This is a genomic window from Microbacterium sp. G2-16M, from assembly GCF_055809115.1.
Map to the genome: position 1 here is coordinate 1,816,415 of NZ_CM147897.1, position 224,357 is coordinate 2,040,771.

Annotated in this window: 217 protein-coding genes and 1 tRNA gene (1 of these 218 cut by a window edge); 112 read left to right on the forward strand and 106 right to left on the reverse strand. The window is 70.3% G+C overall.

Going from position 1 to position 224,357, the window contains the following annotated elements; genetic code table 11:
- Positions 1-101 precede the first annotated feature (101 nt).
- Both AC0L6F_RS08585 and AC0L6F_RS08590 read left to right on the forward strand, forming a co-directional pair.
- Positions 102-845: a hypothetical protein gene (locus AC0L6F_RS08585; protein WP_473537527.1), complete on the forward strand. Its 744-nt coding sequence runs from the start codon at positions 102-104 to the stop codon at positions 843-845.
- Between the two features lie 91 nt (positions 846-936).
- Positions 937-2,157: a cobalamin-independent methionine synthase II family protein gene (locus tag AC0L6F_RS08590; RefSeq protein WP_274636144.1), complete on the forward strand. Its 1,221-nt coding sequence runs from the start codon at positions 937-939 to the stop codon at positions 2,155-2,157.
- A 24-nt stretch (positions 2,158-2,181) separates the two neighbouring features.
- Here AC0L6F_RS08590 and pcaC read toward each other — a convergent pair whose 3' ends face one another.
- The 6 genes from pcaC to AC0L6F_RS08620 all read right to left on the reverse strand — a co-directional run bounded on the left by pcaC (position 2,182) and on the right by AC0L6F_RS08620 (position 7,188).
- A complete protein-coding gene (pcaC, locus tag AC0L6F_RS08595; protein WP_473537528.1) occupies positions 2,182-2,571 on the reverse strand; it encodes a 4-carboxymuconolactone decarboxylase in 390 nt (129 codons plus the stop codon).
- Positions 2,572-2,642: 71 nt separating this feature from the next.
- Positions 2,643-3,419, reverse strand: a complete 777-nt coding sequence (locus tag AC0L6F_RS08600) for an alpha/beta fold hydrolase (RefSeq protein ID WP_473537530.1) — start codon at positions 3,417-3,419, stop codon at positions 2,643-2,645.
- On the reverse strand, positions 3,416-4,843 hold the full coding sequence (locus AC0L6F_RS08605) for a lyase family protein (protein ID WP_473537532.1): 1,428 nt from the start codon (positions 4,841-4,843) through the stop codon (positions 3,416-3,418). The genes AC0L6F_RS08600 and AC0L6F_RS08605 overlap by 4 nt, the downstream gene beginning before the upstream one ends.
- A 73-nt stretch (positions 4,844-4,916) precedes the next feature.
- A complete protein-coding gene (gene pcaG, locus AC0L6F_RS08610; RefSeq protein ID WP_473537533.1) occupies positions 4,917-5,471 on the reverse strand; it encodes a protocatechuate 3,4-dioxygenase subunit alpha in 555 nt (184 codons plus the stop codon).
- The gene (gene pcaH / locus AC0L6F_RS08615; protein ID WP_473537534.1) at positions 5,471-6,340 is read right to left on the reverse strand and encodes a protocatechuate 3,4-dioxygenase subunit beta; all 870 of its coding nucleotides are present in this window, start codon (positions 6,338-6,340) and stop codon (positions 5,471-5,473) included. The genes pcaG and pcaH overlap by 1 nt, the downstream gene beginning before the upstream one ends.
- An 89-nt stretch (positions 6,341-6,429) precedes the next feature.
- On the reverse strand, positions 6,430-7,188 hold the full coding sequence (locus AC0L6F_RS08620; RefSeq protein ID WP_274636149.1) for an IclR family transcriptional regulator: 759 nt from the start codon (positions 7,186-7,188) through the stop codon (positions 6,430-6,432).
- A 92-nt stretch (positions 7,189-7,280) separates the two neighbouring features.
- Between AC0L6F_RS08620 and AC0L6F_RS08625 the strand changes: the two genes are divergently transcribed.
- From AC0L6F_RS08625 to AC0L6F_RS08635, 3 genes are all read left to right on the forward strand, one after another.
- Positions 7,281-8,027, forward strand: a complete 747-nt coding sequence (locus AC0L6F_RS08625) for an IclR family transcriptional regulator (RefSeq protein WP_473537535.1) — start codon at positions 7,281-7,283, stop codon at positions 8,025-8,027.
- A gap of 690 nt (positions 8,028-8,717) precedes the next feature.
- Positions 8,718-9,902, forward strand: coding sequence for a 4-hydroxybenzoate 3-monooxygenase (locus AC0L6F_RS08630; protein ID WP_473537537.1), 1,185 nt, complete (start codon positions 8,718-8,720; stop codon positions 9,900-9,902).
- Positions 9,903-10,157: 255 nt separating this feature from the next.
- Positions 10,158-11,438, forward strand: coding sequence for an MFS transporter (locus AC0L6F_RS08635; protein WP_473537538.1), 1,281 nt, complete (start codon positions 10,158-10,160; stop codon positions 11,436-11,438).
- A 16-nt stretch (positions 11,439-11,454) separates the two neighbouring features.
- Here AC0L6F_RS08635 and AC0L6F_RS08640 read toward each other — a convergent pair whose 3' ends face one another.
- A complete protein-coding gene (locus AC0L6F_RS08640; RefSeq protein WP_473537539.1) occupies positions 11,455-11,928 on the reverse strand; it encodes a MarR family winged helix-turn-helix transcriptional regulator in 474 nt (157 codons plus the stop codon).
- Between the two features lie 113 nt (positions 11,929-12,041).
- On the opposite strand from AC0L6F_RS08640, the gene AC0L6F_RS08645 reads away from it, so the two are divergent.
- The 11 genes from AC0L6F_RS08645 (at position 12,042) to AC0L6F_RS08695 (ending at position 22,921) form a co-directional block, all read left to right on the forward strand.
- Positions 12,042-12,953: an SDR family NAD(P)-dependent oxidoreductase gene (locus tag AC0L6F_RS08645; RefSeq protein ID WP_473537540.1), complete on the forward strand. Its 912-nt coding sequence runs from the start codon at positions 12,042-12,044 to the stop codon at positions 12,951-12,953.
- Positions 12,954-12,976: 23 nt separating this feature from the next.
- Positions 12,977-13,861 (forward strand): amidohydrolase family protein, encoded by an 885-nt coding sequence (locus AC0L6F_RS08650; protein WP_473537541.1) that lies wholly within the window; start codon positions 12,977-12,979, stop codon positions 13,859-13,861.
- Positions 13,862-13,941: 80 nt separating this feature from the next.
- Complete coding sequence (locus AC0L6F_RS08655; protein WP_259612839.1) at positions 13,942-14,394, forward strand: MaoC family dehydratase; 453 nt, start codon at positions 13,942-13,944, stop codon at positions 14,392-14,394.
- Between the two features lie 134 nt (positions 14,395-14,528).
- Complete coding sequence (locus AC0L6F_RS08660; RefSeq protein WP_473537543.1) at positions 14,529-15,515, forward strand: ABC transporter substrate-binding protein; 987 nt, start codon at positions 14,529-14,531, stop codon at positions 15,513-15,515.
- A gap of 72 nt (positions 15,516-15,587) precedes the next feature.
- Entirely contained in the window at positions 15,588-17,138 is a 1,551-nt protein-coding gene (gene menE / locus AC0L6F_RS08665; RefSeq protein ID WP_473537545.1) for an o-succinylbenzoate--CoA ligase, read from the forward strand.
- Positions 17,135-17,983, forward strand: a complete 849-nt coding sequence (locus AC0L6F_RS08670; RefSeq protein WP_473537546.1) for an ABC transporter permease — start codon at positions 17,135-17,137, stop codon at positions 17,981-17,983. The genes menE and AC0L6F_RS08670 overlap by 4 nt, the downstream gene beginning before the upstream one ends.
- A complete protein-coding gene (locus AC0L6F_RS08675) occupies positions 17,980-18,756 on the forward strand; it encodes an ABC transporter permease (RefSeq protein ID WP_274636159.1) in 777 nt (258 codons plus the stop codon). Before AC0L6F_RS08670 ends, AC0L6F_RS08675 begins: the two co-directional genes overlap by 4 nt.
- Positions 18,746-19,600 (forward strand): ABC transporter ATP-binding protein, encoded by an 855-nt coding sequence (locus AC0L6F_RS08680; protein WP_473537547.1) that lies wholly within the window; start codon positions 18,746-18,748, stop codon positions 19,598-19,600. The genes AC0L6F_RS08675 and AC0L6F_RS08680 overlap by 11 nt, the downstream gene beginning before the upstream one ends.
- Positions 19,597-20,805, forward strand: a complete 1,209-nt coding sequence (locus AC0L6F_RS08685) for a multidrug effflux MFS transporter (protein ID WP_473537549.1) — start codon at positions 19,597-19,599, stop codon at positions 20,803-20,805. The genes AC0L6F_RS08680 and AC0L6F_RS08685 overlap by 4 nt, the downstream gene beginning before the upstream one ends.
- 30 nt (positions 20,806-20,835) lie before the next feature.
- Complete coding sequence (locus tag AC0L6F_RS08690; RefSeq protein ID WP_473537550.1) at positions 20,836-21,654, forward strand: PaaX family transcriptional regulator; 819 nt, start codon at positions 20,836-20,838, stop codon at positions 21,652-21,654.
- A 100-nt stretch (positions 21,655-21,754) separates the two neighbouring features.
- Entirely contained in the window at positions 21,755-22,921 is a 1,167-nt protein-coding gene (locus AC0L6F_RS08695) for an acyl-CoA dehydrogenase family protein (RefSeq protein ID WP_473537551.1), read from the forward strand.
- 217 nt (positions 22,922-23,138) lie between these two features.
- Here the strand turns inward: AC0L6F_RS08695 and AC0L6F_RS08700 are convergent, their stop codons facing one another.
- From AC0L6F_RS08700 to AC0L6F_RS08710, 3 genes are all read right to left on the reverse strand, one after another.
- Complete coding sequence (locus AC0L6F_RS08700) at positions 23,139-23,627, reverse strand: MarR family winged helix-turn-helix transcriptional regulator (protein ID WP_473537552.1); 489 nt, start codon at positions 23,625-23,627, stop codon at positions 23,139-23,141.
- A gap of 8 nt (positions 23,628-23,635) precedes the next feature.
- The gene (locus AC0L6F_RS08705) at positions 23,636-25,558 is read right to left on the reverse strand and encodes an FAD-dependent monooxygenase (protein ID WP_473537554.1); all 1,923 of its coding nucleotides are present in this window, start codon (positions 25,556-25,558) and stop codon (positions 23,636-23,638) included.
- Positions 25,559-25,660: 102 nt separating this feature from the next.
- Positions 25,661-26,860, reverse strand: a complete 1,200-nt coding sequence (locus AC0L6F_RS08710; protein ID WP_473537555.1) for an MFS transporter — start codon at positions 26,858-26,860, stop codon at positions 25,661-25,663.
- Positions 26,861-26,985: 125 nt separating this feature from the next.
- Between AC0L6F_RS08710 and AC0L6F_RS08715 the strand changes: the two genes are divergently transcribed.
- Positions 26,986-27,624 carry a GNAT family N-acetyltransferase gene (locus AC0L6F_RS08715; protein ID WP_274636167.1) on the forward strand — a complete coding sequence of 213 codons (639 nt, stop codon included), beginning with the start codon at positions 26,986-26,988 and terminating at the stop codon, positions 27,622-27,624.
- Here AC0L6F_RS08715 and AC0L6F_RS08720 read toward each other — a convergent pair.
- A complete protein-coding gene (locus tag AC0L6F_RS08720) occupies positions 27,524-28,384 on the reverse strand; it encodes a LysR family transcriptional regulator (RefSeq protein ID WP_473537558.1) in 861 nt (286 codons plus the stop codon). The two genes, AC0L6F_RS08715 and AC0L6F_RS08720, sit on opposite strands and share 101 nt — an antisense overlap.
- A 77-nt stretch (positions 28,385-28,461) precedes the next feature.
- On the opposite strand from AC0L6F_RS08720, the gene AC0L6F_RS08725 reads away from it, so the two are divergent.
- The 4 genes from AC0L6F_RS08725 to AC0L6F_RS08740 are packed head-to-tail and all read left to right on the forward strand — an operon-like array spanning position 28,462 to position 31,365.
- Positions 28,462-28,674 carry a hypothetical protein gene (locus tag AC0L6F_RS08725; RefSeq protein ID WP_473537559.1) on the forward strand — a complete coding sequence of 71 codons (213 nt, stop codon included), beginning with the start codon at positions 28,462-28,464 and terminating at the stop codon, positions 28,672-28,674.
- A gap of 55 nt (positions 28,675-28,729) precedes the next feature.
- Positions 28,730-29,683, forward strand: coding sequence for a glycoside hydrolase 5 family protein (locus tag AC0L6F_RS08730; protein WP_473537561.1), 954 nt, complete (start codon positions 28,730-28,732; stop codon positions 29,681-29,683).
- Between the two features lie 60 nt (positions 29,684-29,743).
- Positions 29,744-30,694: a DMT family transporter gene (locus AC0L6F_RS08735; RefSeq protein ID WP_274636170.1), complete on the forward strand. Its 951-nt coding sequence runs from the start codon at positions 29,744-29,746 to the stop codon at positions 30,692-30,694.
- Positions 30,695-30,699: 5 nt separating this feature from the next.
- Positions 30,700-31,365, forward strand: coding sequence for a hypothetical protein (locus AC0L6F_RS08740; protein ID WP_274636171.1), 666 nt, complete (start codon positions 30,700-30,702; stop codon positions 31,363-31,365).
- Here AC0L6F_RS08740 and AC0L6F_RS08745 read toward each other — a convergent pair.
- The 7 genes from AC0L6F_RS08745 to AC0L6F_RS08775 are packed head-to-tail and all read right to left on the reverse strand — an operon-like array spanning position 31,346 to position 37,906.
- Entirely contained in the window at positions 31,346-32,878 is a 1,533-nt protein-coding gene (locus AC0L6F_RS08745) for a CocE/NonD family hydrolase (RefSeq protein WP_473537562.1), read from the reverse strand. The genes AC0L6F_RS08740 and AC0L6F_RS08745 overlap by 20 nt on opposite strands.
- 1 nt (position 32,879) lies before the next feature.
- Positions 32,880-33,296: a MarR family winged helix-turn-helix transcriptional regulator gene (locus AC0L6F_RS08750; protein ID WP_473539980.1), complete on the reverse strand. Its 417-nt coding sequence runs from the start codon at positions 33,294-33,296 to the stop codon at positions 32,880-32,882.
- Positions 33,297-33,348: 52 nt separating this feature from the next.
- Positions 33,349-34,401 carry a branched-chain amino acid ABC transporter permease gene (locus AC0L6F_RS08755; RefSeq protein ID WP_274636174.1) on the reverse strand — a complete coding sequence of 351 codons (1,053 nt, stop codon included), beginning with the start codon at positions 34,399-34,401 and terminating at the stop codon, positions 33,349-33,351.
- Positions 34,398-35,252 (reverse strand): branched-chain amino acid ABC transporter permease, encoded by an 855-nt coding sequence (locus AC0L6F_RS08760; protein WP_274636175.1) that lies wholly within the window; start codon positions 35,250-35,252, stop codon positions 34,398-34,400. The genes AC0L6F_RS08755 and AC0L6F_RS08760 overlap by 4 nt, the downstream gene beginning before the upstream one ends.
- A 1-nt stretch (position 35,253) precedes the next feature.
- Positions 35,254-35,931, reverse strand: a complete 678-nt coding sequence (locus AC0L6F_RS08765; protein ID WP_354003015.1) for an ABC transporter ATP-binding protein — start codon at positions 35,929-35,931, stop codon at positions 35,254-35,256.
- Positions 35,928-36,689 (reverse strand): ABC transporter ATP-binding protein, encoded by a 762-nt coding sequence (locus AC0L6F_RS08770; RefSeq protein ID WP_274636177.1) that lies wholly within the window; start codon positions 36,687-36,689, stop codon positions 35,928-35,930. The genes AC0L6F_RS08765 and AC0L6F_RS08770 overlap by 4 nt, the downstream gene beginning before the upstream one ends.
- A 2-nt stretch (positions 36,690-36,691) precedes the next feature.
- Entirely contained in the window at positions 36,692-37,906 is a 1,215-nt protein-coding gene (locus AC0L6F_RS08775) for an ABC transporter substrate-binding protein (protein WP_473537563.1), read from the reverse strand.
- A gap of 249 nt (positions 37,907-38,155) precedes the next feature.
- Here AC0L6F_RS08775 and AC0L6F_RS08780 point away from each other — a divergent pair, with 249 nt between their 5' ends.
- A complete protein-coding gene (locus AC0L6F_RS08780) occupies positions 38,156-39,541 on the forward strand; it encodes an alpha/beta fold hydrolase (protein ID WP_473537564.1) in 1,386 nt (461 codons plus the stop codon).
- 177 nt (positions 39,542-39,718) lie between these two features.
- Here AC0L6F_RS08780 and AC0L6F_RS08785 read toward each other — a convergent pair whose 3' ends face one another.
- The 9 genes from AC0L6F_RS08785 to AC0L6F_RS08825 all read right to left on the reverse strand — a co-directional run bounded on the left by AC0L6F_RS08785 (position 39,719) and on the right by AC0L6F_RS08825 (position 48,615).
- Entirely contained in the window at positions 39,719-40,561 is an 843-nt protein-coding gene (locus AC0L6F_RS08785) for an SDR family NAD(P)-dependent oxidoreductase (protein WP_473537566.1), read from the reverse strand.
- A gap of 139 nt (positions 40,562-40,700) precedes the next feature.
- Positions 40,701-41,732 carry a hypothetical protein gene (locus AC0L6F_RS08790; protein ID WP_473537567.1) on the reverse strand — a complete coding sequence of 344 codons (1,032 nt, stop codon included), beginning with the start codon at positions 41,730-41,732 and terminating at the stop codon, positions 40,701-40,703.
- Positions 41,729-42,322, reverse strand: coding sequence for a UGSC family (seleno)protein (locus tag AC0L6F_RS08795; RefSeq protein WP_473537568.1), 594 nt, complete (start codon positions 42,320-42,322; stop codon positions 41,729-41,731). The genes AC0L6F_RS08790 and AC0L6F_RS08795 overlap by 4 nt, the downstream gene beginning before the upstream one ends.
- Before the next feature lie 120 nt (positions 42,323-42,442).
- Positions 42,443-43,264 carry an IclR family transcriptional regulator gene (locus AC0L6F_RS08800; RefSeq protein WP_473537570.1) on the reverse strand — a complete coding sequence of 274 codons (822 nt, stop codon included), beginning with the start codon at positions 43,262-43,264 and terminating at the stop codon, positions 42,443-42,445.
- 146 nt (positions 43,265-43,410) lie between these two features.
- Positions 43,411-45,000, reverse strand: coding sequence for an ABC transporter substrate-binding protein (locus AC0L6F_RS08805; RefSeq protein ID WP_473537572.1), 1,590 nt, complete (start codon positions 44,998-45,000; stop codon positions 43,411-43,413).
- A 28-nt stretch (positions 45,001-45,028) separates the two neighbouring features.
- Positions 45,029-45,805: an ATP-binding cassette domain-containing protein gene (locus AC0L6F_RS08810; protein ID WP_473537574.1), complete on the reverse strand. Its 777-nt coding sequence runs from the start codon at positions 45,803-45,805 to the stop codon at positions 45,029-45,031.
- Complete coding sequence (locus AC0L6F_RS08815) at positions 45,795-46,682, reverse strand: ABC transporter ATP-binding protein (RefSeq protein ID WP_473537575.1); 888 nt, start codon at positions 46,680-46,682, stop codon at positions 45,795-45,797. Before AC0L6F_RS08815 ends, AC0L6F_RS08810 begins: the two co-directional genes overlap by 11 nt.
- Positions 46,679-47,635, reverse strand: coding sequence for an ABC transporter permease (locus AC0L6F_RS08820; RefSeq protein ID WP_259612857.1), 957 nt, complete (start codon positions 47,633-47,635; stop codon positions 46,679-46,681). The genes AC0L6F_RS08815 and AC0L6F_RS08820 overlap by 4 nt, the downstream gene beginning before the upstream one ends.
- Positions 47,632-48,615 carry an ABC transporter permease gene (locus AC0L6F_RS08825; RefSeq protein ID WP_473537576.1) on the reverse strand — a complete coding sequence of 328 codons (984 nt, stop codon included), beginning with the start codon at positions 48,613-48,615 and terminating at the stop codon, positions 47,632-47,634. Before AC0L6F_RS08825 ends, AC0L6F_RS08820 begins: the two co-directional genes overlap by 4 nt.
- Before the next feature lie 261 nt (positions 48,616-48,876).
- Between AC0L6F_RS08825 and AC0L6F_RS08830 the strand changes: the two genes are divergently transcribed.
- From AC0L6F_RS08830 to AC0L6F_RS08845, 4 genes are all read left to right on the forward strand, one after another.
- Positions 48,877-49,683, forward strand: a complete 807-nt coding sequence (locus AC0L6F_RS08830; protein WP_473539981.1) for a methylenetetrahydrofolate reductase — start codon at positions 48,877-48,879, stop codon at positions 49,681-49,683.
- Between the two features lie 11 nt (positions 49,684-49,694).
- Positions 49,695-50,567 (forward strand): formyltetrahydrofolate deformylase, encoded by an 873-nt coding sequence (purU, locus tag AC0L6F_RS08835; RefSeq protein WP_473537577.1) that lies wholly within the window; start codon positions 49,695-49,697, stop codon positions 50,565-50,567.
- 135 nt (positions 50,568-50,702) lie between these two features.
- On the forward strand, positions 50,703-52,103 hold the full coding sequence (gene ligM / locus AC0L6F_RS08840) for a vanillate/3-O-methylgallate O-demethylase (RefSeq protein WP_274636188.1): 1,401 nt from the start codon (positions 50,703-50,705) through the stop codon (positions 52,101-52,103).
- Positions 52,104-52,229: 126 nt separating this feature from the next.
- Positions 52,230-52,853, forward strand: coding sequence for a PadR family transcriptional regulator (locus tag AC0L6F_RS08845; protein ID WP_473537579.1), 624 nt, complete (start codon positions 52,230-52,232; stop codon positions 52,851-52,853).
- Positions 52,854-52,867: 14 nt separating this feature from the next.
- Here the strand turns inward: AC0L6F_RS08845 and AC0L6F_RS08850 are convergent, their stop codons facing one another.
- The 6 genes from AC0L6F_RS08850 to AC0L6F_RS08875 form a co-directional block, all read right to left on the reverse strand.
- A complete protein-coding gene (locus tag AC0L6F_RS08850; protein WP_473537580.1) occupies positions 52,868-53,656 on the reverse strand; it encodes an SDR family NAD(P)-dependent oxidoreductase in 789 nt (262 codons plus the stop codon).
- Positions 53,656-54,270, reverse strand: coding sequence for a cupin domain-containing protein (locus AC0L6F_RS08855; RefSeq protein ID WP_473537581.1), 615 nt, complete (start codon positions 54,268-54,270; stop codon positions 53,656-53,658). The genes AC0L6F_RS08850 and AC0L6F_RS08855 overlap by 1 nt, the downstream gene beginning before the upstream one ends.
- 77 nt (positions 54,271-54,347) lie before the next feature.
- Positions 54,348-55,340 carry a VOC family protein gene (locus AC0L6F_RS08860; protein ID WP_274636217.1) on the reverse strand — a complete coding sequence of 331 codons (993 nt, stop codon included), beginning with the start codon at positions 55,338-55,340 and terminating at the stop codon, positions 54,348-54,350.
- A gap of 29 nt (positions 55,341-55,369) precedes the next feature.
- Positions 55,370-56,518: a PrpF domain-containing protein gene (locus AC0L6F_RS08865; RefSeq protein ID WP_473537583.1), complete on the reverse strand. Its 1,149-nt coding sequence runs from the start codon at positions 56,516-56,518 to the stop codon at positions 55,370-55,372.
- Complete coding sequence (locus AC0L6F_RS08870; protein WP_274636219.1) at positions 56,508-57,212, reverse strand: 4-carboxy-4-hydroxy-2-oxoadipate aldolase/oxaloacetate decarboxylase; 705 nt, start codon at positions 57,210-57,212, stop codon at positions 56,508-56,510. Before AC0L6F_RS08870 ends, AC0L6F_RS08865 begins: the two co-directional genes overlap by 11 nt.
- The gene (locus AC0L6F_RS08875; RefSeq protein ID WP_274636220.1) at positions 57,209-57,955 is read right to left on the reverse strand and encodes a PIG-L deacetylase family protein; all 747 of its coding nucleotides are present in this window, start codon (positions 57,953-57,955) and stop codon (positions 57,209-57,211) included. Before AC0L6F_RS08875 ends, AC0L6F_RS08870 begins: the two co-directional genes overlap by 4 nt.
- A 315-nt stretch (positions 57,956-58,270) precedes the next feature.
- On the opposite strand from AC0L6F_RS08875, the gene ligM (AC0L6F_RS08880) reads away from it, so the two are divergent.
- Complete coding sequence (ligM, locus tag AC0L6F_RS08880; RefSeq protein ID WP_274636221.1) at positions 58,271-59,674, forward strand: vanillate/3-O-methylgallate O-demethylase; 1,404 nt, start codon at positions 58,271-58,273, stop codon at positions 59,672-59,674.
- Positions 59,675-59,715: 41 nt separating this feature from the next.
- Here ligM (AC0L6F_RS08880) and AC0L6F_RS08885 read toward each other — a convergent pair whose 3' ends face one another.
- Genes AC0L6F_RS08885 through AC0L6F_RS08895 form a run of 3 tightly spaced genes read right to left on the reverse strand, consistent with a single transcriptional unit; the run spans position 59,716 to position 63,282 of the window.
- On the reverse strand, positions 59,716-60,156 hold the full coding sequence (locus AC0L6F_RS08885; protein ID WP_274636222.1) for a MarR family transcriptional regulator: 441 nt from the start codon (positions 60,154-60,156) through the stop codon (positions 59,716-59,718).
- Between the two features lie 31 nt (positions 60,157-60,187).
- On the reverse strand, positions 60,188-61,552 hold the full coding sequence (locus tag AC0L6F_RS08890; protein WP_473537584.1) for an FAD-dependent oxidoreductase: 1,365 nt from the start codon (positions 61,550-61,552) through the stop codon (positions 60,188-60,190).
- Positions 61,549-63,282 carry a dihydroxy-acid dehydratase domain-containing protein gene (locus AC0L6F_RS08895; RefSeq protein WP_274636224.1) on the reverse strand — a complete coding sequence of 578 codons (1,734 nt, stop codon included), beginning with the start codon at positions 63,280-63,282 and terminating at the stop codon, positions 61,549-61,551. The genes AC0L6F_RS08890 and AC0L6F_RS08895 overlap by 4 nt, the downstream gene beginning before the upstream one ends.
- Before the next feature lie 107 nt (positions 63,283-63,389).
- Here AC0L6F_RS08895 and AC0L6F_RS08900 point away from each other — a divergent pair, with 107 nt between their 5' ends.
- The 3 genes from AC0L6F_RS08900 (at position 63,390) to AC0L6F_RS08910 (ending at position 67,071) form a co-directional block, all read left to right on the forward strand.
- On the forward strand, positions 63,390-64,832 hold the full coding sequence (locus AC0L6F_RS08900) for an aldehyde dehydrogenase (RefSeq protein WP_473537585.1): 1,443 nt from the start codon (positions 63,390-63,392) through the stop codon (positions 64,830-64,832).
- Between the two features lie 117 nt (positions 64,833-64,949).
- Positions 64,950-66,074: an NDMA-dependent alcohol dehydrogenase gene (locus AC0L6F_RS08905; RefSeq protein WP_259612868.1), complete on the forward strand. Its 1,125-nt coding sequence runs from the start codon at positions 64,950-64,952 to the stop codon at positions 66,072-66,074.
- A gap of 271 nt (positions 66,075-66,345) precedes the next feature.
- Positions 66,346-67,071 (forward strand): maleylpyruvate isomerase N-terminal domain-containing protein, encoded by a 726-nt coding sequence (locus AC0L6F_RS08910; protein ID WP_274636226.1) that lies wholly within the window; start codon positions 66,346-66,348, stop codon positions 67,069-67,071.
- A gap of 22 nt (positions 67,072-67,093) precedes the next feature.
- Here AC0L6F_RS08910 and AC0L6F_RS08915 read toward each other — a convergent pair whose 3' ends face one another.
- A complete protein-coding gene (locus tag AC0L6F_RS08915) occupies positions 67,094-67,897 on the reverse strand; it encodes an IclR family transcriptional regulator domain-containing protein (protein WP_473537588.1) in 804 nt (267 codons plus the stop codon).
- Between the two features lie 132 nt (positions 67,898-68,029).
- Between AC0L6F_RS08915 and AC0L6F_RS08920 the strand changes: the two genes are divergently transcribed.
- The 5 genes from AC0L6F_RS08920 to AC0L6F_RS08940 are packed head-to-tail and all read left to right on the forward strand — an operon-like array spanning position 68,030 to position 73,051.
- Positions 68,030-68,491 (forward strand): MaoC family dehydratase, encoded by a 462-nt coding sequence (locus AC0L6F_RS08920; protein WP_473537589.1) that lies wholly within the window; start codon positions 68,030-68,032, stop codon positions 68,489-68,491.
- The gene (locus AC0L6F_RS08925; protein WP_435526257.1) at positions 68,488-69,390 is read left to right on the forward strand and encodes an SDR family NAD(P)-dependent oxidoreductase; all 903 of its coding nucleotides are present in this window, start codon (positions 68,488-68,490) and stop codon (positions 69,388-69,390) included. Before AC0L6F_RS08920 ends, AC0L6F_RS08925 begins: the two co-directional genes overlap by 4 nt.
- Positions 69,391-69,393: 3 nt before the next feature.
- Positions 69,394-70,998, forward strand: coding sequence for an AMP-binding protein (locus AC0L6F_RS08930; protein ID WP_274636229.1), 1,605 nt, complete (start codon positions 69,394-69,396; stop codon positions 70,996-70,998).
- Positions 70,995-71,870, forward strand: coding sequence for an amidohydrolase family protein (locus AC0L6F_RS08935; RefSeq protein ID WP_259612873.1), 876 nt, complete (start codon positions 70,995-70,997; stop codon positions 71,868-71,870). Before AC0L6F_RS08930 ends, AC0L6F_RS08935 begins: the two co-directional genes overlap by 4 nt.
- Positions 71,867-73,051, forward strand: a complete 1,185-nt coding sequence (locus tag AC0L6F_RS08940) for an acyl-CoA dehydrogenase family protein (protein WP_473537590.1) — start codon at positions 71,867-71,869, stop codon at positions 73,049-73,051. Before AC0L6F_RS08935 ends, AC0L6F_RS08940 begins: the two co-directional genes overlap by 4 nt.
- A gap of 22 nt (positions 73,052-73,073) precedes the next feature.
- Here AC0L6F_RS08940 and AC0L6F_RS08945 read toward each other — a convergent pair whose 3' ends face one another.
- Both AC0L6F_RS08945 and AC0L6F_RS08950 read right to left on the reverse strand, forming a co-directional pair.
- Positions 73,074-74,717 carry an aromatic amino acid ammonia-lyase gene (locus AC0L6F_RS08945; RefSeq protein WP_473537592.1) on the reverse strand — a complete coding sequence of 548 codons (1,644 nt, stop codon included), beginning with the start codon at positions 74,715-74,717 and terminating at the stop codon, positions 73,074-73,076.
- A gap of 152 nt (positions 74,718-74,869) precedes the next feature.
- Positions 74,870-75,778 carry a LysR family transcriptional regulator gene (locus AC0L6F_RS08950; RefSeq protein ID WP_473537593.1) on the reverse strand — a complete coding sequence of 303 codons (909 nt, stop codon included), beginning with the start codon at positions 75,776-75,778 and terminating at the stop codon, positions 74,870-74,872.
- A gap of 105 nt (positions 75,779-75,883) precedes the next feature.
- Here AC0L6F_RS08950 and AC0L6F_RS08955 point away from each other — a divergent pair, with 105 nt between their 5' ends.
- The 10 genes from AC0L6F_RS08955 (at position 75,884) to AC0L6F_RS09000 (ending at position 85,197) form a co-directional block, all read left to right on the forward strand.
- Positions 75,884-76,678 carry an amino acid ABC transporter ATP-binding protein gene (locus AC0L6F_RS08955; protein ID WP_473537594.1) on the forward strand — a complete coding sequence of 265 codons (795 nt, stop codon included), beginning with the start codon at positions 75,884-75,886 and terminating at the stop codon, positions 76,676-76,678.
- Complete coding sequence (locus AC0L6F_RS08960) at positions 76,675-77,322, forward strand: amino acid ABC transporter permease (protein WP_259612880.1); 648 nt, start codon at positions 76,675-76,677, stop codon at positions 77,320-77,322. The genes AC0L6F_RS08955 and AC0L6F_RS08960 overlap by 4 nt, the downstream gene beginning before the upstream one ends.
- Positions 77,319-78,014, forward strand: coding sequence for an amino acid ABC transporter permease (locus tag AC0L6F_RS08965; RefSeq protein ID WP_473537596.1), 696 nt, complete (start codon positions 77,319-77,321; stop codon positions 78,012-78,014). Before AC0L6F_RS08960 ends, AC0L6F_RS08965 begins: the two co-directional genes overlap by 4 nt.
- A 47-nt stretch (positions 78,015-78,061) precedes the next feature.
- The gene (locus AC0L6F_RS08970) at positions 78,062-78,901 is read left to right on the forward strand and encodes a substrate-binding periplasmic protein (protein WP_473537597.1); all 840 of its coding nucleotides are present in this window, start codon (positions 78,062-78,064) and stop codon (positions 78,899-78,901) included.
- Between the two features lie 11 nt (positions 78,902-78,912).
- Entirely contained in the window at positions 78,913-80,088 is a 1,176-nt protein-coding gene (gene solA / locus AC0L6F_RS08975) for an N-methyl-L-tryptophan oxidase (RefSeq protein WP_473537598.1), read from the forward strand.
- 124 nt (positions 80,089-80,212) lie between these two features.
- Positions 80,213-80,986 carry an ABC transporter ATP-binding protein gene (locus tag AC0L6F_RS08980; RefSeq protein ID WP_473537600.1) on the forward strand — a complete coding sequence of 258 codons (774 nt, stop codon included), beginning with the start codon at positions 80,213-80,215 and terminating at the stop codon, positions 80,984-80,986.
- Entirely contained in the window at positions 80,983-81,861 is an 879-nt protein-coding gene (locus AC0L6F_RS08985) for an ABC transporter ATP-binding protein (protein WP_473537601.1), read from the forward strand. The genes AC0L6F_RS08980 and AC0L6F_RS08985 overlap by 4 nt, the downstream gene beginning before the upstream one ends.
- Positions 81,858-82,742, forward strand: coding sequence for a branched-chain amino acid ABC transporter permease (locus AC0L6F_RS08990; RefSeq protein WP_274636234.1), 885 nt, complete (start codon positions 81,858-81,860; stop codon positions 82,740-82,742). The genes AC0L6F_RS08985 and AC0L6F_RS08990 overlap by 4 nt, the downstream gene beginning before the upstream one ends.
- Positions 82,739-83,941 carry a branched-chain amino acid ABC transporter permease gene (locus AC0L6F_RS08995; RefSeq protein ID WP_473537602.1) on the forward strand — a complete coding sequence of 401 codons (1,203 nt, stop codon included), beginning with the start codon at positions 82,739-82,741 and terminating at the stop codon, positions 83,939-83,941. The genes AC0L6F_RS08990 and AC0L6F_RS08995 overlap by 4 nt, the downstream gene beginning before the upstream one ends.
- Positions 83,938-85,197 (forward strand): ABC transporter substrate-binding protein, encoded by a 1,260-nt coding sequence (locus AC0L6F_RS09000; RefSeq protein ID WP_473537604.1) that lies wholly within the window; start codon positions 83,938-83,940, stop codon positions 85,195-85,197. The genes AC0L6F_RS08995 and AC0L6F_RS09000 overlap by 4 nt, the downstream gene beginning before the upstream one ends.
- 82 nt (positions 85,198-85,279) lie before the next feature.
- On the opposite strand, the gene AC0L6F_RS09005 is transcribed toward AC0L6F_RS09000, so the two are convergent.
- Positions 85,280-86,179 carry an IclR family transcriptional regulator gene (locus tag AC0L6F_RS09005; protein WP_473537605.1) on the reverse strand — a complete coding sequence of 300 codons (900 nt, stop codon included), beginning with the start codon at positions 86,177-86,179 and terminating at the stop codon, positions 85,280-85,282.
- A 68-nt stretch (positions 86,180-86,247) separates the two neighbouring features.
- Positions 86,248-87,615 (reverse strand): aminomethyl transferase family protein, encoded by a 1,368-nt coding sequence (locus AC0L6F_RS09010; protein WP_473537607.1) that lies wholly within the window; start codon positions 87,613-87,615, stop codon positions 86,248-86,250.
- Between the two features lie 332 nt (positions 87,616-87,947).
- On the opposite strand from AC0L6F_RS09010, the gene AC0L6F_RS09015 reads away from it, so the two are divergent.
- From AC0L6F_RS09015 to AC0L6F_RS09035, 5 genes are read left to right on the forward strand one after another with little or no spacing between them, the layout of a single operon-like run.
- Complete coding sequence (locus AC0L6F_RS09015; protein WP_473537609.1) at positions 87,948-88,730, forward strand: ABC transporter ATP-binding protein; 783 nt, start codon at positions 87,948-87,950, stop codon at positions 88,728-88,730.
- The gene (locus AC0L6F_RS09020; protein WP_274636240.1) at positions 88,717-89,427 is read left to right on the forward strand and encodes an ABC transporter ATP-binding protein; all 711 of its coding nucleotides are present in this window, start codon (positions 88,717-88,719) and stop codon (positions 89,425-89,427) included. Before AC0L6F_RS09015 ends, AC0L6F_RS09020 begins: the two co-directional genes overlap by 14 nt.
- 3 nt (positions 89,428-89,430) lie before the next feature.
- Positions 89,431-90,312 carry a branched-chain amino acid ABC transporter permease gene (locus AC0L6F_RS09025; protein WP_473537610.1) on the forward strand — a complete coding sequence of 294 codons (882 nt, stop codon included), beginning with the start codon at positions 89,431-89,433 and terminating at the stop codon, positions 90,310-90,312.
- Positions 90,312-91,406 carry a branched-chain amino acid ABC transporter permease gene (locus tag AC0L6F_RS09030; protein ID WP_274636242.1) on the forward strand — a complete coding sequence of 365 codons (1,095 nt, stop codon included), beginning with the start codon at positions 90,312-90,314 and terminating at the stop codon, positions 91,404-91,406. The genes AC0L6F_RS09025 and AC0L6F_RS09030 overlap by 1 nt, the downstream gene beginning before the upstream one ends.
- Positions 91,407-91,408: 2 nt before the next feature.
- On the forward strand, positions 91,409-92,668 hold the full coding sequence (locus AC0L6F_RS09035) for an ABC transporter substrate-binding protein (protein ID WP_473537612.1): 1,260 nt from the start codon (positions 91,409-91,411) through the stop codon (positions 92,666-92,668).
- Between the two features lie 129 nt (positions 92,669-92,797).
- Here AC0L6F_RS09035 and AC0L6F_RS09040 read toward each other — a convergent pair whose 3' ends face one another.
- A complete protein-coding gene (locus AC0L6F_RS09040; protein WP_274636244.1) occupies positions 92,798-93,451 on the reverse strand; it encodes a GntR family transcriptional regulator in 654 nt (217 codons plus the stop codon).
- Positions 93,452-93,714: 263 nt separating this feature from the next.
- Between AC0L6F_RS09040 and AC0L6F_RS09045 the strand changes: the two genes are divergently transcribed.
- Positions 93,715-95,217 (forward strand): aldehyde dehydrogenase family protein, encoded by a 1,503-nt coding sequence (locus AC0L6F_RS09045; protein WP_473537614.1) that lies wholly within the window; start codon positions 93,715-93,717, stop codon positions 95,215-95,217.
- A gap of 57 nt (positions 95,218-95,274) precedes the next feature.
- Here the strand turns inward: AC0L6F_RS09045 and AC0L6F_RS09050 are convergent, their stop codons facing one another.
- Both AC0L6F_RS09050 and AC0L6F_RS09055 read right to left on the reverse strand, forming a co-directional pair.
- On the reverse strand, positions 95,275-96,738 hold the full coding sequence (locus AC0L6F_RS09050; RefSeq protein WP_473537615.1) for an MFS transporter: 1,464 nt from the start codon (positions 96,736-96,738) through the stop codon (positions 95,275-95,277).
- A gap of 301 nt (positions 96,739-97,039) precedes the next feature.
- On the reverse strand, positions 97,040-98,473 hold the full coding sequence (locus tag AC0L6F_RS09055) for an HNH endonuclease signature motif containing protein (protein ID WP_274636247.1): 1,434 nt from the start codon (positions 98,471-98,473) through the stop codon (positions 97,040-97,042).
- A 215-nt stretch (positions 98,474-98,688) separates the two neighbouring features.
- Here AC0L6F_RS09055 and AC0L6F_RS09060 point away from each other — a divergent pair, with 215 nt between their 5' ends.
- A complete protein-coding gene (locus tag AC0L6F_RS09060; RefSeq protein ID WP_473537616.1) occupies positions 98,689-99,510 on the forward strand; it encodes an arylamine N-acetyltransferase family protein in 822 nt (273 codons plus the stop codon).
- Between the two features lie 19 nt (positions 99,511-99,529).
- On the opposite strand, the gene AC0L6F_RS09065 is transcribed toward AC0L6F_RS09060, so the two are convergent.
- Both AC0L6F_RS09065 and AC0L6F_RS09070 read right to left on the reverse strand, forming a co-directional pair.
- Entirely contained in the window at positions 99,530-100,456 is a 927-nt protein-coding gene (locus AC0L6F_RS09065) for a serine hydrolase (protein WP_354002964.1), read from the reverse strand.
- Positions 100,457-100,570: 114 nt separating this feature from the next.
- Positions 100,571-102,535: a M13 family metallopeptidase gene (locus AC0L6F_RS09070; RefSeq protein WP_473537617.1), complete on the reverse strand. Its 1,965-nt coding sequence runs from the start codon at positions 102,533-102,535 to the stop codon at positions 100,571-100,573.
- Between the two features lie 121 nt (positions 102,536-102,656).
- On the opposite strand from AC0L6F_RS09070, the gene AC0L6F_RS09075 reads away from it, so the two are divergent.
- Entirely contained in the window at positions 102,657-103,208 is a 552-nt protein-coding gene (locus AC0L6F_RS09075; protein ID WP_473537619.1) for a cysteine hydrolase family protein, read from the forward strand.
- Positions 103,209-103,260: 52 nt separating this feature from the next.
- A complete protein-coding gene (locus AC0L6F_RS09080; protein WP_473537621.1) occupies positions 103,261-104,583 on the forward strand; it encodes an MATE family efflux transporter in 1,323 nt (440 codons plus the stop codon).
- Between the two features lie 24 nt (positions 104,584-104,607).
- Here AC0L6F_RS09080 and AC0L6F_RS09085 read toward each other — a convergent pair whose 3' ends face one another.
- Positions 104,608-105,024: a nitroreductase/quinone reductase family protein gene (locus AC0L6F_RS09085; RefSeq protein WP_274636252.1), complete on the reverse strand. Its 417-nt coding sequence runs from the start codon at positions 105,022-105,024 to the stop codon at positions 104,608-104,610.
- 84 nt (positions 105,025-105,108) lie between these two features.
- Positions 105,109-105,864, reverse strand: coding sequence for a TrmH family RNA methyltransferase (locus AC0L6F_RS09090; protein ID WP_473537622.1), 756 nt, complete (start codon positions 105,862-105,864; stop codon positions 105,109-105,111).
- 263 nt (positions 105,865-106,127) lie between these two features.
- Between AC0L6F_RS09090 and AC0L6F_RS09095 the strand changes: the two genes are divergently transcribed.
- Together AC0L6F_RS09095 and AC0L6F_RS09100 are read left to right on the forward strand one after the other, a co-directional pair.
- A complete protein-coding gene (locus AC0L6F_RS09095; protein WP_473539982.1) occupies positions 106,128-107,396 on the forward strand; it encodes an Nramp family divalent metal transporter in 1,269 nt (422 codons plus the stop codon).
- 21 nt (positions 107,397-107,417) lie between these two features.
- The gene (locus tag AC0L6F_RS09100; protein WP_274636254.1) at positions 107,418-108,056 is read left to right on the forward strand and encodes a metal-dependent transcriptional regulator; all 639 of its coding nucleotides are present in this window, start codon (positions 107,418-107,420) and stop codon (positions 108,054-108,056) included.
- A 193-nt stretch (positions 108,057-108,249) separates the two neighbouring features.
- On the opposite strand, the gene AC0L6F_RS09105 is transcribed toward AC0L6F_RS09100, so the two are convergent.
- On the reverse strand, positions 108,250-109,215 hold the full coding sequence (locus tag AC0L6F_RS09105) for an SDR family NAD(P)-dependent oxidoreductase (RefSeq protein ID WP_473537624.1): 966 nt from the start codon (positions 109,213-109,215) through the stop codon (positions 108,250-108,252).
- 112 nt (positions 109,216-109,327) lie between these two features.
- Here AC0L6F_RS09105 and AC0L6F_RS09110 point away from each other — a divergent pair, with 112 nt between their 5' ends.
- Positions 109,328-110,110, forward strand: a complete 783-nt coding sequence (locus tag AC0L6F_RS09110; RefSeq protein ID WP_274636256.1) for an HAD-IIA family hydrolase — start codon at positions 109,328-109,330, stop codon at positions 110,108-110,110.
- A gap of 138 nt (positions 110,111-110,248) precedes the next feature.
- Here AC0L6F_RS09110 and AC0L6F_RS09115 read toward each other — a convergent pair whose 3' ends face one another.
- The 6 genes from AC0L6F_RS09115 to pyrE all read right to left on the reverse strand — a co-directional run bounded on the left by AC0L6F_RS09115 (position 110,249) and on the right by pyrE (position 116,756).
- The gene (locus tag AC0L6F_RS09115; protein ID WP_473537625.1) at positions 110,249-111,154 is read right to left on the reverse strand and encodes an ROK family protein; all 906 of its coding nucleotides are present in this window, start codon (positions 111,152-111,154) and stop codon (positions 110,249-110,251) included.
- 13 nt (positions 111,155-111,167) lie between these two features.
- A complete protein-coding gene (locus AC0L6F_RS09120) occupies positions 111,168-112,085 on the reverse strand; it encodes a carbohydrate ABC transporter permease (protein ID WP_473537626.1) in 918 nt (305 codons plus the stop codon).
- Positions 112,082-112,972 carry a carbohydrate ABC transporter permease gene (locus tag AC0L6F_RS09125; RefSeq protein WP_274636259.1) on the reverse strand — a complete coding sequence of 297 codons (891 nt, stop codon included), beginning with the start codon at positions 112,970-112,972 and terminating at the stop codon, positions 112,082-112,084. The genes AC0L6F_RS09120 and AC0L6F_RS09125 overlap by 4 nt, the downstream gene beginning before the upstream one ends.
- A 66-nt stretch (positions 112,973-113,038) precedes the next feature.
- Positions 113,039-114,316: an ABC transporter substrate-binding protein gene (locus tag AC0L6F_RS09130; RefSeq protein WP_473537627.1), complete on the reverse strand. Its 1,278-nt coding sequence runs from the start codon at positions 114,314-114,316 to the stop codon at positions 113,039-113,041.
- Between the two features lie 503 nt (positions 114,317-114,819).
- Positions 114,820-115,854: a LacI family DNA-binding transcriptional regulator gene (locus AC0L6F_RS09135; RefSeq protein WP_473537629.1), complete on the reverse strand. Its 1,035-nt coding sequence runs from the start codon at positions 115,852-115,854 to the stop codon at positions 114,820-114,822.
- Between the two features lie 326 nt (positions 115,855-116,180).
- Positions 116,181-116,756: an orotate phosphoribosyltransferase gene (gene pyrE, locus AC0L6F_RS09140; RefSeq protein WP_259612902.1), complete on the reverse strand. Its 576-nt coding sequence runs from the start codon at positions 116,754-116,756 to the stop codon at positions 116,181-116,183.
- Positions 116,757-117,207: 451 nt separating this feature from the next.
- On the opposite strand from pyrE, the gene AC0L6F_RS09145 reads away from it, so the two are divergent.
- The 4 genes from AC0L6F_RS09145 to AC0L6F_RS09160 all read left to right on the forward strand — a co-directional run bounded on the left by AC0L6F_RS09145 (position 117,208) and on the right by AC0L6F_RS09160 (position 121,866).
- The gene (locus AC0L6F_RS09145) at positions 117,208-118,827 is read left to right on the forward strand and encodes a Re/Si-specific NAD(P)(+) transhydrogenase subunit alpha (protein ID WP_473537630.1); all 1,620 of its coding nucleotides are present in this window, start codon (positions 117,208-117,210) and stop codon (positions 118,825-118,827) included.
- Between the two features lie 65 nt (positions 118,828-118,892).
- The gene (gene pntB / locus AC0L6F_RS09150; protein ID WP_473539983.1) at positions 118,893-120,239 is read left to right on the forward strand and encodes a Re/Si-specific NAD(P)(+) transhydrogenase subunit beta; all 1,347 of its coding nucleotides are present in this window, start codon (positions 118,893-118,895) and stop codon (positions 120,237-120,239) included.
- 87 nt (positions 120,240-120,326) lie between these two features.
- Positions 120,327-120,863 carry a YbhB/YbcL family Raf kinase inhibitor-like protein gene (locus AC0L6F_RS09155; protein ID WP_274636264.1) on the forward strand — a complete coding sequence of 179 codons (537 nt, stop codon included), beginning with the start codon at positions 120,327-120,329 and terminating at the stop codon, positions 120,861-120,863.
- Positions 120,864-121,020: 157 nt separating this feature from the next.
- Positions 121,021-121,866 (forward strand): exodeoxyribonuclease III, encoded by an 846-nt coding sequence (locus AC0L6F_RS09160; protein WP_473537631.1) that lies wholly within the window; start codon positions 121,021-121,023, stop codon positions 121,864-121,866.
- A 27-nt stretch (positions 121,867-121,893) separates the two neighbouring features.
- Here AC0L6F_RS09160 and AC0L6F_RS09165 read toward each other — a convergent pair whose 3' ends face one another.
- From AC0L6F_RS09165 to AC0L6F_RS09180, 4 genes are all read right to left on the reverse strand, one after another.
- Positions 121,894-122,511, reverse strand: coding sequence for a dihydrofolate reductase family protein (locus AC0L6F_RS09165; protein ID WP_473537632.1), 618 nt, complete (start codon positions 122,509-122,511; stop codon positions 121,894-121,896).
- Positions 122,508-123,236, reverse strand: a complete 729-nt coding sequence (locus AC0L6F_RS09170) for a winged helix-turn-helix transcriptional regulator (protein WP_473537633.1) — start codon at positions 123,234-123,236, stop codon at positions 122,508-122,510. Before AC0L6F_RS09170 ends, AC0L6F_RS09165 begins: the two co-directional genes overlap by 4 nt.
- Positions 123,237-123,683 carry a VOC family protein gene (locus tag AC0L6F_RS09175; protein ID WP_473537634.1) on the reverse strand — a complete coding sequence of 149 codons (447 nt, stop codon included), beginning with the start codon at positions 123,681-123,683 and terminating at the stop codon, positions 123,237-123,239. It abuts the gene before it with no gap.
- 262 nt (positions 123,684-123,945) lie between these two features.
- Complete coding sequence (locus tag AC0L6F_RS09180) at positions 123,946-124,557, reverse strand: NADPH-dependent FMN reductase (RefSeq protein WP_473537636.1); 612 nt, start codon at positions 124,555-124,557, stop codon at positions 123,946-123,948.
- Between the two features lie 195 nt (positions 124,558-124,752).
- Between AC0L6F_RS09180 and AC0L6F_RS09185 the strand changes: the two genes are divergently transcribed.
- The 9 genes from AC0L6F_RS09185 to AC0L6F_RS09225 all read left to right on the forward strand — a co-directional run bounded on the left by AC0L6F_RS09185 (position 124,753) and on the right by AC0L6F_RS09225 (position 132,502).
- Positions 124,753-126,030 (forward strand): sensor histidine kinase, encoded by a 1,278-nt coding sequence (locus AC0L6F_RS09185; RefSeq protein WP_473537637.1) that lies wholly within the window; start codon positions 124,753-124,755, stop codon positions 126,028-126,030.
- Positions 126,023-126,763 carry a response regulator transcription factor gene (locus AC0L6F_RS09190; protein ID WP_274636271.1) on the forward strand — a complete coding sequence of 247 codons (741 nt, stop codon included), beginning with the start codon at positions 126,023-126,025 and terminating at the stop codon, positions 126,761-126,763. Before AC0L6F_RS09185 ends, AC0L6F_RS09190 begins: the two co-directional genes overlap by 8 nt.
- Positions 126,764-126,864: 101 nt before the next feature.
- Positions 126,865-127,749, forward strand: coding sequence for an ABC transporter ATP-binding protein (locus AC0L6F_RS09195; protein WP_274636272.1), 885 nt, complete (start codon positions 126,865-126,867; stop codon positions 127,747-127,749).
- Positions 127,746-128,876, forward strand: a complete 1,131-nt coding sequence (locus AC0L6F_RS09200; protein WP_274636273.1) for an ABC transporter permease — start codon at positions 127,746-127,748, stop codon at positions 128,874-128,876. The genes AC0L6F_RS09195 and AC0L6F_RS09200 overlap by 4 nt, the downstream gene beginning before the upstream one ends.
- Before the next feature lie 322 nt (positions 128,877-129,198).
- Positions 129,199-130,086, forward strand: a complete 888-nt coding sequence (locus AC0L6F_RS09205) for an SDR family oxidoreductase (protein ID WP_473537638.1) — start codon at positions 129,199-129,201, stop codon at positions 130,084-130,086.
- Between the two features lie 53 nt (positions 130,087-130,139).
- On the forward strand, positions 130,140-130,526 hold the full coding sequence (locus AC0L6F_RS09210) for a hypothetical protein (RefSeq protein ID WP_473537639.1): 387 nt from the start codon (positions 130,140-130,142) through the stop codon (positions 130,524-130,526).
- Positions 130,523-131,749, forward strand: coding sequence for an NRAMP family divalent metal transporter (locus AC0L6F_RS09215; protein WP_473537640.1), 1,227 nt, complete (start codon positions 130,523-130,525; stop codon positions 131,747-131,749). Before AC0L6F_RS09210 ends, AC0L6F_RS09215 begins: the two co-directional genes overlap by 4 nt.
- Positions 131,746-132,162, forward strand: coding sequence for a hypothetical protein (locus tag AC0L6F_RS09220; RefSeq protein ID WP_473537641.1), 417 nt, complete (start codon positions 131,746-131,748; stop codon positions 132,160-132,162). The genes AC0L6F_RS09215 and AC0L6F_RS09220 overlap by 4 nt, the downstream gene beginning before the upstream one ends.
- Complete coding sequence (locus AC0L6F_RS09225) at positions 132,149-132,502, forward strand: PRC-barrel domain containing protein (RefSeq protein WP_274636278.1); 354 nt, start codon at positions 132,149-132,151, stop codon at positions 132,500-132,502. The genes AC0L6F_RS09220 and AC0L6F_RS09225 overlap by 14 nt, the downstream gene beginning before the upstream one ends.
- 282 nt (positions 132,503-132,784) lie before the next feature.
- Here AC0L6F_RS09225 and AC0L6F_RS09230 read toward each other — a convergent pair whose 3' ends face one another.
- The 7 genes from AC0L6F_RS09230 to AC0L6F_RS09260 are packed head-to-tail and all read right to left on the reverse strand — an operon-like array spanning position 132,785 to position 140,262.
- Positions 132,785-133,084 (reverse strand): hypothetical protein, encoded by a 300-nt coding sequence (locus tag AC0L6F_RS09230; protein WP_473537642.1) that lies wholly within the window; start codon positions 133,082-133,084, stop codon positions 132,785-132,787.
- Between the two features lie 56 nt (positions 133,085-133,140).
- A complete protein-coding gene (locus AC0L6F_RS09235; protein ID WP_473539984.1) occupies positions 133,141-134,244 on the reverse strand; it encodes an enolase C-terminal domain-like protein in 1,104 nt (367 codons plus the stop codon).
- Positions 134,216-135,652 carry a sugar porter family MFS transporter gene (locus AC0L6F_RS09240; protein WP_274636280.1) on the reverse strand — a complete coding sequence of 479 codons (1,437 nt, stop codon included), beginning with the start codon at positions 135,650-135,652 and terminating at the stop codon, positions 134,216-134,218. The genes AC0L6F_RS09235 and AC0L6F_RS09240 overlap by 29 nt, the downstream gene beginning before the upstream one ends.
- A gap of 26 nt (positions 135,653-135,678) precedes the next feature.
- On the reverse strand, positions 135,679-137,505 hold the full coding sequence (locus AC0L6F_RS09245; protein WP_274636281.1) for a thiamine pyrophosphate-requiring protein: 1,827 nt from the start codon (positions 137,503-137,505) through the stop codon (positions 135,679-135,681).
- Positions 137,493-139,160 (reverse strand): GMC family oxidoreductase, encoded by a 1,668-nt coding sequence (locus AC0L6F_RS09250; protein ID WP_473537643.1) that lies wholly within the window; start codon positions 139,158-139,160, stop codon positions 137,493-137,495. The genes AC0L6F_RS09245 and AC0L6F_RS09250 overlap by 13 nt, the downstream gene beginning before the upstream one ends.
- A complete protein-coding gene (locus AC0L6F_RS09255; RefSeq protein ID WP_259612913.1) occupies positions 139,157-139,813 on the reverse strand; it encodes a gluconate 2-dehydrogenase subunit 3 family protein in 657 nt (218 codons plus the stop codon). The genes AC0L6F_RS09250 and AC0L6F_RS09255 overlap by 4 nt, the downstream gene beginning before the upstream one ends.
- On the reverse strand, positions 139,810-140,262 hold the full coding sequence (locus tag AC0L6F_RS09260; protein WP_274636283.1) for a hypothetical protein: 453 nt from the start codon (positions 140,260-140,262) through the stop codon (positions 139,810-139,812). The genes AC0L6F_RS09255 and AC0L6F_RS09260 overlap by 4 nt, the downstream gene beginning before the upstream one ends.
- A gap of 101 nt (positions 140,263-140,363) precedes the next feature.
- Between AC0L6F_RS09260 and AC0L6F_RS09265 the strand changes: the two genes are divergently transcribed.
- The 3 genes from AC0L6F_RS09265 to AC0L6F_RS09275 all read left to right on the forward strand — a co-directional run bounded on the left by AC0L6F_RS09265 (position 140,364) and on the right by AC0L6F_RS09275 (position 142,844).
- Positions 140,364-141,806, forward strand: coding sequence for an MFS transporter (locus AC0L6F_RS09265; RefSeq protein WP_259612915.1), 1,443 nt, complete (start codon positions 140,364-140,366; stop codon positions 141,804-141,806).
- An 82-nt stretch (positions 141,807-141,888) separates the two neighbouring features.
- Positions 141,889-142,293 (forward strand): CBS domain-containing protein, encoded by a 405-nt coding sequence (locus AC0L6F_RS09270; protein ID WP_259612916.1) that lies wholly within the window; start codon positions 141,889-141,891, stop codon positions 142,291-142,293.
- Entirely contained in the window at positions 142,290-142,844 is a 555-nt protein-coding gene (locus tag AC0L6F_RS09275) for an FHA domain-containing protein (protein ID WP_473537644.1), read from the forward strand. Before AC0L6F_RS09270 ends, AC0L6F_RS09275 begins: the two co-directional genes overlap by 4 nt.
- A 1-nt stretch (position 142,845) precedes the next feature.
- Here the strand turns inward: AC0L6F_RS09275 and AC0L6F_RS09280 are convergent, their stop codons facing one another.
- Positions 142,846-143,178 carry a DUF7882 family protein gene (locus AC0L6F_RS09280; protein WP_259612918.1) on the reverse strand — a complete coding sequence of 111 codons (333 nt, stop codon included), beginning with the start codon at positions 143,176-143,178 and terminating at the stop codon, positions 142,846-142,848.
- A gap of 79 nt (positions 143,179-143,257) precedes the next feature.
- On the opposite strand from AC0L6F_RS09280, the gene AC0L6F_RS09285 reads away from it, so the two are divergent.
- Entirely contained in the window at positions 143,258-143,629 is a 372-nt protein-coding gene (locus tag AC0L6F_RS09285; RefSeq protein WP_473537646.1) for a DUF7882 family protein, read from the forward strand.
- 57 nt (positions 143,630-143,686) lie between these two features.
- Here the strand turns inward: AC0L6F_RS09285 and AC0L6F_RS09290 are convergent, their stop codons facing one another.
- On the reverse strand, positions 143,687-143,857 hold the full coding sequence (locus AC0L6F_RS09290; RefSeq protein ID WP_473537648.1) for a CsbD family protein: 171 nt from the start codon (positions 143,855-143,857) through the stop codon (positions 143,687-143,689).
- 308 nt (positions 143,858-144,165) lie between these two features.
- Here AC0L6F_RS09290 and AC0L6F_RS09295 point away from each other — a divergent pair, with 308 nt between their 5' ends.
- The 5 genes from AC0L6F_RS09295 to AC0L6F_RS09315 all read left to right on the forward strand — a co-directional run bounded on the left by AC0L6F_RS09295 (position 144,166) and on the right by AC0L6F_RS09315 (position 148,105).
- The gene (locus AC0L6F_RS09295) at positions 144,166-144,330 is read left to right on the forward strand and encodes a hypothetical protein (RefSeq protein WP_259612920.1); all 165 of its coding nucleotides are present in this window, start codon (positions 144,166-144,168) and stop codon (positions 144,328-144,330) included.
- A 43-nt stretch (positions 144,331-144,373) separates the two neighbouring features.
- Positions 144,374-144,925 carry a Dps family protein gene (locus tag AC0L6F_RS09300; protein ID WP_274636289.1) on the forward strand — a complete coding sequence of 184 codons (552 nt, stop codon included), beginning with the start codon at positions 144,374-144,376 and terminating at the stop codon, positions 144,923-144,925.
- The gene (locus AC0L6F_RS09305; RefSeq protein ID WP_473537650.1) at positions 144,883-145,989 is read left to right on the forward strand and encodes an acyl-CoA dehydrogenase; all 1,107 of its coding nucleotides are present in this window, start codon (positions 144,883-144,885) and stop codon (positions 145,987-145,989) included. Before AC0L6F_RS09300 ends, AC0L6F_RS09305 begins: the two co-directional genes overlap by 43 nt.
- A gap of 83 nt (positions 145,990-146,072) precedes the next feature.
- Entirely contained in the window at positions 146,073-147,344 is a 1,272-nt protein-coding gene (locus AC0L6F_RS09310) for a PIG-L family deacetylase (protein WP_473537652.1), read from the forward strand.
- Positions 147,341-148,105 (forward strand): glycosyltransferase, encoded by a 765-nt coding sequence (locus AC0L6F_RS09315; protein ID WP_259612923.1) that lies wholly within the window; start codon positions 147,341-147,343, stop codon positions 148,103-148,105. Before AC0L6F_RS09310 ends, AC0L6F_RS09315 begins: the two co-directional genes overlap by 4 nt.
- Here the strand turns inward: AC0L6F_RS09315 and AC0L6F_RS09320 are convergent.
- Both AC0L6F_RS09320 and AC0L6F_RS09325 read right to left on the reverse strand, forming a co-directional pair.
- A complete protein-coding gene (locus tag AC0L6F_RS09320) occupies positions 148,078-148,935 on the reverse strand; it encodes a Rieske (2Fe-2S) protein (RefSeq protein ID WP_473537653.1) in 858 nt (285 codons plus the stop codon). The genes AC0L6F_RS09315 and AC0L6F_RS09320 overlap by 28 nt on opposite strands.
- A 161-nt stretch (positions 148,936-149,096) precedes the next feature.
- The gene (locus tag AC0L6F_RS09325) at positions 149,097-150,893 is read right to left on the reverse strand and encodes a glycoside hydrolase family 15 protein (protein ID WP_473537655.1); all 1,797 of its coding nucleotides are present in this window, start codon (positions 150,891-150,893) and stop codon (positions 149,097-149,099) included.
- A 73-nt stretch (positions 150,894-150,966) separates the two neighbouring features.
- Here AC0L6F_RS09325 and AC0L6F_RS09330 point away from each other — a divergent pair, with 73 nt between their 5' ends.
- Positions 150,967-152,340, forward strand: a complete 1,374-nt coding sequence (locus AC0L6F_RS09330) for a glucose-6-phosphate dehydrogenase (RefSeq protein WP_473537656.1) — start codon at positions 150,967-150,969, stop codon at positions 152,338-152,340.
- A gap of 404 nt (positions 152,341-152,744) precedes the next feature.
- Here the strand turns inward: AC0L6F_RS09330 and AC0L6F_RS09335 are convergent, their stop codons facing one another.
- Entirely contained in the window at positions 152,745-153,308 is a 564-nt protein-coding gene (locus AC0L6F_RS09335) for a TetR/AcrR family transcriptional regulator (protein ID WP_259612926.1), read from the reverse strand.
- Between the two features lie 51 nt (positions 153,309-153,359).
- Here AC0L6F_RS09335 and AC0L6F_RS09340 point away from each other — a divergent pair, with 51 nt between their 5' ends.
- Complete coding sequence (locus tag AC0L6F_RS09340; RefSeq protein ID WP_259612927.1) at positions 153,360-153,833, forward strand: DUF1772 domain-containing protein; 474 nt, start codon at positions 153,360-153,362, stop codon at positions 153,831-153,833.
- 111 nt (positions 153,834-153,944) lie between these two features.
- Here the strand turns inward: AC0L6F_RS09340 and AC0L6F_RS09345 are convergent, their stop codons facing one another.
- The 3 genes from AC0L6F_RS09345 to AC0L6F_RS09355 all read right to left on the reverse strand — a co-directional run bounded on the left by AC0L6F_RS09345 (position 153,945) and on the right by AC0L6F_RS09355 (position 158,871).
- The gene (locus AC0L6F_RS09345; RefSeq protein WP_473537658.1) at positions 153,945-156,143 is read right to left on the reverse strand and encodes an ATP-dependent Clp protease ATP-binding subunit; all 2,199 of its coding nucleotides are present in this window, start codon (positions 156,141-156,143) and stop codon (positions 153,945-153,947) included.
- A gap of 90 nt (positions 156,144-156,233) precedes the next feature.
- Complete coding sequence (locus tag AC0L6F_RS09350) at positions 156,234-157,898, reverse strand: SulP family inorganic anion transporter (protein ID WP_473537660.1); 1,665 nt, start codon at positions 157,896-157,898, stop codon at positions 156,234-156,236.
- 4 nt (positions 157,899-157,902) lie between these two features.
- A complete protein-coding gene (locus AC0L6F_RS09355) occupies positions 157,903-158,871 on the reverse strand; it encodes a PrsW family intramembrane metalloprotease (RefSeq protein WP_473537662.1) in 969 nt (322 codons plus the stop codon).
- A 188-nt stretch (positions 158,872-159,059) separates the two neighbouring features.
- On the opposite strand from AC0L6F_RS09355, the gene AC0L6F_RS09360 reads away from it, so the two are divergent.
- The 4 genes from AC0L6F_RS09360 (at position 159,060) to AC0L6F_RS09375 (ending at position 160,998) form a co-directional block, all read left to right on the forward strand.
- Positions 159,060-159,434, forward strand: a complete 375-nt coding sequence (locus AC0L6F_RS09360; protein ID WP_473537664.1) for an SHOCT domain-containing protein — start codon at positions 159,060-159,062, stop codon at positions 159,432-159,434.
- Between the two features lie 72 nt (positions 159,435-159,506).
- On the forward strand, positions 159,507-160,220 hold the full coding sequence (locus AC0L6F_RS09365) for a GAP family protein (protein ID WP_473537665.1): 714 nt from the start codon (positions 159,507-159,509) through the stop codon (positions 160,218-160,220).
- A 107-nt stretch (positions 160,221-160,327) separates the two neighbouring features.
- A complete protein-coding gene (locus AC0L6F_RS09370; protein ID WP_473537666.1) occupies positions 160,328-160,588 on the forward strand; it encodes an AbrB/MazE/SpoVT family DNA-binding domain-containing protein in 261 nt (86 codons plus the stop codon).
- Positions 160,585-160,998, forward strand: a complete 414-nt coding sequence (locus AC0L6F_RS09375) for a PIN domain-containing protein (RefSeq protein WP_473537667.1) — start codon at positions 160,585-160,587, stop codon at positions 160,996-160,998. The genes AC0L6F_RS09370 and AC0L6F_RS09375 overlap by 4 nt, the downstream gene beginning before the upstream one ends.
- Positions 160,999-161,025: 27 nt before the next feature.
- On the opposite strand, the gene AC0L6F_RS09380 is transcribed toward AC0L6F_RS09375, so the two are convergent.
- Positions 161,026-162,267, reverse strand: coding sequence for a glycosyltransferase (locus AC0L6F_RS09380; protein WP_473537669.1), 1,242 nt, complete (start codon positions 162,265-162,267; stop codon positions 161,026-161,028).
- Positions 162,268-162,274: 7 nt separating this feature from the next.
- Entirely contained in the window at positions 162,275-163,435 is a 1,161-nt protein-coding gene (locus AC0L6F_RS09385) for a glycosyltransferase (protein ID WP_473539985.1), read from the reverse strand.
- 272 nt (positions 163,436-163,707) lie between these two features.
- On the opposite strand from AC0L6F_RS09385, the gene AC0L6F_RS09390 reads away from it, so the two are divergent.
- The 3 genes from AC0L6F_RS09390 to AC0L6F_RS09400 all read left to right on the forward strand — a co-directional run bounded on the left by AC0L6F_RS09390 (position 163,708) and on the right by AC0L6F_RS09400 (position 166,841).
- A complete protein-coding gene (locus tag AC0L6F_RS09390; RefSeq protein WP_473537670.1) occupies positions 163,708-164,301 on the forward strand; it encodes a hypothetical protein in 594 nt (197 codons plus the stop codon).
- 41 nt (positions 164,302-164,342) lie between these two features.
- A complete protein-coding gene (locus AC0L6F_RS09395; protein WP_259613253.1) occupies positions 164,343-165,236 on the forward strand; it encodes a formylglycine-generating enzyme family protein in 894 nt (297 codons plus the stop codon).
- A 105-nt stretch (positions 165,237-165,341) separates the two neighbouring features.
- The gene (locus tag AC0L6F_RS09400) at positions 165,342-166,841 is read left to right on the forward strand and encodes an arylsulfatase (RefSeq protein ID WP_473537672.1); all 1,500 of its coding nucleotides are present in this window, start codon (positions 165,342-165,344) and stop codon (positions 166,839-166,841) included.
- A gap of 130 nt (positions 166,842-166,971) precedes the next feature.
- Here AC0L6F_RS09400 and AC0L6F_RS09405 read toward each other — a convergent pair whose 3' ends face one another.
- Positions 166,972-168,063 (reverse strand): AI-2E family transporter, encoded by a 1,092-nt coding sequence (locus tag AC0L6F_RS09405; RefSeq protein WP_274636300.1) that lies wholly within the window; start codon positions 168,061-168,063, stop codon positions 166,972-166,974.
- Positions 168,060-168,815, reverse strand: a complete 756-nt coding sequence (locus AC0L6F_RS09410; protein WP_473537674.1) for a potassium channel family protein — start codon at positions 168,813-168,815, stop codon at positions 168,060-168,062. The genes AC0L6F_RS09405 and AC0L6F_RS09410 overlap by 4 nt, the downstream gene beginning before the upstream one ends.
- A gap of 229 nt (positions 168,816-169,044) precedes the next feature.
- On the opposite strand from AC0L6F_RS09410, the gene AC0L6F_RS09415 reads away from it, so the two are divergent.
- Positions 169,045-170,397 carry a DUF2252 domain-containing protein gene (locus AC0L6F_RS09415; RefSeq protein WP_473537676.1) on the forward strand — a complete coding sequence of 451 codons (1,353 nt, stop codon included), beginning with the start codon at positions 169,045-169,047 and terminating at the stop codon, positions 170,395-170,397.
- Between the two features lie 192 nt (positions 170,398-170,589).
- On the opposite strand, the gene AC0L6F_RS09420 is transcribed toward AC0L6F_RS09415, so the two are convergent.
- The 3 genes from AC0L6F_RS09420 to AC0L6F_RS09430 form a co-directional block, all read right to left on the reverse strand.
- Positions 170,590-171,000, reverse strand: a complete 411-nt coding sequence (locus tag AC0L6F_RS09420; RefSeq protein WP_473537677.1) for an MmcQ/YjbR family DNA-binding protein — start codon at positions 170,998-171,000, stop codon at positions 170,590-170,592.
- Between the two features lie 209 nt (positions 171,001-171,209).
- Positions 171,210-172,535: a glutamyl-tRNA reductase gene (locus AC0L6F_RS09425; RefSeq protein ID WP_473537679.1), complete on the reverse strand. Its 1,326-nt coding sequence runs from the start codon at positions 172,533-172,535 to the stop codon at positions 171,210-171,212.
- Positions 172,536-172,589: 54 nt separating this feature from the next.
- Complete coding sequence (locus AC0L6F_RS09430; protein ID WP_259612941.1) at positions 172,590-173,006, reverse strand: hypothetical protein; 417 nt, start codon at positions 173,004-173,006, stop codon at positions 172,590-172,592.
- A 115-nt stretch (positions 173,007-173,121) separates the two neighbouring features.
- Between AC0L6F_RS09430 and hemE the strand changes: the two genes are divergently transcribed.
- From hemE to mgtE, 8 genes are all read left to right on the forward strand, one after another.
- Positions 173,122-174,333: a uroporphyrinogen decarboxylase gene (gene hemE, locus AC0L6F_RS09435; protein ID WP_259612942.1), complete on the forward strand. Its 1,212-nt coding sequence runs from the start codon at positions 173,122-173,124 to the stop codon at positions 174,331-174,333.
- Positions 174,330-175,811, forward strand: a complete 1,482-nt coding sequence (locus AC0L6F_RS09440; protein ID WP_259612943.1) for a protoporphyrinogen/coproporphyrinogen oxidase — start codon at positions 174,330-174,332, stop codon at positions 175,809-175,811. Before hemE ends, AC0L6F_RS09440 begins: the two co-directional genes overlap by 4 nt.
- A 35-nt stretch (positions 175,812-175,846) precedes the next feature.
- Complete coding sequence (hemQ, locus tag AC0L6F_RS09445; RefSeq protein WP_473539986.1) at positions 175,847-176,584, forward strand: hydrogen peroxide-dependent heme synthase; 738 nt, start codon at positions 175,847-175,849, stop codon at positions 176,582-176,584.
- Complete coding sequence (locus tag AC0L6F_RS09450; RefSeq protein WP_473537681.1) at positions 176,581-177,726, forward strand: ferrochelatase; 1,146 nt, start codon at positions 176,581-176,583, stop codon at positions 177,724-177,726. The genes hemQ and AC0L6F_RS09450 overlap by 4 nt, the downstream gene beginning before the upstream one ends.
- A complete protein-coding gene (gene hemC / locus AC0L6F_RS09455; RefSeq protein WP_473537682.1) occupies positions 177,723-178,715 on the forward strand; it encodes a hydroxymethylbilane synthase in 993 nt (330 codons plus the stop codon). The genes AC0L6F_RS09450 and hemC overlap by 4 nt, the downstream gene beginning before the upstream one ends.
- Positions 178,712-179,686, forward strand: coding sequence for a porphobilinogen synthase (hemB, locus tag AC0L6F_RS09460; protein WP_259612945.1), 975 nt, complete (start codon positions 178,712-178,714; stop codon positions 179,684-179,686). The genes hemC and hemB overlap by 4 nt, the downstream gene beginning before the upstream one ends.
- Positions 179,683-181,119: a glutamate-1-semialdehyde 2,1-aminomutase gene (locus tag AC0L6F_RS09465; RefSeq protein ID WP_473537683.1), complete on the forward strand. Its 1,437-nt coding sequence runs from the start codon at positions 179,683-179,685 to the stop codon at positions 181,117-181,119. Before hemB ends, AC0L6F_RS09465 begins: the two co-directional genes overlap by 4 nt.
- A gap of 304 nt (positions 181,120-181,423) precedes the next feature.
- Positions 181,424-182,773, forward strand: a complete 1,350-nt coding sequence (gene mgtE / locus AC0L6F_RS09470) for a magnesium transporter (RefSeq protein ID WP_473537684.1) — start codon at positions 181,424-181,426, stop codon at positions 182,771-182,773.
- A gap of 185 nt (positions 182,774-182,958) precedes the next feature.
- On the opposite strand, the gene AC0L6F_RS09475 is transcribed toward mgtE, so the two are convergent.
- The 5 genes from AC0L6F_RS09475 to AC0L6F_RS09495 form a co-directional block, all read right to left on the reverse strand.
- Positions 182,959-183,885, reverse strand: a complete 927-nt coding sequence (locus AC0L6F_RS09475) for a hypothetical protein (RefSeq protein ID WP_473537686.1) — start codon at positions 183,883-183,885, stop codon at positions 182,959-182,961.
- Positions 183,886-184,069: 184 nt separating this feature from the next.
- Positions 184,070-185,701, reverse strand: a complete 1,632-nt coding sequence (locus AC0L6F_RS09480) for a fucose isomerase (RefSeq protein WP_473537687.1) — start codon at positions 185,699-185,701, stop codon at positions 184,070-184,072.
- A gap of 21 nt (positions 185,702-185,722) precedes the next feature.
- Entirely contained in the window at positions 185,723-188,254 is a 2,532-nt protein-coding gene (locus AC0L6F_RS09485) for a GH116 family glycosyl-hydrolase (protein WP_473537688.1), read from the reverse strand.
- Entirely contained in the window at positions 188,251-189,747 is a 1,497-nt protein-coding gene (locus AC0L6F_RS09490) for an FGGY-family carbohydrate kinase (RefSeq protein ID WP_473537690.1), read from the reverse strand. Before AC0L6F_RS09490 ends, AC0L6F_RS09485 begins: the two co-directional genes overlap by 4 nt.
- A 358-nt stretch (positions 189,748-190,105) precedes the next feature.
- On the reverse strand, positions 190,106-191,095 hold the full coding sequence (locus tag AC0L6F_RS09495) for a LacI family DNA-binding transcriptional regulator (RefSeq protein ID WP_274636317.1): 990 nt from the start codon (positions 191,093-191,095) through the stop codon (positions 190,106-190,108).
- Positions 191,096-191,210: 115 nt separating this feature from the next.
- Here AC0L6F_RS09495 and AC0L6F_RS09500 point away from each other — a divergent pair, with 115 nt between their 5' ends.
- A complete protein-coding gene (locus AC0L6F_RS09500) occupies positions 191,211-192,341 on the forward strand; it encodes a glycoside hydrolase family 172 protein (protein WP_274636318.1) in 1,131 nt (376 codons plus the stop codon).
- 33 nt (positions 192,342-192,374) lie between these two features.
- Here the strand turns inward: AC0L6F_RS09500 and AC0L6F_RS09505 are convergent, their stop codons facing one another.
- Together AC0L6F_RS09505 and AC0L6F_RS09510 are read right to left on the reverse strand one after the other, a co-directional pair.
- Entirely contained in the window at positions 192,375-192,746 is a 372-nt protein-coding gene (locus AC0L6F_RS09505; RefSeq protein ID WP_274636319.1) for a type II toxin-antitoxin system PemK/MazF family toxin, read from the reverse strand.
- Positions 192,743-192,967 carry a ribbon-helix-helix domain-containing protein gene (locus AC0L6F_RS09510; protein WP_274636320.1) on the reverse strand — a complete coding sequence of 75 codons (225 nt, stop codon included), beginning with the start codon at positions 192,965-192,967 and terminating at the stop codon, positions 192,743-192,745. The genes AC0L6F_RS09505 and AC0L6F_RS09510 overlap by 4 nt, the downstream gene beginning before the upstream one ends.
- 425 nt (positions 192,968-193,392) lie before the next feature.
- Between AC0L6F_RS09510 and AC0L6F_RS09515 the strand changes: the two genes are divergently transcribed.
- Entirely contained in the window at positions 193,393-194,358 is a 966-nt protein-coding gene (locus AC0L6F_RS09515) for an IS481 family transposase (RefSeq protein ID WP_274636416.1), read from the forward strand.
- A 13-nt stretch (positions 194,359-194,371) separates the two neighbouring features.
- On the opposite strand, the gene AC0L6F_RS09520 is transcribed toward AC0L6F_RS09515, so the two are convergent.
- Positions 194,372-194,956, reverse strand: coding sequence for a TetR/AcrR family transcriptional regulator C-terminal domain-containing protein (locus tag AC0L6F_RS09520; protein WP_473537691.1), 585 nt, complete (start codon positions 194,954-194,956; stop codon positions 194,372-194,374).
- Positions 194,957-195,016: 60 nt separating this feature from the next.
- Here AC0L6F_RS09520 and AC0L6F_RS09525 point away from each other — a divergent pair, with 60 nt between their 5' ends.
- The 3 genes from AC0L6F_RS09525 to AC0L6F_RS09535 are packed head-to-tail and all read left to right on the forward strand — an operon-like array spanning position 195,017 to position 196,913.
- On the forward strand, positions 195,017-195,631 hold the full coding sequence (locus AC0L6F_RS09525) for a biotin transporter BioY (protein WP_473537692.1): 615 nt from the start codon (positions 195,017-195,019) through the stop codon (positions 195,629-195,631).
- Positions 195,628-196,317 (forward strand): energy-coupling factor ABC transporter ATP-binding protein, encoded by a 690-nt coding sequence (locus AC0L6F_RS09530; protein WP_473537693.1) that lies wholly within the window; start codon positions 195,628-195,630, stop codon positions 196,315-196,317. Before AC0L6F_RS09525 ends, AC0L6F_RS09530 begins: the two co-directional genes overlap by 4 nt.
- The gene (locus AC0L6F_RS09535) at positions 196,311-196,913 is read left to right on the forward strand and encodes an energy-coupling factor transporter transmembrane component T (RefSeq protein WP_274636324.1); all 603 of its coding nucleotides are present in this window, start codon (positions 196,311-196,313) and stop codon (positions 196,911-196,913) included. Before AC0L6F_RS09530 ends, AC0L6F_RS09535 begins: the two co-directional genes overlap by 7 nt.
- A gap of 139 nt (positions 196,914-197,052) precedes the next feature.
- On the opposite strand, the gene AC0L6F_RS09540 is transcribed toward AC0L6F_RS09535, so the two are convergent.
- The 4 genes from AC0L6F_RS09540 to AC0L6F_RS09555 all read right to left on the reverse strand — a co-directional run bounded on the left by AC0L6F_RS09540 (position 197,053) and on the right by AC0L6F_RS09555 (position 201,635).
- Positions 197,053-197,928: a carbohydrate ABC transporter permease gene (locus tag AC0L6F_RS09540; RefSeq protein WP_274636325.1), complete on the reverse strand. Its 876-nt coding sequence runs from the start codon at positions 197,926-197,928 to the stop codon at positions 197,053-197,055.
- Between the two features lies 1 nt (position 197,929).
- Positions 197,930-198,886, reverse strand: a complete 957-nt coding sequence (locus AC0L6F_RS09545) for a carbohydrate ABC transporter permease (protein ID WP_274636326.1) — start codon at positions 198,884-198,886, stop codon at positions 197,930-197,932.
- Positions 198,887-198,949: 63 nt separating this feature from the next.
- On the reverse strand, positions 198,950-200,293 hold the full coding sequence (locus AC0L6F_RS09550; protein WP_259612957.1) for an ABC transporter substrate-binding protein: 1,344 nt from the start codon (positions 200,291-200,293) through the stop codon (positions 198,950-198,952).
- A 169-nt stretch (positions 200,294-200,462) separates the two neighbouring features.
- The gene (locus tag AC0L6F_RS09555) at positions 200,463-201,635 is read right to left on the reverse strand and encodes a DUF4185 domain-containing protein (RefSeq protein ID WP_473537694.1); all 1,173 of its coding nucleotides are present in this window, start codon (positions 201,633-201,635) and stop codon (positions 200,463-200,465) included.
- A gap of 101 nt (positions 201,636-201,736) precedes the next feature.
- On the opposite strand from AC0L6F_RS09555, the gene cls reads away from it, so the two are divergent.
- Positions 201,737-203,206, forward strand: coding sequence for a cardiolipin synthase (cls, locus tag AC0L6F_RS09560; RefSeq protein ID WP_473537695.1), 1,470 nt, complete (start codon positions 201,737-201,739; stop codon positions 203,204-203,206).
- A 23-nt stretch (positions 203,207-203,229) separates the two neighbouring features.
- Here the strand turns inward: cls and AC0L6F_RS09565 are convergent, their stop codons facing one another.
- From AC0L6F_RS09565 to dnaK, 7 genes are all read right to left on the reverse strand, one after another.
- Positions 203,230-203,553: a type II toxin-antitoxin system PemK/MazF family toxin gene (locus tag AC0L6F_RS09565; RefSeq protein ID WP_274636329.1), complete on the reverse strand. Its 324-nt coding sequence runs from the start codon at positions 203,551-203,553 to the stop codon at positions 203,230-203,232.
- Position 203,554: 1 nt separating this feature from the next.
- The gene (locus AC0L6F_RS09570) at positions 203,555-203,788 is read right to left on the reverse strand and encodes a hypothetical protein (protein WP_473537696.1); all 234 of its coding nucleotides are present in this window, start codon (positions 203,786-203,788) and stop codon (positions 203,555-203,557) included.
- Positions 203,789-203,850: 62 nt separating this feature from the next.
- Positions 203,851-204,054 (reverse strand): hypothetical protein, encoded by a 204-nt coding sequence (locus AC0L6F_RS09575; RefSeq protein WP_259612961.1) that lies wholly within the window; start codon positions 204,052-204,054, stop codon positions 203,851-203,853.
- Positions 204,051-204,512: a heat shock protein transcriptional repressor HspR gene (locus tag AC0L6F_RS09580; protein WP_473537697.1), complete on the reverse strand. Its 462-nt coding sequence runs from the start codon at positions 204,510-204,512 to the stop codon at positions 204,051-204,053. The genes AC0L6F_RS09575 and AC0L6F_RS09580 overlap by 4 nt, the downstream gene beginning before the upstream one ends.
- A 104-nt stretch (positions 204,513-204,616) precedes the next feature.
- A complete protein-coding gene (locus AC0L6F_RS09585) occupies positions 204,617-205,603 on the reverse strand; it encodes a DnaJ C-terminal domain-containing protein (protein WP_473537698.1) in 987 nt (328 codons plus the stop codon).
- A gap of 18 nt (positions 205,604-205,621) precedes the next feature.
- Positions 205,622-206,284 (reverse strand): nucleotide exchange factor GrpE, encoded by a 663-nt coding sequence (locus AC0L6F_RS09590; RefSeq protein ID WP_473537699.1) that lies wholly within the window; start codon positions 206,282-206,284, stop codon positions 205,622-205,624.
- Positions 206,285-206,289: 5 nt separating this feature from the next.
- The gene (dnaK, locus tag AC0L6F_RS09595) at positions 206,290-208,158 is read right to left on the reverse strand and encodes a molecular chaperone DnaK (protein WP_473537700.1); all 1,869 of its coding nucleotides are present in this window, start codon (positions 208,156-208,158) and stop codon (positions 206,290-206,292) included.
- Between the two features lie 280 nt (positions 208,159-208,438).
- On the opposite strand from dnaK, the gene AC0L6F_RS09600 reads away from it, so the two are divergent.
- The 6 genes from AC0L6F_RS09600 to AC0L6F_RS09625 all read left to right on the forward strand — a co-directional run bounded on the left by AC0L6F_RS09600 (position 208,439) and on the right by AC0L6F_RS09625 (position 215,835).
- Positions 208,439-209,776: an MFS transporter gene (locus tag AC0L6F_RS09600; RefSeq protein ID WP_473539987.1), complete on the forward strand. Its 1,338-nt coding sequence runs from the start codon at positions 208,439-208,441 to the stop codon at positions 209,774-209,776.
- Positions 209,777-209,949: 173 nt separating this feature from the next.
- Positions 209,950-210,927, forward strand: a complete 978-nt coding sequence (locus tag AC0L6F_RS09605; protein ID WP_473537701.1) for a glycosyltransferase family 2 protein — start codon at positions 209,950-209,952, stop codon at positions 210,925-210,927.
- Entirely contained in the window at positions 210,924-212,279 is a 1,356-nt protein-coding gene (locus tag AC0L6F_RS09610) for a polysialyltransferase family glycosyltransferase (protein ID WP_473537702.1), read from the forward strand. The genes AC0L6F_RS09605 and AC0L6F_RS09610 overlap by 4 nt, the downstream gene beginning before the upstream one ends.
- Entirely contained in the window at positions 212,276-213,427 is a 1,152-nt protein-coding gene (locus AC0L6F_RS09615; RefSeq protein ID WP_473537703.1) for a cytidylyltransferase domain-containing protein, read from the forward strand. The genes AC0L6F_RS09610 and AC0L6F_RS09615 overlap by 4 nt, the downstream gene beginning before the upstream one ends.
- A 90-nt stretch (positions 213,428-213,517) precedes the next feature.
- On the forward strand, positions 213,518-214,390 hold the full coding sequence (locus AC0L6F_RS09620; protein ID WP_274636339.1) for an N-acetylneuraminate synthase family protein: 873 nt from the start codon (positions 213,518-213,520) through the stop codon (positions 214,388-214,390).
- Positions 214,387-215,835: a DUF6716 putative glycosyltransferase gene (locus AC0L6F_RS09625; RefSeq protein WP_473537704.1), complete on the forward strand. Its 1,449-nt coding sequence runs from the start codon at positions 214,387-214,389 to the stop codon at positions 215,833-215,835. Before AC0L6F_RS09620 ends, AC0L6F_RS09625 begins: the two co-directional genes overlap by 4 nt.
- Before the next feature lie 46 nt (positions 215,836-215,881).
- Here the strand turns inward: AC0L6F_RS09625 and AC0L6F_RS09630 are convergent, their stop codons facing one another.
- Positions 215,882-216,499, reverse strand: a complete 618-nt coding sequence (locus tag AC0L6F_RS09630; protein ID WP_473537705.1) for a MarR family winged helix-turn-helix transcriptional regulator — start codon at positions 216,497-216,499, stop codon at positions 215,882-215,884.
- A gap of 131 nt (positions 216,500-216,630) precedes the next feature.
- On the opposite strand from AC0L6F_RS09630, the gene AC0L6F_RS09635 reads away from it, so the two are divergent.
- The gene (locus tag AC0L6F_RS09635; RefSeq protein ID WP_473537706.1) at positions 216,631-217,509 is read left to right on the forward strand and encodes a MarR family winged helix-turn-helix transcriptional regulator; all 879 of its coding nucleotides are present in this window, start codon (positions 216,631-216,633) and stop codon (positions 217,507-217,509) included.
- A gap of 219 nt (positions 217,510-217,728) precedes the next feature.
- Here the strand turns inward: AC0L6F_RS09635 and dcd are convergent, their stop codons facing one another.
- Both dcd and AC0L6F_RS09645 read right to left on the reverse strand, forming a co-directional pair.
- Positions 217,729-218,334, reverse strand: a complete 606-nt coding sequence (gene dcd, locus AC0L6F_RS09640) for a dCTP deaminase (RefSeq protein ID WP_274636348.1) — start codon at positions 218,332-218,334, stop codon at positions 217,729-217,731.
- Positions 218,335-218,387: 53 nt separating this feature from the next.
- Positions 218,388-219,002, reverse strand: coding sequence for a DUF2510 domain-containing protein (locus AC0L6F_RS09645; protein ID WP_473537707.1), 615 nt, complete (start codon positions 219,000-219,002; stop codon positions 218,388-218,390).
- A 97-nt stretch (positions 219,003-219,099) separates the two neighbouring features.
- Between AC0L6F_RS09645 and AC0L6F_RS09650 the strand changes: the two genes are divergently transcribed.
- Positions 219,100-219,173: transfer RNA gene (locus AC0L6F_RS09650), tRNA-Gly, on the forward strand.
- 493 nt (positions 219,174-219,666) lie between these two features.
- Here AC0L6F_RS09650 and AC0L6F_RS09655 read toward each other — a convergent pair.
- The 3 genes from AC0L6F_RS09655 to ilvD form a co-directional block, all read right to left on the reverse strand.
- Positions 219,667-220,254, reverse strand: a complete 588-nt coding sequence (locus AC0L6F_RS09655; RefSeq protein ID WP_473537708.1) for a YdcF family protein — start codon at positions 220,252-220,254, stop codon at positions 219,667-219,669.
- Between the two features lie 40 nt (positions 220,255-220,294).
- Positions 220,295-221,404 (reverse strand): type I restriction enzyme HsdR N-terminal domain-containing protein, encoded by a 1,110-nt coding sequence (locus tag AC0L6F_RS09660; RefSeq protein ID WP_473537709.1) that lies wholly within the window; start codon positions 221,402-221,404, stop codon positions 220,295-220,297.
- A 541-nt stretch (positions 221,405-221,945) separates the two neighbouring features.
- Positions 221,946-223,856, reverse strand: coding sequence for a dihydroxy-acid dehydratase (ilvD, locus tag AC0L6F_RS09665; RefSeq protein ID WP_473537710.1), 1,911 nt, complete (start codon positions 223,854-223,856; stop codon positions 221,946-221,948).
- Positions 223,857-223,932: 76 nt separating this feature from the next.
- On the opposite strand from ilvD, the gene AC0L6F_RS09670 reads away from it, so the two are divergent.
- Positions 223,933-224,357: the 5' portion of a helix-turn-helix transcriptional regulator gene (locus AC0L6F_RS09670; RefSeq protein WP_274636352.1), read on the forward strand. The gene runs 346 nt beyond the window's last position; only the first 425 of its 771 coding nucleotides appear in the window; its start codon is at positions 223,933-223,935; the stop codon falls past the right edge of the window.

Below are 224,357 nucleotides of genomic sequence, written 5' to 3' on the forward strand. Positions count from 1 at the left end.
AGGCGCATCTTCCATTGGGCGTATCTTCGTCAGTGGGGCCGCGGGCGGATCGCGCCCAGGCCTCCCGAGAACCGACTCCATGATAGGGGACGACGATGGCGATGACCGGCACCCCCCGGCCATGGTCGGCATCCCTGACATCGCTGCGGCCCCCGCGGATCCGGATCGGCGACAGCGGGTCCCACGCGCGTCCCGTTCTCCTGCACCAGGGGTTCATGATCGAGACCGAGCTGGTCTGGGACGGCATCCGGGCAGCCCTGCACGCCGCCGGACGGCCCAGTGCCACGCTCGAGGAGCATTACCTGCGGACGATCGATTCGGCCCATGCGCTCGGTCACGATCCGGACCTTCCGCTGGCGCAGTCCCTGGCCGCCGCCATCGATGCGCTGCACGTCGACGAGGTCGACCTGATGGCCGAGGGGTCCGGCGTCGAGCCCGCCCTGATCCTCGCCCTGAACGACGCGCGGGTCCGTCGACTGGTCCTCTGGCGGCCCGCCGAGATCTCGCTGGGCGACGACGACGCCCTGGCGGCCGGCGATGCCACTCCCCTCGCGATGACGGAGGCCGAGGTCAGCATCGGCGCTCTGTGCACGCACACGCACATCGACGCGCTGGCACCGGTCGCCGGTCTCCGGCTGACGCTGTCGTCGCTGCAGGTCCCCGTGCTGATCATCGATGACGGGTCCTCCGGCTCGGGAGCGCTGCTGGCCCGCCGCATCCCGGGCGCCTCCCGGGTGGAATCGGTGAGCGGGCGCAGCACCCTCGGGGACGAGCTGCTGATCAGACGTGCCCTCGCCTTCCTCACCGAGGGGGCGCCGAAGCCGGTTGCGGTGCGGCGTCGGTAGCCCGCGCCGTCACGCGCCGTCACCCGCCGTCACCCGCGCCCGCGATCACGGCACGGTGGGTAGAGTCTCCCCGACGAAAGGTGCCGAGCTGATGCCGACGATCCCCACCACGACCGCGGGCAGCCTGCCCCGCACGCAGGCGCTCATCGAGGCGAACCGCGCACGTGTGCTCGCCGACGACGGCTTCACCCTGACCTCCTCTCCGGAGTTCGACGAGCTCGTCGCCGCGGCGGTGGCGGATGTCGTGGCCCGCCAGCGCGCGGCCGGCATCACGCTCGTCGGCGACGGCGAGTTCGGCAAGGCCATGTCCAGCGCCGTGGACTACGGCGCGTGGTGGTCGTACTCGTTCCAGCGGGTGAACGGCCTCACCCTCACCGACGTCGACCCGCTCACCTCGGCGCCGGACGCGCGCGAGGTGCCGGGGCAGCGCGCGGTGCGCTCCGAGCCGGGGCGGATCCGCCTCACGTCCTTCGTCGACCGGCGCGACCGCCGGGCGTTCCCTGCCGTCTACCACGATGCCGAGGCGGTGCCGTCCGGACGCATCGCGACCGCGTTCCCGACCACGACGGGTCCGATCAGCTATCGCGGGCAGGATGCCGTGGCCGCCGACATCCGTCATCTGAAGGCCGCGCTCGCCCCCGGCGAGCAGGGCTTCCTCACCGCCATCTCGCCCGGCAGCGCCGCGCGCATCGTCGACTCGCACTACGCGAGCGAGCAGGAGCACATCGACGCCTGGGCGGATGCGCTGCGCGAGGAGTACCGGGCGATCGTGGACGCGGGGCTGGTCCTGCAGATCGACGATCCGTCCCTGGCCGAGAACTGGGACCAGATCAACCCCGAGCCGTCCGTCGCCGATTATCAGGCGTTCACGAAGATCCGGATCGACGCGTTGAACCGGGCGATCGCGGGGCTGCCGAAGGAGCAGGTGCGGCTGCACCTGTGCTGGGGCTCGTGGCACGGCCCGCACACCACCGACATCGAGCTGCGCCACCTGCTGCCGGTCGTGCTGCAGGCGAACGTGGGCTCGCTCTCGTTCGAGGCGGGCAATGTGCGACACGAGCACGAGTGGGCGGTGTGGAAGGATGCCGACGTCCCGGCCGACCTCGTCCTGGTGCCGGGCGTGGTCAGCCACGCGACGAACGTCGTCGAGCACCCCGACCTGGTCGCCGAGCGGATCGGCCGCTTCACCTCGATCGTGGGACCCGAGCGGGTGATCGCCTCGACCGACTGCGGCCTCGGCGGGCGGGTGCACCCCGACATCGCCTGGGCCAAGCTCGAATCCCTCGGCGAGGGCGCACGCCGCGCGGGCTGAGCCCGCCGCGCGGCCGCGGCGAGATCACGCCTCGGCGAAGACCTCCTGCGCGATCCGGAACGCGGTGTTGGCGGCCGGGACGCCGGAGTAGATCGCCGACTGCAGGATGACCTCGGTGATCTCGTCGACGGTCAGTCCGTTGCGCAGGCCCGCGCGCAGGTGCATGGCGAGCTCCTCGTGGTGACCGTGCGCGATCAGCGAGGTGATCACCGCGACCGATCGCGACCGCCGGTCCAATCCGGGCCGGGACCAGACATCCCCCCAGGCCACGCGCGTGATGAAGTCCTGGAAGTCCTCGGTCACCGCGGTGATCTTCGCGTTCGCACGGTCGACGTGCTCGTCCGAGAGCACGGCGCGGCGCACGGTCATCCCCTGGTCGAAGCGCTCCTGGTCGGTGCGGCGTTCGGTCGTCATGGTGTCTCCTTCGATCGGGGCGTTTCGTCTGGGTCGCTGCGCTCCCTCGCTCAACGAGCGGGAGGGACCGCTCAGCGGCCGGCGGCGAAGAATTCCGTGAGCAGCCGGATCACGGCCTGCGGGTCGTCCACCGGCGACAGGTGCGAGGCATCCGCGATCCCGGCGGCACGCCCGTGCTGCACTCCGTCGGCGATCTCGCGGGCCGAGCTCTCCGGGGTGACCAGATCGTGGTCGCCCCAGATCGCCAGCACCGGCGCGGCGATCCGGCCGAGTCGGTCGCGTGCGTCGAACGCGGCCAGCGCCTCGCAGCACAGCGCATAGCTGGTGTCGTCGGCCTCCTGCAGCACGTGCAGCAGCCGACCGGTCAGCTCGGGATGCCGGGCGATGGACCCGGGCGCGAACCACCGCTGCGCCGACCCGATGATCAGCGACGAGGTGCTCTGCGCGCGCACCTGGGCGGCGCGCTCGTGCCAGCTGTCGGCGGTGGCGATCTTCGCGCCCGAGCACAGGATCGCCGCCTGGGACACCAGCTCCGGATGCCGCAGCAGCAGCTCGAGCCCGACGGCTCCGCCCAGCGACACCCCGGCGTAGTCGATCCGATCCGCGCCGAAGCCGGCCGCGAGGGCGGCGACGGCATCCGCCAGCTCGGCGACAGTGAACGGGTCGACCGTGGCCGGCGATGCGCCGTGCCCGGGCAGATCCCACAGCGCGACGCGGTGCGACCCGGCCAGTGCGGGCACCACCTGCTCCCACATGATGGTCGAGGTGCCCAGCGACGGGCCGAGGATCAGCAGCGGCGCCTCGGCGGGGCCGATCGGCTCGGTGACGGCGAGGACGGGGACGGTCATGCGTTCTCCTCGGGGGCGATGGCGTCCTCGACCAGGCGGGCGGCCAGGCCCGTGTACGCGGACGGGTCGAGCAGTCGGTCGACGTCGATTCCGGATGCCTCGGGCAGCGCGCGCACCGCGGCAGCCAGGTCGCCCCCGCCGGCGGCGGCCTGCACGAGCGCGGCCACACGGTCCTTCCCGATCAGCGGGGTGAGCACGATCGACAGGCGCTCGGCGACGATCAGTCCGTGCGTGAGGGCGAGGTTGCGGGCCACCGCCTCGCCGTGGACCTGCAGCCCGGCCACCAGCTGTGCCGCGTGCGCGGTGGCACCCAGGGCGAGGCGGAGCAGCTCGCGCAGCGTGGGCCACTCGGCGTGCCACGCCCCGTCGGGCCGCTCGTCGACCGCCAGCGCGGCGGCGGTGTGCAGCGTCGCGGCCAGGTGCGGCGCCCGCAGCGCGGCCGAGCGGATCAGCACGGACTCGGCGGGGTTCTGCTTCTGCGGCATGGCCGACGAGCCGCCGCCGGCCGACTCGGACAGCTCGGCGATCTCGGTGCGGCTGAGGGTGGCCACGTCGGCCGCGATCACGCCGACCGCATCGATGGTCTGGACCAGCGCGTCGCCGAGTTCGGTCACCGGCCAGCGGGTGGTGTGCCACGGAGCCTCGGGCGCGGTCAGTCCCAGCTCGCGTGCGAACGCCGCGGGCAGGCGGGCTGCGGCGTCCGCCCCGCCGATCTCGGTGAACGCGGCGAGCGTGCCGGCGGCCCCGCCCAGCTGCGCGGGCAGTTCGAGCGCGTCGATGCGTCCCGCGGCGCGGCGCACGCCGCGCAGCCAGGTCGCCGCGCGCAGGCCGACCGTGGTCGGCACGGCGTGCTGGGTGAGGGTGCGGGCGGCGGCGGTCTGAACCCGTCCGGCGGCGGCCAGCGCGGCGAGTGCGGACTGCGCCTCGGCGAGCGCGGAGCCGATCTGGGCCACCGCGTCCCGCGCGATGAGCATCAGCGCGGTGTCGAGGATGTCCTGGCTGGTCGCCCCGCGGTGCACCCAGGTTCGGACCTCGGCCGGCACCCGGGCCTTCAGCTGCGGGACGAGCGGGATCACGGGGTTGCCGCCGGCGACGGATGCCGCGACCAGCGCGCCGATGTCAATCCCGGCGGTGTCGATTCGAGCGGTGTCGATCCCGGCGATCTCGATCCCGACGGTGTCGATTCCGGAGGTGTCGATCCCGGCGGTGTCGATCCCGCGAACGCCGGCGTCGTCCCCGGCGATCTCGATCCCGGCGCCGTGCCTGCCGGCCCCGGTCGCGCCGAAGGCCGCCGAGACGGCGTCGGCCGCGGCATCCGGTGCCGTGCCCACGCGCACCCACGCGCGGGTGAGCGCAACCTCGGCCGCGATGAGCGCGGCCAGGACCGCCGCGTCGGCGACGGCCGCGTCGTGGCCGACGGTCACGGGGGACAGCAGGTCGGCGCCGTCTCGTGCGGCGCCGTCTCGCTCAGGGACCTGGGTGGGGCCCCCAGGCGGATCAGAAGGCAAGGAAAACGGTCTCCTTCTCGCCCTGCAGGCGGATGTCGTGGTGCAGACTTCCGTCCGGCAGACGCGTCGCGACGAGCGTAGCGCGCTCGGAGGCGGTGAGCGAGGACAGCAGCGGGTCGGCGGCCAGCAGCTCCTCGTGCTCGGGCAGGTAGATCCGGGTGTGCAGCTTGTCCGGCAGGCCGCGGGCGAACACGACCACCGCGTAGAACGGGGCCTTCCCATCGGCGGCTCCGGGGTTGCGCGTCCAGAACTCGTAGCGCCCGTCATCCGTCGTGAACGAGCGGCCGAAACCGGTGAACGTGTGGTCGTCGCGGTGGAACGCACCGCGGGCCCGCGAGACGCTCCCGTCGGCGTCGGCGCCGAAGATCTCGATCATCGAGTCCGGGATCGGCGCGCCGGCGCCGTCGTACACCGTCCCACCGAGCACGACGGCGCCCGGGCTGTGCGGGTGGACGACCTCGTGCATCTTGGGATAGACGGTGCCGTAGGCGAAGAACGGGCCGATGGTCTGACCGGCCGTGGGCTGAAGGGTCTTCTCGCTCATCAGTGCTCATCCTCCTGCTCGGACCAGGTCGCGTCGGGGCCGTCGATGACGATGTCCCAGCGGTAGGCCATCGAGAACTCGGGCACCGTGAGGTCGTGGTCGTAGGTGCTGATCAGGCGGTCGCGGTCCTGCTGCCGGCGGATCGAGTTGTAGATCGGGTCGAGGGCGAACAGCGGGTCGCCGGGGAAGTACATCTGCGTCACGATGCGCTGCGTGAAGGCGCTGCCGAACACCGAGAAGTGGATGTGCGCCGGGCGCCACGCGTTCTGGTGGTTCTTCCAGGGGTAGGGGCCGGGCTTGATCGTGGTGAACAGGTACTCGCCGTCGTCGTTGGTGACGAAGCGGCCGGCGCCGGTGAAGTTCGGGTCGAGGGGGGCGGGATGCTGGTCGCGCTGATGGATGTACCGGCCGGCCGCATTGGCCTGCCAGATCTCGATCAGCTGGTTCGGCACCGGGCGGCCCCACGAGTCGAGCAGGCGCCCGCGCACCGTGATCCGCTCGCCCTGCGGCTCGCCGGAGTGCTGCAGCGTCAGGTCGGACTCGATCGCGGCCACGTCGCGCTGCCCGAACGCCGGCGAGAACAGCTCGATCGTCTCGGGATCGACCAGCTTCGGATTCTTCGTCGGGTGGCGCAGCAGGCTCGACCGGTACGGCGGGAAGTCGTGCATCGTGAGTGGGAGCTTCTCGCCCGCCGCCTCACGCCGCTCGTACTCGGCGTGCAGGTCCCGGATCTCCTGGGTGATCGCCGACTGCGGAGGGAAGTCGTGCGACGCGAGCAGCGACTCGGGCGCCGCCGCGGTCGCGGCCCCGGGCTCGAGGGCGACGGAGGACGAGAACGCCTCTTCGCCGGTGGGATCGGCATCGGTCATGGTGTCTCCTTCGACGCGCCCGGCCTTCGGGAGTGGGCGCCACCTCAAGGGTGACAGGGCGGCGGCATCCCTCTCGGATCCACTCTCACTCAGTGAGATTTTTGCAGGTCCTGACGGAGGTCCTTCGCCGCCTGCACCACCAGCGGCGCGAGCCGGCGCACATCGGCGCGCTCCAGGTGCACGACCAGCCCGATGGCGATCGGCGGCAGTCCGTCCACATGCGCGAGGGCCGCCGCGACCGACACGTTGCCGAGGGTCATCTCCTCGCGGGTCGTCGCGTACCCCCGGGCGCGGGCCCGGCGCAGCTCGGCGTGCAGCGTGGCCGGGTCGGTCACCGAGTGCGCGGTCTCGCGCTGCAGCGGCACCGAGAAGAAGCGGTCCAGCCAGGCGTCGTCGCGGGTGGCCAGCAGCGCCTTGCCGACGCCTGTGGTGTGGAGCGGCTGCCGCCCGCCCATCCGGCTCAGGGTCGGGATGGACCCGGCGCCGGTGACTCGCCCGACGAACAGCGCGTCGGATGCCGCGGGGCTGGGTCCGTCCAGGACGGCCAGGTGCACGTTCTCGCCGGTCGCCTCGTACAGCCGCACCATGTGCGCGAGCGCCGTCTCGCGCAGCCGGAGCGACAGCGGCGACAGCTCGCCCAGCTCCCACAGGCGTGCGCCGATCGCGTACCGGTGGCCCGAGATGCGGGTCAGCAGCCCCTGGGCGACCAGGCTCGCCAGCAGCCGGTGCACGGTCGAGGTGGGAAGTCCCGTGCGCCGGACGAACTCGGCGGCGGTCGCGGCCGGCTCGTCGGCGGACAGGCAGGCCAGCAGGCGCATGATGCGCTCCAGCATCCCGTCCTCGGTCATTGCGCCTCCCGCGCCCGAGGGTACCGCGCCGTTCTCGACGGGGCCTGTTCTTGACCTGCCATGAGCCCGATGCCCCGTGAGAAGGTGGGCGCATGGCGAACTCCCCCTCCGGCGACGCGGTCATCGATCGGCTGCTGCGGGTGCTCGAGACGTTCACCCCGACCCGCACGATGCAGACCTCGGCCGAGATCGGGCGTCGCGCGGGTCTTCCCTCCTCGACCGCGCACCGGCTGGTCGGCGAGTTGGTCGAGGCGGGCCTGCTCGAGCGCGACGAGGATCGCCGCATCCGCGTCGGCATGCGGCTGTGGGAGCTGGCGACACGTTCGTCCGCGGCCCTGCGGCTGCGCGAGGCGGCGATGCCGGCCATGGAGCGGGTGCAGGCCGCGGTGCGCGAGCACACGCAGCTGGCAATCCTCGAGCAGGATGAGGCCCTTTTCCTGGAGCGGCTGTCGAATCCGGATGCCACCTCCAACGTCACCCGGATCGCCGGGCGCCTCCCGCTGCATGCCTCCTCGTCCGGGCTCGTGCTGCTGGCCTACGCCGATCCGGGCCTGCAGGAGCGGGTGCTGGCTGCCCCGCTGGCGCGGATGGCCGCGGCCACGATCACGGACGCGCCGACCCTCCGGCGCAAGCTCGCCGAGGTGCGCCGGCTCGGGCATGCGGTGGCACCGGGATCGATCGAGGATGTCGCGACCGGCCTGGCCGTGCCGGTGCGCGACCGTGCCGGCCAAGTGGTGGCCGCGCTGTCGGTGATCATCGCGCGCGAGGCGCCGGTGGAGGCGCCGCTGTCCACCCTGCATCGCGCGGCCCGCGACATCCGCTCAGCCCTCGAGGGCTGAACACGACAGCCTCGGCCGGGCCGAGGCATCCCACCCTCGCGGCGCGAACCACCCGCCCCGGCCCCCGGCCCCCGGCCCCCGGCCCTCGGCCGGGCGAGGGGATGTGCCGAAGCGAGGGCCGATTCCCCCGAACTCGCCCTCTCCTCGGCATTTCTCCTCGGCCCGGCCGAGGAGTGAACGCCCGGCCTCGGCCGGGCCGAGGCATCCCGCCCTCGTGACGCGAACCACCCACACCCGGCCCCCGGCGAGGCATCCCACGCCCGCGACGTGAACCACCCGGCCCCCGGCACCCGGCCGCGGCCCCGGGCCCCCGGCCGAGGGGATGTGCCGAAGCGAGGGCCGATTCCCCCGAACTCGCCCTCTCCTCGGCATTTCTCCTCGGCATTTCTCCTCGGCCCGGCCGAGGAGTGAACACGACAGCCTCGGCCGGGCGAGGCATCCCACCCTCGAGGCGCGAACCACCCGCACCCGGCCCCCGGCACCCGGCCCCGGCCCCGGCCCCCGGCCGAGGGGATGTGCCAAGGCGAGGGCCGATTCCTCCGAACTCGCCCTCTCCTCGGCATTTCTCCTCGGCCCGGCCGAGGAGTGAACGTCCGAATCCCATTCATCGGGCGTCCTTGGCCATGGCGCACGGGGATCGACCAGAATCGAGGCACCGCCACACCGCCGGCGTCACGTCAAGGGGGACACATGACCACCACCGTCCGCACCCGGGTCGCCATCGTCGGCGCCGGGCCCGCCGGTCTGCTGCTCGCGCAGCTGCTGCGCCGAGCCGGCATCGAGTCGATCGTGATCGACAGCCGCTCGCGCGAGGACATCGAGCAGACGATCCGCGCCGGCATCCTCGAAGAGGGAACGGTCGAGGCGCTCGTCGCGGCCGGCGTCGACACGCACGCGCACCAGACGGGCATGCGCCACGACGGCATCGAACTGCGCTTCGACGGCGCCGGTCACCGAATCGACTTCGCCGAGCTGGTCGGCCGGGGAGTGTGGCTGTATCCGCAGCATCTGGTGCTGCAGGACCTGCTGGCCACGCTCGTGCCGGCGGGGCAGGACATCCGCTTCGGTCTGACCGCGCAGCGCGTGGAAGAGGTCGACGGCGAGCGCCCACGGGTGATCGCGACCGACGCCGACGGGGCCGAGACCCAGATCGTCGCCGAGATCGTCGTGGGCGCGGACGGCTCGCACTCGATCGTGCGCAAGGCGATGTCGGGACCCCGTTCCGGGATGTACCGGGAGTACCCGTTCGCCTGGTTCGGCATCCTCTGCGAGGCGCCGCCGAGCGCGCCCGAGCTCATCTACAGCAACTCGCCGAACGGGTTCGCCCTGATCAGCCAGCGCTCCGACTCGGTGCAGCGGATGTACTTCCAGTGCGAACCGGACGTCGACCCCGAGGCGTACTCGCAGGAGCAGCTGTGGGAGATCCTGCAGTCGCGGGTGCCGGGCACGACGCTGCACGAGGGACCGATCTTCCAGCGCGACGTGCTGCAGTTCCGCAGCTTCGTCGCCCGCGAGCTGCGGCGGGGTCGCGCGGTGCTGGTGGGGGATGCCGCGCACACGGTGCCGCCGACCGGCGCGAAGGGCATGAACCTGGCCATCGCCGACGTGCTGCTGCTCGAGGGTGCGCTGCGCGCGTTCCTGCTCGAGGACGACGCCCGGCTGCTCGACGGGTATGAGGAGGCGGCGCTGCACCGGATCTGGAAGGCGCAGAACTTCTCCTGGTGGATGACGAGCATGCTGCATCAGACGCCGGATGCCTCGGACTTCGACCGGATGCGGCAGCTCGGCGAGCTCCGCTCGGTGACCGACTCGCGCGCCGGGCGGACCTACCTGGCCGAGGCCTACACCGGCTGGCCGGTCGAACTGCCGCGCTGAGCCCGAGCCGGGGGCGGCGGAATCCGGTCGGCCGATTCCAGGAACCCCGCGGGCCGATCCCTGGGACGCCCATCGGCCGATCCCCAGGGACGTCCATCGGCCGATCCCTGGGACGCCCTTCAGCCGATCCCCGGGGACGCGCGTGTGCGAACCGGAGGTTCAGCACCGTTTCTGAACATGCCTCGGCGCCCGGGACCGTGTCGGCACCGTGCCCGCGGTGCGGGGGCGCCCCAGCACTGGGATAGAGTCCCAGCGATGAGCACCGGCGCGATGACCAGGCGGACGTCCGTCGCCGCACTGACGGCCGCGGTGCTGCTGGTGGCCGCCAACATGCGGCCGACGATCACCTCGGTCGGACCGGTGCTCGGCCAGATCGGCGACGACACCGGCATGAGCCCCGGGGGCCTCGGCCTGCTCGCCGCGGTGCCGCTGCTGGCCTGGGGTGCCATCTCGCCGTTCGCCCACGTGCTCAGCCGGCGATTCGGGATGTCGCGGGTCGTGCTCTGGTCGCTGGTGCTGCTGGTCGTGGGCACGCTCGTGCGCTCCCTGCCCGGTCCGACCGTGAGCCTGTGGCTGGGAACCGTGCTGATCGGGGCCGCCCTGGCGGTCGCGAATGTGCTGCTGCCGGCGGTGATCAAACGCGACTTCCGCCGGGTTCCGCTCGTGATGGCGCTGTACACCGCGCTGCTGGCCGGATTCGGCGCGGTCGCCTCCGGTGTCGCCGTGCCGATCTCGCTGATCGGCGGCCCCGACTCCCCCGCCGGCTGGCGCACCTCGCTCGCCCTCATCGGCTGCGCCCTGCTGCCGTTCGCGATCCTCGCCTGGGGATGGGCGGTGCCCGGCAGCATCCGGGGACCGCGGATGCCGGGGCTGAACGCCCGACCCGCGGCATCCGCTCCGCCCCTGACGTCAGCGCCCCCGGCATCCGCGCCCTCGGTGACCGCCGCACGCCCGCGACGCGCGGCGATGTGGCGCGACGGCCTGGCCTGGCAGGTCGCGGTCTACATGGGCCTGCAGTCGGCATCGTTCTACATGCTCGTGACCTGGCTCGCGACGATCTCGACCTCGACCGGGCGCAGCGAGGTGCTGGCCGGCATCGACGTGATGCTGTTCCAGCTGTTCTCGCTGGTCGGCTCGATCCTGCTGCCGCTGGTCCTGCGCGGCCGCAGCGAACGGCTGGTCCCGGCGCTGATCCCCGTGCTCGGGGTCGCCGGCGTCGTCGGGCTCATGGTCGCACCGGGAGTCATCGACCTGTGGGCCGCGGTGATCGGCCTGTTCTCCGGCTCGTCGCTGGCCATGTCGCTGACGCTGCTCGCCCAGCGGGCGCGCGACCACGACACGTCGGCCGCCCTGTCGGGCATGGCGCAGTCGGTCGGCTATTTCATGGCCGCGTGCGGGCCGGTGCTGTTCGGCTGGCTGCACGCCTCCACGGACGGATGGACCGTCCCCCTGGCCCTGCTGCTGGCGGCGATGGTCGCGCAGGTGGTCACCGGGCTGTTCGCCGGGCGCGACCGATTCGTGCTCGATCCGCGCTGACGGCGCGCAGCCAGGATCAGTCCTCGTCGTCGACCGCGAGCCGGCGGATGAGGTCGCCCAGCTGCGCGCGCTCGCTCGCGCTGAGCGAGCCGAGAGTGCGCTCCTCGGCCGCCTGCGCCGACGCCCGCGCCGCGATGAACGCCGCGCGCCCCTCGGGGGTGGCGACGACGACGTTGGCACGCCGATCGCCCGGATCGGATTCGCGCCGCACGAAGCCCTGCCGCTCCAGGCCGTCCACGAGCGCGACGATCTGGCTGGGGTCGAGCTCGAGGAAGTCCGAGAGCTCGCGCTGGGTGGGGCGGGCGTCGGAGACGACCACCCCGAGCACCGAGTACGAGCGGACTTTGAGCGCGTGCGCCGAGAGCGCCTCGCTCGTGCGCGACAGCGACAGCGCATTGGCCCGGGCCAGCAGGAAGGCGACGTCGCCACCCACCGTGGTGCCCCAGAGCCGATCAGCGCCGACGTGCTCCTGGGTGGTCGTCCGACTCATCCGATCCTCCTCGATCCGCTCGTGCGGTTCCCATTCTGCACCTTAACAACCACAACTATTGACATTTACAATGATTTGGGTTTGCATCGAAGTCAACAGGCAAAGGAGCACGCATGTCGCTGGAAGGCAAAGTCGCCATCGTCACCGGTTCGGGCCGGGGGCTCGGACTCGCATATGCCCAGGAGCTGGCCCGGCAGGGAGCATCCGTCGTGATCAACGACGTCGACGCGCAGACCGCCGCCGACGCGGTCGCCTCGATCGAGGCCGACGGCGGCAAGGCCGTCAGCGTGGTCGCGCCGGTCGGGTCCACCGCGACCGCGCAGCAGCTGGTGCAGACGGCCGTCGACACCTTCGGACGCCTCGACATCCTCGTCACCAATGCCGGCGTGCTGCGCGACACGGTGCTCTGGAAGATGAGCGACGACGACTTCGACACCGTGATCGGCGTGCACCTGCGCGGCACCTTCACCTGCGTCCGCGAGGCCGCCACCTACATGCGCGCGAACGAGATCGCCGGCCGGATCATCTGCATCGGCTCGCCGACCGGCCAGCGCGGCAACTTCGGCCAGACAAACTACGCGGCCGCCAAGGCCGGCATCGTCGGCATGGTGCGCACCTGGGCGCTCGAGCTGCGCAAGGCCGGGATCACCGCGAACGCCGTGATCCCGGTGGCCGCCACCGCGATGACTGCGACCGTCCCCTACTTCGCCGCCGCCATGGAGGCCGACGCGCAGGGCGAGGCCATGCCGCCGTTCTTCCGGCACGACCTCGGGTTCGGCACCGCCGACGACGTCGCCGGGCTCATCGCCTACCTGGCATCGGATGCCGCCGCCGGCGTCACCGGTCAGGCCATCGGCATCGGCGGCGACCGGCTGCAGGTCTGGTCGCACCCCGAGCCGGTCGTGACCGCGTACCACGACGGCGGCTGGAGCTACGACGCGCTGCAGGCCGACTTCCCCGGCCTCTACCAGGCCCAGGACGTCGGCGAGAAGTTCCCGCCGCTGCCCGACGAGCTGCAGCGCTGACCGCCCGTCCGGAAGAGGCATCCATGACCCGCTACGAATCGGCGATCGACGTCGACGCGCTCGACGCGATCGACGTGCACGTGCACATCGAAGACGACGGCCACGGCGGCAACTCGCTGCCCGCCGACCTGTCGGCCGCCGCCGACAAGTACTTCAGCGCCGGCGGCCCCGCCCGCGACCTCGACGCGGTCGCCGCGTACTATCGCGAGCGCCGGACGGCGGCGGTCGTGTTCACCGTCGACGCCGAGACGCAGCTGCACCACGCCCCGATCTCGAGCGCCGACATCGCCGCGGGCGCCGCGCGCCACAGCGACATCCTCATCCCGTTCGGCTCGGTCGACCCGCACCGGGACGACGCGCGGGACCGCATCCGCCGGCTCGTCGACGAGAGCGGGGTGCGCGGCTTCAAGTTCCACCCGACCGTGCAGGGCTTCGACCCGAGCGACGACCGGTGGTTCCCGCTGTACGACGCGATCCAGGATGCCGGCGTCCCCGCCCTGTTCCACACCGGGCAGACCGGGATCGGCGCAGGCCTGCCGGGCGGCTACGGGTTTCGGCTCGGCTACTCGAACCCGATGCTGCTGGATGCCGTGGCCGCGGCGTTCCCGCGACTGCAGATCATCATGGCCCACCCTTCGGTGCCGTGGCAGGACGAGGCGCTGTCGGTGGCCACGCACAAGCACAACACGTGGATCGATCTGTCCGGGTGGAGCCCGAAGTACTTCCCCGCCGAGCTGGTGCGGTACGCCAACTCGCTCATCAAGGACCGGGTGCTGTTCGGCTCGGACTTCCCGCTGATCACCCCGGACCGCTGGCGGCGGGACGCCGAGCAGGCGGCGTTCAAGCCCGAAGTGCTGCCCGGCATCATGAAGGACAATGCCGTGCGACTGCTCGGCCTGGGCGCCTGACCGGCTCGTCCGCATCCATCCGACCGCGTCCATCCGACCCGCGTGCATCCGACCCGCGTCCATCCGACACAAGGAGAGAAATGACCACCACCGTCCCCTACGCCGAACTGCCGGGCCTCGTCGGCCGCGACCTGGGCTACACCGAGTGGCGCGAGGTCACCCAGGACCAGGTGAACACGTTCGCCGACGCCACCGATGACCACCAGTGGATCCACGTCGACCCCGAGCGCGCCAAGACCGGCCCGTTCGGCGGCGCCGTCGCCCACGGGTTCCTCACCCTGTCGCTGACCATCCCGATGTGGACCGAGCTGCTGGACGTCGAGGGCGTGACCACGAAGGTCAACTACGGCCTCGACAAGGTGCGGTTCGTCTCGCCGGTGATGGTGGGCGCCCGCATCCGGATGAAGGCCGTCATCGCCGATGTGACCGAGGTCGCCGGCGGCTACCAGATCGCCGTCGACCAGACCGTCGAGATCGAGGGCGGCAGCAAGCCCGCGGTCGTGGCCCGAGGGCTCAGCCGGTTCTACGCCTGACGCTGCGTGCGGCGGGGAGCAGTGCTCCGCCGCAGGCCGCAGGAACACCACAACTGAACACCGGCCCGGCAACGGGCATCCCGTACCCGAACACCCGAATCGCAATCACACGCAGTAACAAAGGAGTCGCTGACATGAAGAAGACCCGCTTCGCCGCCCTCGCGGTGGCCGCCGCCACCGCACTCGCCCTCACCGCCTGCTCGTCCGGATCGCTCAGCGGCGGAGACAAGAGCGGAGCCCCCTCCGCAGGCGGCGACCTCACTCCGGTCACCGTCGGGCTGCTGAAGATCGCACCGTCCGCCGCCGTGCAGATGGGCATCGACGACGGCATCTTCGCCAAGCACGGGCTGGACGTGAAGGTCCAGCTCGGCCAGGGCGGTGCGGCCCTCCTGCCGGCCGTGTCGAGCCAGTCGATCCAGTTCGCCGTCGGCAACCCGCTGTCGGTGCTGGTCGCCTCCAGCCAGGGCCTGGACATGAACATCATCGCCGGGTACTCGAGCATCGAGGTGCCCGAGGACAAGGCGCCGTCCGGCGTCGTCGTGAAGAAGTCGTCCGGGATCGACTCGTGGAAGGATCTCGCCGGCAAGACCGTCGCGGTCAACGCGCTGAACACCCAGGGCGACCTGACCACGATGGCCTCGGTCGAGGCGGACGGCGGCGACCCCAAGGCGGTGAAGTTCACCGAGATCGCGTTCCCCGACCAGCTGGCGCAGCTGGAGCAGGGGCACATCGACGCCGCGTGGGTCCCCGAGCCGTTCCTGTCCGCCGCCCTCGCCGAGGACGGCATGACGTTCCTGGGCGACCCGATGCGGACGATCCCCAACCTCTACACGATGGTCACGTTCACGTCCGGCGCGTACGCTGATGCCCACCCCGAGGTCGTGAAGGCGTTCCGCGACGCGATCACCGAGAGCACGAAGGCCGCGATGGACGACACCGCGCACTACGATGAGGCGATCGTCGCCTTCACCGGCATGCCGGCGGATGTCGTGAAGGGCATCCACCTGGAGCACCTGACCGGCACGCTCGACCGCTCGGTCATCGAGAACCTCAGCACGATGGCGCAGAAGTACAGCTTCGTCAAGCAGGCGCCCGACCTCGACAAGGTCATCGTCGACTGACCCCCGTCCGGCGCCGCCCACCCCGGCGGCGCCGGACATCCACCCTCTTCATTCACCGTCGAAGGAGAAGCCATGCAGAACCAGGGGATCGGCACCTGGGTGGCGCGGCGTGCCCAGCGCATGCGCGAAGACGTCGCGATCGCGTTCCGCGACCAGCGCCTCGGCTACGACGAACTCGACGAGCGCATCACCCGGCTCGCGAACGCGCTGAGCGAGCGCGGGGTGCAGCGCGGCGACCGCGTCGCGTACCTCGGCAACAACCACCCGTCCTTCCTCGAGGCGCTGTTCGCCACCGCGGCGCTCGGCGCGATCTTCGTGCCGCTGAACACGCGCCTGGCCCCGCCCGAGATCGAATTCGCCGTCGACAACTCGGGGGCATCCACCCTCATCTTCCACGCCGACCTGCACGAGCTCGCGCGCGCCGGGACATGGTCCACGGGCGCCCGCCGCCGCATCCAGGTGGGCGGGATGCCGCTGCCCGGCGTCGAGGACTACGAGACCCTCGTGGCATCCGGATCCACCGACCGCCTCGACCTGATGGTCACGCTCGACGACCCCGCGATGATCCTCTACACGTCGGGCACCACCGGGTACCCGAAGGGCGCCGTGCTCACCCACGGCAACCTCACCTGGAACTGCTTCAACGCGCTCGTGGACTACGGCATCAGCGCGGACGAACGCGTGCTGCTGATCTCGCCGATGTTCCACGTGGCATCCCTCAGCATGGGGGCGCTGCCGGTCCTGCTGCAGGGCGGCACCGTCATCCTGCACGAGAAGTTCGAGCCCGGTGCCGTGCTGCACACCGTCCAGGACGAGCAGATCACGATGCTCTCGGGCGTGCCCACCACCTTCCAGCTCCTGCAGGAGCACCCCGACTTCGCGACCACCGACATCTCCAGCCTGCGCCACCTCACGTGCGGCGGGTCGACGATGCCGCAGCGGATGCTGGAGGCCTATGAAGAGCGCGGGCTGCACTTCTCCTGCGGCTACGGCATGACCGAGACCTCTCCCGGGGCGACCGCGATGCCGCCGCGGATGAGCACGGCCAAGATGGGGTCGTCGGGTCTGAAGCACTTCTTCACCGACGTGAAGATCGTGGACGAGCAGGGCCGCACGCTGCCGCCCGGCGAGGTCGGCGAGATCTGGGTGCGCGGCCCGAACGTCATCTCCGAGTACTGGAACCGGCCCGACGCCACCGCCGAGGCGATCGTGGACGGCTGGTTCCGCTCCGGCGACCTCGGCTCGTTCGACGAGGACGGCTACATCTACATCTCCGACCGCCTGAAGGACATGATCATCTCGGGCGGCGAGAACATCTACTCCGCCGAGGTCGAAGGCGTGATCATGCAGATCCCGGAGATCACCGGGGTCGCGCTGATCGGCGTGCCGGATGAGAAGTGGGGCGAGGTCCCGATGGCGGTCGCCACCCGGGACGACGCCGCGCACCTCACCGCCGACGATGTCCTCGGACACCTGCAGGGGCGACTTGCCAAGTACAAGATCCCCCGGGCCGTCGTATTCGTCGACGAGCTGCCCCGCACCGCCAGCGGCAAGATCCGCAAGGCCGACCTGCGCCGGGCGTACCCCACCCTGCCCGACGCGTCCGAAGCGAGGACCCCATGACGGCCGCCGCGCCCGACGAGACCATCACCCGCACGGTCGCCGTCGCCCAGGCGCGATCCCGGCGACGCCGGATGCGCCCGAAGCAGACGCTGCTGGGCCTGGCCGGCATCCTGGCCTTCCTCGCGATCTGGGAGATCGCCGCCCGCAGCGGACTGGTCAACGGCAAATACCTGCCGCCGCCGACCGAGGTCATCCCCCAGCTCGTGCAGATCGCCGCCCTGGCCGACTTCTGGGTCGCCGTCGGCGACACCATGCTGGCCTGGGCACTCGGCCTTCTCATCGCCGTCGTGCTGGCCTGCGTGCTCGGCGTGGTCATCGGGCTTTCGCCGTTCCTGCGGCGCGCCACCCATTCCACGGTCGAGTTCCTCCGCCCGATCCCGTCGGTGGCGCTCATCCCGCTCGCGGTGCTGCTGTTCGGCGTGCGGATCGAGTCGAGCCTGCTGCTGATCGTGTACGCCGCCTTCTGGCAGGTGTTCATCCAGGTGCTGTACGGGGTCGCCGACGTCGACCAGGTGGCGATGAGCACCGGCCGCAGCTACGGGTTCTCGACCTGGCAGCGCATCAAGGACATCGTCTTCCCGACCACGCTGCCGTACCTGATGACCGGGCTGCGGCTGGCGGCCGCGGTCGCGCTGATCCTGGCGATCACCGCCGAGCTGATCATCGGCACGCCAGGGCTGGGGCTCGAGATCCTCAGCGCCCAGAACGCGGGACTCTACTCCACGATGTACGCGCTGGTGCTGGCGACCGGGCTGCTGGGCGTCGTGATCAACTTCGGCGCCCGCGCGCTGGAGCGCCGGCTGCTGAGCTGGCATCACTCCGTGCGCGAGGAGGTGCCGGCATGAAGAAGGTCCTCAGCGGCATCGCGTTCACCCTCGGACTGCCGATCATCCTCATCCTCCTGTGGTGGCTGGCCACGGCCGTCTCGACGAACTTCTTCGTCCCCACGCCCGGTGAGCTGGTGACCACGTTCTTCCGGGTCTGGTTCGGCCCGGCGTTCTGGGAGGACGTGCTGCCGAGCCTGGGCCGATTCTCACTGGGCGTGATCGCGGCGATCGTGGTCGGCATCCTGCTGGGCATCCTGATCGGCCTGAACCGCACGCTGCGCTCGATCACCGAGCCGGTGTTCGAGTTCTTCCGTGCCCTGCCGGCGCCCGCGCTGATCCCCGCGCTGCTCCTGCTGTTCGGGCCCACCGATGCCGAGAAGATCTTCCTCATCGCGCTGGCCAGCGTCTGGCCGGTGCTGCTGAACACGATCGAGGGCGTGCGGGCCGCCGACCCGGTGCAGAACGAGACCAGCCGTTCCTACGGCATCCACGGATTCAATCGGGTGCGCTACCAGATCCTTCCGTCGGCGGCCCCGCAGATCCTCGCCGGCGTGCGGCAGGCCCTGCCCATCGGCCTGATCCTCATGGTCATCTCCGAGATGTTCGCGACGACATCCGGCCTCGGCTTCTCGATCATCCAGTTCCAGCGACGGTTCGCGATCCCCGAGATGTGGTCGGGCATCCTCGTGCTGGGACTGATCGGCTACGCCGTCGCGATCATCTTCCGCGTCGTCGAACGTCGCCTCCTGCGCTGGTACCACGGACTGAAGGACATTGAGAATGCTGCCTGACACCCCCCTCGACACCATCGCCGGTGGACGGACGCTGCCGGCCGAAGACACCCTGCTCTCGGTGCGCGGCCTGAAGAAGGTCTATCGCACCGACGGCGGCGACATCGAGGCCGTCCGCGACCTCACCTTCGACCTGGGCAAGAACGAGCTGACGTGCCTTGTCGGTCCGTCGGGTTCGGGCAAGACCACGCTGCTCAAGTGCATCGCGGGGCTGCTGGCCCCCACCGAGGGCGAGGTCGTCCTCGGCGGCCAGAAGATCACGGCCCCGCCGAAGAACATGGCGGTCGTCTTCCAGGAGTACGGCCGGTCGCTGTTCCCCTGGCTGCGGGTGGCCGAGAACGTGGAGCTGCCGCTGCGCAACGCCGGGATGCCGAAGGCCCAGCGCGCGGACCTGGTGGCCGAGGCGCTGGAGAACGTGGGGCTGGCGCACGTCCCCCGCTCCTACCCGTGGCAGCTGTCCGGCGGCATGCAGCAGCGCGTGGCGATCGCACGCGCGATCGCCTACCAGCCCGAGGTGCTGCTGATGGACGAGCCGTTCGCGGCCGTCGATGCGCAGACCCGCGCCGACCTGGAGGACCTCGTCCGCCGCGTGCGCAAGACGCTGGGCATCTCCATCCTGTTCGTCACGCACGACATCGACGAGTCGGTGTACCTCGGCGAGCGCGTGGTCATGCTGTCGAGCTCGCCGACGGTGGTGCAGCAGGACCTCGTCGTGGACCTCGGCCCGGAGCGCGACCAGCTCGAGACCCGCTCGCTGCCCCGGTTCACCGAGCTGCGGCACTTCGTGTACGAGCAGATCCAGCTGGCCAAGAGGGGGGCCGGCACCCACGCGGCCGCCTCATGACCGAGACCGCCGGGCGGCGGCTCGGCGTCCGGCTCACGGGCGCGCTCGGCTACCTCTCGATGGCGGGCTCGCTGTCGACCGATCTCTACCTTCCGGCGTTCCCCGACATCGCCGACGATCTCGGCGCGCCGGCGTCGGTGGTGCAGCTGACCCTGACGGCGTTCCTGATCGGCTCGGCGCTCGGCCAGCTGGCGATCGGATCGGTCTCGGACGTCTTCGGCCGCCGGCGCACGCTGATCGTCGCCCTCGCCGTGTTCACGGCCTGCTGCTTCCTGGCCGTCGCCAGCCCCGTGATCGGGATGCTGATCGTCGTGCGCGGCGTGCAGGGCTTCGCCGGCGCGGCCGGCTCGGTCCTGGCGCGTGCGGTGGTCGCCGACCTCAGCGCCCCCGAAGAGGCGGTGCGCGCGTTCAGCCGACTGTGGATCATGACCGCGCTGGGACCGGCCGTCGCCAGCCCCCTGGGCGCGCTGCTCACCCAGCTCGGCGGCTGGCGGACGGCGCTGCTGGGCCTGGCGGTGCTGGCGACCGGGATGCTGCTGACGGCGATCCTCGCGATCCCCGAGAGCCTTCCGCCCGAACGTCGCCACCCGGCCACGCCGCACGCGATCGGCCGCGCGATGGGCCGGCTGCTGCGCGACCGGCGGTTCGCCGGATGGGCGGTCGCGTTCGGGATCTCCTATGCCGGCCTGATGAGCTACATCGGGTCGTCGTCGTTCATCGTGCAGGACGTCCTCGGTGTCACCCCTCTCGGCTACGGCTTCACATTCACCGCCACATCGGTCGCCGTGATGCTGGGCGCTTGGATGAGCGGACGGCTCGCGTCACGGTGGACGCCGGCCGGGGCGCTGCGGTTCGGGCAGCTGCTCGCACTCGGCGCGGCGGTCATCGCCGCGATGCTGGCCCTGACGCACACGCTCACCCTCGTCGGCTACGTGCCGCTGGTCGTCGCGTTCTGCATCGGGTGCGGCACGATGATGTCGACCGCATCGGCGCTGGCCGTCGGCGCCGCCGGCGCCACGGCGGGCACCGGCTCGGCGCTGATCGGCTTCATCCAGTTCGTCCTGGGTGCGATCGCATCCCCCTTGGGCGGCATCGCGGGGACCGGCACCGCCCTGCCCGCCACCGTCCTCATGACGCTCTGCCCGGTGATCGGCCTGGTCGCGGCATCCATCGCCGGTCGGGCGCCGGCGCGACCCGTGCGCTGACGCGCGCCACCGCCTCCGTAGGATGCCCCCATGGCCCGTTCCGTCCCCCTGCCGCCCGTCGCCGAGAGCGAGCCGCGCGCGCGCCCGCAGAACCTGATCCTCAACCTGCTGGGCATCTACTTCCCCGACGCGGAAGGCTGGCTCTCCTCCCGGTCGATCGTGGACGTCCTGGCCGATGCCGGCCACGGCGAGCCGGCGACCCGGGCGACCCTGGCCCGGATGGTCCGGCGCGGGCTCGTCTTCCGACGCGTCGACGGGCGCCGGACGCTGTTCGCGCTCACGCCGGAGGCGCGGGGCATCGTCGAGGACGGTCGCCGTCTGGTCTGGGAACGCGATCCGGTGAACCGCAGCTGGGACGGCTCATGGACCTCGCTCGCGTTCTCCATGCCGGAGTCGTTCCAGAGGCAGCGCCATGACCTGCGCACGCGACTCAGCCGGGCGGGATTCGGAGCGGTCCGTGCCGGGCTGTGGATATCGCCCCACGACGTGGATCTCGACCGGGTGCTGGACGGCCTCGACCTGGCCGAGCACATCATCGTGATGCGGGGGGTGCCGTCCCCTCCGACGACCCCCGAGGTCGTCGTGGCACAGGCCTTCGACCTCGACGCCGTCGCCATCCGATACGAGCGCTTCCTCGATCGCTGGGCAGACGTCGGGCGGGCCCATCCGGCGAGCAGCGAGATCCTCATGACGAATCACCTGCTGCACGTGCTGCGGCACGATCCGCGACTGCCCGTCGAGTTCCTCCCCGAGGACTGGCCGGCCGAGACCGCTTCCCGCCTCTACCGCACGCGCTACGCCGAGTGGCACGAGCGGGCGCGGCAGGACCTGCTCGCCGAACCGGTCTAGCTCCCCGACGCCAGATCGTCTACACTTTTCATACAGATGCACACAGAGTGTCGAATGTTCCGGGAAGCGCCCACGGCGAGGACCGGCAGAAGGAGAGAGCATGGCCTCGGTTTCGCTTGCGCGCACCATCTTCGACGAGTCTCATGACGACTTCCGCGAGACCGTCCGCTCGTTCGTCGAGCGTCACGTCGTCCCGCACCTCGACGAGTGGGCGGAGGCGGGTCGCGTCGATCGAGGCCTGTTCCGCGAAGCCGCCGAGCTCGGGCTGCTCGGCATCTCCGCACCCGGGCGCTTCGGCGGCGGCGGCGTCGACGACTTCCGGTACAACGCCATCCTCATCGAGGAGCTCGCGCGCGTCGGCGCCACCGCGGTCGGGATGTCGATCACCGGGTTCAACGACCTGATCGCGCCGTACCTGGTGGCGCTGGGCACGGACGAGCAGAACGAGCGCTGGCTGGCGCCGATGATCGCCGGCGACACGGTGGGGGCGATCGCCCTGACCGAGCCCGGCACCGGGTCGGATCTCGCCGCGATCACGACCACGGCCCGCCCCGAGGGCGACCACTTCGTGCTCACCGGAGCGAAGACCTTCATCTCGACCGGCATGCTCGCCGACGTCGTGATCGTCGCGGCGCGGACCGATCCCGATGCCGGCCGCGGCGGGATCAGCCTGCTCTGCGTGGAGACCGACCTGCCGGGCTTCTCCCGCAGCGGCCCGCTCAAGAAGGTGGGGCTGAAGGCGCAGGACACCGCCGAGCTGTTCTTCGACGAGGTGCGGGTGCCGCGCTCGGCCCTTCTGGGCGTCGAGGGCGGCGGCTGGGCGCAGCTGCGCCACAACCTCCCGCAGGAGCGCCTGAACATCGCGGTGACCTCGATGGCGCGGATGCGGGCGACCTTCGACCAGGCGCTAGCGTATTCCATCGAGCGGCACGCGTTCGGGCAGTCGATCGCCTCGTTCCAGGCGAACCGCTTCTACCTCGCCGAGCTTGCCACCGAGATCGAGGTCACGCAGGTGTTCGTCGATCGCTGCATCCTGGATGCCTCGAACCACGAACTGGACGAGGTCACCGCGGCGATGGCCAAGTGGTGGGTCACCGAGCTGCATCAGCGCGTGATCCAGCGCGCCGTCCAGCTGCACGGCGGGTACGGGTTCATGACCGAGTACGCGGTCGCGCAGGACTATCTCGACTCCCGCGTGGCCACCATCTTCGGCGGCACGACCGAGATCATGAAGGAGATCATCGGGCGCAGGCTCACCCGCCCCTGACCCACGCGGTATCCCGCCCCTCCGGCATCCCCTCCCGCCGGCATCCCGGCCCGCGGCATCCCCCTCCCTCCCCGCCCTTCTGTGACTCGTCAGAAGTGGTCGGAATTCTCGCAGACATTCCGACCGGTTCTGACGGGTCACCGACGCGGTTGGGGAGAATGGGGCGGCGGAGCAGGATGCCGCGGGGCGGCGGGGCAGGATGCCGCGGGGCGGCGGGTCAGGAGGGGCGGGCGAGCAGCGTCTTCAGGTCGGCGCGCAGGCGAGCGACCTGTTCGGCGGGCATTCCGGCGGCCAGCTCGACCTGCACCTGGGCGACGAGGGGCGCCAGGCGCCGGCGCTCGGCGGCGCCGTGGGGCGTGAGCGAGACGACGTTGCGGCGGGCATCGGCGGCCGAGCGGCGCCGGACGATGAGTCCGCGCCGCTCCATCCGCGCCACCAGGTCGGCGATCGTGGACCGGTCCAGATCGGCCTGGTCGCACAGCTCCCGCTGACTGGCCTCGCCGTATCGGTCGAGCACCACGAGCACCGTGTACTGCACGCTGGAGATCTCCGGCGAGACGATCCGCCCCCAGGCCGCGACGTGCAGCTGCTGCGCGCGCCGGATCAGGTATCCGAGGTGCCGCTGCGGCTCGGGCTCGTCGGCGCCGGAGGCCCCGGAGGCCCCGTCGGCGGCGTCGAGCTCGGAGGGGACGGATGCTGCGGTCACAGCATCCATCATCCCCGTGCCGATCGATCGGGCTCCACGAGGAACCCGGCGAAGAACGCGGCCAGCCCGGCGTGGTCGGCCAGCGGGAGCACGTGCGCGACGTACTGGTCGGGCCGGACCACGACCACCGCGCCGGCCCGGTCGATGCCGCGGGCGGCGAAGATGTCGCGGTCGGGGTCGACGGCCCACGCCTTCTCCCAGTCCTGCAGGCCGAGCGGACCGGAGCGCGGCAGCAGCAGCGCCGGCACCTGCCCGAGGTCGACGTCGTGGTGCCCGCGCCGGAACACGCCGTGCACGTCGATCACGCTGTCGATGTCGGCACCGTCGGGGGTGAACCGCACCACGGGCGAGTCGGATGCCGCGCCCAGCCACTCGGCGGTCTCGATCAGGCCGCGCCCGCTCTCGTCGTCGAACACGTAGACGCGCCACCGCCCGTCGGCGCGGTGCGCGTGCCCGAGCTCGGCCCGCTTGGCGTCGGCGACGCGCACCACCGGCGCGGAGTGGAACCGTGTGCCGATCTCGAAGCCGGCGGCCAGGTGCTGGTGCTCCGGGCCGCCGGTCAGGGTCGACGGGGTGTAGGTGGTGGCCAGGCCCGCGGTGTAGCGGCCCTGCCGGGTGAACTCGGCCTGCATCTGCTCGCTGGTGACCCCGCCGCGCTCGGGATGCTGCGGGTCGACGGTGGGCTGGGCGACGAACGCCGACCAGAACCGGTCGAACTCGATGAGGTCCTCGGCCACGGTCTGGCGCTCGGCGGAGTAGGTGTGCAGGAGCGCGGCATCCGACCGCCCCTGCAGCACCGCGGCCAGCTTCCACCCGAGGTTGAAGGCGTCCTGCATCGACACGTTCATGCCCTGCCCGGCCTTGGCCGAGTGGGTGTGGCACGCATCCCCCGCGATGAAGACGTGCGGCAGGCGGCCTGTGGCGTCACCTGCCGGCACGTCGTCGAATCTGTCGGTCAGCCGCTGGCCGACCTCGTACACCGACGACCACACCACGGACTTCAGCTCGAATGTGTAGGGATGCAGGATGCCGCGGGCCACATCTGCGATCTGCGCGGCAGTGGTGTCGCGGATCGCCGCGTCACCAGCGGTCACCTCGCCGAGGTCGACGTAGCACCGCACCATGTTCCCGCCCTCGCGCGGGATCATCAGCAGGCTGCCCTTGCCGTCCGACTGGATGACGTTCTTGGTGCGCCAGTCCGGGAAGTCGGTGGTCGCCAGCACGTCCATGACGCCCCACGCGTGGTTGGCGGCGTCGCCGCGCAGGTGCTGGCCGATCGCCCGGCGCACGTTGCTGCGCGCGCCGTCGCAGCCGACGACGTACTTCGCCCGGACGGTGAACTCCTCGCCGGCGCCCTCCCCCGCCGCATCGTCGCCGGTGCGGCGCAGGGTCACCTCGACCGGATACTCGCCGTCGCCGACCGTGAGCGTGACGAACTCGATGCCGTAGTCCGGCTCGAGCCGGCTGGACGACCGGGCCGCGTGATCGAGCAGGAACTGCTGCATCCGCGCCTGGTTGACGATCACGTGCGGGAACTCGCTGAGGCCGGCGGGGGTGTCCTCCACCCATCCGGTGCGCTCGATCCGCGAGCGGTCGGCTGCGGAGGGCCCCCAGAACCGCACCTCGTTCACCCAGTACGCCTCGCGCACGAGCGCTTCGGCCAGGCCGAACGCCTGGAACATCTCGACCGTGCGGCAGGCGACGCCGTCGGCCTGCCCCTTCTCCAGCGGGCCGCCCCGCCGCTCGACGATGCGCGTGTCGATGTCGGGGAACGCCGCCAGCTGCGCGGCCAGCACCGATCCGGCGGGGCCGGTGCCGACGATCAGCACGTCCACGGTCGGCGGGATGTCACGGCTGCGGGCGATCGCCTGCGGCGAGGCCGGCTCGAGGCCCGGGTCGCCCGGACGGTAGCCGTCGCGATAGAACTGCATGCGATCTCCTTCGATCAGCGCCCCGGAAGCGGGATCGCCTCCACTATATCGTCAGTACCCCAACGATTCTAGTCCGGGAACCCGGAACGTCGGCTCCGCTCCTCACCCGGTCCGGGCGGCGCGACGCAGCGAGACGGTCACGATCAGGCCGGGGACGAGGAAGAGCAGCACGGCGACGAGCTCCACGATCAGCGGCAGCACCCAGGCACCCGTCAGCTCGTGCAGCAGGCCCAGCAGCAGCGGACCGGTCGCGGCGACCGCGTAGCCGATGCCCTGCACGATCCCGGAGCGGCCGGCCGTGGTGTGCTCGTCGTCGCCGAACGCGTTGATCATGATGAACACGATCGTGATGCCGGCGCCCTGCGCGAATCCGCCGATGAGGCACCAGGCCAGCCATCCGCCGGGGGCCAGCAGGAAGCCGAGAGGGATCGCCAGCCACCCGATGCCCACGCACAGCACCCCGACCCGGATCGAGGTGCGCAGCGTGATCACCGGCAGGATGAGGCATCCGGCGACCCCCGCGACCTGGAAGACCGAGGCGATGACGCCCGCGTCGGTGTGCGAGTAGCCCTGACCGGCCATGAGCGTCGGCAGCCAGGCGGTGATCGCGTAGAAGGCGAACGCCTGCCCCGCGAACGCCGCAGCCAGGATCCAGGTGGGCGCGTGGCGCAGCACCGACACGCGCGGGGCGTCGATGTCCGGGCGCGGGCCGGGGTGCGGCACGAACGCGGCGCGCAGACCGCGCAGCGGGATCCACGTGGCGAGGGCGGCGACGCCGAACATGGACCACGCCACGATCGCCCAGCGCCAGCCCACCGCATCGGCCAGCGGGGCGGTGCCCAGGGTCACGGCGAGTGTGCCCACGTTCAGCGCCGAGGTGTACACCCCGGTCATGGTGTGCGCCCGCCGGGCGCTGTACTCGCGGGCGATCACGATCGGCAGCACGACGTTGCCGATGGTGACGAACGCGCCCATCACGGCGGTGCCCGCCAGCGCGGTGCCGATGCCGCCGGACGAGCGCAGGATGCTGCCGAGGATGACCCCGATCACCGTCACGGTGAGCGCGACGTCGGCGCCGGCCCGGCGGATGATCGCGATCGCCAGCGGCGCGCAGACGGCGAAGCAGAGGACCGGGATGGTGGTCAGCAGCCCGACTACCCCGGCCCCCACGCCGAGGTCGTCGCCGATGTCGAGTGCGACCGGCGCGACGGCCAGGATCGGCCCCCGCAGCATCGTCGCGGACAGCACGATGACCACCGTCAGCAGGGCGAGGGAGCGGATGCGCGCAGTGCGTTCGGGCATGATCGGCAAGGCTACGCGCGTTCGATCCGTTTCACTATCTCGATAGTGACATCGGATGCGGCGGCCGCCCGCCGCCCGTCTCCTGCTCAAGGCATGCAGGGCACGACTCCGGATACCCTGAGCTCGTGAGCGTTCTGGCGACCGATCGACTCGAGCTGCGCGAGATGACCGATGACGACCTGGACGACATCGCGGTGCTGCTGGGTGACGAGGAAGTCATGCGCTACTACCCGAGACCCAAGACACGGGATGAGGCCGAGCGCTGGATCGCCTGGAATCGCGGGCTCTACCGCAACCGGGGATTCGGACTGTGGATCGTGACCCTGAAGTCCACCGGGGAGTTCCTGGGCGAGTGCGGGCTGACCGTCCAAGTCGTCGACGGCGTCGAGGAGATCGAGGTCGGCTACCAGTTGCTTCCCGCCCACCAGGGTTGCGGCTACGCGACCGAAGCGGCCGCCGCCTGCCGTGACGCGGCGCGCGATGTGTTCCGGGCAGACCGCGTCATAGCCGTCATCAATCCTGCGAACGACAGTTCCAGACGGGTGGCCGAGCGAATCGGGTTGCGACTCGAAAAGCACGCGGACATGTACGGCGAGGACCGGTTGATCTACGCCACCACGTTGGGCCAGGCCGAGCCAGCGAGCCGACCCGCCTTCTTGCAGATCACGCGACCCCTCGGACCGGTGTGGCGTCAGCGGATGCATCGCTGTCGGCCCACACCGCGCGCAGCCGGCGACGAACCCTGTCACGGGCACGATCGGTGAGCTCTGAACCGGCTACAAGCGTCAATGGAACGGTGCCCAGCGACGGAAGCCCCTCCAGCGGGCGCAGGCCCGGCGCGAGATGTGCGCGCGAGGGGAGGGCGGTGATGCCGACTCCCGCGCGCACTGCGCCCAGCAGGCTTGCGAGATCGATGCATTCCCGTTCGATCGGAGTGTCGGTGGCCACCGACAGCATGCGGTCACGGATGACACAGGGGCGTGCGAACACCACCAGCCGCCGCGGGTGGGGCGAGACCCGCTCCGACCCGACCCACTGCAGAGGCACGTCCGCGACGTGTTCGACGCCGCGTCCCAGATCGCCGAACCCGATCGCGACCGTGACAGCGCGACGGTGCACGAACTCGCGCAGCCGTGCGGTCCGGTGGAACTCATAGCGAACGCCGCGCGAAGGGAACTCTTCGCGAAGGACGTGCGCGACCCCCTCCAGCATCGGTGCCGACGCGTGCTCGGTCGATGCGACCACAATGTCGTTCTCGTCCGTACTGCGAAGACGCGCCAATGCGGCGTCGTGGGCTGCGACCAGACTGTAGGCCTCCCGCAGAAGATCCTCCCCGCGCGCGGTGAAGGCGATGGATCGGCCCTGGCGGAAGACGATAGGAAAGCCGAGATCATCCTCGAGCCGGCGCAGATGTGCGCTCACGGCCGACTGGGAAAGGTGCAAGGTCTCGGCCGCGCGACGGACGCCGGCCAGCGAAGCGACCGCGATCAGACTCCGCAGAGCGGTGATGTCGAGAGCCGTCATCATTCACCCCTCCAGAGGATCGATCACGTTCCTCGATCGATCCCACGCCCAGCGTACGTGCACCGGGAGGCTGAGGGATGCGCACACCGGAGGAGAGCACCCGAATGACCTTGTATTCCTTGCTCGCATCCGAACTCGCGCAGGCGAAGCAGGCCGACGTGCTGCGCGATGCCGAACATCGCCGTCTGCTCGCGCTCGCTCGCGAGCCCCGTCGACACACAGAAGGCCACCCGGAGGCGGGACGGTCTCAGCGGCCCGCCCGCTGGTGGCGATTGCCGGCCCGGGGCTGAGGCACGACATCACTCATCTGGAGGTACGAACATGAAGAACAGACTCACGATCGGCGTGTACCCGTTCGGCTTCGCAGCCGGCCCAGACGGGATCGCCAGCGGGCGTCCAGATGATCTCGGCCGGATCCGCACGGCCCTCGAGCGCCTCGCGCCGCCGCACGCCACGGTGCTCGCCCGCTCGTACGTCATCTGGGTCGGACCGGAAGCCACGGCGACCGTGCTCGCGCAGATATCCGCGCTCGTGGAGACCGGCTTGACGTGGGATCTGGTGCTGGCGTACCGCAATCGCACCAGTGACATCGAATCGTGGTGCGAGTTCGTCGCCGAGGTGGTCCGGCGCTACGGGACGGCCCTCGCCGCGGTGCAGATCACGGGAGAACCGAACCTCATCGGGATCCCCGATGCCGGGGACGGGACGTTCCCGCGCGTCATCGAAGCTCTCGTTCGCGGCGTCGCCGTCGCTGCGGAGACGAAACGGACGGTCTCTGCCACCGCAGCGATCGGCTTCGCAGTCGTTCCCGAACAGAGTCCCCTCGACGGCAGGTTCTGGCCGGCGCTCGCCGCGATCGCCGGGCCCGAGTTCGCAGCGAATGTCGACTATGCCGGACTGGACATGTACCCCGACGTCTTCGGCGGCCGCATCGAACTGAAAGATCTCGATCGTGCCGTAGATGCGATGCTCGGCACCTTTCGCGACATCGCCCTTCCCCTGGTCGGCATCGGCCGTACAACACCGATTCGCGTCTGTGAGACGGGCTGGCCCACCGGAGAAGGGCGCTCCGAGGAACAGCAGGCCGAGGTGCTCGACAGGGTGCTGCGCCGCGTTCATGGCCGTCGGCACGATCTCAACATCACACATTGGGAGCTGTTCGCGCTGCGCGACGCAGACAGCACTCGCACCGACCCCTTTCACCTGTTCGGGATCATGCGGGACGACTACGCTCCGAAGCCCGCGTTCGACCGCCTGCGCCGCACGATCGCAGAGCTCTGGGACGACGCCGAGAAGTGACCGATCATCATCCTCGATCGATCCTGCCCCGAGCACGGCTGCATATCGATGCTGGAATCCATGAGACGACCACTTGTTCCTCTCGGCGCCATCATCTTCTACGCCGTCAGCTACCCGATCGGTGCCATCGCGGCATCCATCGTCAGCCCCTTTCTGCTGATCACCCTGCGCTTCACCGTGACCGCCGGGGCGCTGTGGCTCTGGCTTCTGCTGCAGCACATCCGCGAGCCGCAGCGCGCAGAGCCGCTCGTGCCGCGGGGCCGACAGCTGTGGTGGAGCGTTGCAGCAGGAGCGCTCGTCCAGGGCATGCAGTTCTTGGCCGCGTACTGGGCGATGGCCCACGGAGTGGGAGCGGGCGTGTGCGCACTGGTGATCGCCATGAACCCCGTCGCAACTGCGCTGTTGAACCGCTCGCTGCACGGCGTCCGGGAGAACCGCTGGGGCTACCTCGCTCTGACATCCGGAACCATCGGCGTCGTCGTCGCATGCCTGCCGAAGCTCGTCTCCGACCCGGGGCTCGGGCCGGCGGTCGTTGCCACTCTCATCGCCCTGATCGGGCTGAGCGGCGGCTCCTTCCTCCAAGGGCGGCAGCTCACCGGTGTCACTCCGGTGGCGTTCACAGCCATCGGCGTGACCGCATCGATCCCCGTCGCGGCGATTCTGTCGACCACGACGAAGAATCACGTGACAGACATGGTGGAAGCCGCCGTGGTTCTGGGCGTGCTGGTCATCACCTCGACACTGGGCACCGTGCTCTATGCGGCATGCGTGCGACGCTCCGGCGCGCGCCAGGCATCGATCCTGTTCGCCATGATCCCCGCCGTCGCCGCCCTGGCCTCGTGGGGCATCCAGGGCGTGGGGATCGGGGTCTCGACGCTGGTGGGCCTCGCGTTCGGATCGCTCGCCTGCATCGCGCAGGTGAGGTCCGCGCGTCCGACATCGACCGCGTCACCGGCCCACATCACCCCGCACGACCACGGAAATCGGGGTAGAACGGAAGTTGCAGAATGAGTCCCTTGACTGAATCGCTTGTGCTCTGGGTCGCCTTCGCGGCGGGTTGGCTGGCCATCGCCTCCACATCACTGGCACGTGAACCCGGCCGCCCACCGGTGCGCTTCACCTGGTGGGCGCTGATCCTTTGGCTCGTCGTCGCGATACCCTCCCTCCTCCAGCTCGCCGTACCGGAGCTTCTCGATGCCGGCATGCGCAACAACGCCGTCGTCGAGCAGGGGCAATGGTGGCGTATCGTGACGGCGAACGTCCTTCAGGACGGCGGCCTGGCCGGCACACTGAGCAATCTGTCGATCCTGGCGGTCACGCTGCTCATCGTCGGACGGGCTCTGCCCGGAGCCCTTGCACTGATGTCGTTCATCGTGGGCGGACTGGCGAGCATGCTGCTGCAGCTCTCGCATCCCGGCGCCGGGAACTCGATGGCGACCCTGGCGCTTGTCGCGGCCGCCGCCGTGATCACGCTTCGACGGCCCGTCCGTCCAGCTTCCCTGGTGGGTGTGAGCGTCCTGGTGCTGATCGGAATCGCACTGACTGCGATCGGCAACGAGCACGGGCCCGCCATCCTCATCGGACTGGCGATGGGCGCAGCAGTCCGACTCGTCATGCACCTGCGGCGTCGACGCGCCGACGAGAAGGCCGCGGAAGCATCCGTCACGCGACCGGCAGCGTGAGCGTGCCCTCGGTCACGGTGTGCGTGTTCGGCACGAGCGCGGCCGCGGTCAGCGGATTCTCGCCCGTGCCGGCGCTGCGGGCGAACAGCGGGAACGATCCGCCGGCCAGGACGAGCCGGATGCGGTGGCCCGCCCGGAACGTGTACGCGGTGTCGAGCAGCTCGACCCGCACCGGGCCGTTCGCGTCCCCGCGCAGCCGCACGCAGCCCTCGGCGACGTTGTGCGAGCGGCCGCGGGGGTCCACGTCGCTGATCCGCGCGAACAGGTCGGCGTCGGGGTGCTCGGCGGCGTGCTCGAGCTCGACGATCGGCGCCCCGCGCACCACGACATCCTCTTCCAGCACGGCGGTGGAGTAGACCAGCGTGTCGCCGCGGTCGGCGAGCCGGCCGTCCTCGACGTATCCCCCGCCGCTGATGATGTTGCCGCCGACGGTCGGCGTCGGATCGGCCGGGTCGTACACGAACCGGCGTTCGCGCGCCGTGCCCGGCGCCTCGGCGAGCGCCGCGCCGTCGAAGTGCAGCGTCCGGGTGGTGGATGCCGCGGGCCAGTCGTCCCGCTCGACCCAGGCATCCGTCCCCTTGTCGTACACCCGGACCCGCGCCATCCGCGCCGGTGCCGGGATCCCGGCCACGTGCGCATCCAGCCAGGCGAGGGTCTCGACCGTCGTGACCTTGGCGGCGGCGCCGGTCAGGTCGAGGTGGGTCCACGGGCCGACCGTCAGGGCCGTCTCGACGCCCCGCTCGCGCAGCCGGCGGTACTGCTGGATGCTCTGCCGCAGGAAGATGTCCTGCCATCCGCCGAGGATCAGGACGGGGATGTCGGTGCGCTCCAGCGCCTCGGCGTGCTGCATCGGCGCCCAATAGGGGTCGGCGAGATCGTCGCGCACCAGCCGGTCGCGCAGCCACGGGGCGGCGTCACCGAAGTGCGCGACGGCCGCATCCACGGTCGGGGTGGCCTGCAGGACCGGCCGCAGCCGGCGGTTCGCGGTGATCATGCCCAGGATCGTGCGCAGGATGCCGCGCCCGCCGAGCACGACCGTCTGCTCGGTCCAGCCGAACAGGTCGAGGGTGAACGTGCCGGTGCCCCAGGCGTGCCGGCTGAAGTCGTGCGGACCCATCAGCACCACCGCGGCGACCAGGTCGGCGGGCGGGTCGGCGAGCATCGCCCACTGCGTGTAGCCGAGATACGATCCGCCGACGGTCGCGAACCGACCCGGGTACCAGGCCTGCTCGCGCATCCAGGCCGCGACATCCTGACCGTCGGCCTGCTCGGTGCGCATCGGGTCGAACTGACCGCCCGAGTCGGCGGTGCCGCGACTGCTGACGAACAGCACGGTCCAGCCCTGCGCGGCCCACGGCCCCGCCATCCTGCGGGCGATCATGCGGCCGCGGCCGTACGGGCCGCGGGTCAGCAGCAGCCCCTTCGACTCCCCGGCCGGGGTGTACAGGTCGGCGCCGAGGGTGATGCCGTCGCGCAGCGGGATGCGCAGGCCACTGACACGGTACGCGGCCATGTCAGTGGGCTGCGCTTCCGGCCAGCCCGATGCGGCAGGCCTGGAGCATGGCGCGCAGCGACTGCGCGTCGGCGTGCGAGAGCGAGGCCGTCATGTCCTGTTCGATCTCGGCGACCGGTCCGCGCATCCGCTCCAGCAGCTCGTAGGCGGTCTCGGTGAGCGAGATGTGCTGCTGCCGCCGAGACGACGGGTCGGGGACCCGGCGGACCAGGTCGCGCGATTCGAGGGTGTCCAGCAGCTGGGTCATGCTCTGCGGGCGTACGAACGACATGCGCGCCAGCTGCGCGGCGATCAGCCCCGGGTGCCGTTCGAGCACAGTGAGCACCGTGTACTGGACGGCGGTGATGCCGTGTGCGGCGGCCAGCTCGTCCAGGCGGGAGCGGACGGCGAGCTCGACCTGCTTGATCAGGTACAGCATGGTCACCGGCGGCGCCTCGGTCGCGGTCGACGCCGGCGCCGTCGACCGCGCGCTAGCGGGCATCGACGACGGCCTCCTCGTGCACGGCGGCCCCGGCCGCCGGTGGGCGGCCGCCGCGCCGAAGCCGGGCCACCGCATCCGTCACCGACGGCACGATGCCGCGCGGCAGCAGCAGCAGGAACACGACCAGCACGACGCCATATCCGGCGTACTGCAGGATGGGCCCCGCCGTCGGCGGCAGGCCGGGCAGCGAGGCCAGGGCACTGAGCAGCTGCAGCCACAGGCTCAGCGCGACCGCGCCGACCACCCCGCCCCAGAGGGTGCCGAGCCCCCCGACCATGGCCATGATGACGTAGCCGAACGAGGCCAGCGGCGGGTAGGTGTCCTGGCTGACGAAGGGCGTGAAGAACGCGCCGATGCCGCCGGCCAGGCCCGCGAAGGCGCCGGCGATGGCGAACACGACCACCTTGCTGCGCAGCACCGGGACGCCGCTCGAGGCGGCCGCACTCTCACTGCCGGCCAGGGCCCGGATGCCGCGGCCGAACCGTGAGTTCACGAGGTTGTGCACGGTGGCCATCGCCGCCGCCAGCGCGGCGAGGGCCAGATACGCGTACGGGAGCTGGCCGCTGAACACGATCGGTCCGACCGACAGCGGCGGGATGCCGAAGATGCCCACGCCGCCGCCGAGGAACGGCACCGTCGCCATGACCGTCTGGATGATCAGCAGCACGGCCAGGGTGCCGAACGCGAGGTAGTGCCCGCGCAGCCGCAGCAGCGGCCAGCCGATGAGCGCGGCCACCACCGCCCCGAGGATCGGCGCCAGCACGAGGGTCAGCAGCGGCGGGAACCCGAGGTTGACGGTCAGGGTCGCCACGGTGAGCCCGCCGACGGCGACGAAGGCGCTCTGGCCCAGCGACACCTGGCCGGCGTAGCCCATGAACAGCGACAGCCCGGTGACCACGACCGCGGCCAGCACGGTCTGGACGAAGAACGTCAGGTCGGTCAGGACCAGCGGGACCAGCCCCAGGAGCACGAACACGGCGATGGCCGCGATCCAGCGGGCCCGGCCCAGGGCCGGACGCACGCGCACGGCGCTGGTGCTCATTTCGCCTCCTCGGGGTTCATCGTGCCGGCTCGCACGATCATGATGACCAGCATCATGAGCAGGGCGACCGGGGTCTGGTACGAGCCGTTGCCGTAGGCGGCGACCAGCTGCCCGACCACGCCCAGGATCACCGCGCCCAGGAACGTCATCCACGGGCTGCGCAGCCCGCCGAAGATCGCGGCGGCGAAGCCGCTGAGGATCAGCGGAAGGTCCGAGGACACCGACACCGCCGTGGTCGGGGCGATGAGCACGCCGGCAAGGCCCCCGAGCGCGCCGGCGATCGCGAACGCGACGAGCCCCATCATCCGGGTGTTGATGCCGACCAGCCGGGCCGCGCGCGGGTTGGATGCCGCCGCGGTCAGCGCCTTGCCGATGTCGGTCCGGGCGAAGAACAGGCTCAGCAGCGCGAACGTCACCAGCGCCACCAGGAACACGAGGATGCGCTGGCTGGCCAGGTTCACACCGAGGATCTGGATGCTGCCCCCGAGGCCCGGCGGCGAGACCGGGTTCTGCCCCCAGATCGCGACCACGACCGCTTCGGCGATCATGCCCAGCCCGAGGGTGATCAGCAGCGAGATCATCGGCGGCGTGCCGCGCTTGCCGATCGCGACGATGCCGATGGCCACGCCGATCACGGCGCAGCAGATCACGGCCACGAGCTCCGCGACGCCGTGCGGCAGCATCCCGCTCAGCAGCGTGTAGGAGATCATCGCACCGAACACCGCGAGCATGCCCTGCGCGAAGTTGAGCACGTGGGTGACCCGGTACACGACGACCATGCCGCTGCCGACGAGGGCGAACGATCCCGCCAGCGCGAGACCCGAGAGCAGGTAGGTGAGGAACGCCTGCATGTCAGACTCCCGTCGCGTTCGGATCGAGGCCGCCGAAGTAGGCGTCCTGCAGTTCGGGGGCGTCCCGCAGCTGCGCGGTGGGCCCCTCGGTGACGATCTGTCCGGATTCGAGCACGTAGGCGCGCGAGCACAGTTCGAAGGCCAACCCGATCTCCTGCTCGATCAGCAGCACGGCGGTCCCCCGCGAGCGATTGAGCTCGGCGAGATGCTCGACCAGCTGCGCGGCCACCATCGGCGCGAGCCCGAGCGAGAGCTCGTCGACCACCAGCAGGTCGGGCTGGGCCATCAGGGCGCGACCGACCGCGACCATCTGCTGCTGGCCGCCGGAGAGGGTGTCGGCGCGCTGCCGGCGCAGGCGCTGCAGGTCGGGAAGCAGCTCGTACACCGGGCCGATGTCCTTCGGACGGTGCCGCCAGGCGCCCAGGCGCAGGTTGTCCTCGACGCTGAGCTCGCCGAACATCTGCCGTCCCTCGGGCACCTGGGCGACGCGCCCGCCGACCTCGATCCGTCCGGACACGGTCTTGACCAGCCCCGAGATCGCGTTCACGAGGGATGTCTTGCCCGCCCCGTTCGGACCCACGAGGGCGACCAGCTCCGCGTCATCCACGGTCAGCGAGACGCCGTCCAGAGCCGTGGCCGCCCCGTAGCGGACGACCAGGTCGTCGATGGTGAGCATCATGCCGCGGCCGCCTTGCCCAGGTACGCCGAGATCACGCGCGGGTCGCGGCGGATCTCGTCGGGGGTGCCGTCGGCGATGACCTCGCCGAGATCCAGGACGGTGATGCGGTCGGCCAGCGACGTCACCATCGACACGTCGTGCTCGATCAGCATGATGGTCATGCCGTCGCCGTGCAGCTCGCGGATCAGCTGCGACAGGTCGCGTCGCTCGCTCGCCCGCAGTCCCGACGCCGGCTCGTCCAGCAGCAGCAGCTTCGGCCGGGCGGTCAGCGCCCGGGCCAGCTGCAGGCGCCGCTGCTGGCCCAGCGGCAGCTGCTCGGCGTCCCGGTCGGCCCAGTCGGCCAGCCCCACCCGGGCCAGCGCCTCGCGCGCCGAGGCGAAGATCTCGCGCTCCTCGCGTCGGTGCCGCGGCAGGCGCAGGACGGCGCTGGCCGCCCCCGCCCGGGTGCGCGCGGTGGCGCCCACGGCGACGTTGGCCAGCACCGACATCCCGGGGAAGATCCGCGCCCCCTGGAACACGATCGCCACACCCCGCCGGGCACGCCGGTGCGGCGGGAGCCGGTCGATGTGCTCGCCGTCGAGGGTGATCCGACCCGAATGGGGGTGCAGGTGTCCGCTGATCATCGTGAACAGCGTCGACTTGCCCGCACCATTCGGGCCGATCACCCCGCGCAGCTCGCCGTCCGCGACGCTGAGGGAGACATCCCGCGCCGCATACACGCCGCCGAACGCCCGGGAGAGCCGGTCGACCTCGAGCATGGCTACTTCGGCGCGTCCGTCTTGAACTTCTCCGCCTGGTAGTCGGTGGCCGTCCAGACGCCGTCCTTGACCACCATGATGCCGATGGCACTCGCGTCCAGGCCCATGTGGTCGGTCTTGCTGTAGTGGTAGTGGCCGTTCGGGGTCAGCAGATCGGTCGCCTCCAGAGCATCCCGGATCTTGTCCCGGTCGGTGGAGCCGGCCTTCTCGATCGCGTTCTTCAGCAGCTCGATCGCCGTCGCCCCGCCGTATGCGAACTCGGGCGGGTTCACGTTGTCGTGCTGCGCGCGCCACGGGCCGGCCACGGCCATCACCAGGTCCTTGTACGGACCGGCGGGGATGGCGTCGGGGTCCAGCGCCGCGGTCGTGGCGCCGATGACGCCCTCGGCGGCGGCACCGGACGGCTCCAGCCACAGGTTGGACGCCTGCGAGCCGGTCACGTAGAACGGCACGCCCTTGCCGGCAATCTGCTTGGTGATGATGACCGGCGCCGGTCCGGAGCCCCACTGCACGAACGCGTCGGGCTTGGCGGCGACGACCTTGGTGATCAGCGGCGTGAAGTCGGTGGCGGCCGGGTCGTAGGCCTCGTCCAGCACGATCTGCATGCCGGCGGCCTCGGCCAGGCTCTTGGTCGACTTCTCACCCGTCTGCCCGTACAGGTCGGTGCCCGTGTAGGCCACGGCGACGGTCTTGACGCCCTTCGCCTTCCAATAGTCCACGAGGGCGGCGGCGTAGATCTTCGTGCTGCCGGGCGAGGTGAACGCGTAGGGGTTGCTGCCGTCCACGTATCCGTCGACCGGGCTGAGCGCGATCGTCGGGATCTTGTACTGGGTGATGCTGGAGCTGACGGCCATCGCCGCGGACGTCATCGAACTGGCGAGCATCGCCGAGTAGCTCGAGTCGGACGCCATCTGGTTGAACTGCTTGACCGACTCTGTGGGGTCGGTCTTGTCGTCGACGACCGTCAGTTCGATCTTCTGGCCGTTGATGCCGCCGGCCTTGTTGATGTCGGCGACCGTCTGCTCGGCCGCCTCCTTGTCACCGGCTCCGAGCGCCGACAGCGGGCCGGTCAGGGGCATGACCGCGCCGATCTTGATGGGCCCGGCGGCGCTGCCGGACGGTGATGTGCTGCCTCCTGCGGAGCATCCCGCCAGCGCGAGCGCGGTGACGGATGCTGTGGCGAATGCGGCGACGGCAAGCAGGGTCTTGGATCTCATGGTCTCTCCGATTCATCGTTGAACACAGAAGTCGGCGTCATCATCGGGTTGCATCGGCGCCATTATCAGGTTGCCTGACTGTCAGGAAGTATGAACGAGCGAAGGGGCCGGAGTCAACCCTCAACCCCAGAACGATGCGAGGCCGTGACATCCGCTTCTTACGAAGGTCGGGAGCCGGACCCCCTTGTGCAATTCACAGGAGTCCTGATAATTGTTCCCGTCACCTACTGTTCGGACGAAGGAGTTCGCATGACCAGAGGATTCACCCGCGCCTTCACGACGGTCGCCGCAGCCGCGGCGCTCGTGCTCACCGGAGGTGTCGCCGCTCAGGCCGACGCCACGACCACCGCCCCCTCATCCACCCACTTCACCGGGACCCTCGCCGACGGTGCGACCTGGGTCGCCGACAAGCCCGCCGACTGGAACGGCGTGCTCGTGCTGTACAGCCACGGCTTCGGCACGCTCAGTCCCTCCGACGCCCCGAACCCCGACACCCAGGCCGCGCTGCTGGATTCGGGCTACGCGCTGGTCGGATCCTCGTACAGCGGACCGAGCCTGTGGGCCCTGGCATCCGCCACCGACGACCAGTTCGCGGCGCTCGCCGCCGCGAAGAGCGTGATCGGCCACCCGCGGCAGGTGCTCGCCCTGGGCACGTCGATGGGCGGGCTGATCAGCGCGCAGGAGGCCGAGCGCGGCAACGGCCGCATCGACGGCGCCCTGACCACCTGCGGGCTGCTGGGCGGCGGGGTGAACCTGAACAACTACCAGCTCGACGGGGAGCACGCCATCGCCCAGCTGCTGGCCGATGACCCCGACATCCAGCTGGTCGACTACGCCGATTCCGGGCAGGTGCAGGCGGCGACGGCGGCGTTGACGGATGCCGTGACCGCCGGGCAGCAGACGGCCCAGGGCCGCGCGCGCATCGCCCTGGCGGCGGCTCTGATGCAGACGCCCGACTGGATCAGCGGCGACACCCCGCCCACCGGCTACGCCGAGCAGCAGGCGCAGGAGGCCGCGTGGCTGCCTCCGCAGCTGAGCTTCGTCATTTCGGGGCGCCCCTCGATCGAAGCATCCGCCGGCGGCAACGCGTCCTGGAACGTCGGCGTCGACTACGCGAAGATGATCCGGCGATCCGACCGGTACCCGCAGATCCGCGCGCTGTACCGGACGGCGGGGCTCGACCTCGACGCCGATCTGCGCACGCTCACCCGGACCGCCGACATCGCCCCGGATGCCGACGCGCTGCGCAACCTGACCGCGACGTCCACGGTCACCGGCAAGATCACGGTGCCCGAGCTCACGCTGCACACGATCAGCGACCAGCTCGCGCCGATCACGTACGAGCGCCAGTACCGCGACCAGGTGAACCGCGCCGGCCGCGGCCACCTGCTGCGCCAGGCGTACACGCAGTCGATCGGGCATTGCAACTTCACGCCGGCCGAGATCGTGGGAGCGCTGAACACCGTGCACGCCCGCGTGTCCACCGGCCACTGGCCGAGCACGACGGCGCACGCCCTGACCCGGGCGGCGGATATCACGGGTTACGGCGACAGCAGCTTCATCACGTATCACCCGGCCACGTTCGTGAACGCGCGCACCTACCCGCCGCGGCACCACCGCCCCTCCTGGCGCTGACTCGGGGTCTGATCCGGCCCGGGCCGTGGGCCCGGGCCGGCTCGGCGTGATGGCCGGCTCGCGCTGACTCGTCAGAAACGGTCGGAATCGGCATCCGAATTCCGACCACTCGGGGAAGGTGACGGCCGGTTCAGGTCCGGGCCGCGAACGTGGCCGTCCGCGAATGCGACGGGCCGGCTATTTCGCGCCGGCCTGGCCGACGTTGCGCATCGCGAAGCCGCCGCCGTCGACGTAGAGGATCTGGCCGGACACCCAGCGGGCGGCGTCGGTGGAGAAGAACAGGGCCGCCGAGGCGATGTCCCAGTTGTTGCCCTCGACTCCCATCGCCACGTTCTGCCGGCGGATCTCGCGCTGCTCCTGGTTCATGCCGTGCGCGGCGAACGCGCCCCAGATCATGCCCACGCGGACGCAGTTGACGCGGATGCGGCGCGGCGCGAGGGTCGCGGCGGCGCCGGTGGTGAGCTTCTCCAGCGCCGCCTTGGCGATGCTGTACGGCAGGCCGGGTCCGCGGCCCTCGGCCGCGCCGGACGAGATCAGCACGGCCGAGCCGCCCTCGGTCATGTGCTTCTGCGCATGCCGCAGCAGGTACCAGGCCGACTTCAGGTTGAGGTCCATGGCGAAGTCCCACGCCTCGACGCTCGTCTCGAAGATGCCCTCCACGCCGCCGCCGCCGATCGAGTCGGCGACCACGTCGATCCGTCCGAAGCGCGCGATGACGGCATCCACCGTCCGGGCGACATCCGCGTCGTCGGTCATGTCCACGATGAAGGCCTCGGCCTCGCCGCCCGCGGCCCGGATGCCGTCGACGGTGCGCTGCGCGGCGGCCTCGTCCCGATCGAGCACCGCCACCGCGGCGCCGTTGCGGTGGTACAGCCATGCCATCGCGAAGCCCACGCCCCCCTCGGGGCCGCTCAGTCCGCCGCCGGCGACGACGGCGACCCGGCCGGGCAGCCACGGCGGCCCTGCCGTGGCGAGGGCATCGGTGACGGGGAATTCCCACGTGGACGGATCGCTGGGCATCGGGTCGCTCCTTCGTGTCGGGATGTCTCCCACTCTGGCCGACCGACACCTCCCGCCACGTGGTCGGTTTCGCCGGGCGGAAGCCCAGGCCGTCCACGCGGAGCGACAGCGGGAGAAGCCCGAGCCAGAGGTCGAGCCCTCACCTCACCGGGAAGGCCCGGCCGGACCACTCCCCGAACACGCGGAACACCATCGACATCGCGGCGTTCGGCGAGCCGGCGACGATGATCGGCAGACTGACGGCGGACGCGTCGGCGAACACCGGGTGGAAGTGGTCGTCCGGGAACGGACCCTCCGGCAGCCGGCTGAGCCCCTTGCCCACCGCGGCGAGCTCGCCCTCGGTCCGGCCGGCGTGTGCGACGAGCCACTCGCGCACGTCCTGCTTCGACATCCCCGCCTCGGCGAAGACGCGCGCGTGGTCCGGGTTGAGCACAATGCCCACCGAGGAATGACGGAAGATCCAGGCACCGGACCGCTGGATCGTGTCGGCGAGGTCGCGCAGCACCTCGACCGGGTCGGTGAAGTGCCGGTTGTCGACGAACTCGCACGTGCGCACCAGCATCACCGACACCGCGCTGTCGCCCGGCTGCAGCCCGCCGTCGACCGAGAACGGCTCCCACGGGCTGGACTCCTCGTCCTCGGCGATGCCCATCGTCCACCGGCCGGGAAGTCCCTGGGTCGCCTGCTCGAACTCATGCGGGCGGATGCCGAACCCGTTGCGCACGGTCAGTCCGAGGGCGCGCGGGATGGCCGCATTGGCCCGGAATCCCGGCCCGAGCACGCCCCCGGCGGCGTTCACGCCGAGCTCGGCGCGCAGCGGCCCGTTCACGATCACCAGCGGCGCCGGCCCACTCGTGCTCTGCCATCCGCCGCCGCCGGCGGCTCGATCGGCCGAGAGCGCGTCCCATGCGGCCAGCACCGCCGGGAAGTACTCCGGCCGACAGCCGGCCATCACCGCGTGCACGGCCGCGTCGCGCACCGTGACCGCCCGACCCAGGCCGACGTGCCGGGCGACGATCTCGTCCGGGTCGCGCGCGGTGCCGGCCAGGAACCCGGCGATCGACTCCTCGGTCGCCGGCAGCACGGGCAGCCCGTCCGACCAGCCCCGCTCGTAGAGATGGTCGGCGACGGCGTGGGCCGCCTGCGGGTCGAGGACGGTGTCGGCGCTCACGCGGCCGGCCCCGCGGCATCCGTCATCCGCGCTGCGTCATCCGCCACCGGCCCCGCGGCATCCGTCATCCGCGCCGCGACCGCGTCGGCCAGCTCGTGCGCCCGGACTCCCAGCTCGTCGGCGCTGAGGTTGGCGACGGGATGGGCGGTGAGCAGATAGGGGAATCCGCCGTCGCCCTTCAGATCGGCCATCGCCTGGGCGGTCGTCGCGAACGCATCGGTGCAGATGACCGCGGTGGGGATCCCGGCCTGCTCCAGCGCCACCCCGTCGGCGACCGCCGCGGCGCTGCACGAGCCGCAGTCGCCCACGCCGATCACGACCACGTCGCACTCGGCGGTCAGCTGGTGCAGCAGCTCGTCGGACAGGGGCAGCGCGAACGGCCGCTTGGTCCGGGCCACGAGCCGGCCGGCGCCGTGCCGATCGGCGAGGATCTCACCCAGGTCGCCGAGCAGCGCGGCGGCGTTGCGCTTGGTGTTCTCCAGCAGCCCGACCCGCAGTCCGTGCAGCGACGGCTGCCGCGGGGCACGGCGCGGACTCGGGGTCGGCACGACGCGGGCCGTGCTCACGGTCGGATCGATGATGGTCTGCATCGCGGGTCCTCCTGGCGTCTCGCGTCGGACCAGGATGCGACGCCGAGACGGTCGCCGTCGCCGGCCGCTTCCGCGCGGTGGAAGCGGAAACTGCAGCGCCGGACCTGACGGACGCCCCGCTCAGCGCCGCGCGAGATGCCGCAGGTGGAATTCGCGCGCCCCCGGGCTCATCGGCGCCGGCCGGTCCAGCAGCGCATGCGAGGCCCGCACCGCGGTGCCGCGCACGAGCTCGGCGTACTGCTCGGGCTCATACCGGTCCAGCAGGCACACCAGACCGACGGATGCCTCGACCTGGCCATCCGGTCCGGTCACCGGCGCCGCCACCGAGCCGGCGCGGGCGGTCAGCAGGCCGCGCGTGATCGAGACGCGGTCATGGCGGATGCGCTCCAGCAGCGCGCGCAACTCTCCCGGGTCGACGATCGTCTGCGGCGTGTAGCGACGCAGGGGGCCCCGCAGGTACTCGTCGATCACGTCGTCCGGGGCGAACGCGAGCAGCACCAGGCCGGTGCCGCCGACGTGCATCGGCAGCCGACCGCCGATCCGGTTCTGGCCGGTGTAGTTCGGATGCGGGCGCAGCGCCTCGAGGTAGATGAGATCCAGCCCGTTGCGCACCGCGAAGTGGACGGTCATGTTCGTGCGCCGGTGCAGATCGATCAGGTGCGGCAGTGCCCGCTCACGCAGCCGCAGCCCCTCGGTGGAGGTCGAGGCCAGTTCGAGGATCTTCGGCCCCAGCCGGTACTTGCCGCACTCGTCGACCTCCAGGCCCTCCCACGCGAGCACCTCGTGCACGAGCCGGTGGGTGGTGGTCAGCGTCAGCCCGGCGTGGCGGCTGATCTCAGACAGGGTGAGCCGCCCGCCGCCCTTCGTGAACGCGCCCAGCAACGCGAGCACACGGCCGGCCGCGGTCATCTTCGGTGCATCGATCAGGCTGTCGGCGGACATCCTCGTTCCTCCCTCACCGTCGGAATCGACGCTAGGCCCACGGCTGCCGCCGATGATCGCCCTTTTCGCTGCACGGAAGACGGTGGGGCCGCCCGGATCCCGGACGGCCCCGCCGCTGTGCTGTCGCTGCCTTGCCGCGGCGCGGATCAGCCCTTCAGCGACATCGTGGTCCACGGCAGCATGCTCGTGGACGGCTGGCGGTCCAGCTGCCCGTCCCAGCGCGTGGTGTTCACCGTCGGGAACGAGCCGTAGTACCAGCTGATCGGCGCGTAGAACATCAGCTCGTCGGCCCGCTGCTGCAGGTCCTTGAAGGCCTCGCCGCGCTGGGCGCGGTCGGTGGTGGCCAGCGCGGCGTCGGCATCCTTCTGGATCCGGTCGTCGCAGATCTGCGAGGGGTTGGATGCCGCGGCCCGGTCGGGGTTGCAGGCATACCAACGCACGATCCCGGTGCTCGGATCGGCCCCGACGGTGGACCGCAGGAACGCGAGGTCGAAGTCGCTGTCGGTGTACACCTTCTCGGTGAACACGCTCCCCGAGGTGCCGACGAGGTTCGTCTTGATGCCCACCTCGGCCAGCTGCGACTTGACCATCTCGGCGGTGGCGGCCACCTCGGAAAGCTCGGAGATGTACCGCACGTTCAGCGTGAACCGGGTGCCGTCGGCCTTCTTCGGGAACCCGGCGTCATCCAGCGCCGCGTTGATCGCATCGACGTTCCGGGGATACTCGCGGTCGAAGTCGATGTCGGTGTTCAGCGCCCAGTCCAGCTCGGGCGGGAAGAACCCAGTGGCGGGCTCGCCGAGACCGGCCAGGGCGACGTCGGTGACGGCCTTGCGGTCGATCGCCGAGAACACCGCCTTGCGCACGGCGGGATCGGCCAGCGCGGTGCTCTTGCCGTTCATCATCACGGTCACGTCCTGCGGGAAGAACCCGGTCCGCTGCAGTTCCAGGTTCGGATCGTCGGCGACCTTCTTCTGCTGTGACGGGTCGACGTCGGCACGGTCCACCTCGCCGGTCGACAGCGCCGCCATCCGCGCGTTCGGATCGGTCATGATCGGGTAGACGGTCCGGTCGACCTGCACCTTTCCGCCCCAGTAGTCCGGGTTCTTCACGAGGACGACCTGCTGACCGGACTCATACGAGTCGAACTTCATCGGGCCGGTGCCGATCGGGGCCATGTTGGCCTTGTTCGTGACGTAGTCGGTGCCCTCGTACACGTGCTTGGGCAGCATGAACTGCTGCGCGACGGTCTCGAGCACGGGCCCGTACGTCTCGGAGAAGTGCACCACGACGGTGTGCTCGTCGGTGACCTCCACCGACGAGATGTGGTCGGCCAGCGCAGCGCCGAACGTCTGCAGGGCGACGATCTCGTCGAAGTTGAACTTGACGTCCTCGGCGGTGAACGGCTGGCCGTCGTGCCATTTCACGCCGGAGCGCAGGTGCAGCGTGAGCTGCAGCCCGTCGTCGCTCAGGTCCCACGACTCGGCCAGCCCGGGGGTGAGCTTGCCGGTCTCGTCGATCCGGATCAGCGTGTCCATGATCTGGGCGCTGAACATCGTCGGCGTCGCGCCGCTGATGAGCTGTCCGTTCAAGCCCATCGGGTCGTCGGCGATCGCCTGGACGTACACCTTCTCGCCGTCGGCATCCGCGCTTCCGCCGGTGCAGCCGGTGGCGACCAGCGCCAGCGCCGCGAGGGCGCCGACGATCCCGGCCACCCGGGTGCTGTTTCTTCTGCTCATGATCTTCCTCTCGGTGGGGAGCCGGCCGTCATGCCAGGACGGGGGCTGCGGCCAGCAGCTCCTTGGTGTACGGATGCCGGGGGTCGGCGAAGATGGCGTCCTTGCTGTTCTCCTCGACGATCCGGCCGTCCTTCATCACGTAGACGTAGTCGGCGACCTTGCGCACCACGGGCAGGTCGTGCGTGATGAACACGTATCCGACGCCGAGCCGTTCCTGCAGGTCGCGCATGACGTGCAGCACGCCGGCCTTGACCGAGGCATCCAGCGCGGAGACCGCCTCGTCGGCGATGATCACGCGCGGATCCAGCGCGATCGCGCGGGCGATGAGCACGCGCTGGCGCTGGCCGCCGCTGAGCTCGTGCGGGAACCGGTCGACGAACCGGGCGGCCGGGCTCATCCCGACCAGCGCCAGCACGTCGGCGGTCTTCTCGCGCACGGCGCTGCGGCTGCGCGCCATGCGGTGCAGCCGGATCACCTCGCCGATCGCCTCGCCGACGCGCTTGCGCGGGTTCAGCGACCCGGCCGGGTCCTGCAGCACCGCCTGCACCCGGCGCCGGTAGGCGACGGTGGCGGCGCGACCCATCTGCCGCAGCGGCACGCCGTCGAGTTCAACGCTTCCGCCGGTCGGGGCCAGCAGGTCCAGGAGCAGCCGGCCCAGCGTGCTCTTGCCGCTGCCGCTCTCGCCCACGATCGCGATGAACCTGCCGGGCTCGGCCCGCAGGGTCACGTCCGTCACGGCCGCCACCTCGCCGCCGCCGCGCCGTGCGCGGAACACCTTCGACACATTCTTGGCCTCAAGAAGCACGGGCGACCTCCTCGGCCAGTTCGCGGCGCAGGGCCGGCGGGATGGAGTACAGCTCCAGGCCCTCGTCGGTCACGCTGCGCACGCTGCGCAGCAGCGCCTGGGTGTAGGGATGCTGCGGGTGATGCAGCACCTCGTCGGTGGCGCCGTCCTCCACGATCCGGCCGTTGTACATGACGTAGATCCGGTCGGTCATGCCGGCCACCACGGCGACGTCGTGCGAGATCAGGATGAGGGATGCCCCGGCCCCGGTCACGGCCGCCTCCAGGGTGTGCAGCACCCGCTGCTGCACCGTGGCGTCCAGCGCCGTGGTCGGCTCGTCGGCGATGATCAGCTCCGGCTGCTTGGCCAGGGCGATGGCGATCAGCACCCGCTGGCGCATGCCGCCGCTGAGCTCGTGCGGGAAGCGCTCGGCGACGTCCTCGACCCGGTCCAGCCCGGCCTCGGCCAGCGACCGGTGCACGTGGGCGAGCACGTCGGCCCGCGGCATCCCACCGTGCACGCGCACCGATTCGGCGACCTGTCGCCCGATCTTCATGGTGGGGTTCAGGAACGTGAGCGGGTCCTGGAACACCACGCTCACGGTGCGGGAGCGCACCGTGTCCCACGCGTCGCGCGACGCGCCCAGCATCTCGAGGCCGCGCATCCGGATCGAGCCGTGCACCCGCACCCGGGGCGAGGTGGGCAGCAGGCCCGCGATCGCGCGTCCGGTCACGGACTTGCCGGATCCGGATTCGCCCACGATCCCGATCCGCTCGCCGTCGGCGACGGTCAGGTCGACGGCGGCGACCGCTTCGATCTCGTCGCGTTCACCGGACGGCAGCACGACGTTGAGGCCGGCGACCTGCAGCAGCGGCGTCGACGGGGCATTCGCAGTCATTTGACCCTCCCGACGGTCGGGTTGAAGGCGTCGTTGAGTCCGTCGCCGAGGATGTTGATGGCCAGCACGGTGAGGAAGATCAGCGCACCGGGGAACAGCGCGAGCCACCAGCCGGACTGCATGTACGCCTGCGCCGAGTTCAGCAGCGCGCCCCAGCTGGGCCGGTTCGAGTCGCCCACGCCGAGATAGGCCAGGCCCGACTCGACGAGGATCGCCCGTCCGACGGTCATGCTGGTGGCCACGAGCACCGGCGGCATGGCGTTGGGGATGACGTCCGACCAGATGATCCGCGGGCCGCGGAACCCGGCGGCCTTGGCCGACTCCACGTACCCCAGCTGCGAGATGCGCATCGCCTCGGCACGGGCGATCCTGCCCACCGCCGGCCACATCGTGATCGCGAGGATCACCACGATGATCAGGACGCTCGAGCCGAGCAGGGCCGCCGCCACCAGCGCCAGGACCAGGCCCGGCAGCACCTGGAAGAACTCGGCGACCTTGACCAGGGCGGTATCGGCGAAGCCGCCGTAGTACCCGGCCAGGCCCCCCACCAGCAGGCCGAAGGTCATGCACAGCAGCGCGACGCTGAACCCGACCAGCAGCGAGATCTGCCCACCGTAGACGACGCGGGCGAGGTAGTCGCGGCCAAGCATGTCGGTGCCCAGCGGATACTCGGCACTCGGCGGGGCGAGCACGGTCTGCGAGGTCGTGACCGGGTCGCCGACGAAGAACGGTCCGAGGAACGAGATGAGCGCGATGACCACGAGCAGGATGCCGAACACCAGCGTGGACGGCTTGCGGAAGAAGGTGCGCCAGGCCGAGGACCGACGCCGGCGCGCCAGCGCGACCGGCTCGGTCTCGGGCGCGCCGCCGGCCGGGGCGCCGATGTCGATGCCGGTGCCCGGGCGGGGGGCGGCGCCGAGCCCGGCGGTGTCGATGTCGCTCTGCGTGGTCATGCTCTCGCTCCCGTCGTGCGGGCGAAGCGCGCGCGCAGGCGCGGATCGACCAGGCCGTAGACGATGTCGGTGAGGATGTTGACGATGATGATCGTGACGGTCAGGACGATCGCCACACCGAGCACCACCATGTTGTTCTGCGAGTTGATCGCGTCCACGAACAGCAGTCCCATCCCGGGCCAGCCGAAGACGCTCTCCACCAGCGCCGACCCGGCGAACAGGAACCCGAGGCTGTAGCCGGCGACGGTGACCATCGGCAGCAGGGCGTTGGGCAGGGCGTGCTGCCACAGCACCCGCTGCGGGCTCAGACCCTTCGAGCGGGCGGTGTCGATGAAGTCCTGCCCGAGCGACTCGATCATCGAGGCGCGCATGATCCGCGTCTTGTACGCCAGCTCGGTCGCGGCCATCGTGATCACCGGGAGCACCAGGTAGCGCAGCGAGATCCCGCTCTGGCCGTACGGCGCCTTGCCCTGCGTCGGGAACCAGCCCAGGGTCAGCGAGAAGATCAGGATGAGGATCATCCCGAGCCAGAACCCCGGCACCGAGAACAGCCCGACGGCGATGCCCGAGATGCCGCCGTCCAGCCACCGCCGCCGGGTGCGCGCGGCGATCGAGCCGAGCACGATGCCGCCGATCGTGGAGATGAGGAAGGCCGGCACCGCCAGCGCCAGTGTGTTGCCGGCCCGGCTGAGGATGAGCCCGAGCACCGGCTCGTTGTTCGTTCCGAAGGAGTAGCCCAGGTTTCCGGTGAGCACGTTTCCCACGTACGCGAGGTAGCGCTGCCACACCGGCTGGTCCAGGCCGTAGGCGGCGGTGATCTGGGCGCGGAACTCCGGCGAGATCGGCACATCGCCGACCAGGGTCTGCACCGGATCGCCCGGCGCGAGCTCGAGCAGGAAGAACAGCACCGTGATCACGACCAGGAACAGGATCAGCGACGAGAGCAGCAGCTTGCCGACATGAACGATGTACGACTTCACAATCACTCCCTCGTGTGCGACGTCGGGCCACCATCGCCGCCGGGGCCCCACGCCCTCAAGGCGTGCTTCCGCGGTGTGGAAAGGCCGCCGCGAGGCATCCGGATTTCCCTCTTGTATTTACCTATGCCCATAGGTAATGTGACTATCGGAAGCACACAGCCGCGCTTCCCTGGCAGACGGAAGGATCCGTACGTGGCTCATATCGCCCCCGCACCGAACAAGACCGCCGCTCTCGAGTTGGTGGAGGGTTTCTCGTTGGAGATGACGGGGAAGGATGTCCCGGGATTGCGGGAAGCGGCGTCTGTGATCCCGCAGGGCACGAAGATCAACGTGACGTTCCTGGGCAACGAGGACCTGCCGATGCGGGTCGCGGCGGCCAAGGCGGTGAAGGAGTTGGGCTTTGTCCCGGTGCCGCATATCTCGGCCCGGCGGATCGGGTCGCTGGCCCAGCTGGAGGAGTTCCTGGGCGCCCTGGCGGAGGTCGGCGCGACCGAGCACGTGTTCTCGGTGGGCGGTGACCCGGCAGAGCCCGAGGGCCCGTACCCGGACTCGTTGTCCGTGATCCGCACCGGCATCCTGCAGAAGTACGGGGTGCGGGAGGTCTCGATCGCCGGTTACCCGGAGGGTCACCCCGACATCCCGAACGATGTGCTGTGGCAGCACCTGGAAGACAAGTCCGCGGCATTGAAGGAGCAGGGGCTGGATGCTGTCATCCTGACCCAGTTCTCGTTCGACACCGACCCGGTGGTGGCCTGGATCGATCAGGTCCGCTCCCGCGGGATCGACACGCAGATCCGGATCGGGACGCCGGGACCGGCCGGCATCAAGCGGCTGCTCGGCTTCGCGCGCCGCTTCGGGATCGGGGCGAACGCGATGATCGTGAAGAAGTACGGGTTCTCTCTGACGAACCTGATGGGCACCGCGGGCCCGGACCGGTTCGTGTCGGATCTGTCCGCACGGCTGGCCGGAGATCAGGGATCCGGTAGCGTCAAGCTCCACTTCTATACGTTCGGCGGACTGAAGGCCACCTCCGAGTGGGCGGCCGAATACGTCGCCGCCCAGTCCTGAGGAGACACGGCATGACCGCGCATATTCAACCGAACAAGGATCACGCCTGCCTGATCGTGCACGGCCCGGACCAGCCCGGGCTGGTCGCGGCCGTGACCGGGCTGATCACCCGCAACCAGGGCAACATCGTCACCCTGGACCAGTACTCCGACAACCCGGCCGGGGGCGCGTTCTTCCAACGGGTGGTGTTCCACCGGGCGGACCTGTCCGCGGCGCTGCCCGAGATCCAGACCGACCTGGACGGCACACTGTCCCCGTACGGGGTGGAGTGGAAGCTGACCGATCAGTCCATCCCGAAGCGGATGGCGATCCTGGCCTCCACCAGCGACCACTGCCTGCTCGAACTGCTCTGGCGGCACCGCCGCGGCGAGCTGCCGGTCACCATCCCGATGGTCATCAGCAACCACACCAACACCGCCGAGGACGTGCGCACGTTCGGGATCCCGTTCTTCCACGTCCCCTCCGCCGGCCCGGACAAGTCCGAGGCCGAGGCGAAGATCCTGGAACTGCTGGGCGGGAACGTGGACTTCGTGGTCCTGGCCCGGTACATGCAGATCATCAGCGAGGACTTCCTGCAGAAGGTCGCCGTCCCGGTGATCAACATCCACCACTCCTTCCTGCCCGCCTTCATCGGCGCCGCCCCGTACCGCAAGGCCAAGGAACGCGGCGTGAAGCTCATCGGCGCGACATCCCACTACGTCACCGAAGACCTCGACGAAGGACCCATCATCGAGCAGGACGTGGCCCGCGTGGACCACTCCATGACCGCGAGCGACCTCCAAGCCCGCGGCGCTTACGTGGAACGTGCCGTGCTCAGCCGCGCCGTCCAATGGCACGCCGAGGACCGCGTCATCCGACACGGCAACCAGACGATCGTCTTTTGAGGCGGCCCGGGTCAATGCGAGCGCAGCGAGCGTTGACGCGGGACGGCTCAAGGCTGAGCGAGGAGCGCAGCGACGAGACGAAGCCCCCCACCCCGACCCACCATCCCGAAGAAATCATGAAACAGAGAGGTTCCCATGGCTGACAACCTTCAGCAGCTGATCGATCAGACCAACCCCGTCCAGCTGCTGCGCAACTCGCAGATCGGCTCTTACATCTACCCGGTGGTCCCCGCGGACTTCACCAGCTGGATCAAGGAGCAGAAGGCGTGGCGCGACACCTCGGTGCTGTACGACCAGTCGCACCACATGGACAATGTGTTCCTGAAGGGCTCGGACGCGATCAAGCTGATCAGCGACACCGCGATCAACTCGGTGGCGAACTTCCCGGTGGACCGGGCCAAGCAGTACGTGCCCACAACCTCGGGCGGCCACGTCATCGGCGACGGCATCCTCTTCCGTGAGGCGGAGGACGAGTACGTGTACGTCGGCCGTGCGCCGGCCTCGAACTGGCTGATGTACCACGGCCAGACCGGCGGCTACCAGAACCTCGACGTCACCGTCGACCGTCGCTCGCCGTCGCGTCCGTACGGCCACGGCGTCTCGCGCAAGTACTACCGCTTCCAGATCCAGGGCCCGACGGCCTGGCAGGTCATCGAGAAGCTCAACGGCGGACCGCTGGAGCAGCTGCGCTTCTTCAGCATGTCGACGATGACCATCGCCGGCAAGAACGTCCGCACGCTGCGTCACGGCATGGCCGGCGCCCCGGGCCTGGAGATCTGGGGCCCGTACGAGGACCACGACGCGATCCGCGACGCGATCGTCGAGGCGGGCGCCGAGTTCGGCCTGCTGCCGGTCGGTTCGCGGGCCTACCCGTCGAACACGCTGGAGTCGGGCTGGATCCCCTCGCCGCTGCCGGCCATCTACACCGGTGAAGCCGAGCGCGGCTACCGCGAGTGGCTCGGGGTGGACAGCTACGAGGCGACCGGCACGCTGGCCGGTTCGTTCGTCTCGGACAACATCGAGGACTACTACCTCACCCCGTGGGAGCTCGGCTACGGCTCGTTCGTGAAGTTCGACCACGACTTCATCGGACGCGACGCGCTGGAGAAGGTCGACCCGGCCACGCAGCGCCGCAAGGTCACGCTGGCCTGGGACCCCGAGGACATGACGAAGATCTACAGCTCGCTGTTCGACGTGGACGGCCCCAGCTACAAGTTCTTCGACCTGCCGCTGGCCAACTACGGTTCGGCCAACTACGACTCGGTGGTGGATGCCGACGGCAACGTCGTCGGATTCTCGATGTTCACCGGCTACAGCGCCAACGAGCGCCGCGCGCTGTCGCTGGCGACCGTGAACCCCGACGTCCCGGTGGGCGCCGAGGTCAAGGTGCTGTGGGGCGAAGACCCGAACTCGACCAAGGCCACCGTCGAGCCGCACAAGCAGCTCGCCGTGCGCGCCGTGGTCAGCCCGGTGCCGTACGCCGAGACGGCACGTCAGGAGTACCACGGCGGATGGCGCACGGGCTACAACGCCTGAGCCTGTCGCTGTGACGTGACGAAGAGGGGTTCGGGCGCCTGCCCGGACCCCTCTTCGTTACCTCCGGCGGCAGTGCTGGCGGCCGCCGGAACATGACTTGCTAGCCTCGGAGGCGAGAGGAGCCCCATGAGTCTGCGCTACGCGATCCTGGCGATCCTGCGCGTCGGCGCACTGTCGGGATACGACCTGCAGAAGCAGTTCTCCCAGTCGGTCGGCCACGTGTGGCATGCGCCGGACTCGCAGATCTACCCCGAGCTGCGCAAGATGGAGCACGCCGGGCTCATCGAAGGCGAAGAGCAGACGCGCGGCGAGCGCGGCACCCGCCGGGTCTACCACGTGACCCCGGCCGGCGAGACGGCGTACCGGGAGTGGCTCGCGTCGCCGGCCGAGTATCAGCGGGTGCGCGACCCGGCCCATCTGCGCGCGGCCTACCTGGAGAACGCGACCCCCGATGCGGCGCGGGCGTTCCTGCACGCGCACATCGCCCAGTGGGAGGGCGAGCTCTCGCAGTTCCAGGGACAGATCGACCAGATCGACCAGATGACCAGCACCATGCTGAACCGCCGTCTGGAGCGCATCCCCGCCGTCGAACGCGAGCGTGCCATCGACTTCAAGCGGTTCGCCTACGAGGGCCTGGTCGATCGCGCCGACGTGGAGATCTCGTGGGCGCGCCGTGGGCTCGCCCTGATCGACCGGCTGGAGCGCTCCGGAGCGTGGGACGACATGCTGGCGGCCTCCGCGCCCGAGTGAGCTCAGGCGCCGGGCTACGAGGTCTGGGGGCGGACGGCGTCGGAGAGGAAGGTCGCCACGCCGGAGAGGAACTGGCCGCCGTCGACGCCGATCTCGGCGCCGGTGATGTAGCTCGCGGCATCCGACAGCAGGAACGCCGCGACGTTGGCGACCTCTGCGGGCTCGCCGGCGCGGTGCAGCGGGGCGACGGCGAGGTTCGCGTCCAGGAACGTGGCCGGGGCGCTCGCGGTCATCTCGGTGCGGATGTAGCCGGGGTGGATGATGTTGACCCGGATGCCGCGCGGGCCGAGCTCGGTCACGCACGAGTGGGTGAGTCCGCGCAGCGCCCATTTGCTGGTGGTGTAGGCGGCGGTGTAGTGGCCGGTCAGCCCGGCGGCCGAGCCGATGTTCACGATCGCCGACCCCGGGCCCATCAGCGGCAGCAGCGCCTGGATGCCGAGCATCGCGCCGGTGACGTTGACGGCGAGCACCCGATCCCAGTCGGCGCGCTCGACCGCGCCGATGCGCACCCGGTGCGTGACGCCGGCGTTGTTGATCAGCCCTTTCACCGCGCGTGAGCCGAGAGAGTCGGCGAGAGCGCGCCACTGGCCCTCATCGGTCACGTCGAGTCGACGATAAGTGACCGTGCCGGCGAGGCCGGCTGCGGCATCCGTCAGCTCTGGCGCGTCGTCGCGGACATCCGCGGCGATGACGTCGGCCCCCTGGCGCGCCAGCAGCAGCGCCTCTTCGGCGCCCTGCCCGCCGGCGGCACCGGTGACCACGAACAGGTTCCCGGCGATGCCGGGCAGCGTCATCTCGGTCATCATGCCTCCGGACTGATGGGGCCGGGTCCGTCATGCGGACCGTGATGCATAAGGGAATCGTGCACGTTCTCGGGAAGCACCGCGAGCACCTCGTCGCCGAATCGTCCACCCACGAGCACGAAGGCGACGCGGGCGAGGCTCTCGCCACGGTTGGCCCAGGCATGCTCGGTGCCCCGCTGGACGATGACATCGCCGGCTCGGGCGGTCACCTCGCCGTCATCCAGGATCAGTGTGATCTCTCCCTCGAGGACGATCCCGTAGTCGATCGACTCGGTGCGGTGCACCGGCGACTGCAGACCGCGTTCATCGAGGTGTCCGGGAAGGAACTCGTTGATCCGGATGCGGGTGCCGTGCCGTGGCGGGGGCACGGTGATCGAGCCGGCGGTCGGGTCCTCGGCTCCCGCGTGGATGTCGGCGGGCACCGCGTCCGTCGCCCACACCTCGTGGAAGGCGACGCCATCGTCGGGCAGCGCGCGCGTGACCCGAACCGGTCCGTCGCTGACGACGACCGAGACGCCCTGCGCGTCGTGGCCGGTCACGATACGACGCGGAACGTGGAATCCGTCGCCGATCGGGTCGACGCTGGCGGCACCCTCGCCGCCGTGATTCTTCATCGGGCGTGTGGCCTCCTGTCAAGCCTGCAACCTGTCGTCCGGGGCCCGGTCGATCGACCGGTACACGCTGCCTGAACTCAGTGCCCGGCGAGGGCCTGCCGGTCGATCTCCTCCTGGTTCTCCACGTACGGCGTGCCGTGCGTGTGGAAGGTGGCCACCGTCTTCATGCCCCAGGCCTGGCCCTTGGCGCGCTCGGCCTGACTCCACTGCACGGTCGGGTAGTCCGGGTCCAGCAGCAGGCGCGCCTGGGCGTTGGCGAACTCGATGCGGTTGCCGCCAGGCTCCCACACGTACAGGAAGAACGTCTGGTTGATCGCGTGCTTGTACGGGCCGTACTCGATGTAGATGCCGTTCTCGAGGCAGATGTCGGCCGCCTTGAGGATGTCCTCGCGCGAGTCCGGCGCGAACGCGAAGTGGTGGAAGCGGCCGCGTTCGCCGGTCCAGTCCTCGGAGTACACGACGTCGTACGACTTCTGGTGGAACCGGAACCAGCGGGCCGCGAAGTGGCCGTCGTCCATCCGCACCCGCTCGGACTCGCGGGAGTGCATGACGTCCTGCCAGAAGTCGCCGGCGGCGTCCACGTCGGCGGCGAGGTAGTTGATGTGGTCGAGGCGACGGGCGTTGATGCCCCGGCCGGGGTACGCCGAGGCCTGGTTCTTCAGCGCCGGGCGGTCCTCGTCGTCGGGCACGTACAGCTCGGTGTCGTAGTAGATGCCCATCAGGTGGCCGTCCGGGTCCTCGAACTCGTACGAGCGGCCGACGCCGACCTCGGGCTCGCGCCAGCCGTGACCGAGCCCGGCGGCCTCGATCGCGGCCACCCGGCGGTCGAGCGCCTCGGGGCTGGTGGTGCGGAACAGGGTCCGCCCGACGCCGTTGGTGTCGGATGCTGTCAGCTTGAGCGAGTACAGCTGGTACTCGTCCCAGGTGCGCAGATACGCCGAATCGCCGACGCGTGCGACCTCGCGCATCGCGCAGATGTCGCGGAAGAAGTGCAGACTCTCGTCGAACTTCGGGGTGAACAGCTCGATTCCGCCCAGGTGGGCGAGGTCGAAGCTCTCGGGATGTGCCATGGTGGGTCCTCCTTGACGGCTGGTACTGGTCACAGTCGCGGACGGGGGAAGACCCGTCCGTCGAAGATCTTGCGGGCGGTGCGCAGCGACGTCGAGGTCGCCCGCCACGTGCCGTCCTCGTCCGCGGTCACGCGCACGCGGGCGGTGAAGGTGCCGCCCGGGTGTTCGATCGGGGTGTCATCGGCGTCGCCGAGGCTGGCCAGAGCGTGGCCGACCGAGCCGGGGATGCGGATGCCGGCGGCCACGGATGCCGCCATCAGCACGCCGATCGAGGTGTGCACACGCGACGGGATGAACGCGCGCGTGCCGATGGCGCCCCCGTGCCGGGGCGGCGACAGCAGGAACATCTTCGGCACCGTCTGGGCGAAGACATCCCCCAGTCCGAACAGGCCGCCGGCGTGCAGCCGCACCTGCTCGAGGGCGCCGCGCAGCTCGGCGCGCGACTCCAGCTCCTCCGGAGTCTCGTCACCGCTCACGCCGAACTCGGCGGCGTCCATCAGCACCACGGGCATGCCATTGTCCACCAGTGTGACCCGGTGACCGGCCACGTCGTCCACCGGGTTTCCGGTGGGCAGCAGCGGCTTGGCGCCGGGGGCCATCTCGAGCTCGATCGGGCTCGCGGTGCCGGGCACGCCGTCGATGGCCACGGTGTTCATCAGCTGAGCGCCGTCGTAGTCGGGTCGGCCGCCGGACGAGGCGAAGGTCGCCGTGGCGAGGTCGCCGGTGTTCACCAGCCGGATGCGGACGGTCGTGTGCGGGTCGCCGGCGGTGATCAGTCCCCGCTCGACGGCGAACGGTCCGATCCCGGCCAGCAGGTTGCCGCAGGTCTGCCGATCGCTGACGATCGGCTCGTCGACCGCGACCTGCAGGAACAGGTAGTCGATGTCCACGCCCGGCTCGGACGAGGCCGACACGATGGCGACCTTGCTGGTCAGCGGGTGCGCCCCGCCCAGACCGTCGATCTCGGTCGGGTCCGGGCTGCCCATCACCCGCAGCATGAGGTCGTCGCGCTCGGCCGGGTCGGCCGGCACGTCCTCGGCGAGGAAGTAGGCGCCCTTCGAGGTTCCGCCGCGGATGAGCATGCAGCGGATGCCGTCACGCACCGGGTCGGCTTGCACCGGGTCAGCGTGCACCGGGTCAGCATGCACCGGGCCGCCGTGCAGCGGATCAGCGGCCACCGAGATACTCCTCCTGCGTGACGTAGGTGACGCCGAGTTCGGCCAGCAGCGGTCGCAGGCCCTTGCGGTCAAGGCTGAGCTCGGTGCCCGAGGCGTAGGCCTCGCGGTCGGCGGCCTCCTTCGCCACGCGGGCCTCGGCCGCCGTCAGCGCGGCGTCAGCACCGGTGCGCGGGACGATCACGACGCCGTCGTCGTCGGCGACCACGATGTCACCGGGCGAGACCAGCTGTCCGCCCACCACGATCGGCACGTTCACCGAGCCGCCGGTCGCCTTGACCGATCCCTGGGCGAACACGTCGGCCGCCCAGACCGGAAAGCCCATCTCACGCAGGTCGGCGGTGTCGCGCACGCCGGTCGAGGTGACCAGGCCCCGCACGCCGCGCGCCTTCAGCGCGGTGGCGAACAGGTCGCCGAAGACCCCGTCGCCGCTCGGCGACGTGGTCGTGACCACGAGGACGTCCCCGGCCCGGCACTGCTCGACCGCGGCGTGGATCATCAGGTTGTCGCCCGGCCAGTTCAGCACGGTGACAGCCGTGCCGGCGATCCGCGCACCCTGCTGGATGGGACGGATGCCCGGGCCGACCAGGCCGGTGCGGCCCATCGCCTCGTGGACGGTCGCGACCCCGTGGACGGCGAGCGCGTCGGCGGTCGCCGCATCCCCCCGGGCGATGTCGGTGACGATCACGCCGCTCATTCGAGCACGTCCGTCACCTGCGGGTAGTAGCGCATGTACGCCTCGCCCATGGTCTCGTGCGGCAGCCCGAGGTTCGGGCCGGCGTTGCGCTTGACCTGCACGCCGCGACGGACCGCGAGGTCGGTGTAGTACGACCACATGTGCTTCTGCGCCGGCAGGCACTCCATCGCGGCGCGCTTGCGGGGAAACGCCTCGGTGACATCCAGCAGCACGTTCGGCTTGAAGTCGCACTGCTCGCTCTGGTGCGGCTCGAAGAAGAAGACCGGCGGTGCGCCGATGATCTCCTCCTTGTTCGGGAAGCTGCCGTCGGAATTGGCGACGCCGATCGCCTGCGCGAGCACACGGGCTTCGAGCGCCATCCGCGCCGCTGCCGGGTGGTCGCCGTTGTACGGGTCGATCAGCGGATGCGTCAGCACGACGGTCGGCTGCACGCGCCGGTACACGTCCACGAGCTGCGCCACCGCCTCGGGCGATTCGCGCAGCGGGTAGTCGCCGAGGTCGAGAAACTCGATCTCGGCGCCCAGGGCGGATGCCGCGGCCTCGGCCTCTTCGCGGCGGACGGCCTTGATCTCGTCCAGCGACTTGCCGGCCAGCCACTGCGACGCGGACTCGCCGCGCTCGCCGTAGGACAGGCAGACCACGGTCGCGCGCTCGCCGCGCAGCGCGGCGGCGGCGATCGCGCCGCCTGCGCGCCAGACGAAGTCTCCCGCGTGCGCGCTGACCACCAGCAGGGAAGGGCTCACGCCAGTCATCGGACTCCTCACACGTCGTCGGGTCGCGGGCCGTGCGGCGGCGGATCCGCCAGGCGGGCACGGCCGCTCCCCACCAGCGAACCACACCCCGTGGTATTGGTCAAGAAATTGTCGACAATCTTGGTTCGTTTTTCACCGGTCGGAAATTACCTATGGACATAGTGATATTTCGTCCGTACCATCGAGCCAGGGTCGGTCCGCACGCGACAGTGCACAACAACGACAGTGCCCGCAACGCAGTGCACGAACGACAGTGCGCGCAACCAGTGCGCAGAGCCGACATCGACGTCGAAGGAGAACAACAGCATGGCTGGGAATCTGCAGGAACTGCTCGACGAGAAGGGGAACATCGTCCAGATGCTCCGCGACTCACAGCTGGGCACATACATCTATCCGGTGGTGCCGGCCGAGTTCACGAACTGGCGGCGCGAGCAGAAGGCGTGGCGCGAGACCGCGGTGCTCTACGACCAGACGCACCACATGGTCAACTTCTTCGTCTCCGGTCCGGACGCGCTGAAGCTGCTCAGCGACACCGGCATCAACTCGTTCGCGAACTTCCCGGTCGACACCGCCAAGCAGTTCGTGCCCACGGCATCCAACGGCGGCGTGATCGGCGACGGCATCCTGTTCCACGAGGGCCCGGACGAGTACGTCTACGTCGGGCGCGCGCCGGGCGCGAACTGGCTGCAGTTCCACGCCGAGACCGGCGGGTACGACGTCGAGTTCCGCTACGACGACCGCTCGCCGTCCCGCCCCTACGGCGAGGCCGTGCACCGCGACTACTACCGGTTCCAGATCCAGGGACCGGCGGCCTGGTCGATCATCGAGAAGCTCGCCGGCGGCACCGTCGAGCAGGTCAGGTTCTTCCGCATGGGGCACATGACCATCGCGGGCGAGCAGGTGCGGACGCTGCGCCACGGCATGGCCGGCGCGCCGGGCCTGGAGCTGTGGGGGCCGTACGCCCAGCACGGCAAGATCCGTGACGCGATCCTCGAGGCCGGTCGCGACCTCGGCATCGAGCCGTGCGGATCGCGGGCGTATTCGTCGAACACGCTCGAGTCGGGCTGGATCCCCTCGCCGCTGCCGGCGATCTACTCGAGCGAGGGCGAGCGCGCCTACCGCGAATGGCTGCCCGCGAACAGCTACGAGGCCATCAACGCGCTCGCCGGCTCGTTCGTCTCGGACGACATCGAGGACTACTACCTGAACCCGTGGGAGCTCGGCTACGGCTCGTTCGTGAAGTTCGACCACGAGTTCATCGGACGCGACGCCCTCGAGAAGCTCGACCCCGAACAGCAGCGCAAGAAGGTCACGCTGGCGTGGAACGACGAGGACCTGTCGAAGATCCTCTCCTCGGTGCTGGACCGCTCGGGCCCGGGCTACCAGTTCTTCGACCTGCCCAACGCGAACTACGGGTCCAGCAACTACGACGCCGTGATCGACGCCGACGGCAGCACCGTGGGCCTGTCGATGTTCACCGGCGTGACGGCGAACGAGAAGCGCGGCCTGTCGCTGGCCACCGTCGACCGCGACGTGCCGATCGGCGCCGAGGTGCGCGTGGTCTGGGGCGAGCCGGACGGCGGGTCCCGCAAGACCACGGTCGAGCCGCACGAGCAGCTGGCCGTGCGCGCCGTGGTCAGCCCGGTGCCGTACGCCGAGACCGCCCGCCAGGAGTACCACGGCGGCTGGCGGACCACCGGCACGCTGTAGCACGCGAGACGCACTGACGCCGCCCGGGCCCCCGGGCGGCGTCAGTGCGTCGGGGCCGGCACGCCCTCCTGCAGCGAGCGGCGCGCCCGGCGCAGGTAGTCGGCGAAGGCCGCCGCCTCATCCACCGAGAAGTCGCTGAGGATCAGCCGCTCCAGCTCGGTCACCCGCGGGCGCGCCCGCGCGATGGCGGCCGACCCGGTGTCGGTCAGGTACAGCAGCAGCCGACGCGCATGCCCGGGGTCGCGCTCGCGTCGCACCAGACCCGACTCGAGCATCGGGTCCATGGTCTGGGCCATGGTCTGGGCGCGCACGAACGACCGGCGCGCGAGCTCGGAGCTCGTGATCCCGGGGCGACGCTCCAGCACGGTCAGCGCGGTGTACTGCGCCGTCGTCATCCCGGCCGCCGCGCACGCGCCGTCGATGTACGGGCGGAGCGCCAGCTCCACCTGCTTGATGACGTATGTGAAGTTCGTCTGGTCCATGGCCCGTTCAGGGTAGCGTGACCGGCGGCTCTCAGTGCACGATTGCGGTCGGCGCAGTGGGCAGCGCCGTGCCCAGGTACGCCCCCTCGCCCTCCAGCCGACGCTGCAGCTCGGCCACATCGACGGCGGCGGATGTCACGCCCGCACCGAGCGCCAGGTCGGCGGCGGTGCCCGCGGCCTGGCCCATGACGAAGCACGGGCCGGTGACCCGGCCGGAGGACTGGCCGCGCTGCGTCATCGAGGCGCAGCGCCCGGCGACCAGGAGGTTGTCGACCTGCTGGGGCACCAGCATCCGATACGGCAGCTGGTTGAAGCCGCGCGAGTCGGCCGGCGCGAAGCGGAACTCGACGTCGCCGATCACATGCGCCTCGACCGGCCACCCGTTCACGCCGATGGTGTCGTCGAAGTCGGCGCAGCCGAGCACGTCCTGCTCGGTCAGCTGGTAGGGCCCGACGATGCGCCGGGTCTCGCGGATGCCGATCTGCGGCGCGATGTCGACCACGTAGGAGTCCTCGAAGCCGGGGGTGCGCTCGCGGATGAACGCGAACGTGTCGCGCACCTGACGGCGTCCCTGGATCTCGCCGCGGGTGAGCTGGCGCACGTCCGTCCCGTCGATGGCCGAGCCGTCTTCGTTCGAGAGCTGGGTCAGGTTGGAGCGCCACTCCAGCGGGTTGCGCTGCGGCCGGACGATCGGCTTCTTGCGCGGGAAGCTGTGCGTCCCGGCGGCCTCGGCGTCCTCCATCAGTGTCCGGATGGTCTTCCACGCCGGCCCGGCCTGCACCGGGTCGACGCCGTTGATCCGGAACATCAGCGACGGGTAGAGCAGGTGCTCGCTCCGCTCGAACGGGGCGCCGGCCCAGGCCGCGACATCCCCGTCGCCGGAGGCGTCGATGAAGAATCGTCCGCGCACCAGGCCGGCGCCGGACTTCGACTCGACCACCACGCCGTCGATGCGACCCAGATCGTCGTGCACGAGGCCCTGCACCGCCGCGTGGAAGAGCAGCTCGGCGCCGGAGGCCAGCACGAGATCGTCGGCGGCCATCTTGTAGGCGGAGATGTCGAACGCCTGCGCCATGATGCGGCCCTCCACCGACAGGTGGGGTTCGCTCAGCCCGTCCAGCCGCTCGAGGCGCTCGAGCAGCTCGTCGGCGTAGCCTCGGATGACGCGCACGTCCTCGCCGTGGACCCGGGCGTGCAGCCCGCAGAACGTGCTGAGTCCGCCCATCGTGCCGGCGCCGCCGAGGAAGCCATACCGCTCGATGAGCAGGGTCGAGCGGCCGGCCCGGGCGGCCGCGGTGGCGGCCATGATCCCGGCGGGGCCGCCGCCGACGACGACGACCTCGTACTCGCCGATCACCGGCACCTCGCGTGCCGGCAGGGTCACGGTGGCGCTCATGCCGAGGTCTCCGCCCCGGCGAACGACGCATGGTCGTCGTTCTCGCACGCCCCGCAGGCCCGGCAGCCGAGCACCGCGCCGCAGGAGAGCGGCTGGACCAGCTCGCGGTACTGGTCGAGGTAGCCGCCGCCGGTGTCACGCTGCTCGGTGGGAGCGTAGGGCTCTCGCGCCGCGAGCTCGTCGGCCGGCACGCGCAGGTCGAGCGTCCCGGCGGCCAGGTCGATGTGGATCACGTCCCCGTCGCGCACCCGGCCCAGCGGTCCGTCGGCGACGCCCTCGGGCGAGACCTCGCCCACGGTGATGCCCTGGTTGACCAGCCCGCTGAACTGTCCGTCGGTCACGAACGCGACCTTGTCGGCCAGCCCGCGGGCGTTCAGCGCGAAGATGAACGACGAGGTGAAGCCGAGGGCCGGCCCGCCGACTGCTCCGATCCCGCGGATCACCGCGACGTCGCCGGGCTGCAGCGTCCCGTCCGTGATCGCGGCGATCCCCTGCTCGCGGCTGCCGAACACCCGCGCCGGGCCGGTGAACTGCTTCGGACCGGGGTCGGGCACCGGGCGCTTGGCGACTCCGCCGCCCGGTGCGAGCGAGCCGCGCAGCACGACGATCGCCGGGTCGGTGCTGTACGGGCGGTCCAGCGACCGGATGATGCTCCCGTCCGCCGGGACCGCGGCATCCGCGTTCTCGGCGAGCGTCTTCCCGGTGACGGTCAGCTGCCCGCCGTCCAGCAGCGGCATCAGCTCGCGCAGCACGGTGGCCCCGCCGCCGGCGTCCTCGAACTCCTCGGTGAGGGTCGGTCCGTTCGGGCGCACCGCGCACAGCACCGGGGTGGACCGGCCGAGGACGCGGTACTCCTCCCACACGTCGATGTCGACGCCGGCTTCGACGGCGATCGCCTGCAGGTGCTTGATCGTGGTGGTCGAGCCGCCGACCGCGAGCATCGCGCGCACGGCGTTGCGCACCGAGCCGGCGGTGATGATGTCGCGGGGGCGGATGTCGCGCTCGATCATCGCGACCAGGGCCGCCGCCGACCGGCGGACGCTGTCCCACATCGGCTCGCTGTTGGCCCGGACCGGGGCGGCGCCGGGCACCGCCATGCCGATGGCCTCGGCGACGATGTGCATCGAGTTGGCGGTCGCCAGTCCGGCGCACACCCCCGGTCCCAGGATCGCGTCGTCGGCCAGCTCCTGCAGCGCGTCGGTGGGCTCGTGGGTGACGGCGGCCATCGCCGCCTGCAGGAAGATCTCCTCGACATCGGCGGTGCGCCCCTCGGCGAGTCCGCTGTGCTGGTAGCCGCACGGGATGATCACCGTGGGCACGTTCAGCCGGCCGGCGGCCATCAGGTGGGCCGGGGTGGTCTTGTCGCACGAGCTGAGCGCGATGATCGCGTCCAGCTGCGCGCCCTCGACGGCGACCTCGACGTCGTTGACCATCAGGTCGCGGCTGGAGAGGATGTAGCTGCCGCCGCGTCCGGCGCTGGTGATGAAGTCGGACGGGGCCGCGGTGCGGATCTCGAACGGCAGGACACCCAGCGCGCGCAGCTCGGCCTTCAGCACCGGGACGATGTCGTCCAGGTGCCCGAAGCAGGCGGCGAGGTCGGATGAGCTGTTCACGATCGCGACCTTGGGCTTGTGCAGCTCGTCGGCGCGGATCCCCAGCGGCCGCCATTCGGCGCGCCGCGCGATGCCCAGGGCGGAGGACGGGGAGAAGTTGCTGCGCAGTTCGGTCATGAGTCCCTCATCGACGTCGATGGTGTGCGGATGCCGCCAGTGTACGCATTGCGGTCGCTTGGTCGCAATGCGTGACGTGCAGTCGTCCTCGGTGTTAGCCTGCCCCCGTGCCCGAAGCAACGAAGATTCAGGAACGCGTGTTCGCCGGCGGGGAGTACCTCGACTCCACCAGTGCCGAGCGGGTCACCGCCGCAAACCCGTACGACCGCACCATGATCGGCCATGCGCCGGACGGCTCGCCCGAGGACGTCGACCGCGCCGTGCGCGCGGCGCGCGAGGCGTTCGACCACGGTCCATGGCCGCGCCTGTCCCCCGCCGAGCGCGGCGACTGGATCGACCGACTGGCCGACGAGCTCGAGGCGCGCGCCGGTGAGATCGCCGCGTTCGTCACGGACGAGGTGGGCCAGCCCATCTCCGTCGCGCGCTTCATGAACGGCATCCGTCCCGTCCAGCATCTGCGCTACTACGCGCGTCTGGCGCGCGAGCTCATGGTCGAGGAGGAGCGCGAGAACGTGGACCGCGACGGCACGACGCTGCACCTGCGGCAGCCGCTGGGCGTGGCTGCCCTGATCGTGCCGTGGAACCACCCGCAGTCCTCGACCACGCTCAAGCTCGGCCCCGCACTGGCGGCCGGCTGCACCGTGGTGATCAAGCCGGCGGCCGAGTCGCCGCTGGACATCTTCGCGCTGGCCCGGGCCGCCCAGACGATCGGCCTGCCGCCCGGGGTCGTCAACATCGTCACCGGCGGCCGCGAGACCGGGCAGGCGCTGGTCGCACACCCGGGCGTGGACAAGGTCGCCTTCACCGGTTCCAGCGCCGCCGGCCGTCACATCGCCTCGGTGGCCGGGCAGCGACTGATCCCGGCCACGCTCGAGCTCGGCGGCAAGTCGGCGGCCGTCATCCTCGACGACGCCGACCTGGACGCCGTGCTGGCAAGCCTGCGGGTGGCCTCCTTCGGCAACACCGGGCAGAACTGCAATGCGCTCTCGCGCGTGCTGGTCCCGGCATCCCGCTATGACCGCACGGTCGAGGCGCTCGTCGACCTCGCCCGCGACCTGCGGGTGGGCGACCCGAAGGACCCGGCGACCGAGATCGGTCCGCTCGTCTCGCAGCGCGCGCTGACCCGGGTCACCGGCATGGTCGACGAGGCGCGGGCGACCGGGGCGACGGTGCTCGCCGGCGACACCGCGGCGCCCACGGACGGCTGGTTCTATGCGCCGCGGATCATCACCGGCGCCGACCCGGACAGCCCCATCGCGCAGCACGAGATCTTCGGCCCGGTGCTCTCGGTGCATCCCTACGTCGACGTCGACGATGCCGTCCGCATCGCGAACGCGACGCGCTACGGCCTGGGCGGTGCCGTCTTCAGCGCCGACGAGGGCAGGGCCCTCGAGGTCGCGCGGCGGGTGAAGACCGGATCGATCGGCCTGAACGGGTACCGGCCCGACCTCGGCTCGCCGTACGGGGGCGTGCGCGACTCCGGCATCGGCCGCGAGTTCGGCCCGGAGGCGATCGAGAACTACCGCGAGAGCACGTCGGTCTTCCGCTGACGTCTTCCGCCGACGCCTTCTGAGCGGGGCGGATGCCGGGGCTCCCGCATCCGTCGTGTTTCAGGTAGCCTGAGATTGAGCGTCGATGCTCACCAGCAATGGTCCGAAGGAGGAGCAATGCCCATCACGTCCCGCGCCGCGATCGTGCGCGAAGTCCCCGGCGAGTTCGAACTGGCCGATGTCCTGGTCGACGAGCCGAGGCAGAACGAGATCCGGGTGCGGATGGTCGCCGCCGGCATGTGCCACTCGGACTACCACATGATGACCGGCGACAGCGTGGCCGGACACCTGCCGATGGTGTGCGGGCACGAGGGCACCGGCATCGTCGAGTCGGTCGGGCCGAACACGCCGGGCTGGGAGGTCGGCGAGGCCGTCGTGTTCACCTGGATCCCCAGCTGCGGCAAGTGCCGCTGGTGCACCTCGGGCATGACGAATCTGTGCGACCGGGGCCGCTACCTGCTGGCCGGGCACCGGTTCGACGACGAGGACAGCTACCGGTTCGCGCTGCCGGACGGCACGCCCGTGGGCCAGATGTGCCAGGTCGGGTCGTTCTCGGAGCACACCCTGGTCTCGGTGGACTCGGCGATCAAGCTGCCCGCCGGCGCCGATCTGGAGAAGGTCTGGCTGCTGGGGTGCGGTGTGGGCACCGGATGGGGCAGCGCCGTGTACGCCGCCGAGACGCAGCCGGGCGACGTGGTGATCGTGATGGGCGTGGGCGGTGTCGGCATCAACGCCGTGCAGGGCGCGCATCACGCCGGCGCGGTCGCGGTGATCGCCGTGGACCCGGTCGAGTTCAAGCGCGAGTCGGCGCTGCGGCTGGGCGCCACGCATGCGTTCGCGACGATGGACGAGGCGGCCGACTTCGCCCGCTCGATCACGAACGGCCAGGGCGCCGATCGGTCGATCGTGACCATCGGGGTGGTGCGCGGCTCGCATGTGGCCGAGGCGGTCTCGGCGATCCGCAAGGGCGGGGTGGCGGTGGTCACCGGGATCGCACCTGACGACGAGACCGGCATCCCGATCAGTCCGCTCGAGCTCACCCGCTACCAGAAGCGCATCCAGGGCACGATCTACGGACACGCCAACCCGCAGGCCGATGTGCCCCGCCAGCTGCAGATGTACGACGCGGGCCAGCTCAAGCTCGACGAGCTGATCACCCGGATGTATCCGCTCGAGGACATCAACCAGGGCTACCGGGACATGATCGAGGGTCGCAACATCCGCGGCGGCATCCTCTTCTGACCCCGCCTCGCGCCTCCCCCGTCTCCCTCCCGTCAGTCGCCGACTTGCCAGAATCGGCTGCTTCGAGCGCGACCATAGCGACCACTTGTGACGGGTCACGCGTCGGAGGCGGTCGGGAGGGGGCAGGGCGCGAGCCGGGCGCAGCCAGCGGACTGCCGCGTTAGGATCGCCGCAGACCCGTGCCGGCACGAAGACCCCTCTTCCGTCAGCCGGACGCGGGTCGAAGGAGAGGAGTCGCCCGCACATGCGCGGAGACGTCGATGACATACGGGTGGCTCTCCTCGCTCGGGTGACCGCCGCCTTCGACGCGGAGATCGAGCACCATGCGCCGACGGCCTCGATCGCCTGGGATGCCTGGCCGACGGTTTCGGATCTGATCGGTCACCTGGGGCAGATCCACCTGTGGGCGGCCCGGATCGTGAGAACCGGGAACAACGTTCCCCGGAAGACGCTGCCGCCGCCACCGGTCGGAGACAGGCGACGGTGGTACGGGGACTGCCGGCGCGAACTGCTGGCGGCGCTGACGGAGACGCCGCCCGAGCGCCCGTGCTGGGTGCTGGGTGAGTCCGCGGAGGGCGAGGCGCGCTTCTGGAGCCGGCGCCTCGTCTATGAGAGCGTCAAGCACCTCACGGATCTGCGCGCCGCCGGCGGCGCATCATGGCGCCCCGCACCCGAGCTCGCACCGGTCGACTACGCAGACGGGATCGACGAGCTGTTCGAGGTGTTCCTCCCGCGGAGTCGCCCGTCGCTGGACCCGCTGCCGGAGCCCGTGACGCTCGCCGCCACCGACATCGAACGCACGTGGACGATCGCCCGGGATTGGCGTGTCGCCGACGCCGCACCGGAGGCGGGAGGGGCCAGGGTCACTGCTTCCGTCGCCGATCTCGCGCTGTTCGTGTGGGAGCGCGCCGATCCGGGCCGCCAACCGGAGCGGTTTCTCATCGAGGGCGGGGATGCTGCGGTCGCGGCGCTCGCGAACGCGTCCGTGCACCCCTGACCAAGCCGTGGGGCCGGCCCGGTCAGGGGGCGGGGCGGTAGAGGTGGGGGTTCGCGCCGAGGTAGCCGCGCGCGATGCGGTCGGCGGCGACGCGCAGCACCGGCACGACGTCACGGGTGAGGGATGCCTCGTCCTGCCGCACCGTGGTCGAGGACACCCCGAGCGCCCCGACCGCTTCGCCGCCCACGGTGATCGGCACGGCGGCGGCGACCATGCCGGGGTTCAGCTCCTCGACCGACACGTCGTAGCCCTGGGTGCGCACCTGCGCGATCCGCGCGCGCAGGGCCGCGGCATCCGTGATCGTGTGCGGGGTGTGCGGCTCCCAGTCGACCTCGGCCAGGGCGCGGGCGAGCGCGGCCTCGCCGAGTCCCGCCAGCAGCACCTTGCCCACGGCGGTGGCCGACGCGGGCAGGCTCATCCCGACCCGGACCGCCCCGGGCAGCGGGCGGTGATCCTCGACGCGCGCGACGTGGATCACATCCGCGCCGCTGAGCACCCCCAGACTGCACGTCTCGCCGAGCTGCGCGACCACGTCGTCCATCGTGGGGCGGGCGATCTCGGGCAGCGACGAGTCGGCGAAGTACGCGGCGCCGAGCTCGAGGATGCGCGGGGTCAGACTCCACAGGCCGCGCTGCCCGCGCATGTAGCCGAGGTGCTCGAAGGTCAGCAGGATGCGGCGCACCACCGGCCGCGGCAGACCCGCACGGGCCGCGATGTCGCTCGCCGACAGGGGCGCCGAGCGCCCGTCGAAGACACGCAGCACGGCGATGCCGCGCTCGATGCTCTGCACGCGGTCGCGCGATCGCTCTGTACGCTCTGCGGTCACGGCCTCATCCTAGGGTGCGCACCGGTGGCGGGATGCCGCGGTCTGGCGCGTCCGCCCATTATCAGGTAGCCTGATACTCAGAGCGAAGATGCTCCGCGTGCGAACGCGATGCGACGAGGCGAGAGAGGCACCATGGCCGAGAACCCCGTGTCCGTGACGATCGACGAGCTGCCCCAGTTGGCGGGCCGCACGTTCGGTCCGTCCAGCTGGAAGACGATCACGCAGGAGGAAGTGAACCTCTATGCGCAGCTGTCGGGCGACGACAATCCCATCCACGTGGATGCCGACTTCGCGGCGGCCACGCCGTTCGGCACCCGCATCGTGCACGGACTGCTCACCCTGAGCCTGGTCGTCCCGCTGATGCGCGAGGTGTTCACGATCACCGAGGTGGGGATGGGCATCAACTACGGCCTGAACCGCGTGCGCTTCCCCTCGCCGGTGCCGGTGGGCTCGCGCATCCGCGTGACCGGCGAGGTCTCCAATGTGACCGAGGTCGCCGGCGGCTGGCAGATCGAGGTGCCGATCACGTTCGAGATCGAGGGCGGCGCCAAGCCGGCGTGCGTGGCCGAGCTCGTCCTGAGGTACTACAAGTGAGCGCGCCGATCCGCCTGGACGGCAAGGTCGCCATCGTCACCGGCGCCGGCCGCAGCCTCGGCCGCGCCTACGCCCTCGCCCTGGCCGACGCCGGCGCCGCCGTGGTCGTCAACGACGTCGACCCCGAGACCGCCGCGCAGACCGTGGCCGACATCGAGGCCGCCGGCGGCCGTGCCACTGCCGTGGTCGCCCCGGTCGGGCCGACCGAGACCGCCGACGCGCTGGTGGCGGCGGCCGTGGGCGAGTTCGGCCGGCTCGACGTCCTGGTCGCCAACGCCGGCGTGCTCCGCGACCGCGTGCTGTGGAAGATGGGGGACGACGACTTCGACCTGGTCATCGAGACCCACCTGCGCGGCACGTTCACCTGCGGGCGCGCGGCCGCGACCCGCCTGCGCGAACAGGGCACCGGTGGCCGCATCATCCTGATCGGCTCGCCGGCCGGACAGTTCGGCAGCTTCGGCCAGACGAACTACGCCGCCGCGAAGGCCGGCCTGGTCGCGATGGCCCGCACCTGGTCGCTGGAGCTGGCCCGAGCCGGGATCACCGCCAACGCGGTGATCCCCACCGCCCTGTCGCCGATGACCGCCACGATCCCCGCGTACACCCAGGTGTACGAGGACTATGTCGCCGGGGCCGACATCCCCACCGAGTATCGCCGCGATCACGCCCTCGGCACCCCGGAGGACGTGGCATCCCTCATCGTCTGGCTCGCATCGGATGCCGCCGCCGACGTCACCGGTCAGGCCATCGGCATCGGCGGCGACCGACTGACCCTGTACTCCCACCCCGCCGTGCTGCGCACGCTCGACGAGGACGGCGGGTGGAGCCCGGATCAGATCGACGAGGCATGGCACGCCGACCTGGCCGCGCACGCCCAGCACTCCGGGCCGCAGGATTGACCCATGCGAGCACACTACGCAGACCTGTGGCAGGCCGTCGCACGCGCCCTGCCCGACCGCACGGCCCTGCAGAGCATCGACGGCGAGCGCTGGACGTATGAGCGCTTCGCCCGCGAGTCCGGCGCCCTGGCGGCATCCCTGGGCGCGCACGGCGTGCGCCCGGGCGATGCCGTCGCGATCCTTCTGTACAACCGTCCCGAGTTCCTGATCACGTTCTTCGCCTGCCTGGCCAGCGGGATGATCCCGGTGCCGCTGAACTACCGGCTGCGCGCGGGCGAGGTCGCCGCACTGCTGGACGACTCCGGCGCCGCGGTGCTGATCCACCCGACCTCGCTCACGCCGGTGGCGACGGATGCCGCGGCCCAGGCCGCCGGCGACGTGCTGCTGCTGAGCGTCGTCGACGACGACACCGCGCCCGCGCCGGGTCTGAGCTGGGCGGACGCGGTCGCCGGCGACACCCCGCTGCCGCCGGCCGCCCCGGACGGCGCCGAGCTGTGGATCTACACCGGCGGGACGACCGGCCGCCCCAAGGCGGTGCGCTGGGACGAGCAGGACATGTTCGAGGTGCAGATGTTCGCCACCTACTCGCTCTCCGAGCGCCCGTGGCCGCACACCCTCGACGAGGCCGTGGCCATCGCGAGCGACCGCTCGTATCCGCCGATGGTGAACCTGCCGTTGGCGCCGTTCATGCACGGCACGGCGCTGACGACGTCGATGAACACCCTCACGATCGGCGGCACCGTGCTGATCACCGGCTCGGCCCGGCTGGACGCCGAAGCCGCCGTGCGATTCGCCAACGTTGCGCACGCGACCCGGGTGATCGTCGCCGGCGACGCGGTGACCATCCCGCTGGTCGACGCCGCCGAGCGGCTGGGCGTGCGTCTGGAGACGGTCACGTCGGTGATGAGCTCGGGCATGCGGTTCAGCCCGGAGAGCAAGCGCCGGCTGCACGAGCTCGGCGATCTTTCCATCTTCGACCTGCTGGCCTCGACCGAGGGCGGCGGGTTCGCCGTGACCACCACGACCGGCGTCGACGATCTGCCGGGGCGGCCGCAGCTGTTCCCGACCGCGGTCGTGCTGGACGAGCAGCGGCACGAGATCCAGGACCGGCCCGGGGCGCTGGGCGTGCTCGCCCAGCGCGGCGCACTGCCGCTGGGCTACCACGGCGACGCCGAGAAGACGGCGGCCACCTTCCCGATCATCGACGGCGTCCGTCACGTGGTGCCCGGCGACTGGGTCCGGGTGGAGGACGACCGTCACATCGAGTTCCTCGGCCGCGGCAGCGGCGTCATCAACACCGGCGGCGAGAAGGTCTACCCGCTCGAGGTCGAGGAGGCGCTGCTGTCCCATCCCGCCGTGGCGGACGCGGTCGTGCTCGGCGCCCCGGACCCCCGGTTCGGCGAGGTCGTGACGGCGGTGGTGCAGCGCGGAGCGGACGTCACCCCGGACGAGCTGCTCGCCCACGTGGACAGCCTGCTGGCCGGGTACAAGAAGCCGCGGCACATCCTGTTCCGCGCCTCCATGGACCGCACGCCCACCGGCAAGGTCGACATCGGCTCGCTGCGGGACGAGGTCGTGCGCGATCGCAACCAGAAGGGGTCCGCATGACCGATCTCGACCGCATCCGCGCCATTGACACCCATGTGCACATCCAGGTCGATGACAGCGGCCACTTCGGCGCATCCGACGAGCAGCGCGAGGCGATGGACCGCTACTTCGGCAGCGGCGAGCCGACCCGCACCGTCGATGAGACCGCCGCGTACTACCGCGAGCGCGACATGATGGCCGTGGTGTTCACGGTGGATGCCACCACCAACACCGGTCATGCCCCGAACAGCATCGACGACATCGTGGCGGGCGCGGCGCGCAACGCCGACACCCTCATCGCGTTCGGGTCGGTCGATCCGCTGCAGGGCGACGCGGCGCTGGCCGAACTGCACCGGCAGGCCGGCGACCTCGGGGTGCGGGGGTTCAAATTCCATCCGACGGTGCAGGGCTTCGACCCGTCGGCGCCCGAGTTCGACCCGCTGTTCGCCGCCATCGAGCAGCTGCGTCTGCCGATCGTCGTGCACACCGGGCAGACCGGGGTGGGTGCAGGCGTCCCGGGAGGACTGGGTCTGCGGCTGGGCCTGTCCAACCCGATGCTGCTGGACGACGTCGCGGCACGGCATCCGGAACTCCCCATCATCCTGGCGCACCCCAGCGTCCCATGGCAGGACGAGGCGATCTCGATCGCGACGCACAAGGCGAACGTGTGGATCGACCTGTCCGGGTGGTCGCCGAAGTACTTCAGCCCGGCGCTGGTGCGCGCCACCCGCACCTATCTGAAGCACAAGATGCTCTTCGGCTCGGACTTCCCGGCGCTCACCCCCGACCGCTGGCTGCGCGACTTCGCCGGGCTCGAGCTGCCCGACGAGGTGGTCCGGCTCGTGCTCAAGGACAACGCCGTGCGCCTGCTGGGGCTCGAAGGGGGATCATGACCGACGGCCCCGTGGAACTGGACTATCCCGGAGACCTGCTCGGCTTCGCCGACGATCTGACCGCCGCCGAGAAGGCGAAGCTGGCCGAGCTGCGCGCGTACTTGGACGAGAACGTGCGTCCGGTACTCGTGGAGCGGTGGGAACGCGGCGACAACCTCGCCGACTTCCGCCGTCCTCTGGCCGCGCTGCATCTGCTCGATGCGCCCGAGCTCCTCGACGACGAGGGGATGCTGCGCCCGCTGTACCGCGGATTCGTCACCCTCGAGCTGTGCCGGCTGGATCTGGCCATGTCGATCACGTACGGCGGCCAGGTGGGCATGTTCCGCACCCTCGTCCACGCCGGCGGCAGCCCGGAGCAGATCGCCGCCTGGGACCCCGGCATCCTGGACTTCAGCTTCACCGGATGCTTCGCCCTGAGCGAGCCGGACCACGGCTCGGATGTCGCCGGCGGGATGGCCACGACCGCGCGGCGCACCGCGGACGGCTGGGTGATCGACGGCGCCAAGCGCTGGATCGGCAACGCCACGATCTCGGACAACCTCGTCATCGTCGCCCGCGAGGCCGACGGGGATCGTGTGCTCGCGTTCGTCGTGCCCGCCGACTCTCCGGGCGTGCGCCGCACCGTGATCGCGCACAAGGGCGCGGCACGGCTCGTGCACAACGCCGACATCCTGCTCGAAGGCGTGCTCGTGCCCGAGGAACGACGCCTGCCGCGGATCGAGGGGTTCCGCGACATCAACCGGGCATTCCGCCGACTGCGGGCCGACATCGCCTGGAGCTCGGCCGGTATGCAGTTGGGGGCATATGTCGCGGCCCTGCACTATGCGCAGCACCGCGAGCAGTTCGGACGCCCCATCGCCGGCTTCCAGCTCATCCAGGACAAGCTCGTGCAGATCGTCGGCAACATCGCCCAGACGCTCGCGCTCGCGGTGCGCACGACGACCCATCCGATCGCCGACGACGTGTCGGCGAGCCTGGTCAAGCGCGTCGCCGCCGACCGTCTGCGCGAGTCGGTCGCGCTGGCCCGCGAGACGATGGGCGGCAACGGCATCCTGCTCACCGGCGACGCGATGCGCTTCTTCGGCGACGCCGAGGCGATGTACACGTTCGAGGGCACCCGCGAGATCAACACGCTCATCGTCGGCCGAGCGCTGACCGGGCACAGCGCGTTCGTCCGCTGACCGCAGCCGGCCTGTGCGCCGATCAGCGATCGTCGTGTGCGCGGAGCTTTCGGTTCACGGCATCGACGGAACGCAGTATGGACCCGTCCGTGTCGAGCCCGGCGATCAGGCCCTCGACCATCGGCTGGACCAGCTGATCCATGTCGTTGAACATCAGCGGTCCGTCGCCGATCTGCTTCGGCGTCGCCGCAGCGCGCGCCGCCTCATACAGTCCGATCGTGGCGGGCGAGAGGATCTCCCGGGCGTCGTAGGTGTCGCGCATCTGCTTCGCCCTCAGCTCGACCGCCTGCACCGCCACGAACAGCGAGACCGCCAGGAAGTGCGTGAAGACGTCGAGGGTCTCACGTGCAAGGTTGGCCGAGTTCATCGCCTGGCTGTTCACGTTCTGGTTGAACTGCTCCGCATGGGTGGGGAAGCGGTCGACGATCGACTGCCCGTAGAAGCCCATCAGCGGCATCATCTGATTGACCGCCACTTGCAGCGACTTCAGCCCCACGCTCATGCCGTCCATGTGCCCGGTCAACGACGGTGCCAGACCGTGGTTGAACTCGGGTGCCATCAGCAGCGCCGTCTGCACGTCGATGTGCTTCGCCATCAGTCCCAGGTGGTACCGCAGCTGGTCCATCGCGACGCCGGTGTACTGGGCGAGGAAGTTCCCGGTGTGCAGGATCTCGCCGCGCTCCCCGTCGACGAGGGGGTTGTCGCTCGCGCTGTTGGACTCCACCTCGATCTGGCGCTTGACCGTCACCATCCCGTCCACGATGGGTCCGATGTACTGCGGCAGGCACCGCAGCGAGTACCGGTCCTGGATGAGCACCCCCTCCGGGCGATCGCGCGCACCCCCTTCCTCGTTGCGGATGGCCGCCGAACCGGTCACGAGATCGATCATCGCGGCGGCCGTGAAAATCTGGCCCGGGTGCGGCTTGACCGCCTGCACGAACGGGGCGAAGCTCTGGTCCGTCGCCAACAGCGCCTGGGCGTACAGCGCATGCACGCCGAAGCCGACGGAAGCCAGGTCGAAGGCACGGTTCACCGCGACAGCCGCTACCGCGGTGCACGCTGCCGTTCCGTTGTTCAGCGCGAGCCCCTCCTTCGGCTGCAGCTCGAGGGGCTCCAGGCCGAGTCGTGCGAGAACGGTGAGCGCGTCCAACTCCTCCCCCTCGTAGTCCACGAGGAACCCGGCGTCAAGCCCGAGGATCGCGCCCGCGATGTAGCTCAGCGGCACGAGGTCGCCGCTGGCTCCGATCGAGCCTCGCTGGTACACCTGCGGCACGGCGTCCGCATTCAGGAATGTCGCGTACCGCTGGACGATCTCGAGGCGGATTGCCGATGCCCCCTTCACGAGCGAATTCGCGCGCAGCAGCATCGCCGCGCGCACCTCCTCGGCGGGAAGCCGCGGCCCGGTCGCCGTCTTGTGCTGCCAGAGCGCCAGTCGCTGCAGCTCGACGAGCTGGTCGGCCGGCACGTGGTGGTCGGCCATGGCGCCGAACAGGGTCGAGACCCCGTAGACCGCCTCACCGCGGGCCAGCGCATCACGCACGACGTCCCTCGACCGCTCCATCCGTGCCCGCACGTCCGGATCGCCGGTGATCTCCACCGGTTCGCCATTGGCCACAGCGGCGATCTGCTCGACCGAGAGCCCCTCACCCGAGATGATGACAGTCATAATCCATCCGTTCCGCATCGGTGCCCGGACCTTCGTCGGTCCGGGACAGGCGAATCACGCCTCCCTGCGATCGTGCCCCGGCCGACAGCGCGGACGGAAACAGCGAGTGCGTCCGGATAGACAATCCCGAGTTGTGAAAGGGATCGGCCGTGTCAGCGGCCGGGATGCTCGATCGATGACACGAGTGCGGTCTCCCGCTCTCGCACGCGGCGTGCCGCGTCGACGAAGTCGCGGATGAGCGGACTCTCCTGATCAGCCCGCCACGCGATCGCGCACTCGGTGCCGGGGACATCCCGGATCGGGACGAACCGGACATCCGGATGCGGGGTCAGCCGGGCCGCACAGGCGGACGAGATGCTCAGGGCACGTCCGGAGGCGACGATCTCGATCTCCTCGGCGTGGGAACGGGCGAGGATCGGGGCAGGCATGGGGGTCGCGCGATGATCGGCCAGGGTCCAGAACCGGTGATAGCGCTCATCGGTGGCGTTGCTGACCGTGATCCGCTCGCCGAGCAGCTCCGCGACCGCGACATCCGGCTGCGCGGCGATGGGATGGCGGGACGGTACGACCACGACGCGGGGCTCCACGAAAAGTCGCTCGGTGCGCAGTCCGGGAACGTCGATGGGAAGGCGCACGACGGCGACGTCCGAGGAGCGGTCGGCCAGGCCCGCACTCGGGTCGGCGAATGTGAACTGTCGCGTCACGATCTCGGAGCCCGGTCGCGCGTGGCGGAACTCCGCCAGTATCGGCTCGGTCAGTTCCAAGGCACCGAGCACGATGAGACCGAGCTGCAGGATCCCCGGGTCGCCGCGGATCGCCTCCACACCGGCATCCAGCTCGGCGAGTGCTCGGCGGCAGGCCTGCACGAACAGCTCGCCGGCCGGCGTCAGTTCGACGGCGCGGGTCGTGCGCGTGAACAGCGTGACCCCGACCTCGGCCTCGAGCGTGGCGATCTGCTTGCTCAGCGCCTGCTGCGAGACGAACAGCTGCGCCGCGGTACGCCCGAAGTGCAGGTTGTCGGCCAGCGCGACGAACGCGCGGAGGCGCCGGATCGAATCCACAACCATTGATTGTACATCCGGGCAGAGAAGCTGTTTCAGATCCCGCTCCCGCCGCGCAATGATGGCCCAAAGCCGATGTCGTCTGAGCAGAAGTGGTGACCCACCGTGACACAGCGCAGTCGCTCCACATCCCGCCCCGCGCACGTGGTGACGAGCAGCGAGGGAACACCGCTGCTGCAGCTCTCCGACATCCGGGTGTCCTTCGGCCACGTCACCGTCGTGAACGAGGTGTCGCTGGATGTCCACGCCGGCGAGGTGATCGCGCTGATCGGGCCCAGCGGCGCGGGAAAGAGCACCCTGCTGCGCAGCATCAACCGCTTGGAATCGCCGGACTCGGGGACGATGAGCTTCAACGGGCGCATCGTCGGCTCGGATCGCCGCTCCCTGAACGCCCTCCGCCGCGATGTCGGCATGGTGTTCCAGCAGTTCAACCTCTTCCCGCATCTGACCGCGTACGAGAACGTGATGCTCGCCCAGATGCACACGCTGGGCAGATCCAAGGCGGACGCACGCATCCGGGCCGAGCAGGAGCTGACGCGTGTGGGTCTGGCCGAACACGCCGACAAGAAGCCCGCGCAGTGCTCAGGAGGTCAGCAGCAGCGCATCGCGATCGCCCGCGCTCTGGCGATGGATCCTCAGCTCATGCTCTTCGACGAGCCGACCGCCTCCCTGGACCCCGAGCTCAGCGTCGAGGTGCTCAGCACGATGCGCCGGCTCGCGGACGAGGGGATGACGATGATCGTCTGCACCCACGAGATGCAGTTCGCCGAGGACGTGTCCGACCGGGTGATCTTCATGTGCGACGGAGCGATCCTCGAGGAGGGCCCGCCTGAGATCCTGCTGCGCACCCCCCAGCACGCCCGCATCCAGCAGTTCCTCACCGCATATCGAGGCCGATGATGTGGGACCTGCTCGAACTGCTCGCGAGAGGCGTCGGGACGACGGTGCTCATCACGGTGCTGTCGTTCGTCGTCGGGGCCGTGCTCGCGGTTCCCCTCGTGCTCCTGCGGCGATCGCCGAGGAGGTGGCTGCGGCTGCCCGCGCTGGCGGTCGTCGAGCTGACACGCGCCGTCCCACCACTGGTCTGGCTGTTCATCGTGTACTACGGCATCGGCTCGGGTGCGGTCAAGCTCGACACCCTGCAGGCATCGGTCATCGGACTCGGCCTCATCTCGGCCGCGTACCTGACGGAGATCTACCGCGCCGGCCTGGACGGCCTGCCGAAAGGTCAGTGGGAGGCATCCACCGCACTCGGGATGCCACGCCTCGCCTCGGCGCGGACCGTCATCCTGCCGCAGGCGGTGGTGACCATCATCCCGCCTGCGGCGACCTATGCGATCGGCCTGCTGAAGGACAGCGCGGTGGCCTCGGTGATCGGCGCGAAGGACATCACGTTCTATGCCAATCAGCAGACGCAGGTCGATCTCAACGGCCTCGGCAACTTCGCGGTCGCGGGGCTTCTGTACATCGCCCTGAGCATCCCGGTCGCCGTTCTGGGACGCGCCGTGGACCGCCGGCTGTCCAGAAGGCTGGTCGGCGCATGAACGATCTGCTGAGCCAATGGGGCCTCCTGCTGCCCACGCTGCTGCCCGGCCTGCTGGTCACAGCGCAGCTCACGGTGCTCTCCCTCGTGTTCGGCCTCCCCTTCGGCATCGTGCTCGCGGTCGGGACCCTGGCCTCACCCCGCGCCCTCCGCTGGCCGGTGATCACGATCGTGGAGATCGGCCGCGGTCTTCCGGCGCTGATCCTGCTGTATCTGGTCTACAACGGCCTGCCGCAGGTGAACGTGCTGTTGAGCAGCTTTCCCGCCGCGGTGCTGGCCATCGCCCTGACGACGGGCGCCTACTCGGCAGAGGTGTTCCGCGCCGGCATCCAGGCCGTACCGAAGGGACAGCGTGAGGCCAGTCGGGCGTTGGGGCTGAGCAGCTGGAACGAGTTCCGCCTGGTGGTGCTGCCCCAGGCCGTCCGGATCGTCATCCCCCCGCTGATCGGTCTTTCGATCATCACCTTCCAGGGCACATCCCTCGCGTACGCGATCTCCGTGCCGGAGCTTCTCAGCCGCGCCTACAACGCCGGCACCATCACGTTCCAATTCCTCCCGCCGCTCACTCTCGCGGGGATCCTCTACGGGGTCGTCTCACTCATCGGCGTCGCCCTGCTCGGCATCCGTCGGCGCAGACGTCCGCGTCCGCAGATAAGCCACCCCCCGCTGCCGAGCAAGAGCATCCCGTTCTGACGCGGCACACCGACCGCACGACACCCGAACACCACAAGGAGCACCCGATGTCCATCACACGAACTGCGCCGGCCGTGGCCGTCACCGCCATGCTGGCGATCGCGCTGAGCGCATGCGCGGCCACCGCCGCCGGCAGCAGCAGCCCGGCCGACTGCAGCCCCGCCCATGCGGAGCTCGAGACGATCACGCCGGGCACCCTGACGGTCGCCGCGTACGTGTCTCCCCCGTACACGGTCGACGATGGCGGGACGATCAAGGGCGTCGACGGCGACATCGTCGCCAAGATCGCCACAATGGAGTGCCTGACCCTGGACATCTCCTCCGTCGCCGGGGCGGCACTCCCCTCGACGATCGATTCCGGACGCGCCGACATCGCCATCGGAGGCGTATATGCGAGCCCGGATCGAGCCAAGAGCTTCAGCCTCACCGATGCGATGTACCTCGACCAGGCGGCGATCCTCTCCCGTGATGGCATCGACTCGCTGGCGGGCCTGAAGGGCAAGCAGCTCGGCGTCATCCAGGGGTACCTGTGGAACGCGGAGTTCCAGGCCGCACTGGGTGCCGACGCCGTCAAGGTCTACCAGACCTCGGCATCGCTGATCGCCGACATCAAGAACGGGCGGGTGAATGCCGGGGCCTTCACCAGCGCCGAGGCCTCGCTGCGTGCCGCCGAGGACACGGCACTCACGGCCAAGCTGCTCGCGCCCACCGCCGACATCCCCTCCAGTCAGAAGCCGAACGACGTCGTCCTCCTGCTGAACAAGAAGGCGGCCTCGCTCACCGAGGCGATGAATGCGGACATCGCCACGCTGCTCGACGAGGGCAGCATCGCCGACATCCTGAGCGCGAACGGTCTCGACCCGTCGCTCGCGGCGACCGGAAAGTGAATGCGGACGAAATGGGCAGCGGATACTCGCACATCGTCATCGGCGCCGGCGCGATCGGCAGCGCCACGGCGTACGCGCTGGCCGACGCCGGGGCGGACCGCGTGCTCGTGATCGAGCAGTTCGATCTCATCCACGGATTCGGCTCGTCCGGAGATCACTCGAGGATCATCCGTCACGCCTACCAGAGCACTGACTACACCGGACTGACACCGGCGATGTTCCGCGCGTGGGAGACGATCGAGAACAGGTCGGGGATGCAGCTGTACACCCGCACCGGCGGACTCGATCTGGCCCAGACGGGCACTCCCGGTGAGGACGTGCTGTACTCATACAAGGCGGCACTGGATGCCCGATCCCATCCGTACGAGAACCTGACCGTCGACGAGATCAGGGCCCGCTACCCGCAGTGGCGTCTGGACGACGATGTCGTCGGGATCTTCCAGCAGGACGGCGGTCTGCTCGACATCCGTCGAGCGGTCTCGACCATGACATCCCTCGCCCTGTCGGCGGGCGTGACCTTCCTCCCGCGTACGACCGTGACCGGCATCGACGTCCGTGACCGCGGAGTGTCGGTGTCCACCTCGGCGGGCGCCTTCGACGCCGACAACCTCGTGGTCGCCGTGGGGTCGTGGATCCAGGACCTGACCGCGGATCTCGGTCTCGACCTGCCCATCACCCTGTCTCAGGAGCAGGTGACATACGTCGCGACACCGCAGTTGAACGCGTTCCGACCCGAGGACTTCCCCGTCTGGCTGTACCACGGCGAGGCCTACGGCGACTTCTACGGCTTTCCCGTCTACGGAGAGGCCGCCATCAAGATCGGGCGCGACATGCGCGCGCATTTCATCGAACGTGACCAGCGTCGATTCGACCCGGATGCGGAAGAGGCCGCCTACCTCGTGGAGTTTCTGCGACGCCATCTGCCCGATGGCGTCGGCCCGGTCCTCATGAGCCGCACGTGCGTCTACGACCTGACCCCCGATCGCGACTTCATCCTGGACACTCTGCCGGGAAGTCCGCACGTCGCCGTCTTCGTCGGCGCCGGGCACGCGGGAAAGTTCGCAGCCCTCGTCGGCTCGATCCTCGCCGACCTCGTGACGGCCGGGGCGACGGAACACGAGATTTCACCGTTTCAGATCACCCGCGCGGCGCTCACGGACCGGGGGTTCCATCCGGTCTGGGCCTGACCAACCGGCACACTGCTGAAGAGTTACCTGCTGTCCCCTTGACTTGAGTCTCAGGTTACCTGATACTGGGGCGATCGGATCCGCAGCGATGTGGATCGACGAAGGTCGAGGAGGACCTGACGCCGTGACGACTCAACAGCAGCATCCGCCTGCCGCGCCCGCCCTGGATGTCGTGGGGGTGAGCGTCCGGTACGGACGGTCGATCACCGCCCTGCGGGAAGTGAACCTCACTGTGCACGACGGCGAGGTCGTGACTCTGATGGGGCTCAACGGCGCCGGCAAGTCCACCCTGGCGCGGGCCGTCACCGGACTCCTCCCCGCGCAGGGCGGCACGATCACCGCCGGACACATCCGCAGCTTCGGCGGCGACCTGACCCGCCGCTCGCCACGCACGATCGTCCGGCACGGCGTCGCCCAGACGCTGGAGGGTCGACGCATCTTCGGCGCGATGACGGTCACCGAGAACCTCGAGATGGGCGGGACGACCGTCCGCGGCGCCCAGCTGCGGGCCAACCGCGAGCAGATGTTCGCGCTGTTCCCGCGCCTGGCCGAGCGTCGCGACCAGGCCGCCGGCCTGCTGTCCGGCGGCGAGCAGCAGATGCTGGCCGTCGCCCGCGCGCTGATGTCCTCGCCCCGGCTGCTCGTGCTGGACGAGCCGACCCTCGGCCTGTCGCCGAAGCTCGTCACGTTCGTGCGCGACACCATCCGCGCCATCCGCGAAGCCGGCACCAGCGTGCTGCTGATCGAGCAGAACGCGACGATGGCGCTGTCGGTCGCCGACCGCGGCTACGTGATCGAGCACGGCCGGATCGTGCACGAGGACACCGCGGCGCACCTGCGCGAGGACGAGGGTCTGCAGCGGCTGCTGCTCGGCCTCGGTGCGGAGGAGGCGGCATGAGCACGGATGCGGCACCCCTGCTGGATGTGCGCGACATCGAGCTGACGATCGGCGGGCTGCACATCCTTCGCGGAGTCTCGTTCGACGTGCAGCCCGGCGAGTTCTTCACCGTGATCGGCCCGAACGGGGCCGGCAAGACATCGCTGCTGAACGTCATCAGCCGCATCTACCGCCCGACCGGCGGCACCGTCACGTTCGACGGCGCCCCGCTGCTGGGCGCCAAGCGCTCGGCGCTGGCCGGTCTCGGCATCGCCCGCACGTTCCAGAACCTCGCCCTGTTCGAGCAGATGGACGTGCTCGACAACGTGGTCCTCGGCCGCCACCGGCTGATGCGCTCCGGCGTGCTCACCGGCGCCGTCTGGTTCGGTCGGGCACGTCGCGAAGAGGCGGCGGCGCGCCGCGCCTGCGAGCCGCTCATCGACCTGATGGGCCTGGGCGCCTACCTGCGCCGCCCCATCGGCGACCTGCCGTACGGCATCAAGAAGCGGATCGAGCTGGCCCGGGCGCTGGCCGTCGAGCCCCGGCTGCTCCTGCTGGACGAGCCGGCCGCCGGCATGAACGACGACGAGACCGACGAACTGGCCGAGTGGATCCTGGTCGCCAAGCGCGAACTGGACCTGACCGTCGTCATGATCGAGCACGACATGGGGCTGGTCACCCGGCTGGGCGACCGCTCGCTCGTGCTGGACTTCGGCACCACCATCACGATCGAGTCGCCCCGAGCCGCGATCGCCGACCCGCGGGTGATCGCCGCCTACCTCGGCGACGAGTCCGACGACGCCGAAGACCCCACCACCACCGGCAACATCGCGCTGAAGATCCCGAAGGGTCTCACCCGGAAGGCGCCGCGCACGCGAAAGGGAGCGCTGCGATGACCGACATCCTGCAGATCCTCGTCTCCGGCATCGCCCTGGGCTGCCTGTACGCCGTGCTGTCGCTCGGCTTCGTCGTCGTGGCCCGGGCCTCCGGCATCCTGAACCTCGCTCAGGGCAGCTTCGTGGTGCTGGGCGCGTACCTCGCGTACGCCCTCATCCATCAGGCCCGACTGCCGTTCTGGATCGGCGTGATCATCGCGATGGCCGTGGTCGCCGTGTTCGCCGTCGCCCTCGAGGCGCTGGTCGTGCACCGGGTCACCGACCACTTCGTCGCGCTGCTGGTCACGTTCGGGGTGACCATCGCGATCGCCCCCATCGTCACCGCCATCTGGCCGGGCGACTCGCTGAACCTCAACGACCCCTGGGCACTGAACGTGATCCGCATCGGCGGGATCGGCATCACCGCACGCGACGCCACCCTCATCCCGATCACGGCGCTGCTGCTGCTCGCGTTCTACCTGTTCTTCCGGTTCACCCGGATCGGCCTGAGCCTGCGGGCGACCGCCATCGACGGCGAGGCGGCCATGGCCCAGGGCGTGAGCACCCGGCTGGTCTACGGCATCTCGTGGGGCATCGCCGGAGCGCTCGGCGCGTTCGGCGGCGTGGTCCTGTCGACCACGGTCGGCGGCGGCGTCCGGCCCGGCCTGGAGGTGTACGCGTTCCTCGCCCTGCCGGTGATCATCCTCGGCGGCCTGGAGTCGCCGCTGGGTGCCGTCATCGGCGGCCTCATCATCGGCGTGGTCCAGCAGTTCGCCGTCTCGCTGGTCCCGGAGAGCTGGGGATCCGGATTCTCGGATGTCGTCCCCTACGTGGTGATGCTCGCGATCCTGCTCATCCGCCCCGCAGGCCTGTTCGGCCGGAAGGAGATCCGACGCGCATGACCGCCGCCACCGTCGACGCCGCGCCCGCGACCCGCCCGCGCACCCGCGCACCGCGCCTGTTCGACACCCTCACGAAGAAGATCCTCGCGGCCGTGTTCGTGATCGCGATCGTCGCGATCCCGTTGAACATCGCCGACAGCTACGTGCTCACCGTGCTGGCCACCGCCGCGGTCGCCGCCATCGCCTGCACCGGGCTGAACCTGCTCACCGGCTACGCCGGGCAGATCTCGCTCGGGCACGCGTTCTTCGTCGGGGCCGGCGCCTTCGCCGGCCAGGTGCTGGGCGGCGAGCTGGGGCTGCCGCTGCTGCTCTGGCTGCCGCTGGCGGGGCTGTTCGCCGGCGCGCTGGGTGCGGCCATCGCGCCGTTCGCCCTCCGCCTGCGCGGACCCTACCTGGCGATCGTCTCGCTCGGGCTGGTCTACATCGGCATCTATGCCGCCCGCAACCTGCCGGCCCTCACCGGGGGTCTGAACGGCACCGTGGTCACCGCCCCGGTCGCCATCGGTCCGGTCGACTTCGCCGCCCTGCAGGTCGGCCCCTTCCTCCTCACCCGCGAGCAGGGCATGTTCATCCTGTGCTGGGGGATCCTCGCCCTGGTGCTGCTGTTGACCGCGAACATCGTGCGCTCGCGTTCGGGCCGGGCGATGCAGGCCATCCGCGATCACGACCTGGCCGCCGAAGTGCTCGGCGTCAAGCGCCTGCCGTCGATGATGAACGCATTCATCGTGTCGTCCGTGCTCGGCGGCATCGCCGGCGGGCTGCTCGGGGTGCTGCTGCAGTACATCCGCCCGGAGAACTTCGGCCTCGACCTGTCGATCCAATACGTCGCGATCGTGGTCATCGGCGGCCTCGCCAGCATCTGGGGGCCGGTCCTGGGCGCGCTGTTCATCGGGCTCGTGCCCGTGGTGGCGATCTGGCTGGCCGACTACCTGCCGTTCATCGCCAAGCCCGGCCAGCACGGCGGGATCAGCGTCTCGGGCTTCGGCCTGGTCGTCTACGGCATCCTCATCGTCGTCTTCCTGCTGTTCCGCCGGGGCGGGCTCATCTCGTTCTTCCGCATGCCCGCCCGCGCCGCGGCATCCACGTCCTCCACCACCACTCCCTCCACCGCCACGACGACGCAATCCCGCACCGAGAAATCCCCGCCCACCACCGAGAACCAGCAATCCACACCCGAGAAGGAAGGACCCACACCGTGAAGAACCGCACTCCCGGCGTCCTCGCCATGGCCGCTGCAGCCGCTCTGCTGCTCACCTCCTGCGCCGTCCAGACCACCGGCGGCGACAAGCCGTCGGCCGGTCAGACCGCCGAGCTGAAGTCCGTGCCCGGCTTCGACATGTCCGACGGCGTCATCCACGTCGGTCAGATGACCGCCCTCAGCGGTCCGCTCGCCCCCTCCTCGAACGAGCAGGTGGCCGGTCAGCAGGCGTACTACGACATCGTCAATGCCAAGGGCGGCATCGACGGCAAGTACAAGGTCAAGGTCGTCACCGCCGACAACCAGTACAACCCCCAGCTGGCCGTGCAGGAGTATCAGCGGGTCAAGGACCAGGTCGTGATGCTCTCGGGCGTCCTCGGCGACGCGTCGACCGAAGCCCTGCTGCCGATCCTGCGGCAGGACAAGGCCGTCGCCCTGCCGTCGACCCAGAGCTCGCGCTTCACCAAGGACGAGAACCTGGGCATGACGTTCACGTCCTACCAGTCCAACGTGTGGAACGCCCTGGCGTACATGTTCGAGAAGGGTGAGATCACCAAGGACTCCACGGTCTGCTCGATGATCCAGGCCGACCAGTCCGGGCAGGCCCGGCAGGACGGCCTGGACTACGCGGCCAAGCAGCTCGGCTTCAAGGTCGGGCCGAAGGCCGAGTTCGCCCCCACCGACACGGCGTTCACGGCGCAGGTGCAGACGCTGAAGAACGCGAAGTGCGAGGTCGTGGTGTTCGGCGGTGCGACCAACAACGTGCCGAACCTCGTGGCCGCGGCCACGCAGCTGAGCTACTCACCCACCTGGCTGGCCGAGTTCTTCGCGATCGCCCAGTCGTTCAAGGACACCGACATCGCCGGGTATCTGAAGGACCACTTCATGATCACCGGTCTGGCCGGCGACCTCGACGACAGCTCGATCGAGGGCATCAAGATGCTCACCGACCAGCTCGGCAAGACGCCGACCATGCAGAACGTGTACGGCTTCATGCAGGCCATCACGGCCACCACGATCCTGGAGAAGGCCGTCGCCCTGGGCGACCTGTCCGGACCGGGCATCATGAAGGCGATGGACGAGCTCGACAAGGTCAGCTATCTCGGCCTGAACGGCGACATGACCTACGGGCCGGCGGCCGACCGACTGCAGCCGGACACGTCGTCGATCTTCTCGTACGACCCGGCCGCCCCGGGCAGCCTGAAGGCGCTCGCGGCATCCTTCGTCGCACAGGGCGGACGCGGCCCCGGCTTCTGATCGTCCCCACCTCCCGACCGATGCCCGTCCGCGCTCCGCGGGCGGGCATCGTCGTGTCAGCCACGGCATGGCGCGCGCCACCTCAGACCACGACGGGCCGGTCGTCGTCGACCCCGGAGTCCGCTCCCGCGTCCAGCCCGGCGAAGTAGTCCAGCGAGGCCAGCGACGAGCTCACCAGGGGGCGGATGCCGGGGCGCGTGCCGGCTCCGGTGGCCCCGCCTTCCGGCAGGTAGGCCTCTTCCAGGGCGCGGGTGATGCCGGCCGCGCCGACCGTCAGCAGTTCGAGGATGCCCTGCACCGGTGCGCCGTCGTTGGGCACGACCACCCCCAGCGCCGCGTAGATCACGCCGTGCGGACCCATCACCGGGACCGCCACCCCGCGGGAGGCCTCGTGGATGTGCCCGGGCAGATCGGCGAACCCGGCGGCCCGCACCCGACGCAGCCGCGCCCGCAGCTCGAGGCCGTCGCGGATCGTGTGCGCGGTGTAGTGGGTCCAGCCGGCGGCGATCACGTCTTCGACCAGCAGCTCGTCGGCGTGTGCCAGCAGCACCAGCCCGCTCGAGCTGACCGGCAGCGGGGTGCGTCCGCCGATCAGGGTCGCGTTGATCACCGCCTCGCGGGTCGACATCCGCTCGATGAACAGGATGTCGCGCCCGGTGCGCACCCCCAGCTGGGTGTGCTGCCGGATCCGCGCGTGCACGCCGCTCATCCAGGGGCGCGCCAGCTCGCGCAGTCCGAGGGCGCCGGGGGTGCGCGAGGCGAACTCCCACAGGCGCACGCCCAGCCGGTAGGAGCGGTCCGGCATCCGCTCCAGCAGCCCTTCCGCCTCGAGCTGAGCGACCAGCCGATGCGCGGTGGACGGTGCCAGCCCCGCCTCGTCGGCGATCTCGGTGAGCGTCAGGAACGGTCGCAGCGCGTTGAACGCCTCCAGCACCCGCAGGTGCTTGCGCAATGCCGACTCGCCGGCAGACCCTCTTGCCATGGCGGCCCCCTGGGCAACAGGTTACCTGTCGCCCAGGGGGCCGGCGCATCCGCCCAGAACTCGGGAGGTCAGTCGTTCGCGCGGTATACGGTCCGGGCGTACTCGTGGTACGGCGCCGGGGCCACCGTGGCACGGATGCGCACCTGGCGGTGCGTCGCGTCGACCTGCGGCTTGTGCGAGATGGGGTCCTCGCCCCAGACGATCTCGACCACGGCGCCGTCCGGGATGTCCTTGTCCAGCGTGGCCAGCGACATGTACAGCTGGTCCGAGGCGACGTACCCGGCGTCGGTGGAGATCCCGACTCGCGTGCCGTCCTTGACCACCTCGTCCATCTGGAACAGCCCGTAGCGGGCCTTGGGGAACTCGAGGAACTTCGCCGGGATGCCCGGCTCGACCTGCGAGCGCACGACGGCCGCGACATCCTCCGCGTTCCACAGCAGCGTCACCTTGTGCCGCTTCTGATTCTCGGCGTGCTTCTCCAGCGCCTCGCGGCCGTGGAAGTCATGGTCGAAGCGCACCGACTTGCCCAGCCCGATGTCGTACGGGGTCATGTAGTAGTCGTGGATGTCGGTGGAGTACAGCGAGCCGCCGATGGAGCCTGCCCGCGCGGCGGGCAGCCACTCCCGGTACTCGGCGAAGTCGTCGTCGTAGATCGCGGCGAACGGGGTGGGCACCCAGCCGGACTCCAGCGGCGTCGACGAGTACGCCTTGGCGCCCACCCGGCGGATGTCGAACTCGGCGCCCGCGTCCATCAGCGCGTTCAGGACGATCTCGTTGTCCTCCCACGGTCCGTAGAACTCGAAGCCCGGCTGGCCGGCCATGCCATGGCGCAGCGCGCGCACCGGTCGGCCCGCGATCGTCACCTCGCCGATGTGGAAGAACTTGATGTCCGGCGCCGGTCCGCCGAAGACCTTCTCCATCACATCGTCCGCACGGGGGCCCTGCAACTCGTACCGGTAGAACGTCGGCGGCTCCTTGCGCATGTTCGAGTTCGCCTCGAGCCGGTGGTGGACGTCGCGGCCGGCCGCCTCCGCCTTCTCGGCGTTGAAGCGGACCCAGTCGATGAGCAGGTGGTGCCCGATCAGGACGAGCCCGTCGGGTCCCTCGGAGTTGTAGAACAGGATGCCGTCACCGATGAGGTAGCCGTCCTTGTTCACCGCGATCAGCTGCTTGGCCACTCCGGGACGGAAGGTGGCGAACGTGTTCGGCGAGATGCCGGACAGCATCGGGATGAGGTCGGCGCCGTGCAGGAACAGCTGCGTCATGTGATGCGACTGGTCCATCAGGGCGACCGTGGCGTTCCACGCCCGCTGCTCGTCCCGCCAGTTGGTGAACTCGGGCGCCACCGGGAACGTGAACGCCGGCCAGTCCTGGTCTCGCAGCAGCTCCACGGCGCTGCCGGTCCGGGCGATCGCCTCGGCAAGTGATTCGGTCATCGTCGACCCTTCCTTTCGGTCTCAGGGGCAGAGTAAGCACCTTGCGGACGGCACGGCACGGTCGATTCCTTTGAATGGAACCGATGCGGCGACCACGGCGAGATGCGGCGAGACTGGAGGCGGTCGGGCGGCCACGCACGCGGTCCACAACGGTTGGGTAAAGACATCGGCGACTTCGATCCAAAATCGTTGACAATCCAAGTGCGAATCCGTACCGTCCCATCAGGGGCTGTGTCCGTCCTCCACCCGAGGATCCCTCTACCCGAGAGGCACCGCCCGGGCGAAGACCGTCCGTCATGGGCAATGAGGCAACGACCACGGGGAGGCGAGCCATGGCCGCTCGATTGACGCTGCGCGACGTCGCGCTGCACTTCGGCGGGGTGAAGGTGCTCGACGACGTCGCGTTCGACGTCGAGCCGGGGCAGATCCTGGGCCTGGTCGGCCCGAACGGCGCCGGCAAGACCTCGCTGTTCAACTGCATCAGCGGGCACTACAAGCCCAGCGGCGGATCGATCCTGATCGACGACACCGAGGTCAGCGGCGCGCGCCCGGCGACCCTGGCCCGCCACGGCCTGGCCCGCACGTTCCAGCACCCCGCGCTGCAGCTGCACGAGACCGTGCTGGAGAACGTCCTGCTCGGCGCGCACACCCGCCTGCCGGGCGGCCCGCTCGAGTGGGCGCTGCGCCTGCCGCACACGAGCCGCGCCGAGAAGCGGCTGCGCACCGAGGCCCGCGACCTGCTGGAGCGCAACGGCCTCGGCTGGGCGGCCGACGTCCGCGCCGACGAGCTGTCGCACGGCCTGCACAAGGGCGTGGAGCTGTGCCGGGCGCTGCTGATGAAGCCGCGCCTGCTGCTGCTGGACGAGCCGGCGGCCGGCCTGCCGCACACCGAGGTGGAGCAGCTGATCGCCACCGTGCGCCGCATCCGCGACCAGGACGACATCACCGTCGTGGTCGTCGAGCACCACATGGGACTGATCGCCGCGCTGACCGACCGCGTGGTGGTCCTGGACCACGGCCGCAAGCTGATGGAGGGGACGGCCGCCGAGGCGCAGTCCGATCCCCGGGTGATCGAGGCGTACATCGGAAAGGACGCGACGGATGCCGCTGCTTGAGCTGGAGGGCGTCACGGCGTTCTACGGTCCGGTCCAAGTGCTCGACGGGGTGTCCCTGTCCGTGCCGGACGGCGGGGCCGTCGGCATCCTCGGCGCGAACGGCGCGGGAAAGACCACGACGCTGCGCGCGGTCAGCGGCACGGTGCGCGCCGGCGGGAAGATCACGTTCGACGGCAAGAGCATCCGGGGGCTGCGACCCGATCGGGTGGCGGGCCTGGGCATCGCCCATGTCCCGGAGGGGCGCGGCACCCTCGGCGACCTGAGCGTCCGCGAGAACCTGCGCGTGGGCGCGTACCTGCGCCGCGACCGCAAGGCGATCGCCGGCGACATCGACTACTGCCTGGACCTGTTCCCGCAGCTGCAGAACCGCATCCGATCGAACGCCTCGGCGCTGTCCGGCGGCGAGCAGCAGATGCTGGCCGTGGGGCGGGCGATCATGTCCAAGCCGCGGCTGATGCTGCTGGACGAGGCATCCCTCGGACTCGCGCCGAGCACCGCGAAGGACGTCTACGCGGCGATCGGGCGGCTGCGCCGCGAATCCGGCATCGCCATGGTGGTCGTCGAGCAGAACGCCAACCTCGCCTTCACCCTCGTCGATTCGGCCACGGTGCTCGAGACCGGACGCAACGTCCTGTCCGGCAGCACGGCCGAGCTCAAGGGCATGGACGAGATCCGACGCGCTTACCTGGGAGGCTGACCGGTGGGGACGTTCATCCAACTCTTCGTCGACGGGCTGTCGACGGGCTCGATCTACGCCGCGCTCGCGCTGGCGATCGTGCTGGTCAACCAGGCGACCGGCCTGGTCAACTTCGCCCAGGGCGGCATGGCGGTGCTCTCCGCCTACATCGCCTGGCTGTTCATGAACATGGGCGTGCCGCTGATCCTGGCGATCCTGCTGTCGCTGCTGTTCTCGTTCGTCCTGGGCGCGGTCATCGAGCGCTACCTGATGCGGCGCTTCGAGCGCGGCGACCCCGACACCGCCGTCGTGGTCACGATCGGTCTGCTCACCCTGATCACCGGGCTGTGCGGCTGGCTGTGGACCTACAACAACCAGCAGTTCCCGTCGCTGTTCTCGCTGGACACCGTCCAGGTGCTGGGCGCATCGATCAGCGTCCGCTCGATCGGCACGACCCTGGTGATCATCGTGATGATGGTGCTGCTGCAGGGGCTTTTCGTGGGCACCAAGCTCGGGCTGGCGCTGCGCGCGGTGGCGATCAACCCGCAGTCGGCCGCGTTCTCGGGGCTGCCGGTGGGCCGGCTGCTGATGGTGGGCTGGGGCCTGGCCGCGGTGCTGGGCGCGATGGCCGGCGCACTGGTCGCACCGCAGCTGACGCTGACGCCGGGGATGATGGACAACGCCCTGGTGTACGCGCTGGCCGCGGTGATCCTGGGCGGGCTGACCAGCCCGTTCGGCGTGGTCGTGGCCGCCTGGCTGATCGGCGTGCTCGAGAACCTCGCCGCCGTCTACCTTCCCTTCATCGGCTACGACCTGAAGGTCGCGGTGCCGTTCATCCTCATCTTCGTCGTGCTGATCGTGCGACCCCAAGGGCTGTTCGGCCGGAAATCGGTGGTGCGCGTCTGATGTCCGTGACCTCGTCCTCGCGCACGCCCTCCGTGCGCCACAAGTCCCCGTTCTTCCAGCGCAGCTGGGTGCGGTGGGCCACCGCCGCCCTGGTGGTCGTGATCCTCGTGGTCGCGCCGCTGGTGATGCCCGAATTCGCCAATCAGACCGTCGCACGCATCGGAGTGTTCGCCGTGGCCGTGCTCGGCCTGAACGTCGTGATGGGCTACACCGGGCAGGTCTCGCTCGGCCAGATCTTCTTCGTCGGCTTCGGCGCCTACATCACCGCCTACGGCGTGCAGCACGACTGGAACCTCGTGCTGGTCTTCGTGCTGGCCTTCGCGGCCCCCGCCGCGGTCGGCCTGCTCATCGCGCTTGCCGCCGCCCGCCTGGGCGGTCTTGCGATCGCGATGGTGACCATCGCGCTGCCGATCGTCGGGGTGCCGCTGGCCAAGCGCCTGAACGACTTCACCGGCGGCTCGCAGGGGATGTCGGCCCGGTTCACCGACGCCCCCGAGTGGAGCGGCCTGTACAACGACCAGTGGCAGCTGTACCTGGTGATCATCATCACGGCGATCGTCTTCCTGCTCACCCGCAACCTGGTGCGCGGGCGGTACGGCCGCGCGTTCGCGATCGTCAAGGGCAACGAGGCGGTGGCGTCCTCGATGGGGATCTCGCCCTATTGGTACAAGGTGATCGCCTTCACCGTGGCATCCCTCATCGGCGGTGTCGCCGGCTTCCTCTATATGGTGGTGGTGCAGTACACCTCGCCCGAGACGATGAGCTTCGGCCACTCGATCACCCTGCTGGCCGCGATGGTGATCGGCGGCGCCGGCAGCATCATCGGGTCACTGCTCGGCGGCGCGTACTACGTGCTGGTGCCGCAGCTGACCAACATCGTCGACCCGAACGCGACGGCGCTGCTGCAGGGCGCGATCCTGCTCGTGGTGCTGTTCGTCCTGCCCGGCGGCCTCGTGTCGCTCCCGCGCGTGCTCGCCCGCCTGTTCCGGCGCCGAGGCGGCGGTTCCGGGCGCCCCCAGACCACTCCGATCGCGGAACCGGACCCGGCCGCCGCGGTGGAGGGAAACCCAACAGAGAGGCAAGGTCACGCATGAACATGCGCAGAACAGCTCGGAAGGCCGTCGGCGTCGTCGCCATGGCATCCGTGGTCGCGCTCGCGCTCGCGGGCTGCTCCCGCGGCGGCGGCGGCAACGATGAGACGGGCGGTGCTGCGGCGTCGAGCCCCGGCATCACCGACACCGAAGTCACGATCGGCATCACCACCCCGCTGTCCGGCGCCACCGCCGGCCCCGGCACCTGCACGGTCGCGGGCGTCACGGCGTACTTCGGCGAGAAGAACGACAAGGACGGCGGCGTCAAGTTCGGCGACGGCAAGACCCGCAAGGTCAAGATCGAGGCGCTGGACGACGGCTACGACCCGCAGAAGGCCAAGGCCAACTACGACCAGCTCAAGGACAAGGTCTTCATGATGGGGATCGGCCTGGGCACGCCCACCAACCGGGCCTGGCGCGAGGCGGCCATCGCCGACAAGGTGCCGCAGGTGCTCGTCGAGACCGGCGACCCGATCTTCTCCAACAAGGAGGAGAGCCCGTGGCAGCTCGGGTTCGTCCCGACCTACCTCAACGAGGGCGAGGCGTTCGGCAAGCTGCTGGCCGCCTCCGGCAGCGCACACAAGGTCGCCATCCTGTCGCAGAACGACGACTACGGCGAGGGCTACGTGCAGGGCTTCAAGGACGGCATCAAGGGTGCCTCCAACATCACGATCACCAAGGAGCTCACCTACGAGGCCACCGACACCTCGGTGGACGCGCAGCTGACCGAGCTGGCCGCCACCGGCGCCGACGTGTTCTTCAACGCGATGTCGATCACCCCGCTGGTGATCACGTCGCTGCAGAAGGCGCAGCAGCTGAACTGGAAGCCCAGCTGGTTCCTGCCCTCGAACACCTCCAGCCCCGGTGCGATCCTCGAGCCGGGCAAGGCGACGGCGTTCCCGGGCGTGTACACGGTGGCGTTCTCCAAGTCCGCATCGAGCCCGGCGACCGCCGGCGACGCCGACATGAAGCAGTTCCTGTCGGACCTGAAGACGTACGCGAAGTACGACGGCACTCCGGCGTTCCCGCACTGCGTGTGGAGCTACATCAGCGGCGCGACCCTGGAGCAGGCGTTCGGCAAGATGACCAAGCCGACCCGTGACGACTTCATGACGGCGCTGCGGTCCATCTCGGACTTCAAGGCCCCGCTCATGCTCGACGGCACCGCGGTGAACACGACCGAGGACGGCCAGCCCGCCGTCTCGACCGTGGTCGTCCAGAAGTACAACGGCAAGGGATACGACACGGTCAGCTCGTTCGGCTGATCCGCTCGTGACGAGGGCCCCGACCGGATTCAGATCCGGGCGGGGCCCTCGCGCGTGTGCGGGATGCCGCGGCCCCGCGCCGGCGACGGGATGCCGCGGGCCGGCGTGACCCGTGGCGTACGCGCGCGGTCAGTCCGCCGCGCGGAGGACCTCGATGATGCCGGCCAGATGCTCCCGCGTGGCCACAGCCGCGGCATCCGGGTCGCCGGCGATGATCGCATCGATGATCGCCACGTGCTCGGGCGCGCTGGTGGCGGCCCGTCCGGGCAGGAAGCTCAACCGGAACTGGTGCCGCGCCGATTGGGCCCGCAGCCGCTCCAGCAGCTGGGTGGCCGTGGCATGGCCGCTCATCTCGCGGATGCGGCGGTCCAGCTCCTGGTTCAGCCGCGAGTACCGCACCAGATCGGTGGACGTCACCGCGGCCTCGATCCCGTCCCGCAGCTCGCGCAGGGCCGCCACGTCGTCGTCGGTGCGCAACTGGGCGGCCTTGCGTGCGACGAGGGACTCCAGGCCCATGCGCACTTCGACGATCTCGACGGCCTCCTCCACCGTGATCGCGCGCACGCGCGCGCCGCGGTTGGGAAGCCGCTCGACCAGTCCCTCGTTCGTGAGGTTCAGCAGCGCCGTGCGCACCGACGAGCGCGATGCGCCGTAGCGCTCGCTGATGTCAGCCTCGATCAGACGCTGATGCGGCGCGAACTCCGCGTTCTGGATCGCCGCCCGCAGCTGCTGGGTCAGTTCGCCGGGCGCCGACACGCCCTCTTCGATCACCGTCGTGGACACACTGCCTCCCTGTGCACGGCGTACACCGGCGACAGCGGATCTGCCCGCCGGTGACGCAGCCCGTCCTCCGAGAATATCGCCGCCGATGAGTTGGCGACGAAATCCCAGATGATTTTGTCGCGAGTCTTGAGTACCGCCGTCGAGTGGGCGACGATGGAGGTGTCGGCCTCCCGCGAGTCGGCGGGACGCCGCACGAGCGTCACCCGGCCATATCGCGCACACCCGAGCGCGTCCGGACACGCGGTTCAGAGAGGTGGACAGGGATGTCTGAGACCATCGAGGCGGTCGGCCGGTCAGTGCGCACCGGATTGTTCATCGGAGGCGCCGAGCGGTTCACCGACGAGGTGCTGCCGGTCGCCGACCCGGGCAAGCCGGGCCGGATCGTGGGCGAGGCCGCATCGGCCTCCCCCCAGGACGTGGCCGACGCGGTCGCCGCAGCGAAGGCGGCGTACCCGTCGTGGTCCGCACTGCCGGCCACCGAGCGCGCTGCGGCGATGGCCGCGGCCATCGCCGGCGTGGGCGACGACCGCGACGCGGACGCCGAGATCCTGTCGCAGGAGAACGGGAAGATCCGGCTTGAGGCCTGGGTGGACGCCCTCGTCTTCGAGCTGCGCTGGAACCTGGCCCTGCAGATCGCCGACCAGGTCGACGAGGTGACGACCCTGCCGGTCGTGCCCGGGGCGATCCCGGTGTCGACCCGGGTCGCGCACCAGTCTCTCGGGGTGGTGAGCCTGATCGTGCCGTTCAACTGGCCGATCGCCATCCTCGGAGCATCCCTGCCCTATGCACTGCTGGCCGGGAACACCGTGGTCGTGAAGGCGCCGCCGACCACGCCGCTGGCGATCACCCGCGTCGTCCAGCGGGTGGCGGCGGGGCTTCCCGCCGGGGTCCTGAACGTGATCAGCGGCAAGGACGAGAACATGTCGGGCCTGATCCAGAACCAGGATGTCGCGAAGGTGTCGTTCACGGGCAGCGTGAACGGCGGCAAGCGGATGATGCAGATGGGCGCGACCACGCTGACCCGGGTGACCCTCGAGCTCGGCGGCAACGACCCGGCGGTGTTCCTGGCCGATGCGATCCTGGACGACGAGCACCTCGACCGGCTGTATGCGGCGATCTACGACACCACCGGGCAGATCTGCATGAACGCCAAGCGCGTGTTCGTGCACCGCTCGCGGCTCGACGAGGTCGTCGCGGGCCTGTCGGCCCGGCTCGAGAAGGCCGTGCTCGGCTACGGACTCGATGAGGGCACCACCATGGGTCCGCTGAACTCGGCCGCGCAGAAGGCGTTCGTCGAGGAGATCATCCAAGAGGCGAAGGATGCCGGAGCCGACGTCCGCGAGTTCGGTACAGTGCCCGGTGGCGAGTTGGAAGGCGGCAACTTCGTGCGTCCGGCGATCGTGGTCGACCCGGACCTGTCGCTGCGGGTGGTGACGCAGGAGCAGTTCGGCCCGGTCATCCCGGTCATCCCGTTCGACGACGAGGACGAGGCCGTGCGCCTGGCCAACGACACCTGGGCCGGCCTGTGTGGGTCGGTGTGGACCGCTTCGCCCGAGGCCGCGCAGCGCGTGGGCTCGCAGCTGGTGTGCGGATATGTCTGGGTCAACGACCACGGCGCGACCCGCCTCGACCTGCGTGCGCCGTTCGGCGGCATGAAGGGCTCGGGGTTCGGCCGGGAGCAGGGCATCGAGGGCGTCCGCGACTTCCAGGACACCCGCGCCATCGCCACGATCGACCCCGAGGCCCTCGCCGCGATGGCGCACTGACGCGATCGGCGGGGGTCCGGATGCCGGGCCCCCGCCGCGTCGGTCGCGGCCGTCGGGTCAGGGCGAGACATCCTCGAGCACCCGGTTGCGGGTGTGCACCGTGAACTGGGCGAGGATCGAGGCGATGATCAGGAAGCACGAGATCAGCATCAGCGCCCAGAACACCGACAGGTGCGGGATCAGCGGCGCCAGCACGATGATGCCGATGCCGCCGCCGAGGTGACCGACGCCGTCGACGATCGCGAATCCGGTCGAGCGCGCCCGGGTCGGGAAGTTCTCCGCCGTCAGCGCATAGGTGGGCGAGACCCACAGGTTGAAGCCGGCGAAGATCAGGATGGCCCCGATGAAGTCGACGACCAGCGACTGGCCGCCGATGGCGATCACCACCGCGCCGATGAACGTGACGATGGTCCCGACCGGCAGCCAGTAGCGCCGCTCCATCTTCTCGACGATGAACGACATGATGATCGCCTCGCCGACGAAGCCGAGCGTGCCCACGGCCGCGATGACGCCCGCCTCGGGCGGGCTGAACCCCAGCGAGGTGAACACCGAGGTGAAGCCCGCCGCGTAGGCATAGACCGTGATGTAGCCGAAGAACCAGAGGAAGAACAGCAGGATCATCCGGCGCAGATAGACCGGGTTCCCGAAGATGTCGGCGTACGGCACGCGGCGGGCCGGCGGCCAGTGGGTGGGGACGGCGTTCAGGGTCGGTTCGGCCAGCGCGCCGCGGCGGGCCGCGCGGGCCTCCATCGAGACGGCGACCGCCTCGGCCTCGGCGATGCGCCCGCGCTGCAGCAGCCACCGCGGAGACTCCGGCAGTTGGAACCGCAGCACGATCGCGACGATGGCGAGGATCGCGCCGATCGCGTACATCCACCGCCAGCCCGATTCGAGCCCGAGTGCGAACGGCAGGCCCGCCGGCCACGGCGAGGCGGGGGTGGTCAGGAACAGCCCCAGCCAGATGCCGAAGAAGGCGCCGAGTGCCGACATGATGAAGATCACAGTCGTGAACTTCGCCCGCGAGTGCTTGGGCGAGACCTCGCCGATGTACGTGTTCACAATGGCGAGGTCCGCGCCGATCCCGATGCCGGTGATCACCCGCGAGATCGTGAAGTTCGCGAAGTCGCCCGACAGTGCCGTGTAGAGCGATCCGAGGCCGGTGATCAGCATGGTGATCAACAGCATGTTCCGGCGGCCGATCCGGTCGGACAGGGGCGAGAGCACCAGGGTGCCGACCACGTAGCCGACCAGGTTGAGCACCACCGGCAGCGGCAGTGACGCCAGCGCGTTCTCGGGTGTGCATCCTGCGACCAGCTGGGTGCAGGTCTGCACGAACGACACATTGATGTCGAAGATGTCATAGAACGTGAAGAGAAACCCCACGCCGATGATGGCCAGGAACGCGGGCGAGAGCGACCACGTCCGGATCCGGTCCAGTCGGGCCATGAGCTGACGCGACTCCTCCGGGATCACCTCGCCCTGCAGGCTGTCGGGTGCGGCCCGGCCTGCCGGGCCGCTCATCGCGCCGCTCCCGTCGCGGGTGCGCCGATCGAAACTGCTTCTGTCCCGTTCATGTCCGTCCCTCCACTGCTGTGTGTCAGGTGCCGTCAGGAACGGCACGCGCAACGGTGTGGGATCGGGTCGGACATCGCCGGCATGCCGAAGCTGCCCAGCGGACGGAAATCTACCACTGTGTGAGACCGGTGCGGCCCGCTCCGCGCGAATTCATCAGAAGCGGACGTGGCGTTCGCCTCTCGGCCCTTCCGCGTGGCCGGTCAGATGCGGTCGTGGCGTTCGCCTCTCGGCCCTTCCGCGTGGTCGGTCAGAACGGGGGCAGTGGTTCGGGGACGAATTGGACCGTCGCGACCGGCGTGTCGATGTAGATGCGGCCGGTGGGGCTGGTCCATCTGAGTCGGCCGTGGCCGATCTGCTCGACGCGCCAGAGGGTGTGATGTTTGACGATGTGATGGCGTCGGCAGAAGTTGGCGAGGTTGCCCTTGCTGGTGGGCCCGCCACGCGCGGCGTCGATCGTGTGGTCGTGATCGCAGTGCCAGACCGGTTGGGTGCAGCCCGGGAACCGGCAGTGCTCGTCGCGCGTGTCGAGGAAGCGTGCGAGGGCGGCCGTCGGGCGGTATCGGTCGACGGACATGGGCTCGCCGGAGTAGGGGTCGGTGAGGACGCGGTCCCAGCCGGGGGCGGATGCCGCCAGTCGCTTGGCCGTGCTCAGATCGATCGGCCCGTAACCGGCGAGCAGGGCGGGCTGTCTGCTGTGGCCGAGCAGGGTGAGCACGGGGATCGTGATCTGCACCTTCGCCTGGATGGCATCGATGGGATTTCCCGTGGTGTGCCCGGCGGGGGCGCCGGTCAGGAGGATGTCAGCGAGGATGTCGGCCCGCTTCTGATCCATCGTCCGGGTGTCGCCCCGATCAGCGCGGGTGTCCGCGTGTGCGGTGCCGCCGGTGATCAATGCGAACTCGCCGCTGTCGTCTCCGTCCGCGCAGCCATCCGCCTCTCCGTCGGGGTCAGCATCCGTGTCGGGGTCAGCATCCGCGTCGGGGGCATCCGCGTCGGCGTCAGCATCCGCGTCGTCGTCTGCATCTTCTTCGGTGATGGTGAGGTGGTGCGCGATGGCACTCAGGCGGTCATAGATGGCGTGCGCGAGGACGGCGGGCCCCTCGTAGATGACGCGGGCGGTGTCGTCGGCGAGGTCGATCAAGCGCACCGTGCGGTCTTCGTGAGCCCGGCGGATGTTCTCGGCGGCCGTGTCGGGGTCGATACGGGCGGCGAGCACTTTGACGATCTTGCTCAGCCGGAACGGTGTCTCATCGGCCGCAGCCGCCAGCGCGCGCGCCTCGTAGTCGGCACGTTTGGCATCGTCGGCGATCACACCCCCGGCATCGACGATCGCGCGCGCGTGAGCGAGGTCGATCTCGCCCGCCGCCAGCGCGGCATAGGCGGCCGGGAACCGATCGAGCAGAAGCGCGGCGTCACCCATCCGCGCTTGGACCGACCGGTCGGACAAGCGCATCGCCGCACCGAGTTCGCTGGAGACCTCGCGCAGCGGCAGGTCATCGCCGAACCGCTGGCCGGCGTCATGCCATTCCCGCTCGCGGGCGCTGACCAGGTCCACCGCCCGCGCCAGCTGCGCGGCCTCCTTCGCCTGCAATGCGGCGATCTGACGGCGGGTGTCGACCACCTCATCCACGAGGGCGTCCAGGGCGCGCCAGCTGCCGGACGACTGCTGCTCGTTTCCCATGGCCGCCTCCAGACGAACGCCGACAGATGAAGGGCGTGTCCACGACGTCTGGAGTGAGGATGATCTTGGCCGGAAGCTGGTGCGTATCGAGGACTGCTTGCTCTCTCCACTCTAGCACCTATCTTCTATTTTGCAACCGCGGAATGTGAGAGATGTGTCATATTTGCTTCCGTCCGTCGGAGAACCGGACACCGCGCTGATGCACAATGGAGCATATGACGGCCCCGCCACGACTCGACCTCGACCGGTACCTCGACCGCATCGGATACTCCGGCACGCGTGAGGCGACCCGGCAGGTGCTGGACGAGATCATCGCCCGCCACACGACGGCGATCCCGTTCGAGAACCTCGATCCGTTCCTCGGGACACCCAACCGGCTCGATCTGGAGTCACTGCAGCGCAAGCTGGTGGACCGCGGGCGAGGCGGCTACTGCTTCGAGCACAATCTGCTGCTGCGGGCGGTCCTGCTCAGCCTCGGCTTCGCTGTCCGCAGCCTGTCGGCACGCGTGCTCTGGCGCGCAGACCCTGAAACCGTCAATCCGCGCAGCCACATGCTGCTGGTGGTGTCGGTCGGCGACGAGCAGCGGATCGCCGACGTGGGATTCGGCGGCATGGTGCTGACCACGAGCCTCGCACTGCAGACGGATGCCGCGCAGCCGACGCCGCTGGAGCCGTTCCGCCTCGTGCAGCACGCCGACGAGTACATCCTGCAGGCGCTCATCGGCCCGGAGTGGCATCCGCTCTACCGCTTCGACCTGCAGGCACAGCTGCCGGTCGACTACGAGGCACCCAACTGGTATCTGTCGACCTCGCCCCATTCGCGGTTCGTCACCGCGCTGGCGGCCGCGCGCGCGACCTCTGAGCGCCGCTATGCGCTGGCCGGACGGCGCTTCACCACGCACACACCCGGGCAGCCGTCGCAGAGTCGCATCCTCGAGGACGTCGCGCAGCTGCGTGCGGTGCTGGCCGAGCAGTTCCAGCTCGACACCGACGGGCTCGACCTCGACACGGCCTTCGCGCGCGCCGAACGGCCGTGAGAGGGAGGCCGATCCGGCCTCAGAACACGTACTCCATCAGCTCCACGCCCAGGGTGCGGAAGGCCTCATGCGCGCGAAGCCGGTGCGCGATCGAGAGGTCGTCGAAGCACACGATCAGCGCGTACGAGATCCCCGCGCGCGGGCCGGCGAGCACTCCTGCCTCGGCACGGATGCCGGAGTCCCGGCCGGTCTTGCTGATGAACAGCAGCCCGTGCTCGTCGTTGAAGTGCGCGAAGGGGTCGAGACCGGTGGCCGAGGCGACGAGCGAGAGGTCCTGGTTCAGGCTGAGCCATTCGGCCACCTGCGCGCTCACCCCGGCGGTGACGACCTCGGAGTTCACCAGCGCGGCGAACAGCTGTGCGAGCTCGCGCGCGGATCCGAGCGCCACCTGCGGCGCGTCATCCGGCCCCCGCTTGTCGCGGAACCGGTCCAGCAGGGCCGACCGGGTCAGGCCCAGCTGCTCGATCCGGGCGCGCACGGCGGGCAGGCCGACCCGGTGGATCAGCGCGTTGGCCGCCAGGGTGTCGCCGGATGCCGCGGCCAGCACGGCCAGGTCGGTCACCGGCAGCGCGGGGGCCTTCAGATGCTGCCAGAGGCCGCCGGCCTCGACCCGGTCGATGGCCGATCGGTCGATGATCTCCAGGCCGTCCAGAGTGCCCGCCTCGATCTGGGCGGCCACCTCGATCAGCAGCGGCACGACGCCGAGCCCGGCCACCGGCAGCGTGACGAAGTCGTCGCCCGCGAGCACCGCGCTGCCGCGATCCAGATCGTCGATGCGCACCGACACCTTCGCGCCGGACCGGGCGAGCTCGTCCAGCGCCTTCAGCGTCGACGTGAAGGTGCGTCTTCCGGCTGCCGCCCTCCTCGGCAGTCGTCTGCTGCTGCGTCGCGACCCCCGTAGCGATGCAGCTTCCCGTTGGGGCTCTGGGGGCGTGCCCACGGCCATCCTTCCGCGTTCAGGTGGGTCGGTGCGTGCTGCGCGGATGCGCACACGCGATATTCGATTGTGAGTCGCGATTCCCCGTCCCGCGGCCGCTCGGGCCTCGATCCCGGGTCTTCGTCACCAGATCGTGACGCGCTGTTCGGCGGGAAGCCAGAGCGCATCGTCCTCGACCACGTCGAAGGCATCGTAGAAGGCGTCCACGTTCCGCACGATCTGGTTGCAGCGGAACTCGTTGGGCGAATGCGGGTCGATCGTCAGCAGCCGGATGGTCTCGGCATCCCGCCCCTTCTGCCGCCACACCTGCGCCCAGCTCAGCAGCAGGCGCTGGATGCCGGTGAACCCGTCGATCTCGGGTGCTTCGGCCTCGCCCAGCGACAGCGCGTACGCCTTGATCGCGATGCCGAGGCCGCCCAGGTCGCCGATGTTCTCGCCGATCGTCAGCGCGCCGTTGACGTGGTTCTCGACGGGCAGGCCGAGCGGGACGAGCGCGTCGTACTGCTCGATGAGGCTCTTGGTGCGCTCTTCGAAGGCGGCGCGGTCCTCGTCGGTCCACCAGTCCGCCAGCTTGCCGGTGCCGTCGAACCGGCTGCCCTGATCGTCGAACCCGTGGCCGATCTCGTGGCCGATCACGGCCCCGATGCCGCCGTAGTTGGCCGCGGCATCCCGCTCCGGGTCGAAGAACGGATACTGCAGGATCGCGGCCGGGAACACGATCTCGTTCATCATCGGGTTGTAGTAAGCGTTGACCGTCTGCGGGGTCATGAACCACTCGTCGCGGTCGATCGGCTGGCCGATCTTGGCCAGCTGCCGGTCGTGCTCGAGCACGTGCGCCCGACGGACGTTGCCCACCAGATCGCCGGCGTCGATGGTCAGGCCGGCGTAGTCGCGCCACTTCACCGGGTAGCCCACCTTCGGGGTGAACGCGTCCAGCTTGGCCAGGGCCCGCTCGCGGGTGGCGGGACTCATCCACTCCAGGTCGCGGATGCTGCGCCGATAGGCCTCGATCAGGTTGGCGACGAGCTCATCCATCTCCTGCTTCGCCGCGGGCGGGAAGTGCCGCTCCACGTACACGCGGCCGACGGCCTCGCCCATCGCCGCCTCGACGATGCCGACGCCCCGCTTCCAGCGTTCGCGGTTGACCGGGACGCCGGACAGCTGCGTGCCGTAGAACGAGAAGTTCTCGGCCACGAACTCATCGGTCAGGAACGGCGCCGCGGCGTGCACGATCTGGAAGCGCAGCCAGGCCTTCCAATCCTCGAGGCGGTCCTCGACGAGGATCCGGCCCAGGCCGTCGAGGAAGCTCGGCTGCATCACCACGGCCTCGGTGAAGCCGTCCTCGTGCGCGGGGGCGACCGCGGCGCGCCAGGGTTCGAGGTCGACGCCGACCAGCTCCTGCACCTCGTCCCAGCTCTTCAGGTTGTAGGTGGCGACCGCGTCCCGGCTGCGCACGTTGTCCCAGTGGTGCGAGGCGACCTCGGTCTCGAGCGCGAAGATCCGCTCGGCGGCGTCCGCGGCATCCGCCACCCCGGCCAGGTCGAGGATCCGCGCGATGTGCTCACGGTAGGCGGTGCGCGTGGGCGCGAAGCTGTCGAGACGGAAGTAGCTCTCATCGGGGAGGGTGATCGCGCCCTGGATGAGGAACGGGACGTAGCGCTCGGGATCGCCCGGATCCGGCTCGATGTACAGCTCGATCAGGCCGCCCACGCCGTCGCGCTCCAGCCGGCCGACCGTGGCCAGGAAAGCGGGGATGGAATCGATCGCATCCACCGCGGCCAGCTGATCGGTGATCGACCGGGTGCCCAGCTCGGCGATCCGGTCGGTGTCCATGAAGCTGGCGTACAGGTCGCCGATCTTGCGGGTCTCGGTGCCGGGTTCGGCATCCTGGGACTCCTCGATGATCGTGCGCACATGCACCTCGGCCTGCTCGGCGAGGAAATGGAAGGACCCCCAGCGGGCCTTGTCGTCGGGGATCGCGGTCGCGTCGATCCAGGATCCGTTGACGTGGCGGAACAGGTCGTCCTGCGGGCGGATGTCGGCACTGAACGCGTCGAGCTCCAAGCCCGATCGGGGGGATTCGGTCATGCGATCCAGGATATGCCGCGGAGGAGACATCCGTGTGCTGTCTCGGTGGCGCAGGGTGGGTGGGGGTGGGCACGGGGCCGGATGTCGGGGGCCGTGCGTAACCTGGGATCGGGAGGCAGACATGACGACATTGACCGATCGTCCGAACACCGCGCTGCTGGTCGTGGACGTGCAGAACGACGTGGTCGGCGAGGCATACGAGCGCGACGCCGTGGTCGCGCGCATCCGCACGCTCGTCGACCGCGCCCGTGACGCCGGCGTCCCGGTGGTCTGGGTGCAGCACTCCGATCCCGAGCTCGTCCCGGGCTCGGACGCCTGGCGCATCGTGCCCGAACTGGCACCGGCCGACGACGAGCCCCTGGTGGGCAAGGAATACGGCGACGCGTTCGAGGGCACGGATCTGGAGAGCGTGCTGGCGGCTCGCGGCGTAGGCCGCGTGATCGTGGCGGGCGCCGAGACGGATGCCTGCATCCGGTCCACGATCCATGGTGCGTTCACGCGCGGCTACGACACGACCCTGGTCTCGGACGCGCACACCGCCGGCGACAAGTCGGCGTGGGGCGCCCCGCCCGTGGACCAGGTGATCGCGCACACCAACCTGTACTGGTCGTTCCAGGGAGCACCGGGGAAGACGGCGCAGGTGGTCGCGTCCGACGAGGTGGCATTCGACTGACGCGGGCCCGCGCGCGACCGCTGACGTCGGAGCCCACCCGTAGGCTCGGAGCGTGAGCCCGCCCGATACGCTGAACCGCGACATCCTGCGGCTCGCCGTACCGGCGCTGGGCGCCCTGATCGCCGAGCCCCTGTTCCTGATCATCGATTCTGCGCTGGTCGGGCACCTGGGGGTCGTGCCGCTGGCGGCCCTCGGCATCGCGTCGGCGGTCCTCCAGACGATCGTCGGCCTGATGGTGTTCCTCGCCTACTCGACGACACCGGCCGTGGCCCGCCGGTTCGGCGCCGGCGACCCGACGCGTGCGGTGTCGGTCGGGGTCGACGGCATGTGGCTCGCGCTCGGCCTTGGCGCGGTGCTGGCGCTGGTGGGCTATCTGTCCACGCCGATGCTCGTCGGGCTGTTCGGCGCCGGACCCGAGGTCGCCGCCGATGCGCGCACCTATCTGGGCATCTCGATGTGGGGCCTGCCGGCCATGCTCATCGTGTTCGCCGCGACCGGACTGCTGCGCGGCATGCAGGACACGGTGACGCCCCTGTGGATCGCCGGCATCGGCTTCGCCGGCAACGCCCTGCTGAACTGGGCGTTCATCTACGGCCTCGGCTGGGGCATCGCCGGATCGGCGACCGGCACCGTCCTCGCGCAGTGGGGGATGGTGGCCGCCTACGTAGCCGTGATCGGGCGACTCGCGCGCCGGCACGAGGCATCCGTCCGCCCACAGCGCGAAGGAGTCCGCGGCTCGGCGCGATCCGGCGGCTGGATGTTCCTGCGCACCGTGTCGCTGCGCGGGGCGCTGCTGTCCACCGTGGCGGTGGCCAGCGCCTTCGGCACCGCCGAACTGGCCGGCTGGCAGGTGGCGTTCACGATGTTCTCGACCGCCGCGTTCGCGTTGGACGCCCTGGCGATCGCCGCCCAGGCGCTCATCGGCAAGGGGCTGGGCGCCGGCTCGGTCAGCGACGTGCGCCGCGTGCTGCGACGCACGCTCGCCTGGGGTGCGGGGTTCGGCGTGGCGACGGGGGCGATCATCGGCGGATGCTCCGGACTGATCGGGTTCGTGTTCACCGGCGACGCACAGCTCGCCGCACTCGTCCAGCCGGCGCTGATCGTGCTGGCCGTCGCGCAGCCGATCTGCGGGATCGTCTTCGTGCTCGACGGGGTGCTCATCGGGGCGAACGACGCCCGATACCTCGCCCTGGCCGGGGCGATCAACCTGGCCGTCTACGTCCCGGTCCTGGTCGCGCTCGCGGTGTGGCATCCCGGGGGCGCGACCGGACTCACCTGGCTCGCCGTCGCATTCTTCGGGGTGTACATGATGGCCCGTCTCGTGACGCTGGGGTGGCGCATCCGTCGCCCCGCATGGCTGACGCAGCCGGCCTGAACGCTCACCGCCGCCGCGGCGGCGTCAGCCGCGACGGGTCAGCTTCACCACCGGGATGACGCGGCTCGTGCGCTTCTCATAGCTGCGGAAACCCGGAGCCGCCGCCGTGAACCGCTCCCACGCGGCATCCCGCTCGGCGCCCGCCAGCACCGTGGCATGCACCGCGACGACGCCGTCGTCGGGCGTCTCGATCTCGACCTCGGGATGGGCGACCAGGTTGTGGTACCAGGCCGGATTGTCGTCGGCGCCCGCCTTCGACGCGGCGATCAGCCACGTGTCCCCCTCCCGGATGCCCATGACCGGGGTGACCCGTTCGGCGCCGCTGCGCGCTCCGATGTGGTGCAGCAGCACCAGGCCCCGCCCGAAGTGCGCCACCGTTCCGCCGGTCGCCCGGAACTCCGCGACGATCGGATCGTTGTGCTGCGCGTACGGATTGCTCATGCGTGCCTCCTCGGCTCGGTTCTGCGCGGTTCTACGCGGTTCTGCGCGGTCGTACTGTGCTCGATTCCATTCTGCGCGCGGCTCTCACGCCCAGCGCCGGCACCACTCGTACATGACGACGGCCGCCGCGGCGCTGGCGTTTATCGATCGGGTCGAGCCGTACTGGGTGATCTCGACGAGGGCGGATGCGGCATCCAGCGCCTCGGACGAGACCCCAGGCCCCTCCTGGCCGAACAGCAGCACGCACCGTTCGGGCAGGTCCGCCTGCTGCACCGGCACTGCACCGGGAACGTTGTCGACCGCGATGATCGGCACGGCCTCGGCATCCGCCCACCGCGCGAACGCCCCGACATCCTCGTGGTGCACGACGTGCTGGTAGCGGTCGGTGACCATCGCACCCCGGCGGTTCCAGCGGCGGCGGCCGATGATGTGCACGGTGTCGGCGCCGAACGCGTTGGCGCTGCGCACGATCGAGCCGATGTTCATGTCGTGCTGCCAGTTCTCGATCGCGACGTGGAACCGATGCCGGCGCTCGTCGAGATCGGCGACGATCGCGTCCATCCGCCAGTAGCGGTAGCGGTCGATCACGTTGCGGCGGTCGCCGTGGGCGAGCAGATCCGGGTCGAAGCGGTCGTCGGTCGGCCACTCCCCGCGCCCGCCGGGCCACGGACCGACGCCGTGCTCGGGCCGCTCGCCCTGCGGCTCGGGCCGCTCGCCCTGCGGCTCGGGCCGCTCGCCCTGCGGCTCGGGTCGCTCGCCCTGCGGCTCAGGCCGCTCCTCCTGCGGCTCGGGCCGCTCCTCCGGACACCCGGCGGCGTCAGTCAGCGGGGCGTCGGTCACGATCCCAGGGTAGCCGCGGGGGCAACCCCGAGCGCCGGCGGCCAGCCAGCGACTGCGTGCCTGCCCCTCCGACTCACCCGTCCCGGGCCGCCCTCGGCCCAGGCGAGGGGAAATGCCGAAGCGAGGATGCTCTCCCCCGATTCCGCCCTCTTTTCGGCATATCTCCTCGGCCCAGCCGAGTGTCGAATCTTTCGGTCACCCGAAAACAGCTATAGGATTTTGGTGTGCCGAAAAGTCGAGCGGAGACCGGAACGCGTCGCGTGCTGACACGCGACACTCCCCGGGGTGCGCTCGGCAACCGGCCCGCCGGCGGCGGAGCCGCGGCATCCCTCCCCCGCGTGACGTGGATGCTGGGACCGGCGCTGGTGGCCGGGGTCGCCTATCTCGACCCGGGCAACGTCGCCAGCAACATGACCGCCGGCGCGCGCTACGGGTACATGCTCGTCTGGGTCGTCGTCCTCGCGAACCTGATCGCGTGGCTCGTGCAGTACCTGTCGGCGAAGCTCGGCGTGGTCACCGGGCAGAGCCTGCCCGAGCTGCTGGGGGCGCGCATCCGGCGCCCCTCGGCGCGGCGCGCGTACTGGCTGCAGGCCGAACTCGTGGCGATCGCGACCGATGTCGCCGAGGTGATCGGCGGCGCAGTCGCCCTGCACCTGCTGTTCGGGCTGCCCCTGCTGTGGGGCGGGGTGATCACCGGCGGAGTGTCTTTGGCCCTGCTGGTCCTGCATTCCCGGCGCGGGCCGCGCACGTTCGAGTTCGTCATCATCGGCCTGGTGGCGGTGATCGCGATCGGGTTCGTGACGGGAGTGTTCGTGGCGCCGCCGAGTCCGGCGGGCATCCTCGGCGGCATGGTGCCCCGCTTCGCCGACACCGGCTCGGTCCTGTTGGCGGCGTCGATCCTCGGGGCGACGATCATGCCGCACGCGATCTACGCGCACTCGGCGCTCGCCCGCGACCGCTTCGCCGGCGACGCCACCCCGGTCCCCCGCATCCTGCGCGCCACCCGGTGGGATGTGTCCATCGCGATGATCGTGGCCGGCGCGGTGAACGTGTGCATCCTGCTGCTGGCCGCGGCCAACCTCACCGGCGTCGCCGGCACCGACACGCTCGAGGGCGCGTACGCGGCGCTCCGCGACGGGATCGGCCCGCTGATCGCGACCCTGTTCGCGGTCGGCCTGCTGGCCAGCGGACTGGCGAGCACCTCGGTCGGAGCCTATGCCGGCGCCGAGATCATGCACGGCCTGCTGCACCTGCGCGTCCCGCTGGTGCTCCGGCGTGTGATCTCGCTCATCCCGGCGCTCGGCCTGCTCGCGTTCGGCGCCGATCCCACGCTGTCGCTGGTGCTCAGCCAGGTGGTGCTGTCCTTCGGCATCCCGTTCGCGGTGATCCCGCTCGTGCGGCTCACGTCGCGCGCCGAGCTGCTCGGCCGGTTCCGCAATCGCCGGATCACCACGCTGCTCGGAATCCTGGCATCCGTCTTCCTGATCATCCTGAACGGGATGCTGCTGCTGCTGGTCTTCAGCGGCGCATGAGAGCGCGGGTAGCCTGGGACCGTGGCATCCCCCGCCGTCGACGACTACCTGAAGACCATCTACCACCACACGGAGTGGCAGGACGAGCGGATCACGCCGTCCCAGCTGGCGGCGGTGCTCGGGCTCGCGCCGTCCAGTGTCACCGAGATGGTGCAGAAGCTCGCCGGCGTCGGCCTGGTCACGCACCGGCCGTACGGTCCGATCTCGCTGACCGCCGAGGGCGAGCGTCGGGCGGCCGCGATCATCCGGCGGCACCGGCTGATCGAGACGTGGCTGGTGCGCGAGTTCGGCTACGCCTGGGACGAGGTGCACGACGAGGCCGAGGTCCTCGAGCACGCCATCAGCGACCGGCTGCTGGAGGGGATCGACGCGCGGCTGCAGCATCCGCATTTCGATCCGCACGGCGACGCGATCCCCGACGCGGACGGACGCGTGCACCGCGAGGACTTCGTGCTGCTGCGGGATGCCGCCCCCGGCCACCGGGGGCGCGTGCTGCGGGTCAGCGACCGCGACCCGCAGCTGCTGCGCGCGGTCGAGGATGCCGGGCTGCACATCGGGCGGGCGGTCGAGGTGGTCGGGGCCGACGCGGTCCGGGTCGACGGCGCCGACCGGGTGCGCCTGCCCGACGGCGTCGCCGACGTGGTGTGGCTCACCGCCTGACCGCCCCTTGCTCGGGATCGTACGATCTGGCCGAGTGCACATGAAACTCGGCCGAAATTGATGTGCACTCGGCCAAATCGTACGATTTCAACGCGGGAGGCATGGTTCAACGCGGGAGGGATGGTTCAACGCGGGAGGGATGGTTCAACGCGGGAGGCATGGTTCAACGCGGGAGGCACACGGGAGAGCGCGGTCAGCGGAAGCGACGGCGGGCGCGCGCGGCCTTCTCGAACGGCCAGCGCACGCGGGTCGCGTTCTCGCAGTACTCCCACAGCCGCTCACCGAGCTCGCGGCTGCGGGTGAGCTTACCCGGCGTCCCGCGATGCGGTGCCCCGTGCACGCCGAAGCGCGGACCCCACAGCTCGCCGCCGCCGACCTCCGGGTCGATCAGGGCGCGCACGAGGCTGCGCGCACCACGATCCTTCGACTGGGCGATCGGCGTCTGCAGGTTGTCGATGAACCGCTTGGTCCGCGACGGCTCGTTCACCCCGCGCACCCCGATCGTGCGTCCGCTGATCGCGTAGCCGGGATGGGCCACGACGCTGGATGCCGGGACCCCGGCCGCCCGCAGGCGCCGATCGGCCTCCAGCCCGAGCACGGTCGTGGCGACCTTCGACTGCACGTATGCGCGCCACGGGCTGTACCCGTCCACCAGCTCGGGGTCGACCGGCTCGTAGTCGCCGTACAGGGTCGACAGGCTGCCGACCCACAGCATCCGCCCGTTCACCACGGCGAGGTTCTGCAGCAGTTCGCCGGCCAGGGCGAAGTGCCCGAGCACGTTCGTCGCGAAGACCAGCTCGTGCCCGCCGGCGGTGCGTCGCTGCCGCGGCGGGTGCACGATCCCGGCGTTCAGCAGCACTCCGTGCAGCGGGCCGCGGGCCCGCGCGGTCGCGGCCGCGGCCCGGATCGAGCCGAAGTTGCTGGTGTCCAGCAGCAGGGTCTCGACGCTGCCGCGCCGGTCCTCCCCGAGGCGCCGTTCGACGGCGGCGTGCGCGGCGGCCAGACGGTTGGGATGACGGCCGGTCATGATCACGTGCGCACCCGCGCGCACCAGCTGTTCTGCAGAGAAATATCCCAGGCCACGCGTGGAACCGGTGATCAGGTAGCGCCTGCCCTCCAGGTCGGGCAGGCGCACGGGGTTCCACCCGGTTCGCGCCACGCTTCGAGCCTAGGCCAGCCGACCCGCCCGTGCGCGGATGCGGCGGCGCGACGCGCCCGGCGGGCGGGCACATCCGGCCTGCGCCGCCCCGTCCGCTCGATAGGCTGGCCGCATGCGGACCCGCGCCGATATCGACTGCTGGCTGACCGACATGGACGGCGTGCTCGTCCACGACAACAGCCCCATCCCCGGCGCTGCGGAGCTGCTCGCGCAGTGGCGGGATGCCGGCATCCCATTCCTCGTGCTCACGAACAACCCGATCTTCACCCCGCGGGATCTGTCGGCGCGGCTCGCCCGCTCGGGGCTGGATGTCCCGGAGGACCGCATCTGGACCTCCGCCCTGGCGACCGCCCAGTTCCTGAAGACGCAGCTGCCCGGCGGATCCGCGTTCGTCATCGGCGAGGCGGGGCTGACCACGGCACTGCACGAGGCCGGGTTCATCATGACCGAGACCCAGCCCGACTACGTCGTGGTCGGCGAGACCCGGCAGTACTCGTTCGAGGCGATCACCCAGGCGATCCGGTTCATCAACAAGGGCGCCCGGTTCATCATCACGAACCCCGACTCGACCGGCCCGACGCCGGCCGGGGTGGTCCCGGCGACCGGGTCGTTCGCCGCGCTGATCACCACCGCCACCGGCAAGGAGCCGTACGTGGTCGGCAAGCCGAACCCGATGATGTTCCGCTCGGCGATGAACCAGATCGGCGCCCACTCCGAGAACACCGGCATGATCGGCGACCGGATGGACACGGATGTCGTGGCCGGCATCGAGGCCGGGCTGCACACGGTGCTCGTGCTCACCGGCATCAGCGATCGCGCCGAGGTGGACCGCTATCCGTTCCGGCCGGACGAGATCGTCGAGTCGGTCGCCGACCTGATCGCACCCGCGCGCTGATCGGGATGAACGCGTTCGAGCAGACCCTCATGCTGGCGGTCACCGCGATCGTGCTGGCCGGCACGCTGGTCGTGTTCGTCGTGCAGTACATCCGCCGCTACGGCAAGCACCGCGACGACGACTGAGGCCCCGCCCGGGCTACGCGGCAGGGTGGAGCACCAGCGCCGCGGCGCCGATGAGCGGCCCGTCGCCGTGCAGGCCGCTGCGCACCACCCGCACCGACCGGGCGTACTCCAGCGCGGCCGAGGCGCGCAGCGCCGCACCGACCAGGTCGATGTAGTCGTCCGCGACGCGGGAGAATCCCCCGCCGATCGCGATGACCTCCAGGTCCACCAGCGCCGACACGTCCGCCAGCGTCTGCCCCACCGCCGCCGCCGAGCGCTCCACGGCGGCGCGGGCGATGCGATCACCGGATGCCGCGGCAGCGCCCAGCTGCTCGCCGCTGTCGCCGTGCCACCCCTGCTCGCGCGCCCAGGCGACGCTGGCGGGGCCGGACGCGACCTGCTCGAGGGTGCGGCCGTCCTCGGAGTGCATCTGCCCGAGGTGTCCGGCGTTCCCGGTCGCCCCGGCCATCAGACCGCCGTCGAGGATGAAGCCGCCGCCGATCCCGGTGGAGACCACCATCGCCAGCGACGCGCGGGCGCCGCGGGTGGCTCCGATCCACGATTCGGCCAGGGCGAGGCATCCGCCGTCGTGCCCGAGGCGCACCGGCACGTCACCGAGCCCGGCACGCGCGGCCGCATCGGCGACGGCGGCCTTCAGCGGCATCCCGTGCAGGCTCGGCATGTTCACCGGCGCGATCGTCCCCGCGCCGTGGTCGATCGGCCCGGCGCTGCCGATCCCGACTCCGACGAGCGTGCCGTCCCGCTCCCCCGCCGCATCGCGCACCACCTGGATGAGCGCGCCCTGCAGCTGCTCGGGCGTGAGCCTTGGACCGGTCGGGCGACGGTGCCGGCTCCCGGGCACGACCATGCCGGTGGCGTCGACGAGGGCCGCCTCGATCTTGGTGCCGCCCAGATCGAGGGCCAGAGCGTGGACGGTCACAGCATCCGGCCCGTCACGACTTCACCGATCCGCTCATCAGGCCGCCGATGAAGTACTTGCCCAGGATGATGTAGACCACCAGGGTCGGCAGCGACGCGATCAGCGCCCCGGCCATGGACGCCCCGTAGTTCGACAGCTGCGCCCCCTGCGACAGGTTCACCAGCGACAGCGACACCGGCCCCTGATTCGCGTCCGAGAGGAACAGCGCGAACAGGTAGTCGTTCCACGCCGAGGTGAACTGCCAGATGATGGTCACCACGAAGCCGGGCAGCGACAGCGGCAGGATGATCCGCCAGTACGAGCCGAGCATGCCGGCGCCGTCCACGCGCGAGGCCTCCATCAGCTCGTTCGGCACGCCCTCGTAGTAATTGCGGAAGATCAGCGTGCAGATCGGCAGACCGTAGATGATGTGCACGATCAGGAGGGTGAGGATGCTGCTGGGCATGCCCAGCGAGGTCTTCATCTGCACCAGCGGCACCATGATCGCCTGGTACGGGATGAACATGCCGAACAGGATCAGCGTGAACACGATGTTCGCGTACGGGAACTTCCAGCGCGAGAGCACGAATCCGTTCATCGAGCCGAGCATGGCCGAGATGATCGCGGCCGGGATCGCCAGCAGGAACGTCCGGCCGATCGGGGCGGCTAGCGTGGTCCAGGCGGTGGACCAGTTGTCGAATCCGGTGGCGCCGTCGGGGCCGGCCTGCCACGGCCAGCGCGCGGGCAGCTGCCAGGATGTCACGGCCGACACGTCGGAGGGGCTCTTCAGGCTGGTCACCAGGAGCACGTACACCGGCATCAGCACGACGACCACGAACAGGACCAGCAGCACGTACTTCGCGGTCCGTCCGACGCGGGCCTTCGCCTTGCCGTTGGTGGGGATGCCGCCGCCGACGGTGGTGCGGCGCTCGATTCCGGTTGCGACGGTCATCGGCGGGCCTTCCTCTCGGCGCGGGCCGTGTAGATCAGGTACGGCACGATGAAGATGCACACCAGCACCAGCAGCACGGTCGCGATGGCCGACGCCTTGCCGTACTCGGCGCCGGTCAGGGCCACCCACATGTAGGTGGCGGGCACCTCGGTGATGTAGACCGAGCCGGTCACGGCCATGATCAGGTCGAACACCTTCAGCGACATGTGCGCGACGATCACGAGCGCCGACAGGGCGACCGGGCTCAGCTGCGGGAAGATCACGTGCCGGTACAGCTTCCACTCGGACGCGCCGTCCATCCGGGCCGCCTCGCGCAGCTCTTCGGGGATGCCGCGGAAGCCGGACAGGAACAGCGCCATCACGTATCCGGACAGCTGCCAGATCGCCGGCATGGCCATGGCGGCCATGCCCCAGTACGGCGCCGAGTACCAGTCGTTCTGCAGCCCGCCCAGCCCGATCGACTGCAGCAGCCGGTTCAGGCCGGAGGCGCGGTCATCCTGAGCGGAGCTGAGCAGCCACCGCCACACCACGCCGGAGGCCACGAACGACACGGCCATCGGGAACAGGAAGATGGAGCGGAATCCACCCTCCGCGGTCACGCCCTTGTCCAGCATCCACGCCCAGAGGAAGCCGAACACCATGGTGCCGACCATGAAGAACACGGTGAAGATGCCGAGGTTGGCCAGCGAGTGCAGGAAGCGCGGCTCGGTGAGCAGGTCGACGAAGTTCTGCAGCCCGACGAACTGCGACGCCGACAGCGCCGAGTCCTTCGTCATGGCGGTGGAGATGTTCACGCCGATGAGGACGTAGACGAAGATCCCGAGCAGGATGATCGTCGGCGAGATCAGCAGCAGCGGCGGCCCCCAGTTGCGGATGCCCTTGCGCATCGTGTCCTCCCGGACGTGATGAGCCGTGTGGGGCGACGGATGCCGCCGCCCCACACGGGTCGGATGTTACTTGCCGAGGCCCTTGGTCTGCGCCTGGACGAGACCGTCCTGGAGCGCGCCCGCATCCTTGGTGGACACGTACTGGCCGATGGCCGAGGTGATGTCGTTCAGCCACGACACCTTGACCGCCGCGCCGTGCGCGAGCGAGCTGACCACGGTGTCCTTGGCGAACGAGGCCATCGCGCCCTGCTGGTAGGCGGGGTAGTCGTCCGCGTTCGCGTCGGTGCGCGCCGGGATCGAGCCCTTGGCCAGGTTGAACGCCTTCTGTCCGTCGGCCGAGCTGATCGTGCGCAGCCAGTCCTTCGCCGCGTCAGCGTGCGGCGCGCCCTTGGGCAGCGTGAACGAGTCGGCGAGGAAGTCGAACGTGCCGTCCGTGCCCGGGGTCGGCCAGGTCGTGTACTCCTTGTCGTACGTCTTGCCCTTCGAGTCGAACTCGGCCAGCGCCCAGTCGCCCATCACGTTGTACGCGGCGGTGCCGTCGATGACCATGTCGGTCGCGACCGGCCAGTCCTGGCCGGTGCCGTCGGTGTTGGCGTAGGACAGCAGCTTGCCGTAGTCGGCGATCGCCTTGGTGACCTGCGGGTCGTCGAACTTGGTCGAGCCGTCCCACAGTCCCTGGTAGCCGTCGGCGCCGAGGTCGGACAGCAGCACGTTCTCGAACAGCTGGACCTGGGTCCAGTCGGTGGCCACCGACAGCGGGGTCGCCACGCCGGCGTCCTTCAGCTTCTTCATGTCGGCCAGCCACCCGTCGATGTCGGCCGGAGCCTTCTTCGGGTCGATGCCGGCCTTGTTCAGCAGCTCGGTGTTGATCCACACGACGTTGGCGCGGTGGATGTTGCTGGGCACCGAGTAGACCTTGCCGTCGACGGTGAGCCGGTCCAGCAGCGTCTTGGGGAAGACGTCGTTGAGCTTGTTCTCCTCATAGAACGAGCTGAGGTCTTCGAGCTTGTCGGCCTCGATGTAGTCGGTCAGCTCGGCGCCGGCGTGCGCCTGGAACGAGTCCGGCGGGTTGTTGGCCTTCAGCCGCGACGCGAGCGCGTTCTTGGCGTTCGAGCCGGCACCGCCGGCCACCGCCGCGTTGACGAACTTGACGTCGGGGTACTGCTCGTTGAACACCTTGGTGAGGGCGTCCAGACCCAGCTTCTCTGAGCCGGATGCCCACCAGGTGAACACCTCGACCTGGTTCGGGTCTCCGCCGTCCTTGCCGCCGCTCGAGCCGGAGCAGCCGGCCAGTGCGAGACCGGCGACCGCCAGGCCCGCGGCTGCTGCGAGTGCTTTCCGCATGTGATCCTCCATTGGATGTCGTCAGCCTGCCTTGCGCCGGCCGTGCTCTTCAATAGATTGCCATGAAATCTGAAAACGTTGCCAAATGCAAGACGAGGGGGCGACGGCATCCGTCCTGTGATCGAATCGTGACCGCGCGGAGGCGGCCGTTTGCGGGTTGACGGGCGGCGACGCGGGGGTGTGCGGGCGGGTATCGGCGTCGGCGCGCGGCGGGCGGGGCCGGCGTCAGGGCGCGGGGCGCGGGGGGCGGGGACCCGCGCCGGCGCGCGGGGTGCTCGGGGACCGGCGTCAGTGCGCGGGGGCGGGTCGGCCGGGGCGGGCCGGTGCCGACCGGCGTCAGGGCGCGGGGGGCGGGTCGCCGGGGCGGGCCGGGGCGGGCCGGTGCCGACCGGCGTCGGGGCGCGGGGGCGGGTACCGGCGTCAGGGCGCGGGGTGCGGGGACCGGCGTCGGCGTGCGGGGTGCGGGGACCGGCGTCAGGGCGCAGGGTCCGCGGGGAAGAGCGTCAGGGCGCGGCGGGCGGCAGCTCGCCGGAGCCGCGCTCGGCCAGCCGGGTGCCGAGGATGATGCGCTGGGTCGGACCCGCGCGCCCCGCGATGCGGCTGAACAGCAGGTCTGCGGCGGCGCGTCCGATGGCGGTCGGATCCTGCACGATCGTGGTCGTGGGCGGGTTCATCAGCACGGCCAGGTCGAAGTCGTCGAAGCCGACGAGCGCCAGGTGCGAGCCGAGCAGGCGCTGTGCGCCCAGGATCGCCTTCGTCGTGCGACCGTTCGTGGAGAACACGGCGGTCGGCGGGTCGGGCAGCCGGGCGAGCTCGAGGAGCGCCTCGGTGCAGACATCCACCTCGTCGTCCACCGAGACCACGAGAGCGGGGTCGGTCGGCAGACCCACCTCTCGCAGCCCGCGGTAGTAGCCGTCTTCGCGACGGACCGAGGTGTAGCGACCGGAGACGTGCGCGAAGCAGGCGATACGGCGGTGCCCGGCGGCGTACAGGTGCCGCACGGCGCTGGCCGACCCGCCTTCGTTGTCGACCACGACGAGGTCGGCGTCCATGCCGGTCGGGGGCTGGTCGACGAACACGATCGGGGTGCCGGCGCGCTGCTCCTCCTGCAGGAACTTCAGGTCGGCATCCTCCGGCGCCACGAGGATCAACCCGTCCAGGCGGCGCTGCAGCAGGCGGCGGATGATGTGCTCCGCCTCGCGGGGGTCGTCGGTGACGGATGCCACGAGAACGAGCTGGTCGCGCGCGCGGGCGCGCTCTTCCACGCCGCTGACCAGGGCCGAGAAGAACGGGTCGGAGATGTTGGTGACCACCATCCCGATCGTCGCCGACGTACCGGTGCGCAGGGTGTGCGCGAAGTCGTTGCGGCTGAAGTTGAGCTCGCGGATGGCCCGCTCGACGGCGCGCACCTTGGACGCGGCGACGCCACCCTTGCCGGAGACGACGCGCGACACGGTGGACAGACCGACGCCGGCGCGGGCGGCGACATCCTTCATCGTCGCGCGGCGCTGCGCGGTCTCTGTCGGTACGTCTTCCATGGCGGTCCGATCCTGGTTTCTGGCAACGTTACCGGATCCCCGCTGCCCTTCGCGCCCTCGCCCCCGCTGCTCGCCGCTCGCCCGCGCTGCTTGCCGCTCGCCCGCGCTGCTTGCCGCTCGCCCGCGCTGCTTGCCGCTCGCCCGCGCTGCTTGCCGCTCGCCCGCTCGCTTGCTCGCCCGCTCGCCCGCTCGCCCGCTCGCGCCGAAATCGTACGATGTGGCCGACTGCACATCAATTTCGGCCCGGGATCATGTTCACTCGGCCAGATCGTACGATTTCGCCCGGGAGGGAGGGAGAGACGCGGGGCGCGGAAGACGCGGCGCGACTACTGCGGGGCGAGGCCGAGGTCGTCGAGGTCGATCGCGGCCAGCCACTGCAGGCCCTCGGCCTCGACGGCGGCCTGGGCGCCGGTCTTGCGGTCCACGATCACCGCGACGGCGACGGGTACGGCCCCCTCGCGGCGCAGCGCCGCGACCGCCTTGAGCGCGGACTGGCCGGTGGTCGAGGTGTCCTCGACCACCACGACGCGCTTGCCCACGACATCCGCCCCCTCGACCTGGCGCCCGCGACCGTGATCCTTCGGCTCCTTGCGCACCACGAAAGCATCCACCGGGCGCCCGGCATGCACCGACTCGTGCATCACCGCGTTCGCGATCGGGTCAGCGCCGAGCGTCAGCCCGCCGACCGCGACGACGTCGAGGTCGCCGATCAGGTCGAGCACGATGCGGCCGATCGCCGGTGCCGCGCGGTGGTCGAGCGTGAGCTTGCGCATGTCGACGTAGTAGCTGGCCTGCTTGCCGCTGGAGAGCGTGAAGTCGCCGCGGAACACGGCCTCCGCGGTGATCAGCCCGATCAGGGTCTGGCGGTCGGCTTCGAGCGCGGGCGTGGAGGCGACGGTCATGTCATCGATTCTATGGGCCCGGATGTCGCAGCCCGCGGCCCGGATGTCCCGGCCCGCGGGCCCGGGACGGAGGCTGCGGTCCCGCATCCGGACACCGCCCTCGTCCTCGGTGCGGCGTGCAGAACTCCGGAGTTCCGGACGCCGGACGGTTCGTGGGGGCAACTTCAGCCCGAGGAGGAGCGAATCCTCCGGAGTTCTGCACGCGCCGCCTGCACCCCGCTACCCGCACCCGCCACCTACGCCCCACCAACCGCACCCCACCACCCGCACCCGCAACCCGCAGCCGCCACCCGCCCACCCCGCGGCCCGCGCTTCCGCCGAGCGAAGATCTGCGGCTTCTTTCCACCGGGATCGCGCTCAAGCAGCCCGATACCTGCGCGGACGCCCCTATAGTCGGTCGCATCGGCACCCTGCGGCGCCGCACCCGACACGAGAGGCACGGAGCTCATTGATGCGCATCGGCATAGTCGCTGAACCCACGGGCGAGAACCGCGTCGCCGCGACCCCGGTGACGGTCGCGAAGATCCGCACGCTCGGCTACGAGGTGGTCATCGAACCCGGGGCGGGTGCAGCATCCTCGTTCCCCGACGACGCCTATGCGGATGGCGGGGCCACCCTGGTCGCCGGACCCGAGGCGTGGGCATCCGATGTCGTGCTGAAAGTGGCCGCACCGACGACGGAGGAGGTCGCGCGCCTGAACCCCGGCGCCACGCTGATCGGGCTGCTGAGCCCGGCGCTCAGCCCCGACCTGCTCGCCCGGCTGGCCGCGCGCGGCGTGACCGCCGTGGCGCTGGACGCCGTCCCCCGCATCTCGCGCGCCCAGTCCATGGACGTGCTCAGCTCGATGGCCAACATCGCCGGCTACCGCGCCGTGGTCGAGGCCGCGCACGAGTTCGGCCGGTTCTTCACCGGCCAGGTCACCGCAGCCGGCAAGGTGCCGCCGGCGAAGGTGCTCGTCGCCGGCGCCGGCGTGGCCGGGCTCGCTGCGATCGGGGCCGCCTCCAGCCTCGGCGCCATCGTGCGCGCGACCGATCCGCGTCCCGAGGTCGGCGACCAGGTCCGCTCGATCGGCGGCGAGTATCTGCCGGTGGATGTCACGGTGGAGCAGTCCACCGACGGCTACGCCAAGGCCACCAGCGAGGCGTACGACAGACGCGCCGCGGAGATCTACTCCGAGCAGGCCCGGGATGTCGACATCATCATCACCACCGCGCAGATCCCCGGGCGCACCGCGCCGCGCCTGATCACGGCATCCGATGTCGCGAGCATGCGACCGGGCAGCGTCATCGTCGACATGGCGGCGGCGCAGGGCGGCAATGTCGAGGGCTCGGTGCCCGGCGAGCGCGTCGTGACCGGCAACAGCGTGACGATCCTCGGCTACGCCGACCTGCCCGGACGCCTGCCGACCCAGGCCTCGCAGCTGTACGGCACGAACCTGGTGAACCTCCTGACCCTGCTCACCCCGGGCCAGGACGGAGAGCTGACGATCGACTTCGACGACGTCGTGCAGCGGGCGGTCACGGTCACGCGCGACGGCGCGGTGACCTGGCCGCCGCCGCCCGTGCAGGTCTCGGCGGCGCCCGCCGCCGCACCGCAGGCAGCGGATGCCGCGGGTGCGCCGACCGGCCACCCCGAGGCGCCTCCGCCCAAGAAGACCATGTCGCCCGCTCGTCGCGCGGGGCTGATCGCCCTGGGGCTGGCCGCCCTGTTCGCGCTGTGCGTGGTCTCGCCGCCGCCGCTGCCGCAGCATTTCCTCGTGCTGGCACTGTCGGTCGTCGTCGGCTTCTACGTCATCGGCCGGGTCACGCACGCGCTGCACACCCCGCTGATGAGCGTGACCAATGCGATCAGCGGCATCATCATCGTCGGGGCGATGGGGCAGCTGGTCGCCCCCAGCCTGGTCGTGCAGATCCTCGCCGCGGTGGCCGTGCTGGTCGCCAGCATCAACGTGTTCGGCGGCTTCGCCGTGACCCGACGGATGCTGTCGATGTTCGTGCGTGATCCCGCCGATCCGGGGCGAACGGCCGGGGCGAAGCATCCCACCGGTTCGACGCAGGCGGGCACCCGGTGACCGGCGTGACCCTCGCCGGCGCGATCGCCGGCGCGGCCTATATCGTCGCCGCCCTGCTGTTCATCATGAGCCTGGCCGGCCTGAGCCGCCAGGAGCGCGCCCGCGGCGGCGTCCTGTACGGCATCGTCGGGATGATCGTGGCCCTGGCGGCGACCGTCTGGCTGATGCTCGAGGATGGCTGGGGCCAGCCCACGGCGGTGCTGGGGCTGACGCTCCTGATCGTGGCCATGATCATCGGAGCCGCGATCGGCCTGTGGCGCGCGGCGACGGTGAAGATGACCGGGATGCCGGAGCTGATCGCCCTGTTCCACAGCTTCGTGGGACTCGCCGCGGTGCTGGTCGGATGGAACGGCGCGCTCTACACCGAGGGCATCGCCCCCGATCTGCTCGGCGTGCACCACGCCGAGGTGTTCATCGGCGTGTTCATCGGCGCGGTGACGTTCACCGGCTCGATCGTGGCGTATCTGAAGCTGTCGGCGAAGATCTCTTCGCGGCCCCTGATGCTGCCCGGCAAGAACGTGCTCAACGTCGGCGCGCTCGTCGTGTTCGTCGCGCTGACCGTCTGGTACGTGATCACGCCGGAGCTGTGGCTGCTGGTGGTCGTGACCGCCCTGGCGCTGGCCCTGGGCTGGCACCTGGTCGCCTCGATCGGCGGCGGCGACATGCCGGTGGTCATCTCGATGCTCAACAGCTATTCGGGATGGGCGGCGGCCGCGGCAGGATTCCTGCTGAACAACGACCTGCTGATCGTCACCGGGGCGCTGGTCGGCTCATCCGGTGCGTACCTGTCGTACATCATGTGCAAGGCGATGAACCGGTCGTTCATCTCGGTGATCGCCGGGGGTTTCGGCATCGAGGCGCCGCGCGCGGACGGCGACGAGCCGGTCGGCGAGCACCATGAGACGGATGCGGCTGCCGTCGCGCGGCTGCTGGAAGCGGCATCCACCGTCGTCATCACGCCCGGATACGGCATGGCCGTCGCACAGGCCCAGCACGGGGTCGCCGACCTCGCCCGACACCTGCGCGAGCGCGGCATCGAGGTGCGGTTCGGCATCCATCCGGTGGCGGGCAGGCTCCCCGGGCACATGAACGTGCTGCTGGCCGAGGCGAAGGTGCCGTACGACATCATGCTGGAGATGGACGAGATCAACGACGACTTCGCGCACACGGACGTGGTGCTGGTGATCGGCGCGAATGACACCGTGAACCCGGCGGCCGCGGAGGATCCGGGCAGTCCGATCGCCGGGATGCCGGTGCTGCGGGTGTGGGAGGCCGCGCACGTCGTGGTGTTCAAGCGGTCGATGGCGTCGGGGTACGCCGGCGTGGCCAACCCGCTGTTCTACCGGGACAACGCACAGATGCTGTTCGGCGACGCGAAGGAGCGGGTCGAGGACATCCTGCGGGCGCTGTGAGGCGAGCCGGAATCCGCCCGTCATGCGGCCGGCGCGGGTAGCGTGGGCGGCAGGACTGCGACGAAGGCTGCGACGAAGGAGGACGAGATGTTCGAGTACGACCCCTACGCGGAGTTGGCGCGGCTGAAGGAACTCCCCACCTTGACGGTGACGAGCACCGATTTCACTGAGGGGCAGCGGCTTCCGCAGGAGAGCTGGGGCTCCGGCGCCGGAGGTGCGGACCGCTCGCCGCAGCTGAGCTGGTCGGGGGCGCCCGAGGGCACGCGCAGCTTCGCGGTGTCCTGCTTCGATCCGGATGCCCCGACCGGATCCGGATACTGGCACTGGGCCGTGTACGACATCGACTCATCCGTGGGAGAACTGGCGGCGGACGCCGGGAACGGCCGTGCGGGGTCGCTGCCGGCCGGGGCGATCACGCTGCCGAACGAGGCGCGCAGCGAGCGGTACATCGGTGCGGCGCCGCCGGCGACCACGGGCGTGCACCGGTATTTCTTCGTCGTGGATGCGCTGGATGTCTCGCACCTCGACATCGCGCCGGGGTCGACGCCGGCCGTGCTGGGGTTCAATCGGCACTTCCATGCGCTGGCCCGCGGCATCCTCGTCGGCACCGCGTCCGTCGACTGACCGCGCCCCCGTTCTGGGTGCCCCCGACCCCGCCGCTTTCTCGTCGAAATCGTACGATTTGGCCGAGTGAACATCAGTCTGGGCCGAGATTGATGTGCAGTCGGCCAAATCGTACGATCCCGCGGAGGGGGTCGGCGGGGCGCCATAGGCTGGGCGCATGCGCTTGGCCACCTGGAATGTCAACTCGATCCGCGCCCGCGTCGCCCGCACGGTGGAGTTCGCCGTCCGTGAGGATGTCGACGTCCTGGCGATGCAGGAGATCAAGTGCCGACCCGACCAGTTCCCCTACGGACCGTTCGAGGACGCCGGATACGAGGTCCACGCACACGGCCTGAACCAGTGGAACGGCGTCGCGATCGCCAGCCGGCTGCCCGTGGCCGACGTGCAGACCTCGTTCCCGGGCATGCCCGGGTTCGCGAAGGGCCACGAAGGCCCCGACCAGCCCCAGGAGGCGCGGGCGATCAGCGCGCTCGTCGGCGGCACCCGCGTCTGGAGCCTGTACGTGCCCAACGGCCGCGGCCTGGACGACCCCCACTACGTGTACAAGCTCGACTGGCTGGCCGCCCTCACCGCGCACGTGAAGGATGAGCTGGCCCGCGACCCGCAGCTGCCGCTGGCCCTGGTGGGCGACTTCAACATCGCCCCGACCGACGCCGACAACGGCGACCCGGCGGTGGTCGAGGGCGTGTCCACGCACGTGTCGCCGCGCGAGCGGGCGGCCTTCGCCGCGCTCGAGGCGGCGGGGCTGTCAGATGTCGTCCGCCCGCTCGTTCCCACCGGCTTCACGTACTGGGACTACAAGCAGCTGCGCTTCCCCCGCAACGAGGGCATGCGCATCGATTTCATCCTCGGCTCCCGGGCGTTCGCCGACGCGGTCTCGGCCGCCGGCATCCACCGCAACGAGCGCAAGGGCGAGATCCCCAGCGACCACGTCCCGGTGACCGCGGACGTCGACCTCGACCCCGCCGGCGACGAGGACGACGTGCCGATGATCTTCGGCTGACGCCGGCCTCGACCCGCGCAGGCCCCGTCAGTCCCCCAGCGTCATATCCCCCGTGGTGGGCGCACCGGCCGGCGCATAGCGCAGCTGCACCATGCCCTTCTCGGTCGTCACGGCCGGGGCCACCAGACGCAGCGCGGCCGGGACCGCGCCGTCGGGGAACACCTTCTTGCCGCCGCCGAGCACGACCGGATACGTCCACAGCACCAGCTCGTCGTACAGCTCGTCCGCCAGCAGCGAGTGGGCGAAGCCCACACTGCCGATCACGTGCACGTTGCGGTGCCGCTCCCGCAGCGCGTCGATCTCGGTGCGCAGGTCCGGCCCGAGCAGCGAACTGCCCTGCCACCCCAGCGCCGGGGTCCCGCGGGAGGCGACGTACTTCGGCACCCGGTCGAAGAGCGCGCCGATCGGGTTGTCGGTGTGCCGGGGCCAGTACGCCGCGAAGATGTCGTACGTCCGGCGGCCGAGCAGCAGCGCGTCCAGCCCCTCCATGTTCTCGGCGACGAGGCGTCCCCCGGTGTCGTCCAGCAGCGGAGCCTGCCACCCGCCGAAGACGAAGCCGTCGCTGGGATCCTCCTCGGCGGCGCCGGGCGCTTGGGCCACACCGTCCAGGGTGGTGAACAGATCGATCAGGATGCGGCCGGTCATGCGCGTGTCCTTTCGTCGGCCGTGCGTTCCGGGACGAGGACCGTCCCGGAGTCGATGTGGAACGTCGCGGCGAACCGCTCCAGCAGCACCGGGTCGCCCGCCAGCACGTGCAGCACGCCGGCGTCGAGGGCGGCGGCCGGCGTCAGCTCACCGGAGATGATGTGCCGGATGCCGGGGCCCGCGGCGATCGTGATGTCCGGGTCGCCGGCCGGCGGCATCCCGCCCACCGGCGGCGCGGGCGGCGCCACCTGCGCGACATGCAGCCCCTCGGGGGAGACCTGGGCCCGCAGCGCGACGTCGCCCACGTGCAGCTCGTAGTCCGCGGGCGGCGCCGAGGCCGCGACATCCGCCTGGAACGCGGTGCGCAGCGCCATGGTCAGCGAGTCCGGGGTGACCTGGTCGTCGGGGCCGGGGTCGCCCATCGCCTGGAACCCCCAGCGGCCGAGCGCGAGGACGATCGGCTCGAGCTCGCGGCCGTACTCGGTCAGCTCGTACACCAGGCCGCAGTGGTGCAGCGGCACCCGCCGCACCACTCCGCCGTCCTGCAGCTCCTTGAGCCGGGCGGAGAGGATGTTCGTGGGGATCCGGGGCAGTCCCTGCTTCAGGTCCGTGTAGCGGCGGGGGCCGACGAGGAGGTCGCGGATGATCAGCAGCGCCCAGCGCTCGCCGATCAGGTCGACGGCCGTCGTGACCCCGCAGTACTGTCCGTAGCTGCGGGCCGCCACCTACGCGGCACCTTCTCCCTGCGCGGCCAGGGCCGCCTCGGGTCCCTGTTCGACGGCCTCCGGGGCCATGTAGAGGAAGCCGAGCGAGTTGCCGTCCGGGTCGTCCAGGTCGCGGCTGTACATGAAGCCGAGGTCCTGTGCCGGGCGCGGTTCGCTGCCCCCGGCGGCGATGCCGGCCGCGATGAGCCGGTCGACGTCCTCCCGCGAATCGCAGCTGAACGCGACCGAGACCTGCAGGGTGTCGATCGGATCGGCGATCAGCTTGTCGGTGAAAGTGGCGAGGAACTCGCGCTTGAGCACCATGAAGAAGATGTTCTCGTCCCACACGATGCAGGCGGCGTTCTCGTCGGTGAACTGGGGGTTCAGGGACGTATCGAGCGCCGCGTAGAACGCCTTGCTGCGCTCCAGGTCGCTGGTGGGAAGGTTCACGAAGACGTTGGTGGCCATGTCGACTCCATCCGAGTTGCTTGTTCTTAACAAGCATGCTTGCAAAGAACAAGCTGGTCGTCAAGACCGGATTCGACCGACCCCTCTCTGGACCCGCCCGCGAGAGCCAGGACCGATCTCATCCGCGAGATCACGCTCGTGCACGCTGTGAGCGCGAAACATGTACACGAGCGTGATCTCGCGTGGGGATGCCGCGGGCGCGGCGCGGTGGGGATGCCGCAGCGCGGCGCGGCGCGGTGGGGATGCCGCGGCGCGGCCGGTGTCAGGCCGCGGCGGAGTCCGCGTCCTCCGCATCCGCGTCCTCCGCGGCGGCATCCGCCGTGTCGACGTAGCGGGCGATGAGCGCGGTGAACGCGTGCAGGTACGAGGTCAGGAACGCGGCCGTCCCCTCGTTGGAGACCGCACCGTCCTCGCCGAACAGGCCGGGCGTGGACTGGATGTAGCCCTCGGGCTGGCCGAGCGTGGGCGCGTTGTAGTGGCTCAGGATCGCCTTCAGATGCTGCTGGGCGGCGGCCGTGGAGATCGGGCCGCCGGAGGTGCCGATCACGGCGGTCGGCTTGTGGTCGAACGAGGCCTGACCGTAGGGGCGGGCCGACCAGTCCAGCGCGTTCTTGAGCACGCCCGGGATGGAGCGGCTGTACTCGGGCGTCACGATGATCACACCGTCCACGTCGGCGATCGCCTGCTTGAAGTCACGGGCGACCTGGGGGAAATCGGCGTCGTGGTCGGGCGAGTAGAACGGCAGGTCCTTGATCGGGATCTCGACGAGCTCGACGCCGGCGGGGGCGAGGCGGGCCAGGGCCCGGGCGAGCCGCCGGTTGATGGAGGTGCTGGAGATGCTGCCGACGATGCAGCCGATCGTGTACGGGGTCACGGTGATCCTTCTGTGTCTCGATTCGGGCACCGCCTGCTGCCGCCGCGGAGTGGACGCGCAGCGGACGGGAGCCCCGGTCGCGTCCAGTCAAGCGGATCTTCCTATGTCCTATTCCGCCGCATAGATATCGACGCCCGGTCGGGGCTCCGCCGCGCGGGGGAGGCGCGCAGCATCCGTCCCCCGTACGGTGGAGGGATGCCTCTGGACGTCCGCCTGCAGCGACAGGATCTCGCGCTGGCCGCCGCCGTCGGCGTGGGCACGGTGATCAGCGCTGCGCTGGGCGGGGTCGCCGGCATCTTCGGCGACCATGCCGCGCCGATGTGGGTCGCGGTCGTCTACGCCGCGGTGCTGGCGGCCGCGATCGCGGTGCGTCGGCGCTGGCCGAGTGTGGTCGCCGTCGCCACGGCGGCCGCCTACTTCGCCGCCGGCACCTGGCACGTGCCCGAGCTGTACGCCGGGAACATCGCGATGTTCATCGGCTTCTACACGGTCGGGGCGATCTCGACCGACCGGCGCCGGGCCGCGTGGGTGCGCATCGGCATCACGGTCGGCATGTTCGTCTGGCTGCTGACGGCCACCTTCATCCAGTCGACCGACCCGTCCGACGATTCACCCTCGCAGGCCGGCGCCTTCTCGCCGTTCGTCGCCTACGCCCTGCTGAACATCGTCGTCAACGCCCTCTACTTCGGCGGCGCCTACTACTTCGGCGAGCGCACCTACGCCGCATCGCGGCAGCGGCGCATGCTCGAGCAGCGCACCGCCGAGCTCGAACGCGAGCGCGAGCGCACCGCCGCGCAGGCCGTCGCGCTGGAGCGCGTGCGCATCGCGCGCGAGCTGCACGACGTCGTGGCACACCACGTCTCGCTGATGGGGGTGCAGGCGGGTGCGGCCCGTGCGGTGATGGCGAAGGACCCGGATGCCGCGGCCCGCACGCTCGCGCAGGTCGAGGCATCCGCCCGCGGCGCCCTCGACGAGCTGCACCAGCTGCTGGAGACACTGCGCTCGGACGACCTCGACACCGCCGCCACGACCCTCGGCCTGGCCGCGCTGTCGACCCTGGTCGACGAGTCCACCGGCGCCGGGGTGCCGACCACGCTGACCGTGATCGGCGATCCCCGGCCGGTGCCCGACACCGTGCAGGTGTCGCTGTACCGCATCGCGCAGGAGGCGCTGACGAACGCGCGCCGGCACGCGGGACCGGATGCCACAGCCGACGTGCGCCTGCGCTATCACGACGCCGGCGACACCGGCACCGCCGAGACCGGCACCGCCGACATCCCCGGCGGGGCCGGCATCGAGCTGGAGGTGACCAACACCGGCCGGCGCGTGGCCCGGGTCGGCCGGGGGCTCGGGCTGGTCGGCATGCGCGAGCGGGCCACGGCGTGCGGCGGCCGACTCGAGGCGCGCCCTCGGGATGGCGGCGGGTTCCTGGTGCGGATCTCGGTGCCCCTGGCGGTGCACGCGGATGCCTGAGCCGACGCGGGTGCCGGAGCCGACGCGCGTGCTGCTGGTCGACGATCACGCGATGATGCGCGCGGGCTTCCGGCTGATCCTGGAGGCGGCGGACGGCATCGCGGTGGTGGGTGAGGCATCCACCGGCGCGGAGGGCGTGGCTGCGGCGATGCGACTGCGACCCGACGTCATCTGCATGGACGTGCAGATGCCCGACATGGACGGGCTGGAGGCCACCCGGCGGATCGTCGGCGACCCGCAGCTGCAGGCCGCCGTGCTGATCGTGACGACGTTCGACCGCGACGACTACCTGTTCGCGGCCCTGTCGGCCGGGGCGGCCGGGTTCCTGCTGAAGAACGCCGGCCCGGAAGAGCTCGTCCGCGCGGTGCGGGTGGCCGCAGTCGGCGACGCGCTGCTGGCGCCCGAGGTGACGCGGCGGGTGATCGCCCGCTTCGCGACCGACGGGCAGGCCGCGACGGGCGTTCGGTCGTCACGAGATGTGACTCCGACCCCGGGCAATCCGCAGTCCGTGACGACCGAATCGGATGCGCGTGCGCTCGCCGAGCTGCTCACCGAGCGCGAGGCCGAGGTGCTCCGCCTGATGGCGGAGGCGCTGAGCAACGCCGAGATCGCCGGGCGGCTGTTCATCGGCGAGGCGACGGTGAAGACGCACGTCTCGAACGTGCTGGCCAAGCTCGGGGCACGCGACCGGGTGCAGGCCGTGGTGCTGGCCCACCGGCACGGGCTGGCGTGACGGCATCCGTCCCGGCCGGCGGGCGGCCGGATCTCCCTCCCGCGGGGGAGGCGCAGCATCCTCCTGGCTCGTAACGTGGGGCCATCACACGAGGAGGACGGATGCTCACACTGAGCGGCATCACCAAGAGCTACGGCGGGCGCCGGGTCCTCGGCGACGTCGGATTCGAGGTCGCCCCCCGGCGGCTGACCGGCTTCGTCGGCGGCAACGGCGCCGGCAAGACCACGACCATGCGCATCGCGCTGGGCGTGCTCGAGGCCGACGGCGGCGAGGTGCGCCTGGACGGGGCACCGATCACCGACACCGACCGGCGGCGCTTCGGCTACATGCCCGAGGAGCGCGGTCTGTATCCGAAGATGAAGGTCGCCGAGCAGATCGCGTATCTCGCGCGGCTGCACGGCTATTCGAAGACGGATGCCGAAGCCAGCGCCACCGGGCTGCTGACCGAGCTCGGCCTGGGCGAGCGTCTGCACGACAAGGTCGAGACGCTGTCGCTGGGCAATCAGCAGCGCGCGCAGATCGCGGCCGCGCTGGTGCACGATCCGGAGGTGCTGATCCTGGACGAGCCGTTCTCGGGCCTGGACCCGATGGCGGTCGACGTGGTGGCCGGGGTGCTGACGGCGCGGGCGGAGCAGGGCGTGTCGGTGCTGTTCAGCTCGCACCAGCTCGACGTGGTCGAGCGGCTGTGCGACGACCTGGTGATCATCGCCGAGGGCACGATCCGCGCCGCCGGCAGCGCCGACCGGCTGCGCGCCGAGCACGCGGGGCGGCAGTACGAGCTGCACACCGCCGGCGACGTCGGCTGGCTGCGCGCCGAACCGGGGGTTGCCGTCGTCGACTTCGCGGCCGGGTCGGCGGTGTTCGACGCCGACAGCGACGAGACGGCGCAGCGCGTGCTGCGCACCGCGATCGCGCAGGCGCCGGTGCACAGCTTCACCCCGCGCCGCCCCTCCCTCGCCCAGATCTTCAAGGAGGTCATCCAGTGAGCACCACGACATCCGCTCCCCCGACCCGCACGGCGCGCGTCGTGCCGGCGGCGCCGAGCATCGCGCAGAGCACCTGGCTCGTCGCCGAGCGCGAGATCGGCTCGAAACTGCGCAGCAAGGTGTTCATGATCTCGACCCTGGTGATGTTCGCCATCGCGCTGGGCGGAGTGATCTGGGGTGGGTTCGCCGCGGCGAACCCCTCGCTGACCCCGGTCGCGGTGACCGGCCAGACGGCTTCGGTGATCGAGGACGTGCCCGGGCTGAAGGTCACCACCGTCGCCTCGGCCGACGACGCCATCGCGCTGGTCAAGAGCGGGAAGGCGGATGCGGCCATCGTGCCGGATCCGGCCAGCCCGACGCAGGTCAAGCTCGTCGGCGACACCTCGGTGCCGGATGGGCTGGTCGCGCAGCTGAGCGTCTCGCCCACGGTCGAGCTGCTGACCCCGAGCTCGCAGGACTGGCTGCTGCGCTATCTGGTGGCGATCGGGTTCGGGGTCGTGTTCCTGATGTCGGCGTCGATGTTCGGCAGCACCATCGCGCAGTCGGTGGTCGAAGAGAAGCAGACCCGGGTGGTGGAGATCCTCATCTCGGCGATCCCGGTGCGGGCGCTGATGGCCGGGAAGGTCATCGGCAACACCATCCTCGCGATGGCCCAGATCGTCATCCTCGTCTCGATCGCCATCGTCGGGCTCAGCGTGACCGGCCAGAGCGCGATCCTGACCGGCCTCGGCGGTCCGATGGTCTGGTTCGCCGTGTTCTTCCTGTTCGGGTTCATCCTGCTGGCGGCGCTGTTCGCCGGCGCCGGCGCGATGGTCTCGCGGCAGGAGGACATCGGGTCGACCACCATGCCGCTGACCATGCTGATCCTCGCGCCGTACATCCTGGTGATCCTGTTCAACGACAACCCGGTCGTGCTGGCGGTGATGTCGTATGTGCCGTTCTCGGCCCCGGTCGGCATGCCGCTGCGCCTCTACCTGGGTGACGCGCAGTGGTGGGAGCCGCTGCTGTCGCTGGTGATCCTCGTGGCCACGTGCCTGGCGGCGATCCTGGTCGGCTCGCGGCTGTACCGCAACTCGCTGCTGCGGATGGGCGCCCGGGTCAAGCTGGCCGACGCCCTGCGGACGTAGGCGCGGCGGGCCGGAGCGGCGGGGAGGATGCGCGCCGAGGACCGCGATGTCAACCCGGTGGTGGGATGCCGGAGCCGACCGCGACCCTGAGGCGATGTCCTCGCGCCTGACCGCACACGCGTGGGCGCGGATGCCCCGGCCGCCGGCCGCCTGGACGAGCGGGACCTGCAGTTCGTGCAGGAGCAGACCGAGATCGTCGACGGACGGGCGATGCCGCCTGCTCCACGGGACCGCCGGTTGTCAAGGGCCTCTTCGAGGGCATCGGGCGTCTCTAGCGTGATCATCGCACGCTGACCGAGACGCTCTGGAAGGGATGGCGATGATGACCACGAACGGCGCCGACGACCCGCGCGACTCCCACCGCGAAGAGGGATTCCCGCCCCAAGGGCAGGATCAGCCCGGTCACCTCGACGAGGTGACGCCCCGGCCCGACCACGGCGAGAAGAGCTACGAGGGTCATGGCCGCCTCCGCGGCAGAAGGGCGCTGATCACCGGAGGCGACTCGGGCATCGGCCGTGCGGTGGCGATCGCGTTCGCACGCGAGGGCGCGGACGTGGCCATCGCCCATCTTCCCGAGGAGCAGGAGGACGCGAACGAGACGATCCGCTGCATCCATGATGCCGGACGCAACGGACTGAGCCTTCCCGGCGACGTGCGGGACGAAGCGTTCGCCGCGCAGATCGTCGACCGCACTCGGGACGAGTTCGGCGGCCTGGACATCCTCGTCCTGAACGCGGGCTATCAGAAGGACCGCGACAGTCTCGCGACGCTTCCCACGGAGGAATTCGACCGGGTGCTGCGCACCAACCTGTACGGGCTGATGTTCACCGCCCGTGCCGCCATCCCGCACCTGAAGCCGGGGGCGACGATCACCGTGACGGCATCGATCCAGGCGTTCCACCCCTCTCCGGTGCTCATCGACTACGCCATGACGAAGGCGGCGCAGGTCGCCTTCGTCAAGGCGCTCGCCGAAGAGCTGGGCCCGAAGGGGGTGCGGGTGAACGCCGTCGCCCCCGGACCCATCTGGACTCCGCTGATCCCGGCCACCGGCTGGGGACCGAAGCAGCTCGCTTCCTTCGGGCAGGACACCCCGCTGGGCCGCGCCGGGCAGCCCGCCGAGCTGGCCGGCGCCTACGTCTACCTCGCGTCGGACGACGCCTCGTACGTCTCCGGTGCCGTGCTGCCGGTCACCGGCGGAAAGCCGCTGTGACCGGGGCGCGGCACCGGCGGGCCGGGCGGAGACGCCATCGCCGTCCCCGCGCGGTGCTGCCCGTCGTCGTGCTGACCGTGGCGCTGGCCGGGTGCGCGCCCGCCGGGCCGGACCCCGCAATGGTCCTGACCGTGAGCGATGCGGTCAGCGCGGCCCGTTCGGCCCGGATCGGGGTGCAGCAGGACGAGCAGGGACGGCTGTTCGGGACCACGGCATCCGTCGTCTACCAGGACATGGCACAGAAACTGGCCGACGCCGGACGCGAGCTCGAGCTGGCGGATGCCTCGACCGCCCTCGACGCCCGCTACCGGCGCGACGCCCTGGGCGCCACGCGCACCGCGATCGAGGGGGTGCACGCGGCCGAGCACGGTGAGCTCGCCGCCGCCGCGGACCGGCTCGACGCCGCCGACGCCGCGTTCGCCGCACTGGAGAAGCGATGAAGAAGCTGTTCGCGGTCGCGCTCGGCATCCTCACCGCGATCGGCGGGTTCGTCGACATCGGGGACCTCGTCACGAACACGGTCGTGGGCGCGCGATACGGCATGGGCCTGGCATGGGTGGTGGTGGCCGGCATCATCGGGATCTGCATCTATGCCGATATGGCCGGGCGGGTGGCCGCGGTCAGCGGACGGGCGACCTTCGAGATCATCCGCGAACGGCTGGGTCCGCGCACCGGACTCGCCAACCTCTCCGCGTCGTTCCTTATCAACCTGCTCACCCTCACCGCCGAGGTGGGCGGCATCGCCCTGGCGATGCAGCTGGCGTCGGGAGTGGCCCCCGGAGCGTGGATCCCGGTAGCCATGTTCGCGCTGTGGATCGTCGTCTGGCGCGCCAAGTTCTCGATCATGGAGAACGTCGCCGGCATGATGGGGCTGTGCCTGGTGGTCTTCTCGGTCGCGGTCTTCCTGCTCGGCCCGGACTGGGGGCAGCTGGCCGACCAGGCCGCACGCCCGTGGACGTCGGGAGCCGGAGACCTGTCGTACTGGTACTACGCCGTGGCCCTGTTCGGTGCGGCCATGACGCCGTACGAGGTGTTCTTCTTCTCCTCGGGCGCGGTCGAGGAGGGCTGGACGAAGAAGGACCTGGGCACCGAGCGGATCAACGTGTTCATCGGATTCCCGCTCGGCGGCATGGTGTCGCTGTCGATCGCCGCCTGCGCCGCCATCGTCCTGCTGCCGCACAGCATCGACGTGACCTCGCTGTCGCAGGTGATCCTGCCCGTCGCGCAGGCCGGCGGACAGCTCGCACTCGCATTCGCGATCGTGGGGATCCTCGCCGCCACCTTCGGCGCCGCGCTGGAGACCACCCTTTCCAGCGGATACACGCTCGCCCAGTTCTTCGGCTGGAGCTGGGGCAAGTTCCGTCGGCCCCGGCAGGCGGCACGCTTCCACCTGTCGATGATCATCTCGCTGCTGATCGGGGGCGGCGTCCTGGCCACCGGGGTCGATCCGGTGATGGTCACCGAGGTGTCGGTGGTGTTCTCGGCGATCGCACTGCCGCTCACATACTTCCCGATCCTGGTGGTCGCGAACGATCCGGACTACATGGGGAGCGAGGTGAACGGCCGGGTGCGCAACGCGCTGGCCGTGATCTTCCTCGTGATCATCCTGGTGGCGGCGATCGCCGCCATCCCCCTCATGATCGCGACGGGGATGGGCTCATGAGAGGGGCGCGGCGTCCGGCCCACGAGCTGGACTGGTATCGCGACCCGGAGGGCCGTGGGATCGATGCGCGGCTGCATCTGCTGGATCGGCAGATGCTGGACCGCGACCAGAAGCCCGTCAGCACTGTGGACGACGTCGAGCTCGACGGGGCGACGATCGGCCAGCCCGTCGACCACGACCAGCCGCCCACCGTGACCGCCCTCCTGGTCGGGGCGGCCGTGCTCCCGCGGATCTTCGGCGGAGCGATGCCGCGCTCACGATGGGCCCGCATCGACTGGGAGCACGTGACCGCGCTGGACACCGTCATCGAACTGGACAATGCCGCCGAAGAGCTGGACGCGGTCTGGCTGGAACGCTGGATCAGGGACCGCATCATCGCGCACATCCCGGGAGGCGCGCATGCTCCTGAGTGAACTGCTCGGTTCGACCGTGCAGAACAAGGACGGCCGCCACATCGGCTACGTCGTCGATGTCCGCTTCCAACGGCAGCCGGCGGGCCGTGGGCATGAGGGCGCGCTCACGCTCATCGCCCTGATCGTCAGCCCGCACAGCCGGATGTCGTTCTACGGCTACGAGCGGGGCCGCGTCGATCAGCCGGTGGCCATCGCCAAGCCGATCGGGTGGCTGCACCGGCGATCGCGGGTGATCCCATGGGAGTGCGTGCAGCGGGTCGAGACGGATGCCGTGATCCTCGGCGTGGACCCGCCCGACATCCCGCTGGACGTGCGGCGTGCCATCCCGGGACAGCGCTAGCCCGTCGCGCCGGCCGTCTGATGGCGTGTCGCTCATCCCCTGCTCTCTTCCTCACCTCCTATCGGCTGCTGGCGATCGGCTCTGAATGCGTCTCGTCGTGCCGACGCCGCGCGAGTTCTGCGCAGATTCCGCGTTCCCGTGACCGCAGTCGAAAGCAGTCCGCTTGTTCGCGCGCCTTCTCGACGCCGTCCAACTCGACGAGGAGCTCTCGGATGGTGGCAGTCCGCAGGTCACGGTGTGACTGCTCGTACTCATCCATGGGCGACCGCCTTTCGTCTGTTGTCAGAACCTAAGTCCGACGGTCCGAGCGAAGAAGAGGCTTGCGAACGGCGAGTCGACGGTGTACGGCGGAACCGAGTCAGCGCGCCGTCGATGCCGTCGCGCGACGACGAGAAGAGCCACGCCCGCGATGACCGCGATGATGGTCGCCACCCGTCGCAGGCGCCGGGTGTCGACGGCGGGCAGGAGCCGCCGGCGGATGCGCTCCACACCGCGCAGCTTCGCCTTCAGCGCGGACACGGCGGCGGCCAGTTCGGCGCGCGAGCGCTCGACGTCGGTCATCGATTCGGTCGTCATGCCCACCCAGGGACGTTCCACCTCGTTCTGCCATCGCACGCTCACGGTGAGACCTCGGCTTCTCAGCTCACACGGAACTGCGCGATGTCGTCCGCTCGCAGGGTCAGCCCTGTGCCGGGAGCGGAGTCGTCCAGCCGCAGCGTCCCGCCCTGCGGGTCGAGGGCGCCGTCGAAGAAGCGCGTCTCGATCCGCACGTGGTCGTGGAACCACTCCAGATGGCGCAGGTTGAGGGTGGCCGCGGCGACGTGGGCGTGCAGGTGGGGGCTGCAGTGCGCCGAGACGTCGAGTCCGTACGCCGCCGCGACGGCCGCGGCGCGTCTCCACTCGGTGATCCCGCCGCAGCGCGAGGCGTCGATCTGCAGGCAGTCCACAGCCAGCGCCTGGCACATGCGGTGGAAGTAGACGAGGTCGAACCCGTACTCGCCGGCGGCGACATCCGCGTCGATCGCGTTGCGGACTTCTCGCAGACCGTCCAGGTCGTCCGATGATACGGGCTCCTCGAACCAGCGCACGTCCAGGGCGGCAGCCGCGTGTGCGAGCCGGATGGCCTGCTTGCGGGTGTAGGCACCGTTCGCATCCACATACAGCTCGGCATCCGGCCCGATCACCTCGCGCGCCCGTCGCATCCGCTCCAGGTCGCGTGGCACGTCCGTCCCCCAGGACTGCCCGATCTTGATCTTCACCCGCGGGATGCCCTGGTCGTGCACCCACCGCCCCAGCTGCTCGGCCAGCTGCCGATCCGAGTACGTCGTGAAACCTCCGCTCCCGTACACCGGGACCGTGTCGCGCACGGCCCCCAGCAGCCGGTGCAGCGGCACCCCGAGCAGTCGCGCCTGCAGGTCCCACAGGGCGGTGTCCACGGCCGAGACGGCGTAGCCGATCGCCCCCTGTCGCCCGCTGTTGCGCACGGCGGCCACCATCGACTGGAAGCACCTCCCGGTCTCCAGCGCGCTGCACCCCACCACGAGAGGCGCCAGAGTGCCCCGGACCACGTCGGCGCACTCGACGGCGCCGTACGTCCACCCGGTCCCGACGACTCCGCCCGAATGGGCTCGGACCAGCACCATCGTGGTCGAGTCCCACGCGATAGTACCGTCCGCTTCAGGCGCGTCGGTCGGGACCTGGTAGGCCCGGACCTCAAGACGATCGATCCGCGGGTCCGCCATCACCGCCCGCCCCTTCCCGGCCCGACCGGCCGGCGTGCGAGCCGACCAGCTCATCCTGGATCTGCTCCAACGACTTGTCCTTCGTCTCGGGCACCTTCCACACGAAGAACAGGAATGCGAGGACCCCGAGGCCGCCGAAGACGAAGAACGTCCCCTGCCTGCTGATCAGCGAGATCAGCGTCAGGAACGTTCCGGCGACGATGAAGTTGGCCGCCCAGTTGAACACCGTCGCCACCGACATCGCCTTGCTGCGGATGCCGGTCGGGTAGATCTCCGAGATCATCAGCCAGAACACGGGACCCAGCCCGACCGCGAACGAGGCGATATAGATCAGAAGCGCCACCAGTGCCAGATAGCTCGCGTGCTGCTGCAGTGCCGGTGAGGCGAAGAACACCCCGAGGAAGACGATGGCGACGGTGAGTCCTGCGGTGCCGATCAGAAGCAGCATCCGACGTCCCACCTTGTCGAGGAGCAGGACCGCGACGATCGTGAAGACGACGTTGGTGACGCCGACGAAGACGGTCTGGGTGATCGCCGCATTGTCGGTCAAGCCGGTCTTGGACAGGATCGTGGGCGCGTAGTAGATCACCGTGTTGATCCCGACGAACTGCTGGAACACGGCCAGTCCGATGCCGATCCAGATCAGCGGTCGGATGTTGGGACGCAGCAGGTCGCGCAGCGTCGTCGAGTTCTCCTGCTCCTTCGCCTTCCGGATGTCGCGGATCTCTTTGTCGATGTCCGCATCGGGATCGGATCCGCGCAGTCGCTTCAGGACGTCACGGGCGTCATCCTCCCTGCCCTGCTCCATCAGCCAGCGAGGGGTGTGCGGGACGGTCAGCATTCCGATCGCCAGGGCGGCGCCCGGGATCGCCCCGACGCCCAGCATCCATCTCCACCCGTCGGGCACGTTCGCGAAGGCGAAGTTGACCAGGTACGCCAGCAGGATGCCCAGCGTGATCAGGAGCTGGTTGAACGAGACGAGTCCGCCGCGGATGCGCGGGGGCGAGACCTCGGAGATGTACAGCGGGGCGACGAAGGATGCCGTGCCCACCGAGAGCCCGAGGATGAAGCGGAATGCGATCAGCATGGGGATGTTGATCGCGAACGCACATCCCAGTGCGCCGATCACATATACGCAGCCCGAGATGACCTTGGTCCATTTCCGGCTGAGTCTGTCGGCCAGGTAGCCCGACAGGATCGCCCCGAGGATCGCGCCGAGCAGCAGCACCGAGACGATCCACTCCTGTGCGACCGAGCCGGCATGCAGGTCCTTCTTCACGAACAGCAGGGCGCCCGAGATGACGCCGGTGTCGAAGCCGAACAGCAGGCCGCCGATGGCCGCGATGATCGAGACGCGCAGCAGCAGACCGTTGCCGCTGGCGCGCACCCCGTTGACGAAGCTGCTCATGACCTTCTCCTTTGACGGGGGCGGCCTCAGTCGTCCCGCTCCTTGTCGTGATGAAGGGTGTCCTTGATGCGCTCGATGCCCTCGCTGACCAGAGCCTTGGCCGAGTCGACCAGGACCGTCGGCTCCTCCGGGTCGCCCTTCAGCAGCGCCTCGGCGGTGTTCTTCGCGAACTCCCACGTGATGTGCGGCGGGAGGGGCGGCACGTTCTTGCTCGTATGTGCGTCGATCAGGGTGACGCCGCGATTCGCGAACGCGGCATCCCACGCGGCGGCGACCTCGTCGTCGGTCCTGACATGGATGCCGGTGAAGCCGAGCAGCTGCGCCCATCCGGCATAGTCGACGGACTCGACATCCTGCGATTCCGACCACACCGGGTTGGCGTCCTCGGTGCGCATCTCCCACGACACCTGGGTCAGGTCGTCGTTGTGCAGCACCATCACGATCAGCTGCGGGTTGTCCCACTGCCCCATGTACTTCTTGATCGTGATCAGCTCGTTCAGCCCGAGCATCTGGAACGCGCCGTCGCCGATCGTGCAGATCACCGTGCGGTCCGGATAGGCGAACTTCGCGGCGGTGGCATACGGCATGGCCGCCAGCATGGTGGCGAGCCGACCCGACAGGTCCCCCAGCATCCCACGGCGCAGGCGGATGTGATGGCCGTACCAGTCGGCGGTCGACCCCGCATCGGCCGTCACGATCGCCTGTGGCGGGAGTCGCTTGTTGAGCTCGTGGTAGACCCGCCGCGGATTGACGCCGTCGTCGTATCCGATGAGCGCCTGCGCCTCCATCTCGTTCTCCCATTCGACCATCTCGTCGGCGACGTCGGCCTGCCAACCGTGGTCGCGCTTGGCGTCCAGGTGCGGGATGAGAGCGGTCAGAGTGGCCTTCACGTCGCCCAGCAGGTTGAGCTCGGTCGGGTAGCGCAGCCCCATCTGCTCGGGCTTCAGATCCACCTGGACGGCTCGCGCCTGTCCGCTCGGTGGCAGGAACTGGCCGTACGGATAGTTCGTGCCGAGGAGGACGAGCGTGTCGCACCCGCTCATCTGGTGCACGCTGGGCAGCGATCCGAGCAGTCCCAGCTGCTGCGAGTGGTGCGGGATGTCGGAGGGCACGACGTGCTTGGCCCGGAGCGTGGTGATGATGCCGGCGCCGCACAATTCCGCGGCCTTCAGGACTTCGTCCGTCGCGCCGTTCGCCCCGTTCCCGACGAGGAACGTCACCCGCTTCCCGGCGTTGATGATGGCCGCGGCCTGCCGGACGTCGGTCTCGGGAGGCGTGATGGCGATCGAGGGGGCGACAGCGCTGGATCGCGACACCCAGTTCGCCGGCTCCAGCTCGGGCATCTCCATGCCCTGCACGTCGTGCGGCAGGATGACCACGGCGGGCCCGAGTCGAACCTTCGCGGTGCGGAACGCTGTGTCCAGGACAGCTTGGGCCTGGGCCGGCGAGACGACGGTCTGAACGTACACCGCGACATCCGACAGCACGCGTTCGAGATTGCTCTGCTGCTGGGTGAAGGTGCCGAGGGCGTTCAGGCCCTGCTGGCCGACGATCGCGACGACCGGCTGGTTGTCCATCTGTGCGTCATACAGCCCGTTGAGCAGATGGAACGCACCGGGGCTGGAGGTCGCAATGCAGACACCGACCTCGCCGGTGAACTTGGCGTGGGCCGTCGCCATCAACGAGCAGATCTCCTCGTGGGTCGGACGCACGTACTGCAGACCGTCCCCATCTCGCTGAGCCCGGCCCAGAGCGCCGTCGAACTCGCCGATGCCGTCTCCCGGGAATGCGAAGACCCGACTCACTCCCCACTCCCTGATGCGCTGGATCACGAAGTCACTCACCGTTGCCATGGCTGTCCCTTCTCTTTGCGTCCTTCGACGTCCGGTGTCTGAATGAAGCGATCCGCTGCACGGGCCGCGACCGCCATGATCGTCAGGGCAGGGTTGGCGCTGCCCTGCGTGGGCAGCACACTCCCGTCCACGATCAGCAGGTTCGGCACCGCGAAGCTGCGGCAGTCGGCATCCACGACCCCGTCGCGCTCGGAGGCCGCCATCCGCGCGCCTCCGACCAGGTGCGCGAAGCGGTCGATCGTGATGACCTCCTCGGCACCGGCCGCGGTGAGGATGCGCTCCATCACGGCCGTGGCGGCGCCGACGAGCGCCTTGTCGTTGTCGCCCTGGGTGTAGTCGAATCGGGCGATCGGCATCCCATGACGGTCCTTCTCCTCGGCCAGCGTCACCCGGTTGTCGGGCCGCGGCAGAAACTCGCACAGCGCACCGAGACAGGCCCAGTGCACGTAGTCGCTCATGTAATCGCGCAACGTCGCCCCCCAGTGGCCCTGAGCCGCCACATGCTCTGCCCAGGTGATCGGCAGCGGCGAGACGGTCTGCACCGAGAAGCCGCGCCGATAGGGCTTGGCCGGGTCGGTCTCGTAGAACTCCTCGGTGCTGACTTCGGGTGGGGGGCCCTTCCACATCCGCACCTCGTCGGCGAAACGGCCGCCGGTCTGCGGCGCCCCCTGCACCATGAGGTAGCGCCCGACCTGATCGAAGTCATTGCACAGGCCGTTCGGGAATCGATCGGATGTCGAGTTCAGCAGAAGCCGCGGGGTCTCGATGGAATACCCGGCCACAGCCACTGTCCGCGCGCGTTGAAAGCGCTGCACGCCGCCGCGCACATAATGCACGCCCGTGGCCCGGCCGGTCCGCTGATCGATTCCGATCCGGGTGACCATCGAGTCCGGGCGCACCTCGGCACCGTGGGCGAGGGCATCCGGGACGTGCGTGATCAGGGGCGAGGCCTTCGCATTGACCTTGCACCCCTGCAGGCAGAATCCGCGATAGATGCAGTGCGGGCGGTTGCCGAAGCGACCGCTGGTGATGGCGACCGGGCCGACCCGGGTGGTGATGCCGCAGGCCTCGGCGCCGCGCTGGAACACCTCGCCGTTGCCCGACACCGGGTGCGGGCTGTACGGGTAGGAGTGCGGGTCTCCCCACGGCCAGTGCTGGCCCGATACCGGCAGCTCCTCTTCGATCTGTTCGTAGTACGGCTGCAGAGCCGCGTACTCGAGGGGCCAGTCGGCGCCGACGCCGTCATTCGACCACGTGCGGAAGTCGCTCGGGTGGAAGCGGGGCGTGTACCCGGCGTAGTGGACCATGGACCCGCCGACGCCGCGGCCGGAGTTGTTCGCTCCGAGGGGAACAGGATCATCGCCGCCGATCTCGCGCGGCTCGGTCCAGTAGAGATCGTGCGAGCCGGCCTCGTCGCTGACCCAGTCGGTCTCCGGATCCCAGAACGGCCCGGCATCCAGGCCGACGACGGACATCCCGGTCCGTGCGACGCGCTGCATCAGCGTCGATCCACCGGCTCCGCAGCCGACGATCACGAGATCGATCTCATCGTCATCGTCGAATACGCGCATGTTCTCACGCAGCCCGGGAGCGATCCGTGAGCCGTCGGGACCCAGCAGCCACGCGGACTCATTGCGCGCGCGCACGGCGGTCATCGCGCATCCCCTGCGGCGCGGCGCGAAGCGACGGGGTCGTGGCGCGGATGCGCGTCGACCACCTCGAACGGCTCGCGCCGATCGATCCCGAGGTTCTTGTACCCGCGGGGGTACGCGGGCCCATCGAACCCGATCTCGTTCCAGGCCCACGGGTGGGAGTAGAACGCCGTGCATGCATAGCGGGTCCAGAGGCTCCACACGTGTGCAGCGGCCATTCCATGCCATCCGCGGGCACCCAGATCCTGGACCGCCTGCAGCAGTTCGGTCTGCTGTGCCCACGTGCACTCCGCGAACGTCACATCGCGGAGGGCACGCGCGTCTGCGTCCAGGCCTGCCAGAGAGTCGCGCCACGCCTGTGCGTCCGTGGGCATCGTGCGATAGTGCCAGCCATCGGTCTGGTTCTCAGCCAGACGCACATCCACCATCTGCACGACGGGGATGCGGGGCTCGGTGCGTTGAGAGAGGAGTTGATCGAACAGTGCGGAGGCGGCTGCCTCCTCCGGTTCGGTGAAGAACCGCATCGCCGGTGGCCGATCCAGCCGCCGCTGGACGACAGCAGCCGTCGCGGCATCCCAGTGAGGCGCCTGTGCCATCACATCGAACCCGGGATACCGGTCGCCGCCCTGGCGGGGCTCCAGCGGAAGCGCGCTCACTTCTCGCGCCTCAGAACAGCAGCGAGCACTCCCATCCCGCCGACCAGGGTCACCAAGAGCGGGGCCATGAGGGGCGGCCCCATCTCCATGTTGTAGCGGAAGTTGCGCCACCCTCCCGGCTTCTGCCTGATCCCCCGCCCGTGCAGCCACAGACCCTGCAGCCCGTTGGCGACGATCGTCGCAGACGCAAGGGGCAGCAGCGTCTTCGCCGCCCGTCGACTGCACACTCCTGCGAGGCCGGCGGCCGCCCCGACCGGGCCGAGCACGATCGGCGCCCACATCCACCGATTGCCGAAGCTCGCCTTGTCGTGCTCGAAGAAGATCTCGGCCGTGGTGACCATCGCCCCCACCGCCGTCAGCCCGGACAGGCTGCGTTCGAACCGTCCCGTGCGCACATTGCGCAGGACCCGATCAATGCCATACATCGTCTCCACGCTGGGATCGTGCATGTCCGGATCCCGTTCGGCCAGGGGGTGGCCAAATCACTTGCTCCCGGTGTATAGCTGGGGCCCGTGAGTGATCACGTCATCGGAGCCTGAGGGGGGAACTCATGTCCGGGGTGAAGCTGAAGACGATCTCGACCAGGATTCCGGCGCGGCTCGATCGCCTCCCGTGGTCGAGATGGCACTGGCTGGTGGTGGTCGGCCTCGGCACCGTGTGGATCCTCGACGGCCTCGAGGTCACGATCGTCGGGGCGATCGCCAGCCGGCTCACCGAGAAGTCGAGCGGCCTCGGGCTGACCTCGGCACAGGTGGGCCAGGCGGCGGCGATCTACGTCGCCGGGGCGTGCGTCGGTGCGCTCGTGTTCGGCTACCTCACCGATCGGTTCGGCCGCAAGCGGCTGTTCATCCTCACCCTCGGCCTCTACCTGCTGGCCACGGTCGCCACCGCGTTCTCGTTCACGCCGCTGTTCTTCTTCGTCTGCCGGTTCTTCACCGGTGCCGGCATCGGCGGTGAGTATGCGGCCATCAACTCGGCGATCGATGAGCTGATCCCGGCTCGACGACGCGGCGTCGTCGACCTCGCGATCAACGGGTCGTACTGGCTGGGCACCGCATTCGGCGCGGTGCTCACGGTGTTCCTGCTCAACACCGCCATCTTCCCCGCTGGGATCGGCTGGCGGATCGCCTTCGGGCTCGGAGCCGTGCTGGGGCTGACGATCCTGCTGGTGCGTCGCAATGTGCCCGAATCACCGCGGTGGATGTTCATCCACGGTCGGGACGAGGACGCCGAGCGGCAAGTCGCCGAGATCGAGGCCACGGTCCAGGACGACACCGGGCGCGAGCTGGACGAGGTGCCGGAGGACCAGGCGATCGAGATCCACCAGCGCCGGTCGACCGGGTTCGGCGAGATCGCGAAGACGGCCATCACGCGCTATCCGAAGCGCTTCGTGCTCGGCCTGTCGCTGTTCATCGGCCAGGCGTTCCTCTACAACGCGGTGTTCTTCACGTACGCGCTGGTGCTCACCAAGCTGCTCGGCGTCCCCTCCGACATCGCCCCGTGGACCCTGGTGCCGATCGCGATCGGCAACTTCCTCGGTCCGCTTCTGCTGGGCCGGCTGTTCGACTCGGTCGGCCGGAAGGTGATGATCTCGGCCTCGTACATCGGCAGCGGCATCCTGCTGGTGGTCACCGGAATCCTCTTCGATGCGCGGGTGCTGGATGCCGTGTGGCTGACGGTGTGCTGGGTGATCGTCTTCTTCTTCGCCTCGGCGGGCGCCAGTGCCGCCTACCTCACCGTCAGCGAGATCTTCCCGATGGAGACGCGGGCGATGGCGATCGCGTTCTTCTACGCGGTCGGAACCGGGCTGGGCGGCATCATCGGGCCCCTGCTGTTCGGCGAATTCGTGTCGATGGGGATCTCGGCCGTAGCCCTCGGATACTTCATCGGCGCAGGACTGATGATCGCCGCCGGCCTGGTCGAGGTCTTCCTCGGGGTGAACGCCGAACGCCGATCCCTCGAGGACATCGCCGCGCCGCTGTCGACATCCTGATCGGGCCGCTGTCAACCCCATCACCGGCGAAGGCGCCTGCGTTCGAGACTGGCAGAGATCAGGCCCGGGCCAGGAGGAGAGCATGACAGTGGCACGTGACATCATGATGCCGTCGCCGCAGCACGTCAATGAGAACGACACCCTCGCCGACGCGGCGCGGTTGATGGCGGAACTGGACGTCGGATCTGTGCCCATCTGCGGCGATGATGGGATGCTGCAGGGCATGGCCACAGACCGGGACATCGTGGTGAAATGCCTCGCCCGGGGCGGGGACCCCCGGAACGCACCGGCAGGCTCGCTGGCAGATGGCAGACCGGTGGCGGTGTCGGCGGACGACGAGGTCTGGGACGTCGTGGAAACGATGTGCCAGCACCGGATCCGGCTGGTCCCGGTGATCGAGAACGATGATCTGGTGGGTGTCATCGGACAAGCGGAGGTGGCGCTCGGCTTCGCGCCCGACCGGAGCGGCCCAGACGTCCCGGAGTGACAGACCCGTCCCTCGTCGTCAAGGCCCTTGCCGGCATCGAGCGGCACCCGGATGCTGGCGGTATGAATGACCAGCGATCGACGCGCCCCGCATCGGGCGAGACCACCACGCACGCTGCCTGGGGCGCCGGCGCTCCACGCCTCATCGTGACGCGCGAGGACAGCCGGAGTGAAGTGCGGCTCAAGGACGACGTCACGCGCATCGGATCCGGTGCGGATGCGGACATCCGCCTCGACGGCATCGGCGCGACCGCCGCTGAGGTGTTCCACGACGAAGCCGATGAGTATGTCTTCATCCCGCACGAGTCCGGCGAGACGAACGCGCGACTCCGGCCGATGGACACGGCGAGGGGCCAAGACGGCGAGGTGCTGCGCACCGGCGCACGTTTCACCCTCGGCGACTGGACGTTCGTCTACATGCGGGACGAATACGCTGACCACGGACGGCCATATGGAGGGCGTGAGGGCGGCGAGGGATCGGGCGAACCGGCGCAACCGGAACGGCCGGATTACCCAATCGAGACGAAGGACGCGCCAACGGACGAAGAATGAGCTACGGCACCACTTCGGCGGTCTCGTCGGCCCCGTTGTGAGCCGGCTCCGACACAAGGTGCAGGCCCGACGTCGAGTTCGCCGTGTAGGCGAGTGCGTCCAGCCACGCCGGGTTCACCGCTGGCGTACGACTCCCGTAGTACTTGAACACCAGCGACGCGTGCGCGTGCATCCAGACGCTGGTCCGACCGTCTCCGACACTCGCATCGTCCCTCCAGGTGAACTGGAATGCCTCACCGCGCCGCAGTTTGTTGCTGATCACGACCTGCAGGTGCGCAAGCGCACGGTCCTCGATCTCGACGCGCACCGATCCTTCGTAGATGAACTTGCCCATGGTGGCCTCCCCGCAGTCCTCGTTGACCAGTATGCGGCTGAGCGGATCGATCTCGCCCGCCGAGGTCTAAGCTCCCATCGTGGGGACAATCTATTACGGCGGGTCAGCGACGCCCATACACATCGAGGATCGGGCGCTCGCACATCTGAAGGTCGTGATCGCCACGAAGCTGCGACGGGGCGAGAGCTTCACGGTGTCGTGGCAGCATCCCGACGATCAAGCACGGGGCCGCAGCACGATCTGGTTGCACCCGTCCATCCCGCTTCGGTTCGTGTTCGATGAGCCCGAGCCGCCTCCGCTCAGCCGTCACTGGATCGACGAGCTCGCGAACTCGGCGAACACGTCTGGCGGCATCCTGCTCGTCTCCGAGCACATCGACACCGGAGCGATCGACATCCCCGACACTGCCCCGCAGATGGTGGATGTCGCCGCCGACGACGCGGCCGGATAGCGGACATCGCAATGAAGCGGCCGGGATCCGAGGATCCCGACCGCCCGTCGACCCGCGTCAGTCGAGTCCGTCCTTCACATCCTCGACCGCCTTCTTGACTCCGGCCTTGGCCTGATCGACCTTTCCCTCTGCCTCCAGGCGCTCGTCGTCGGTCATCTTGCCCGCGGCCTCCTTGCCTTTGCCCTTCATGTCTTCGGCCTCATTCTTGATCTTGTCGTCGATGCCCATCACGCTCTCCTTCATATGTCCCACGCGCAGTCGTCTACGTCGTTCGTCTCCATTGCAGGCGGCCGCGGGGAGCGGGGGAAGAGGGTTGACGTCGAACACCGGGTGTGCTCACGCGACCGCCTGGATGTGCGCGAGCGGCTCACGGGCGATCCACACGTCGTCCCAGCCCTCGGCTTCCTATCACCGTGCGCAACGGAGAGTCAACCCCCGCGACGGGCTTCGCGACGGCATGCCACGGTCATCACACATCGGTCGGCTCAGACGTCCCGTCTGCCGGCGACCCGTTCATGACCGGAAGGAACTCCCCCGTGAACATCGCACTCGTCATCATCATCGTCATCGCTATCATCCTCGCCATCTTCGGCGGGCTGAACTCAGCGCTCAGCTGGTTGCTGTGGGTCGCCATCATTGTCGGCGTGATTGCTCTGATCGCCTTCCTCTTCCGACTGATCAGCGGCCGCAACCGCGCGTAGGTCCGGCCGCCCCCTGAGAAGACATCCTGCAAGGAGGAACGACATGTCAGAGAAGTCACCGGCCAAGAATCGCCGTCGCGCAGCTCGCGGCGGCTCGGGTGCCAAGCGGACGGCCGAGCAAAACGCGGAGAAGGGATTCCGCGCCTCCGCCGAACTGAAGAATCACCTTCAGACCGTCCTCATCGACCTCATCGAACTATCGCTGCAGGGCAAGCAGGCGCATTGGAACGTGGTCGGCACGAACTTCCGTGACACACACCTCCAGCTCGACGAGGTGGTCGCGGCTGCTCGCCGATTCAGCGATGTCATCGCCGAGCGCATGCGCGCGCTGCACGCCCTCCCGGACGGCCGCAGCGACACCGTCGCGGCGACCACGAGCCTTCCGGAATATCCGCAGGGAGAGATCGACACGACAACGACGGTGGACCTGATCACCGAGCGGCTGGACGTGACGGTCGGCACGGTGCGCGACGTGCACGATGCGGTGGACGAAGAGGACCCGACGACCGCGGACATCCTGCACGACATCCTGTCCAGTCTCGAGCAGCTGTCGTGGATGGTCAGCGCCGAGAACCGCTCACCGGCGGTCAGATGAGCCCGGCCGCCGGCCACGGCGGCACCGCACTCACCCTCGCCGACACGCCGTCCGCGGCGGCGCGCGACGTCGAGCGCGCCGCCGCGGACGTGGGCGAGCTCGGCACGCAGGTGGAGGCCACGATCGAGTGGGCGGTGCGGCTCTCCAGCCGCATCCCGCTTCCCGGACAGGGGCGGACGGCCGACCGGTGGAGCGCACTGGCGACCGCTGCAGCGCTGGATGTCGGTGCGGCGCGAATACTCGAACCGCATCTGGATGCGCTCGCCATCCTCGACGAGGCACGCACGGCGGGCGCCCTGGCCTCGGACGACGAGCATGACCTCGACACGGATGGGCGCTCATCCTGGGGCGTGTTCGCCGCCGAGGGCGCCGCGCGGGTGGACGCACATCAGGATGCGGCAGGGCATTGGCGGCTGAGGGGCACCAAGCCGTGGTGCTCGCTCGCTGCACAGCTGAGCCATGCCCTGATCACCGCCTGGGTCGGTCCGCAGGCGCGCCGGCTGTTCGCCGTGTCGCTGCGGGACCCCTCGGTGCGCCCGCACAGCGGGCCGTGGGTGGCCCGCGGTCTGCGCGCGATAGTGAGCGCGGCGGTCGACTTCGACGGCACCCCGGCGATCCCCGTGGGTGAGACGGACTGGTACCTGAATCGCCCGGGCTTCCGCTGGGGTGGGATGGGCGTCGCCGCCGTCTGGTGGGGCGGCACCAGTCCGATCGTCGACGCCCTGACGGAAGCGGCCGAACGCCCGGACGCCGACCAGATCGCACAGCTGCTGTGCGGCGAGGCGGATGCCGAGCAGTGGGCGGCGAAAGTCGTCCTCGCGGACGCGGCTCGGCGGGTCGACGCGCCACCGACGTCCGATGCGCGTGCGCTGGCCGAACGGGTGCGCGCCGTCGCTGCGCGGGCCGCCGAGCGCGTGCTGACGCTCGCCGACCACGGGCTGGGTCCCGGCCCGCTGACCACGAACGAAGACCACGCACGGCGCGTCGCCGATCTGCGCATCTACCTGCGCCAGCATCACGCCGAACGGGATCTCGCACGGCTGGGGCGATCGGGCGTGACGTGATGACCGTCAGCTTCGACCATCGAGAACCGGGGACGTCAGAGGATGCGTGGGAGGATGCCGCACCCTGGCGTACCGCGCCGGAAATGGCACTGGACATGGAAAGGCTCATCGTCCTGGCCGCCCACCCCGACGACGAGACTCTGGGTGCGGGCGGTCTCATCGCCATGGCGGCCGCCCGCGGCATCCCCGTCACGGTCGTCGTGATGACCGACGGCGAGTCGTCCCATCCCGACTCGTCCCGGCCGCACGACATGCGCCGCGAACGCCGGCAGGAGGTGCTGGACGCCGTGGCCGACCTCGCGCCGCAGGCGGCGATCGACCTTCCCGCGTTCCCCGACGGCGGGCTCCGGGAGGCGGCTCCCGCCGTGCGGCGACACGCGCAGAACCTGCTGTCGAACACAGAAGGCACCGTGACGGTCGTCGCCGTGCCCTGGTGGGGCGATGGGCACCGCGACCATCGCGTGCTCGGCGAGATCGCCCGCCGGCTGCGCCCTGCCGGCGCCCAGATCATCGGCTATCCGATCTGGCTCTGGCACTGGGGGGATCCGGCATCGACGGACACCGACGGCTGGTGCGTGCTGCGACTCGACGAGGCCGCGGCGGCGGCCAAGGCACGGGCGATGCGGCGCCACGTGAGCCAGATCGAGCCGCTGTCGGACCGGCCCGGCGACGAGGCGATCATCCACGGCGAGATGCTGCGGCACTTCGAGCGCGGGTTCGAGGTGTTCATCCAGCCCGAGCCCGTCCCGACGTTCGACGCCGCGTGGTTCGAGGAGCGGTACGCGCGTCGATCCGATCCCTGGGGCGTCGATTCCCGCTGGTACGAGCGGCGCAAGCGGGACGTGATCGCCGCCTGCCTGCCCCGGCCGCGGTACGGGCACGTACTGGAGCTCGGCTGCGGAACAGGTGCGTTCACGCAGATCCTCGCCGACCGCGCCGAGGACGTCGTGGCGGTGGACGCCTCCGCACACGCGCTTGTGCGCGCACGCGATCGACTCGCAGGCGTCTCGCACGTGCGGTGGCAGCAGGTGGATCTGCTCGCGGACTGGCCCGGTGGCTGTTTCGATCTCGTCGTGCTGTCCGAGGTCGCGTACTACTGGTCGGCATCCGATCTGGACGCCGTCCTGTCGCGCATCGACGGATCGCTCGACGCGGATGGTGAGCTCGTGGCCTGCCACTGGCGGCATCCGATCCCCGGCGCCCCGCAGTCGGGAGACGCGGTCCACGACGCGATCCGGGCGCAGGCGAACCTGTCGCCGTCTGTGCGGCACCGCGAAGAGGATTTCATCCTCGAGGTCTTCGCGCGCCCGGATCGCCTGCAGTCGGTCGCGGCCAGGACCGGGGTGGGGCCGTGAGAAGGCGATGCGGCCATACCGTCGACAACGCCGTCGAGGTCATCGCCGTCGTCGTTCCGGTTCACGACGAGCAGGACCTGCTGGCGGACTGCCTGGCATCGCTGGTCACCGCGGCGCGGGCGGTGCGCGCGGTCACCTCCGTGCATGTGGTCCTCGACGCTTGCGCAGACGACTCGGCACGGATCGCCGCACGCTTTCCCGTGATCACGATGACGGTGGACGCCCACTCGGTCGGCGTCGCGCGGGATGCTGGTGTGCGATCCGTCCTGCGCTCGTTCCCGCACGTCCCGCCCGCGCGGCTGTGGATCGCGCACACCGATGCCGACTCCGTGGTCCCCGCGCACTGGCTCTCCCATCAGCTGGCGCTCGCTGAGGCGGGGGCGGATGTCGCGATCGGGACGGTCCGGCCGGACTTCTGTGATCTGTCCCCGGAGCAGACGGACGCCTGGTGGGCGACCCACGTGCCGGGCGTGGCGAATGGCCACGTGCACGGCGCGAACCTCGGCACTCGCGCAAGCGCTCTGGCGGACGCGGGTGGATTCCCGCCGATCCCGTTGCACGAGGATGTGCGACTCATCGAACAGCTGCGGATGCGGGGCGCGATGATCGTGGCATCGGACGGCTCCTGGGTGCGCACGAGCGGCCGGCAGTACGGCCGCACCGATGGCGGCTACGCCGAGTACCTGCGCACGCAGCTCATTCCGCTGGCGGCGTTGGTCGAAGGGGCCGAGCGTCAGTCAGCGAGTGAGATCTCGACCTGACCTCCGCTGATCCTCGTGCGAAGTCTCAGCTGCGGGCTGGTGGCCGGCCCGTGCACGACCGACCCGTCCGCCAGGGCGAAGGTGCTGCCGTGCCACGGGCACACGACGCACATGCCGCGCCGGCCCTCCTCGATCAGCGCGCCCTCGTGCAGCGGTCCGGACAGGTGCGAGCACCGGTCGGTGAGCGCCTGGACCCGGTCGCCATCCCGGTACAGGAGGACGGGGACCGTGTCGACGACGCGCCGGGTCATGGCCCGATCCGACAGCTCGTCCAGTGCGCCGACGTCGTGCCATCCCTCCGGCAGCACGTGCGGGACGCCTTCCACGTGGTTCGCGCCGAGCGCCAGCCGATATGCCAGGTGGCCGCCGAGGTAGCCGCCGACGGCTGCCGCCCCCAGGCCGGCCAGGGTCAACCGCCGTCCGGTCGAGGCGCGTCCGCGCACTCGCGCGACGAAGGATGCCGCGAAACATCCGACCGCGACGGTGTTGGCCGCCCAATGGACGACACCCACCCTCATCTGCGATTCGTGGCCCTTCGCCCAGTCCAGGATCCCCGTGGCGGCGGCCGGCACGGCCGCGGCCGTGCCGAGGCCGACCAGCGCGGTGGCGGATCGTCCCGCGCCCGGCATTCGGTCCAGCGCCGCGGCAGACAGCCAGGCCCCGAGCGGAAGCTGCACGAGCAGCGGGTGGAGGGGATGTCCGAGGGGAACGCCGTGCAGCAGGTCGCGCGCCTTCCCCGTCGGGATCAGCCGGTTCACGACGCCGCTGAGCGGCAGCGTGAGCCGGTCGAGCGCCCGTGCGGATTCCAGCTTCCGCAGCGCTCGCTTCACGAGAACTCCTCGACCAGCGTTCGCGTTCAGATTCGTCATGACGACACGCTAGGCACACACCCGACCGCGACGCCGGGGGCTTGACATCCCGCTGTGCCACGCTCTGACGACACTAGCTCGGCCAGCACCCGCGGGGACTCGTGCGCCATATCCGGGTCAGACTACCGGGGCTTGTGGCGGGCGCGCGCCAGCGCGTCGGCGGCGCGCACCAGCGCCAGGTGCGAGAACGCCTGCGGGGTGTTCCCCACCTGGCGCCCGGCCTTCGGGTCGTACTCCTCCGACAGCATCCCGACATCGTTGGCCAGCGCGCACAGCTTGTCCATCAGCGCGCGCGCATCGTCGACTCGATCGGTGGCGGCGTACTGCTCCACCAGCCAGAAAGAGCAGGCGAGGAACGGCGACTCCTCGCCGGACAGCCCATCCACGCCGGTGGTCGTGCGGTAGCGGCGCAGCATCCCATTCTGCATCAGGTCGTTCTCGATCCGGGTGACCGTGGCGAGCATTCGCGGATCGTCGGGCGCGCAGAACCCCACCTGCGGCAGCAGGAGCAGGGATGCGTCGACCTCGGTGGTGCCGTAGTACTGGGTGAAGCAGCCGTCGGTGACGCCCTGCGTGTCGACCTCGTCCTTCATCCGGTCGCGCAGCGCGCGCCACGAGTCCACCGCTCCGTTCAGCCCGTGCTTCTCCACGGCCCGCACTGCGCGATCGAAGGCGGCCCACACCATCACCCGCGAGTGGGTGAACATCTGCAGCTCGCCCCGGATCTCCCACAGCCCGTTGTCGGGCCGGTCGATCTGGCGGGCCGCATAGCCCACGAGCTTCTTGGCCAGCGGCCAGGAGAACTCCGAGTCGGGCAGTCCGCCGTCGCGGGCCGCCGACAGCGTCACCAGCACCTCGCCGACCACGTCGGCCTGGTACTGCAGCGCGGCCCCATTCCCGATCCGCACCGGCGATGAACCGGCGTACCCAGGAAGGGTCCGGATCTCGCGTTCGTACAGGTCGCGCTCCCCCGCCAGCCCGTACATGATCTGCAGATCGGCCGGATCGCCGGCGACCGCCCGCACCAGCCACTCGCGCCAGTGCCCGGCCAGGGCGACGAAGCCGTGGTCCAGCAGCGCCTCCAGGGTCAGGGCGGCATCGCGCAGCCACACGAACCGGTAGTCCCAGTTGCGCTCGCCGCCGAAGTCCTCCGGCAGGGATGTCGTGGCCGCCGCGGCGATCCCCCCGGTCTCATGGTTGGTCAGGGCGCGCAGGATGAGCAGCGACCGCACCACCATGTCCTTGTGCGCCCCGTCGTGTTCGATCCGGTCGGCCCACCGCTGCCACCAGTCGCGAGTGCGCGCCACCTCCTCGTCGACGTCCAGGCGCGGCGGAGTGCGCAGTTGCGAGGGGAACCACGTCAGGCTCAGATCGACGCTCTGACCGGTCGCGACCGCGACCTTTCCGCGGTGGACATGATCGGCCGCCTTGAGCAGCCCGCCGCGCAGAACCACGGCATCCGGCCCCGCCATCGCCACCAGCTCGGGCGACTCGTCGGTGCCGGTCTGACGCACCCAGGGCATGGCGCGGGCATAGTCGAACCGCATGCGCACTGCGTTGTCGAACTCGACCAGACCGGTGATGCCGACCACGCGCCGCACGACGTCGATCCGATCCGAGTCGACGTGCCGATGCGGATCGACCGGCATGAAGTCATGCACCTCGGCGATGCCGCTGGCCGTCTCCCACCGGGTGATCAGGACGAACGTGTCGCCGTCGTAGTGCCGGCTCGCGGTGGCGGTCGCGTCCGCCGGGTGCAGGCTCCAGCATCCGTGATCCTCGTCGCCGAGCAGCGCGCCGAAGACCGATCCCGAGTCCAGCCGCGGCAGGCAGAGCCAGTCGATGCTGCCCGTGCGTGAGACCAGGGCCGCGGTGCGGCAGTTGCTCAGGAGTGCGTATTCCTCGATCGGAGTGGACATCGCTTCCGAGTCTGGCACCGCCGCATGTCGGACGCCAGGACATCGGCCGACGGATCGGATTATGGTGAACGATATGCCGAAGACGACGACGTTTCTCATCCTCGGAGCATCCGGCGATCTCACTTCGCGTCTGCTCCTGCCCGCTCTCGGCCAGCTGCTGCAGCGCGAACCGGATCGCCAGATCGTGCTGCACGGGGCGGGATCGGATGCCTGGAGCAGTCGCCGGTGGAAGGACGCTGTCCGCGACGCCTTCACATCGGCGGATGCCGAGGACATGCTCGATCGGGTCGCCGACACGACGTACACGCAGGCTGACATCACCAAAGCCGACGACCTGAAGAAGCTTCTGGATCGGGCCGAGGGCCGGCTGGTGATGTACTTCGCCGTGCCGCCCGCGGTGACGGTCGCGGCCTGCGAGGCGATGCAGAAGCTCACACTGCCCGACGACACCGTGCTCGCGCTGGAGAAGCCGTTCGGCGGGGACGAAGCCGGCGCCCGCGCGCTCAACGCCACTCTGACCACACTGGTGCCCGAGAAGAGCATCTTCCGGGTCGACCACTTCCTCGGCCGGTCGACGCTGCTGAACATCCTCGGCGTCCGATTCGCGAACCGCCTCATCGAGCCCGTGTGGTCGGCCGACCACGTCGAGTCGGTGCTCGTGCGCTACGACGAGTCGCTCGCCCTGGAGGGCCGAGCCCGGTATTACGACAAGGCCGGGGCGATGGTCGACATGATCCAGAGCCACCTGCTGCAGGTGCTGGCCGTGCTGGCGATGGAGGAGCCGGTCGACCTCGACGAGATCGACCTGCGCGACGCGAAGAGCGCCGCGCTGCGCGCGACGCACATCTGGGACGACAATCCCGTCCGCCACTCGCGGCGCGCACGCTACACCGCCGGCACGATCGACGGCCGTCAGCTGCCGTCGTACGTCGACGAGGAGGGCGTCGACCCGGCGCGGGAGACCGAGACGATCGCCGAGATCGTGTGCGAGGTGCGCACGTCTCGCTGGGCCGGCGTGCCGTTCACGCTGCGCAGCGGCAAGGCGCTGGGCGAGAAGACCGCTGAGATCGTGGTGCGCTTCCGGCCGGTGCGCCACATCCCGGACGGACTGACCGGACAGCCCGACGACGGCGGCCTGCTGCGCATCGGCCTCAGCCCGGACCGGATCGAGCTGGTCCTCAACGTCAACGGCGGCGACGATCCGTTCGCGCTGCGCCGCGAGTCGCTGTCGACGAAGATCGGCAAGAGCACCATGCTGGCCTACACCGAGGTGCTCTCGCAGCTGCTGGACGGGGATGTCGCCCTGTCGGTGCGCGGCGACGCGGCCGAGGAGTGCTGGCGGATCATCGAGCCGGTCCGCGATGCCTGGGAGCGCGGCGACGTGCCGCTGGAGGAGTACCCCGCCGGGTCGACCGGCCCCGCCGACTGGGCGACCTCAGGTCCCTGAGCGAGCGCAGTGAGACGAAGTGCCCCGAGCGCAGTCTCAGGTCCCTGAGCGAGCGCAGCGAGACGAAGGGCCCCGAGCGCAGTCTCAGGTCCCTGAGCGAGCGCAGCGAGACGAAGGGCCCCGAGCGCAGTCTCAGGTCCCTGAGCGAGCGCAGCGAGACGAAGGGCCGGCACCCGACCCCCGCGCGGTGGCGCCCCGCGCCGGTGGCACCCCGGGGCGCGCCGACACTCGCGGCCGCCCCGATTCGCCGAGACCGGGGATCCTCCGCGAAACCGGGGGCATGCGCCTGGGTTTCGCGGAGAATCCCCGGTCTCGCGGATGCGGTGACGCGAAGTCGCCCGGTCGGCGGATGCGGTGTCGCGGAGTCGCCCGGTCGCGGGGGCGGGCGGCACCGAGTGGGGACGTCAGCGAGACGCGAACAGGCCCGAGATCGCCTGAGCGCGGGCGTCGTCGAGGGCGGGGTCGAGGCGGCCGTCGGCCGAGAACCGGCTGACGCCGTGCAGGGTGCTCCAGAGCAGTTCGGCGCGCACGGCGCGCTGGCGGGGCGTCTGGCCGCCGACCGCGCGCTCGAGCATCGCGAAACCCTGGCGCAGGACCTCCGGGGTGTCGTCGGAGGCGAACACGATGCCCGTGCGGGCCGACGTCATCACCTCATAGACGGCAGGATGCTCGCGCGCGAACGCGAGGTAGGCCGCAATGAGCGCCGACAGCATCCCGGCCCCCTCGCCGGGCGCGCTCATCGCCGCGGCGAGTTCGGTGTAGCCCTGGATCACGACGTGTTCGACGATCTCGTCCCGTCCGCCGGGGAAATGCCGGTACAGGATCGGCTGGCTGAAGCCGATCGCGTCGGCGAGGCGCCGCACGGTGACTGCGGGCCAGCCCTCCTGCTCGGCGATCTCGCGCGCTGCCCGGACGATCCGCAGTTCGCGCTCGCGGATCCGTTGGGTGTCTTGCGGTGATCGGGCCATGACGCTATGTTAGCAGCACTAACCCTTAGCACTGCTAACACTGGAGGAATCATGACCATCGTCATCGCCATCACCGGGACGCTCGCCATCCTGAGCCTCGCCGTCATCTTCGGCACGGATGTCGTCGGCGCCCTCGTGCAGCGGTCCGTCTACGCCGAGCTGGACGAGCGCTCCATGGTGCAGGTGGTCGGTCGCGGCCACTACTACGGCGACCGCCGGATGCCGGCCATCGGGATCTCCGGCACGATCCTCACCGCCGCCACCGCCGCGGCGGCGTTCCTCTGGGAGTCGACGCTCGCCGGCATCCTCGCATCCGCGGGCTTCATCCTGGTGATCGTGTGGCTGCTCTTCTATGCGGGCATCGCCAAGCCCATCAACACGACGCTCACCGCCGCCGCGCTCGCCGGAGAGGTGCCCGCCGACGCCCGCGCCCTGCAGGCGCGCTGGGAGTCGATCCTCCCCCTGCGGGTCACCCTGACCGGCGTCGCAATGGTCCTGCTGCTGGCGACGCTCGTCCTGCTCTGACCCCGGACGCGCCCCGACCGTCGAGACCGGGGATTCCCCTCGAAACCCGGGACATGCGCCTCGGTTTCGCGGAGAATCCCCGGTTTCGCGGAATCGGCGGGCGCAGGCCGCTCAGTCGAGCAGCTCGGCCTCGATCACGTCGTCGTCGGGGCCGGATGCCGCGGCCTGGCCGTCACTGGTGAGCACGAGCGACGAGCCGTCGGCCGCGACATCCACCCGCACCACGTCGCCGTCGTGCACGGTGCCCGACAGCAGCGCCATCGCGAGCCCATCCTGAACCTCGCTCTGGATGAGGCGGCGCAGCGGCCGCGCCCCGAACACCGGGTCGTAGCCGCGGGCGGCGAGCCAGGCCCGGGCGTCCGGCGTCACGGCCAGCGTGAGCCGGCGCTCGTGCAGCCGACGCTGCAGCTGGTCGACGGCGAGCTCCACGATCTGGGCGAGGTCGTCCTCGCTCAGCGACTGGAACATCACGATGTCATCGAGCCGGTTGAGGAACTCGGGCTTGAACGCCTGGCGCACCAGCGCCATCACCTGCTCGCGCTTCTGGTCGGCCGACAGCATCGGGTCGATCAGGATCGGCGAGCCGAGGTTGGAGGTGAGCACGAGGATGACGTTCGTGAAGTCGACCGTGCGCCCCTGCCCGTCGGTCAGCCGACCGTCGTCGAGCACCTGCAGGAGCACGTCGAACACCTCGGGGTGAGCCTTCTCGACCTCGTCCAGCAGCACGACGCTGTACGGGCGGCGGCGCACGGCCTCGGTGAGCTGTCCGCCCTGCTCGTAGCCGATGTATCCGGGCGGGGCGCCGACCAGCCGCGACACGGTGTGCTTCTCGCCGTACTCGGACATGTCGATGCGCACCATGGCGTGCTCGTCGTCGAACAGGAACTCGGCCAGCGCCTTGGCCAGCTCGGTCTTGCCGACGCCGGTGGGTCCGAGGAACAGGAACGATCCGGTCGGCCGGTTCGGGTCGCTGATGCCCGCGCGCGACCGGCGCACGGCATCCGCGACCGCCTTCACGGCCGGCTTCTGTCCGATCAGCCGCTTGCCGAGCTCGGACTCCAGGTGCAGCAGCTTCTCGGTCTCGCCCTGCAGCAGCCGCCCGACCGGGATGCCGGTCCACGACGCGATGACGGACGCGATGTCCTCGTCGGTGACCTGGTCGCCGACCATGCGGTCCTCGCTGCCCTCCGCGCGCTCGGCGTCGGCGAGCTGGCGCTGCAGCCCCGGGATCTCGGCGTACAGCAGCCGCGACGCCTTCTCGAGGTTGCCCTCGCGCTGGGCGCGCTCGGCCTCGCTGCGGGCGGCATCGAGCTGGGTCTTCAGGTCTCCGACCCGGTTCAGCGTCGCCCGCTCCCGGTCCCAGCGCGCCTGCAGCTCGCCCAGCCGCGCCTTTTCGCCGCTGAGGTCGTCGCGCAGCGTCTGCAGCCGCTCCTGCGAGGCGGCATCCTTCTCCTTCTTCAGCGCGAGCTCCTCGAGCCTGAGCCGGTCGACGTGACGGCGCAGCTCGTCGATCTCCAGCGGCGCCGAGTCGATCTCCATGCGCAGCCGCGAGGCGGCCTCGTCGATCAGGTCGATCGCCTTGTCCGGCAGCTGCCGGGCGGGGATGTACCGGTGCGACAGGGATGCCGCGGCCACGAGCGCCCCGTCGGCGATGGCGACCTTGTGGTGGGCCTCGTAGCGCTCCTTCAACCCGCGGAGGATCGCGATGGTGTCTTCGACCGTCGGCTCGCCGACGTAGACCTGCTGGAAGCGGCGTTCCAGCGCGGCATCCTTCTCGATGAACTCGCGGTACTCGTTCAGCGTGGTCGCGCCGATCAGGCGCAGCTCGCCGCGCGCGAGCATGGGCTTGAGCATGTTGGATGCCGCGACCGACCCTTCGCCGCCGCCGGCGCCCATCAGCACGTGCAGCTCGTCGATGAACGTGATCACCTGTCCCTCGGACTCGGTGATCTCCTTGAGCACGCTCTTCAGCCGCTCTTCGAATTGGCCGCGGTACATCGCGCCGGCCACCAGCGCGGAGATGTCGAGGGCGATCAGCTCCTTGCCCTTCAGCGACTCGGCGACGTCGCCGGCGACGATGCGCTGGGCGAGGCCCTCGACCACAGCGGTCTTGCCGACGCCGGGCTCGCCGATCAGCACCGGGTTGTTCTTGGTGCGGCGGGTCAGCACCTGGCTGACGCGGCGGATCTCGCTGTCACGGCCGATGACGGGGTCGAGCTTGCCCTGCCGGGCGCGGTCGGTGAGGTTGATGCCGAACTGCTCGAGCGGGGTCTGCTGCTCCTCCTGCCCGGGCTGCGGTTGTGCGTTCATGGGTCTCCTTGAAATCTGCGGGACTCAAACTTGAGTCTTCTGCGCTCAAGTTTAACACTGCCACCTGCCGCGCTCAACGGTTCTGCGCACTCAATGGTCGAGCTGGGCGCGGGCATCCGCGTATGCACGTCGCAGCGCCGCCCCCACCCACTCGTCGCCCTGGTAGACGTTGTCGGCGCCGATGTCCGCGGTCAGTCCGCCGGCCCGCATCTGGGCGAGCACCCGCGGTTCGCTGGCCACCACCTTCAGCTGCGCCTCGACGGCGGCCAGCTCGTGCGCGTATCGCCGCAGGACCGCGATCAGCGCCAGCCCGAGTTGGTCGGTGCCGCGCAGCCGCACGATCACGACCGCGTGCGACGAGTCGCCCGACACGGTGGGCAGCTGCTTCTCGACCGTGGGAGCGCTGGCGAAGAACAGACTGCCGTACGGCTGGAGGATCACGACCTGCCCGCTGCGGATCTCGGCCGGCGGGTCGGTCTCGCGCATCCGGCCGTCCTCGGCGATCTGCACGGCCCGCACACGCACCCGGTTCGACTGCTGCGCCACGAACAGGACGATGCCCAGCCCCACCCCGACCAGCACGGCGAACTGCAGCGGGATGACCAGCGTGAGCACGAACGTGACCGCCATTATGGAGGTCTGCAGCGGCCCGGCCTTGATCACCGAATAGACGCGGCTCGGCTTGATCGAGGTCACGCCGACCACGATCAGGAGCCCGGCCAGGGCCGGCATCGCGACGTAGGCGACCAGGCCGGACAGGAGCAGGATGACGAGGGCCATCGTCGCGCCGGCGGCGAACAGCGCCATCCGGGTGCGGGCGCCCGCGGCCACGACCAGCGAGGACGCCGACATCGATCCGCCCACCGGCATGCCTCGGAACGCCCCCGCCACGATGTTGCCGACGCCCTGGCCGATGAAGTCGCGGGATGCGTCCGCCGGCCGGCCGTCGACGGTGGGGATGCCCGCCGAGACGCCGGCGCCCTGCACGAGCCCGACGAACGCGAGCGAGAGTGCGGGGACGGCCAGGAACAGGATGTCGTCGAGGGACGGGAGCACCGGCGCGGGCAGCCCGCGGGGGACGTCCACCATGTCGTGCAGCATCTGCACAGGATGCGGCACCCACAGGTTCAGCAGGACGGCCGCGACCGACCCCACGATCACGGCGATGACCAGCCCGGTCGAGCCGATGCGGGTGGGCAGGAACAGGACGATCGCCAGGATCGTGATGGCCCCCACGATCGCCGCCGACACCTGCCACTGCGGGATGTGCAGCAGCAGATCGATGGTCTTCGTGATGCGGTTCGCGCCGCGCGCGTCGTAGCCGGTGAGGTTGGAGAGCTGGCCGAGCACGATGTTGACGCCGACCGCGGTGATGAAGCCGGTCATCACGGCGGTGGGCACGAAGCTGATGAGGCGTCCGAGGCGCAGCACCCCGGCGATGATCATGATGACCCCGGCCATCATCGCCAGCGTGTACAGCGCGGCGTCCGGATCGGCCCGGCTCTGCAGATCGGCATCGGCGACCACGAGCGACATCGCGCCGGTCGCCTGCACCGCCATGTAGGCGCTGCTGGTGGCGAAGGCGGCGCCCACCATCCCGAACAGGTAGCCGTACAGGCCGGCGAGCGGGTTGACGCCCGCCAGCAGCCCCGAGGCCAGCCCGTCGGGCACGCTCTCCACCCCGAGCACGATGCCGGCGGTGATGTCCTTGCCCAGCGTCTTGCGGGAGAACAGCCCGTTCAGATCGGCGCGCACACGTTCACGCTAGCGGGCCGGTGCGCGGTCTGCGCGCCCACACGGTGAGCACGAGCACACCGATCACGGAGATGACGATCAATCCGACCACGTACAAGGTCTCTGCCAGCTGCGACACGGCCTGCGCGGTGGCCGGCAGCAGCATTCCGTATGCGAGCTGCTGACTCGCGGTGCCGGTGAACTGCACCGCCACCCATGCCGAGAGAAGGCCCATCGAGTCCCAGAGGGAATGCAGCACCGCCACCGAGGCGAACGCGATGAGGACGGACCACCACCTCGCGGTCCGCCCGAGCGCAGCGAAGATGGCGGCACCGAGAATCGCGGTCCACAGCACGTGTCCGACCGGGGCGAGCAGGCCGCGCACGGCCTCGGTCTGCAGCATCGAGATCAGATCGATGCCGCGCAGGCTCAATCCGGCGTTGAACGCGTAGCCGGCGGATTCGAACGCCGCGAACCCGGCGCCGACGGTCGCGCCGAGGAGAGCACCCTGGCGGCCCGTCTTGGGATGCACCGCGACACCGACGGCGACGAACACCAGCCCCTTGCAGAGTTCTTCGATGACCCCGACCCCGAGGTAGATGTACCACGACGGGTGCAGATGCACCTCGAGGATCGACGCACCGAGCACACCGAAGATGCCGCCGACGAAGAACGCCATGATGAGGCGGGTCATGTCGAGGTTGCCCTCGGTCCGCTCCGACGCGAACATCACGACCGTGAACGGCACGAGGAAGCTCCCGAGCAGGATCACGGTCGGCACGAGGTTCGTGTTCTGCGTCCCGAACGTGACCGCTGCGGTAATGAGCCAGAGCACGATGCCGCCGACGAGCGTCTTCCACCACCAGCCGTGGTGCTTCTGGCGCGGGGCCCCCTGCGCCTGCCCCTGCGCTCGAGTCTGCGCCGCCACAGCACCGGTCCGTGTCTCTGCAGCCGCTTCGTGCGTCCCGCCCGTCCCGCCCGTCCCGTTGCTCATCGGCGTGTCCCTTCTCCGGTGTCCCGCCTGGTGGCCTTCAGAGACAGGATGCCGCAGCCGCGACCCGATCGGAATCAACCCGCTCGGGTGAATCACCCGAATCGGATGAACGCCGACCCGCGCATGCAGACGTTCCTGCCGCCGAGACAGTACATTCAGGACGAGCACACAGCGAGAAAGGGAAGCAGATGGGATTCTGGGATTTCTTCTGGTACATGATGTGGGCGTTCTTCTTCGTCGCCTACCTGATGGTGCTGTTCACGATCATCGGCGACCTCTTCCGCGACCGGAAGCTCAACGGCTGGTGGAAGGCACTGTGGATCATCTTCCTGATCTTCGTCCCATTCCTCACGTCCCTGGTGTACCTCGTCGCCCGCGGCCGAGGTATGGCCGAGCGCAGCGCGGCACAGACCAAGGAGGCCAAGAGCGCCGCCGACTCGTACATCCGGGACGTCGCAGGCAAGAGCCCGTCCGATGAGATCGCCCAGGCGGCACGGCTCCTCGAGGCCGGGACGATCACCACGGAGGAATACGAGAAGCTGAAGGCCAAGGCGCTGAACTGAACGCAGCGTTCCGGCCACAGTAGGTCCGTGGCCGGAACGCCCTTCCCGGAACACTCTGTCAGGGAGGCAGAGATGGGCGGCCTGATCGTCGATCTCATCCCAGTGACGCTGGGCGTCATACTCAGCCCGCTGGCCATCATGGCTCTCGTGGCCGTGCTGCTGTCGCGCCTGGCCCGGGTCAACGGCGTCGCCTATCTGCTCGGGTGGCTCGTGGGCATCGTCGGACTGCTCGCGCTGTTCAGCTGGCTGTTCCGCTCGGCCGAAGTGCACGCGCAGAGGGAGCCGCCACTCTGGGTCATCCTCCTCCGCCTGCTGATCGCGCTCGTCTTCCTGGGCGGGGCGTGGTGGGTGTATCGGAAGGGCGCACTCCGCATTGGGCGGATGGCCGCGGCCAGCACCCCGAAGGACGTCGCGAAGGCCGCGACCCTCCCGGGCTGGCTGCAGTCGGTCTCCACCTTCCGTCCGGTGCGCACGTTCCTCCTCGGCGTCGGCCTGTTCGTCGTCAACCCGGTGGATGCGTCGTGCGCGATCATCGCGGCCCTCGATATCGCGCTTGCGGATGTCACGGCCGCGCAGGCGAGTGCCACGGCGATCGGGTTCGTCGTCGTCGGCACCCTGCCGATCGCTGTTCCGGTGATCTGGCTGCTGTTCGCCGGCACGCGCGCACAGCCCACCCTCGACGCGATCCGCACCTGGATCGCCGGTCACACCCACGTGCTCAACGCCGCCCTGCTCCTTGTGATCGGAGTGCTGCAGCTGCAGAAGGCCGTGTCGGCTCTGGTCTGAGCCTCATCGGCGGCGAGATGTACTCCATGGCCCACGACTGACGGTCCGACTCACTCCTTTCCTTCTCGATCAACGTAAGGCATACTGGTCGAAGGAAAGGAACCCGTATGCCTACCGCGACGATGACGAGCAAGGGCCAGATCACCGTGCCGAAGGAGGTCCGAGAGGATCTGAGACTGAAGCCCGGCTCCCAGCTCATGTTTGTGAAGCTGTCGGGCGGCCAGTACCGTCTGGTGGCCAAGACCGGCTCGATCAAGGACCTCGCCGGGATGCTCTACGACCCGGCCGGCCCCCGACTGACGATCGAGGAGATGAACGAGGCGATCGGCGACGCCGCAGCGGAGTCCGCCCGGCGAGGGATGGAGTGATCGTCCGCGGCGCGCCGACCGTCGGGATCGATACGAACGTACTGGCCCGATACTTCCTCAGAGATGACGACGTCCAACTGCCGATCGCCCGACGACTGATGACCTCACTCACGATCGAGCGGCCGGGTATGGTCAGCCATGTGACGCTCGTCGAACTCGACTGGCTCATGGGGCGCGGGTACAAGATCCCGAAGGAGACGCGCCTGGCCGCCGTCCGCGCACTCGTCGAGGCGGAGGAGATCGAGTTCGAGGATGGCGAGGGCGTCGTCCGGGCGCTCACGCTCGCCGAAGAGGGCGCCGACTTCGCCGATGCGCTGATCGCGACGACGATGGAGCAGTGCGGCGTCGGCGAGATCGTCACCTTCGATCGCGCGGCCGCCGATCGTCTGGGGTGGAGGCTGCTGGCCTGACGGTCGGGCCGGCCGCTGCCGCCTCGGTCAGCGCAGGACTCGTCCGTACACCTCGAGCATCGCGGCGGTGCGCGAGGACTGGCGGAAGCGCTCGGCCACGACCGGGTTCGGCGTCGGCCCGGAGCCGTCGGCGATGTCGGCGGCCGCACGGGTCAGGGTCTGCGCGAGCCCGGCGGTCGAGGCATCCGGCACCTGCCAGTACCCCGATCCCAGCTCGGCGCCGATGTCGCTGTCGCTGATGATGGCCGGCGTCCCCAGCGATGCCCCCTCGAACACGGTCATGCCCTGGGTCTCGAAGCCGATCGAGGTCTGCACCACGGCATCCGCCTCGGCGATGCGCCGCAGTGTCTCGACGTACGTCATCCGGCCGCCGAAGACGACGGATGCCTCGGGCCCGCGTCGTTCGATCAGCCGCTCTGCCGCACGCCGCTGCGAGCCCCCGCCGAGCACCTGCACGTCGGCCCGCAGGCCCGAGTCGCACAGCGCGTCCAGGAACGGCAGCAGCCGCTTCTCGGGGCTCATCCGGCCCAGCCAGATGAACCGCGGCGGCCCCGAGCGCCGCTCGGAGCGGGTGCGCAGCGCGTCGTCGAGCACCTGGTCGTCGATCCCGTTCCAGATCACGTCGACGTGCGGCGCGGCGGCGTCGGGACGGATGCCGCGCCCCAGCCGCGGCAGCACCGAGTGCTCCTCGAGCCGACGGGCGAAGTGCGCCGACGGCGCGGTCACCGCGTCCGCGCGGGCGGCGAGCCCGCGCAGATAGCCCCACCCGTCGTGCCCGCGCACGGTCCCGGACGCCGCGCCCAGCGCCCAGCGCTGCCAGCCGGTCATCGCCCGCAGCAGCAGCGACGGGAACGGCATGGTCGCCGCGATCCCGACCCCGATCCGGTTGTGCATGGTGTGCACCACCGGCAGGCGATGCCGGGCCGCGAACCGCTGACCGGTCAGGGCGCCCCAGAAGTCGGCCTGGATGTGCACCAGGTCGACGGCGGGGCGGGATGCCAGGGCCCGGTCGATGTACCGATCGGTGCGTCGGCCCGGCCAGGTCAGGGAGTACTCCCGATCTGGCGTGATCGGCATCGACGGCGTGTCGATGAAGTCCGGGTCGTGCACGCGCCCGGCGAGGCTGGCTGCGTGCACGCCGTGCATGCGGGGGGCGATCACGGTCACGGTGTGGCCGGCCCGCTCGAGGAACCTCTTCTGCAGCCGCATCGAGACCTGGGCGCCGCCGAGCGAGTCCAGGTGCTGGTCGGAGAAGAAGACGACGTGCACGGCGGACCTATTCGGGCAGCGGCTCGCCGCGGTACAGCGCCTCGAACGTGTCGAGGGTGCGGTTGATGTCGTGGATGATCACGCCGTCCAGCGACGCCTGCTGCATGCGGCGGCGCTCCTCGGGCGCCGCGGTGAGCACCCGGGTCAGCCGGTCGGCGAGCGCATCGACGTCGCCCGGCGGGAAGAGGTAGCCGTTCTCGCCGTCGTGCACCAGGTGCGGCAGCGCGACCGCGTCGGCGGCCACGACCGGCAGGCCCGAGGCCATCGCCTCCATCGTGGCGATCGACTGCAGCTCGGCGACCGAGGCGATCGCGAACAGGCTCGCCCGCGAGTAGAGGTCGCGCAGCTCGTCGTCGGAGGTGTGCCCGTGGAACGTCACGCGCGCATCGAGCCCCAGCTGGTGTGCGAGCTGCTCGAGGTTGCGCCGCTGGTCGCCGCTGCCGACGACATCCACCTGCGCGTCCAGCGCGGGATCCAGCTGTGCGGTCGCCCGCAGCAGCACGTCGATCTGCTTCTCGGAGGTGAGCCGCCCCACGAACAGGATGCGGTGCGCGTCGCGCGGGGTCAGATCCGGGCGGTAGTGCGACCGGTCGATGCCGCACGAGACCGGGATGACCCCGTGCAGATCGATCGTGGACTCGAGGAAGTCGGCGGCCTTGCGGGTCGGGGTGGTCACGGCGCGGGCCATCTTCAGGGTGCGCTCGGCGTCGTCCCATGCGAGCTTCAGCATCACCTTGTCCAGCACCGGCGGCAGCGTGGTGAAGTCGAGGATGTTCTCGGCCATGACGTGGTTGGTCGCCACGATCGGGATGCCGCGCTTGCGCGCCTCGCGGGCCATTCCCCGGCCGATCACGATGTGCGACTGGATGTGCACCACATCCGGCTTGATCTCGTCGAGGATGCGGCGCGCGTAGTGCTTGCTCATCCACGGCAGCACGAACGTGAGCCAGTCGTGCGGGGTCCAGCGCCACGACGGCAGCCGGTGCACGGTGACCGGGCGTCCCTCGATCTGCTCCACGAACGTGCCGTGGTTGCCGTGTCCGGCGCTGGGGGCCGACACGTGCACGTCGTGGCCGCGGTCCACCAGCCCGGCTGCGAGGCGCTCGGCGAATCGTGCAGCGCCGTTCACGTGCGGAGTGAAGGTGTCCGCGCCGATCAGGACGGTCAGCGGGCGTGCGACGGGGGCGTCGGGACGGGGCTGTTCCGTCTCGTGCGCGCGCGGCGCGTCCGACGGTTCGGGATGCTGCGGCTCGGCGCCGGCGGCTCCAGTCACGGTGGGGTGAGTCCCTCTCTGTGGATGCGGCGCCCGAGATGGGGCGGGGCGCCGCATCCACAGTACCCGAGGGGTCCCCGCCTGCCTGGGAGTGCGGGGAGGGTCTGCGCGCGCCCGTCCGGCTGCTGTGCCTGTCGCAGCGGAGAGTCGGGGCATACCCTGGGGAGATGCCCCGACTACAGGCCGACGCGCCCGCCGATCGGTGGGTCCCCGTGACCGGCTCGCTGGGGCTGCGCGGCCGGCGCCACCGCAAGGCGGCGATCCGGATGCTGCTGGCCCAGACGGGCGGTGCCGCCGGGGCGACGCCGGGTCGTCCGGGCGGCGGCATCTTCGCGTGGATGCTCAGCCAGGCCGCGCCGTTCCTGATCCGCAAGGCCGACGGGCGCATCCTCGCCTGGGTGTGGAAGGACGACCCGGAACTGCTGGTGACGATGGCCCAGCTGCAGGAGGCGACGCCGCAGCTGCGCACCGCCCGCGCGATGATGCCGATCGAGTACGACGACACCGAGGACTTCCGCAATCCCCACCTCGGCGTCGGCGAGCGGCTGATCGTGGCCATGCCGGAGTCGCCGGACATGCCCCCGTTCGCGACCTACACCTGGGACACCGGCACCCACTTCGTGACGCTGACCGCCGTCTCTCCGGACCGCTCCCGCTTCGGCACCCTCACCGGCCCGGTGGATGCGCTGGCCCGCACGCTGCGCGTGGTCGACGATCTCACCATCGACGAGTCGACCACGCTGCGCCTGGACCCGCACTGACCCCGCACCGTGCGGGTTACGGTGGTGGGGTGACAGCAGAGATGGTGCTCCTGCCCGGCGGCACGTTCCGGATGGGGTCCCCGGACTTCTACCCCGACGAGCGTCCGGTCCATGAGCGCGAGATGGCGCCGTTCCGGATCGACCGGTACGAGGTGACGAACGAGGACTACGCCCGCTTCGTGGACGAGACCGGCTACGTCACGGTCGCCGAGCGCGACCTCGACCCGGCCGCGTTCGCCGGCGCCGACCCCGCCGACCTGGTGCCCGGGTCGATGGTGTTCACCCCGACGTCCGGGCCGGTCGACCTCGGCAACTGGCGCAACTGGTGGCGGTGGCAGCCGGGCGCGTACTGGCGGCGGCCGTTCGGACCCGAGTCGTCGATCGACGATCGGATGCGGCATCCCGTCGTGCACGTCGCGTTCGAGGATGCCGCCGCCTACGCGCAGTGGGCCGGCAAGCGCCTGCCGACCGAGGCCGAGCACGAGTACGCCGCCCGCGGGGGCCTCGACGGGGCGCGCTTCGCGTGGGGCGACGAGACGTATCCGGACGGTGTGGCGCAGGCCAACTCGTGGCTCGGCCGGTTCCCGTACGACAACCAGGGCGTCGGGGACGCGGCGCCGGTGGGCTCCTACCCGGCGAACGGCTATGGGCTGTACGACATGACCGGAAACGTGTGGGAGTGGACCACGGATTTCTACACGCCGCGGCACCTGCGCCTGTCGGACAAGCCGGTCGACGCCGGCAAGCGGCAGAACCTGCTCGCCGCCGCGAGCGCGCAGGAGGGCTTCCCCGACATCCCTCGGCGCGTGCTCAAGGGCGGTTCGCACCTGTGCTCCCCCGACTACTGCCTGCGCTTCCGGCCGGCGGCGCGCTCGCCGCAGGCGGAGGACACCGGGATGTCGCACATCGGCTTCCGGCTCGTGCAGGACGCCTGAGGTCGACCACCCTCGACGGGTGAGGGATGCCTGCTGCGCACGGCCATCGTGGTTGGCTTCTGCCGAGTGGGCGGTCATCGCGGCCGCACCGAGCGAGGAGGGGCCATGGCCGAGCAGCCGAACATCCTGATCATCTGGGGCGACGACATCGGCATCACGAATGTGAGCGCCTACTCCGACGGGGTGATGGGGTATCGCACCCCGAACATCGACCGCCTCGCCCACGAGGGGGTGCGCTTCACCGATTCGTACGGCGAGCAGAGCTGCACGGCGGGTCGTGCCGCGTTCATCACCGGCCAGAACCCGTACCGCACCGGGATGACGAAGGTCGGGATGCCGGGCGCGAACATCGGACTCCGTGCGGAGGACCCGACGATCGCCACGGCGCTGAAGAACGTCGGATACGCCACCGGGCAGTTCGGCAAGAACCACCTCGGCGACCGCGACGAGTTCCTGCCGACGATGCACGGCTTCGACGAGTTCTTCGGCAACCTCTACCACCTCAACGCCGAAGAGGAACCCGAACTGCGTGACTACCCGACCGATGACGACATCCCCGGCTTCAATGAGCGCTTCGGCCCGCGGGGCGTCATCCACTCCTGGGCGAACGGCGACGGAACCCAGCGGATCGAAGACACCGGCGCCCTGACGAAGAAGCGGATGGAGACGGTGGACGAGGAGTTCCGCGACGCCGCCGTCGACTTCATGACGCGCCAGACCGAGTCCGACACGCCGTTCTTCCTCTGGTTCAACTCGACCCACATGCACTTCCGCACGCACGGCAAGGCCGAAAGCCGCGGGCGCGCGGGCCGCTGGCAGTCCGAGTACCACGACACCATGTGCGACCACGACGACCTGGTCGGCGAGCTGCTGCAGACCCTCGACGACCTCGGCATCGCCGAGAACACGATCGTGATGTACTCCACCGACAACGGCCCGCACATGAACAGCTGGCCCGACGGCGGCATGACCCCGTTCCGGTGCGAGAAGAACTCCAACTGGGAGGGCGCGTACCGCGTGCCGTGCATGGTCCGCTGGCCCGGACACATTCCCGCCGGCACGGTCCTCAACGGCATCGTCAGTCACAACGACTGGTTCGTCACGCTGCTCGCCGCCGCCGGCGACACCGACGTCGCCGACCGACTGAAGGAGGGCACCGAACTCGCCGGCACCGAATACAAGGTGCATCTGGACGGTCACAATCTGCTCGACTACCTCACCGGGGCCGTCGACGAGTCTCCGCGCCGGCACTTCTTCTACGTGTCCGACGAAGGGGATCTGACCGCGCTGCGCTACGACAACTGGAAGTTCGTGTTCCTCGAGCAGCGCACCGAGGGCACCCTGGCGATCTGGCTCGATCCGTGGATCGAGCTGCGCGCTCCGAAGATCTTCAATCTGCGCACCGACCCGTTCGAGCGGGCCGATCGCACGTCGAACACGTACTTCGACTGGATGCTCGACCATGTGTTCCAGCTGGTGCCGGCGCAGGCCTACGTCGCCCAGATGCTGAAGACGCTGGTGGAGTTCCCGGCCCGGCAGAAGCCGGCCTCGTTCACGATCGACCAGGTGCTGGCCAAGCTCCAATCCGTGTCCGGCAACTCCTGACCGGCGCGGGCCGGCCGGCCCCAGTTCGGTCCGCGGGCGCGCAGCCGGTCCGGTCTGCCGGCGTACCGGACGCCGAGCACGAAGAACGACCAGTCCCAGGACAGGCCGCGGGCAGGCGGGGCCCCCGGCCTCACGATCCCCGCTCGGGGGCGGCCGCGGCATCCCCGGACAGCCAGCGCAGCCAGCGCGATCCCGGATCGCCCTCCAGCACCAGGGCGCGCACGAGCAGGGTCAGCGGGATGGACAGGATCGCGCCCAGCGGCCCGATCACGAACGTCCAGAAGATGACGGAGAAGAAGCTGAGGGTCAGGCTCAGGTTCACCGCGTCGCTGACGAACTTCGGCTGGATGAACACCTGCAGCACGACGTTGACCACGCAGTAGATGGCGATGACGGCGAGCATCAGCGGCCAGCCGCCGACCACCAGCGCCAGAACGGCCGGGGGGATCAGCCCGATGATGAAGCCGACATTCGGGATGAAGTTGGTGACGAACGCGAGGATCGCCCACACCACCGGAGCGGGCACGCCGACCGCCCACAGGGCGAGTCCGTCGATGATGGCGACAACGGCGCCGAACGACGCGTTCACGATGTAGTAGCGCCGCACGCCGGTGTTGAAACGTCGGATCCGCACGAGCGCGGGACGGATGCCGGTGCCGAACGACGCCTCTGCGGAGCGGTAGCGGGCCGCATCGGCCGCCATGAACACGACGTACGCGAACACGAAGAACAGCGCCGTGACGATGCCGACGACGGTGCCGCCCAACGACGAGACGAAGCCGAGGATCGAGGACGGCTCGAGCGCCGCGGCCGTGGCGCCGGAGACCTGGCTGTCCAGCCCGAGGGAGTCGAGCCAGTCGACCAGCGCCGAGCCGCTTGCCCGCAGGGCGTCGGCGTAGTCGGCGACCAGGCGGGCGAACTGGATGCCGGCGAACACCAGGAGGAGGGCGAGGGCGATCAGGATCAGGTAGCCGACCGCGATGACGGCCGTGGTCGCGGCCCATCTCGGCCAGCGGTGCCGCTCCAGCGGCGAGCGGATCGGCTCGCAGATGATCACGATCACGGCGCCCAGTGCCAGCGGACCGGCGATGTCGCGGCCGAGGTACAGGCCGACGAGGGCCACGACCGCGGCGGCCAGCCCGATCAGAGTCCGGAGCATGGGCGAGAGCGCCGGGGCGGGCGGCGCCGCGGGCGGCGGGATGTCGACGGCACGGCGTCTCATCGGGTCAGGCTATCGCCATCGGGCGACGCGTCCGGTGGCTCGGCCAGCCGAGCCGTCAGCGCGGCCACCTGCTCGGTGAGCTGCCTGACCTGCCCGCGGGTGGCGGCCTCGTCGTCGTCGTGACCGCGCGCGACCCGTTCGATCACCCAGGACGACAGCGTCGCCGTCACCACGCCGAGCACGGCCACGCCGCCGGCCATCAGACCCACGGCCACGGCCCGGCCGCCGAGGGTCACGGGCACGAAGTCGCCGTACCCGACGGTGGTGATGGTCACGAACGCCCACCAGATCGCATCGCCGAAGTTCGTGATGTCGGCGCCGGGAGCGTGCCGCTCGGCATCGAGCACGGCGAGCCCGCCGACATAGATCAGCACCAGCGCGGCGCCCGCGCCGTAGATCGCGATCCGGCTGCGCAGCGCCGAGCCGGCCGTCCGCTGCAGCACCGTCACCAGGGTGAACACGCGCAGCAGCCGCAGCGGCCGCAGCAGCGGCAGCGCCACGACGGCGAGGTCGAACAGGTGGTGACGGAACCACGATCCGCGGGGATCGGCGAGCACGAGCCGCACGATGTAGTCCACCAGGAACAGCGCCCACGTCACGCCGGTGATGCCCCGGGCCACGAGCTCGTCCGGGCCGGAGAGATCGGCGATGACCTGCCAGGAGTAGGCCACCAGCCAGACCAGCGAGATCGCCATCAGCGGCCAGTAGGTGGCCCGTTGCCACCGCTCCTCGGTCATCCGCCGGTCTGCCACGCCTCGGACTCTAGGGCCGCGGGAACCGCGCACGGCGGCGACCCGCGGAAGCCCGCGGAAGACCGGCCCGCGGCATCCCCCGCCCATCCCTTGCCCTCCCCCTCTGACTCGTCAGAAGTGGTCGCATTCCCGGCGGCCGATGCGACCCCTTCTGACGAGTGAGTGCGCACTCAGTCGTCGGGGAGGGTGGCGGGCGCGGATGGACGTCCGCCGGTGCCATGATGTGCGCATGAGCGATCCCGGCACCGGCCTGTCACCGGCATCCACCGCCGCACGGAGCGCGTCGGGTCGGGCACGCCGGCGCGTCCTCCCGCGCCGCGGCCTGGCAGAGCTCACCGTCGGCGCCCGTGACCCTCTGGGGATCCTCGATCGCCAGAACTCCGTCCGCGTGCCCGAGCTGATCCCACTGCGGGTGGAGCGGATGTCGCAGAGTCCGTTCGCGTTCTATCGCGGTACGGCGGCGCTGATGGCCGCCGACCTGGCGCAGAGTCCGCACAGCGGCATCCTCGTCGCGTCCTGCGGGGACGCGCACGTGTCGAACTTCGGCTTCTACGCATCGCCGCAGCGGCGAGTGGTGTTCGATCTGAACGACTTCGACGAGGCCGCGTGGGCTCCGTGGGAGTGGGACGTCAAGCGCCTGGTGACCAGCATCGTGATCGCCGGGCAGGCGACCTCGCGGGATGAGGCGAGCGTGCGGGATGCCGCGACCGGCGCGGTCCGCGCATATGCACGGGCGATCCGCACCGCAGTGGCGATGAGCCCGACGCAGCGCTATTTCTCGCACTTCGATGTCGACGCGGTGCGCGCCACGCTCGACAAGGCGTCACGGAAGGTGCTGCGTGCCGCGATCCGCGCCGCGCAGAAGCGGACCGGCGAGCGCGCGGCGGATCGGACCACGACCCGCGACGCGGACGGGCGCCTGGCGTTCGTCGAGGATCCGCCCCGGCTCACGCATGTCTCGCCCGAGCTCGAGGAGCGCGTGCACGGGTACGCCGACCGGTACGCGGCATCCGCCGCCGTGGACATCCGGATGCTGCTGCAGAACTACACCGTGGCCGATGTCGCCCGGCGCGTGGTGGGGGTCGGCAGCGTCGGCACGCGGTGCCACCTGGTCGTGCTCGAGGACGGGGACGGCAACGGCCTGCTGCTGCAGGCGAAGGAGGCCGGGCGCAGCGTCTTGGCCGAGCACGGCGGCATCCGGCAGCCGCGGGCGCTGGACGAGCACGTCGCACGGTTCGGCGAGGGCGGACGGGTCGTCGGGATGCAGCGGATCCTGCAGGCGGTGTCGGACCCGTTCCTCGGGCACCTCCGCTCGGATGGCGGCGTGGACCTGTACGTGCGGCAGTTCCACGACATGAAGGGCGGGATCGAGATCGACGGGCTGGAGGACGAGCCGTTCGCGCAGTATGCGCAGTCGTGCGCGATCGTCCTTGCCCGCGCCCACGCCCAGTCGCCCGCTGCGGCGATGGTGGCCGGCTACCTCGGGGACGGCCGTGCGGCCGCGGAGCCCCTGCGGGAATGGGCACACGCCTACGCCGACCTGTCCCGCGCCGACTACGCGGCCTTCGTCGCCGCCCGGTGACGCCCGGCTGCGCCATCCTCTTCGTCAGCCCGTCGCCTGCCCGGCGATGTGCGACCCGGACGCTCCCCTTCGGTGACTTGCCGCAAGTGGTCGGAATTCCCGCGGGCATTCCCGCCGTTTCTGACGAGTGAGTGGCCGCTCAGTCCAGGCGGGGCGGGACCCAGGTGAGGGCGGGGGATGCGCGAGCCGGCCTCAGTGCGGAGGCTGGGCGGCGAGCCACTCGTCGCGCAGGCGGGGCGTGGTCCGGATCAGCCACGCCTCGGTGATGGTCTCGCGCAGCAGCGTCGGATCGGCGGTCGCGAGGGCGCTGAGCACCGCCGGGTATCCCTCGAAGTGCGGGATCTCGAAGAACGTGTCGGGGTAGGTCTGCAGCAGCGCCGCCTTTGCCTCGAGTCCGTCGGTGCGGATGGCGAGCACGGTGCCGTCCGGCCAGGTGCGGCCGAGGTCTGCCAGCTGGGCCAGGTCGGTCTTGCGCGGCCCGCGCTCCCAGGCGAACTGTCCCTGCGCGGCACGCCAGGTGACCCCACCGCCGTGGCCCGAGATCTTCTCGGTCACGCCCGGGAACCCGAGGCAGATCGCGCGCACCTCGTCGAGCATCATCATGGCCCCAGTATCGTCCGTCCGGGGTCCCGTTTCCAGGCCGCCGCCCGCCGACCGAGCGGTCGCCGCCGCGCGCACAGCCCGCGTCAGCGAAGCCGTGTGAACCGGAAGTCCATCGCGCTCCAGAGAACATCCCGACGGGGCGGAAGTGAGGATGCCGCACCCCTTCCCCGCTGGGAGGGAGGATGCCGCACCCCGCCGCGGCGCGGGGGTCAGGACGCCGCGCCCGCCCGCCGCGGCGCCGGCCGCATCTCAGCCACAGGGCACTCTCGGCGCGACTCGATGCCGAACAGCGCAGACAGTGCGGACTCGACCTCGCCGGCCCGGCCGGCCGCGGCCAGCTTCCGCGCCCGCACGGACGGCTCGTGCAGGAGCACGCCGGCCAGATGCCGCAGCGCGGCCTCGGTCTGCCCATCGGAATCGCCGCGCCTGCGCGCCCGGGCGATCTCGTCGTCGAGGACGTCGAACACATGCGCGCGCAGCGCGACGAGGGCCGGCGTCACGGCATCCTCCGCCGCCGCACGACGATAGTCCGCCACCGCGGCGTCGACGAGCGCCTGCGCCTCGGCGGTCGCCCCGAGCTCGGGCAGCGGCGCATGCAGGCGCAGCGTCTCCAGGTCGAGCAGCTCGGTGCCCGGCACCGCGGCCACGCCGGGGTCGACATTGCGCGGCAGGCCGAGGTCGATGATCAGCCGCCGCGGCAGCGCGCCGGCGCGCCCGGCAGCGGCGGCGACGGTCGCGGCATCCAGGATGACGGCGGGCGCGACGCTGCAGGTCACGATGAGGTCACTGGCCGCCACGGCCTGTTCGAGGCCGTCGACCGGGACCGCCTCGATGTCGTGACCGGCCGCGAAGCCGGCGGCCCGCCCGCTGCGCGAGTACACCTGCGCCCGGGTCACGCCCCGCTCGCGCAGCGCCGCAAGGCTGGCCCCGGCGTAGCGTCCGGTGCCCACCAGCAGCACCCGGGTGCCGGCCCAGTCGGTGATGCGGGTCTCGGCCATGTCCAGCGCGAGGCGCACCACCGAGCGGCCGGCGCGTGACAGGTCGGTGCGATTCTTCACCCCGCGCGAAGTGCGCGATGCCAGCTGGAAGACCCGCTCCAGTTCGGGCGAGACGGTTCCGCGCTCCCGCGCCCGCTCCAGTGAGCGCCGCACCTGGCCGGCGATCTCGCCCTCGCCGACGACGATCGATTCGAGCCCGCTGGCCACCGAGAACACGTGCGCGGCGACGGCATCGCCGTGCAGCAGGATCCCGGACTCGCGGACCTCGCCGCCGTCCAGCCCGGTGGCGGCGGCCACGGTGTCGACGAAGGCATCCGCGTCGATGGATGCCGCGTCCCACGGACGCTCGGGGTGGGGCGTGGTGCCCGGCACATCGAGGTACACCTCGAAGCGGTTGCAGGTCGACACGACGACGCTGCCATCGATCCCGTCGATCGGCTCGGCGAGCCGGGCGATCACGTCATCGGCACGACGCTCGAGTCGCTCGACGGTGTCGAGCGCGGCGGTGCGATGGCTGGACGAGAAGCAGAGGAGCACGGGGCTCAAGGATACCCCGCCCGGATCAGCGCCTCCCCCGGGCCCGTCTCAGCACTACTCCGCAACGGTCACGGGCACGTCGACCGTGCCGTACAGGGTCGGCATCATGATGCGCACGACCGCGGATCCGCCGGTCGCGTCCGCCGGCACGGTCACATCGACGGCCAGCTCGCCGATCGTCCCCTCCGGGTGGACCGTGCCAAGCGCGCTGACGGCGTCGCCCTGCACCCACTGGATGTCGAGGTCGCCGAACGGCGGATCCGAAGCCATGTTGGTGTCGTTGCACGGCATGAAGTACTTGCCGCGCAACGTGATGGTCTCTCCCGGCGATGCCGAGGTCGGCGCCGTCGTCGCCTCGGGGGCCACGCAGGAACCGGCCGACCCGACCGAGATGATCGCCGTGCACCCCGTGAGCGCCAGTATCCCACCCGCGACCAGCGCCGCCGCCGACCGGATCGCCGTCATCGCCATGCGGCCCACGGTACCGACGCACCGCACCACGCAGGGTGACGATTCGGCCACGGTCGCGCGCGGCAGAGGCAGCACGCCCGGCCCCGCACTCGGGCGGGTCTGCGAGAATCGCCGCGTGACCACCGTCCCCACCGCCCCTCGTCCCCTGCCCGCCGATCATCCGCTGACCGTCGGAGCGACGGCATCCGCCCCGCTCGTCCAGGCGTATCGCGGCGTGCGCCCGCAGACCGCGCCGGTGTGGTTCATGCGGCAGGCGGGCCGGTCGCTGCCCGAATATCGCGCGCTGCGCGCGGGCGGCGGGATGCTGGAGCGCTGCCTCGATCCGGAGACCGCCGCCGAGATCACCCTGCAGCCGGTGCGCCGGCACGGCGTGGACGCGGCGATCTTCTTCAGCGACATCGTCATCCCGCTGCGACTGGCCGGGATCGGCGTCGAGATCCAGTCCGGCGTCGGACCGGTGTTCGACCGGGCGGTGCGCACGGCCGCCGACGTCGACGCCCTCGTCGCGACCGGCCCCCTCACCGCGGACGACGACGCTCTCGAGCCGATCCGGGCGGGCGTGCGCCGGACCGTTGACGCGCTCGGCACGACGCCCCTGATCGGCTTCGCCGGGGCGCCGTTCACCCTGGCCGCATACCTGGTCGAGGGCCGACCGTCGCGCGACCACCTCGCCGCCCGCCGCCTGATGCACGTCGACCCCGACGCCTGGGCGCGGCTGATGGCGTGGTGCGCGGACGTCACCGGCGCGTTCCTGCGCGCGCAGCTGCTGGCCGGGGCCAGCGCCGGGCAGCTGTTCGACTCCTGGGCGGGGTCGCTCTCGCGGGCCGACTACGCGCAGCATGTGGCTCCGGCATCGGCCCGCGCCCTGGGGTGGGCGAGGGGGCTCACCGCCGACGGCGCCGCGGTGCCGCTCGTGCATTTCGGGCTGGGCACCGGTGAGTTCCTGCCGGAGATGCGGGATGCCGGGGCCGACGTGGTCGGAGTGGACTATCGGATGCCGCTGGACGAGGCATCCCGCCGCCTCGGCGACGCGGTGCCGCTGCAGGGCAACATAGACCCCGCCCTGCTGGCCGCCCCCTGGCCCGTGCTCGAGGAGCACGCCCGCGACGTGCTGCGCCGCGGTCGCGCGGCGCCCGCGCACGTGGTCAATCTCGGGCACGGCGTGCCGCCGGACACCGACCCGGATGTCCTGACCCGGCTGGTCCGGCTGGTGCACGACGCCGGTGCCGACGCGGCGCTTCGGTCGCACGACGCCGGTGCCGACGCGGATGCCGCGCGCCGATCGGACGCCGCCGGTCCGACGGGAGCGGAAGCGGTCGCCGGATGACCACCGCGCGGCCCGGCGCGCGCCGGCGGAGCACCCCGCAGCGCGTGGTCGTGATCGGCGGCGGGGCGGCCGGGCTGGTCGCGGCGCGCACCTGCACGGTGGCCGACTGCGAGGTGACGGTGCTCGAGGCCGGCCCGACCCTGGGCGGAAGTGTGGCCCGGCAGGAGATCGCCGACCTGGTCCTGGACGCCGGCGCCGAGAGCTTCGCGACCCGTGGCGGTGCGGTCGCCGGGCTGATCGACGAACTCGGACTCGGGGCGCACGTGGTCTGGCCGAATGCGGCGGGGGCGTGGCTGCACCTGTCCGATCGCACCGTGCCGATGCCGAAGGGCGGACTCCTGGGCATCCCGCCGCGCCCGCTGGCCCGCGACGTCGTCGCGGCGATCGGGCTGCGGGCGGCCTGGCGCGCGCAGCGCGACCGCCTGTTCCGGATGCCGCGGACCGCCGACCCCGCGACGCTCGGCGCACTCGTCCGCGAGCGGATGGGGCAGGCCGTGCTCGACCGGCTCGTCTCGCCGGTCGCCACCGGCGTCTACTCGTCGTCGGCCGACGATCTGGCGGTCGATGCGATCGCCCCCGGCCTGCGGGCGGCGCTGGTGCGCACCCGATCGCTGGCGCGTGCCGCGCACGAGGTGCGATCCGGCGGCGCGCCCACCCGGCCCGCCGCGGCCGGCAGCCACCAGACCGCGGGCACCCCGACCACGCCGGGATCGGCCGCGGGCGGCCTGCGCGGAGGCATGCACACGCTGATCGAGGCCCTGGCCGACGACGTCCTCGCGCGGGGAGGCGGCATCCTCATCGGCACGACGGCCGACGCCCTTGCCCGCGCCGACGACGGCACGTGGGTCATCCACCTCGCCGGCGACTCGACCATGACGGCGGATGCCGTCGTCGTGGCGACTCCGGATGCTTCGGCCCTCCGCCTGCTGACCTCGATCGCGCCGGCACTGGCCGACCTGGACTGGCCGGCGCCGACACGGGTGGAACTGGCGACCCTCGTGCTCGACGCGCCCGAGCTGGATGCCGCCCCGCGCGGCACCGGGCTGCTGGTGGCCGAGGACGCGCACGACCGGGTCGCGGCGAAGGCGCTCACCCACGCCACGGCGAAGTGGGCGTGGCTGGCCGAGGCGGCGGGGGCGGGGCGACACGTCGTGCGGCTCTCGTACGGCCGGGCCGGGGCCGGCAACCCTGCCGAAGACCTGGACGCCGCCGCACTGCGCGCTCTCGCGCTGCGCGACGCGACCGCGCTGCTGGGCACGCCGCTGCGGGACGAGCAGGTGATCGGCTTCGGCCGCGCCGCCTGGGCGAACGCCGTCCCGCTCGCCGCACGCGGGCAGGCCGACCGCATCCGCGCGGTGCGCGAAGCGGTCGCCGCCGCCCCCGGCCTGGAGGCGACCGGCGCGTGGCTGGCCGGGACGGGGCTGGCCTCGGTGATCCCGGACGCGCGGGCCGCGGCATCCCGCATACAGCGAAGCTGAAGGTTTTCTGGGAACTCACAAGGCGCGGGGTGATGATGGGGATCGTGCCCGATCGCGTCTCCCCCTCCCCCGAACCCCTCGCCCCCGAATCCGCCGATCAGCCCGCGGCACCCGCGGTCTACACCCTGTGGCTGGTGTTCGCCCGGCCCGCCGAGCCGCTGCCCGCCGAGGCGCTGCACTCGGCGGCATCCGACCTCGATGCCGCGTTCGCGGCGGCCAAACTGTCCGGCGTGACCGTCCGGGGGATGTACGACGTCTCGGGCTTCAAGGCCGACACCGATCTGCTGTTCTGGCTGCACGGCGACAGCCCCCGGGCGCTGCAGGCGGCCGCGCGGGCACTGCGCCGCGTGCCGGCCATCGCTGCCCTGATCCCGCACACCAACCTCATGGGCGTGCACCGCGAGGCCGAGTTCAACCGCCAGCACGTCCCCGCGTTCGTCCGCGGCGTCGAGCCGAAGCGGTGGATCACGGTGTACCCGTTCGTGCGCAGCAAGGACTGGTACCTGATCCGGGACGGCGAGCGCAGCCGGATGCTGGCCGAGCACGGGCGCGCCGGCGCGGCCTACACCGAGGTGCTGACCAACACGGTGGCGGCGTTCGCACTCGGCGACTACGAGTGGGTGGTGCCGATCGAGGGCGACGAGCTCACCGATCTGGTCGACATGATGCGCGACCTGCGCTACGTCGACGCGCGCCGCCACGTCGTGATCGAGACCCCGTTCTTCACCGGTCGCCGCATCGGCACCGCGGAGGCCGCCGAGGTGCTCTCGTGAGCGCCGGCGCGTTCGACGCGGTGCTGCTGGCGAGCTTCGGCGGACCCGAGGGGCAGGACGACGTCATCCCGTTCCTGCGCAACGTGACGCGCGGCCGCGGGGTTCCCGAGGAGCGGCTGGAGGATGTCGCGGTGCACTATCGCCACTTCGGCGGGGTGAGCCCGATCAATGCGCAGAACCGGGCCCTGACGGCCGCGCTCGAGGCGGAGCTTGCCGCGCGCGGCATCGACCTGCCGGTGCACTGGGGCAACCGCAACTGGGACCCGTACTTCGCGGATGCGCTGCGTGCCGCGCATGAGGCCGGGCACGACCGGCTGCTGGCCGTGGTCACCAGCGCGTACACCTCGTACTCCGGCGTCGGACAGTACCGCGAGAACTTCGAGCAGGCTCTGGCCGAGACCGGGCTGGACGGGGTCGTCTCGATCGACCGCGTGCGCGAATTCTTCGACCACCCCGGCTTCGTCGCGCCGTTCGTCGCCGGGCTGCGCGAGGCGGTGGGGCGGGATGCTTCGTCTCGCTCGCGCTCGCTCAGCACAGGTGCCGCCGACACCCACGTCCTGTTCGTAACGCATTCCATCCCTGCGGCGGCGGCCGACGCCTCCGGTCCCGGGTTCGGGCCGGGGGGCGCATATGTCGCCCAGCATCTCGCGGTCGCCGACGTGATCGCCGCGGAGGCGGCGCCCGGAGTGCCGTACTCGCTCGCATACCAGTCGCGCAGCGGCGACCCGCGCACGCCGTGGCTCGAGCCCGATGTGAACGACGAGATCCGACGACTTGCGGCATCCGGTGTCGGCCGGGTGGTCGTGGTGCCGATCGGCTTCGTCAGCGACCACATGGAAGTGCTGTGGGATCTCGACACCGAGGCGGCCGAGACCGCTGCCGAGGTGGGCGTGGGCTTCGCGCGGGTGGCCACCCCGGGCGTGGACCCCGCGTTCGTGGCCGGTCTGGTCGACCTGATCCAGGAGCGGGTGGATGCCGTGCCCGACGCGCAGCGTCCGCATCGGACCGCGCTCGGCCCGTGGCCGGATCATGCCCCCGTCGGACGTGGGGCGGAGATCGCCGCGGCCTCGAACGCGACGACTGCGGCCCCAGCGGACGACGTGCACTCCCAGCCTGGGATGGGCGCGGCGGCGGCGCGATGACCGGCACCCCGCCCGCGGCGGCCTCGCGCCCCGACATCCTGCGCGTCGGGACCCGCGGCAGCGCGCTTGCGGTGGCCCAGACGCAGCTGGTCGCCGACGCCCTGGCCACCGCGCTCGGCGGCATCCCGGTCGAGATCGTCCGCGTGACCACGCACGGCGACGTCTCCCGCGCGTCGCTGGCGAGCCTGGGCGGCACCGGCGTGTTCGCCACCGCACTGCGCGACGCGCTGCGCGAGGGCCGCTGCGATGTCATCGTGCACTCGTTCAAGGACCTGCCCACGGCGCCCGCGACCGGTCTCACCGTCGGCGCGGTGCCGCGACGCGAGGACGCGCGCGACGTCGTCGTCACTCGCGGCGGCGGCCTCGACACCCTGCCGGCCGGCGCCCGCGTCGGCACCGGTTCGCCGCGTCGCGCCGCGCAGGTGCAGGCGGCGCGGCCGGACGTCGAGGTCGTCGACATCCGCGGAAACGTCGACTCCCGGCTGGCGCGACTGCACGCGTCCGGCGACGAGCGGCTGGATGCGGTGGTCCTGGCCGCGGCCGGGCTCGCCCGACTGGGCCGCACCGACGTCGCCGCGCACCCGATGGACCTGGACGCGTGGCCGACCGCCCCCGCCCAGGGCGCGCTGGCCGTCGAGGTGCGCGCGGACGACGCCTCCGCCGGCCCGCTGGCCGAGGCGCTGCGCCGGGTGGACGATCCGGTCAGTGCGGCGCTGGCGGCAGCCGAACGCGGCGTGCTCGCCGGGCTGCAGGCCGGCTGCTCCGCGCCCGTGGGCGCGACCGCCCGGTTCGAGACCGGCGCCCTCACCCTGACCGCCGCCGTGTACGCGCTCGACGGCAGCCGCCGGGTCGAGGCATCCCACACCCGCCCGGTCGCCGACGGATCCGCGCTGGCCGAGGTCGCCGACGACGCCGCCCGCTGGGTGGTCGCGCAGCTGCTGCAGGGCGGCGCCGGCGAGCTCGCCCCGTTCCCGGAGGCCACCGCATGAACCCCCTCATCCGCCCGCGCCGACTGCGTACCACCCCGGCGATGCGCCGGCTCGTGGCCGAGACGCGGATCCACCCCGCGCAGCTGATCCTGCCGCTGTTCGTGCGCGAGGGTCTGACCGCCCCGGCGCCGATCGAGGCCATGCCCGGAGTGGTCCAGCACTCGCTCGACTCGCTGAAGGCGGCGACGGCGGATGCTGCGGCCGCCGGCATCGGCGGGGTGATGCTGTTCGGCATCCCGTCCACCCGCGATGCCATCGGGTCGGCCGCCACCGATGCCGACGGCATCCTGAACCGCGCCACCCGGGCCGTCGCCGCCGAGGTCGGCGACGCGCTGGTGGTCCAGACCGACCTGTGCCTGGACGAGTTCACCGACCACGGACACTGCGGCGTGCTCGATGCCCGCGGCCTCGTCGACAACGACGCGACCCTCGAGCGGTACCGCGACATGGCGGTCGCGCAGGCCGAGGCGGGCTCGGCGCTGCTGGGCCTGTCCGGCATGATGGACGGCCAGGTCGCCGCCGTCCGAGATGCGCTGGACGCCGCCGGGCGCACCGACACCGCGATCCTCGCGTATGCGGCGAAGTACGCGTCGGCGTTCTACGGGCCGTTCCGCGAGGCGGTGGATTCGCAGTTGACCGGCGACCGGCGCACCTATCAGCAGGACCCGGCGAACCGGATCGAGGGGCTGCGCGAGGCCGGGCTGGATGAGGCCGAGGGCGCCGATGTGCTCATGGTCAAGCCGGCGATGAGCTACCTGGACGTGCTGGCCGATGTCGCGGCCACGGCCCAGGTGCCGGTGTGGGCGTACCAGGTCTCGGGCGAGTACGCGATGATCGAGGCGGCCGCCCGCAACGGCTGGATCGACCGCGACCGGGCGATCCGCGAGAGCGTCACCGGCATCCTGCGGGCGGGCGCGGGAGCCGTGCTGACCTACTGGGCGCTGGAGCTGGCCGCGGAGGGGCGGGTATGAGCAACGAGACGTCGTTCACCGAGGCATCCGCCGTCATTCCCGGCGGGGTGAACTCGCCGGTCCGCGCGTATCGGTCGGTGGGCGGCGCCCCGCGGTTCATGGTGTCGGGGCACGGGCCCTACATCGTCGACGTCGAGGGCCGCGAGTACGTCGACCTGGTGTGCTCGTGGGGTCCGCTGCTGCTCGGGCACGGGCATCCGGCGGTGCGGGATGCCGTGCACGCGGCCGTCGACCGGGGGCTGTCGTTCGGCGCCTCGACGCCGGCCGAGACCGAGCTGGCCGAGGCCGTGATCGCCCGCCTCTCCCGCCAGGTCCCTGAGCGAGCCCCGGCGCAGCCGGCGCGAGACGAAGGGCCGGTCGTCGAGCGAGCCGAACGCCAGGTCCCTGAGCGAGCCGAACGCCAGGTCCCTGAGCGAGCCCCGGCGCAGCCGGCGCGAGACGAAGGGCCGGTCATCGAACAGGTGCGGCTGGTCTCCACCGGTACCGAGGCCACGATGACGGCGGTCCGCCTGGCGCGGGGCGTGACCGGGCGATCACTGGTGGTCAAGTTCGCCGGGCACTATCACGGCCACTCGGACGGACTGCTCGCCGATGCCGGCAGCGGCCTGGCCACGCTGGCGCTTCCCGCCTCAGCCGGGGTGCCCGCCGAAGTCGCCGCGCAGACGCTCGTGCTGCCGTACAACGACCGGACGGCCGTGGAGGCAGCGTTCGCCTCATACGGCCCGCGGATCGCCGCCGTGATCGTCGAGGCGGCGGCGGCGAACATGGGCGTGATCGCTCCCGAGCCCGGGTTCAACGCGTTCCTGGCCGCGACCGCGCATCGGAACGGCGCCCTGCTCATCGTGGACGAGGTGCTCACCGGCTTCCGGGTCTCGCCCGCGGGCTGGCTCGGGCTCGAGCCGGTCGCAGCCGACATCGTCACGTTCGGCAAGGTCATCGGGGGCGGGATGCCGCTGGCCGGCCTCGGCGGGCGGCGCGAGGTGATGGAGCAGCTGGCTCCGACCGGTCCGGTGTACCAGGCGGGAACGCTGTCCGGGAACCCGGTCGCCGTGGCGGCGGGCCTTGCCACCCTCCAGGCAGCCGATGCGGCGGTGTACGCGCGGGTGGACGAGGTGTCGGCGGCGATCGCCGCGGCGACCTCCGACGCGCTGTCCGCGGCCGGGGTGGAGCACGTCGTCTCGCGTGCGGGCAGTCTGTTCAGCATCCAGTTCCTGCCGTCGCGGGCGCACGACTATGCCGGAGTCCAGCGTCAGGAGGCGTTCCGGTACGGCCCCTTCTTCCACGCGATGCTGGAGGCGGGCGTCTCGCTGCCGCCGAGCGCGTACGAGGCCTGGTTCGTCAGCGCCGCGCACGACGACGCCGCGGTGTCGCGGGTGCTCGAAGCGCTGCCGGCCGCGGCCGGCGCGGCCGCCGCGGCGGCGCCGTCGGCCTGAGCGGACCGATCGGTCGGTGCCGCCTGCGATGCCGGGTAGGCTTGTCGCGGCGCGGCCCGTCGAGGCCGCCGGATTCGTCGCAGGTCGTGCGACGACGAGCCGCCGATCGGCGGACGAGAGCGTGAGAGCGAGGTGGTGCACCCATGAGCAGTGACAGTCGTCATCCCCTGCCGGGCGCCGCCTCCGCCACGCACTGACCCACCGTCAGTTCGAGGTCCGGGAGGTGCCGTGTCCGGCATCCCTCCCATCCACCCGCGCCGCGCCGGTGCCCTGCACCGCCGTGGCCGCCCGAGGAAGCCTCGCCATGACCATCACCGAACTCTCCGATCGCATCGACGAACTCGCGCAGCACCTGATGCAGGGCGACCTGGTCGCCGCATCCGATGCCCTCGGCGGGCTGGATCCGCACGAGGTCGTCACGGCGATCGAGCGCCTCAACCCCGGCGAGGGTGCCGTGCTGTTCCGGCTGCTGTCCAAGGACCGCGCGCTCGCGGTGTTCGAGGCGCTCGCGCCCGGCGTGCAGGCCGACATCGTCGGGCGGCTGCAGGACTCCGAGGTCGCTGCCGTGTTCGCCGACATGGACCCGGACGACCGGGTGTGGCTCCTGGACGAGCTGCCCGCGTCGGTCGCGCCGCGGCTGCTGCGCGGGCTGCCGGTGCGCGAGCGGCAGCTGACCGCCGAGGTGCTCGGGTATCCGCAGAACGCGATCGGGCGCCGCATGAGCCCGGAGTACGTGACGACCCACCCCGACCTCACCGTCGCGCAGACGATGGCGCGCGTGCGCGCCCGGCTCGACGAGGCCGAGACGATCTACACCCTCCCGGTCACCGACCACGGACGCGAGGTCGTCGGCGTCGTGAGCCTGCGCGACCTGCTGTCGGCGCCGGATGCCGCGCTCGTGCGCGACGTCATGAGCGAGGCGCGCACCGCCACGGCCACGAGCGACGTCGAGCAGGCGGCACGGCTGTGCGCGGACATGAACCTGCTCGCGCTGCCGATCGTCGACAGCGAAGGCCGGCTCCTCGGCATCCTGACCCTGGACGATGCGGCGCGCATCCTCAAGCAGGAGGAGAGTCAGGATGTCGCCCGTCAGGGCGGTGTCGAGCCGCTCGGTCGCCCCTATCTGAGCACCCCGATCACACGGCTCGTGCGCTCGCGCGTGGTGTGGCTGTTCGTGCTCGCGATCGGCGCCACGCTGACCGTGCACGTGCTCGAGATCTTCGAGTCGACGTTGGCGCAGCTGACCGCGCTCGCGCTGTTCGTGCCGCTGCTGATCGGCACCGGCGGCAACACCGGCAACCAGGCCGCCACCACCGTGACCCGCGCGCTGGCGCTGGACGAAGTGCGGCCGCGCGACATCCTGCGCGTGCTCGGCCGCGAGCTGCGCGTCGGATTCCTGCTCGGACTCGCCCTCGGGCTGATCGGCTTCGCCATCGCGGGCGCGGTGTACTCGTTCGACATCGGACTCGTGATCGGCCTCACCCTGGTCGCGGTGTGCTCGCTGGCCGCGACGATCGGCGGCGTCATGCCGCTGGCGGCCCGCGCCATCCGCGTCGACCCCGCCGTGTTCTCGAACCCGTTCATCACCACCTTCGTAGATGCCACCGGCCTGGTCATCTACTTCCTGATCGCGAAGGCCGTGCTCGGGCTGTAGCGGGCTCGGTGCTTGCTCATGAGCTGCGGAGATCTCACGAGCTCAGGAGGGATTGCGCCCGAAACCCCCTCGTTTGGTGAGATCTCCGCAGCTCGTGCGCGAACCTGTGCCCGGCGGCCCGTGGATGGCCACGACCCGTCAACCGGGACTGGGGCACGGTCCGGGCGGACCGGCCGGCTGCCCGCTCAGAGCGGCTCGATGCCGAACGTGAAGGCGCGCCCCTGCCGGAACGGCTCGACCAGCTCGAAGTTCTCGAACGCGATGCCGCCCGGGATGGGATGCTCGCTCATCCAATACGTGTGACGCCCGTTGACCTGGGCGCGCAGCGCCGGGTCCGGGTCGGCGGCACGCCACTCCTGGACGCCGCGTCGCCCGACGTAGTGCCAGTGCTCGGCCGTGCCCTCAGCGTAGGTGGCGCCCACCGGGTCGCCCTCGTCCGGACGCGCCCGCACCACGACGTCGCCGCCGTCGCGGACCAGCTCCCCCACACCGAATGAGGCGTGCGGGGCGAACACGGTGTCGTGATAGTCCGGCCACAGCGCGCTCGCGTGGGCCGTGCGGCCGGAGAGTTCCAGCTCGCGCAGTCGCGCCCAGTTGCCCATCGTGGCCGTCAGGACACAGGCATCCAGCGCCACCGAGGTCGCCCGGGCGAATGCCGCCACCTGCACTTCGTGCGGGCGGTCGCGGGTGAAGCTCGCGGTGACCCACACGTCCGCGCCGTTCGCGAACGGCTCGCAGAGGATGCTGACGGTCAGGGTGTCCCCGTCGACCACGCCGCGCGCCGGATCGGTGTCGGCCCGCGGAGCCGCATCCGACGGATCGTCGGCCGACCAGAACCGCAGCCCGGGGGTGTCGTCCAGCCGTGATCGCTCGAGTTCGGAATAGCCGCGCTCGGCCTGCCCGGCGGGGACCGGCTCGATGGCGATGAAGTTGACGAGCCGGTCGCGCGGCTGGTCGAGGTAGGGCGTGAACACCCGGATCAACCCGCGCGGCCCGGCCAGCGGGTGAAGTCCGATCTGCATGCCGTCCGGGTGGCCCCAGCGGGGCTCCCGCGGCCCGGCACCGGCGACCGGCCTCAGCCAGCCGGTCTCGTCGATGGTCGCGTCATGCATGTTGCCTCCTCGGCGTTCAGAACTCAGCTGCGCGGGCCCGAACCGGCGTCCGCCCCTCGGCCCGGCGCGCTCTGCGGCATCCCACCCGCGACTGAACATGAAACCGCCCACTGCACATCAAACTGGGCCCGGTTTCATGTACATTCGGCCAAATCGTACGATCTCGGCGCGGGACGGACGCGGGTTACAGGGCCACGTCGCCGACGAGGTGGACGCGGATGCCCATCCCATCGAACATCGCGGCCTTGGCGGCGAGCGCCTTGTCGGCGGTGGCGGCGTCGGGGGCGTAGGCCAGCTGGGCGTGGTTGGCCTTGTGCCGGGCCATGAACTGGTCGCGGGTCTGGCCGTGCAGCACCACGTTCGCGATCGGCCACTCCGGGTTCGTGACGTTCTTGCGGCGCTGGGTCTCCTCCTCCGGCAGCGCGACGACCGAACCGCGGAACAGGTCGGCGTGCAGTGCCCCGTCGGCGATGTACACGCGCGAGAGGACGACCTCTCCGGGCTTGGACACCCCGTTGATCGTCGCCCCGCCGGCGGGGAAGAAGACGTGCCCCTGGCGCCAGCCCTCGGCCTTGTCCCATCCGCCCAGGTGCGAGGCGGGCACCGAGCCCGAGATCTCGTACACCCACACGAACTGCCCGTCGTACTCCTCGCCCCATCGCACGTCGTGCAGCGTGGTGTCGGGGTTCAGCCCCATCGCCGTCCACACCCGGTTCGTGATCAGCGCATCCACCGCGACGCCCTCGTCGGCCTCGTTGAAGTGCGGGAACGCGCGACCGGCGTGCAGCTCGCGCTCGCCGTCGCGGGAGAACACCGGCGGCCGCTCGGTCGAGTTCAGGATGCCTTCGGCCAGGTCCGACGCCGGAACGAGATCCTTCAGCCCCTGCTGGTACTGGATGCCGACGGCATCCAGTCCGAAGTCGTCGGCGATCCGCAGCGCGGCGATGTACATCTTCAGCTGCCACTGCACCTGGTCGCGGGTGAGCTCGGTCGCGGCATCCTGCCCGTATTTGAAGGTCATTCCGTGCCCGATCAGCCAGTCGTACACCGCGTCGGCCTCGGACTCGGCCACCTCGAGCATCTCGGCGTACAGCGCGGACTGCGACAGGCGCTCCTTGTAGATCCCGGTCCGGTTCAGCAGCTCGTCGTCGAAGATCGCGTTGTACATGCCCATGCAGCCCTCGTCGAACACGCCGATGATGGCCTTGTCGGCAAGCAGCTGGTCGGCAAGGGCGCTACCGAGCTGGGTCTCGGGAGAGTCGGGCAGCGCGGGCAGCTCGTGCACGTGCGACGCATCGTCGGTGATGTGCCCGGTCTGGACCCATTCCCTCAGACCGGCGCGGAACCACTCGTCGGTGAAATCGACCGACCAGATCGTGGAGTACTCCTTGCCCATCTTCGTCAGGCCCGCGTTCAAGCCGAGCAGACCGACCAGACCCGGCCAGTCGGGCGCGAAGTTCGCCGTCGTCAGGATCGGGCCGCGGTGCGTGCGCAGCCCGGCGAGCACGTGGTGGGAGTACTGCCAGTTGGCGATCGCGACCACCAGCGGCGCGTCCTCGGGGATGTTCGTGAAGACCTCCAGGCCCATCCGCTGGCTGCGGATGTATCCGTGCCCCCGACCCTGGTCAACGCCGAAGGCCCGCACGACGCTCCAGCCGAGCTGCTCGAAGGCCGCGGTGACAGCCGCCTCGGTCGCCTCCTGCACCGGCCAGCCGGCGACGTTCGCCGACTCTCGCAGGTCGCCCGACGTGATCAGGTAGACCGTGTTCGGCGCGGCGGTCGGGCGGGCCGTGGGAGTGGGAAGTGTGTAGCTCATGGTGTCTCCGTTGGTGAATGGTCAGGTCAGGGGGGCGATGTGCGCATCGCCTTCTGAAAGGTGGATGTCGACCCCGACGACGGTGCCGCTCAGGCGCAGTTCGGCCAGCGCGAGTTCGCCGCCGTCCAGCCGCAGCGTGAGCGCGTCGGCATCGATCTCGACGCGTCCCCAGCCCGAGCCCGTGGTGAACAGCGCGCGCAGCGGACCGGGCTGGGCCGGCGCGAACCCGAGCGTGCGGGTCGGGGCATCCCATTGCTGCCCGGTGAACGCCAGCAGCACGCCCCACGACGCGAGCGATCGCGCGTAGTGGTTGCCGCACTCGATCTCGTTCCACGGGTTGCGCACCACGCCGTCATAGCGCGCGGCGCGCGTGCGCTCGATGAGCAGTGCGTCGTCGACGAGACCGGCGGCGGCGAGGGATGCCGCGACCTGGTGCTCGACGCCGGTCCACACCTCGTCGGAGTAGACGAAGGGGATCGCCGGGCGCCCGCCGGCCGGCCATGAGGCGAGCAGCAGCCCACCCTCGTCGTTCAGCGCATAGACGCGCTGTGTGCTCTCGTGGTCTGTGAGATCGCCGCGGAAGTTGTGGGTCATGATGGCCGACAGCGCAGTGCGCACGCGGTCCGCCGGCAGGATGTCGTCGAGCCCGTTCAACTGCGCGTGGAACTGTCCGAGCAGCTGGTCGGACAGGACGCCCTCGCCGTACTGGTAGCGGTGCCTATCGAGGTCATCGATCACCTGTCGATACCACTGGCCGTTCCACAGCACCTCGTCCATGCGCGCCGCGGCCCGGTCGGCGTGCGCGGTGAGCTCGACCGCCCGCCCGCCGTCACCGACATGCCGCGCCATCCGGGCACCGGCGCGGAGGGCGGCGATCAGCATCCCGTTCGCGAGCGGCTCGATCCCGTGGAACTCGATGTCGTAGGTGTTGTGCAGCTCGCCGTCCAGCAGGCCGTCGCCGTCGCGGTCCCATTCGCGCAGCGCGTACCCGAGCGCCCGGTCGGCGGCCGGCCACAGCTCGCGCAGGAAGTGGTCGTCGCCGGAGAACCGCCATTCGCGATGCAGCCGGATGACGGTGCCCAGCTGTCCGTCCACCGCCGGACCCATGAACCAGGTCGGCCCGTCGAAGACCCGATTCGACCGGAACTTCTGCGCACCGACCGCGTCGGTCTCGAGCAGGAACTCGTTGCGGCGCGCGCTGCGCTCCAGCTGCGGGAACAGCCACGCCACCGTCTGCGCGTACGACCAGACGTGCGTGCAGGTGCCCTCGCACGAGCCGCCATGGTCGAACGAGCCCTCCCACGCCGCGAACACCGGACCCGCCCCGAGCGCCGGGTTCGGCGTCTCGACCACGAAGCACGTCGTCGACCGCACCGCGGCGATGTTGGCGCCCGCGGCCTGCACGATGACGGGGTCGAGGGTGCCGCCGTACAGCGCCTCGACGAACGCCGTCGTCGCCCCCTCGAGCGCGGGCAGGTGACGGTGCAGGTGGGATGCCGCGGCCCACGCATCCGGCCACAGTGTGGCGTAGTGGTTGCGCACGACCTCGTCGGCGTGCGGATCGTTCCCGATGATGTGGCCGAGCCATCCCCGGTGCCGGTTGGGGAACGACCAGCTCAGCACGAACTCGAAGTCGCGGGTCTCGCCCGGTGCCAGCGCGTGGACGATGCCGAGGGATCCGGTGCGCATGCGCGGCAAGGTGGCGAACAGCTCCGCCTCGCTCATCGGCCGACCGGCGTCTCCCTCCGCGAACAGCCCACGCGGGCGGTCTTCCAAGGTCAGACGCGGTTCGATCTCGAGCAGGCCGTCGGCGACCAAGTCGTTCCAGAACAGGCGTGCACCGTCGGGCCAGAACCCGGTGACCCACTGCGGCTTGGTCGTGGTCGCGGCATCCGTCGTCGTGAGCGCGAGCGTGCCGTAGCCGAAGTCGTCCGCGGGCAGGTCGATGCCGAAATCGAGCCCGCGCACGGCACCCTCTTCGCCCGGGCCGTCGTCCCGCCAGCGCACGGTCTGCGTACCGCGCATGCCGAAGGGCCCCTCGCCGCGCCCCGCGGTGTGGCTGGCCGAGCCGACGATCGTGACGTCGACCGGCGCCGGGCCGGGGTTGGTCACGCGGTAGCGCAGCACGGCGGCCGGGATGCCGGATGCGTCGGGGTCAAGCGGCACCAGCGGCGTGAACGCGCGCAGTGAGACGTCGACCGGCAGCGCATCGTCGGCGAACTCGATCTCGACGATCGGGTACTCGCCGTGCATCGTGGCGGCATCCAGGCGCGGAAGGCCGGCGAGCGCGTCGAACGGAGCCCCGGCATCCCAGTCGTACGGCCCGTTCATCCGGGCCTCCAGTACACGGGTGACCGGCTCGGCCCCCGCCGCGAGGGCGTGGATGGCGAAGAACGTGTGGGGGTTGCGGCGACCCTTGTCGGGCAGGTTCTCCAGCTCCCAGTCACGCAGCTCGCCGCGCGCGCCCAGCGATACGTTCCCCGTGCCGATGCCGCCGAGTGGAAACGCGGCGCGCGTCGCCGTGTGCGGGATGCCGCGGGCCCGACGCGTCATGCGAACACCTCTTCTCGCTGTGTGCCCGCCAATTCGTGCACGACATCCGTCGTCCCGGTGTAGAGGCGCAGGTAGCGGTCGAACAGGGCGTCATAGACGGCGGACGTCGCCGAATTGGGCGTGATGGTCGCCACGACCGGATTCCACTCGGCGATCCGCGGCTCGGTTCCGGGCGCGGTGGTCGCCGTGGCCGCCAGGAAGGCGGCGCCGTAGCTCGCGCCGATCGTGGTCTGCGGCACCTGCTGGGTCAGGCCCGTGGCATCCGAGACGATCTGGAGCCAGAGCTGTCCCTGCGTGCCGCCGCCGACCGCGACGATACGGCGGATATCGGCGCCCGCGGCGCGCATGGTCTCGACGTTGTGCCGGACGCCGAGGGCCGTCGCCTCCAGCGCGGCGCGGTACAGATCGCCGCGGGTGTGCGCGAGGGTGAGGCCGGCGATCACGCCGCGGGCATCCGGATCCTGGATCGGGGTGCGCTCGCCGGCGAAGTAGGGGAGCATCGCCAGTCCCCGCGCCCCGGGTCCGGAAGCCGCGGCCTCGGCGAGGAGCGTCGGATAGTCGGCGGAGGTGAGATCCCTCAGCCAGGCGGTCAGCGCCCCCGACGTGGCCAGACCCCCGGCGAGGTTGCGGGTGCCCTCGAAGGCACCGACCGTGGTCCACATCGACGGAGTGCGCAGCGTGTGCGCACCGGTCGCGATGAGGAACATCGTCGTGCCGTACATCAGCATCAGATCGCCGACCTCGTGCGCGCCGACGCTCACCGCCTCGGTCCACGCGTCGATGGTGCCGGCGATGACCGGTGTGCCGGCCTGCAGCCCCGTGGCGTCGGCGGCGGCATCCGTCACCCATCCCGCGATATCCCCCGCCCACCGCAGCGCGGGCCGTTCGATCCCGGGCGCGATCCGGTCCCACCAGGGCTCGTGCCAGGCGCCGCGCTCGACGTCGTACAGCGGGGAGGTCTGGCTGGCCGACTGATGGTCGAGCACGTAGGCCCCGGTGAGTCGTCGCGCCAGGAACGAGGCCGGCATGTACAGCCGTCTCGCCCGGGCATAGGCATCCGGCTCTTCCTCCGCGATCCAGGCGATCTTGGGGCCGCCGGCCTGCGAGGTCAGCAGCGAGCCGCCGATGGCGGTGATCGTCTCGGGACCGAGTTCGGCGGTGATGCGGTCGATCTGCGCGCCGGATCGGGTGTCGACGCCGTACAGGATGGCCGGGCGCACCGGCACGTCATCCTCGTCGGCGAGCAGGACGCACGGGCCCATGCCGCTGACTCCGACGGATGCGATCTCGGCGTCCGGGCACTGGGCGCGCAACTCATGGGTGATGGCGACGAACTCGTCCCACCAGATCCGGCCGTCCATCTCGACCCAGCCCGGATGAGGCCGCTGCACCTCGTGCTCGAGGACGGCCGTGGCGAGGATGCGGCCGGCGTCGTCGACGAGGACTCCCTTGCTGCTGGAGGTGCCGACGTCGACCCCGAGAGTGCACCGCATCGCATCCCTCCTCGATCACGTCGGTGTCATCGCGAACCCGGTTCACGCTACACGAAATCGATTTCATCCACAATCGCCGAGGTTGTCCCCCGTCGCGCGAGATTGTCCCCCGTCGCGCGAGATTGTCCCCCGTCCGCCGAGATTGTCCCCCGTCCGCCGAGATTGTCCTCCGTCCGGCGAGATTGTCCTCCGTCCGGCGAGATTGTCCTCCGTCCGGCGAGATTGTCCTCCGTCCGGCGAGATTGTCTTCGTTCCAAGTAGCAACCTCGGCGTACCAGCGACAACCTCGGCGCACAAACGACAACCTCGGCGAACCGCGGACAACCTCGGACAAGCAGCCGGGTGAGGATGCCGGGGCTCAGTGCGCGCGGAGGACCGTGGCCGGCTGCAACTCGTTGCGCAGCACGACCGTGCGCGCCGGCTGGTCGTCGCCATTGATGCGCTCGAGCAGGAGCCGAGCCGCGGTCACGCCCATGTGACGCGCGGGCAGCCGGACGAGCGTCACGACGCTGGGCGAGAGGGTGGTGAACGGCAGGGATCCGATGACGGCCACCCCCACCTGGGGCGGGGTGAGCCCGTGCTCGGTGAGCACCTGGATGGCGCCGACTCCGATGAGGTTGTTGCCGGCCACCACAGCCTCAGGCGGTTCGGGCAGGGCGAGCAGCTCTTCCATCACGCTGCGACCCCCCTCGACCTGGAAGGTGGAGTAGCGCAGCAGCGCATGGAGATCGACATCGGGGACGTGCTGCTCCATCACCGACCGCCAGCCGTCGGCCCGCTCGGACGCAGTCTCGATCTGCTCCGGTCCCGCGATGAACGCGATCCGACGGAAGCCGGCCTGCACGAGGTTCTCGGTGGCGGCACGGCCTGCGGCGCGGTTGGCCATCACCACCCCGTCGATGTCGTACCCGGTGCCTCGATCGACGGCGACGACGGGGCGCCCGGCGGCGATCACGTCATCGAGATTGGTGTGGTCCGCGGCAGCGGCCAGGATCACTCCGGCCATGTGCTCTGACAGCGCGATCTGCAGGTACCGCGATTCCTTCTCCACCTGGGCATCGGTGTTGCACAGCACGACCGAGTAGCCGGCATTCTGCGCGACATCCTCGACGCCGCGTGCCAATTCGGTGAAGTACGGGTTCTCGATGTCGGGGATCAGCAGCGCGATGACCTCGGACTCCTGTCGGCGCAGCGACCGAGCCGTCCGATTCGGGCTGAACCTCAGCTGCTGCGCGGCATCGCGCACGGCGGTCGTCTTGGCGTCAGAGACACCCGCGCCGTTGAACACGCGAGAGACGGTGGCGGGCGAGACGCCCGCGAGCTTCGCCACTTCATAGATGGTGGCCATGGTCTCCCGCTCTGCGATCGGTGCGCGTTGACAGCGCCTGTGGTCCACAATACAGTGGTGAAATCGATTCCATAAGAGTGGTCTCACCGAGAACCCCGACGACGGAGCTGACCCCATGACAACGACGTCCCCACTCTCCTCGCTCAGCGCGTTGCGCGCCGTGCAGACCCGGTCGATCTCGCCCGAGAACTTCGACGGCGCGGTCGGCGGCGGCGGGCGCGCGCGCGAGGGCACCGGTGCGTCCTGCGCGCGCGACCTCGGACCGGGGTGGAAGATCTCGCCCAGCGTGGACGTCAAGGCGGGCGAGACCTTCGAGCTCGCGAACATCTCCGGCGCCGGCAAGATCACGCACATCTGGATCACCACCCACACCGACAACTGGCGCACGCTGCTGCTCCGCGCTTACTGGGACGGCGCCGCTGAGCCTGCCGTCGAGGTGCCCTACGGCGACTTCTTCTGCAACGGCTGGGGCGTGTTCGCGCAGGTGAATTCGCAGGTCATCGCGGCGAATCCCCACGGCGGCTTCAACTCGTACTGGCCGATGCCGTTCCAGACCGGCGCCCGGCTGACGATCGAGAACACCTCGACCGTCGACGTGCGGATCTACTACCAGATCACCTACGAGACCGGCGCGGACTACACGGACGAGGGCTACTTCCACGCCCAGTGGCGCCGATCGAACCCGCTCGATGAGCTCGTGCCGCACACGATCCTGGAGGGGATCGAGGGACAGGGCCACTATGTCGGCACATACATCGCCTGGGGCGTGAACTCCAACGGCTGGTGGGGCGAGGGCGAGATCAAGTTCTACCTCGACGGCGATACCGACTACCCGACGATCTGCGGCACCGGAACCGAGGACTACTTCGGCGGCGCGTGGAACTTCGACATCCCGGAACAGGGATACACCGCCTTCTCGACGCCGTATCTCGGGATGCCGCAGGTCATCCGCCCGGACGGGCTCTATGTGTCGCAGCAGCGATTCGGGATGTACCGATGGCACGTCGTCGACCCGATCCACTTCGCCACCGGCATCCCCAAGGTCGACATCCAGGCGCTCGGATGGCGCAGCGGATGGCGGTACCTCCCGCTGCGGGACGACATCGCCTCGACGGCGATGTTCTACCTCGATCGGCCGACGGCGCGGCGCCCGAAGACGCCGAGCGCCGACGATATGGAGGTGCACTTGGGGACGGCTCCGGTCCCCGACATCGGGGCGACACCGCCGCGCGCGCCGCAGGACTGAACCGCGGCATCCGACGGCGAGTGGATGCTGCGGTCAGAGCGCGAGGTGAAGACGCAGTGCGGCATCCACCTGCGTCATCGCCTCGGCGGGAACCCAGCCGACGATGCGCAGGATCCGCCCGATCGACACGGCACGCACCTGTTCGGCCTGCGCCTTCGATTCGTGGCTGAGGCCGGTCGCATCGGCGTCGAGGAGAACGTGGAACGGGAACACTCGTGCGGTGCTGCTCGTGATCGGCACGACCGTGATCACGCCGCGCCGCGTCCGCACCGCGGCCGTATTCGCGGTGTTGTTGCTCACCACGACTGCGGGTCGCGTCTTGGACGCCTCGGAACCGGAGACCGGATCGAGGTCGACCAGCACGATCGCCCCGCGGCGGACGAGCGTGACGCCGTCGCCGGTCATGCGACCTGGTCGTCTGTCGCCGGATCCCAGGCGGCCGCCTCACCGTCATCCACCCACGAGCCGAACGCCTCCGCGTAGGCATCGGCGAGCTCGCTCTCACGCAGCAGCTGAAGCGCCCGCTGCACCGCGGCGGAGCGGCTCGCGAAGCGGCCGGCGAGGACGTCCGCATCGAGTGCGGCGATGTCGTCCTCGCCCAAGCTGATGCTGACCTTGGCGCCCATGTCTCGATGCTACTCCGGTCGCATCGGAATGCGACCGACCGTAGCCTGGCCCTGAGTGCCACCGACTGCCCCGACTGCCGCCTCTGGCGCCTGCCGCCGAACACCGCCGAGCGCCGCCGCCGCCGCCTGCCGCCGACTGCCACCGAGCGTCACTGACTGCACATGAAATCGTCGAGTGCACATCAAACATGGCGCAGACTGATGTTCACTCGGCCAAATCGTACGATCCCGAGGCGTAGCGCGCACGCACACACGCGCACGCACGCGCAGATGCGCGCAGGTGCAGATGCGCGGAGGCGCGGACGCAGACCGGGGCGCTAGCTGTACCCGGCCAGGACGTTGGTAGCGGCGAGCCTGGTTGAGCGAACGAGAACCTCCGAGTGGGATGTGGCTTGTCTAAGGCCCACGACCCACCGGAGGTTCTCGTGTCCCACGGTAACGCGCGACTGACCGTTCACGGTCGCCGATTGATCGTCCAACGCCACCAAGCGGGTTGGCCGCAAGCCCATATCGCCGCCGCGATGGGCATCTCCCGGAAGTGCGTGAAGACCTGGATCGATCGTTTTCGCGCCGAAGGCGATGCTGGACTCGCGACGCGGTCGTCACGACCTCACACGATGCCCACGAGAACCAGCGACGAGATCGAGCAGCGGGTCCTCACTGCACGGGCCAAGGAGCGAAGCGGCCCCGATGTCCTCGGCCCGAAGGTCGGGGTGCCCGCACGAACGGTGTCCCGGATCCTGCGCCGGCACAACGTGCCCTACCTGCGCGAATGCGATCCGATCACCGGCGAAGTGATCCGTTCCTCGAAGCAGACCGCAGTGCGGTACGAACGCGACCAGCCGGGCGAACTGGTGCACATGGACGTGAAGAAGCTCGGCCGGATCCCTGACGGCGGCGGATGGCGCGCCCACGGCCGCGCCAGCGCGTCGATCCAACGCGACCGCAACACCAAGGTCGGTTTCGACTACGTCCACTCCCTCATCGACGACCACTCCAGGCTGGCCTACAGCGAGATCCTTCCCGACGAGAAGGGGCCGACATGCGCTGCGTTCCTCGAGCGCGCGATCGTCTACTTCGCCGCGCACGGCATCACCCGGATCGAGCGGTTGATGACCGACAACGCCTGGGCCTACAGGTGGTCGCTCCGCGAGGTCTGCGCGACGCACGAGATCCGGCAGAAGTTCATCAAGCCCCACTGCCCCTGGCAGAACGGCAAAGTCGAGCGACTGAACCGGACCCTGGCCACCGAGTGGGCCTACCGCCAGACCTTCACCAGCAATGCAGAGCGAGCCGCAGCCCTTGCACCCTGGCTCGAGCACTACAACAATGAACGTCGCCATAGCGCACTCGGAGGCCACCCGCCGATCAGCCGACTGCTACCAACCTGATGGCCGGGTACAGCTAGCGCGCTGCGACGCGGGCGCGCAGGCCGTCGACGAGCAGGTCGACCCCGAATGCGAACGCGGCGGCCGAGTCATCGACCACGTCGGGCGCCACCACGCCCAGGCTGTCGAATTGCAGTCGCTGCTGCTCGTGTGAGACATGCCCCAGCACGAAGTGCAGCAGCGTCGTCGACGCCCGGGTGACCGTCGCCTCGTCGAAACCGCCTCCGGCGATCGCCTCGGCGAGACGCCTGGCGGCGGCATCCGCCCCCAGTCCCATGCTCAGCGTGCTCGCGACGACCTCCGCCCCGTCCCGGTAGGCGAGCAGTCCATCGCGCAGGCCGGCCGCGGCGGCCCGCACGTCGGCGGCCCAGTCTCCGGATGCCGGGGGCTCCGACCGCAGGGCGACGATGCGCTCCGCCAGCTCGGCGAGCATCGTCTGCTTGTTCGGGAAGTGGTGGTACAGCGCGCTCGGCTGCACCTCGAGCGCGGCAGCCAGCCGCCGCATCGTGAGATCGGGCAGCCCGACGTCGTCGAGAAGCCGCAGCGCCGTCCGCGCCACATCGTCGCGCGTGTGGCGCCGTGCGGTTTCGCCGAGTCGCATCCCCTCACTATAGTGAACAGCGTTCAGGTGAACACCGTTCAGTAAGAGGATGACGCACAGATGACCGACGTGACCGCACGCCCCGCCGTACACCGTCTCGGCGCCACCGATATCGCCCGCGTCGCCGTGTTCGCCGGCATCGTCGCGGTGCTCGGGCTGCCGGGCGGGTTCACCGCGTTCGGCGCCGTGCCGATCACCGCGCAGACGCTCGGCGTGATGCTCGCCGGGGCGATCCTGGGACCGTGGCTCGGCGCGCTGTCGATGACGGTGCTGCTGGCGCTGGTCGCGGTGGGTCTGCCGCTGCTGTCGGGCGGGCGGGGCGGCATCGGCGTCTTCGTCGGCCCGTCGGCGGGCTACCTTCTCGGCTTCGTGCTGGGCGCACTCGTGATCGGACTGATCGTGCACGCCGGCGGCCGTCGCCCGGTGCTGTGGCGCACGGCACTGGGGATCGCGGTCGGCGGCATCGGAGTGATGTATGCCTGCGGCATTCCGCTCCAGGCACTCGTGACGCGGATGCCGGTGCCCGAGACCGCGCTCACGAGCCTCGTTTTCCTTCCCGGCGACATCATCAAGGCCGTCGTCGCCACGGCGGTCACCATGACGCTCGTGCGCGCCTATCCGCGGGCATTCGGCCGTACTTTCGCCGCCACATCGGTCCGCTCGGATGCCGCATGATCCGACTCGCGCATGCGTCGGTGCGCCTCGGCGAGGTCGAGGCACTGCACGACGTGACGCTCGAAGTCGACGCGCGCACGGTCGCGGTGATCGGTGAGAACGGTTCGGGCAAGTCCACCTTCGCCCGGCTGATCGCCGGGCTGGTGCCGGCGACATCCGGCACCGTGCAGGTGCTGGGCCTGGACCCGGTGCGCGAGACGACCGCGCTGCGCCGTCGAGTGGCGGTCGTGTTCAGCAATCCCGACACGCAGATCGTCATGCCGACCGTCGCCGAGGATGTCGCGTTCTCACTGCGTCCGCAGCGCGGGCAGCGCCGCGATCGCGCGGCAGAGGCGGTTCGCGTGGAGGCATCCCTCGCGCGCTTCGGGCTCACCGCGCTCGCCGATCGCCCCGCGCACGACCTGTCGGGCGGGCAGAAGCAGCTGCTCGCCCTCGCCGGCGCGTTCGTGCGCGAGCCGACTCTCGTCGTCGCGGACGAGCCGACCGCGTACCTCGATGCGCGCAACGCCCGCCGCATCGCCGACCATCTGCTCGCCGACGCCGGTCACCGGCTCGTGCTCGCCACGCACGACCTCGCGCTCGCACGCCGATGCGATGCGGCCGTGCTGTTCCTGGACGGAACCGTGCGCGCGTCGGGCGACGCGCACGAGGTCATCGCCGCGTACGAGGAGGCGCTCGCGTGCTGACGCTGTACCGGTCTGGACGCGGACCGCTGTACCGGATGCCGGCCGGCCCGAAGCTCGTGTCGCTGATCGCGCTGGTGCTCGCGGTCTCGCTGCTGCCGACCGCGCTCTGGGCGGCCGGCGTCGCGGCCGGCGTCTGCCTGCTCGCCCATCTCGTCGGTCTGGGGATGCGCGGGCTGCGGGTGCTGGGCCGCCAGGCCTGGTCGCTGCGCTGGGTGATCGCACTGATGGTCGCGGGCCAGCTCGTGTTCCTCGGCCCGCTGCCCGCTGCAGTGAACACCGTGCGGGTGACGTCTGCCGTGCTGCTGGCCGGGCTGATCGCGCTGACGACGCCGGTGACCGCGCTGTTGGATGCGCTCGAGCGCGGCCTCGCACCGCTCTCACTCGTCCGCCTCGACCCCGCCCGTGCAGCGCTGATGCTGACAGTGACAGTCGGCACCATCCCGGACCTCGCGCGGATCGCCCGGGATGTGCGCGACGCCCAGCGCGCCCGCGGCGCGCGCGTCGGCATCCGACGATTCGCCGTGCCCTACCTGGTCACGACGCTCAAGCACGCCGACGAGCTCGGCGACGCGCTGGCCGCCCGCGGCGTGCGGTAGCGGCGGACTGCCCGATCACCCCTGATCAGCGGCCGAGCAGGGCGAGAGGCACAACGGCGACGCCGTCTCGCCGACGATACGCATCACGTCCGGTTGTCACCACCACGCGATCCGCGAGCCGGTCGCCGATGCACGCGCGCTACTTCAGCCCGGCCATCTTGATGTTGCCGATGATCTGGCGCTGGAAGATGAGGAACAGGATGATCACCGGAGCCGCCGCCAGGACCGACCCCGCCATGAGCAGGCCGAGCTCGGAACTGCCCCGGCCGGTGCGGAATGTGGCGAGGTACTGCTGCACGACGAACCTCTCGGGACTGGTGATGGTGAGGATCGGCCAGACGTACGAATTCCAGTAGGCGAGGAACGCCGTGATTCCCATGACGACGAACGGGGGCTTGGAGAGGGGCAGGAACAGGTAGAAGAAGATCCGCAGGCGGCCGCAGCCGTCCAGCATCGCGGCTTCTTCCAGACTCGACGGGATGCTGAGATAGAACTGCCGGATGAAGAAGATCATCGCCGCCGTGGCCGCACCCGGGATGACGAGGACGGCAAGGCTGTCGAGCATGCCGAGATCCGTCACGACGATGAAGCTCGTGAGCAGGATCGTCATGCCGGGGATGAACATCGTCGTGATGACGGCGACCCACAGCGTGCGCTTGAAGCGGAAGTCGAGGCGCGCGAACGCGTATGCGGCCAGGGAGTTGACCGTGAGCGCGAGCACCGTGAACAGCACCGCCCCCAGGAACGTCCACCCCATCGTCAGGAGGAAGGTGGGATCGCCGAGGATCTGCGCGTAGTTCTCCCATTTCCACACCTCCGGGAAGAACTGGAAGGGGGTCGCCACGACCTCGTTCTTCGACTTGAAGCCGGCGATCAGCAGCCAGAGCAGCGGGAACAGCGCGACCAGCACGAACACCGCTCCGACGATCGCCTTGCCCACCGTGTAGAGCCACCACGCCGTGGTGCGCTGCGGGCGCCGACGGGCCGGCGCGACCTGCTGTGCGACGACGGCCATGTCAGTCCACCAGCCTCTCGGAGTTGACGAATCGGAAGATGAGCGCCGAGACCGTGCCGAGCACGACGAACAGCAGCAGCGCGGCGGCGATCGAGTAGCCCACGTTCACGTCGTTCGTGAAGTGGTTGAAGATGAACAGGTTCGGCAGCGTGGTCGAGTCCAGCGGTCCGCCCTGGGTCATCACCAGCGGCAGGTCGAGCTGCTGAATGGCGGCGACGAACCCGGTGACGAGCAGGTACAGGATGATGTTCTTCATCTGCGGAATCGTGATGAAGAAGGTCTTCTGCCACCAGTTGGCGCCCTCCATCGCCGCGGCCTCGTAATACTCGGTGGGGATGTCGATCATCGCGGCCACCATGATGAGCGAGGTGAGGCCCATCCCGAGCCAGATCGCGGGGATGGCGATCGCCAGCAGAGCCCACTTCGGGTCTCCGATCCAGGCGACCGGGTCGATGCCGAAGAGCCCCAGCAGCGCGTTGAGCAGGCCGCCCGAATAGTCATAGATGATGACGAAGATGATCGACGTGATGACGGTCGAGATGATCGTCGGAAGATAGATCGAGACCTTGAGGATGCTGGCGAATCGTCGCGAGACCGCGACGACCAGGCTCGAGAACGCAAACGCCAGGAGCAGCATCGGCGGGACCGTCATCGCGACGAACACGAAGCCCCGCCCGATCGCGGCCCAGAACAGCGGGTCGGTGAGCACGTTCGTGTAGTTGCGCCAGCCGACGAACTCCGGGGCCTTGTAGAAGCTCCAGTCCTGGAATGACAGGTACGCCGCGTAGATCGCCGGCCAGATCACGAAGATCCCGAGCAGGACGATCGCCGGCAGCACGAGCCAGTACGCCACCTTGCCGTCGCGGTAAAGGTACCTGCGGTGTCGGCGCCGGGCGTCGCCGGCATCGGGCACCGTCAGAACCTCGGTCTCGGTCATGGTCGGATGCATCACGGTCATGCTCTCACCCCTTCGACACGCTGTTCGGGGGCCGGTCGAGCCCGGCCCCCGAACAGTGGGCGCCTAGTTCTTCGGCGCCTTGCTGGGCAGGTCGTTCTGCTGGATGACCTTCGCGATCGCCGCGTCGGCGGTCTTGATGGCAGCGTCCGGCGAGGCCGCACCCTTCATCACCGACTCCATCGCGGTGCCGACGGCCAGGGACACATCCCACGGGTAGATCGGCTCGGGGATCGCGGTGGGCGCGATCTGGTTGACCAGGATGTCGGACCACGGCGCCTTGGCCGCCGCCTCATCTGCGGCAACCGCCTCCTGCACCGACTTGCGCACCGGGATCTTGGTGAACTGCGTGTTCACGAAGAACGGCACCACGTTCGCGGGGTCGCCCGCGATCGACCACTGCAGGAACTGACCCGCGGCATCCGCGTTCTTCGACTTCGCGTCGATGACCCACTTGAAGTTGCCCAGAGTCGTCGCGGTCCGCCCGTCGGCCTGCGGCGCGTTCGGGAACGCGCCGACCCCGGTCTTGGTGAGCAGATCCTTGTAGTCCGAGCCGATCTCAGACATCATCCACGAGCCCGAGACCTTGAACGCGACCTTCTGCTGGCCGAAGTCCTTGCCTTCCACGTAGGCGGCGAGCGCCTGCTTAGGCATGTACCCCTTGTCCCACAGCTCCTTGTACTGCGCCATCAGGTCGCGATAGCCCTGGTTGTCGATGTCGGGCTTGGTCCAGTCATCCGTGAGCGCGGTGTGCCCGGCGAAGTTGTACTGCTGCCCGACGGTCGACCACGCGAAGGTCGCGGCATCACCGGCCGGCGAGATGCAGAACTGCCCGGCCTTCAGCGTCGGCTTGATCTTCGCGCAGTCCGCCATCAGCTCGTCCCACGTGGTCGGTCCGGCGTCGGCGTCGACACCGGCCGCGGTCAGCATGTCCTTGTTCCAGAACAGCACGGCCTGCGCCTCCTGCAGCAGCGGGTAGGCGTAGAACTTTCCGTCCAGCTCGGACACCGACTGCGCCGCCGGCAGGATCTCCTGCAGCGCCGCCTTGTCGACGACCTTGTCGAGGTCGTACAGCTGGCCGGCGTTGACCGCGTCCTGGATCGGGCCGGAGTGCGTGTAGATGTCCGGCGCCTTCCCCGCAGCCTGCGCCGCCTTCATCTTCTGGTCCCACGCGTCGGCCGGCACCTCGGTGTCGACGACCTTGATCTTGCTCTGCGAGTCGTTGAACTTCTTGACGATGTCCTTGTACCAGGCGTTCTCCGGGGGCGTGAACGTGCGGTGCCAGAACGTGATGGTGGTGACACCGTTCGCATCGGCCCCGCCTCCGCCGCCGGAGCATGCAGAGAGCCCCAGACCCGCTACGACAAGGGCCGCGCCGACGGCGAGAAGCCTGCTCTTACGCTTGTGCATTCGTCCTCCTCAGGAACACGGCTCATCGATGAACCGTCGCTGTGACCGGTTGACACCGGCGGGTGGTGCCGAGCGGGTGACTCGCGTACCACTGTGAGTCGCCGTTGATCTCGTCGCTCGCCAGAGTAGACGAAATCGATTTCATCTGCAATGGGCTGATACCGGACCGTTAATCAGCGCGGTCCAGCTCAGCCGAGAACCAGAACACGTTGTACGGCCCCCACAGCGACATCGTGAAGTAGATGCGCCGGCCTCCGTCCGCCACGTAGCGCGGGTTCATGAAGGGGGCGTACAGGCCCGGGTAGTCGGATGCCGCGGCCAGCTCGATCGGCTCGCCCCACGGCCCCCACGGCGTGATCCCCTCTCGGATGTAGGCGTTGCCGGCATCCGAGTAGGTCATCAGCCACCGGTCCAGGTACGTCGACCACATCACCGAGAGCTCGCCGATCGTGCCGTCGAGCACGGTCGCGGCATCCGTCATCCGGTCACTCCACCGCGGGTCGCCGTCGGACCCGGTGCCGGCGAAGTACGTGTACGACGCCGCATCTTCGACGTCCTCCGTCGTCGCGGGCACCCGCATCAGGCGGACCGATCCGAACCGCCCTGCCGGGATGGCCCAGAGGTAGATGAAGTCGCGACCGTCGTCCGATACGGCCGCCGTCGCCACCTGGATGAAGTCCGATCCGCCCGGCCATCGCGGGGACGGAAGCGGGATCCACGTCCGCCCCTGGTCGCTGGACCGCGCCAACCCGGAGTAGTTCGCATCCCAGACTCCGGCTGCGCCCCAGTGCCGCACCGACATGTAGAAGATGTAGAGGGCTCCATCGACGGTGAAGCCGTAGGTCGGGATCTTGGTGACCTCGCCGGTGTCGTCCGGCTCGTGCTCCCCCTCGACCATCGCCGCCGCCAGACCGACGTCGTCCACCGGCGCCCACCCGTCGAACGTGATCCCGTCGGACGGGTCGTCGTCGGTGGTGTGAGCGGCGACGTTCGACCGCCAGAAGCCGCCCTGCCCGCCGTAGCTGTCCGGCTCGCGTTCGCCGAACGTGTCGCCGAAGAAGAAGAACGTCTGCTCCCCCAGATTGACCATCGAGCCCAGGTCGGTGCCGGCGACGCCGACGCTCTGCGTGTCGTTGATCGCGTCCGGGCCGGTGAGGCGGGCGACCTGCGTCACCGCGCTCACCCCGCCGAGCACGAACGGCTTGTCGGAATCGGGATCCACCCTCACGCCGTCACCTCCGGAACACGCGACGAGCACGGCCATCAGAGCCGCGGATGCCGCGACGGCGATGCGCCGCAGGCGACGGCGATCGTGCGGGCCACAGCGAGGGGCACGAGGCATGATCCTCCTTGATCAGCCGCCAGTCTAGCGAAATCGATTTCAGCTCCGCAGCTCACCCGATCGGGGCGAGAGGCGGCACCGCCACCTCGTAGGGTCGACTCATGGACCCCCTCCTCGGTGCGAATCTCATCTGGGTCCTCGCCGCCCTCGTCACCCTCGCGATCGACCTGACCGCCCTCATCGTCATCCCCAAGCGCCGCAAGCCGACGGCGGCGATGGCGTGGCTGCTGCTGATCCTGCTGCTGCCGCTGGTCGGGATCGTGCTCTTCCTGCTGATCGGCAGCTTCCGGCTGCCGAAGAAGCGACGGGAGGCGCAGGCGCGCATCGACGACGCGATCCGCGCGCGTAGCGCCGGCGAGCCGCGCGCCGACACGTCGTCGTGGCCGCGCTGGCTGCAGCGGGTGGCGGTGCAGAACGAGGCGCTCACCACGCTGCCCGCGCTGGACGGGAACGCGGCGACGCTCCTGCCGGACTATCAGGGGTCGATCGACGCGATGGCCGAAGAGATCGGGCGGGCCCGGCGCTTCGTGCACGTCGAGTTCTACATCCTCGCGTGGGACGACACCACCCGGGGATTCTTCGCGGCGCTGGAGGAGGCGGTCACCCGCGGCGTGACCGTGCGTCTGCTCGCGGACTACATCGCCTCGCGCAAGATCCCCGCCTCGAAGGAGACGTTCGCCGAATTGGACCGCATCGGCGTGCGGTGGTCGTGGATGCTGCCGGTCGAGCCGCTCCGAGGCCGCTATCAGCGGCCCGACCTGCGCAACCATCGCAAGCTCGTCGTGGTCGACGGCCAGGTGGCGTTCATGGGGTCGCAGAACCTGGTCGCCCGCCACTACAACGCGCCGAAGAACATCTCCCGCGGCCTGCAGTGGCAGGAGCTCGTCACGCGGGTGGAGGGGCCGGTGGTGGCCCAGCTCGACACCGTGTTCCTCACCGACTGGCAGATCGAGACGGGCGAGGAGCTGTGGGCCGAGCACGTGCCCACCAGCGAGATCGCGGCCGCCGGCGATGCGGCGCCGCTGAGCTGCCAGCTCGTGCCGAGCGGCCCGGGCTATGCGACCGAGAACAACCTCCGCCTGTTCCTGTCGATGATCCACGGGGCGACCGAGCGGGTCATCATCACGAGTCCCTACTTCGTGCCCGACGAGGCGATGGTCTATGCGATCACCACGGCCTGCGAACGCGGCCTCGAGGTGCAGCTGTTCGTCTCGGAGGTCGGCGACCAGGGCCTGGTCTACCACGCGCAGCGCTCGTACTACGAGACGCTGCTGGAGGCCGGCGTGCGGATCTTCCTCTACCCGGCGCCGTACATCCTGCATGCGAAGCACTTCTCGATCGACGACGACCTCGCCGTCATCGGATCCAGCAACATGGACATCCGCTCGTTCAGCCTCAACATGGAGATCTCGCTGCTGGTGCGGGGCGCCTCCTTCACCGCCGCGATACGCGCGGTCGAGCAGGACTACCGCGACGCCGGCCGCGAGCTCACGCTGGACGAATGGCGGAGGGAGCCCGGCAAGGCGACCTTCCTGGACGGCCTGGCCCGCCTCACCTCAGCGCTGAACTGAGCGGGCAGCCGCTGCGCGCACGCTCAGCGCGCGGCATCCATGAGCGGAAGGTCCAGGTCGAACGCCAGCACCACCGCGCGAGCGAGGGAGGCCTCCTGTCGGCCGGTGAGGAATCCGACCGTGCGGCCGAGTGCCGCGACCGGGATCGTCACGACGTTGTCGACGGCTGCCGCACACGCGTGATCGAGCCCATTCTCAGCGCCGAGGAGAACCTCGCTGCTCAGTCCCTTGATCGTCGACGTGATCGGCGCGACCGTCACCTTCGTCATCGTCGCCCGTGCGGCGTCGCGCGTCAGGACGACCACGGGGCGCGTCTTGTCGAGGCGCGCGAGGCAGATCTCACGCACGTCAGTCCTCGATCGCGACGTGGGTGACGGTCCAGTCCACCAGCGCGTCCAAGTCGTCGCTCGTTCCCGAGCGCGTGAGGATGTCGACGTCGTGTTCGGCGAGGATCCGGCGCATCTCGCGCTCGAGCGTGGACGTCACGAGAGCCGCGCGGCTCGGCGCCCGGCCATCGGCGACCTGCTGGTCGAGGAACTCCACCACCGCTTCCGGAAGCCGCACGGCGATCTGGGTCGACATGCCCTCATCATACCCTCGTGCATCCCACATCGGGATGCACCCGCGCCTCACCGCTCGATCACTCAGTGCTCGTTGCCGCGCCGGTAGTTGCCGGTGACGCGCTGCAGCGCCGCCTGATCGGATGCCTCGTCCCGTCCGAGTCGCGCGATCAGCCGCGCCGCGCCCGCACCGCGGACGGTGGTGACCAGACGTCCCGCGCGGGAGATCAGCACGTCACCGGCCTTGGTCACCCGGTACGCGAACGGCTCGTATTCCGACCGAGTCATCCCTGGTCGTCGGCATCCGTCCCCGGCGGCAGCGCCTGGCGCGGGGTCCACAGCACGATGTCGGTGGCGCGGCGCACGCGCCGACCGTGGCGCAGCGTGACCACCGCGCCGGTCGAACCGGCCGCGAACACCCGGGCGCCCGGCCTGTTCTCCACCTCGACGCGGACGCGCTCCTCGAGCATCTGCACCCGCACGTGCAGGTCGCGCACGTGCTCCTCGAGCTCCAGGATGCGCACGATCGCCGGCAGACTCATGCCATCCGCCGACATCCGCGCGACCTCGCGCAGCTGCCGGATGTGCCGCAGCGAATACCGGCGCGACCCGCCCTGGGTGCGTGCGGGGACCACGAGCCCCATCCGGTCGTACTGGCGCAGCGTCTGGGGATGCATCCCGGACAGTTCGGCGGCGGCGGCGATCGCGAAGATCGGCGCCTCGTCGTCGGGCCGCTGATCGTGCATCGGAATCCACCTCCTTGCTGACTAACTTAGGCGCTCTCTCTGCCCCGGGCGTTTCGTCTCGCTTCGCTCGCTCAACGACCTGTCAGTCTCCACGCTTCGCTCGCTCAACGCGCGGTCTGCGCCTTGGCCATCAGGTCGGCGCGCGGGTTCTCCTTCGGCTCCAGATCGGCGAATCGCTGCAGCGCCTCGCGGGCGTTGTCGTCCAGGTGCGACGGCACCGCCACCTGCACCTCGGCGAGCAGGTCGCCGGTGCCCTTCTTGGTCTCCACCCCGCGGCCCTTCACGCGCAGCACGCGCCCGGACGGCGTGCCCGGCGCGACCCGCAGCCGCACCGGGTCGCCGCCGAGGGTGGGCACCTCGATGGTCGCGCCCAGCGCCGCCTCGGTGAAGGTCACCGGGACGGTCACGCGCAGGTTCAGCCCGTCACGGGTGAAGATCGGATGCTGTCGCACGGTCACCGTCACGACGATGTCGCCGTACTCCCCGCCGTCGGGCGAGGGGCGTCCGCGGCCGCGCAGCCGCACCTTCTGTCCGTTCGAGACGCCGGCCGGGATCTTCACCTTGAACGGCTTGCCGTCCTCGCCGGCGAGCGTGATGGTCTCGCCCTTGACCGCGGTCACGAAGTCCAGCGTGGTGTGGGCCGTGACATCCGCCCCCCGATGCGGACCGCCGTAGCCGCGGTAGCCGCCGGTGGGCTCGCCGAATCCGCCGGGCTGGTTGAACATCGAGAAGATGTCCTCGAAGTTGCCCGACGAGGTCTGGAACCGGGTGCCGCCGCCGCGCCCCTGGCCGAACATGCTGAACACGTCCTCGAAGCCGCCGGCGTCCTGGCCGCCCGCGGTGAAGCGGGCGCCCGAGCCCATCGCCCGGATCTGGTCGTACTCGGTGCGCTGCTCCTTGTCGGAGAGCACCGAGTACGCCTCGCTGATCTCCTTGAACTTCGCCTCGGCGGCGGCGTCTCCCGGATTCGAATCCGGGTGGTACTTGCGCGCGAGCTTGCGATAGGTCTTCTTCAGCTCGGCATCGTCGACGTCCTTGGACACCCCGAGCGTGGCATAGAAGTCCTTGTCGAACCAGTCCTGACTGGCCATGGATGCTCCTCCCCGGCCCTAGTCGGCCGGAACGGCGACCACGACCTTGGCCGGACGCAGCTCCACCGATCCCAGGCGGTAGCCGACCTCGACGACCTCGAGGATCGTCGGCTCGGTCGTACCGGGGGTCGGCTGCTGGAACACCGCCTCGTGATGCTGCGGATCGAACGGCTCGCCAGCCTCAGCGTAGGCGACCACGCCCATCCGCTCGACGATGCCGCGAACCTTCTCCGCGATCAGCGCGAACGCGGATCCCTCGTCGAGGTCGCCGTGCTTCTGCGCGCGATCGAGATCGTCCAGCACGGGCAGGAGCGCCTTGGCGGCCTCGCCCTTGGCCCGGTCGATCTCGACCTGCCGCTGCTCCTCCGTGCGCCGGCGGTAGTTCGCGTACTCCGCCTGCAGCCGCTTGAGGTCGTTCAGCAGCGTCGATTCGAGGTCGGCCAGCTTGGCGTCCTCCGCCGCGGCATCCGGATTCTGCATCGCCCCGAGGATGTCGTCGACGGTCAGCTCGTCGTCCGCATCCGGTGCGGTCTCGTCCTGCGACTCGGGGCCGGAGGCCTGTGCCTCCGACCCCTCGCCGTTCCCCACGCCTTCTCCACGCGGCGCTGACGCGCCGCGCGGAGCCTCCGGGCGTGTGGGCCCAGGACGGACCTCGTCGTCATCGAAGTCCTTGTCGGTCATGTCCCCTACTTCTTCTCGTCCTCGTCGTCCACGACCTCGGCGTCGACCACGTCCTCCTCGGGGTTCGGCACATCGCCGTTGCCCGGGTCGGCGACGTTGGGGTCGCCCTGTGCGCCTTCGGCCTGCGCCGCCTGGTAGATCGCCTCGCCCAGCTTCTGCTGGCTCTGGTTCAGCGTGTCGTACGCCGTCTTCACGGCGTCGTCGTCCTCGCCGGCCAGCGCGGTCTTCAGCGCGTCGACGTCGGCCTGCACGCTGTCCTTGACGTCGGTCGGCAGCTTGTCCTCGTTGTCCTTGATCAGCTTCTCGATCGAGTACGACAGGGTCTCGGCCTGGTTGCGGGTCTCGGCGGACTCGCGGCGCTTCTTGTCCTCGGCGGCGTGCTCCTCGGCCTCGCGCACCATGCGCTCGATGTCGTCCTTGGGCAGGCTGGACCCGCCGGTGATCGTCATCGACTGCTCCTTGCCGGTGCCCTTGTCCTTCGCGGACACGTGCACGATGCCGTTCGCGTCGATGTCGAAGGTGACCTCGACCTGCGGCACGCCGCGCGGGGCCGGCGCGATGCCGGTCAGCTCGAACGTGCCCAGCGGCTTGTTGTCGCGGGTGAACTCGCGCTCGCCCTGGAAGACCTGGATCGCCACCGACGGCTGGTTGTCGTCGGCGGTGGTGAAGGTCTCGCTGCGCTTGGTCGGGATGGCCGTGTTGCGCTCGATGAGCTTGGTCATGATGCCGCCCTTGGTCTCGATGCCCAGCGACAGCGGGGTCACGTCGATCAGCAGCACATCCTTGCGCTCGCCCTTCAGGACGCCCGCCTGCAGGGCGGCGCCCACGGCGACGACCTCGTCCGGGTTGACGCCCTTGTTCGGCTCGGAGCCGGCCTCGCGCTTGACGAGTTCGCTCACGGCGGGCATGCGGGTCGATCCGCCCACCAGCACGACGTGGTCGATGTCGGCGACCTTGATGCCGGCCTCGCGGATGACGTCGTCGAACGGCTTCTTCGTGCGGTCCAGCAGGTCCTTGGTGAGGTCCTCGAACTTGGCGCGGGTCAGGGTCTCCTGCAGGTTCGCCGGGCCGGACTCGGTCAGCGACAGGTACGGCAGCGAGATGCTGGTCGACGTCGAGCTGGACAGCTCCTTCTTGGCCTGCTCGGCGGCCTCCTTCAGACGCTGCAGCGCGATCTTGTCACCCGAGACATCCACGCCGGTGGTGTCCTTGAACTGCTTGATCAGCCAGTCCACGACGCGCTGGTCCCAGTCGTCGCCGCCGAGGCGGTTGTCACCGGCGGTGGCGCGCACCTGGATGGTGGAGAAGTCGTCGTCCTTGCCCACCTCGAGCAGGGACACGTCGAACGTGCCGCCGCCGAGGTCGAACACCAGGATGAGCTCGTCCTCCTTGCCCTTGTCCAAGCCGTAGGCCAGGGCCGCCGCGGTGGGCTCGTTGATGATGCGCAGCACGTTCAGGCCCGCGATCTCGCCGGCCTCCTTCGTGGCCTGGCGCTCGGCGTCGTTGAAGTACGCGGGCACGGTGATGACGGCATCCGTCACGGTGTCGCCGAGGTACTGCTCGGCATCGCGCTTGAGCTTCTGCAGGATGCGCGCCGAGATCTCCTGCGGCGTGAACTGCTTGCCGTCGATGGCCTGGGTCTTCCAGTCGGTGCCCATGTGCCGCTTGACGGAGGTGATGGTGCGGTCGACGTTCGTCACGGCCTGGCGCTTGGCGGTCTCGCCGACCAGCACCTCGCCGTCCTTCGTGAACGCGACCACCGAGGGAGTCGTACGGAAGCCCTCGGCGTTGGCGATGACCTTCGGCTCGCCGCCCTCGAGGACGGAGACGACGGAGTTCGTCGTTCCGAGGTCGATACCCACTGCACGTGCCATGTGTTCTCTTCCTTTCGTGGGCGAGACGGATGCCTCGGCCCGGCTGTCTGATGAAGTCACGGAGCGACGGAACTGACGTTGAGTCGCGATGACTCAAGTGTACGTCGCCGATGCCGCGCTGTCAAAGAAGTTGATATGGACGGACTCAAGTTTGCACTTCGGTGTGCGGGTGCCGTGCCGCGGCGTCCTGGGCGGGTCGTGGCATCCACCCCGGTTGTCCCGTAGCGTGAGCTTCGTGACCGGCACCGATGCCCCCGACCCGCGCTTCTCCACCGCTGCGATGGCGACCACCCCCGACGCGGCTCCGGTACCCCGCCGGCAGGTGTGGTCCTGGGCGATGTGGGACTGGGCGACGCAGCCGTTCAACTCCGTCGTCCTCACGTTCGTCTTCGTGTCGCTGTTCCTCGTCTCCGACAGCTTCCTGCCCGCCGACGTCGCCGCGCTGGATCCTTCCGACCCGATCAAGGAGAAGGCGCTGGCCGACCTCAGCAGCGGCTACGGGTTCGTGGCGTTCTGGGCCGGCATCGCCATCCTGCTGCTGGCACCGGTGCTCGGGCAGAGCGCCGACCGCGCCGGACGCAAAAAGCGCTGGCTGCTGATCGCGACGGTGCTCCTGGCGCTCACCCAGTTCACGCTGTTCTTCGTTCAGGCCGACCCGGCCTACTTCTGGTTCGGGGCCATCACCGTGGCGGTCGGCTCGGTGTTCTCCGAGATCGCCGGCGTGAACTACAACGCCCTCCTGGTGACGGTCTCCACGCCCAAGACGATCGGCAAGGTCAGCGGCCTGGGCTGGGGCATGGGCTACATCGGCGGCATCCTGGCCCTCGGCATCGTCGTCGTGCTGAACGCCGTGCACTGGTTCGGCATGGACACCTCCAACGGCCTGGCCTACCGGCTGATCGCGGTCGGCTGCGCGGTGTGGACGATCGTGTTCGCCATCCCGCTGTTCGTGAACGTGCCCGAGACCCCGCCGAGCCTCGGTGCGCCGCGGGTCGGGTTCTTCCGCAGCTACGTCGAACTCGTCAAGGACATCGCCGCGCTGTACCGCGACCACCGGTCGACGTTCTGGTTCCTGCTGGCCAGCGCCGTGTACCGCGACGGCCTGGCGGGCGTGTTCGCGTTCGGCGGCGTGCTGGCCGCGGTCGTCTACGGGTTCTCGGCGAACGAAGTGATCCTGTTCGGCATCGCCGCCAACGTCGTCGCGGGCATCGCCACCATCTTCGCCGGACGACTGGACGACCGCTACGGCGCTCGCTCGGTGATCATCACCTCGCTGAGCATCCTGGTGGCGATGGCGCTCGTCGTCTTCCTCATGCACGACGCCGGCAAGCTGCCGTTCTGGATCGGCGGACTCGTGCTGTCGGCTTGCGTCGGGCCCGCGCAGGCGGCGACCCGCTCCCTGCTGGCGCGGGTGACCCCGGACGGCATGCAGGGAGAGATCTTCGGCCTGTACGCCACCACCGGGCGGGTCGCCAGCTTCCTCGCCCCGGGACTGTGGGCGCTGTTCATCGCCTGGTTCGGCGCCACCTACTGGGGCATCCTGGGCATCGTGCTGGTGCTGCTTGCCGGCCTGATCCTGCTGCTGTTCGTCCGGCTGCCCAAGCACGTGCGCCTCTGACCCGTCCCCGCGCCCGCTCCATCCGCACTCGCCCTCCCGCTCGCCCCGGCGCGAGGTCACGCCTCCCGGTGGCACAGGCGCCACCGCCCGTTCACCCCGACGACTCCATGCCGTAACCCCGGCTTGGCACGATCTGTGCACGCCAGCAACACCGGACGACGTCGGGAGTCGAAGTGCACAGACCCATCGCGACGGTCATCCTGCCTGCGAAGGATGCCGGACCCTACATCGGCACCACCCTGGAGACGCTGCTGCGCCAGTTCGACGATCCGGGCGCGCTCAAGCTCGTGGCCATCGACGACGGCTCCCGGGACGAGACCGGCACGCACATGCGGCATTATGCGGAGCGATTCGGCCACGCCCAGCTGATCACGAACCCCGAGCCGATCGGCCTGGCCAGCGCCCGCAATCAGGGTCTGGCCCACGTGGAGGGCGATTTCTTCTGCTTCGTCGACGGCGACGACTGGATGCAGCCGCTTCGGCTGCAGACCCTGGTCGACGCCGTGCGCGCGCTCGGCTGCGACTTCGTGCGCACGGACCACGTGACCGTCACGGGGCGCCGCCGGGCGCTCGTGAAGGCGCCGTTCACCTGGCGCAATCGGGTCTTCTCGCCGCGTGAGGCCATCCTTCCGGCCGACGACTCGACGATGGTCGACTATCCATATGCCTGGGCCGGCATGTTCCACCGCTCGGTGCTCGAGCACGGGCTCGCGGTGTTCCCATCGGGCCTGTTCACGGCCGAGGACCGCCCCTGGATCTGGCGGCTGCACCTGCAGGCGGCATCCTTCGCCCTCGTCGACGCGCCCCACCTGCTGTATCGCCGCGGCATCTCCACCTCGCTGACCCAGGTGCGCGATCGGCGCCAGCTGGACTTCACGCGCGCGTTCGGGCAGGTCATCGACATCGTCGAGACGGATGCCGAGGCCGCCCGGTTCGTCCCGAAGGTGGTCGCGACCGTGCTGGCGGTCGGCTCGCGCCACCTGGTGCGGGCGCGTTCCATGTCTCCCGAGCTGCGCCGCGAGCTGCGCGACGGCATGAGCGCGCTGCTGGCCCGGCTGCCCCACGACGCGCTCGTCCGCGCGCTGCCACGCCTGAGCGAGCCGCGGCGGCGGGTGCTGGCCGGACCGCTGCGCAAGGCGGTCACCGCATGATCCAGCTGTTCGCTCTGCATACCGCGTACGGGCTGATGACCGCGGTCTCGGCCATCGACGAGGGGCTGGTCGAGCCGGCCGACGAGCGCATCCTGGTGCCGATCAACTCCGCCGCCGTCCCCGAGATCCACCGCGGGCTGGACGAGGCCCCGCACCTGCGACCGCTGCTGAGCCGGTTCGACCGGATCGAGCCGCTGACCGCACTGCTGTCGCCGCTGCATCCCACCGGATGGTCGCCGCGCGAGCAGGAGCTCCCGCTGCTGGAGCGGCTGTTCCGGCGTGCGTGGGGGCTGGGCGAGGAGCCGCTGCATGTGTTCGTGCAGACCCCGCAGGTCGCCCCGACCCGCATCTTCCTGTCGATGTTCTCGCGGGCGACGCTGTCGATCATCGGCGACGGGCTGATGACGTACTCGCCGATCCGCAGTCGGATGCCGCGCTCGGTCGTCGAGCGCGTCGAGAGCGTCGTGTACGCCGACGTGGTGCCCGGGATCGAGCCGCTGCTGTTCGATCAGGCCGCCCGCATCCCGGTCCCGGCGGCGGCGTTCGCCCGGGCGATCGCCGAGGTCGACGAGGCGACGACGGATGCCGAGCTCCAGCTGCTCGCCCGGGATCCGGCCAGCACCGCCCTGGTGCTCGGCCAGTACCTGACCGCGCTGGAGATCGTCTCGGCCGGCGAGGAGCTGGCGATGCAGGAGGAGATGATCGATCGCGCCTGCGACTGGGGCGTGGAGCGGGTGGTGTTCAAGCCGCACCCGTCGGCACCGCCCGCGCTCACCGACGCCGTCCGGGCCCGCGCGCTGCAGCGAGGCGTCGCGTTCACGACCTACGGCGGCGACGTCCCGGCCGAGGTCGTGGCCGTGCGCCTGAGCGCCGTCGGGGTCGCCGCCGGGTTCTCCACCGCGCTGCCGACCGTGCAGGCGCTGGCCGGCACCCCGATCGCCGCCGTGGGCAACGACGTCGTGCTGGAACGGCTGGCCCCGTTCGAGAACGGCAATCGCATCCCGGCGACCATCGTCGACGCGCTCACCCGCCCGGGTTCGCCGTTCGCGGCGACCGGCGAGCTGCAGCTGCTCGTCGACGCCGTCGGGTACGCGATGCAGCCGCGCATCGCCGAGCAGCTGCGGCCGCGGGCCGAAGAGCTGCTGGCCCGGATCAGCCCGGCCGAGCGCACCCGATACTTCTCCGCGGCACGGCTGGCCCAGCTCGGACTGCCCGGGGCGACCCGGCTGGGCCGCCTGACCTGGACGCTGCGCGGCACCGGCGGCTACGGTCGCGCGGACGAGGCGCGACTGGCGGTGCGCGGGTTCCGCCGCCGCTGCCAGCGCGCGTGGCGGGCGGTGCGCGGGCGATGACCGGGATCGTCGCGGCGATCATCCCCGCCCGCGGCGGGTCGAAGGGCGTGCCGCGCAAGAACGTCCGCCCGGTGGGCGGCGTGCCGCTGATCGCCCGCGCCGTGCGGGCGGCCGCCGCCGCGAGCGGCATCGACCTGGTGGTGGTCTCCACCGACGACGACGAGATCGCCGCGGTCGCGGCCGAGGCCGGGGCGCGCGTCATCCGCCGCCCGGCCGAGCTGTCCGGCGACACCGCCTCGAGCGAGACCGCGGTGCTGCACGCGATGGACGAGCTCGAGCGCTCCGGCGCCCGGCTCGAGGTCGTGGTCTTCGTCCAGGCGACATCCCCCTTCCTCCCGACGGACGGGATCGCGGCTGCCGTGGCCGGCATCCGCTCCGATCGCTGGGACTGCGCGTTCTCGGCCCACGAGTCGTTCGCCTTCGTGTGGCGACGGACGGACGACGGGGATGCCGCAGCCGTCGGGCACGAGGCATCCCACCGCCCCCGCCGGCAGGACCGCGAACCGCACTACGTCGAGACCGGCGCGTTCTACGCCTTCGGCGCGGACGGGTTCCGCGCCGCCCGGCACCGGTTCTTCGGGCGCATCGGCATCGTCGAGGTGCCCGAGCGCACCGCGATCGAGATCGACGACGAGGATCAGCTGGCCGTGGCATCCGCCCTGGCCGGACTGCTGGATGCGCCCGAGCCGATCACGGCACGGGCGGTGGTCACGGACTTCGACGGCGTGCACACCGACGACACCGTGCAGGTCGATCAGGACGGGCGCGAGCAGGTGCGGGTCAGCCGTGAGGACGGCATGGGGGTCGCGCTGCTGCGCACCGCCGGCATCCCGCTGCTCATCCTGTCCACCGAGACCAACCCGGTGGTGCGCGCCCGCGCGGCCAAGCTCCGGGTCCCCGTCATCCACGGCTCGGCCGACAAGGCGGCGGCGCTGCGCGCGTGGGCGGCGGATGCGGGCATCCCGCTGGCCGAGATCGCCTACCTCGGCAACGACGTGAACGACCTCGGCGCAATGGCGCTGGTCGGCTGGCCGGTGGCCGTGGCCGACGCCCACCCGCAGGTGCGCGCCCGGGCACGGGTCGTGCTCACCAGACGCGGCGGGCACGGGGCCGTTCGCGAGCTGGTCACCCGCGTGTTGGGCACCTGACGGCATCCGTCCCTCCGGGCGACACCCCCGCGTTGCGCGGCGTTCACCGACGCCGCGGAACCTGAAGCCAAGGACAGCGAAGGGACTGAGATGACCGTCAGCATCGGCACGCACGTCATCGGAGGCGGACACCCCGTCTACGTGATCGCAGAGATCGGCCTCAACCACAACGGCGACGTCGAGATCGCCAAGCGACTGATCGACGTCGCCGCCCACGCGGGCGCGAACGCGGTGAAGTTCCAGAAGCGCACGCCCGAGATCTCCACCCCGGCGCACATGCGCGACACGCCGCGGGAGACCCCGTGGGGCACCATGACCTACCTGGAGTACCGCTATCGGGTCGAGTTCGAGCGCGAGCAGTACATCGAGATCAGCGACTACGCCACGATGGCGGGGCTCGACTGGTTCGCCTCTCCGTGGGACGTGCCCTCGGTCGCGTTCCTCGAGGACCTGAACGTCGTCGCGCACAAGGTGGCCTCGGCCAGCCTGACCGACCTCGAGCTGCTCACCGCGCTGCGCGAGACCGGCAAGCCGGTGATCCTGTCCACCGGGATGTCGACGATCGAGCAGATCGACACCGCCCTGCAGACCCTGGGTGGGGAGCGGGTCGTGCTCATGCACGCCACCTCGACCTACCCGATGGAGCCGGCAGAGGCCAACCTCAAGACCATCGCGACCCTCCGCGACCGGTACGCCGGCATCCCGGTCGGCTACTCCGGGCACGAGCGCGGCCTGCAGATCTCGGTGGCCGCCGTCGCCCTCGGCGCGGTCGCGGTCGAGCGCCACATCACGCTGGACCGCACCATGTGGGGCTCGGACCACGCCGCCTCGCTCGAGCCGGCCGGCCTCGAGCACCTGGTGCGCGACATCCGCGTCCTCGAAGAGGCGCTCGGCGACGGTGTGAAGCGCGTGTTCCCGGGCGAGCTGGCCCCGATGGCGAAGCTGCGCCGCGTCCCGGCATGATCACCGCCGTCCAGCGATCCGCGGCGCACCGCCTGGGCGGGACGCCGGACCGATCCACGAGGCACCGTCCCGGCGCAGAGCCGGGGCGGTGCACCCGTCTGCAGGTGGTCGCGATCGCCGACGCCGACTCGTACGTGAAGTGGGCGGGCGCCATGCTCGACACCCTCCCGGACGTCGACCGGCGGATGCTGATCGTGCGCACGCCGCTCACGGTGAGCGAGGATCAGCAGGCGATCGCGCTGGACGGGACGCGGCTGGGCGAGGCGAGGCTGGGCGAGATCGGGCTGGATGGGACGGAGGGCGCGGCGGGTTCGACGGACGCCGTGCTCCGCGTCGCGCACGGTGAGCTGGCGGCGCGACTGGCCCAGCTGCGGGCGGATGTCGTGGTCATCGCCGGACGCGGGCCGTTCGTCCGGCTGGTCCAACGCGAGGTCGACCGGCTCGCACAGCGCCCGGTCGTGGTGACCGGACTGCCCGGGATCTCGATCCCCGCGCAGCGCGGCGCGGTGCAGTACCGGCGGCACTCGGACCTCGTGGTGGTGCACTCGCTGCGCGAGGTGCGGGCCTTCCGTGAGCTGAGCCGCCGGATCGGCGCGGACCTCGAGCTCGGGCTGGCGACCCTGCCGTTCGCACGGGCCTCGTCGGCTGCGGCATCCGGCACCGATCTCGTGTTCGCCGCCCAGGCCATCGTGCCGCGCGAGCCGGAGCAGCGCCGTGCGATCGCCGACATGCTGCGCGCCGCGGCGAGGGCCGATCCGTCCCGGCGGGTGGTGCTCAAGCTGCGCTCGCGGCCCGAGCAGGGCGAGACCGAGACGCACTACGAACGGCTGCGACTGGCCGACCTGCTCGCGGACCGCCCCGACAACCTCGTCCTGTCGTACGAGCCGATGCACCGCGTCCTCGATCGGGCCGAGGGGCTGGTCACGGTCAGCTCGACGGCGGCGATCGAGGCCATGGCGCGCGGCGTGCCGGTGATCGCGCTGGCCGCGTTCGGCGTGCGCAAGACGCTGCTGAACACGGTGTTCCGCGGCAGCGGCCTGCTCGGAGACGCCGACGACGTGATCGCACGCCGGTTCCGGCATCCCCACCCGCTCTGGATGCGCGACAACTACTTCCACGACCCCGCCGACTCGACCTGGTGGGACCGGGTCCGGGAGCTCGTCGAGCTGCGTCGGCGCGGGCTCCTTCCGGCTCGGCCGGTGCCGACGCCGCGCGGAGGCGCGCTGCACGCCGCGTTCGAGCGGAAGGCCGTGCTCGGCCACGAGGACCGCACACTGTCCGGCGCGGTCGCGCTCGCGATCGGCACCCCGCTGGCGGGCGGCCTCATCCGCCTGCGCCGGGCGCGGCAGCGCGGCCGGGCGCTGTCCTGGACCGACGACGCCACCGACATCACCGTGACCCCAGCCCTCTACCAGGACCCCATCCGCCGCCCCGTGTCGGTCTGAGCGCGCGCGCCCGCGACCCGGGCGCGCCGCGCGCGGGCGCACGCGCCTACCGCGGCCAGCTGTCGGCGAGCTTGGTCAGCAGCGCGGCGAGCTGTGCGCGCTCCTCCGGTGTGAAGTCGGCCAGCGCGTCCTCGACGGCGGCGCGGCGATACCCTCGGAACCCGCGCAGGATCGCGGTGCCCTGATCGGTGATCACGATCCGGGTGCGGCGGGCGTCATCGGGGTCGGCTTCGCGTCGCACGAGCCCGAACTGCACGGACTGCTGCACGAGCCGGGATGCCCGGGGCTGGTCCACGCCGATGCGTTCGGCGATCTCGCCGACCGACAGGGGGGTGGATGCCGCGGCCAGAGCCTCGAGCAGGCGCAGCCGTGCCGGCCCGGCGAAGCGCCCGCGCGGCGATGCCCACGGAGGACCGCCGTGCATGTGCGGATCGAACCCCATCCCGTGGCCGGAGTGCGGCCCCGCGTGCCGGCCGTGCCGCCCGCCCTCCCCTCCCCGGAACGGACCGCCGGGGCCGTGCCCGTGGTGCGGGTGATCGCCGGACTCGTCCTCGAGGTCGCCCTGCTCAGGTCCGTGACGCGGCGGCCGCGGCCCGCGCAGCCGTGCCAGCGCGGCGGCGATCAGCTCGGCAGGGTCTGCGGACGAATCGGATGTCGGGGCCACGACATCCAATTTACATGCAACTTGACATGTAAGGTCATCGCATGTCACACTGCATATACATGTTATCTGACATGGACTGCTTCGGCAGCCTGACGGCCGCGTTCATGCGACCGCACCGAAAGGACCAAGAGATGAACGAGAACGACACAGACCCGGCGCCCGACGAGGGCGCATCGACCCCGACCGACCGCCGACCGCTGGCTGCATGGCTGCGCCTGGTCGACGCGCTGATCACCCGCGAGTTCACGACGGCTCTCGCCGGCGAGGATGTCTCACGCCGTGACTGGATGCTGCTGAACGCACTGTCCGGCACCGTGGACGCCCCGTGGATGACCGGGCGACTCGCCCACCGCGGCAAGCACGTCCGACGGCTCGCCGAGCGCGGCTGGATCACCACCGCCGACGACGGCGCCTGGCAGCTGACCGAGGACGGCCGAGCCGCCCGCGATCGACTCGCCGAGCGCGTCGACGCCGTGCGGCAGAAGGTGGCCGGCGCGATCGCCCCCGAGCAGTTCGCGCAGCTGCAGGCCTCACTCGAGGCCATCGCCCGCGAGCTCGGCTGGGATGAATCGCAGCCGATGCCCCGCGGTGGCCGCGGCCGTCGACCCGGCTTCGGCGGGACTCATGCGGGGTTCCACCCCGGCTTCGCGCCGGAACGCGGCTTCGGCCGCGGCCATGGCCGCCGGCCCGGTTTCGCGCCGGACGTCCGGCACGACCACGGCCCGTGGCACCACGACCCGGACGGATGCGAGCACGGCCCGCACGCCGGGTGGGGTCGTCACGCCGGATGGGCGCCGGACGCCGAGTGGGACGACCGTGGCTTCGGCCCCGGGCGTCGCGGCTTCGGCCCCGGCCACCACGAGCACCTGCGCACCGAGTTCGAGCGCCGCCACCACGGCGGGCGCGACCACCGTCGCGCCGAGCGCGCGTATGAGCGCGGCTTCGCGGCCGGGTTCAGTTCGGGGCGCACCCCGGGCGCCCCTGCGGAGGAATCCGCGTCGGCCGACTGAGCGGCGACGAGATGGCGGGGCTGGGTCTGCGTGAGCAGGTCCGGCCCCGCCGTCGTCTCGGGCGACGCAGCTCTCCGGTGCAGATCACCCCCGCCCGCGCGGATCAGCCCGCCGTGCCGAGGAAGAGGCCCCCGAACTCGGCCACGCGCGAGGAACGACAGATCGTGCGGTGCGCGCAGCCGAACCGGCAACCCATCGACCGCCTCGACGTGCGTCCGGTCAGCCGCCGAGCGATCCCGCCTCGGAGCGGCCGACATCCGTCACGTGGAAGTTCTGGAACGAACGGGATGCCGTCGGCCCGCGCTGGCCCTGGTACCGGTTGCCGTACGCCCCGGCGCCGTACGGCGTCTCGGCGGCCGACGACAGCTGGAAGAAGCACAGCTGCCCGATCTTCATCCCGGGCCAGAGCTTGATCGGCAGAGTCGCGACGTTCGACAGCTCGAGGGTCACGTGCCCCGAGAAGCCCGGGTCGATGAACCCGGCGGTGGAGTGCGTGAGCAGGCCGAGCCGGCCCAGCGACGACTTGCCCTCCAGCCGCGCGGCGATGTCGTCGGGCAGCGTGATCTGCTCGTAGGTCGAGCCCAGCGCGAACTCACCCGGGTGCAGCACGAACGGCTCGTCGGGGGCGACGTCGATCAGGTGGGTGAGGTCCGGCTGGTCCTCGGCCGGATCGATGAACGGGTACTTGTGGTTGTCGAACAGCCGGAAGTACCGGTCCAGTCGCACGTCGACGCTCGACGGCTGCACCATCTGCGGGAGCCAGGGGTCCAGCGCGATGCGCTCGGATTCGATCTGCAGGCGGATGTCGCGGTCACTGAGCAGCACGAGGTCAGCCTACCGGCGGCGCCCGGTGTGTCCGGCGAGCGTTTCGATGCCGGTCAGCCGGCGAGCGTCGCCCGGGCGAGTTGCAGGGCCACCACCGCGATCCCCGACAGCACGAGCAGCGCGCTGAGGCTGAGTGCGACCACGGCCGGTCCACGGCCGGTGCCGATCTGCGAGGCCCGCCGGCCCGCGACCGCTCCCAGCACGAGGGTGAGGATGCCGCCACCCAGCGCGATCGCCGGGACCGCCCACTCGGGCATCGGGGTCACCCAGGCCATCACGACGGCGATCAGCGAGACCAGTCCGACGATGGCTGCCCAGACCGCGATGCGGTTGCGTTCGACGAGCGGCTCGACGTGCGGGACCGCGGTGCTCCTGCGCGAGACCGCGCTGAGCGGCACGGTGCTGCCCGCGATGGCCGGGACCGCGCTGCGCGGCACCGCGCGCAGAGACGGCGCTGCCTGCTTGACGCGATCGGTCCAGTCCTCGCCGTCCCACCAGCGCAGTCGACTCGGATCGCTGTCGCGGTACCACCCGGCGGGCATTCCCCCGTGCGCGTGCTCCAAAGCCATGTCGTCCCCCAGTTCGACCGTCGCCATCCGCGCGAACTCCCCAGAGCGCGCGCCCCGCGCGACGGCGGGACGTGAATGACTGCCCTTATTGTGCAGCATCCTCGGCTCCGCGTGCAAGCAGCACGTCGCGCGTGTCACGGCTGGGCGGGCGGGCGGGCCGAGTTTGTTATGCTGGCCGAACGCACTCTGTGCGTGCGGGGCTGTAGTTCAATGGCAGAACTTCTGCTTCCCAAGCAGACAGCGCGGGTTCGATTCCCGTCAGCCCCTCCACAGTGAATCCCGGTCACGCGTGAGGTTCCCCGCGCGCCGGAGGGTGAGCATCAGGGGCTGTGCGGGTCTAGTCTGGCGGTGACCGGGAACGGCAGTGTGCTTCCTCTGCTCGACGCCGTTAACCCGCCCGGTCAATGCTGGGTCATTCGTTCCAGCCGGAGCGCCCCGCGCCCGCCTCGCTGTCGAGGCCCGCGTGGGGCGCTTCTGCGATTCACCGCGGTCCGGCCTCGAACCTCAGGATTGGCTCAAGCTGCACGAAATGTCCCCCATTTGGGGGACAAGCGGGATGTATCGTTGGGACCGTTCAAACGCACTGGGGGCGTGAAGGACGAAGGGCACCCGTCACCGGCTGAACCGCTGGGGAGTCTTGGCCGGTGGGTGCCCGGAGTTCTGTCGCGGATCTTGCGTTTGGGTGGGTGCCGTGAACAGACGCCTGACAGCATGTGCCTCACGACACCCACCGGTGCGCTCCGCCACTGGGGCTGCTTCTGCGTCAGAATGCCGGGCGCGATAACCGGCGCAGCCCGACGAGCCACATGACCGCGGCGATCGGCTTGAGCAGGATGAGTTCGCCGAACCGGTAGTCCCGTCCGCGGGCGAGCCGTGCGGCCAGATCCGGCCGCAGCATCCACAGGTACGCGCGCCCCTTCTCAGCGTGCAGCGAATCAGAGACGATCTTGATGGTGCCGGCCGTCTCGATCAGCGGAATCGCGTTGCGGATGTTCTCCTCCGTCGTCCTGCTGCCCCGCTCGAGCAGCAGCGGGCCGGTGTAGTCGAGCTCATCCCGGGCGTAGCGCGCCATCACGTCGGCCTCGGGTGTGCGCCCGGCGACGGCGCCCCCGCACAGCACGAGGACCGACTCCGGCCCGTCGAGCGAGCGGATGCCGGCGCGCACCCGGTAGCGATTCACCAGGTTCGCGCGCCCATCGCGGTTGCCGAATCCGAGCACGACCACCGCCTCGGGCCCCGGCATCCGACCGGTGCCCAGTCGCCGCCGACTGGCCCGCCAGTGCATCAGCTCGCCCCACGCGAGCACGCCCGCGCCGGCCAGCAGCGGGATCGCGAGCAGACGGGCGCGCACACGACCAGGCTACGCGCTCGCGCCCAGGAATTCGTTACCGTCAGTCGTCGTAATAGTGGACGGTCCGGCGGATCTGCTCGGCGAACTGATAGATCTCGTCATTCACGTCAATGGCATGCCGTGTCTCGCTCTTCTCCTCATCGAAGAGACCGATGTAGTGCTGCCCGCCATTGAAGTGCAGCCGAGCGATGGGCTTCCGGTTGTTGTCGTCGAGGAGGACCCCGAAGTAGGACTTGGTGTCGCGCTGAGCGATCCGTACCGCCGGAACTTCACTGCAGGCGATCGCGCGGACGATCTGGTACGCCTCGAGCTCGTCCAACGTCGTCTGGATCCCGCGAGAGTCATCCTCGACCTGCGCCGCGCTCGCCTGCGCGACGCGCTCACTGGCGTCCGAACCGGACACGGAGGCGTCATCACGATCACTGCCATAGCCCTGGGACCCCAACGCGGCCTTGATCCTCTCGTTGACCTGGTCGCTGAGGAACTGCTTCATCGCCTTCCCCACCAACGGTGTGAACTGATCGCGCACACGCTGGGTGAAAGACGCCGAGTAGACGCGAGTCGCGAGGAAGCGCACCCATTCGGCGTCTGGTGTGCGGAACTGTGCGCCGAGCACGCGCTTCAGCTCACCAATGTATTTGAGTTCCTCAGCGGCGCTCACCACCGAGTCGATGTCGAACGCGTCCTTTGTGAGCTTGAGCAGCTCGGGGATGAGGGATTCATCAAGGTCAGTGATGCGCAGCACCAGGAACGGCTTCTCGTCCATCCGGTTCGGAGCGTCGAGGTCCGTGTAGAACTGGTACTCGTCGCCATCGGTGAGAACTGCGATTCGTGCCCGGGCCACGGCGAAGTACCGGAACAGCTGAGAAGCGTGGTTGACGCTCAGCGGAGCGCCGATCTTCTTGCACTCCATGAGGATCTGCACGTCGTCACCCTTGACGATGGCATAGTCGATCTTCTCACCGCGCTTGATGCCGACATCCGCGGTGAATTCAGGCACCACCTCGTTGGGATTGAAGACGTCGTAGCCCAGCACCATCGAGATGAACGGCATGACGAAGGCGTTCTTCGTCGCCTCCTCCGTTTCGATCCCTGCTCGCTGAGCTTCGATCTTCGCAGCGAGACTCTTCAACCTGTCGGCGATTTCCACGTTCTGTTCCCCTCATCGTCATTGATGCGCACGAGAACCGTCCGAGCGCGCTCGGTGCACGTCCCCCGCGAGCCACGGGACTAGCCGCAGCGATCGCGATGTCGCCGGGCACCCCAGTCGCACACAGCGTATCGATAGGTGACCCCAACAGTCGCGTCCGCGGCGCATGTCGCAGAACTCGATCACCGATCGGACCGGCTCCCAGAGGTCCTGGCGCCGCGAGCAGTGTTCCTTCAGGCGAGCGCGGGCTGGGCCACGGTATCCTCCGCCGCCGGCGCCGTGGCGCGACCCACGGCTCACGGTTCACGACCCGCGACCCACGACCGGATTCCCACCCCGCGGCGCGCGCCCCGGCGAGTCGCCGCCGCCCGTGACTCGTCAGAAGTGGTCGTAATTGGTCGGCTCATTGCGACCACTTCTGACGAGTCGGGATCCGCGCTATGGCCCAGCTTGGCCCGCGCCAGCAGTACGGCCCGCCGGCAGCCCGGCCCGCGCCGGCAGCCCGGACCGCGCGCGCCCGCCGTCGGAGCGCCGCGTGCCGTCAGGCGAGCGCGGGCTGGGTCGCAGCATCCTCCGCCGCCACCCGCGCCATGGCCCGCTCGACGGCATCCACGTCGCGTACCGCGCCCTTGTCGGCCGACTGCGCCATCACGGCGTAGGCACGCAGCGCCGCCGAGACGTGGCGCACCCGCGTGCGCGGCCGGTAGCCGCCGGCCTCGAGCAGGGCCTCGCGGCGGGCATCCAGCACGTCGTCGGGCACGTCGAGGGTCAGCGCACGGGTGGGGATGTCGATGGAGATGATGTCACCGTCCTCGACGAGAGCGATCACACCGCCCGACGCCGCCTCGGGCGAGATGTGCCCGATCGACAGGCCCGACGTGCCGCCGGAGAACCGGCCGTCCGTGATCAGCGCGCACTCCTTGCCGAGGCCGCGCCCCTTCAGGAACGACGTCGGGTACAGCATCTCCTGCATGCCCGGCCCGCCCTTGGGGCCCTCGTATCGGATGACGACGACGTCGCCGGGGCCGATCTGCTTGTTCAGGATCTTCTCGACCGCCTCCTCCTGCGATTCGCAGACGACGGCGGGGCCCGAGAACGTCCAGATCGACGGGTCGACGCCGGCGGTCTTCACGACAGCGCCGTCGACGGCGATGTTGCCGCGCAGCACGGCCAGCCCTCCGTCGGTGGAGTACGCATGTGCGACATCGCGGATGCAGCCGGTCGCGGCATCCTCGTCCAGCGCCAGCCAGCGTTCGGACTGGCTGAACGCGCTCGAAGACCGCACTCCGCCCGGGGCGGCGTACCAGACGTCGCGTGCCTCGTCCGAGGCCTTGCCGCCGCGGATGTCCCAGGCATCCAGCCACTCGCCCAGCGAGTCCGCATGCACGGCGTGCACGTTCTCGTCGAGCAGACCGCCGCGGGCAAGCTCGCCGAGGATGGCCGGGATGCCGCCGGCCCGGTGCACGTCCTCCATGTAATACGTGCGCGACCCGGCCACGTTGGGCGCGACCTTGGCCAGGCACGGCACGCGGCGCGACGCCGCGTCGATGTCGTCCAGGCCGTAGGCGACACCGGCCTCGTGCGCCGCGGCGAGCAGGTGCAGGATCGTGTTGGTCGATCCGCCCATCGCGATGTCCATCGCCATCGCGTTGCCGAACGCAGCGGGGGTGGCGATGCTGCGCGGCAGCACCGAGTCGTCGTCCTGGTCGTAGTGGCGGTGCGCGATGTCGACGACGACCTCGCCCGCCCGCTCGTACAGCGCCCGCCGCGCCGTGTGCGTGGCCAGGACCGAGCCGTTGCCCGGCAGGGCCAGGCCCATCGCCTCGGTCAGGCAGTTCATCGAGTTGGCGGTGAACATGCCCGAGCACGATCCGCAGGTCGGGCACGCTGACTCTTCGATGCGCAGGATGTCGGCGTCCGACACGTTCTCGTTCACGGCGTCGCTGATCGCGTCGACCAGGTCGAGGGTGCGCACGGTGCCGTCGACCAGGGTCGCGCGGCCCGATTCCATCGGGCCGCCCGAGACGAACACGGTCGGGATGTTCAGCCGCAGCGCTGCCAGCAGCATCCCGGGCGTGATCTTGTCGCAGTTCGAGATGCACACCAGCGCGTCGGCCTGGTGCGCGTTGACCATGTACTCCACCGAGTCGGCGATGAGGTCGCGGCTGGGCAGGGAGTACAGCATCCCGGAATGGCCCATGGCGATGCCGTCGTCGACGGCGATCGTGTTGAACTCGCGCGCGATGCCGCCGGCGGCATGGATCGCCTCGGAGACGATCCGGCCCACGGGCTGCAGGTGCGTATGGCCGGGGACGAACTCGGTGAAGCTGTTCGCGACGGCGATGATCGGCTTGCCGAAGTCGGCGGCGTCCACGCCGGAGGCGCGCATGAGGGCGCGGGCTCCGGCCATGTTGCGGCCATGGGTGACGGTACGAGAACGCAGGACGGGCATCCTTCGATCTTGGGTGGTAGTGGGATGCCGCACCAGACGGTCTTGGTGCTAGTGGTGTGAGTACTACCCTGAGGGGATGCACGACCCGCGACGCCAAGAGCTGGGCGCCTTCCTGCGCTCCCGTCGCGAGCGACTGGACCGGGCGGCGTGCGGGATGCCGCCAGGCACACGGGGGCGGACGGCCGGCCTGCGCCGCGAAGAGGTCGCGGTCGCGTCCGGGGTGAGCATCACCTGGTACACGTGGCTCGAGCAGGGCCGCGACATCCACCCGTCCCGGCAGGTGCTGTCGGCGGTAGCCGATGCGCTGCGGCTGACCGACGCCGAGCGGCGATACGTGCTGTCGCTGGCGGGATACGCTCCCCCGCGGCCGGCGCACGTCGAGCCCGCGCCCGCGCACGTGCAGCGCCTGATGGATGCCCTCGCCCACCCGGCCTATGCGCTCGCGCCCGACTGGGGCATGGCCGGGTGGAACGCCGCGTACGAGCGGCTATACCCGCGCAT

Bases quoted from the DNA above. Each gene is read 5' to 3' on its own strand.
- menE (WP_473537545.1), top strand. From the start codon at position 15,588: ATGCAGAACCAGGGGATCGGCACCTGGGTGGCGCGGCGTGCCCAGCGC.
- AC0L6F_RS08720 (WP_473537558.1), bottom strand. From the start codon at position 28,384: ATGACGGCTCTCGACATCACCGCTCTGCGGAGTCTGATCGCGGTCGCT.
- AC0L6F_RS09145 (WP_473537630.1), top strand. From the start codon at position 117,208: ATGCGCATCGGCATAGTCGCTGAACCCACGGGCGAGAACCGCGTCGCC.
- AC0L6F_RS08885 (WP_274636222.1), bottom strand. From the start codon at position 60,156: ATGGACCAGACGAACTTCACATACGTCATCAAGCAGGTGGAGCTGGCG.
- AC0L6F_RS09270 (WP_259612916.1), top strand. From the start codon at position 141,889: ATGACAGTGGCACGTGACATCATGATGCCGTCGCCGCAGCACGTCAAT.
- AC0L6F_RS09215 (WP_473537640.1), top strand. From the start codon at position 130,523: ATGAAGAAGCTGTTCGCGGTCGCGCTCGGCATCCTCACCGCGATCGGC.
- AC0L6F_RS09075 (WP_473537619.1), top strand. From the start codon at position 102,657: ATGACGACATTGACCGATCGTCCGAACACCGCGCTGCTGGTCGTGGAC.
- AC0L6F_RS09065 (WP_354002964.1), bottom strand. From the start codon at position 100,456: ATGGCCGTGGGCACGCCCCCAGAGCCCCAACGGGAAGCTGCATCGCTA.
- ligM (WP_274636221.1), top strand. From the start codon at position 58,271: ATGGCTGGGAATCTGCAGGAACTGCTCGACGAGAAGGGGAACATCGTC.
- AC0L6F_RS08745 (WP_473537562.1), bottom strand. From the start codon at position 32,878: ATGGCCGCGTACCGTGTCAGTGGCCTGCGCATCCCGCTGCGCGACGGC.
- AC0L6F_RS08905 (WP_259612868.1), top strand. From the start codon at position 64,950: ATGCCCATCACGTCCCGCGCCGCGATCGTGCGCGAAGTCCCCGGCGAG.
- AC0L6F_RS09260 (WP_274636283.1), bottom strand. From the start codon at position 140,262: ATGCACGATCCCAGCGTGGAGACGATGTATGGCATTGATCGGGTCCTG.
- AC0L6F_RS09240 (WP_274636280.1), bottom strand. From the start codon at position 135,652: ATGAGCAGCTTCGTCAACGGGGTGCGCGCCAGCGGCAACGGTCTGCTG.
- AC0L6F_RS08645 (WP_473537540.1), top strand. From the start codon at position 12,042: ATGTCGCTGGAAGGCAAAGTCGCCATCGTCACCGGTTCGGGCCGGGGG.
- pcaH (WP_473537534.1), bottom strand. From the start codon at position 6,340: ATGACCGATGCCGATCCCACCGGCGAAGAGGCGTTCTCGTCCTCCGTC.
- AC0L6F_RS09575 (WP_259612961.1), bottom strand. From the start codon at position 204,054: ATGACTCGGTCGGAATACGAGCCGTTCGCGTACCGGGTGACCAAGGCC.
- AC0L6F_RS09400 (WP_473537672.1), top strand. From the start codon at position 165,342: ATGGCCGAGCAGCCGAACATCCTGATCATCTGGGGCGACGACATCGGC.
- AC0L6F_RS09500 (WP_274636318.1), top strand. From the start codon at position 191,211: ATGACAACGACGTCCCCACTCTCCTCGCTCAGCGCGTTGCGCGCCGTG.
- AC0L6F_RS09580 (WP_473537697.1), bottom strand. From the start codon at position 204,512: ATGCACGATCAGCGGCCCGACGACGAGGCGCCGATCTTCGCGATCGCC.
- AC0L6F_RS09545 (WP_274636326.1), bottom strand. From the start codon at position 198,886: ATGACCGTGATGCATCCGACCATGACCGAGACCGAGGTTCTGACGGTG.
- AC0L6F_RS09165 (WP_473537632.1), bottom strand. From the start codon at position 122,511: ATGACCGGCCGCATCCTGATCGATCTGTTCACCACCCTGGACGGTGTG.
- AC0L6F_RS08890 (WP_473537584.1), bottom strand. From the start codon at position 61,552: ATGAGCGCCACCGTGACCCTGCCGGCACGCGAGGTGCCGGTGATCGGC.
- AC0L6F_RS08845 (WP_473537579.1), top strand. From the start codon at position 52,230: ATGAGTCTGCGCTACGCGATCCTGGCGATCCTGCGCGTCGGCGCACTG.
- AC0L6F_RS09355 (WP_473537662.1), bottom strand. From the start codon at position 158,871: ATGAGCAACGGGACGGGCGGGACGGGCGGGACGCACGAAGCGGCTGCA.
- AC0L6F_RS09005 (WP_473537605.1), bottom strand. From the start codon at position 86,179: ATGGCAAGAGGGTCTGCCGGCGAGTCGGCATTGCGCAAGCACCTGCGG.
- AC0L6F_RS09430 (WP_259612941.1), bottom strand. From the start codon at position 173,006: ATGGCGATGACGGCGATCCGGTCGGCGGCGGCGCTGGTCGCGGGTGGG.
- AC0L6F_RS09525 (WP_473537692.1), top strand. From the start codon at position 195,017: ATGACCGACGTGACCGCACGCCCCGCCGTACACCGTCTCGGCGCCACC.
- AC0L6F_RS09055 (WP_274636247.1), bottom strand. From the start codon at position 98,473: ATGGGAAACGAGCAGCAGTCGTCCGGCAGCTGGCGCGCCCTGGACGCC.
- AC0L6F_RS08655 (WP_259612839.1), top strand. From the start codon at position 13,942: ATGACCACCACCGTCCCCTACGCCGAACTGCCGGGCCTCGTCGGCCGC.
- AC0L6F_RS08760 (WP_274636175.1), bottom strand. From the start codon at position 35,252: ATGCAGGCGTTCCTCACCTACCTGCTCTCGGGTCTCGCGCTGGCGGGA.
- AC0L6F_RS09610 (WP_473537702.1), top strand. From the start codon at position 210,924: ATGATCCAGCTGTTCGCTCTGCATACCGCGTACGGGCTGATGACCGCG.
- AC0L6F_RS09480 (WP_473537687.1), bottom strand. From the start codon at position 185,701: ATGAGCTACACACTTCCCACTCCCACGGCCCGCCCGACCGCCGCGCCG.
- AC0L6F_RS08960 (WP_259612880.1), top strand. From the start codon at position 76,675: ATGATGTGGGACCTGCTCGAACTGCTCGCGAGAGGCGTCGGGACGACG.
- AC0L6F_RS09085 (WP_274636252.1), bottom strand. From the start codon at position 105,024: ATGAGCAATCCGTACGCGCAGCACAACGATCCGATCGTCGCGGAGTTC.
- hemC (WP_473537682.1), top strand. From the start codon at position 177,723: ATGACCGGCACCCCGCCCGCGGCGGCCTCGCGCCCCGACATCCTGCGC.
- AC0L6F_RS08705 (WP_473537554.1), bottom strand. From the start codon at position 25,558: ATGCAGTTCTATCGCGACGGCTACCGTCCGGGCGACCCGGGCCTCGAG.
- AC0L6F_RS09030 (WP_274636242.1), top strand. From the start codon at position 90,312: ATGTCCGTGACCTCGTCCTCGCGCACGCCCTCCGTGCGCCACAAGTCC.
- AC0L6F_RS08935 (WP_259612873.1), top strand. From the start codon at position 70,995: ATGACCGATCTCGACCGCATCCGCGCCATTGACACCCATGTGCACATC.
- AC0L6F_RS09325 (WP_473537655.1), bottom strand. From the start codon at position 150,893: ATGTCCACTCCGATCGAGGAATACGCACTCCTGAGCAACTGCCGCACC.
- AC0L6F_RS09060 (WP_473537616.1), top strand. From the start codon at position 98,689: ATGACGGCCCCGCCACGACTCGACCTCGACCGGTACCTCGACCGCATC.
- AC0L6F_RS09600 (WP_473539987.1), top strand. From the start codon at position 208,439: ATGGCGACCACCCCCGACGCGGCTCCGGTACCCCGCCGGCAGGTGTGG.
- AC0L6F_RS09035 (WP_473537612.1), top strand. From the start codon at position 91,409: ATGCGCAGAACAGCTCGGAAGGCCGTCGGCGTCGTCGCCATGGCATCC.
- AC0L6F_RS09550 (WP_259612957.1), bottom strand. From the start codon at position 200,293: ATGCACAAGCGTAAGAGCAGGCTTCTCGCCGTCGGCGCGGCCCTTGTC.
- AC0L6F_RS09495 (WP_274636317.1), bottom strand. From the start codon at position 191,095: ATGGCCACCATCTATGAAGTGGCGAAGCTCGCGGGCGTCTCGCCCGCC.
- ligM (WP_274636188.1), top strand. From the start codon at position 50,703: ATGGCTGACAACCTTCAGCAGCTGATCGATCAGACCAACCCCGTCCAG.
- AC0L6F_RS08725 (WP_473537559.1), top strand. From the start codon at position 28,462: ATGCGCACACCGGAGGAGAGCACCCGAATGACCTTGTATTCCTTGCTC.
- AC0L6F_RS09620 (WP_274636339.1), top strand. From the start codon at position 213,518: ATGACCGTCAGCATCGGCACGCACGTCATCGGAGGCGGACACCCCGTC.
- AC0L6F_RS08785 (WP_473537566.1), bottom strand. From the start codon at position 40,561: ATGCCCAGCGATCCGTCCACGTGGGAATTCCCCGTCACCGATGCCCTC.
- AC0L6F_RS09415 (WP_473537676.1), top strand. From the start codon at position 169,045: ATGAGCGATCCCGGCACCGGCCTGTCACCGGCATCCACCGCCGCACGG.
- AC0L6F_RS08600 (WP_473537530.1), bottom strand. From the start codon at position 3,419: ATGACCGTCCCCGTCCTCGCCGTCACCGAGCCGATCGGCCCCGCCGAG.
- hemB (WP_259612945.1), top strand. From the start codon at position 178,712: ATGAACCCCCTCATCCGCCCGCGCCGACTGCGTACCACCCCGGCGATG.
- AC0L6F_RS09490 (WP_473537690.1), bottom strand. From the start codon at position 189,747: ATGCGGTGCACTCTCGGGGTCGACGTCGGCACCTCCAGCAGCAAGGGA.
- AC0L6F_RS09250 (WP_473537643.1), bottom strand. From the start codon at position 139,160: ATGACCGCCGTGCGCGCGCGCAATGAGTCCGCGTGGCTGCTGGGTCCC.
- AC0L6F_RS08660 (WP_473537543.1), top strand. From the start codon at position 14,529: ATGAAGAAGACCCGCTTCGCCGCCCTCGCGGTGGCCGCCGCCACCGCA.
- AC0L6F_RS09290 (WP_473537648.1), bottom strand. From the start codon at position 143,857: ATGGGCATCGACGACAAGATCAAGAATGAGGCCGAAGACATGAAGGGC.
- AC0L6F_RS09195 (WP_274636272.1), top strand. From the start codon at position 126,865: ATGCTCACACTGAGCGGCATCACCAAGAGCTACGGCGGGCGCCGGGTC.
- AC0L6F_RS08870 (WP_274636219.1), bottom strand. From the start codon at position 57,212: ATGAGCGGCGTGATCGTCACCGACATCGCCCGGGGGGATGCGGCGACC.
- AC0L6F_RS08815 (WP_473537575.1), bottom strand. From the start codon at position 46,682: ATGACTGCGAATGCCCCGTCGACGCCGCTGCTGCAGGTCGCCGGCCTC.
- AC0L6F_RS09010 (WP_473537607.1), bottom strand. From the start codon at position 87,615: ATGACCGAATCACTTGCCGAGGCGATCGCCCGGACCGGCAGCGCCGTG.
- AC0L6F_RS09505 (WP_274636319.1), bottom strand. From the start codon at position 192,746: ATGACCGGCGACGGCGTCACGCTCGTCCGCCGCGGGGCGATCGTGCTG.
- AC0L6F_RS09420 (WP_473537677.1), bottom strand. From the start codon at position 171,000: ATGATGATGCTCGACGAGGTGCGCGCGATCTGCCTCGGGTTCCCGGGC.
- AC0L6F_RS09485 (WP_473537688.1), bottom strand. From the start codon at position 188,254: ATGACGCGTCGGGCCCGCGGCATCCCGCACACGGCGACGCGCGCCGCG.
- AC0L6F_RS08970 (WP_473537597.1), top strand. From the start codon at position 78,062: ATGTCCATCACACGAACTGCGCCGGCCGTGGCCGTCACCGCCATGCTG.
- AC0L6F_RS09280 (WP_259612918.1), bottom strand. From the start codon at position 143,178: ATGGGCAAGTTCATCTACGAAGGATCGGTGCGCGTCGAGATCGAGGAC.
- mgtE (WP_473537684.1), top strand. From the start codon at position 181,424: ATGACCATCACCGAACTCTCCGATCGCATCGACGAACTCGCGCAGCAC.
- ilvD (WP_473537710.1), bottom strand. From the start codon at position 223,856: ATGCCCGTCCTGCGTTCTCGTACCGTCACCCATGGCCGCAACATGGCC.
- AC0L6F_RS08710 (WP_473537555.1), bottom strand. From the start codon at position 26,860: ATGCCCGAACGCACTGCGCGCATCCGCTCCCTCGCCCTGCTGACGGTG.
- AC0L6F_RS09110 (WP_274636256.1), top strand. From the start codon at position 109,328: ATGCGGACCCGCGCCGATATCGACTGCTGGCTGACCGACATGGACGGC.
- AC0L6F_RS08895 (WP_274636224.1), bottom strand. From the start codon at position 63,282: ATGACCGAACTGCGCAGCAACTTCTCCCCGTCCTCCGCCCTGGGCATC.
- AC0L6F_RS08690 (WP_473537550.1), top strand. From the start codon at position 20,836: ATGGCCCGTTCCGTCCCCCTGCCGCCCGTCGCCGAGAGCGAGCCGCGC.
- AC0L6F_RS09555 (WP_473537694.1), bottom strand. From the start codon at position 201,635: ATGCCTCGTGCCCCTCGCTGTGGCCCGCACGATCGCCGTCGCCTGCGG.
- AC0L6F_RS08800 (WP_473537570.1), bottom strand. From the start codon at position 43,264: ATGTCCGCCGACAGCCTGATCGATGCACCGAAGATGACCGCGGCCGGC.
- AC0L6F_RS08920 (WP_473537589.1), top strand. From the start codon at position 68,030: ATGGCCGAGAACCCCGTGTCCGTGACGATCGACGAGCTGCCCCAGTTG.
- AC0L6F_RS08765 (WP_354003015.1), bottom strand. From the start codon at position 35,931: ATGATGCTCACCATCGACGACCTGGTCGTCCGCTACGGGGCGGCCACG.
- AC0L6F_RS08650 (WP_473537541.1), top strand. From the start codon at position 12,977: ATGACCCGCTACGAATCGGCGATCGACGTCGACGCGCTCGACGCGATC.
- AC0L6F_RS09045 (WP_473537614.1), top strand. From the start codon at position 93,715: ATGTCTGAGACCATCGAGGCGGTCGGCCGGTCAGTGCGCACCGGATTG.
- AC0L6F_RS08945 (WP_473537592.1), bottom strand. From the start codon at position 74,717: ATGACTGTCATCATCTCGGGTGAGGGGCTCTCGGTCGAGCAGATCGCC.
- AC0L6F_RS09625 (WP_473537704.1), top strand. From the start codon at position 214,387: ATGATCACCGCCGTCCAGCGATCCGCGGCGCACCGCCTGGGCGGGACG.
- AC0L6F_RS08635 (WP_473537538.1), top strand. From the start codon at position 10,158: ATGAGCACCGGCGCGATGACCAGGCGGACGTCCGTCGCCGCACTGACG.
- AC0L6F_RS09590 (WP_473537699.1), bottom strand. From the start codon at position 206,284: ATGACCGACAAGGACTTCGATGACGACGAGGTCCGTCCTGGGCCCACA.
- AC0L6F_RS08930 (WP_274636229.1), top strand. From the start codon at position 69,394: ATGCGAGCACACTACGCAGACCTGTGGCAGGCCGTCGCACGCGCCCTG.
- AC0L6F_RS08770 (WP_274636177.1), bottom strand. From the start codon at position 36,689: ATGCTCGAGGTCGACCGGCTCTCCCGGGCGTTCGGCGGCGTGTATGCG.
- dnaK (WP_473537700.1), bottom strand. From the start codon at position 208,158: ATGGCACGTGCAGTGGGTATCGACCTCGGAACGACGAACTCCGTCGTC.
- AC0L6F_RS09185 (WP_473537637.1), top strand. From the start codon at position 124,753: ATGCCTCTGGACGTCCGCCTGCAGCGACAGGATCTCGCGCTGGCCGCC.
- AC0L6F_RS09205 (WP_473537638.1), top strand. From the start codon at position 129,199: ATGACCACGAACGGCGCCGACGACCCGCGCGACTCCCACCGCGAAGAG.
- AC0L6F_RS09020 (WP_274636240.1), top strand. From the start codon at position 88,717: ATGCCGCTGCTTGAGCTGGAGGGCGTCACGGCGTTCTACGGTCCGGTC.
- AC0L6F_RS08990 (WP_274636234.1), top strand. From the start codon at position 81,858: ATGACCGACATCCTGCAGATCCTCGTCTCCGGCATCGCCCTGGGCTGC.
- AC0L6F_RS09235 (WP_473539984.1), bottom strand. From the start codon at position 134,244: ATGGCGGACCCGCGGATCGATCGTCTTGAGGTCCGGGCCTACCAGGTC.
- pntB (WP_473539983.1), top strand. From the start codon at position 118,893: ATGAGCCTGGCCGGCCTGAGCCGCCAGGAGCGCGCCCGCGGCGGCGTC.
- pyrE (WP_259612902.1), bottom strand. From the start codon at position 116,756: ATGACCGTCGCCTCCACGCCCGCGCTCGAAGCCGACCGCCAGACCCTG.
- AC0L6F_RS09365 (WP_473537665.1), top strand. From the start codon at position 159,507: ATGGGCGGCCTGATCGTCGATCTCATCCCAGTGACGCTGGGCGTCATA.
- AC0L6F_RS08685 (WP_473537549.1), top strand. From the start codon at position 19,597: ATGACCGAGACCGCCGGGCGGCGGCTCGGCGTCCGGCTCACGGGCGCG.
- AC0L6F_RS09475 (WP_473537686.1), bottom strand. From the start codon at position 183,885: ATGCATGACGCGACCATCGACGAGACCGGCTGGCTGAGGCCGGTCGCC.
- AC0L6F_RS08830 (WP_473539981.1), top strand. From the start codon at position 48,877: ATGACGGGGAAGGATGTCCCGGGATTGCGGGAAGCGGCGTCTGTGATC.
- AC0L6F_RS09070 (WP_473537617.1), bottom strand. From the start codon at position 102,535: ATGACCGAATCCCCCCGATCGGGCTTGGAGCTCGACGCGTTCAGTGCC.
- AC0L6F_RS09265 (WP_259612915.1), top strand. From the start codon at position 140,364: ATGTCCGGGGTGAAGCTGAAGACGATCTCGACCAGGATTCCGGCGCGG.
- AC0L6F_RS09120 (WP_473537626.1), bottom strand. From the start codon at position 112,085: ATGACCGTCGCAACCGGAATCGAGCGCCGCACCACCGTCGGCGGCGGC.
- AC0L6F_RS08640 (WP_473537539.1), bottom strand. From the start codon at position 11,928: ATGAGTCGGACGACCACCCAGGAGCACGTCGGCGCTGATCGGCTCTGG.
- AC0L6F_RS09225 (WP_274636278.1), top strand. From the start codon at position 132,149: ATGCTCCTGAGTGAACTGCTCGGTTCGACCGTGCAGAACAAGGACGGC.
- AC0L6F_RS09465 (WP_473537683.1), top strand. From the start codon at position 179,683: ATGAGCAACGAGACGTCGTTCACCGAGGCATCCGCCGTCATTCCCGGC.
- AC0L6F_RS09635 (WP_473537706.1), top strand. From the start codon at position 216,631: ATGAACGAGAACGACACAGACCCGGCGCCCGACGAGGGCGCATCGACC.
- AC0L6F_RS08675 (WP_274636159.1), top strand. From the start codon at position 17,980: ATGAAGAAGGTCCTCAGCGGCATCGCGTTCACCCTCGGACTGCCGATC.
- AC0L6F_RS09520 (WP_473537691.1), bottom strand. From the start codon at position 194,956: ATGCGACTCGGCGAAACCGCACGGCGCCACACGCGCGACGATGTGGCG.
- AC0L6F_RS08670 (WP_473537546.1), top strand. From the start codon at position 17,135: ATGACGGCCGCCGCGCCCGACGAGACCATCACCCGCACGGTCGCCGTC.
- AC0L6F_RS08735 (WP_274636170.1), top strand. From the start codon at position 29,744: ATGAGACGACCACTTGTTCCTCTCGGCGCCATCATCTTCTACGCCGTC.
- AC0L6F_RS09155 (WP_274636264.1), top strand. From the start codon at position 120,327: ATGTTCGAGTACGACCCCTACGCGGAGTTGGCGCGGCTGAAGGAACTC.
- AC0L6F_RS09510 (WP_274636320.1), bottom strand. From the start codon at position 192,967: ATGGGCGCCAAGGTCAGCATCAGCTTGGGCGAGGACGACATCGCCGCA.
- AC0L6F_RS08860 (WP_274636217.1), bottom strand. From the start codon at position 55,340: ATGGCACATCCCGAGAGCTTCGACCTCGCCCACCTGGGCGGAATCGAG.
- AC0L6F_RS09135 (WP_473537629.1), bottom strand. From the start codon at position 115,854: ATGGAAGACGTACCGACAGAGACCGCGCAGCGCCGCGCGACGATGAAG.
- AC0L6F_RS09335 (WP_259612926.1), bottom strand. From the start codon at position 153,308: ATGGCCCGATCACCGCAAGACACCCAACGGATCCGCGAGCGCGAACTG.
- AC0L6F_RS09390 (WP_473537670.1), top strand. From the start codon at position 163,708: ATGCCCCGACTACAGGCCGACGCGCCCGCCGATCGGTGGGTCCCCGTG.
- AC0L6F_RS09540 (WP_274636325.1), bottom strand. From the start codon at position 197,928: ATGGCCGTCGTCGCACAGCAGGTCGCGCCGGCCCGTCGGCGCCCGCAG.
- AC0L6F_RS08775 (WP_473537563.1), bottom strand. From the start codon at position 37,906: ATGAGATCCAAGACCCTGCTTGCCGTCGCCGCATTCGCCACAGCATCC.
- AC0L6F_RS09050 (WP_473537615.1), bottom strand. From the start codon at position 96,738: ATGAGCGGCCCGGCAGGCCGGGCCGCACCCGACAGCCTGCAGGGCGAG.
- AC0L6F_RS09615 (WP_473537703.1), top strand. From the start codon at position 212,276: ATGACCGGGATCGTCGCGGCGATCATCCCCGCCCGCGGCGGGTCGAAG.
- pcaG (WP_473537533.1), bottom strand. From the start codon at position 5,471: ATGAGCGAGAAGACCCTTCAGCCCACGGCCGGTCAGACCATCGGCCCG.
- AC0L6F_RS09645 (WP_473537707.1), bottom strand. From the start codon at position 219,002: ATGCTGCACAATAAGGGCAGTCATTCACGTCCCGCCGTCGCGCGGGGC.
- hemQ (WP_473539986.1), top strand. From the start codon at position 175,847: ATGGGGATCGTGCCCGATCGCGTCTCCCCCTCCCCCGAACCCCTCGCC.
- AC0L6F_RS09015 (WP_473537609.1), top strand. From the start codon at position 87,948: ATGGCCGCTCGATTGACGCTGCGCGACGTCGCGCTGCACTTCGGCGGG.
- AC0L6F_RS08680 (WP_473537547.1), top strand. From the start codon at position 18,746: ATGCTGCCTGACACCCCCCTCGACACCATCGCCGGTGGACGGACGCTG.
- AC0L6F_RS08750 (WP_473539980.1), bottom strand. From the start codon at position 33,296: ATGCTGTACCTGATCAAGCAGGTCGAGCTCGCCGTCCGCTCCCGCCTG.
- AC0L6F_RS08695 (WP_473537551.1), top strand. From the start codon at position 21,755: ATGGCCTCGGTTTCGCTTGCGCGCACCATCTTCGACGAGTCTCATGAC.
- AC0L6F_RS08795 (WP_473537568.1), bottom strand. From the start codon at position 42,322: ATGCAGACCATCATCGATCCGACCGTGAGCACGGCCCGCGTCGTGCCG.
- AC0L6F_RS09330 (WP_473537656.1), top strand. From the start codon at position 150,967: ATGCCGAAGACGACGACGTTTCTCATCCTCGGAGCATCCGGCGATCTC.
- AC0L6F_RS08855 (WP_473537581.1), bottom strand. From the start codon at position 54,270: ATGAAGAATCACGGCGGCGAGGGTGCCGCCAGCGTCGACCCGATCGGC.
- AC0L6F_RS08755 (WP_274636174.1), bottom strand. From the start codon at position 34,401: ATGAGCACCAGCGCCGTGCGCGTGCGTCCGGCCCTGGGCCGGGCCCGC.
- AC0L6F_RS09530 (WP_473537693.1), top strand. From the start codon at position 195,628: ATGATCCGACTCGCGCATGCGTCGGTGCGCCTCGGCGAGGTCGAGGCA.
- AC0L6F_RS09310 (WP_473537652.1), top strand. From the start codon at position 146,073: ATGGCACTGGACATGGAAAGGCTCATCGTCCTGGCCGCCCACCCCGAC.
- AC0L6F_RS09245 (WP_274636281.1), bottom strand. From the start codon at position 137,505: ATGGCAACGGTGAGTGACTTCGTGATCCAGCGCATCAGGGAGTGGGGA.
- AC0L6F_RS09370 (WP_473537666.1), top strand. From the start codon at position 160,328: ATGCCTACCGCGACGATGACGAGCAAGGGCCAGATCACCGTGCCGAAG.
- AC0L6F_RS09570 (WP_473537696.1), bottom strand. From the start codon at position 203,788: ATGTCGACCCAGATCGCCGTGCGGCTTCCGGAAGCGGTGGTGGAGTTC.
- AC0L6F_RS08985 (WP_473537601.1), top strand. From the start codon at position 80,983: ATGAGCACGGATGCGGCACCCCTGCTGGATGTGCGCGACATCGAGCTG.
- AC0L6F_RS08620 (WP_274636149.1), bottom strand. From the start codon at position 7,188: ATGACCGAGGACGGGATGCTGGAGCGCATCATGCGCCTGCTGGCCTGC.
- AC0L6F_RS09340 (WP_259612927.1), top strand. From the start codon at position 153,360: ATGACCATCGTCATCGCCATCACCGGGACGCTCGCCATCCTGAGCCTC.
- purU (WP_473537577.1), top strand. From the start codon at position 49,695: ATGACCGCGCATATTCAACCGAACAAGGATCACGCCTGCCTGATCGTG.
- AC0L6F_RS09160 (WP_473537631.1), top strand. From the start codon at position 121,021: ATGCGCTTGGCCACCTGGAATGTCAACTCGATCCGCGCCCGCGTCGCC.
- AC0L6F_RS09440 (WP_259612943.1), top strand. From the start codon at position 174,330: ATGACCACCGCGCGGCCCGGCGCGCGCCGGCGGAGCACCCCGCAGCGC.
- AC0L6F_RS09175 (WP_473537634.1), bottom strand. From the start codon at position 123,683: ATGGCCACCAACGTCTTCGTGAACCTTCCCACCAGCGACCTGGAGCGC.
- AC0L6F_RS09300 (WP_274636289.1), top strand. From the start codon at position 144,374: ATGTCAGAGAAGTCACCGGCCAAGAATCGCCGTCGCGCAGCTCGCGGC.
- AC0L6F_RS08850 (WP_473537580.1), bottom strand. From the start codon at position 53,656: ATGACCGAGATGACGCTGCCCGGCATCGCCGGGAACCTGTTCGTGGTC.
- AC0L6F_RS08780 (WP_473537564.1), top strand. From the start codon at position 38,156: ATGACCAGAGGATTCACCCGCGCCTTCACGACGGTCGCCGCAGCCGCG.
- AC0L6F_RS09220 (WP_473537641.1), top strand. From the start codon at position 131,746: ATGAGAGGGGCGCGGCGTCCGGCCCACGAGCTGGACTGGTATCGCGAC.
- AC0L6F_RS08805 (WP_473537572.1), bottom strand. From the start codon at position 45,000: ATGAGCAGAAGAAACAGCACCCGGGTGGCCGGGATCGTCGGCGCCCTC.
- AC0L6F_RS09345 (WP_473537658.1), bottom strand. From the start codon at position 156,143: ATGAACGCACAACCGCAGCCCGGGCAGGAGGAGCAGCAGACCCCGCTC.
- cls (WP_473537695.1), top strand. From the start codon at position 201,737: ATGGACCCCCTCCTCGGTGCGAATCTCATCTGGGTCCTCGCCGCCCTC.
- AC0L6F_RS08820 (WP_259612857.1), bottom strand. From the start codon at position 47,635: ATGACCACGCAGAGCGACATCGACACCGCCGGGCTCGGCGCCGCCCCC.
- AC0L6F_RS08625 (WP_473537535.1), top strand. From the start codon at position 7,281: ATGGCGAACTCCCCCTCCGGCGACGCGGTCATCGATCGGCTGCTGCGG.
- AC0L6F_RS08630 (WP_473537537.1), top strand. From the start codon at position 8,718: ATGACCACCACCGTCCGCACCCGGGTCGCCATCGTCGGCGCCGGGCCC.
- AC0L6F_RS08995 (WP_473537602.1), top strand. From the start codon at position 82,739: ATGACCGCCGCCACCGTCGACGCCGCGCCCGCGACCCGCCCGCGCACC.
- AC0L6F_RS08585 (WP_473537527.1), top strand. From the start codon at position 102: ATGACCGGCACCCCCCGGCCATGGTCGGCATCCCTGACATCGCTGCGG.
- AC0L6F_RS08590 (WP_274636144.1), top strand. From the start codon at position 937: ATGCCGACGATCCCCACCACGACCGCGGGCAGCCTGCCCCGCACGCAG.
- AC0L6F_RS09360 (WP_473537664.1), top strand. From the start codon at position 159,060: ATGGGATTCTGGGATTTCTTCTGGTACATGATGTGGGCGTTCTTCTTC.
- pcaC (WP_473537528.1), bottom strand. From the start codon at position 2,571: ATGACGACCGAACGCCGCACCGACCAGGAGCGCTTCGACCAGGGGATG.
- solA (WP_473537598.1), top strand. From the start codon at position 78,913: ATGGGCAGCGGATACTCGCACATCGTCATCGGCGCCGGCGCGATCGGC.
- AC0L6F_RS09585 (WP_473537698.1), bottom strand. From the start codon at position 205,603: ATGGCCAGTCAGGACTGGTTCGACAAGGACTTCTATGCCACGCTCGGG.
- AC0L6F_RS09190 (WP_274636271.1), top strand. From the start codon at position 126,023: ATGCCTGAGCCGACGCGGGTGCCGGAGCCGACGCGCGTGCTGCTGGTC.
- AC0L6F_RS09130 (WP_473537627.1), bottom strand. From the start codon at position 114,316: ATGCGGAAAGCACTCGCAGCAGCCGCGGGCCTGGCGGTCGCCGGTCTC.
- AC0L6F_RS08940 (WP_473537590.1), top strand. From the start codon at position 71,867: ATGACCGACGGCCCCGTGGAACTGGACTATCCCGGAGACCTGCTCGGC.
- AC0L6F_RS09405 (WP_274636300.1), bottom strand. From the start codon at position 168,063: ATGAGACGCCGTGCCGTCGACATCCCGCCGCCCGCGGCGCCGCCCGCC.
- AC0L6F_RS08965 (WP_473537596.1), top strand. From the start codon at position 77,319: ATGAACGATCTGCTGAGCCAATGGGGCCTCCTGCTGCCCACGCTGCTG.
- AC0L6F_RS09125 (WP_274636259.1), bottom strand. From the start codon at position 112,972: ATGCGCAAGGGCATCCGCAACTGGGGGCCGCCGCTGCTGCTGATCTCG.
- AC0L6F_RS09395 (WP_259613253.1), top strand. From the start codon at position 164,343: ATGGTGCTCCTGCCCGGCGGCACGTTCCGGATGGGGTCCCCGGACTTC.